Consider the following 223,865-nt stretch of genomic DNA (forward strand, 5'->3'; position numbering starts at 1 on the left):
TGTCTCCCAGAACGATGGAACGATCCGCAAGTACCGGGGGAACACGACCAAAGACGTTGTTGACAAGATACGACACGGGTTTCTTGTACCCGTCCTGATACCGGTACGAGCGAAACCGGTCACCGCTGTATCTATAGAGAAACGGAATATCGTATACCTCAGAGACTATGCCCACCACTAACCCGTGTGTCGGCGGGCGAGTGATCTGCAGTATGAGGTCAGGATCATTGTGTGCGGCGTACTGCCAAGCGAGAGCCGCCTCGGCTCTCCGTCCGGACGAGAAATTCCCTCGATACACGGTATCGTAATACTCGTCTATACGAGTGCGATAGCTCGGTTCCGTAGTCGTAACCAGATCGAGAGAATACCGCTCAAGCATCCACCCGATGTTCGTCACGGTGTTTTTTATGTTGAATTTGTTCGTGAAACAACCCGTGAATATCGCTACTTTTGGTTCCATCTATGCAGTGTACCCGAGATCTCGGAGTCTCTCCTCGACTGAGCCTACGTCTTCGAGCTGATATCTCTCCTTTTTAGAGCCTTTTTCGATGGAACGTCTGTTCTCGAATGGACACTCGAACCATGGGATTTTCACTAACTCATCGACGTAGATCCCCAAGGGATGGCCCCACCCACGTACGGGTATCGGCGACATAGACTCGTTGAACAGGTTCCCGTGATCAGAGGTGACAACCGTTTTCCCGTCTAACTCATCGATGATCTCCTCTACGTGTGGAATACACCTCTTCAGATTCGATTCGTAATGCGCGTAGAGTTCGTTTCTCGGCACACTCAGTTCGTTTTTCATCAATTTGGTCCACAGGTTCACCTCGTCCGTTCGTTTTCCCGATAGGTGCCCTTTATCGAAGTCGGTGTTTGAATCGATGAATGGGTAATGTGGCTGAATGTAATGTATAACGTATCTCTTGTTCGGATACTCGGCCTGTAGTTCATCGACGCGTCCGTTCATGGTTTCCGGGAGAACTGTGCCGGTTTCGGAGTCCCAACCGTCCTCCCTCCACACGTTAACGATATCAAACAGTTCCGGCGACAGGGAGTTGAAATTATGATATAGCTGGGGGTTTGCAGTGATATACACCGTATCGAGGAGTGACCGGCCCGCGAAGTTCCCACGGAGGAATTCGATCGTACTCGATCCACGAGATGTTTTCCGGGATAAATCGCCAGTCAGCGACCAGTTCTCGGAAAACGTATCGTATCTGCAAGCGTCGAGAACGATCAGATTATCCCAGTCCTGTTCAAATACGTCGACACCGTTTTCGTTATACCGTCTCCTGTTCAGCCGCCGATGGTATAAGTTATTTAACTTTTGTACTGCCAGTCGAGGGTGTTGAACTGCAGAGACCAGAGTTGAACCCATCAGAAGGTAGTATTCTCTTAGAGAGTAATTAAACTAATTCTCACTAATAGAAAATATAATATATTTTACTTTAATACAAGTATATTTATAATTGAATGTCTTTTCATTAGTCTTAAGATAAATTGATATAGAGGGGTATAATACCTACCCAGCGGAGAACAACCGTTGATGCCTGGCCCTTATGAGTCTGTTTAGCCACTACGAGAGGTGTCGTGAGTAATGGGGGAGGATTCTTCGTCGAAATTGATCGTCTCGTCCCTCGATTCAGTCGTTAAAGGGTCGTACTGGTATTTCCTCGGGATAGTGGCGAGTAACGTATTACTGGTTGTATTTAACCTACTACTCACGCGATCACTGGGGGCGGACCTGTACGGGATTTTCGCGTTTGCGAACTCACTCGTCATGTCACTGCTGCTCGTCTCCAGTTTCGGTGCGAACAAGTCCGTTTTGAAGTTCATACCGGAGTACGAGGACGACAAGTCCACTCAAAACGACATATTCGGTCTAACAGTTATCAGTTCGCTATTGGGGTGTAGTTTGATCGGTGGGACGCTCTACCTGTTTTCCGGGGTAATAACGTCTCTCACATTAGAAGATCCGCTACTAGTGCCCGCGCTTGAGATATTTTCACTTATTCTGATAGTTCTCACCTTCGTCGAAGTCATTAAAAGTTCCTTCCGCGCCATGGAGATAGCATCGTATCCGATACTGATCGACAAAATCCTACGGCCGACGGTATACACGTTTGCTGCAGCGGCAACATACGTACTGAGTCTGTCGCTGTATGGGTTTCTGTTTTCGTTTCTGTTCTCCGTGGTTCTTTTATTCGCAGTATCACTGTTGTTGTTCATACGGAAGTCCCGAATTCGTCCAACGTTTTCGTACTCACCGAGCAGGATCTATGAGTATTACAATTATTCCCTTCCAGTCAGCCTGAAAGACGCGGCATCGATCCTATATACTAGAGTTGACGTTCTAATGGTCGGGGTCCTGCTCAGTTCCAGTTCAGTCGGAGTATACAACGTCGTCGTACTCGTATCGAGCATTATCGCGTTTCCGTTATCAGCGATAAACCAACTGTTTCCACCGATCGCCTCGAAACTCTACTCGTCAGATCAGAAGCCAACGCTGAACGCCGTATATAAAATAGTGACACGATGGTCGTTCACAGCATCGTTGTTTCTGGCGGCTTACCTGATAACGTTCCGAGATAGTGTGTTACAACTTTTCGGGAGCAACTTCACGACCGGAGCTACTATTCTGATACTGTTAGCGATAGCAAAGCTGATTAGTGGTTTAGTCGGTCCCAGTGGGTACGTTCTCATGATGTCTAACCATCAGTATCTGGTTCTTTGCAATCAGGTTACGGTCGGCGTATTGAACACTATACTCAACTACGTACTGATAGTAAAGTACGGTATCGTCGGCGCTGCGATAGCAACAGCACTCTCGCTCAGCGTGATTAACCTCGTTCGGATCGCCGAGGTGTATCATATGGAGGGGTTGTTCCCGTATTCAAAGGCGATGCTGAAACCCGCTGTGAGCGGGGTCTTCGGATTGGTAGCGATGTACGGTGTGAAGACACTGATGGGGAATACGCTCTCATTGCTTTTCGGGGGTGTGTTTGGGTTCGGTGTCTACTTAGCGGGCCTTGTCGTCTTAGGGTTAGAAGACGCCGAAGTGAGGATATTAGATACCGTTCTCCCGGAGAAAGGAACGAATGCGTTACTCGGGTATCTGGAATAGATCGATCACACCCCACCGACTGAGACGTGGTAATCTAAAGGTATCCCAGTTCCTCCAGTATCTCTTCAGTTTGGCGGTCAACGTCGGCGTTTTGGTCCCGAACCTCCGGTGCCATGGCTCTGGACCGTTTCCACTGATTTAGCTCTCGGTCGAGTTCGATTACGGTTTCCCGGTCTTTCGCGAAACGGTTCTCTGATTCCCGGGGGTCGTTACGGATGTCGTAAAACTCGTCGTTCGAATCAGAGGCTCGAATGAGTTTGTGTGTCTTCGTACGTATCGCCCGTAAACTTCGGTCGAACGTCCGCATACGATCATTTACCCCGGAGAGCCGTTCCGTTAGGGCTTCCATCGAAGGCTGTGGAGCCATGTATTCAGAGACCACGAAGTCGTGTCCGCTCTCTTCAGCATTCGGATGGAAAGAGTTCCCGCGGAGGTTCTCTTTCACGGACGCGTCCTCTTCGCCGATCAGGTCAAGTATCGTGGGAAAGATATCCGTGTGCTGAACCAGTTCGTCCGGGTTCGCCCCGGTCGAAAACCCACCTCCCTCGACTATCAATGGAGTGTGTACCAGCGTATCGTACAAGCAGTACTGATGGTCCATCAGTCCGTGGTCGCCGATATTCTCCCCGTGGTCCGAGGTGATGATGAAGATGGTGTCTCTCTCGGTGAGGGTTTCGTTGATTGTCCTCCGCAACTCGCCGATCCTGTGATCGAGGTATCGTATCTCGCCGGCGTAGAGCGCCTTCAGGCAGTCCAGTTCGTCTTCCGGAAGGGAGAGCGACCCGTTGATGTACTCCCAGGGGTTCTGCGGAACGTTCACCGCTTTATCGTAGCTTACACCGCTTGGGAGAAACTCCGTCACAAATCGTTCGGGCGGGTCGTACTCCAGATGCGGTTCGAGGTAGTTCACGAAGAGAAACACCGGATCGTCCCGGGAATACGACTGTAACTGCTTACGGATCCATTTGTTCGCCCTCGCCGCTCCGTTATCGGATCGAAATCGGGACCGGGTTTGATGGTACAGTCCGTTGAGAAAATTGACAACAGGGTTCCCCGACAGCGTCGTTTTCACCGCTTTCCGTAATCTGTCACGGCCTTCGTTTGTCAGACCGGCTTTTCCGAAATCCTCCCCCCTTTGAATCAGCTTCCACCCTTTGAAGAACTTATCAAACTCCCTGATAATTCCGAACTGATCGTTGATCCAGGCGTTGTTAGAGGCCCCCATCGTCGTATACCCGCACTGATGTAAAATCGCCGGGAAAGTCGGAACTGACGGATCTAAATACTTATTGCCGGCGTGGGCACCGTGTTCGGACGGATGAACACCCGTGAATATCGACGCGTGAGATGGTAAGGTCCACGGTGCTGCTGCAAACGCGTTCTGAAAGGACGTCCCCCGAGAGGCGATATCGGCGAGATTCGGAGTGACATTCCGTTCGGTTTTCCCGACAAAATCGTATCTAGCGGTGTCCATAACGATCAGTACAATATTCGGATCTGGCTCATTTTCACGCATAATTACAGTTGTGTGAATTACTACTCACAAGTTAATCAAACTATTCCCTACGGAGAATATAATTTGGGCTACGGGTCCGCTTTGTGGCCTTCAATATTTCGTCTGTCAGTTCCACGATATCGAATCCGTATTCCGCCAGCAGGGTTCGGACTTCGTCTTCGCTGCTGCCCTTTCGGTTCAGGGCAGCGGGATGAACTTCAATATATGCGAGTCGGCACTCGTCCGAAGACAGAACTTTCGGAGCCCCACGGATCAAGTTGCCCTCTTCACCGAGAATGTCTGATTTAACGATAGTTGGTGGGGTTACGTTTTCGTCTTCCACGACGGCATCAAGTGTCGTAACTAGAACTGTCGGACCGGATCCGGATTGCCGAACGGCACCCATTCCCCCTGCCGCCTCTCGGCGAATATCGAATCGTATCTCCCCCTCATCGTTTGAAACTGCGTAGTTTTTCGCGTTCGCATCTACGTCATTTAACTCTAAATTCCGAACCAAACTGTCGAAGGTTTTCGGATGGGGTTCGAAACAGACGATATCAACCTCCGCCTCCTGGAGACCGACGATGCAACTTATGAGTCCGATATGAGCACCGATATCGTAGAAAACGTCCCCGTCAGTTAACTCGTGAAGTAAATCGTCGAACAGTTGGTTCTCGTAGCTAGATGTAACGTCAGGGAGAAAGTTGTGTTCTCGTGCGGACTGTTTCCGAAAGGTCGCCTCCGTCCCGTCAATGGTTATCGTTTGTGTCGTCTCATCGAGGTTCCGTTCCTCGAACCGGTCCATGTAATTGAACAGTTGATAGTACGTCCTGTCGAGAGCGACATCAAGTCCCGTTCACTGCATGACGTTTCTTACTGGTCCGCGGTATCCGTACTGGAGGAACTTTGACCGGACGGTGTGTAGGAACCGTTGAACGGATCTCATAGTACAACACGATGTTGTTTTCTGTATTAAATACAATGTACTAGCATCATTGTAATTAAGTCAATGAATACGCGATACCGGTGAGGGATGGCGCTAATGTTTCCTAGGTCAGGCCCCCCTGTTTCAGCGATGTCACAGGAACGCCCCATGTGTAGTAGCCGCTGACAGTGATTGTACATCTGATCGCAGGACAGCGATGCGATCAGCGTGTCAACCGCTTCAGTGACTACAGTAGTTCATCACCGGCGTCCGTCAGTATCCACAACAATATTCACCGGAGACGCGGATATCCCTATATGGTGAAGTCAGTGCCGGTGACTCGATGGGGATAGCGAGTCGATTGGAGATCGATCCGCAGGTGTTGACCCTCGCTCTCGCCCGCATGACCGAGTCGGTCGGAAACTCCTTTCTCATCGTGGTGCTCCCGCTTTTCATCGGGAGTGGAGTGATCCAGGGGAACACGTACGGCCTGACGGAAGTCGCAGTAACGGGCATCGTCCTCTCCCTGTTCGGGTTCGTCAACAGTCCGTTGCAACCGGTTACTGGTCGACTGTCCGACCGAACCGGCCGTCGAAAGGTGTTCGTTCTGATAGGCCTGGTACTCATCGGTGTGGCCAGTTTCTCGTACTCGCTTGCGTCGACGTACTGGCATCTCGTCGGGTTGCGCGTACTGCAGGGCATCGCTGGCGCGCTGATCATCCCGACGACCGTGGCCCTGGTAAACGACCTGGCGACGGCGACGAACCGGGGCGGAAACATGGGCACCTACAACACCTTCAGACTCGTCGGCTTCGGGGTCGGTCCCATCGCCGCCGGTGCCGTGGTGTCGGCCGGTCCGTACGCACTGGAGTTGAGTACCGTGCAACTCGAGTTTAGCGGGTTCGACGCCGCGTTCTACTTCGCGACGCTGACGGCTACCCTCAGTTTCGTTCTGGTGGCGTTCCTGATCCGCGATCCCGACATGGAATCGGCCGAAGCGGGCGATTCGATGGCCGGGATCACCATGATCGACCGCACTGGCCAAGGGGTACTCGACCCCGTCTTCACTCTCGGTGTGGTCTCGTTTTTCATGGCCGTCGGGATCGCGATGTTCGCCACGCTCGGGGATATCATCAACGCGCGACTGAACCAGGGACCGACGTTGTTCGGACTCCAGTTCGCGGCGTTCGTCCTGGCGCAGATCCTGCTCCAGATGCCGATCGGACGGGCGACCGACTTCTACGGTCGAAAGGGGTTCATCGTACTCGGCATGGTTCTGCTCGTACCGACGACGTTCGTACAGGGGGTCCTGTACGACCCGTGGCTCATGTTCGCCGCCAGATTCGCTCAGGGCGTCGCCGGGGCGATGGTGTTCGCCCCCGCGCTCGCGCTCGCTGGTGACATCGCCCCGGACGGGCAGTCCGGATCGACGCTGTCCGTGTTGACGATGGCGTTCGGATTCGGCGTCGCTTTCGGGCCGCTAGTGTCGGGGTTTCTCGTCGAGTTCGGGTTCGTGGTCCCCTTCGCGTTCGGCGCGTTCCTCGCCGCTATCGGGGTGGTACTGGTCTGGTCGCAGGTCGAAGAAACGGTGACGTCGAAGAAGTCGGTCTTCCCGACCGACTGACTCGGAACCGGTCTCGGAGTCGGGAACGCGAGAGGCTCGTCCGACGCACTCGGAAAACCTTCGGCCGACGCATCCAGATACGAGCGGCCGACGCGGGACGACGGGGAGAAACGCAGACTACTACAGTCTCAGATAACTGCTGTCGCTCAGCCCGACAGCGTCTCCTTTTCGTCGCGGATCCGCCGCTGCATCTCCTCGTTTCCGTCGACCTGCGCGAGCTGTTCGGCCGCTTCGAGCGTCCGGACGCCGTTGTCGAGAAACGACAGAACGTCGCCCTCGTAGGCGTACAGCATGTAGTCGTCGCCCATCACGTCGACGATAGCCGCAGGACCGAGACCCTGCGCGCGCAGTTCCAGCAGGTAGCGAACGAACTTCTCCTCGGGATGTCCGCAGTACGGGTTGTTGTTACAGCCGCAGTCCAGAAAGTCCTCCGCGAAGTCGAGCACCTTGTCCCGCGTCGCCTCGTTCAGTTTCTCCAGACCGTCGCCCTGAAAGAGCACGTCGAGCGTCGCCCCCTTGAACGCCCCCTTCGGGATGTTCGTCTCCAGCTGGGAGGCGAGCTGGCGGTGATTCTTGACGTATATCTTGTCCGTAATGGCCACTGTTGACCGTTCGTAGGCGCGGCGTGAGCAAAAGCGTCCCGGATTCTATACTGTCGGACGTAACAGGTTCAGATATTTCGCGGGAACGTCCCCGCGAAATTCGTCACTGACTTCCGTCCGTCAGTATACAGTCCGCCGCAGGTCAGGCCGCGCCGAACAGGAACATGAAAACGGCCACCGCGCCGGCCACGATCGATGCCCCAGTACCCGAGAGGTTTCGACCGTCTTCGAGACCGAACCGCCAGATGACCGCGCCCCAGAGCGTCCCCAGCAGTCCGAAGACTGCTCCGACCGTATGGAGTACGCCCAACTCGCCGATCACGTCGTCGCGAAACACCGTCGGGTCAGTTCCGGCAGTGACCGTCACCGGATCGAACGTGAGAGACAGGACGACGAGGACGGCGGCGAAGCTCACGACGCTCGGGACCAGCCCCCAGGCCGCGACGACCCAGGCGTTCGATCTCGGCCCGTCGCCATCGAACAGCCACGACCCGGCGTACAACAGCAGGCCGACGAACAACCAGAGGACCGGGACCCCGACGATCATCTGCCCCGCGACGCTGCCGACGGCCTTCCAGAGGAAGACGTCGATGTCCTTGTCGACCGTCGCCGGTTCATCGCAGTCAGCGTTGCTGTTCGCACTTTCGAACGTGCCGTCGCAGAAGTTCTCCGGCGGGCGGTCGGGGTTGTCGACCGTGACAGTGCCGTCGATGTTTTCGGTCACGATAAACCCGAGAGAGTACACTCCGGCCGTCAGCCCAACGGTAACGAGAAGTACGACTGCGATGCCGCGAGCGAGGCTGATCTGGCGTCCGTCGAAATACCTGTCAGGTCTGAGGAGGGGTGTGCGAGGGGACACAGTTCTGGTATTTAATTTCGAGTGTAAATCTCTTTTGAACCATCGTACCGATAGCCACCCACAGAAGCGACGGACACGCAAGTACTCGGGTATAAAACCGCATCTAAACGCACGATACCGTCGTCAATCCGTCGAAAAACCGTTTCTGCGCTGCCTGTGTGTTGTCTGGTACCATGCCAGATCGCCATCTCTCCCGTCGGTCAGTACTGCGGACCACGTCCGGCGCGTTCGGTGTCGCGCCCGTCGGCGTTCGCCACGCCAGCGGAGAGGCTATCGGTACCGCCGGACGCTGTCCCGAGGCGACGATCCGGCCGGGGATGGAACACTGTACGGACACACACGGAGACGACTGCAGCGACGACCATCCGGAGACGGAGGCGATTCAGGACGCGGTCAGCCGAACGCTCGAAGACCGCTACCCGAACGTCGGAACGCTGATCGACGAAGGGTTCATCCCCTACTTCGACCTCGCGTCGTCCGGCGAGGAAGGCGGGTACTCCCACTGGATCAATCCGGACTATCTCGGCGACGAGACGGTACTTGATCCTGAGCGCCCGGAGTCCGTTCTCGTCGACAACAAGTGGTGGCGACCGATCGGCGTGATGTTCATTGCGACCGAGGACGGCGAAGCCGTCGACGACCCCCCGGCAGTCTACGGCGAGGGCGACGAGGCGTGTGCCCCGTGGCATTACCACACCGGCGTTCCCGGGCGGTTCGCCTGGTGGTACTACCAAAAGGTGTACGGATCGGACGGGAAGACGAGCCTGAAACTCCCCTGCCGAACCCCCTGTATGCTCCACGTCTGGACGTATCCGAACCCGAACGGCGTCTACGCTCACGGACCGCCGCCGCGCGGGAACCGCGGCGGTCCGCCCGCTGAGGATCCGGGGTTCGACACGTGGGCGACTCCCGGCGATGACGAACTGGAGTGGGATACGTTACCCGACGGCTTCGTCAGTCGGTTCAAACCGGACACGTCGCTCCGTGACCTGCTGTTCGGGTAGATGCATCCGTAACGCGTCGAAAGACAGCAGGAGATTTCACGGGCCGTTCGAACAGATCGGTGTATTTCACGGGCCGTTCGAACAGATCGGTGTATTTCACGGGCCGTTCGAACAGATCGGTGTATTTCACGGGCCGTTCGAACAGATCGGTGTATTTCACGGGCCGCTCGAACAGATCGGTGTGAGTCTCGACGACGAATACGAGGCGGGCGGTCGGCACCGCCCGCTAGTGGATATCGCAAGCCGTCGGTCCTCCGCACACCCCGTCGGGAAACGGTCGTTCCCGTAGATGGTATAAATGGCCTCACAAATCCGAGAACGCGCTATCTGCGGCAATCCCCGAGAACAAACCGAGACATGCGGACAGTACCAGCCCCTGACGGCATCGAGATCGCCTACGAACGCAGCGGCGACGGACCGCCGCTGATCCTCCTACACGGCGGGTCGGGGTGCCACCGGCACTGGGACGCGCTCCGACCTCACCTCGACGAGGATTTCACTCTCGTCACTCCTGACCGACGCGGACGGGGTGAGAGTGGCGACGCCGAACAGTACGACCTCGACCGCGAAGTCGAGGACCTGCGGACGCTCGTCGCCGCCGTCGACGGCGACCCCGTCGTGTTCGGCCATTCGTTCGGTGGACTGGTCGCACTCGCGGCCGCCGACGAGGTGGACCTCGACGCACTCGTCCTCTACGAACCGGCGCTTCTGGTCGGTGAACACCGCGGCGACGACCTGGCCGACCGGATGCAGGAACGGCTAGACGCCGGCGAGCGCCGCGCGGCGATGCGGTTGTTCATCGAGGAAGGCGGCGGCGTTCCGGACGTCGAAGCGTTGCCGTGGTGGCCCGACGAGGCGAATCTCGACCGCACCGAGACGGTCATCCGGGAGAACCGCGCCGTCGAGGCGTTTCGACTGCCGGAGGAGCCTGATATCGACGTCCCCACGCTTCTCCTGACCGGCGAACGCGGGCCCGAACACCTTCGAGACGCCGTGTTCGCGCTCCGCGAGCGCCTTCCGGACACTCGTCTCGTAGAACTCGATGGCGTCGGGCACGTCGCGACCGAGTCGGCCCCGGAACGAGTCGCCGACGCGGTGCGCCCGTTTCTTCGTGACAGTCACAGCCCGGAGTCGTAACGTATTTTAATTCCTCACCTGTTACGAATAGGTGTGTCCGGGTTGGGGTAGTGGACTATCCTTCAGCCTTGTGGAGGCTGAGACGCGGGTTCGATTCTCGCACCTGGACCTTCTCGCGACGAACGGACGTGAGGAGCGTGCCGTCCCCCCGAAAGAGAATCGAATCACGCGAGACGAGAGACCGGGTCTCGCACCGGGTTCGATTCTCGCACCTGGACCTCGCTTTTCGAGGCGACGAACCCACTCGTCATGAACTTCGAGATCAATCGTTAGCCCCCTCCTGTACGTCCGGAACGGTAAACGAAACCGTAGTCCCCTCGCCCGGGGTGGACTCGACCCAGATCTCCCCGTCGTGCCGTTCGATGATCCGCTCACAGAGCGCGAGGCCGATCCCCGTGCCGGAGTGTTCGGTGTGGCTGTGTGCCCGCTGGAAGACCTCGAAGATCCGGTCCTGGTCCTCCGGAGCGATACCGACCCCCTCGTCGGAAACTGACACCGTCCACTCCGCGCCGCTCCGTTCGGCGAAGACATGAATTCGGGGCGGTTCGTCGCCGCTGTACGTTATCGCGTTAGAAAGCAGGTTCTGGAGGACTTGACGGAGTTGTTCCGGGTCGCCACGGACTCGCGGGAGCGACTCTGCCGTGACCTCGGCGTCGTAGCCCTCGATTTTTATCCGGAGGTCCTCGCGAACGGCCGCAAGGACGTCCGTCAGATCAACAGGCTGGAACTCGTCGCCTCGGGTTTCGACCCGCGAGTACTGGAGCAACCCGTTGATCATCCCGCGCATACGGTCCGCGCCATCGACCGCGAATTCGAGGAACTCCCGGCCCTCCTCGTCGATGGCGTCGCCGTACCGGGTCTCGATCAGTTGCAGGTAACTCGAAACCATGCGCAGAGGCTCTTGCAGGTCGTGAGAGGCGGCGTACGCGAACTGTTCGAGCCGTTTGTTCGACTCCTCTAACTGCCGCTGATACTCCCTGCGTTTGGTAACGTCCTGTACCACAAGCATCCCCGCGAACACCTCGTCGTCGGCGTTTCTGATCGGCAGCGTGTGGGCGAACAGGTGACGGTCATGATAGTCGGTCTCGAAAGAATGTGACTCTCCGGCGAGCGCCGCGTTGAAGTACGGTTCGACCTCCTCGACTATCTCGTCGGGATAGATGTCGTAGACGCTGTTTCCGATCCGCTCCTCCGAATCGACGCTGGATACGTCCAGAAGCCCTCCGCCGACAGCGGTGTAGCGCAGGTTCTCGTCGAACAGGCCGACCGCGCCGTTCGGGAAGTTCTCGACCAGCGTTCGGTACCGGCGTTCGGACTTCTCGAGTTTCCGCCGCTGTTTCTCGCGCTCGGTCACGTCTCGGACGACGCCGACTCGCTCCTGACCCCCGTCAGTCGGGAGCGACGTGAACGTCACTTCGACTGGAACGCGATTCCCGTCCGCCGTCCGGATCGTCGTGGCAAGCGTCGGGCTTGCCGCGTCGCCGTCCGCCATCTCCGCCCGTAGCTCCGACGCTCGTTCGATGGTCGCCTCGTCGACGATACGAGTAGCGTGCTCACCGAGCAACTCCTCGCGGCTGTAGCCGGTCAACTCGGTGTACGCGTCGTTGACCATCGTGTAATGGCCGTTCTCGTCGACCACGTAGATTCCATCGTCGATCGTTTCGACGATCCGCTCGTACTTGGCCAGTTCCCGGTCGCGTTCTCTCCGGTCCGTTATGTCGCGCCCGATGCCGGCCAGCACGGGGGTTCCGTCAGGGGCTTCGAGCCCGGAGGCGACGAACTCGTACGGGATCCGCTCACCGTCCTTGGTCAGGACGTCCGCTTCGATCCGCGAGCTCCCGGTTTCGAATAGCTCCGCCATCCCGTTCGCGAGCGCGTCCCGGTCCGGTTCGGCGACGAACTCCAGCGGCTGCATCGACTCGATCTCCGCGTCCGAATACCCGGTGACTCTGTTCAGGCTCTCGTTCCACCGCTGGAAGTTGCCCGCACGGTCGACGACGTAAAACAGGTCGTCGACGGCGGCGAAGATATCGTCGGAGTACTCCTTGTATCGCTTGAGCCGTCGTTCGCGTTCGTGCAGGCGACGCTCTTTCTCCGTGCGATCGATCGCAGCGGCCAGAACGTTCGCGACGTTTTTGACGAACGTCGCGTCGTCCTGCGTGAATTCGCGGCAGTCCGTCGTGTGGGTGCCCAGGATCCCCCACGGCTCTTCGAGCGGTCCGATGATGACGCTGATCCCGCTGACGACGTCGTGACTAGTGAGTAGTTCGGGGCCGGAGAACCGGTCCTCGGTGCGCAGGTCGTCGACGATGACTGGTTCCTCGGAGAGCAGCGTAAAGCCCGCCTGCGAGTCAGTGTCCGTCGGGACGGTTTCAGTTCCGACGAGCCCGTCGCGCCAGCCGACGCCCTGGCGGAGCAGGACCTCGTCACCGTCGGGTAACAGTTCCAGAACCTTGCAGTACTCGGTGTCGAGCGTCTCAGCGACGGCGACCGAGGCGTCGTGCATGAGCCGGTCGAGGTCGTCAGTTTCCAGGGCGCGCTCGCCCAGATCGGCGACGACCTCCTGCTGACGGACCCGTTTGCGGAGCGCGGCGTTCGCCTCGGAAGACGGTCCCATTTGGCACTGATAGTCGAGGGACGACTGTAAACCCTTCTTTGGAAACGGCCCGCGGCGTAGTGCGCCTCTGACAGCCGAGCGGGATGCGACGCGGCCGGCGGATCGCGGGCCGACGATTCCCCGCCACCGCACGCCCGTCGACGCGCCCTCAGGGCGTCAGCACTACCTTGATGCAGCCGTCCTCCTTGTCGCGGAACGTCTCGTACATCTCCGGCCCCTTCTTCAGCGGTTCCTGATGAGTAATGACGAACGACGGGTCGATGTCGCCGTCCTCGATCCGTTGCAAAAGCGGGTCGAGATAGCGTTGCACGTGCGTTTGCCCCGTCTTCACCGTCAGGGCTTTGTTCATCAGCGGACCCACTGGGACGTTGTCCGCGTGTCCGAGGTAGACGCCGGGAACCGACAGCGTCCCGCCCTTCCGACAGCATCTGATCGCTTGCCGAAGGACGTGCGGGCGGTCAGCTTCGAGTTTCGCCTGTTGTTTCACCTTGTCGGCGACCCCCATGACGCCCGTTCCGTGGGCCTCCGTCCCGACCGCGTCGATACACCGGTCCGGACCGCGGCCGCCGGTCATCCCCATGAGCCGGTCGTAAACGTCGTCTTCCTCGAAGTGGACGGTCTCCGCTTCCCCGTGTTCTCGCGCCATCTGTAACCGCTCCGGAACGCGGTCGATGGCGATCACCCGACCTGCGCCGAGCATCCAGGCGCTCTGAATGGCGAACTGTCCGACCGGCCCGCACCCCCAGACTGCGACCGTGTCATCCTCCTCGATCTCTGCGTTCTCGGCGGCCATGTAGCCCGTGGGGAAGATGTCCGAGAGGAAAAGCACCTGCTCGTCCGGCAGGTCCGATTCGATCTTGACCGGCCCCACGTCGGCGTACGGCACCCGAAGGTACTCCGCCTGCCCCCCGGCGTATCCCCCAAGCATGTGCGAATACCCGAACAGTCCAGCCGGCGACTGACCCATCATCTCGCGGGCGATTTCCGCGTTCGGATTCGAGTTGTCACAGAGCGAGTAGAGCCCCTCCTCACAGAACCAGCACGAGCCACAGCTGATCGTGAAGGGGACGACCACGCGGTCGCCCTCCTGGAGAGTCTCGACGCCGCTTCCCACGTCGACGACCTCCCCCATCGGTTCGTGGCCCAGCACGTCGCCCTCTCGCATCGTCGGCACGTAGCCGTCGTACAGATGGAGGTCGGATCCGCAGATCGCGGTGGCGGTGACCTCGATGATCGCGTCGTGCGGATTGACGAGTTCGGGCTCCGGCACTTCCTCAACGCGAACGTCTTCCGTCCCGTGCCAGGTGAGCGCTCTCATCGGCCCCTCCCGGTTCGGCCGTGGACGCTAACTCCTCTCCACGGCCGTCGTTCGGTAGGTCGGCACGTCCTGCCGGTTTCATCGTCCGTACCGGTGGCGTTCTCGGTGCCCTCGATAGGACCCGTCGGTCCGTCGAACTCGATACCCCCGTCGCGTCGGCGCGACGAACACTGCACCGTCCGTGATCCGAGTCTGTCTCTCACTGTATCCCCCGATATCTACGACCACGGAACGTTCATTAAAAATTGTGTAGTGTATCCAAATCGAGAGACGCAACGTACTTGCAAGTCGAGTTCTCGACCCCGAGCGAGTTCGGGAGATCGTGCAGCAGGTATATTCCGTCAGCGTGTCAGGTATACGTATGGGCGGCACACCAGCTGAAGGGGGCGTTTCTCCGGAAGAACCGGCAAACCGGGACGGAGAGACGCCGGTCCTCGAACAACCGACCACTACCGACGAAGCGACGGTCACGGAGGAAGGGACCGAACTAGAGCGAACCATCGGCCTGACGGGAGGCATCGCCATCGGCGTCGGCACGATGATCGGAGCGGGCATCTTCGTGTTCCCGGGAATCGCGGCTGGACAGGCCGGTCCCGCGGCTGCGGGGTCGTTCGCAATCGGCGCTGTGGTCGCGCTCCTAGTCGCGTTACCGGCCTCAGAGCTGGCGACGGCCATGCCCCGTAGCGGCGGCGGCTACTACTTCATCTCGCGGGGAATGGGGTCGCTTTTCGGGGCGGTCGTCGGGCTCTCGCTGTGGTTCGGTCTTGTGTTTGCCTCGGCGTTTTACCTCGTCGGGTTCGGCTTCTACGCGGAGGCGGTGCTCGCCAGACTGGGCGTCTCGCTCGGCGGGTTCGACATCGTCGTCCCCCTGGCGCTGCTGTTCGGCGTGTTCCTGACGGTGTTGAACGTGACTGGGACGGAAAACGCCGCGAAGCTTCAGAACGGAGTGGTCGCGGTCCTGTTGGCGATCATCGTCGGGTTTCTCAGCTTCGGTGGCCTCTCCGCGCTCGGACTCATCGGCGATCCCGAACCCGTCAGTGAGCCCTTTCTGTCGAAGGGTGCGTTTCCCGTGCTGACGACCGCCGCACTCGTGTTTACCTCCTATCTCGGCTTCGCGCAAGTCGCCACCGTCGCGGGCGAGATCAAACAGCCCGGACGAAATCTGCCGCTGGCCATGGTGGGGTCGGTTCTCATCGTCGGCGTGCTTTACGTCGCGACCATCTTCGTGGCTGTCAGCGCGTTCGGCAGCGATCGGCTCGCCGCGTTCGGGGAGACGGCGATGGTGTCAGTCGCCGAGAGCTTCCTCGGTCCAGTCGGCGCGTTCGCCATCCTCGTGGGCGGCCTGCTGGCGACGGTATCGAGCGCGAACGCCTCGATCCTGAGTACGTCGCGGGCGATCTACGCGGTGAGCAAAGACGCGTTGCTCCCGCGGGTCGCGAGTCGGATCAACCTGCGATACGGGACTCCACACGTCGCGCTCGGGTTGGCCGGCGGTCCGATCATCGTCCTTATCCTCCTCGGTGAGGTCGAGGTTCTCGCCGAGGTCGCCTCGTTTCTGCATCTCGTCATGTACGGACTGCTGTGTGTTGCGCTGATCGCGCTCAGACGGGACGAACCCGAGTGGTACGACCCTGAGTTCCGGACCCCCGGATATCCGGTCGTACCCGTCCTCGGAGCGCTGGCGAGTTTCGCACTCATCGGATTCATGCAACTGGCGTCCCAACTGATCGGCCTCGTCGTCATGGCGCTGTCCGCAGGGTGGTACCTCTATTACGCTCGCGACGTGAAACTCAAGGGGGTTCTGTAATGTCCGGATCCGACTGGAACGTCCTCGTACCGATAGAAGTCCTCGAAGGGGAGTCGGTCCCCGAGACCGTCATCGAACTCCTGTCGACGCTGCCGGTGGTTTTGCTCGGGTATCACGTCCTCCCGGAGCAGACCCCGCCGGGACAGGCGCGAATGCAGTTCGAGGACCAGGCACAGGCGAAACTCGACGACCTCGTTGCCGCCTTCGATGCGGCCGACGGGACCGCCGAGACTCGCCTGGTGTTCACCCACGACGAAGACCAGACGGTTGAGCGAGTCGCGGACGAAACCGGGTGCGAGGCGATCCTCCACCCGAACCCATCGTCCCGGATCGAACGGCTACTGCTCCCAGTGAGTACCGATGCCGACCTCGATCGAATCGCGGGGTTCGTGGCATCAGTCGTCGGTGACCGAGACATCGAACTCACCCTGTACTACGTCGCGGAGACGGATGCGGACGTTCCGTCGGGAGAAGCGGTAGTCGAGGAGGCGACGGGTCTCCTCCGCGAGCGTGGCGTCGCCGCTAATGCGATCACCGGAGACGTGACTGTTTCCGGAGCGCCGGTCCGGGCCATCGCGACGGCGGCCGCGGATCACGACGCAGTCGTGATGGGGGAGAGCGAACCCTCGCTCGGGAGCGTTCTCTTCGGGGACCCGTCGGAACAGGTCGCCGACCGCTCGCTCGGACCAGTCATCGTCGTCCGCAACGAGCGCGACGCGGACGCGAGCGCCCCCGCCGAGTGACTACCGCGTCGACGCGAGCGAGCCCAATCACTGCATCTCAGCGCACTCATCCGGGGATAGTACCAGTAGTGGCGTCGACGGCGGTACTATGCGGTGACGGTACCTCGTGTCGCTGTGAAGGCGAGTAGTAGCGGGAACGTAGCCGGTGCGAGCAGTTCACAACCTGTGAGAACTCGCTAGTCGGGGGTTGCTGGCCGCCGCCGCGTGAGGTACTGGTCTTCCCACTCCTTGCGCGCCTCTATCTCGCGCTGTCCGCGGTCCGTGAGCCGATACTCGTTCGTTCGGCGGTCCTTCTCTCCCTTCTCGACCAACCCCTTCTCGACGATAGTGTCGAGATTAGGGTAGAGACGGCCGTGATGGATGTCTTTCTCGTAATACTCCTCTAACTCCTCTTTGATCGCGAGACCGTGGAGGTTCTGCTGTCCAGCGATAATGTAGAGCAGGTCACGCTGGAAACCGGTTAGATCGTACATTGTCTCTCTACTCGGCACGTATATTAGTGCGCCTACACTTATAATTAATTATTAGTTTCTGAGGATGAATCGAATCGATCATCCCGGGGTTTGTTGCGTTCGGGAGTCCGACCCCATCGGTTTTGGACGTGGCGACCGACCAGTACGAACGCATGAACGGGAGAGACATCGCTACGGAACCGAGAAACACCGCCGGCAGAGAGCGGGGCGAGGCGAGAACCGGCTACACGAACGGCTCGAAGGCGAAACGGACCGTACGGCGGGCCATCAACTCCGGCGCGGTAGCGGGGTTCAGCGGTGGTATCGGGCTCCTCTGGGGGATAGTGACGCTCGGACGCGGTGACAGCGAACGGGGGATAACGCGGCTTCTCCTCGGCGGATCACTGATCGCGATCGCCAGCGGACAGCGCCAGTCCGCCGGCGATAGCGCGGGCGAACAGCCCGATATCGACCAGACGGACGTCATCGGTTCGACTGACATCGAAGCGGCCGCTTCGGGGGGCAAGACCGGCGACAGTCAGCGGGCGAGCGGCGACGAAGCGCAGGAGGTCGTCGGGAGTTCGGTCGACATCGAGGACGCGGGTCCCGGCACCGAACTCGACAGTGACCCGGCTGAGTCGACAGTCGATCAGACGGACGTAGCCGGGAGTAGCATCGACGATCCCAACCTGAACGATTCAGGCTCGGACGACGCAGACACCGGCGGTTAACCGGACGAGCCGAACGGGTAACTAACTGATCGGGACTGTTGCAAGTCAGTTCGGTAGTTCGCCGACACGGAGTCAGTGAATACCCGGACACAGTTACGACAGTCCCTACGAGTCGTTCGGATGGCCGGGAGGGGCCGGTCCGACCGTTCTCCGCAGGCCGGCGTGCTCCGCCGAGGGTAACTGAACCCTCAAGAGGGTCGCCCGCGTAGTGTCCCGGAGTGACCGAGACACTCGAACTCCCGAACGGCGAGGAGGTCACGCCGGAGGACGTCTTCCTCTACAACAACTACCCGTACCGCTTCGTCCCGGAAACCGACGAAGGAGACGCGTTCAAACTCTCACCGCTGTACTGGGGCGACAGCGAGATGGACGTGCCGTTCCCCGACGAGGACGCCCTCACCGAACAGTGGGGTGACGGTTCCCGCGGAACCCTATCGACCGAGGAGTGGGAGCAGTGGCTCCGAGACGCCCGCCGCGACGAACGGTTCGGAGAGGCGGAACTCGACGCCATCGAGGACGAACTCTCGACGACGGAACGCGGGATCGTCACGTCGCTTCGGGACGCGCTCGGCCTGTAACCGAGGAATGACCCGTCGACGGCACCGAGGCCGACCGGCGATCCCCAACCGGAATTCGCATTGGCCAAATAACATATATGTGAAAAGTTCGAACCGTCGAACGGGTGATATCCCATCGTCACCCACCCCCCACCCCCATTTGCGGTTTTCGTAGATCACCCGGAGACACGCAGCTGATTCGGTACTGACTGCCAGAGTCGCCTTCCGGACCGCTTTTTTGACGCCGCCGCGAACCGTCCCGGTGGCGTGTTCCCTTCGTCCGCGACATCGACGGTCCGTCGGCTTCGACGGTTCGACGCGCTGATCGTGACCGCGCTCATCTGGTTTCTCGCGAAGTTCCTTCGGTACGCGTTCCCGCCGCTGTTCGAGACGTTTCAGGGGTCGTACGACGCATCGTACGCCGTTCTCGGCGCGGCGTACACCGGGCTGATGCTCGTGTACGCCGCGGTGCAGTTCCCCTCGGGACTGCTCGCCGACCGGGTCGGGTCGGTAACAGTGATCACGGCGGGCGCGTTACTGGCGGCGGCGGGCGCACTCGCACTGGTCGTCGACTCGCCGTTTGTCGTGCTCGTCGGGGCGATGCTGCTCGTCGGCGTGGGAACGGGCGTTCACAAGACGGTCGCGGTTCGCCTCCTGTCGCGTACGTACCCCGACCGTACGGGACGGGCGCTCGGCGTAATGGACACCGTCGGCGCGTTCGGGGGCGTCGCCGCACCCGCCGCAGTCGCCGTCTTTCTCGGGTCGGCCGGACTGGTCGGCGCGGGGTGGCGGACGCTGTTTCTCCTGGCCGGGGTCGCGGGCGTCGTGCTGGCGGCGGCGTTCGCCGTTCGCGTTCCCGGTCGGATCGCCGCGAGTACGGTCGAGCGCGCCGGTGCGGGCGACGCCGAGACAGGGGTCCGACAGTACGTCGCGCTGTTTCGGGAGTGGCGCTTCGCGGCGTTCGTCCTCGCGACGGTGCTCTTTTCGTTCACGTACAACGGGTTCGTCGCGTTCCTACCGGTGTATCTCACCAGCGAGGCGGGTCTCGGGACGGCGACGGCGAGCCTGCTGTACAGCGCGCTCTTCGTTGCGAGTCTCGTCCAGATACTCTCCGGCGAGGCGAGCGACCGCGTCGGCGAACTGCCGGTCATCGGAGCCACGCTCGGGCTAGCGACCGTCGCGCTCGTCGCGCTCGTTCTCCTGACGCCGACCGGCGACCCGCTACTGTTGGGGGTCGCCGTCGTCGCGACGGGTCTGGGGAGCCACGGTTACCGACCGGTGCGGGGCGCGTACCTGATGGCGGCCGTGCCGGAATCGATCGCCGGAGGGAGCCTCGGCGTCGTCCGGACGCTTCTGATGGGAGCGGGCGCCGTCTCGCCCGCGGTCGTCGGCGTCCTCTCGGAGACGGTCGGCTTCCGACCGGCGTTCTGGCTGCTCACAGCGTCGATAGCGTGCGCGACGGCGCTCGCCGGGGTGCTGTGGGCCGACGACCGCTGACCGACCGCCGACCCGGAATAGTCCGTTTCCAGTCGTCACCGCCGATTGCAGACGATGCGGACGCGAGGGGAGACAGGGGAAGCCTTTCGGCGCTCGGCGGACGCCATCGCCTGCTGACCGCGGCTACGCGCAGGTCGGTGACAGGGCCGAGCGCGTCTCACCGATCTGACGCCAGCGAGCGCATAACTGTGTGGGTGTCGTACTCATCCCCATGCCGGTACCTGGATACGACCCGGAAGACATTGACGACACTCTCGAATCGCACCTCGGCGAGGATGGGCTCAGAGAGCGACTTTCCGACGAAGAGTGGGAGGCCTACCAACACGAAGACGCGAGCCTGGTCGACATCCTCGACGAAAGCGAGATAGAACGGTTACTCGACGCGGACGGGGACGGAAACGACAGCGGCGGTTCCGCCGCTGGCGACGGGACAGCCGAGGCGAACGATACGAGCCCCGACGGCGAGGACGACTGACGCCGAAGCCACTTTCTATCAGCGCACGAACCACCCCGTATGCGCGCTGTCGTTCTGGAGGAGTACGGCGAACCGCCGGCGGTGCGGGACCGGCCCGAACCGACCGCAGACCCCGACGGCGTCGTCGTAGAGACGGAGGCCTGCGGCGTCTGCCGGAGCGACTGGCACGCCTGGCAGGGCCACGGCGACTGGGCCGACGACCGAGTTCCGATCGGTCAGGTTCTCGGCCACGAACCCGTCGGCGTCGTCCGCGAGGCGGGCGCGGCCGTCGAGACGGTCGATGTCGGCGACCGCGTCGTCGTTCCGTTCAACCTCGCCGACGGGTCCTGTCCCGCGTGTCGCCGCGGCCGGACGAACTACTGCGAGGACGCGACGGCGCTCGGGTTCGGCCCGGACGCGCCGGGGGCGTTCGCGGAGTCGTTCCACGTCCCGCGGGCCGACATCAACGCGGTGGAACTTCCGGACGGCGTCTCCTCGGTCGCCGCGGCGAGCATGGGCTGTCGGTTCGTCACCGCGTTCGAGGCGCTAGACGCCGTCGCCGGCGTGAGCGGCGGCGACAGGGTTGTCGTCGTCGGGTGCGGCGGCGTCGGCCTCTCGGCGGTCCAGGTCGCGGCGGCGCTCGGCGGAACCGTCGTCGCGGTCGACGTCCGCGACGAACCGCTCGACCTCGCCGCGGAGATGGGCGCGTCCGAGACGGTGAACGCCGACGAAGTCGCGGACATGCCGGCGCTGGTCCGCGAATCGCTCGGCGGTGCGGATGTCTCAGTCGACGCCCTCGGAAGCGCGGAGACGTGTCGCACCGCCGTCGACTCGCTGGCGAGCGGCGGCACCCACGTTCAGGTCGGCCTGACCGGCGAGGACGACCGCGGAGAGATACCGCTTCCGATGGACGAGATCGTACAGGGCGGCCTCACGGTCCGGGGCTCTCGCGGGATGCCGCCGGCGCGCTACGGGGACCTGTTCCGCATGGTCGCGACCGACCGGGTCGACCCCGAAGCGCTGGTGACCGACACCGTCTCCCTCGACGAGGTGCCGGACCGCCTCGCCGCGATGAGCGAGTTCGACACTGTCGGCGTGGAAGTCGTGACGGAGTTCTAGCGGCGCGGCTTCACAGCGGGGAACGGCCAAGTCGTCAGGGCGCGCCGGCGAGGACGAACGTGCTCTCCGCGTCGCCGTTCTCTATCTGTCGCTCGGCGTCCGGTGGAAGCCGGACCGCATCGCCCGGAGACATGTCGACGGACTCCCCGTCGACCGACACCGTTGCCTCGCCCTCGACGAGTACGTACACCTCTTCGTGCCCGTCGTCCGCGTGGTCGTGTGGTTTCCCCTCCCACCCGGGGTCGCATTCGAGCACCGATACGCCGAGGTTCTCGCAGTCGAGCGAGTCCCGCAGCATGTGCAGGCCGCCGCCGACCGATTCTACGTCCTCGTAGTTCGCTTTCGTGTACGCCATACTCGGACTATCGACGCGCTGGACCAAAACCGATCCGGCGAACGCGCGCCCGAGTCCAGGCGGTGATGGCCGCGGCTCAGGGTTCCCCGTTTGGATCAGCTGTCCGGAGTGTCGATAGCCGGCAGTTGCCCCTCGATCATCGCGCGGTCCTGCTCGAACCACGACGGCAACTGGAGCGACGACCCGAGGTCGGCGGGAGTCTCGTCGACGGTGAGACCCGGTTCGTCCGTCGCGACCTCGAAGAGAATGCCGCCCGGTTCGCGGACGTACACGGACTCGAAGTACTTTCGGTCAGTGACCCGCGTCGGTTCCAGCCCGGCTTCGTCGAGGCGCTCGCGCCACGCCGAGAGAGGGAACTCGCCTGCGCGAACGGCGACGTGGTGGATCGTCCCGGCCCCCTCGCGGCCGTACTCGGCGTCCCGGTCGAGCAGGTCGACGGTTGCGCCGTCACCGGCGGCATCCGGAACGCGGTACCGGACGCGGTCGCCCTCCTGGTCGAGCAGGTCGAAGCCGAGCACTTCGAGCGTGCTGGCGGTGTGGTAGACGCTCGTCGACAGCAACGTCACGCTGTGGACGCCGCGGATCGCGTACTCGGACGGGACATCTCCGCTCGCTCCGTCCGCCGCGGGCGGCGACGCACTCGCAACGAGTTCCAGCGGTTGCCCGTCCCCGTCGCGGAACGGGACGACCGTCTCCCCGAAGCGCTCGACCGGGTCGTCGACTGCGACGCCGCGCGCCGCGAGGCGGTCCCGCCAGTAGCCGACCGACCCTGTCGGAACGACGAACGCCAGCGCGGACGGCTGAGGCTTCCCGACGCGGCCCACCTGCCCCCGCTGATAGGGAAAGAACGTCGCGAGCGTTCCCGGCGAACCGGTGTCGTCGCCGAAGTAGAGATGATACATGAACTTCTCGTCGAAGTTCACCGTCTTCTTGACGAAGCGGAGGTCGAGCACGTCGGCGTAGAAGTCCACGGTCGCCTGCGGGTCGCCCGAAATAGCGGAGACGTGGTGGATCCCCGGCGTCGGTGGCCGCGCCATCTGACTACTGATCTCCGTCCCCGTCGACGAGGTCGGCTAACATCCCCGAAACGAACCCGATCTCGTCCTCGTTGACCCCGTGGCCCATCCCCTCGTAGATCCGCTCGGTCACGTCTCCGTCGAGGCGCTCGAACGTCTCGGTCGTCTCGTGAACGCGTTCGAGCGGGATGTGGGGGTCCTCGTCGCTACAGCCGAGAAACACGGGGGTCCCCGCTATCGACCCCTGATACGACTCGGGGTCGACCTCCGGCCCGATGAGACCGCCCGAGAGAGCGACGAGGCCACCGTAGCGTCGGGGGTTTCGGGCGACGTACTCGCTGGCGAGACAGCCGCCCTGCGAGAAGCCGAGCAGGAGGACGCGCTCGGTTGGGATGCCGACGTCCTCGGCCGCTTCGACGGCGTCCTCGATCGCCTGCAGGCCCGAGGAACGGCCCGGCTCGTTCGACTCGACGGGCGCGAGAAAGGAGTTCGGATACCAGGCGTTGCGCGCGGCCTGCGGCGCGAAGTAGGCCACGCCGCGCTGTCGGAACTCGTCGGCCATCGCCACGATGCTCTCCGCGGTTGCGCCCCGGCCGTGAACCAGCACGGCGGCGGCCTCCGCTGCCTCCAGTGGCGCGCCGGCGGTGACGAGCGGCTGGTCCTGGTGCGGTCCGTTCACGGCGCTTCACCCGCGGTTGCGACGGCGTCGGTGTCGGCTCGACCGCCGGTCGTGGTCGTCCGGGCCGAGCGGTTTCCCCCCTCGTTCGTTCGCTGTTCGTCGAGGATCATCTTGTCTCCTCGTACGGTTCAGAATCATATACGCATTGGCTAACGGGAACACGACCAGGTAACGGTACCGTCACCGGCGGCCGGGAAACGCTCCGAGGCCGCCGCGGCGTCCGGCTTATTGATCCAGACTCGGCGGCGCGACCGATTCGATCCCTCGCTCCTGCAGGAGTTCCTCCAGAAACGCCGCGCGGTCGCCGATCTCGTCGGGGGCGTGCGAATCGGTTCCGACGGTGACGTCGACACCGTGCTCTCGCAGGACCGCCAGAAACGTCTCAGTGGGGTGGACGACCGCCTCGTCGCGGAGCGCCCGCCCAGCGTTGATCTCCGGCACCGTCCGCGAGTCGGCGAAGGCCGACGCGGCGCGGCGGTAGTGGTCCTCGGTGGCTCGCCCCCGTAGCGGTTCGACGCGCTCGATCAGGTCGGGGTGTGCGGCCACGTCGAACAGTTCCGACTCCGCGAGTGCGACCAGGTTCTCGAAGTACGAGTCGACGACCGCGTCGCGCTCCGCCCCGGTCATCTCCACGAAGTTCGACGGGTTCTGTACGTCCATCCCGTCGACACCGTGGACGCTCCCGATACCGTAATCGAAGTCGGCGTCTCCGAGGAACTCCCGGATCGCGCCCTCGTCGCGAGGGTCGTAGTCCATCTCGACCGCGTCGTACACCTCGATATCGGCCTCGTCGCGCACCTGCTCGATACCGCGGCGGCGACGCTCGTACGTGCGGTCGAGGTTGAATCCCAGCTTGGCCCGCACGTCCCGCATCGACGCCCGCTCGGAGACGTTGCAGTGGTCGGCGACTCCCACGCCGTCGAGACCGGCCTCGCTCGCGGCCCGAACCATCCACGGCAGGAACCGGCCGTCCGAGTAGTTCGAGTGAAGGTGAAAGTCGTGCACTCCTCGGCCAACGGAGGCGGAAGGCTTGTAGGTTGTGCAAGGGAGACAGAGGCGGTCGCCGAGGCCGCGGCGCTCGGTTGCCGGTCGGCGACGGCAGCCGATATCTGTCCGGCGAGCGTTCCGAACGCAGACGACCCAACGCGCAGCGAGACGCCCGACGAGAGACAGTCCCGCTCAGTCGGCCGTCTCCGACCGCCGGGCGGGTTCGAGCGAGCCGGTCTCCTGAATGATGTTGAACGCGGTCATGAGGTCGGTCCGAGAGATGAGGCCGACTAGGTCGCCGAACTGGTCGACCACGAGCAGGCGTCCGATCCCGTTCCCCTGCATCTCGTTGATCGCGGTCATGGCGTCCGTGTCGGGCGTGACGGTCCGGAGGTCCTCGCTCATCACTTCGTCGACAGTGTAGGCGTCGCGCTCGACCTCTCTGACGTCGCGGGCGTCGTCCAGCGTGACGAGTCCGACGAGGTTGCCGTTTTCGACGACGGGATAGCCGGTGTGGCGCTCGGTGAACATCCGCCGCATCAGTTCCGCGACCGAGGTATCGGGGGAGACAGTGTGAAGGTCATTCCGCGGCGTCATCAGGTCGCGGACGCTGACGTCCTGAAAGGCGGCTTTCATCGTCACCTGCTGGGACTCGCTGGAGGCACCGATGTAGATGAAGAAGGCGATGCCGACCAGCAGGATCTGGAGGTTGAACAGGCCCCAGAGGCCGAGCAGGATCGCGAACGCTTTGCCGACCTCCGCGGCGATCTGGGTGGCGCGGGCGTACGGACGAGTCCGGGCGAGCAGTGCGCGAAGCACGCGGCCACCGTCCATCGGGAACCCAGGAAGCATGTTGAACACCGCGAGGACGAAGTTGAGCAGGGCGAGATAGCCGAGGACGAACCGGACCGTATCGAGCGACGACGGCAGGGAGACGAATCCGACATAGCAGACGGCTCCGACCAGAACGCTGACGACGGGACCCGCGATGGCGATCTGTAGCTCCTGCTTCCAGTCTTCCGGCATTTCCGTGAACGAGGCGATGCCGCCGAAGATCCACAGCGTGATAGAGTCGATGGAGAAGCCGTAGTGCATGGCGGTCAGCGAGTGGCCTAACTCGTGGAGCACGACGCCGACGAACAGGCCGAGCGCGGCGGCGACGCCCAGTATCCACGGCGTTAGCCCGCCGGTGAGACCGTCGGTCACAAGGCCCGCGTTCCACACCGTGTTGAGCATTTCCGCCGTTCTCCCGACCTCGTTTCCGATCAGATACGCGAAGATCGGTAAGATGATCAGAAACGTGAGATCAAGCTTGATCGGGATCCCGAACAGGGACCCGATTCGAAAACTACGCATACGGGACTGTTGGTGTGGCTAAAACATAAAACACGTCCCGATAGGATTACGTCGCGGAACGCGTAACGCAGAGTATGACGCGACCGCTTCTCAGGCGGGCGGATGACGTATCGTACGAGTCAGTCGACGCCGCCGACGGGCTTTCGAAGGGCGTCCTCGTCGACGAGGACGACGGCGCGCCGAACTTCGCGCTCCGGCGGTTCACACTGGACCCGGGTGCCGAAGTCCCAGAGCACACGAACGAGGTCGAACACGAGCAGTACGTGCTGTCCGGAGAGTACGTCGTCGGTATCGAGGGCGAGGAACACGTCGTGAGCGAGGGCGACGCGCTCCTGATCCCGGCGGGGGCCGTCCACTGGTATCGCAACGAGGGCGACGAACCCGGCGCGTTCCTCTGTGCTGTGCCGAACGGTGACGACGAGATACGCCTCGCAGAGTGAGGGGAGTCACCGTCGAGCACACCTCCGTCGCGTGACCTGACAGAGTGAGAATGACAGGATCGATCCGACGCAGTCACGGGGTTTTTGCACGCTGAACGCCTAGCAATGAGTAATGAATCGCCCGGAATCATCCACCCCCCGTAGTGGCGCGCAACGGTCCCGGAAGGCGATACTCGTCTGTCCGGAGTGCGGCCACGAGAGTCCCCCTGACGGCGACTGGGACGTCCGCGAAGAGAACCACGAAAACCGAGTTCGAGAAACGTACAGTTGCCCGGTCTGCGGCGCGACGGTGACGACTCGCCCGCGGTTCACCGAGCGACACGTCGTGACCCCGCGGTGAGAACACCCGCACGTCGCGAACTATCACGCAGACGTGTCGATCGAAACAGCGTTTAGGTCGTTCGGCAGTCTCTCCCGTCTCGAACGCGAAAACGGTAGTCGCGCGCTGTAGCCGTTTTCCGAACGCCTGAAATACCCGCATCTCGTACCCGTTCACGTGTCACGGCAGGTCCAGCAGGTGGACACCCTGTTCCTCCACGAGTCCGGCGACGACTACTTCGTCGTCGTCGAACGCGACGGTACCAGGGTGTTCCGCGCGAAGCTCGAACTGAAGGAGACGAGCGCGGGCCCACGTCCCGGGAAGTTCCGTATCAAGCAAGACTCCAGCGAGGAGCCACGGAACCCCGACGAGTTCGTGGAGATCGCCCGCGGAGCGTCGCGTATACGCATCTCACAGCAGACCTCGCCGGAAGCGCGCGAGGAGTTACAGGCGATGCTCGACGGCTATCAGCTAGAGGCGAAAGCCGTCCGGACCTGTCGCTACTGCGCCTCGAACGGGCGATATTCGCCCATCACCGCCGAAACCGCGATCGAAGCCGACGGCGAGCACATCTGTCCGGACTGCGCCAAGCGGGAACTCGAACGCGAACTGTCCTATCAGGGGGAGATGACGGGTGCCGCCCGGGACCGCCTCGAAGAGCTCCTACTGGACGTACAGGACTTAGAGCGGATCACGAGCCTGCTGAAGGGGCATCTCGACCCGGACCTGACGAAGTTCGACGAGATAAGCGCGACGACCGACGAGGTTGACAACGTCCGCGTGGACGAACTGAACCTCCACCCCGGCGTCCAGGGACTGCTAGAGGACCGCTTCGAGGAGCTGCTGCCGGTCCAGAGCCTGGCCGTCGAGAACGGGCTGTTCGACGGCCGCGACCAGGTCGTCGTCAGCGCAACGGCGACCGGGAAGACGCTGGTCGGGGAGATGACCGGACTGAACCGGGCGTTGAACGGGAACGGGAAGATGCTGTTTCTCGTCCCGCTCGTCGCTCTCGCCAACCAGAAACACGAGGATTTCCGCGACGAGTACGGCGACGTGGTCGACGTTTCCATCCGGGTCGGCGCGAGTCGCGTCCGCGACAACGGCAACCAGTTCGACCCGAACGCCGACGTCATCGTCGGCACCTACGAGGGGATAGACCACGCCCTGCGGACGGGCCGCGACCTGGGCGACATCGGGACAGTCGTCATCGACGAGGTCCACACCCTCCAGGAGGAGGACCGCGGCCACCGCCTCGACGGACTCATCTCCCGGCTCAAACACTACTGCGAGACTCGCGCCGAGAACCGGAGCGAGTACGACGGCGGCCAGTGGGTCTACCTCTCCGCGACAGTGGGCAACCCCGGGGAACTCGCCGAGCAGTTGCGCGCCAACCTCGTCGAGTTCGAGGAACGGCCCGTCCCTATCGAGCGCCACGTTACCTTCGCTGACGGCAAGGAAAAGCCCCGCATCGAGAACAAACTCGTCAGGCGGGAGTTCGACTCGGAGTCGTCGAAGGGGTATCGCGGGCAGACGATCATCTTCACGAACTCCCGACGGCGCTGTCACGAGATAAGCCGGAAACTGGAGTACGACTCAGCGCCCTACCACGCCGGCCTCGACTACGGCCGCCGAAAGAAGGTCGAGCGGATGTTCGGCGACCAGGACCTCGCCGCCGTCGTCACGACCGCGGCGCTTGCGGCGGGGGTCGACTTCCCGGCGTCGCAAGTCATTTTCGACACGCTGGCGATGGGAATCGAGTGGCTCACCGTCCAGGAGTTCCACCAGATGCTCGGCCGCGCCGGTCGCCCCGACTACCACGACAAGGGGAAGGTGTACGTCCTCGTCGAACCGGACGGCGGCTATCACGGCAGCATGGAGATGACCGAGGACGAGGTGGCGTTCAAACTCCTCAAAGGCGACATGGAAGACGTCCGGACCCGCTACGACGAGAGCTCCGCCGTCGAGGAGACGCTTGCGAACATCACCGTCGCCGGCAAACAGGCGAAGAAGCTCAACGACCGGATGATCGGCGACGTTCCGACGAAACACGCGCTGGGCAAACTGCTCCAGTACGAGTTCATCGACGGGTTCGAGCCGACCGACCTGGGTCGAGCCGTGACGAGTCACTTCCTCGACCCCGAGGACGCGTTCATCCTGCTTGACGGCGTCCGCAAGGAGAAACACCCCTACAGTATCGTCGCCGACATCGAGTTGAACGAGGACGAACTCTAACGGCCCACGTTCCTCATCGAAGCCGCTCGGGTTCCGCGCCGCTCCGAACGAACTCGACTCCGAGGCTTCCGAGATATCCAACGGCGAACGCGACCGTCCCGATGACGACGCCTTCTACCGCGAGAAACGCCAGTCCGTCGACTCTGATGAAGTAGCCGAGCCGATACTGGACGGTACGGTTGGAGAGGCCCAGGAATGCATGGTCTGCGTGGTAGCCGAGCAACGGCGCGTACGCGACGAGCCAGGCAAACACGAGTCCACCTCGAGAGTAGCCCACCACGGCCGCAGCGATACTGCCGACGACCGCGGCGTCTCCCGGGATGAACACGACGCAGCCGGAGACCGCAAAGACACCGAACGCGTACGCTGCGAACGTTGCGACGAACAGCGTTCCGGCGGCCAGGAGACCGAGATAGCGGCCGAACGAGTTCTCGGCAGGACCGATGAGCAGGCGACGGAGGGCGGGATGCATACACCTCCGTTCTCCGACAGGGTATGTAAAAACTAGGCCCATACCGATAGAACGAACGGCCGAGCGGTGCAACGCGCCGACGAATTCACGTCACAGGCTTTTTTCGGTTCCCCAACGTCTCACCACTGTGGCATCCGTAACGCCGGCTATCGTCGTCGTGTTCGCTATCATCCTCGTCGCCCTCGTCCTGTTCGCCACGGAGGCGATCCCCGTCGACATGACGGCGCTCGGGATCATGGTGGCGCTCCTGCTGGTTGACCCGGTGACCGGCGCGTTCGCGGACCTCGGACTGCTCGCTGACTCCATCACCGTTCTGGACTCTCCCGAACAGGGCGTCTCCGGATTCGCCAGCACGGCGACGATCACCGTCCTGGCGATGTTCATCCTCAGTGACGGCGTCCAGCGGACCGGCATCGTCCAGATCCTCGGTCGCACGATAGCGACCTACACCCGCGACGACGAAGGCAAGCAACTCGGCGCGACGATCGGTATCGTCGGCCCCATCTCCGGCTTTATCAACAACACGGCCGCAGTCGCCATCCTCCTGCCGATGGTCACGAACCTCGCTCACGAGGGGAAGACATCGCCGTCGAAACTCCTCATCCCGCTGTCGTACGCCTCGATGTTCGGCGGGACGCTGACGCTGATCGGTACGTCGACGAACATCCTCGCCAGCGACATCATGTCCCGCCCCGAGTTCCTCGGTCGCGAGTTCGGGATGTTCGAATTCACGGCGCTCGGCCTCCTCGTCAGCGTCGTCGGCACCGTCTACCTGCTCACGGTGGGACGGTGGCTCCTCCCCGAGCGGATCAAACCGGTCGGAGACCTGACCGAGGAGTTCGGGATGGGCGAGTACCTCACCGAGGTGGTCGTCCGCGAGAACTCGCCGCTCGTCGGCCAGACAGTCAAGGAGATACTCGACGAGACCGAGTACGACGTCGACATCGTCCAACTGGTTCGCGGAGACAGGGTGTTCATCGAACCGCTCAACCCCAAAACAGTCCGGAGCGGAGACATCTTCGCGGTGCGTACCGACCGCGACACGCTGCTTTCGCTCTCCGACGAGGAAGGACTCGACCTGCTTCCCGAGGTGACCGTCGACGAGGCGGAACTGGAGGCCGCGAGCGAGGAACAGAACCTCGTCGAGATAGTTATCCCGCCCGGGTCGGCGTTGCTCGGCGAAACGTTCGTCTCCTCGAACTTCCGGCAGCGCTACGACGCGACGGTGCTCGCACTCCGGCGCGGTGGCGACGTGATCCGAAGACGCCTCGACCACGTCCCGCTCCGGATCGGCGACACGCTGCTCGTCCAGGCGACGCCGGACAGCATCGACCGCCTCGACCGCAACCGCGATTTCACCGTCGCTCGCGAGATCGAGCGCAAGTCCTTTCGGGAATCGAAAATACCCGTCGCGCTGGGCATCGTCGCCGGCGTCGTCGCCGTCGCCGCGGTGGATTTCCTCCCGATCATGGTCGCCGCGCTGGCCGGCGCGCTCTTGATGGTGCTGACTGGCTGTCTCAAACCGGGCGAAGTGTACGAGTCCGTTCAGTGGGACGTTATCGTTCTGCTCGCCGGCGTCATCCCGCTCGGTCTCGCAATGGAGAACTCCGGCGCGGCCGAACTGATCGCCGACGTGATCGTCAGGAGCGCATCGGCGCTCCCCCCCGTCGCGGTACTCGGTCTGCTGTACGTCGTCACCGCACTTCTGACGAACGTCATCAGCAACAACGCCAGCGTCGTGCTCATGGTCCCGGTCGCCTTCGAGGCGGCACAGCGTCTCGACGCGAATGCGTTCTCATTCATCCTCGCCGTGACGTTCGCCGCAAGCACCGCGTTCATGACGCCCGTCGGCTACCAGACCAACCTGTTCGTCTACGGTCCCGGCGGCTACCGATTCACGGATTACCTCCGGGTCGGCGGCCCCCTCCAGTTGCTGTTCGCTATCGTCACGACGGCCGGTATCGCGGTGTTGTGGGGGGTGTAGCGAGGGGTGGCGGCGCTGCGTCGTTGAACGAAACCCTTTACACCGCAACGGCCGAAGGAGGTCATGCGGGACCGTGGGTTAGTGGTATACTCCGAGCCTTGGGTGCTCGTGACCGCGGTTCAAATCCGCGCGGTCCCATTTCTGCCGCAAGACTTCAGAGCACCGCCGAGCGACAGCGAGGCGTGTGCGAACCCCCTTGCGGCGAATGGACGACCGGATCTGTAACCCTGGAAGACGAGCGGAGCGAGTCTTCCGCTGGTTCAAATCCGCGCGGTCCCATTTCCTGCAGCTCAGTCGACCACGTTCACCGTCACGTCCCCGGTGTCCGTCTCGACCGAGAACGTGTGTGCGCCCTCGCCGAGCGTCGTCTCGTAGGAGTTCTCAGCCTCTGTCGTCCCCCCGTCACTTCCCCAGAACTTGATGTCGCCGGTGTCGACGGTGACCTCGATCCTGGCGTCGAGCGACGACGGTAACGTGAGGTCGACATCGCCGGTGTCAGTCTTGATGCGTGCGTCGCCGTCAAGCGCCCGAACGTCAGCCGTAACATCACCGGTGTCTACTGTCACCTCGTCTACGGCCGCCTCGCGGACCGTCACGTCACCAGTATCCGCCGACGCGGTCACGACGCCGTCGACGCTGTCGATCCGTTGATCGCCGGTGTCGGTCCGGGCGGTGACGTCGCCAGTGACGTCGGAAACGTCGACATCGGCCGTGTCGCCGGTCACGTTCGTCGGCCCCGAAACGTTCTCCACGTTGATATCGCCGGTGTCCGCTTCGGCGCGGGTAACGCGGAAATCCTCCGGAACGGTCACCGTCAGGTCGATAAGCGGCGGGACAGAGAGCAGGCCGCCACTGTCCTGGTTGCCCTCGACCGATATGTCGATAGTGTCGCCGGAACGGTCGACGGAGATCGACACCTCGTCTATCGCGTCTTCGTCGGTGGCCCGCTTGATGCCCTCGACGCCGATGTCGTCACGGTCTTCGCCCCGAACGACGACGTTGCCCAGGTTACCGACGATGGAGGCCCCGTTCGCGTCGCGAATATCGACAGATCTACTCACGGTTTCTTCGGCGGTCCGTTCGCCGAACAGACAGCCGGCAATTCCTGCGATCATCGCACTCGCGCCGCCAGCGAGAACCTGACGCCGAGTCGTCGTGTGAACCATATCACACCTTGATCAACCGGTTACAAAAGGGCCGACCGACGGTTACACGGGCTGCCACTCTGAGCAAAGCATAAATAGGGGAAGGGGACGGTTCGGGCGACGGCCGACTCTCCGCGCCTACCAGTTCCACGGCCCGTGGTCGGGGTCGACGAGTCGGCGTTCCGTTTCGATCCCGTCGATTCTGGCGATGTCCTCGTCGTCGAGCGCGAGGTCCTGCGCAGCGAGGTTGTCGCGCATGTGGTCTCTGCTGCTGGATTTCGGGATGGTGGCGACGTTGTCCTTCGAGAGGAGCCATGCGAGGCTCACCTGTGCGGGAGAGGCATCGTGTTTGTCCGCTATCTCCCGGATCACAGGAACGTCGAACACGCCGCCCTGCGCGAGCGGTGAGTACGCGACCAGCCAGTGGTCGTGACGCTGAGCGTACTCGACGAGGTCGTCCTGCTGGAGGAGCGGGTGCATCTCGACCTGATGGGCGAAAAGCGGCGCATCGAGCACGTCGCGCGCCTCATCCAGCAGTTCCGGCGTGAAGTTCGAGAGGCCGACGTGGCGGACCTTCCCGGCGTCGCGAGCGGCGTCGAACGCCGGTAGAACGGCTTCGGCGTCGTACATTCCGGAGGGCCAGTGGACGTAGAGCAGGTCGACAGCGTCGACGCCGAGGCGGTCGAGGCAGCCGTCGATGGCTTCCCCGACCTCGTCAGGCGACGGCGGAACGTCGTGGTGGACGGTCTTGGTCGCGAGGAACACGTCCTCGCGGTCCACGTTCGCGGCGGCGAGACCTTCGCCGACGTACTGCTCGTTCTCGTACACCTGCGCGGTGTCGACGTGGCGGTAGCCGACATCGAGCGCGGTTTGGACGTTTTCGGCCCACTGGCTACGGTCGTCTTCGGAGTACGTCCCGAACCCGAGCCGCGGGAGGTCGTCGACGGTCATAGGAACCAGATCCCGCCGGGTCTCCTTGGGAGTACGTGTTCCGGCAGGGCTGACGAAGTGAAAAGCGTCAGTCGGCCGCGGATTCGAACGTCAGTCCCGCCATCTGCGATTCGAGCAGGTGGCGCTGCCAGGCGACGAGACCGCGGGGCGAGTACGGTCACAGCGGCCGCATCGACGCGCTCGACGGCTTCACTTTCACTCTGCGGTTTGCCAACCTTCATAGGGGATCCGGAACTACGGAGTTGTGAATGGCCCAGGCGGAAAACACCGAACTCGTCGATGCGTTCGAGCAGTTCTACAGGAGTTACTACCGCGACGAGATCGGGTCGCTTGCGCAGAACTATCCGAACGAGCAGCGTTCGCTGTACGTCGACTGGCAGGACCTCTACCGCTACGACCCGGACCTGGCCGACGATTACCTCTCGAAGCCCGAGCAGTTACAGGAGTACGCAGAAGAGGCGCTCAGACTGTACGACCTCCCCGTCGACGTGAGCCTGGGACAGGCACACGTCCGAATCCGAAACCTCCCCGAGACGACTGAGATCCGCCAGATCCGCTCCCGGCACGTCAACAAACTGGTCGCCGTCCGCGGTATCGTCCGGAAGGCGACGAACGTCCGCCCGAAGATCGAGGAGGCGGCGTTCGAGTGCCAGCGCTGCGGGACGCTCACGCGTGTCCCCCAGTCCAGCGGCGACTTTCAGGAACCCCACGAGTGCCAGGGCTGTGAGCGACAGGGCCCGTTCCAGATCAACTTCGACCAGTCCGAGTTCGTCGACGCTCAGAAGGTCCGGATCCAGGAGAGCCCCGAAGGCCTGCGCGGCGGCGAGACGCCCCAGGCGATCGACGTCCACATCGAGGACGACATCACCGGCGAGGTGACCCCCGGCGACCACGTCGCCGCGACCGGCGTCCTCCAACTCGAACAGCAGGGCAACCAGCAGGAGAAATCCCCCATCTTCGACGTGTACATGGACGGGGTCTCCGTCGAGATAGAGGAAGAGCAGTTCGAGGACATGGAGATCACCGAGGAGGACAAACAGGCGATCGTCGAACTCTCAAACGACCCGGACATCTACGAGAAGATGGTCGGGTCTATCGCCCCGTCGATATACGGTTACGAGCAGGAGAAACTGGCCATGATCCTCCAGTTGTTCTCCGGCGTTACGAAACACCTCCCCGACGAGTCCCGGATTCGTGGTGACTTGCACATGCTGCTGATAGGGGATCCGGGTACGGGGAAGTCCCAGCTGTTGTCGTATATCCAAAACATCGCCCCGCGCTCGGTGTACACGTCTGGCAAAGGGTCATCGAGTGCGGGACTTACCGCCGCTGCTGTGAGAGACGACTTCGGCGACGGCCAGCAGTGGACGCTTGAAGCGGGCGCGCTCGTCCTCGCCGACCAGGGGATCGCCGCGATCGACGAACTCGACAAGATGGCCGCCGACGACCGGTCTGCGATGCACGAGGCGCTGGAGCAACAGAAGATCTCCGTGTCGAAAGCCGGGATCAACGCGACGCTGAAATCCCGCTGTTCGCTGCTCGGGGCCGCGAACCCCAAATACGGTCGGTTCGACCAGTACGAGTCGATCAGCGAGCAGATCGACCTCGAACCCGCACTGATCTCCCGGTTCGACCTCATCTTCACCGTCACGGACCAACCCGACGAAGAGGAGGACAAGAACCTCGCCGAGCACATACTGACGACGAACTACGCCGGCGAGTTGAACACGCAACGTACTGAGATGGCCTCGCCCGACATCACCAAACAGGAGGTCGACGACGTCACTGAAGAGGTCGACCCCATCATCGAGGCCGACCTCCTCCGGAAGTACGTCGCCTACGCCAAGCAGAACTGCCATCCGCGGATGACCGACGACGCCCGGGAGGCGATCCAGAACTTCTACGTCGACCTTCGTTCGAAGGGTCAGGACGAGGACGCACCTGTCCCCGTCACCGCCCGGAAACTCGAAGCCCTGGTCCGTCTGGCCGAGGCCAGCGCGCGGGTTCGGCTCTCGGACACCGTCAACTCGGACGACGCCGAGCGCGTCATCGAGATCGTCCGGTCGACACTGCAAGACATCGGCGTCGACCCCGAAACGGGGCAGTTCGACGCTGACGTGGTCGAGACGGGGACCTCGAAGTCCCAGCGGGATCGGATCAAGAACCTGAAACAGCTTATCGGCGACATAGAGGACGAGTACGACGACGGCGCGCCGGTCGACGTGGTAATGGAACGCGCCGATGAGATAGGGATGGAGCAGTCGAAGGCCGAACACGAGATAGAGAAGTTGAAGCAGAAAGGCGAAGTGTACGAACCGAAAACCGACCACCTCCGGACGACGTAGATGGACCGGATCGCCGCGCTCAGAAACATCGAGGACGCCCTCGCGGAGTACGAACGCGGGGAGACGGACCTGGAGAGCATGGAACGGGCGGTGACCGGCGTTTTGCGGACGTACGCGACGGATTTCGACGACGAGCTAGCGGCGTACCGGGCGAACGGGGACGGTCGGGCGGACGGTCTGATAGTGGTCGCCACGTCTCAGCGCCAGGCACGCGAGCGAGTACGGGAACTCGTCGACGACGACGTAGCCGTGACGGTCGATCGCGTGGCCGACCGGTGAATGGCCGGAAGCACTTTACGCGATCCGATAATCGTACCCAACAGCACGCACCGGTACATGACGGACCTCAACGAATCCCTCGACGGCGCGTCGTCAGTACTGTTTCTCACTCCGTCGATAGCCGACGGTACTGACGATACCTGCGTCGACCTTCTCGCGCCGTCGAACCCGGGTTCGACGAACGTTCTCTGGGTGTCGTTTACGGAGCTCCCGCAAGATCGGCTCGGTATCTGGATCGACCGGGCCGGCGGTCGACCGTCGACCGCACACGTGATCGCGGCCGGCGAGCCTGCAGGGTCGCCCGACAGCGACGGGCCGCGGCCGGACTCGATGGAACGCGTGGGAACGCCGAGCGACCTCACGGGGATCAGCATCCGAGTCAGCGAGGTGCTGAGCGAGTGGAACGAGGCCGGTTCGCGGAGCGTCGTCTGTTTCGATTCGATCACCGCGTTGCTCCAGTACGTGGACGTCGAGACGGCCTACGAGTTCCTGCACGTGTTGACCGGCCGCTTGCACGCGTTCGGAGCAACGGGCCATTTCCATCTCGACCCAGGCGCTCACTCCGATATGACCGTCGCTCGGATTCAGACGCTGTTCGACGCGATGATCGAGAGCGACGAGGGAGAGATCACGGTCCGCCGGCAGTAGAATTCAGTAGTAAGATACTAAAATTATAGCGACCAACCCCCACTGTGTTGCTGATCGTCACCTACTCCAGGGGGGCCAGACAGACGCTGCGTAACGTCTGTTCTACCCACACGTCCCCCGTGGTTCGGCGGTTCGGCCGCGCCGCGCTGTTCGACGAAACGGAGTTGGCTGCCTTCCTGGCGCTCCGTCTGCGCGAGAAACACGGCGATGACGTCCAGATAGAGCGTACACGCCCGTTCAACGAATTCACCGCCGTCCCCGACGACGTTCGATCCGCCGCGACCGCGTACGAGAACCGTGACTCGCCCAGTACGTCCTACGCGAAGTTCGCGGCCGGAACCGGACACCCCTCCCCGAACGCCCTGCAGGACCGAGAACTGTGAACGTAGACCTCGGCGAGACGGTTCGAACGGGACGGGCCATCGACCTCCGCGACAGAGGTCTGGACGCACCGACCGTCGAACGAGCAGTCAGGGAGAGCGACTGGATCACCTGTCAGACACCGGGAGAAGTTCATGAGCGCGTTTCGCCGATCCGGGATGGACTGTCGCTCGCGGTGCGGTCGGCCGTCGCCGAGGCCGCGCGAACGCGGGGGCTGTCCGCCCCACAGGACGAAACTATCGCGGCCGTTCGGCGAGAACTGCGCACTCTGGATCCTCCGGCCGCCGACTGCGAAGCGGCGCGGCGGCGAGTCGCGGAGACCGGCGAACGGGAGTCCGAACTCTCCGAGCGGGTCAGCGAACTCCGGGGAACTATCGACGCGCTAGAGGGCGACGACGTAGACGAGGCGGTCGAGCAACGAGAAGCCGCGGCTCGACGGCTGTCGGAAGTCCGAACGGAACGTATCGCCGCGGAGCAGGCGCTAGCACACGCTCGCGGTCAGGCGCGGGAAGCGCGCGACGCTCGCGACCGCCGTCTCCGCCTCGAAGACCGGGAGAAGAACCTCCGGCGCGCGGCCCGCGACCGTCTGGCGGCCGAGGTTCGGGACGCGTTCGCCGACGCCGTCGAAACCGTACCCGGCGAGGGAACCGTCGAATCGACGACTGGCGATTTCGACGGCGACACGGTGACGGCCGCGCTCGCGGTGGTCCGGATCGCCGACGTCGACGCCCCCGTCGTCCTCGCGTGCGATCGTTTCGACTCGCCGTCGGACGCCGCAGCGGTTCTCGATGCACCCGTTCTGAGGGTTTAAGTACGAAAGCGGAACCAACATCGCCATGGTCGAGGTCGAATGCCGGACCCGACGGGAAGACGGCGTGACGCTCGTGGCAGCAGTCGTGCGAAACGACACGGGCGTGCGACGGCGAGTACGGATAGAACACACCCTCGACGGTCCGACGTGGCCGCCGCGGCGACACGGCGTTCCGGTCGAGGGATGGGACGGGAACGGGTACGTCACCACTGTCGCGGCCGACGGCCAGACCGCCGTGGGGTTCGCGAGTCCCGCACCCCCGGAGTCACCGTCTGTCAGGGTCGCAAGCGACCGGCGAGCTATCCCGAAAGACGGTGAGAGAAGGCAGACAGCGGACGCGACGGCTGGGGGCGTGATCCGGCGTTTGGGCGACCCATCACCGCCGGTCGATGCCGTTCCGGCGGGGGATCCCGGTCCGTCCGCTGCCGACGACGGATCTGGCTCGGCGGCCGCTTGGCGTGACACGGGCGACGACGCTCTTCCCCCGCCCGTCGCGGAGTGGTTCCAGTCGGTCGCGTCACGCCTCGATACGGCGGAGAACTGCGCCGATGCGACGACGCTCGGCGAGGCGACCGACGCGGTCGACCGCGCGGGAAGTCTCAACGACGTCGAGTCGGCAGTCGACCGTCTAGAGGACGACGCCGCCGCCCTCCGGGCCGTCGAACGCCGGGCGGAAGCCCTCGGTGGCCGGATAGAGCGTGCCGCCGAGTCGGTTCCGGTCACGACCCTTCGGGCGCTTTCGTGATCGTCGCGGTCGCAGGCGGGAAAGGCGGCGTCGGTAAGTCGACGGTGTCACTGAACCTCGCCGCGGACCTGGACGCCGCGGTCATCGACGCCGACTTGGGCATGGCCGACCTGCCCGAGTCGCACGGTCCGGATCTGCACGACGTTCTCGCCGGACGGGCGGATCCGATCGAGGCGGTGTGCGAGGGTGGCGCTGTCGACATAGTGCCGTGTGGCCGGACGCTCGCCGGCGCACGGGCCAGCGACCCGGCAGAACTGGTCGACGCCGTCGAGGCCGTTGCGAGTGCGTACGAAACAGTCGTGATCGACTGCCCGGCGGGGATGGCCGCCGATGCGGGATTGCCGCTGTTCGCCGCGGACCGCTGCGTCCTCGTTGCCCTCCCCGACGCGTTCGCCGTGGCGGACGTGGTCAGGACGCGGGAACTCGCGCGCGAACTCGACGCCGGCGTTGCCCGCGTGGCGCTGAACCGTACTGGACCGTCGCCGCCGACCGACCGGGTCGAGCGCGTACTCGGCGCACCAGTGACGGCCATTCCGGACGCGGCGGTGGTCGAACGGGCGCAGCGTTCGGGGGTCCCGGTGTCGAACGTCGCACCGGACAGCAGTGCCGCAAGGCGGTTCGAGGAATTGGCGGCGACGGTTACAGCGGGGATAGAAGCACCGTGAGCGCCAGCGCGATGAAGACCACTTTCAGCCCCGTGTTTACCGCTATCACCTTCGATCCGAACTCCGACCCCCAGATGCCGTACTGGAACGGGATAGAGCGCTTGAACGTCGAGACGGTAAAGGAGACGATACCGCCGACGAGCATCGTCGCAACCGCCTCCCGCGGCGTGAACGTATTCTCCAGCAGCGGTACGATCGCGACTGCGCCGCTCGTCGTGTCGAACGCGAAGGTGGCGATGACGGGGATGGCGGCACCAGGGAGCCCCAGAACCGTCGTAAGCGGTTCCGCCACGGCTGTCAGTTCCCTCAGGTCGGTGCGTGCGGTCAGAACGCTGACCAGCGCGTACACGACGAGGAGACGTGGGAGAACGTCGACGACCTTCGACCGCGTGCTGTCGGCGGCGCTCCGGAGTTTCTCCGGGAGGGTGCTCTCCTCCGGGTCGGGGGTCTCAACGTCGTCGGGGACGGCAACGGCGTCGACGTTCTCTTCCGAGAGGAGGAACGCGCCGCCGATCACACCGACGACGGTGATCGCGAGTGCGATCGCGGCGCGGGTTCCGACGTACAGCAGACCGACTTCGAGACCGAGAATGGGGATCAGGACCGGAGCGTAGAACGTGAAGATGTGCTGGACGAAACCGAAGAACGTGTTGATGGTGATGGCGACGAGCGTCGCGCGGTCGTCTAGCGTCCCGGACTCGCGGAACTCCGCGAGCATCCCGTACCCCGCTGTGGTCGAGGCGGTGGTCGTGAGGATGGCGGTTCCGACTTCCCGCGGGAGGTTAGCGGGGCCCGTCAGCGGCGCGGCCAGCCCTGCGATGTACCGGACCGCCCCGAACTCGACCGCTAGATTGGCGAGGCCGACCCCTAACGCGATGAACAGGGTGATCTTCGCCACCCTGGGAACGACCGTTCCGAACAGCAGGTCGACGAGCCACTGCACGGGAACTGGTGACGGCGGAGCGGGTAAATCTCCGTCGGTTGCGGGCCGTCGACGGCGTTCCATGCGCCCGCTGCGGCCGCCTGTTCCTCTCGGAGCCTGTCCCGTCCGCGGCGGCCTCCGCGCTCTTCGGAGAGTACTCAGCCGTACGGTGAGTCGCTGCCTAGCACGTCGGTGACGTGGACTACAAAACCAGCCGAACGACGGCGAACAGGACCAACACTCCGAGAACGTCACAGGTGTTCGTCACCACGGGGATCACCACGTCGTCCGGGTCGAGACGGAGTCGATAGGCGGCGTAGGTCGCGACGAACGTGACGACGACGGCGAGAACGGCGAGAACGGCCCCGGAAAGCGTCGCGACGAGGACGACCGTTACGAACCCGAGGTCTGCACTGACGGTGATCGAGGTCACCAGCCACGCGGCCGCGCCGACGACAGGGAAAATGGTGACCGCAAGTCCGAATGTGGCGACGGCGTTGCCGAGCAGTCGGTCGTCGTCGGGCGCGAACGAGAGCGTTCCGAGGTGAAACGCCGTCGAGAGTCGCGCGGCGAGAATACTCCCCAGATTGCCGGCGGTGCCGATGGTGACGGGAACGAGGACCAAAAGCGACGGATAGCGGAGCAGTTGCTCCTCGAACGTGTCCAGAACGAGTCCGCTCCCTACCTCGACGACCGTCAGGACGGCGAGCAAGGGCAACATGGCCCGGGCGATCCCCTGGACGGTCCACGTGCTGCTTCGCGCTCCCGACATTTAGCCCCCACCCAGTGCCAGAACCAGCCGTACGGCGACGAGCAGTGTCGCCATCCCGAACACGTCGCCGGTCGTCGTCACGACAGGGCCGACGAGGGTGTCGGGGTTCAGTCCGCGGCGGTAGCCGACGAACACCGCGAAGACGACGACGACGGTCAGTGCGATACCCGAGAGCAGTCCGGCAATGAAGGCGATGGTCGCGAGGGTGAGCAAGGACGCGGACGGGCGGGAGAGAACGAGGAGGACGGGGTACGCGACCACCGCCGCGAACACGCTAACGAGGACGCCGTTCGCCATCGCGGCGGCGATCGCCGCTCGCAACCGCTCGTCTTCCAGGTCGAATACGGGTGCGACCAACCCCTGGTGGAGCGCGGAGGAGAGCTTTGCGCCGAGAGCGCCGTAGACGTTCCCGCGAGTGGCGAGCAGTGCCGGCACCAGCACGAGTAGTCCGGCGACTGCCTCCAGTTCCGCGCGCATCCCACCGAGGACGACGCCGGCGAAGAGCCCGCCGACCGCACTCGCCGCGAGGACCGGCAACGCCTCCCGATAGGCATCGACCGCCACCTCGCGAACGCTCATGCCAATTCCCACACGCCCGGATCTGATAAAAGCCGGCGGCTCCCCCGGAGCCGGTCGGACCGGCGAACTACCGGAACGCTTACTCGAACGCGGTCTAAGCCACGAACACTGTGGTCGACATCCTCCTCACGAACGACGACGGTATCGACGGCGACGGTCTCCGTGCGCTCCGCGACGAACTACGGGCGCTCGGCGACGTGACCGTCGTCGCCCCCGCCGACAATCAGTCCGGCGTCGGCCGCAAGCGCTCGACGCACGCCACGCTGACCGAACACGAGATGGGAGACGAACTGGCGGGCACGCCCGCCGACTGCGTCGCCTACGGCCTGCGCGGTATGGACCGGGAGTTCGACCTCGTGGTCTCGGGGTGTAACCACGGCCCGAACATGGGTGCGTACGTCATCGGCCGCTCCGGGACCGTCGGCGCGGCGCTGGAGGCGGCGTTTCTCGGTACTCCGGCCGTCGCGGTGTCTGCTTACCACAACGTCGAGTTCTTCCCACATCCGCCCGCCGACTACGACTTCTCCGCCCCGGCGAGGGTCGCTCGCGAACTGGTCGAGCGGTCGCTCGACGCCGGCGTGTTCGACGACGTCGACCTGCTGAACGTGAACGCGCCGATAGACGCTGAGGACCCCCGGATTCGAGTGACCCGTCCGGACGACGACTTCGACGTGTTCGTCGACCACGACGCCGACGTTCCCGACGAACTGACCGTCGGCGACGGCGAGCGCCACGTCGCGCTCCGGGACAAGTTCTGGCCGCACACGGTCGGGTACGAGAACCCGTTCTCGGATATCGGTACCGTCCGCGAGCGCTACGAACGGGGGTCGGACCGCCGCGCCGTCATCGACGGCGAAGTGAGCGTCTCGCCGCTGACGGCCCCGCGGCAGGCGACCCACCACGAGGACCTCGACGTCATCGTGGAGACGCTGAACGCGCGGTAGACGGCCCTACGTAGTGCTGGGCTCGTCCTGCAGGTCGATCGACTTCCCCTCGGCCGCGTTCGACAGGATCGTCCTGGCCTCTTCGTCCCCGATATCGTTGATGAGACACCCGATGAAATCGGAGAGGAGTTCCGGTCTGATCCGGAGGTCGACGTACTCGACATGCCCTCCGACGACGACCGCATCGACGTCCCACTCCCCCTCCTCGGGGTCCTCCATTCGGACGTCGACCCACTCTTCGCGCGTGGTGTCCGGGTCTGTAAACTGGTTTTCAACCATATCTACAGAGTACACGCCCTCAAACAGCATAAGTAGCTAGCGTGAGCTGAGAAGAACTGAGACGATCCGCACTCCACTGTTTGCCGTCAGCACGGAGAGGTTGCGAAGGGAGATCTGACTCGATATCCGAAGTGGCTCTTCGAGACGGCCACGCGAGACTCCGAGCGTCGAAAAGGTCGTTTAGAACGGTCCCATACCGCCCATGCCGCCGCCACCGCCGCCGCCCTGGTTCTCCATCTTCTTCATCATGCGCTGCATATCCATGTCTCCCTGACCCATGCCCTGGAACTGCTTGATGGTGCGTTCCATCATCTTGTGCTGCTGGAGCAGTTCGCGCACCTTCTCTTCAGGCTGGCCGCTCCCGCGGGCGATGCGTTCCGTCCGGCTCTGGCCGATCTTGCGGGGGTTCTCCAGTTCGTCCTCGGACATCGAGTCCATGATGACCTCGAAACTACGCATGCGCTCCTGGGTGACGTCCATCGCGTCGTCCGGTAGCTGGTCTTTGATCCCGCCGCCCATGCCGGGGATCATGTCCATGACCTGATCGAGCGGGCCCATGCGGTTCATCGCGTCCATCTGTTTTTTCATATCGCGGAGGGTGAACTGCCCCTGGAGCATGTCCTCGGGGTCCCACTCCTCGTCTTCCTCCTGGGTCTCCTGCATCGCCCGCTCGACGCGTTCGGTCAGCTGTTTCAGGTCGCCCATCCCCAGCAGGCGGGAGATGAAGCCGCTCGGTTCGAACCGCTCGACGTCTTTGACCTCCTCGCCGGTGCCGAGGAAGGCGATGGAGGAGCCGGTCTCGTTGACCGCAGTCAACGCACCGCCACCTTTCGCCGTCCCGTCGAGTTTGGTGATGACGACGCCGTCGATTCCGATCGATTCCTCGAACTGCTGGGCCTGGTCTTTCGCTCCCTGACCGATGGCGGCGTCTAACACGAGCAGGGAGCGGTCGGGCGCGGCGACGTCTTCGATCTGCTCGATCTCGTCGATGAGGTCGTCTTCGAGCGCGTGGCGACCGGCGGTGTCGACGATACGAACGTCGGCCTCTTCGGTCGCTTCGATACCGTTTCGGGCGATGTCGACCGGGTCGTCGTTGTCGGGGTTGCCGTAGAAGTCGACCTCGGCGCGTTCGGTCATCTGTTTCGCCTGGTCGTACGCTCCGGGCCGGAACGTGTCAGTCTGGATGACGGCGGGTTTCAGCCCCTTCTTCGAGAACCACCACGCCATCTTGGCGGCGGTGGTCGTCTTCCCCGACCCCTGGAGACCGGCGAGCATGATGGTCTGTTCTTCCAGCGGGAGCTCCGTGCTCTCGCCGACGAGATCCACCATCTCCTCGTAGACGATGCTGAGGACGTGCTCTCGGGCAGTCGTGCCTGCTGGCGGTTCCTCGTCCAGCGAGCGCTCCTTGATGCTGTCCGAGAGGTCCATCACGAGGGAAACGTCGACGTCGGCCTGCAGAAGCGAGCGCTGGATCTCCTTGACGACCGCTTCGACGTCTTCCTCGCTGATGCGGGATTTCCCGCGGAGTTTGTCTAACGTACCCCGCAGCGAACTCCCGAGATCGTCGAGTACCATTTGCACGCTGGTAGGCGGCGGCGGGGTTAAAGCCTTGCCCGTCCGGTCCGCGGCTCCGCCGTCGCGACGCGTCGTCTACCGAGAACGGGAAAGCGAACAGCAGGGGGAGAAACGAACGACGGCAAACAGGGGGAGACGCAACTCATACTGTCGGCTGTAACTTCGTAAAGATAATCGGTCCCCGAGGGTCCGATATTCTTCAAGGGATTACAGCTGACAGTATCAGGTCGTGCGACCTATCGCCTGAAACTCCTCGTCGACCTCGTCGAAGTCGGGGACGGAGTCTTCGAGCAATGACTCCAATCGCTGAGCCGTCGACTGAAGCTCCCCGTAGGTGGAACTGTTCGACAGTTCGTGTCTGGATTTCTCGGCTTCTAGCACGGCCAGTTTCGCACGGGCGACGGAATACTTCCGGAGCCTGTCATCGCGCCCCTGGACGGCGATCTGGTAGTCGATTGCGGCCGTCAGGTCGTCGTGCTGGACTGGCTTGCAGAGATAGTCGTCGAACGCCATATCGATGATGTCGAAGTCGGGTTCGACGGCCGTTATCATGATGACGCTAAACGGGGGATCATCCGCGAACTCGTCGAGCAGGCGGTCGCCGGAGATCCCTGGCATCCGTCGGTCGAGCAGGACCACGTCGACCGAATCATCGAGTTCGTCCACCGCCGCTTGCGCGTCGTAGGCGGTCCGAACCTCGTACTCTTGCCGAAGCCACAGCACGTACATATCCGCGAGTTTGTCCTCGTCGTCGACGACGAGGACGGTCGGCTCGTCCGTCATTCGGTCGCGCACCCCATGTAGTTCTCATTGAGATTGAACCGTACTTATCAAAAGTCTAACGGAAACCCGCTGGAACCCGGTCCGAAACGGGATATCAGTGCCTCAGTGGCCGGCCTCGTGGGGGTTCAGCTCTGTCCCGTAGTGCTCGGCGTGGTCGGTATAGTCGATGAACCGCGGTGCGTCGGGATCGAAGGGACGGTCCAGCGATTCGAACGCCTTCTTCTTGTCCCAGGACTGGAGTCCGCCGACGGCGCTGCGATCCTCCAGGTCGTGGTAGTCGAGGTCGGGCTCCGCGAGTTCCCACGCGTCCATCCCCTGTTCCGTCCGAACGATGACGCTGGAGTACTCGTCTCCGGACCCGACGGAGCCGACAGTCAGGTCGGCGGCGTAGCCCGTGAAGTCGGCGCACTCGTCACAGCCTTTCAGCGCGGCGTCGTGGAACCCCTCGATATCCTCGACGAGGAGGGGTGCGCCGTCGTTGCCGTAGACGCGCATCTCGCCGTCGAGGACGTCGAGTTTGCCGATTTCCTTGGGCAAGATGTCGCGTTTCTCCTCTAACTGCTCGCCGATGAGGCGGTGGTAGTTGAAGTTCTTCGTACACATCAGCGCGACGGTGTAGTCGACGGCGCGGACGCCCGCGTCCTGTGACTGATAGTCCCAGTCGAAGTCTTGCAGGGCGCGGATGCCTTCGATCTCGCAGGGGGTGCCGACCATCGCGAGGCTGAGGTCCTCGGGATCTTTGTCCGGAAGCTTGAGCTCCCACTGGTCGAGGCTGAGGTTGCCAAGCGCCAGCGTCTGGTTGTAGAAGCTCCCGGCGTTTTCGACCAGGTCCTCGTGGCTCGTCGCGAGGAACGACTCTGCCTTCCACGGTTCGCCGTCGCTCTCGGTGGCGATCAGCGCGCCGTCTATCTCGCCCGCCTCAAGCAGGTGCGAGAGGACGCTGGTGACGACGCCGCCGTCCTGCGCACCCTCTCGCCAGTCGTCTTCTACCTTCGCGGAGAACTCCGTGATGGGGTCGCCCGCACCCGACACGTTGTCGTCGCCGCCGGTGATCTTCCACTGGCGCTCGTAGCGCAGGCCGCCGCGGGGACAGAAGTCCCAGCAGAGCGAACAGCCGGTACACATCTTCACGAGTTCCGGCAGGTCGTCGTCGCCGATACCGATGGAGTCCGTGGGGCAGGCCGCGACGCACGTGCCGCACTGGATGCAACGGCCGTCGTCGATGACCGCCTCGTCCAGTTCCATGAACCACGTCTTGTCGTCGGGCGTCTCGATGTCGTTCATCTCGTCGCGGATCTCGTAGCCGGGCGTGTCCAGTTCGACGCCCTCGGGGACCTGAACGCGCTCGTCGGGTCGGCCGTTCTCCACGTTCTGGCTTCGGCCTTCTGCGGGCGGGGTGAACTCGATGTCCGTGAGGTTGCCCTCGCTGTCGACGTTTGCCGGGGTTGCGCCGCCGTCGGAGTAAATCTCCGACGAGCCCGTGTTCGCTTCGCTCATACGGACCCCGTCTGCCGCCACCTCGTCGCCGCCGCTTTCGCATCCGCAGGCATCGTCGGAACACTCGCCGCTGTCCGCGCCAGCCTCGCCGACTGGCCCGCTCTCGGCCTCGTCGCCCGGACCGACCTGATCGCCGGGGATCGTGCGGTGCTCGGCGTCGGGCCGGTGGATGCGTACGCCGTCGGCCGGCGGGACCGACTCGCTCTCGTCGTCTCCCGTGTCCGGGACGCCCGGAAGGCGTTCGTCCGGCGGCCGGTTCTCGTCCGAGCCGCCCCGGTCAGTCATCCGCAGCCACCCCCTTCGCAACGGGCGCGTCCGCCCGCTGCATGACCTGTCGCAGGTGGTCGTTGTCGACGCGACGACACCACTGGTAGAAGCGTTCGTCGCCCGTCTGTTCCTCAGCGTACGCATCGAACAGGCTTTCCAGCGCCGGTATCACCGCGTCCGCCGGCACAGCGTTTTCGACCCAGTCGAGGAACTCGTTGTCAGAACCGAGGCTCCCGCCGAGCCCGAAGTCCATCCCTTCGACCATCTCGTCCGCGTCGCCGTCCGTATCCAACTGCACCGTCTCGCCGCGGAAGCCGATGTCCGCGATCTGCGGCTGCGCGCACGACGCCGAGCAGCCGCTCATATGCATCCGGACCACGTCGAGATTGTCCGGCGTGTCGATGCGGTCGTCGAGTTCGCGCGCCCACCGTTTGACGCGGTTTTTCGTCTCGATGATGCCGTAGTTGCAGAACTCGCTGCCCGTACAGCCGACCGCGCCGCGCGCGAACGGGCCGGGGTCGGGCTGGTACGCCTCCGCGAACGGTTCCGCCAGCAGGTCGTCGACGTTCTCCTCGGGGACGTGGGTGATGAGGAAGTTCTGGTCGGTCGCGAGACGGACCGAGGCGTCGTCCGTGCCGTACTCCCTGGCGGCGCGGGCCGCCTCGGCGAACTCGTCGCCGCCCATCCGTCCCGCGACGACGTTAAAGCCGACGTACTTCAGCCCGTCTTGCTTCTGGTCGTGGACGCCGACGTGGTCGCCGAGGTAGCCCTCGGTGAGGTCGACGCCCTGCGACGGAAGTTCGACCGTACAGCGGTCCCGGACCGCTTCCTCGAACGTCTCCGTTCCCATCTGCTCGACGAGGTAGCGCATCCGGCAGACGCCGCGGTTGTTCCGGTCGCCGAGTTCCTTGAACGTCTGGGCCACCGCCCGCGTGAACTCGACGGCGTGTTCCGGCGGGACGAACACGTCCATCGTCGTCGCCATCCGCGGGCCGTCCGAGAGGCCGCCGCCGACCTTGACGTGGAATCCGTACTGGTCCGTGCCGTTGATCACCTTGCGGGCCGGCGTCAGCCCAACGTCGTTGATCTGCGACTGGCTACAGTCTTGCGAACAGCCAGTGATGGTCATCTTGAACTTCCGCGGGAGGTTGGCGTACTCGCGGTTCTCCGTGAAGAAGTCCGAGACGGCGTCGATGACGGGCTGGGCGTCGAAACACTCGTGTCCGTCCAGCCCAGCCGCGGGACAGCCGAGTACGTTCCGCGCGGAGTCGCCGCAGCCCTGGATGGTGGTCAGTCCCACCTCGTCGTACTTCGCCCAGACCTCCGGCACGTCCGCGACCTCTATCCAGTGTTTCTGTATGTCCTGTCGCGTCGTGATGTCGAGGTACGCGTCGCCCCAGAGTTCGTTCTGGGTCTCGCCGCCGTGTTCCTCGGGCGCAGTAGCGTACTCCTCAGCCACCGTGCCGATAACTTCGGCCTGGTCCGGCGTCAGGTAGCCGCCGGGCACCTTCGTCCGCATCATGAAGTAGCCGCGCTGGCGACCGTGGCTGTACATGCCGGCCCACTTCAGGCGTTCCCACTCGCCGTCGCCGGCGCGCTCCTCTATCTCGTCGAACGACAGGCCCTCCTCTGCGTACTCCTTGACATCCTCGATAACGTCCAGCGGATGCTTGTTTTGCTTGTACTGTTCGACGGTGTTCACGGCGACCACCTCGCGTGGGAGCCGTGTGCTCGAAAGAGCTCCGCTCTTTCGGTATTCGTGCGAATCTCCGGGATGAGCAGGAGTTCGTCAGAGCTTGCGCTGACGGCGTTCACGGCGACCACCATCGGTGTTGAACATCTGTGCCGTCTGTGGTCATCTATCATGCCACTAGTACTCACCCGCCACGAAGTGTTCGCGCAAAGTGGTCAATGGTGACGGGTCTGCCCCGTAGCGGAGAGTACTGCCTCTTTCTGGCGGGCATCTCCGGCAAAACTGAGACTGTCAGCTGTCACTTCGGAACGATACTCGGACCCTCAGGGCCCGAGGTTCCGCAAGGGATTACAGCCGACAGGAGGAGGAACGGGCCAGCTGTCCGGAGACAACGACGGTAAGCGGCCGACGCGGTGTCACAAATATTGCCGCTACCTCGTGGCGTTTCTGGCCGTACCTGGTCGGAACAGTCCGCCAGAACCGGGCGTCGAACCGCCGAGTGGGGAGTATCGAGTGTCTCCCCAGGGAAAACGAGTGCGGCTTCCCTACTCCTCGTCGCCGAGCAGACGGTCGACCATCTCCTCGGGGTCGAACCGTTCGAGGTCGTCGTACCCCTGCCCAACGCCGAGAAAGAGGATCGGCTTCCCGGTCACGTGAGAGATGGAGATAGCCGCGCCGCCCTGTGAGTCGGCGTCCGCCTTCGTCAGGATGGAGCCGTCTACCTCGGCGGCGTCGTCGAACTGCTTGGCGCGCTGGACCGCGTCCTGGCCCGCAACGGCCTCGTCGACGAACAGCGTCATGTCGGGACCGACGACGCGACCGATCTTCTCCAGTTGGTCCATCAGACCCTCGTTCGTGTGTAGGCGACCGGCGGTGTCGCCAAGTACCACGTCTACGTCGTTCGCCTCGGCGTACTCCACCGCGTCGTAGATGACCGCGGCGGGGTCGCCGCCCTGCTCGTGGGCGATGATCTTCTTGTTCAGGTTATCCGCGTGTTCCTGGATCTGCTCGTTCGCGCCGGCGCGGTAGGTGTCGCCGTTCGCCAGCACCGAGGAGTACCCCCGCCGTTCGAGATACTGCGAGAGTTTCGCGATGCTGGTCGTCTTCCCGACGCCGTTGACGCCGGTGAAGATGATGACGAGCGGTTTCTCGGCCTCGGCCACGTGCTCGTCGAAGTCGAACTGCCCGACGTTGATGACATCGAGCAGGGCTTCGCCGAGCGCGTCCTCGACGACAGCGCCCGTACTCTCGGTGAACCGACGGGTCTCGCCGACGAGTTCGTCTCTGATATTGTCGAGTATCTCCTCGGCGACGCTCATCTCGACGTCGCTTTCCAGGAGCGCCATCTTCAGCTCCCACAGCGGGTCTTCGAGGTCCTCCTCCTCGATGACGAACTTCCCCGTTGCCAGGGATTTGGCCTTGCGGGCGAACCCGGTTCCGCCGCTATCGTCGGTCTCGTCGGACGCCGCGTCGTCCTCGTCGGACGCATCGGCGTCAGCGGCCGGATCGGCGTCTTCGGAAGCCGGAGCGTCCGGGCTCTCGCGAGGCACGGCCTCTGCGGCCGTCGCCGTCTCGGGGGATTCGGCCTCCGCGGCCGCGGCTTCACCCTCTTCGGCGGCCGCCGCTGATTCGGGGTCGGCGGTTACGTCGTCGGGTTCGGCGGTAGCGGCGTCGTCGGCTGCCGTCTCGGCGTCCGCCGCTTCCGTCTCGTCTCCCGCCCCCTCCTCATCCTCGGCCGCCTCGGCCTTCTCCTCGGCGACTTCCTCTGCGTCCTTGCGGAAGTTGCCGAGCTTGTCTTTCAGGCTATCGAACATCGTCGCCCGTTACTCGTCGGTTTCTTCTTCGCCCTGCATCTGCTGCATCTGCTGTTGCATCTGCTGTTGCTGCATCTGCTGTGCCTTCTGTTCGAGCTCCTCGCTTTCGGTTTCGAGCTCGGCGATTTCGGCGTTGACCTCGTCGATACGGTCGTCGACGTACTCCTTTTTGTTCTCCAGCGTCTCGACGGCGTCGCCCTCGGCCTGCTCCGCGGCGTAGCCGCCGCCGAGGCTGACGACGACCTCGTCGATGTCCTGGACTTCCGCGCGGAGGTAGGCGTCGCCGCCGAGGGGAACCTGCACGGTCGAACCGGTCTCGAGCGTCTGGATGGCCTCGATGGCCTCGTCGATCTCGGTTTTCTCCGTCTGGAGGTCTGCGACCTCCTCTTCGAGCGCTTCGACCTGCTCCTGGATCTCCTGAATCTCCTGCGAGAGCTGTTGAAGCTCCTGCTGGCCACCACCCATCATTATTTGCCGACCTCCTCGATTTCGATCTGCGTGCGCTTCAGACCGTGGTGGCTCCCGAGACGGGAGTAGAGGTATTCGACCGCGACGTCCTCGTTCTCTGCGTCAAGCGTCTTCTCGAACGAAGCCCAGCCGTCCCGGGACTCGAACTCACCGCGTACAGTAAACTCACTCATGTCTCACTGTCCGACCTTGCGCCGGAAGAATCTTCCTACATGAACTTCCACGGTCGCGCTCGTTTCGAGCGAGCGATGCGACCGCCCGAGGGCAGATATCCCTCGCCGGGCGGGACTCAGAGGGACCGTTGTAACTGTGTACCGGTATTCGCCGACAGAGGGTCGACGAAAGGCTGAAACGACTGACAACAGTCCCTATCAGAGAAACGTGAGACGGGTGCCGGAGCGACTGTCCTCGTCCCGTGTGTTCCGGGACGGCGCGAACTCAGTCGATGAACTGGAGTGCGTCCTCGATTCGGCCCAGTTCCGGGCCGGTGGTGTCCTGCCCGGCGACGTATCCGTAGCTGTTTGCGATCAGTCCGGACCCGACCAGCGGCGCACCGTAGTTGATAGTGCCGATGTCAGCTCTGACATCGAGCACCTCTTCGAGGAAGTCCAGTTCCTCGTCGGTCGTTTTGGGATGGCAAAGCACGCCGTCGTTCGTCGCGACGGCGGCGGTGCCGACCGTGCGGACGCCGGCGAGTTCGCCGCGTTCGACCGGAACGTCGAGCGCGTCTGCCACGACTTGCACGGCTTCGCGCGGCAGGTCCGGGTGGACGTACGCGCCGGCGTCGTTCGCGAGAACGACGTTACCGGCGGCGTTGATCCGTCCCGGGAGTTCGTGAAGGGGGACATCGACGGCGTCCGCGATTCGGTCGCGTTCGACATCGCGGAGGCGGCCGCTGACTAGCAATCCGTTCGAGTTACCGGTCGCGAGCGCACCGACCGTGCCTGACCCACCGACCGTCGTCGCCACTGCGGGGATATCGAGTTCGTCCTCGATGTCCGATAGCAGCGACTCCTCGACGTCCGGGCGGGCAAGCAGACAGTGGTCGGTCGCGCGTGCGAATACACCGACGTACGACGACCCGGAGAACGCGGCGCGGAGCAACGTTACTCTGCGTACTCTGCTTCGACGACCCCTCGGCCCTCTTCGTCGAAGCGGGCCGCGCGGACTCGAAGTTTGCTCGGGGGCTTCTTGCGGCCTCGGGACCAGACGGCCTCGTTGATCGAGGGGTCCAGGCGCACGTCCTCCTCCTCGACGGAGAAGTGCTGTGCCAGGTGCTCGCGCACGATAGTCATCGCCTTGTCGGCCCGTTTGTGTTTGGCCTCTGCCTTCGCGTCACGTAGCGGAACGGTGACGACCCGTTCCTCGAAATCGCTCGCGCTCATTATTCGTCAGTGTCGCTACGCCGCCAGTTGCGCCGCTTGGGGTTGCGCTGGACTTCCATGTCCGTTTTCATCATGACCCAGGCGGGCACCCGGCTGTTCTGGTTCTCGAGCTTTGCGAGACGCTTTTTCTTCGCCTTCGATTTCTTACCCATAGTGGCCCCAACTACCTTTCCGTGGCTTAAAATCTTGTTCCTTTGAAGCCGCCGCCCGCTACGACACGATGGGGACGGCGTCGGAGAGGAGTTCCCCGACGACGAACAACGCCGGGAACAGGGCCGCGAGGTGCGCGAGAAACGCGGATCCCGTGCAGAGCGTCAGGCCGCTGTCCCGGCGACGACGAGAAGCAGGGAGCCGAGTATCGCCAGTACGTCCCCGAGCGTGACCTCGCCGAGGCCGCCGACGGAGACCAGTGCAAGCGTCGCTACTCCGTACAGACCGGACACGTGACGCTACAGCGGGAACGACTCCACCGTCGAGTACTCCGGCCCGTCCTGCGTCAGGTCGCTTTCCGTTATGCGGACCTCTTCGACGGCCATCTCGCCCACGGTGGGGTGGCGGTTCTCGACGACCTCCTGAACCCGCTCTTTCCCGCCGGCGTGTTCCATTCGAGCGAGCGTGACGTGGGGCGTGAACTCGTTTTCCTCGGGTTCGAAGCCTATGTCGGTCGTCTCGTCCTCGATGCACTCGTGTAGCGTCGTCATCTCCGCTTTCCCGACCTCGACCCCGAGCCACACCACGCTGATGTAGTCGAGGCTCGGAAACACACCGAGACCGGCGAAACGCGCGGGGAAAGAGTTCTTGATGTCGGCGTGGTCGACGCCGCGCTCGACGGCCGCAGTCACCTCGTCGAGGCGGTCCTCGTCTACGTCCCCGAGGAACTTCACCGTCACGTGGGCCTGCTCGGGGTCTGTGAAGTTCAACCCCGCAGCCTCCTCGAACAACTCCTGGACCTCCCGCACCGAATCCGCCAACTCGTCGGGCAGGTCGATGCTGACGAACAGTCGCATAACGGAACTCCGACGGCTGAATCCTTGAATATACTCCCGAGACGAGCGTCGAAACCACCGGCCGGCCGCGCTCAGATGCGCGAACGAAGTGAGCGCTCCGAGCGGACGGGGAACGGCAGGCGTTCGGAGCGTGTCGCCACTACCGCGGCCTCTTTACGAGCGGAACATGACGACTCGAAGCGGCGACGCCGCTCCGGCGGACAGTGAAAGGGCGAAACAGCAGACGGCAGTCTGCTGTGAGGCATTTCTCGTTCGCAGGCCTTAACCCCCTTCCAGCAGTAGCAGAGAGTATGACTGACGAACACGACGAGCCCAGCGACCACCGCTTCTCGGAGGGCGAAGGGTTCTCCGATACCCACGACGGGTTCGACCTCGACCCGCCGGAACTCGACGTCGACCCGGACAAGGTCGACCCCGTCGACTCGCGGGTCGTGTCCGACCTGCTGGACGACGAGGCCATCCCGGACGACCAGATAAACGCCGACAAACTCGTCGATGTCGGGCTGGAGTACATGCGTATCAACCGCTACGAGCAGGCGACCGACGCCCTCGAACGGGCGGCCCAGTACGCCGACGACGACCTCGTCGAACAGGAAGCCCGGACGAACAAGGGCGCGGCCCACGCCGAACTGGAGGAGTACGACGCGGCGATCGGCGCGTACCGCGAGGCCCTGCGAATCGACGACTCCAGCGAACACGCCGCGACCGCCCAGACCAACCTCGCGTACGCGCTCTGGGAGTCCGGCCAGAGCGAGCAGGCGCTGGAACACGCCGAAAAGGCCGTCGAGATCGACGAGCGCTTTGCGCGAGCCTGGTACAACCGCGGGTTCTTCCTCCTGGAGCGCGGTCTCCCGGAGGACGCGCTGAACAGCATCGACAACGCGATCCGTCTGGGGATGCGCAACTCGTCGATCTTAGAGGAGAAGGCGCGAGCGCTCGAAGAACTCGGCGAGTACGACCGCGCCGAGGAGATAGTCGAGGAGGCCGAAGAGATGCGCAAGGAGGCAGAACAGGAGCTAGTGGAATGATTGTCAACGAGCGCCAGACTGACGAGGGGCTTCTGGTCGCCGTCTGCGACGACGGTGTCCTCGGCGAGACGTTCGAGGAGGGCGATATCTCGATCACCGTCTCCGAGGAGTTCTACGGCGGGGACGAGGTCGACGAGGCGGCCGTCGTCGACAGTCTCGCTCGCGCGACAGTCGCGAACATCGTCGGGCGTGAAGCCGTCGAACTCGCCGTCGACGAGGGGTTCGTCGACGAGGCGAACGTCCTCGAAGTCGAGACGACGCTGCACGCGCAGTTGCTCCAGATGGCCTGACAGGAAGTCTTCGAGTTATGTATCGGTGCTCGCCGACCTCGCGTCGGCGAACCACCGAACTGCCGTACAACAGTCACTATGAGAGGCGGCGGGACGCTTTACAGTAGCAACTGAAAGTCGATGCGCACCTGATCGCACGACTGCTGTGCGATCAGTGTGTAACCCGTTTCAGTTGTCACTGTAGTCGTCCCCGGACTCGTCGTCTCGCGGCGGCCCCGTGACGGAGACGTTTACGAGAACGATACCGAGCAGTGCCGCTGCGGCCACCCCGAGGCCGACGTATCGGAGGCCGCTATCGAACGCGAGCGCGGCGACCGCGTGGAACACGCCGGCGAACGCGACGCCGATCAGGAGCAGGCTCACTCCGAGCGAACGTTTCGTCACCATACCCGTACAAGGGGCTATGGCGGTTTAATGTCGGCGGTGAGAACGGCCGGACGGGCGGACGGGAACTCGCACTATCGGACTGCGGTAGTATCATGTGAGTCGACAGCGGCGAGAAACCGACGCCGTACTCCGTCGGGAGTGACTTGGTTTCTATCGCTACCAGTCCGTCTTTGAATGTTCGAACGTCCGTTGTAACCGATTGAGAGCAGTTTCATCGACTGAAACCGTGGGGGGTTTTATATTATCGTTGCAAAACAAGCGAGCAAATGCAACACGATGAGGAAACCGAGGTGCTCTCGTTGCTCGACGACGAGTGTGCCCGGACTATCCTCATCGCAACGAGCGAGGAACCGATGTCCGCCGACGCGTTGACCGAGGCGTGCAACGCCTCGGCGCCGACGATCTATCGACGGATCGACCGCCTCGACGAGCACGACCTGCTCGAAGAACAACAGGAGATGGACCCGGACGGGCACCACTACAAGACCTACGCCGCACGTCTCGAACGGGTCGCAGTCGACATCGAGGACGGAACGATGGACATCGACGTGCACCGGCGCGGAGAGGACGCCGCCGACCGGTTCACCCGACTGTACGAGCGACTATGACCATGACCGGCCAACCCCTCTCGACGTTCACCGGTGGCACGCCGTCCGTCGTAGCCCTGGTCGTCGTCGGACAGTTGGTGACGGCCGCGTTGGCGACCTGGATCGCCGTCAGGACGTACAGGGGGTATCAGCAGGCGGACGACGCCGCGTTGCTCTGGCTGGCAGTCGGCGTCGCCCTCCTCAGCGTGGGGGCGACGACGGTCGAGTTCCTGCTACCGAGTTTCGGCGGTGCACCGGTCATGACGACGCTTGTCGCCAGATCGAGCGAGCTATCGGGATTACTCGCAATACTGTACGCGATTTACGGAATTCCGCGACGACGGAGACAACCATGAAAACGACAGACACCGACGACGACCGAACCGGCCGACGAACCGAACGGACGCGTTCCGCGAGGTGGTCCCCGTGAGCGTCGTCGCCGCAGTCGCACAGAGCGGCAGCGTCCCGGACGTGGGGGACCTCTCGCTCGGGAGCGCCGAGGTCATCTTCCTCGCCGGGTTCGCGAGCGCCACGGTGGGAGTGTTCGTGGCAGCGCTCGCCTACCGCGGCTACGCCCGGCACGGAAGCCATAGGATGCTGTTTCTGTCGGCCGGCATCCTCTGTCTGACGACGCTCCCGTTCGCGCTGTCGTACGTGGTCGACCTTCTGACGGCGGCGACGGACGCACAGGTTATCCTCTCGATAACGGCGTCGAACGTCGCAGGACTCGCGGCCGTCGCGCTCTCCCTGAGAGGTGGTCCCGGATGAGCGGACACGGACGCACCGTCGACAGCCGTCAGAGCGGCGGTCTGCGGTGGTTCTTCGGCGTCGTCGCCCGCCGACAGACGTACTACAACCTCGCGTACCTGCTGCTGGCGTTCCCGCTTGGGCTGACGTACTTCGTCTTTCTCGTCACCGGCTTCTCGCTCGCACTCGCGCTCACGGTGATTCTGATCGGCATCCCGATAGTGGTGCTCGTCCTCTCGGTCACGACTCATCTCGCCGCGGTGGAACGAACGCTCGCCGACAGCCTGCTCGACGTGGACGTGCCCGCAGCGGAACCGGAAGAGACCGATGGGATCGTCGACTGGCTCAAGACGATGCTCCTCGACATCGGGACCTGGAAGGGACTGGTCTACCTGTTCAGCAAGTTCGTCACGGGCCTCGTCAGCTTCATCGTCAGCGTCGTCTTCGGCGCGGTCGTGTTCGCGTTTGTCAGTGCGCCGTTCCATTACCGCGACCCGACCACTGGAGTCCACCTGTCGGGTACGTCCTCGCTCGGGATCGACTACCAACACGACGTCTGGAACGTCGGGATCGAAGTGCCGCTACAGCTCTCCGGGGAACTGATCTCGACGTACGCCGACACGCTTGTCGGGGCGCTTGCATTTTCCGTCATCGGCCTCCTGCTCGCCGTGGTCCTGCTACACGTACTCAACGGGATCGCGTGGCTGTACGGCAAGTACACCGAACTACTTTTGCGGGATACGCGGGCGCACTCGCCGAACTAACCGAAGGAGTGTTTTGTCTCCAGAACCATTGAGTAACTAATGAAAGCACGAGAGTCCGCGCCGCTCGACGTCGAAACCATTCGAGAGGACTTTCCGATCCTCCAGCGGGAGTTCGACGGGGAACAGGTCGTCTATCTGGACAACGCCGCGACGACGCATACACCCGACCCGGTCGTCGACGCCATCGCTCACTACTATCGCCACACGAACGCAAACGTCCACCGCGGCCTGCATCACCTGAGCCAGGAAGCGTCTATCGCGTACGAGGACGCTCACGACAAACTCGCCGAGTTCGTGGGCGCGAGCGGCGGCCGTGAGGAGATGGTGTTTACGAAAAACACCACCGAATCCGAGAATCTCGTCGCCTACGCCTGGGGTCTGAACGAACTCGGCCCGGGAGACGAGATCGTCCTCACCGAGATGGAACACCACGCGTCGCTCGTCACCTGGCAGCAGATCGGCAAGAAGACCGGTGCCGACGTGAAGTACATCCGGGTCGACGAGGACGGCCGCCTCGACATGGACCACGCGAAGGAGATCATCACCGACGACACCGAGATGGTGAGCGTTCTCCACGTCTCGAACACCCTCGGGACCGTGAACCCGGTCGGTGACCTTGCCGATATCGCTCACGACCACGGCTCGCTCATCTTCGTCGACGGCGCGCAAGCGGTGCCGAACCAGCCGGTCGACGTCGAGGCCATCGACGCCGACTTCTACGCCTTCTCCGGGCACAAGATGCTTGGGCCGACGGGGATCGGCGGTCTGTACGGCAAGAAGCATCTCCTCGAAGAGATGGAGCCGTTCAACTACGGCGGGATGATGATCGAGAAAGTCACCTACGAGGAGTCGTCGTGGCACGACCTCCCGTGGAAGTTCGAGGCGGGCACGCCCGTCATCGCGCAGGGCATCGCCCTCGCGGAGGCAGTGGACTACCTCGAGGACCTCGGGATGGAGAACATCCAGCGCCACGAGGAGCAACTGGCCGCCTACGCCCAGGACCGCCTCACGGAGTTCGACGACATCGAGATCTACGGCCCGCCCGTCGGCGAGGAGCGGGCCGGTCTCGTCGCGTTCAACTTAGATAGCGTCCACGCCCACGACCTGGCGAGCATCCTCAACGACTTCGCCGTGGCGACCCGGGCCGGCGACCACTGCACCCAGCCACTGCACGACAAACTCGGCGTCGCCGCCTCGGCCCGGGCTTCGTTCTACGTCTACAACACCCGAGAGGAGATCGACCGACTCATCGACGGGATCGACGCCGCACGCGAACTGTTCGCCTGATCTGAGCGCTCTCGACTCATTCGTCCGTTCGTCTGACGTGCCGCCACAGACCGAGACCGCCGCCGACCAGCGCCGCGAGCGGACCGAACCCGGGCTGACCCCCGCCGTCGCTTCCATCGTCGCCCTCTCCGTCGCTTCCGTCGGTGCCGTCGTTTCCGCCGCCCTCCGTCGTCGCCGTCGTTTCGTCGGGGGAGGTAGTCGACGGCGTGGTCGTCGCGGAGCCGTCAGGCTGCGTGGTAGTCGTCGTCTCATCCGACGGCGGGTCGGGGAACTCGCGCCGCTCCATCGTCGGGGCGGCCGTCGCGTCCGACCCGTCCGGGTCAGGGAACACGTACAGTTTCGCCCCGTCACCGTTCCTCTCCGCTTCGTCGGCGTTTCGCGGGTCGATATAGCTCCCGGCGACGAACCCGTCGGACAGCGGCTTGGCGCTCCAGAACACCGACCGCTCGGGTGCCCGCCACTCGCCCAGTAGCTCCGGGGCTGCGAGATCGCTCACGTCGTACACGCGGACGCCGCCGCCGTACCACGAGGTGTAGAGGCGGTCGCCCCGAACGCCGAAGTTGTGAGATGTCCACCCGCCCTCCTGTTCGGGACCGGGCTCGGGCGGCGCGAGCACGCTCTGGAGGGCCGGATCCTCGTCTCCGTCCCACAGTTCGATACCGCCGGGACCGCCGTCTATGTCGGTCTCGTCGCGGTTCCACGCCTCCTTACCCACGAACAACGCACTGGCGTCGTCGTTCGGTTGTACGTAGTGGCTGTTACCCGGTAGTTCGAAGAACTCCGCTGACGGGGCCCGGCCCAGCGAGGCCAGATACTCTGAATCGTGGCCGCCGATCTGCGAGCGCGGTTCCGGGTTCGCCGGGTCAGAGACGTCGAGGACCCACGTTCCGGTGTCCCAGTAGGCGACGTACAGCGTATCGCCGTCCCCGTAGAGGTCGTGGCAGTTGGCGTAGTTGCGGGACACGTCCGACCACCCGCCCTCGTCCGCAACGGCCCATCGTCCGAGTTCCTCTGGGTCGTCGTCCGCCACGTCGTAGATCACGACGGGGGAGTCTGGTAGCCCGGAGCCGGTGAGATACAGCCGGTCGCCGTCGAACGAACAGTTGTGGATGCCGTGTTCGGTCGGCTGGAACGTGACGCGTTCCGGGTTTGCCGGGTCCGAGACGTCGTAGAGGAAGAATCCGGAGAACGTGTCGCCGCGCGTGGGGGTGTTCGGCCCGACGACAGCGAGGCGGTCGCCGGCGACTTTCACGTCTCTGATGTGGTCCATCGGGCCGTCGCCGTCGTGTTTGAGGCCGCGTTCCTCGTACAACACCGTCGGATCCGACGGGTCGCTCGCGTCCACGACGCCGAACCCGTCGTTTAGCGAACAGTAGACGGTCGTGCCGTCGTCGTCGACGACAACCTCCGCGAGACCGTTCAGCGGGAGTTCGCCGGCCGGTTCGACCGTCTGAGCGGCGGACTGGGCGGTGGTGGCCGTAGATAGAGACGTCGCGCCGACGACCGATACGGCGGCCATCCCGGACAGGACGGATCGCCGGGCGATTCTATTCGGGGCGGAGGGCTGTTGAACCATGCGTTACTATCATAAGTAGAGAGTATAAAATTCTTTGACCGGTCTCACTTGTACGAAAGTCCCACTGCAGGCGCAACCAGTGTCGCACCGACACCCGTGCTGTCGGCGATGCGCGACAGCGCCGCATCCGAGAGCCGAGTGACGATCCACCGCACACCGGCGAAGAACGCTCTCGACCCCGACACGGCCGAAACCGCTGCGTCCTGCCCGCACACGTGGGAGATAGTCCCGCGGAACCCTTTTGACGCGCTGTCACATAGTCGGGAACAACAATGGGAATGGGCTCGGACATGTACCGACAGCAGATCCTCGATCACTACAAGAACCCCCGTAATTACGGGGAGATCGAGGACGCGACGTACACGCACGTCGGCGAGAACCCGATGTGCGGCGACGAGATCCGCATGGACGTGAAACTCGACGAGGACGACGAGACTATCGAGGCAGTGGCGTTCCAGGGCGACGGCTGCGCCATCAGCCAGGCCTCTGCGAGCATGCTCTCCGGCGAACTCCGCGGCAAGACGCTGTCCGAACTACAGGAGATGGACACGGACACAGTCACCGAAATGCTCGGCGTCGACATCAGTCCCATGCGCGTGAAATGCGCCGTTCTCGCCGAGAAAGTCGCGCAGGACGGCGCGGAGATCTACCTCGGCGAGAAGGACATCGACAAAACGACGACCGAAGACGACGACTGAGTTTCCCCACACCTTTTTATCCCATAGCGCGGCCACACCCGGCCGTGATCCCGTTCAGCGACCTCCGGACGGCGGCCTACTGCCCGCGGAAGCTGTACTACGAGCGCCGTAGCGACCGCAATCCGCCGCCGGCCGTCGCCGAGCGCCGCGACCTGGCGTATCGCTACGAGGAGTTAGTCGACGCACCGGACGCCGCGTTCGCCGGCCTGCCGACCGAGGTGCCGCCGGAGCGGTACCGCCGAAACCTCCGCCGGGCGCGGGACCGATTCGACGACTGGGCCGCCGTCGCGGACCCGCCCCGCCGCGACGTGTTCCTCTCGGGCAAGGACTGCCGCGGGATCGCGCACAAGGTGGTCGAGGACCCGCCGCGGCCGTCGCTCGTCTCGCCGGGCAGTCCACCGGAAAACGGGGTCTGGGAGCCCCACGCCGTCCACGCCGTCGCCGCGGCGAAGGCGCTGGCCTGGGAGCGAGAGCGGCCGGTCGAACGGGCGTACGTGGAGTATCCGACCCACGGCGTGATCCGAGAGGTCGGGCTGACGACCCGCAAGAAGGCGGACTACCGCACCGCGGTCCGGACCGTCGAGACGCTGGACGGACCGCCGCCGCGACTACAGAACCGGGAGAAGTGCGACCCCTGCGAGTACTCCGACGAGTGCGGCGTCAAAACCCGGACGCTGCGTTCGCTGCTCTCGTAGCCGCGCCCGTCGCGCGACTCCGTCCGTTCACGGCGTCCGAAGCCACGCTTCGATCTCGTCGGCCGCCGCCCCGCGGCGGATGACCTCGCCGGCAGCCACATCGACGACGGTGCTTTCGGTTCCGCCCGTCGGTCCGCCGTCGAGGACTGCGTCTGCGGCCTCGCGGATCTCCGGGTCCAGGTCGCCGACGCGCGTGACGCTCTCCCGGCCGCTGACGTTCGCGCTCGTTGCCGTGAGCGGCCCCGCTTCGGCCAGTAGCTCCCGCGCCAGGTCGTGGTCCGGGACGCGCACGCCGACGCGGTCCCGACCGGCAGTGAGAACGTCGGGCACGTCGTCGGTCCGCTCGCAGACGACCGTCACTGGTCCCGGCAGGAACTCGCGCATGAACCGCTCCTCGCGGTCGGTCTGTCGGACGTACGGGAGCGCGGTGTCGACGTCCGGGACGCCAAGCGAGAGGGGTTTCGAGCGGTCGCGCCGCTTGGCCTCGAACGCTCGCTCGACAGCGGCGGGGTCGAGCGCGTCGGCACCGAGACCGTACACCGTCTCGGTCGGGTAGACGACGAGACCGCCGTCCCGTGCGGCGTCCGCGGCGTTCGCTACGTCGTTCATCGTTCGTGATTCGCATCGGTCGCGGGAAAAACGTGTCGCCCGCGGTCCGGCGTGTCCTGTCTCGCGCGGTAACGCGGCGTTACAGGTCGGCGAGCGCAGCCTCGACCTCGTCGTAGTCGGGGAAGTCGGGCCACTCGCTCGCGACCCAGGCGTACTCGACGGTGCGGTCCTCGTCGAGCAGGTAGACGGCGGGCCGGGGTTCGCTGACTCCCGCCATCCCGTCGAGGTCGTTGACGATGCCGTACGCCTCGGCAACGCCGTTCGCGGGGTCGCTGAACAGCCGGTAGTCGAGCCCGCGTTCCTCGATCAGCGTCTTGTGCTCGTACGGCGACGAGATGGAGAGACCGACGACGGTGACGTCGTGGTCGCTGTCCCACGAACGGTCGCGGATCTCGTTCCAGATGTACGTCGCCGGGAACGCGCCGTCCATCGTGTAGAACACGAGCAGGACCGGTCCTTCCTCGGCGAGGTCGGAGAGCGCGGCGTCCTCCCAGTACTCCTCGTTCACAAGCGGGCGGGTGAAGTCGGGCGCGGTGTCGCCCTCGTCGGCGTAGTCGGTCTCCGGAAGGTCGACGACCTCGAAATCGACCATCAGTCGGCCCCTCCGTCAGCCGATTCCGACGCAGTTCGAGACGGGTCACTTCCCTCGGTCCCGTACGTCCGGTCCAGATACTCCACGATGTTCCCGCTCTCGCTCATCGTGACTCCCGTGTTCCGGTCGACGATGGCCGGAACCGTTCGTTTCCCGCTGATCCGCTTGACGACGTTGCGGTCGGAGTGCATCGGTTCGATGAACCGCGACTGGTAGTCGAGGTCGTACTGAGCGAGCTTTCGCATGACCCGCTCGCAGAACGGACACGCCTGTAGTCGATAGAACGTGATGTCTGGATCGCTCATGAGAGACAGTTGGGTCGGTCGAGGTGTAAGCGCTTCGCTCACGGGGGGATCAGCGGCGTACGGCCGCGGGTTCGCAAAAAAACGTGACAAGAGTTAATTCGGAGGGATGGTAACTACGGTGGTGATGGGTATACCTGGGCTCGTGAACTCCCCGAGACCGGCAGCAGTGGTGTACGAGGTGTTCGGTGTCGCCATCGACCAGACGACGACGGCCGTGGCGGGCGCCATCGTCATCGTGTTTCTGATGGGGCTGTCGGCGTTTTTCTCCTCCTCGGAGATCGCCATGTTCTCGCTTGCGAAACACCGCATCGAGGCGCTCGTAGAGGAGGGGCATACGGGCGCGAAGACGCTTCGAAGCCTGAAAGAGGACCCCCATCGGCTGCTGGTGACGATCCTCGTCGGAAACAACATCGTCAACATCGCGATGTCCTCCATCGCGACTGGGCTTTTGGCGCTGTATCTCAGCCAGGGCGAGGCCGTCGCGGTCGCGACATTCGGCATTACGGCGCTAGTCCTCTTGTTCGGCGAGAGCGCGCCGAAGTCCTACGCGGTCGAGAACACGGAGTCGTGGGCGCTTCGGATCGCGAAGCCGCTGAAGGCGTCCGAATACGTCCTCCTGCCGCTGATCGTCACGTTCGACTATCTCACGCGCATCGTGAACAAGGTAACCGGCGGGCGCTCTGCCATCGAGACGTCCTACGTGACCCGGGACGAGATCCAGGACATGATCGAGACGGGCGAGCGCGAGGGCGTCATCGAAGAGGACGAACGCGAGATGCTCCAGCGGATCTTCCGCTTCAACAACACCATCGCGAAGGAGGTGATGACGCCCCGCCTCGACGTGACTGGGATCCCCACGGACGCCAGAATTGAGGAGGCGATCCAGACCTGCGTCCAGTGCGGTCACGCCCGCCTACCGGTGTACGAAGGGAGCCTCGACAACGTCATCGGGATCGTCCACATCCGCGACCTGGTTCGCGACCTGAACTACGGCGAGACGGACGCCGACGACCTCGAACTGGAGGAGTTCATCCAGCCGACCCTCCACGTTCCCGAATCGAAAAACGTCGACGAACTCCTGACGGAGATGCGGGAGAACCGCATGCACATGGTCATCGTCATCGACGAGTTCGGGACCACCGAGGGGCTGGTGACGATGGAGGACATGATAGAGGAGATCGTCGGCGAGATCCTGGAAGGCGGCGAAGAAGAACCGATCGAGTATCTCGACGACGAGTCGGTCATCGTCCGCGGCGAGGTCAACATCGACGAGGTCAATGAGGCCATGGAGATCGACCTCCCGGAAGGTGAGGAGTTCGAAACGATCGCCGGGTTCATCTTCAACCGGGCCGGTCGGCTGGTCGAAGAGGGCGAATCCATCGAGTACGACGGCATCCGTATCACCGTCGAACAGGTCGAGAACACCCGCATCATGAGCGCCCGTCTCACCGAACTGGAGACGGAAGACGGCGTGGAGATGGACACGGAACCGGACGAGCTGTCGCCCGAGGAGTAGCGGCGACCGCCGGCGGCGGTTTCCGCCGGACCAAAGGAAGCTATTTTCGTTTCATACCCCGAACGACAGGTATGTCGAATCGCTACGACGTGATCGTCGTCGGCGTCGGTGGAATGGGGAGCGCCGCGACCGCTCGCCTCGCGGCCCGGGGCCTGAATGTCCTCGGCCTCGAACGGTACGACGTTCCGCACGACATGGGGTCGTCCCACGGCGTCACGCGCATCATCAGGAAGGCGCAGTACGAGGACCCGGCGTACGTTCCGCTCGTCCGGCGAGCGTACGACCGCTGGCGCGACCTGGAGGAGCGGACCGGTCGCGACCTGCTGCACGTCACCGGCGGTATCGACGCGGGGTCGCCCGACAGCCGGGTGTTCGAGGGGTCCCGGCGGTCCTGCGAGGCCCACGGCATCGAACACGAGGTACTCGACGTGAGCGAGGTGAACGAACGGTTCCCGGGCTACGACCTCCCGGAGCACCACCGGGCGGTGTATCAGCCCGACGGCGGCTTCCTCGTCCCCGAGCAGTGCATCATCGCCCACGTCGAGACGGCGCAGGCCGACGGTGCGGAGATCCGCGCCCGCGAACCGGTCGCTGACGTCTCGCCGCTGGGCGAGGACGGGGTGCGCGTGACGACGCGCAAGGGGACGTACGAGGCGGACAGTCTCGTCGTCACTGCGGGTGCGTGGACGCGGAAGATCCTACCCGAACTCGCGGACCTCGCCGTCCCCGAACGGCAGGTGCTCGCGTGGCTCCAGCCCGACCGGCCCGGTGACTTCGACCCCGATAGCTTCCCGGTGTTCGTCCACGCGGACGACGACGGCCACTACTACGGGTTCCCACAGTACGACGTTCCGGGGTTCAAGTTCGGGAAGTTCAACCACTTCGGTGAAACCGTCGACCCGGACGTGATGGACCGGGAGCCCCGTGCCGAGGACGAGGCGATGCTCCGGGCGTACGCGGAGCGGCGGTTCCCCGACGGCGCGGGGCCGACGATGCGACTCGCCACCTGCCTGTTCACGAACACGCCGGACGAACACTTCATCCTCGATACGCATCCCCACCACCCCCAGATCGTCGTCGGTGCCGGGTTCTCGGGACACGGGTTCAAGTTCGCCAGCGCCGTCGGCGAGGTGCTTGCGGACCTGGCCGTCGACGGCAAGACGGACCTCGATATCGACCTGTTCCGCATCGACCGGTTCTGAGATCCGGGGGTCCGGCCGGTCACACCACCGCGTCGACGGCGAGGAAGCCGACGTAGCCGACGACGAGCGCCGTGGCGAGCGACGCGATCCAAGCGAGGACGGTAAAGAGCATCTTCCTGCCGCTGACGCCGCTTCCGCCGGCCGCGTAACCGCTACCGATGATCGCCGAGACGATGATCTCGTTGAACGAGACGGGGATGCCGAAGAAGACGGCGGCCTGCGCGATGGCGAACGAGGGGATGAGCGCCGCGATGGACCGCCGCGGCCCGAGCGACGAGTAGTCCTGCGACAGCGCCTTTATCATCCGGGGAGCGCCGGTCCACGAGCCAAGCAGGAGACCGATCCCGCCGCCGAGCAGCGCCGCGGTCAGCGGCACGGCGAACGGCTCCAGAAGGGGGAGCATCGGCCCGATTGCGAGACCGACCTGGCTGCCGCCCGCGGAGAAGGCAACGAGTCCGCCGAGCACCAACAGGAACCGACGCTGGGCGGCCTCGGGATCCGACCGCATTCCGTAGGCGAGGACGCCGGCGACCGCGAGCGCGATGCCGAGAGTCACGAGCGACTGCCCGACGGCGGGAGCCAGCGGCAGTCGACCGGCGGCCGTCATCGCGATAGACGCGCCCTCACCCGTCGGCCCCAGAACAGCGAACTCGATCTGGGCGACGAGCAGGCCTACGATGCCGGCGAGCGCCGGGATAGTGACGATCTCCGGGAGCCGTTCGTTCCGAAGCAGTTTCGCCGTAGCGAACGCCACGCCGCCGCCGACGAACGGTGTCAGCGTCCACAGCGCAGCGATCTCGCGGTATTTCGCCCACGCGGGGTCGCCGCCCATCGCCAGACCGACGCCGATCACCGCCCCGGTGACGGTGAAGGCGGTGGCGATGGGGTAGCCTTTGAACACGCCCATCGCGACGAGGACGGCGGCGATAGTCAGGCCGACGGTCGCCGCGACCGGCGACAGCGTCACGCCGCCGATCAGTTCGCGTCCGACCGCCTCGGAAACGTTCGCGCCCTGCAACACCGCGCCGGCGAATCCGAGAATGCCGACGAAAAAGCCCGCTCGCATCACGGAGATAGCGTTCGCCCCGACCGCCGGAGCGAACGGTGTCGAACCGCTCGATCCGGCGCCGATAGCCCACGCCATGAACAGACTCGCGAGTCCGGCAACGACAACCGTCGCCAACGTCGCGGCATCCACCATTCGCTCACACGCTACTCGGGGGTCCTACAAGTGACTACCGTCTCGTGGAAACAGCCGGGAAAACAGCGGTCAACTCGGAAATCTCTCTTTCCATGCCGTTCTCACGGACGCGGAGATGAAACGCCGCTCAGTTCGAAGACGGTTTGGACCGCTCTTCCGGCTCCGGTGCCTCCACGCCCTCGATGGCCTCGACGTTCTCCGTCTCTTTCTCGGTGTCGACGTGCCAGCGGTCAACGGTGTCTTCGTACTCGGTCAGGATCTCGGAGACGGCTTCCTTCAGTTCGTCGTCGTTGACGTTGATCTCGAAGGTGAACGTCTCCTCCTCGCCGTTGGTGTTGTGCTGGAGGTTGGCGCTGACGAGTTCGTTGTCGAAGTAGTACGGCGCTATCTGGGTCATCACGCGCTGATAGACAGTGTCCTCGACGGCCCGGAGCGCCTTGCGACCGGCGGAGTCGGCCGCGCGGGCGACGTACTCTATCGACTCCCCCCACTTGTCGACAGCGCCCTCCGCGTCGTCATCTCCGAGTTTCTCGTATGACTCGGTCAGCTTCTCGCCGGCGGTCTGGATGTCCTCGTCGGGATCTTTTCCGGCTTTCTCTCCTTTCCCCTCGTTAACGCTCGCCTTCTCGGCGGTTTTCTCACTGACGTCGGCCTCGATCCGTTCGTGGGCTTTCGGCCGCCACTCGTTCCACTCGTCGAAGGCGTCGATGTAGTCGTCGACGGTGTCGGCCACACCGTCGTTGACGTGTTTGCCGTCGTCGTCATCATCGGCGTCACCGGGTTCGTTGACGTCGAGGTCACGTAACGCACGGGTGATCCGCTCACCGTGCTCAACGATGTCCCCCCACGTCCCTCGGACTTTGAACCCCGAGATGCTCTCTTCCATACGGTAGAGTCGGCTAAGCGCGGCAGGCTTTATACCCTTTGCGGGCGTCAGCGGCCGTACGTCAGACGCGTTGCGAACTCGTCGAGGCGACGCTTGACTCGACTGAGCAGGATAGCCGGGCGGGCAACGGTGCGCATCTCGTCGTCGTCGACCTCGATGCGGTCCCCGTCGAACGGGTCATGTCCGCCCTCGCCATCCGTGGCACCGACAACGGCGGTCATGCTGCAGCGGCCGCAGGCCTCGCTCTTGTCGCTGTCCATGAGTGGTTCGTGCAGAATATTCGTGAGGAATCCGGATAAAGGTTTCTCGCGAGGGCGCGACCGCCGGCCGGTCGTCGACCGGGCCGACAGTGTATTTTACCCGCACCCTGTGACAATCAAACATGGGATATCATCACATCGGCGTAGACGGGATAGAGCCGACGCCGGATCGACCGTGTACGCGACGGTCGATAAGCGAAGCCGCGGGTCTGGAAAACGTCGCCCTGAACGTGTACGAACCATCGCCTGGTGAGTCCATCCCGCTCGCGTACCACTACCACGACAAGCAAGAGGAGGTGTTCTACGTGCTCTCCGGCGAACTGAGCGTCGAGACGCCCGAGGAGACGTACACCGTCGGCGCTGACGAGGCGTTCGTCGTCGAAGCCGAGAGTCCGCAGCGGGCGTACGTCGACGAGAATGTCGAGGAGGGAGCGAGGGTACTCGTCCTCGGTGCCCCCGCGATAGACGACGTGCATCCCTACGAGCCATGAACGGGGACTCGGCCGAGACGAGGGCGGACCCCGATGCGGAAGCGGGTCCGGACCTCGACGTTCCGGAGTGGGACGACGACTACGTCGACCGCCTGAGCGACCGCTTGATGTACAACTACGACCTGGAGAAAGACGTCAGCGAACGCGGCGAACGGTTCTCGCTGTACGGTCGCCTCTCGATGGAGAGCGAGAAACACTTCTTCTCGCCGTTGCTCTCCTACGCCCACCACGAGACCCACGAACACCTCTACCTCCGCCGCCGTGACTCGGTGACGACTGGAGACCTCGACGCGCTCGTCGAACTCGGTCACGACCTCGCCGACGACCGGATCGAGGCCGACGAGGAGCATTACGGGACGGAGTTCACGTTCGTCACCGTCGTCCCCAAGATCGCCGACGAGATTCGCGGGTACGTCGACGGGTTCCGCGACCGTACGCTGCTGAAGTACGGCTACTTCGGGCACTACGAGATCAATCTCGCCGTGGTCGCGCCGACTGAGAACGATGTCGTGACGAGCGAGGTAGCGGACATCGAGGAGGCGCTGACGACGTGGGACCAGATCGAACGGGAGGAACCTGGTCTGCTCGGTCTCATCGCGCGGCGGTTACAGATCTGACTTCCGCCCGCAAGAACTGCGTGCGGCCCTCGTACCGGGCGAGCAGGCACCGCCTCGCGAACCCGTGAAAAACGGCGGCAACGGCGTTGGCGTCAGTCGTCGGACGGTTCAGTCTCGGTGACCGCCGTTCCACCTCTTGCTTTCCTGACGTTCTCGTAGCCCATCTTGACGAGGGCTAACGCCAGGCCGACCAGGACCAGCGCGATGAGGATCTGGATCCCCGAGGAAACCATGTCCAGGGTCGACGCGCCTTCCATCCAGGTGCTGTCGAGGAACTTATCCCGGAAGTTCTGGATGAACGCCAGATACAGCAGGGCGAGCACCGTGATGGTCGTCATGATCGCCATCGGAACGCCGGTACTGATTAGCTGTTTCGTGTCCGACCAGTTGGCGAGCCACACCGTCGCCGTCAGCAGCGCAAGCGCGGCGAGCAACTGGTTCGCGCCGCCGAACAGCGGCCAGAGGTCGGCCCATCGGCCGCTGGCTACGAGCGCGTACGCGAGGACGCCCTGGACGCCGGCGTTCACGTAGCGGTTGGTCGCGGCTTCCTGTACGTTTGACTCCGGCGTCTCGACGATCTCCTCTAACATGTACCGACCGAGTCGCATCGCGGTGTCGGTGCTCGTCAGGAGGAAACTCACCAGCACGAGCGCCATGAACGGAGCACCGATTTCAGTCGGGATGCCGAAGCTAGTAAGGAAGATGCCGCCGCCGGTTGCGAAGTTCGGTAGCGCCTGACCGATACCGCCGCCCTCGACGGTGATGCCGACGAGCGCCACCGTCGAGAGCGCCACCGTCGCCAGTAGCCCTTCGCCGAGCATGCCGCCGTACCCGATCAGGCGGGCGTCAGTCTCCTTATTGAGCTGTTTCGCCGTCGTTCCGGAGGAGACCAGCGAGTGGAACCCGCTGATCGTCCCGCACGCGATGGTGACGAAAAGCAGCGGGAACAGCGGCAGTCCAGTCGTCCCCATGAACCCGTAGTACGCGTCGATGTTGACCACGAGCGGCTCGCTCGCCGACCCTAACACGGTCCCGACGATGATCGCCAGCAGCGTTCCGCCGACCCCGGTGTACAGCAGGAACGACGAAAGGTAGTCGCGCGGTTGGAGTAGCGTCCACACCGGCAGAACGCTGGCGATAAACGCGTAGATGATGACGACTGGTATCCACGCGGCCGTGTTCGCGCCGAACAGTTCCGACCCGGGAACGGCGGACCCGCCCGACAACAACACGATAGTCCCCGCGGGGTAGTCGCCGGGGAACAGCGCGAGCGGGAACTCGATGCCTACGAACACGCCGGCGAACACGCCGGAGACGAAGATGACGGTCCCGGCGATAAAGGGGAGGTCCAACTGGTAGAGCCAGACCCCGAACACCAGTGCCAGCGCGATGTAGATCAGGCTCGCGGTCGCCGCTTGCGGATACGCGTTGAACACGATGGCGACCACCAGCGCGAACACCGCGACGACGAGGATGATCGTCAGGAACGCGAACCACAGCAGCATGTCCTTCCCGCGGTTTCCAACGTACTCGCCGATGATGTACCCGATCGACTTCCCCTCGTGGCGCAAACTGCCGGATAGCGACACGAAGTCGTGGACGCTTCCCATCAGCGGATTACCGATGGCGATCCACAGCAGTGCGGGAACCCATCCCCACACCACGCCGGCGGTGATCGGCCCGACGATGGGCGCACCGCCGGCGATACTCGAATAGTGATGCCCCAGTAGTACCGGTTTCTTCGACGGTACGTACTCCTGTCCGTCTTCGTACTTGTGGGCTGGAGTCTCGTTCGTCTCGTCGAGTTCGACGAAGTTGGCGAGATAGCGGGAGTACCCGAGATACCCCGCGCTGAACATCGCCAGCACCCCAAGCACCAGCCAGATTACCTGGACCATGCTAACTTACCTCACGAATAAACCATGTGGAACAATGATTTAAACTTTTGTTCCTGTTATTTACGGATCAGTACGGGAAGACTGCGGCTACGCGGCCTCTACACTCAATTGAGACTGGAAACCGGCGAGAATCGAGGGACGAACGTCCGATAAGTGTTTTGTGGTCAGGACGGTGACGCAGCGATCTCGATTTCGAGTTCGTCGGCGACATCAGCGAGAAGGTCCCCTTTGACCTCCTCTATCCGGGTCTCTATCTCGGCGACGACGGGTTCGGTGAAGGTTTCTCTGACCGTCGCGATACGCTCGCGGTCCGTCTCGTATCGCCGGCGGAGATATCTGGCACCGCGGCCGCTCTCGTCGTCGTCGGGCGACGGCGTGACCTTGTTGATCACGAGGCCTCTGACCGACAGTCCGTACTCGGTCAGGTCATCGATGGCCCGGTCAGTCTCGCGGATAGAGAGTTCGTCCGGGTTAAGGATAAGAAAGAAGGCGGCCTGGTTGCGCAGGACGTTCCCCGCGAACTCGAACATCTCCTTTCGCTCGCTAAGACGCTTGATGATCGGGTCGTCCTCCGCCTTTCGGCGGGCGTTCCTGTCGCCGATTGCGGCCTTCTCGTAGAGGTCGATGCTTTTCGCTCGCTTGTCGACGAGGCGGTCGATCCACGATTCGAGGAACTCCGGAAGCGCGAGCAGGCGAAGCGTCCCTCCAGTCGGAGAGGTGTCGAAGACGACGCGGTCGTACGACTCCGAGTCGCGCATGACATCGATAAACCGGTCGAAAAGCGCCGCCTCGTACGCGCCGGGCGTCCGGTGAGCGAGTTCGATCTGACGGTCGATCTCGTTGACGATGCTCGGGCTAACCTGGTCGCTCATCGTCCGCTTTATCTCCTGCATGTGCGCCTCGACCTCCTCCTCGGGGTCGAGTTCCATCGCCCACAGGCCGTCGTACCCGTCGACGCGTTGCGGATCGTCGTCGAACGCCTGGTCGAACACGTCGGACGTGCTGTGTGCGGGGTCGGTCGAAACGATCAGCGTCCGCAGGCCGGCGTTGGCACACTGAGTTGCGTAAGCGGACGAGACGGTGGTTTTCCCGACCCCACCCTTGCCGCCGAAGAAGACGAATTTCTCCACGTTAGAAGTGGTACTGCTGACCCTTGCGTTCGACGAGCGATTCGCGGTCCCACATCCGGCGTTCCCACTGCTCGAACTCCTCCCCGAGATACGGGAGGAGTTCGGCGGTGTAGTACGAGATCGGACTCGGGATGCCGAAGGCGTCCGCGAAACAGGCGAAGAGGAACACGTCGTCGGTGTCCTCGGCCTCCTTCTCTATCAGTTCGTAGGCGGGATGCTCTATCATCCCGTGGTAGAGGCCGTGTAACACCTCCATCAGTGACTCCCGGTACGACTCGATCCGTTCCGGTAGCGTCATGGTAGCACGTCACGGGGGTCGAGTTGAAAAGCATGGCGGCGCTGTCGACGCGCGTCGGTCCCGTCTACCTGAAGACGAAGGGGAGCGACAGCAGGAGCGAGAGCGCGACGAGTATCAGGAGACCGTACCACAACCGGCCGAAACGTTGCCCCGCGGTGACTATCCCCCGGCGTTCCGGCCGGTGCGTCCAGACGAACTGGTAGTACGCGGCGACCGCCGTCGGTATGAAGACGGCAGTACAGACAACGAGGCCGTGGTCGACGGACACCCCGAACGCCTGCAGGTAGAGCGGACCGAACGCGTAGATGAGAAGGAACGCGAGCAGGGTGACGACGAGAAACGGGACCGGGTCGACAGGTTGCCCCTCACTGTTCTGGAGGTCCATACTTGACCAAGGCGGTTTTGCACATTATACTTGTAAGGTGATCGCGTTGTCACGAAACGCTATGGCTCCCTCGACAGACGGGAATCCTCTCGTGTTACTGGTCATGAACGCGATACTGTCGGGTACGTTTAGCTACGTGGTTCTCCGCGGATACGCGTTCGTCGGCGGGGCCCCCTTCTCGTGGCGGAACGTCGCGCTGTTGACGCTCGTACTGATGGCGCTTACCTTCGTCGTCGTCCGCTAATGCATGGTTACGCTAGCACGCACAGCCAGTCGATCCGACGGAGCGCTCGAACTCCATCGCCTCGCCACACTCGGGGCAGTCAGGTGTCCCGTCGCCCGCGACATCGACATCGCGGATCCGCTCGTCGCAGTCGTGACACCAGTACGCCCCGTCTGACGAGTCCCCGTCGGCACCGCCGCGATGCGGGGACTCCGACGAGGCTTCGAGAACGTCTGCGATAGTGTCAATCACACCCATGAGAAACTGTTGGGTACTGCTCGGCTTAAACCCCAACGCGGGTGTGCGAGCCGATCGCACGCTCGCGGTCGACGGCACGTGACCCGTCCCGTCAGTCGAGGTCCGCTGCCAGCGCGTCGAGCGCGCGCTCCAGTTCCCCCTTGCGCTTCCAGGCCGCGAGTCGGTCGGTGAGCGGCGACAGCGGCATGCCCGCCTCGACCGTCGAACGGGCGGTAACGCGGGTCCCCTCGTTTTCCGACGCCAGCGACAGCGTCGTCTCCATTCGGTCCAGCGGGCCGGAGTCACCGGCCTGTTCGTAGTACAGGCCGTCCTCGGTTCGCTCGAACCGCAGCGACAACTCGACGCCGGCCCGTCCGACGGTGACGACCCACTCGTCGTCGGTTTCGGTCACGTTGCGCACCCGGAAACTCCCCTCGTATTCGACGACGGAAGTCGGGGTGAGCGCCCGTTCCACCTCGGCCGGGAGCGCCGGGACGAACTGCGAAACCTCGACAGTGCTCATCACGGAGGGGTTCGAACCGGTACCTTATAATCCTCGGCGGACGCTGTTCCGACCAATGACTATCGAAGACCGCGACGACGCGTACGTCGTCGACCACGCACTCGCGAAAGACACGCTCTCGCAGCTTCGAGACGTCGAAACCGAACAGGTCGCGTTCCGCAAGGGGCTAGTGAAACTCGGCCGCCTCTGCGGGTACGAGATCATCGACGGCCGGATGGAGACCGAGTACGTCTCGATCCAGACGCCGCTCGAAGAGACGATGGGCGAGCGCGTGAAAGGACTCGACAACGTAGTTATCATCAACGTCCTCCGCGCCGCGACCCCGTTCGTGGAAGGGTTGCTCAAGGCGTTCCCGCGCGCCCGGCAGGGCGTCATCAGCGCCTCCCGCGACGAGAGCGCCGGCATGGAGGGCGGTGAGTTCCCCATCTCCATCGACTACGTGAAACTGCCCGAGATCCACGAGGAAGACACCGTCATCATCGCCGATCCGATGCTCGCCACCGGGAGCACGATGTGTGCCGTCCTCGACCATGTCATCGAGAACTCGGCCGACCCCGAACACCTCATCGTCCTCTCGGCGGTCAGCGCTCCGGACGGTCTGCTCCGCGTAGGCGATGCGTACCCCGAGGCCGACCTCCTGACGGTCAGCATCGACGACCACCTCGACGACGACGGCTTCATCGTCCCCGGCCTCGGCGACGCCGGCGACCGCGCGTTCCGGACGACGTGACTCACCGGGTTTCGGGCGGGAACGGGCACAAGGATATATTGTCACGGGCCGCCAGAGTCATCGCATGACAGATGGCTGTGACGCCTGCGGGGAGGACGTGACCGACGCGCTCGCACGGACAGTCCGACTGACCGTCGACCGGTCGCAGATCGATTCCCAGCGGCTCTGCCCGGAGTGTTTCGCCGACTGGATCGACCGGTACGAGACGGAGATGCGAACCGGGACGAAGACGATAGACGACGGCGACGACGAGATAATCGTCGACTGAGTTCGACGCCCGTCGAACCCCTGTATTTCGGGTCGAAACCGCAAAAGTGCGGAGCGGTAGCTGGTGCGAACCTCCTGTCGAAACGCACCTCTACAGCCCATCAGGTTGTTCTTTTTACATCTATTACCTTCCTCTCCCTATTGGTTAGATATTATTCACATCATTCACGCATTCGTGTGCAATCATATCATTCTGGGCGAGGAATAGGTGGATATTTAATTGTGTATGGGTACGTACCACTATGAAGTCCGACTTACAACGGCGGCGGTTCCTGAAAGCGACCGGTATCGCGGGTATCACCGGCATCGCAGGCTGTCTTGGCGGCGAGGAAGGCGACGAGGAAACCGACCTCTCGTGGCACGCAGGCGGGACGGGTGGGACGTACTACCCCCTGTCCAACGAGTTTAAGACGATCGTCGATGGCAACACCGACTACTCCCTGACGGTGCAGTCGACGGGGGCGAGCGTGGAAAACGTCGGGAGTCTCGCCAGCGGAGACGCCGACTTCGCGCTGATCCAGAACGACATCGCGTACTTCGCGAAGAACGGTACCGGTCTCGACACGTTCGAGGGCGAGGCCATCGAGAGCCTCATGGGCCTCGCGACGCTGTATCCGGAGACTATCACTATCGTCACGCAGGCCGACAGCGGCATCGAGACGCTCGAAGACCTCGAAGGCGCGCGGATCAACACAGGCGACCTCGGTAGCGGGACGCAGGTCAACGCTCTGCAGATCCTGCAGGCGGTCGGCATCGAGGAGGGGGACTTCGAGGAGGAAAATAGCGACTTCGAGAGCGCGAGCGACCAGATCCGCAACGGCGACATCGACGCGGCGTTCGTCGTCGGCGGCTGGCCGGTCGGCGCTATCGAGGAACTGGCGACGACGACTGACATCAACATCGTCGAAGTCAGCGGTGACACGCGCGAGGCCGTCAAGGAGCAGGCGCAGTGGTTCGCCGACGACACCATCCCGGCCGGGACGTACGAAGGCGTCGGCGACGACGTCGAAACCGTCTCCGTTCAGGCGATGATCGCCACCCACGACGGCGTCGAGGACGACATCGTCGAGAACGTGACCGCCGCCATCTTCGACAACGTCGACGACCTCACCATCAAGACAGACTTCATCAGCGCCGACAGCGCACAGGACGGGATGTCGATCGAGCTTCACCCCGGCGCACAGGCCTACTTCGGATAGCACGACACGATGCGTACGCCCCAGCGACGACAGATATTCGCGATACTCGTCGTCGTAACCCTGGTGACCGGCGGTGCCGTCGCCGTGGCGGTTCCGGTCGACCGAACGCTCGTCGTCAGTGACGCCGGGACCGGCGACAGACTGCTCGTCGTGCCTGTCGAGGACGGGACGACAGTCGACATCGAATACACCCACAGCGTCGAGAAGACCCCGGTGGTCGACGCCTACGAAGTTCGAGAGGAGAAACTCGACAACGTCCGTATGGAGTTCTCCTCATACGGGGCCGGGCTTCCGGCGAACCAGGAGATAGAGCGCGAGAACGGCTCGTTCGTCTTCGATCCTGACCGGGCGTACGAACGACTCGTCGTCAATCCGGGCGCCGTCGCGGGGCACACGCTCACCGTCGGAGACGAACAGTACGACCTCGTCACCCTCGCCGGGGGCGAGGCGGTCGTCTTCACGGTCGAACGCCGGACTACTGCAGAGATAATCGTACAGCGAATCCAGAATGACGCCGAACTCTGACGCATGACCAGTGACACCACAGGCGGCATCGACACGGACGAAGCACCGGTTCCAGAGGAGGAGCAACAGGAACTCATCGAGGAGTTGGAGCGAAAGCGGTCGCTTACAGGCGTAGCGACGCTCGCCGTCTCGGCCGTCGCGATCCTCTTTTCGACCTTTCAGCTGTACCTCGCGGCGCGGAGTTCTCGCATCTCCGTCCCCATCCCGTTCACTGGCGAGGAGATCCACATCATCTCGCTCCAGTCGCTGCAGACCCACTCGATCCACGTCGCGTTCGCGCTCGTTCTCGCGTTCCTTCTGTTTCCGACATCCACGGGCGATGGCTTCCTCTCGCGACGGCTGGGACGGATCCCGCCGTTCGTCCGTTCCCGGTTCGGCGAGGCGAACCCGGCGACGCGGACTGTCGAACGAATCGCGGACGGCGTCCGCTGGCTGGCGCTCGACCCCGACCGGGACCGAATCACGCCGCTCGATATCGGACTGATCGTACTCGCTGTCCTGGGGCCGGTGTACATGCTCAGGCACTTCGAGGAGATACGGGATATGCGGGTGTTCGGCCTCCAGCGCGGCGAGACGATCCCCGAACTGGTCCCGCTTCTGGAAGTGCCCGTAAGCGTGCTCTCGGCGCTCGGCCTCCCGCTCGAATCGCGGTCGTACGCCTTCTTGCTAGGTGCCGTTGGCATCCTGCTCGTGCTGGAAGCGACGCGGCGGGCGCTCGGGTTCTATCTGATGACTATCGTCGGGAGTTTCGTCGTCTACGCGCGCTGGGGGTATCTCATCCCCGGCAACGGCCAGTTCTCGTTCGGGGTCGGACCGATCGTCAGGGTCCCCTTCGTCGGCATCCTCTCGATCAAGGAACTGACGTGGGAGCAGATCGTCCGCAACCTCTGGTACACGACGGAGGGCATCTTCGGCGTCCCCGTCCGGGTGAGCGTCGCGTTCATCTTCGTGTTCATCCTCTTCGGCGCGTTCTTGGAGATGAGCGGCGCGGGCGAGTGGTTCATCGAACTCGCGTACGGGCTGACCGGGCGGCGGAAGGGTGGTCCGGCGAAGGCGAGTATCGTCGCCAGCGGGTTCATGGGGATGATAAGCGGGTCGTCGATCGCCAACACGGTGACGACCGGCGCATTCACCATCCCGCTGATGAAGCGGTCGGGATACGACCCCGAGTTCTCCGGCGCGGTCGAGGCGTCGGCCTCCTCGGGCGGGCAGATCCTCCCGCCGGTGATGGGCGCGGCCGCATTCCTCATCGTCGAATTCACCGGGATAGCGTACGCGGAAGTGATCATCGCCGCCGCCATCCCCGCCATCGTGTTCTTCTTCGGCGTCTGGGTGATGGTCCACCTGAAGGCGTCACAGCAAGGGATCACGGGACTGGGCGACGAAGACATCGTCAACGTCCGCGACCACCTGAAACACGGCTGGTTCTACCTCCTGCCGATCGGCGTCCTGCTGTATTTCATCCTCATCGACCGCCTCACCATCGACCGCGCCGCGTGGTACTCGCTGATCGCGATCACCGCACTCATCGCCTTTGCGGCGGCGTACTCCGAACGCGACCGCGGACCGCTCGTCGGCGGCATCGCCGGCCTCTTCGGCCTGACGGTCGTCTCGTACCTGTTCGCCGGACGGGGTCCGGTCGCCGCACTGGTCGCCTTCGCGACCGGCGGCAGTCCGGGCGGCCTCCCCTTCGACGCGGCCGTCGGCACCGCTCTCTTGCAGTTATCGTGGATAACGCTGTTCATCAGCCTCGCTGTGATTCTCGCGCGGCCGTTCGGCGACTCGCCGCTGCTCGAACTCGACGGTGCGGTCGACACGGCGACGGAGCGCGCCGCGAACGCGCTCTCGCGGGAGCGCCTCGCGGAGAACCGGGCGTTCCGCGTCGGGTCGTTCGTCGTCAAGTCGATGGACAACGGCGCGCGAACGGCCACCGAAGTCGTCATCGCCGTCGCCGCGGCGGGGATCATCCCCGGCGTTATCGGCGTCAGTGGTCTGGGACCGAACCTCACGCAGGTCATCTTGCAGGCGAGCGGCGAATCGACTATCCTCCTGTTGGTGTTGACCGCAGTCTCCTCGATCATCCTGGGGATGGGGATGCCGACGACCGTGACGTACATCATCCTCGTCTCGATGCTTGGCGGGGCGATCGAAGGGGCCGGTCTCCCCCTGCTCGCCGGCCACCTCTTCATCCTCTACTTCGGCGTCATCGCGGACATCACGCCGCCGGTCGCCGTTGCGGCGTATGCGGCCTCCGGCGTGGCGAAGTCCGACCAGTTCGTCACCGGTATCAAGGCGTTTACGCTGTCGCTGAACAAGGCGATGGTCCCCTTCGCCTTCGTGTTCGCACCCGGTATCCTGCTTATGCGTGTCACGAACGGCGGGGAGGGGACGCTCATCGGCTGGGCCGACGTGACTGACATCGGCTACTTCGTTCCCGAAGTGGTGATCCCCGTCATCGGCCTCTTCCTCGGCGTGCTCGCGCTCGGGCCGACGGTTATCGGCTACTACTACACGGACGTGTCGGGTGTCGTCCGAGCGCTGCTCGCCATCGCATCGGTCCTGTTGATGGTGCCGCTCGCACTGTTCGACGTGGCGCAGGGGCTACTGACTCTGGCCGGTACCGGGATCGCGGTCGACCCGCTCGTCGTGGACCTGACGCTCCGCGCGGTCGGCCTCGCACTCTTCCTGGCACTGACTGTGAAAAACAGGCGGGCGATGACGGCGGAACCGGCCGACGACGCCGCGACACCGACGGCGTAATTACTCTATCCGCGCCCGCCCGCTCGTCGCGCTCCGGATCCGGTCGCGCAGGTCCGCCGCCTCGGCGACTGGCACCCGCATTTCGAGCGTCACCTCCTCCTCGTACTCAGCATCGAACTCGACGTCCGCGCTCTCGACGATGCCGCGGACCGTTCCGGAGTCGTCGTAGTCGACGGTGACCGAAACGGACTCGTGCGGCCGTCGCTCGACGATCCCGGCCTCGTCGACCGCGTCTTTCACGGCTTTGCTGTAGGCCCTCGCGAGGCCGCCGACGCCGAGGTTCGTGCCGCCGTAGTATCGCGTCACCACGACGGCGACGTTTTCCACGTCGCGCTGCTGGAGGACGTTCAGCGCGGGTTTGCCGGCTGAACCCGTCGGTTCGCCGTCGTCACTGGAGTACTCCCGAAACGGGTCCGCCCGGACGCGGTAGGCGGGCACGTTGTGGGTGGCGTCTTCGTACTCGTCGCTTACCGCGTCGACGAACGCCTCGGCCTCGGCGACGTCCGGAACCGGGGCCGCGTGGCCGATGAACTCCGAGCCCTGTACCTCGAAGGCCGCAGATGCTCGCTCGGCGACGGTGCTGTAAATGTCGTCGGTCATTGGGTAGTTGTCGTCGGCCGCCGCGTTCAACGGGCCGCGTCGGCGGTGGCGTGAGAGTTCGCGTCGGTCGACGCGACGCGGTTTCCGTCGGCCGGTTCCGCGCGGCCCTCGCCGGCCTCGGTCGGTCTTTCGTCGGTCGGTCGGTCGTCGTCCGCACCGGTGTCGTTCGGTCGGTCGTCGACCGTACCGCCGTTCGTCCTGGCGTCGTAAAGGAGGAGGATCAGGATGCCGAGGAGAGTTAGCTCGATCACTTTCGTCGCGAACAGCGTTATCTCTTCAGTGACGTGCTCGTACAGACCGACGAGAGGGCTGCCGCCGTGGTGGCCGGCCTCCCAGGCGTACTGACCTTCGTGACCGCCGAGGAACAGCCATCCGACGAGGTAGCCGAGCATGAGCAAGATACCGGCGGCGTACACCACGTCGCGGCGAAGGCCGCGATACCAGAGCGTGACCCCGAGAAAGATGGCCGCTCCGGAGAGGACGAACAGGGCCTGTCGCGGGTCGGCCAACGGTCTCGACGCCATCAGGTAGTACGTCAGTCGCTCCACGCCGAGCATCAGGTGGATGCCTGCGGTGGTCGCGGCCAGCAACACCCCCGCAGACTCCAGCGTCTCACGTGTCCGCTGCTCCATACGCTCCCGTTTCGGCGGCGCGTTCAATAGCGCGTCGGTTCGACGGCGCGTTCAATACCGCAACGAGTCGGGGCGTCGGACGGCGAACCGGATGCGGTCACTGCAGTTCGATCTTCCGGACGAACTCCAGGTCTCGGATCTCGTTGATGAGGTCGCCGGGCAGCGCCTCGTCGGTGATTATGTACAGTTTCGGGTCGACGGCGAACTCGGGGTCCTCGCTGACGGTCTGGCGCATGGAGATCCCGCGGTCGGAGATACGACCCGTCACCTCGGCGACGATGCCCGGTTCCTCCGTGTCGTTGACGTCGACCGTGAGGACGGTGAGATCCAGCACCGGTGCGAGGTCCATCAGGCTCGGGATCTGGGAGATGTTCTGGAAGATCCGCCGGAGTTCGGCGTCTTCGAGGATCGCGTCCGTCGTCGAGTCGACGACCCGTCTGTCCACGTCTATCTCGCGGGCGATGCCCGTGTTCGGGATCTCGATCCCGCCGGAGACCACCCGTCCCTCGTCGTTGACGGAGAACCCCCGCTCGAGTAACAGTCTGATGACAGCCTGCTGGCTCGGACTGCCCTCGAATTTCTCCATGATGACGTCGAACATAGGCGAAAGTACTGGTGTCCGGTCCTTAGTCGTGTGGATCGCGGCCGGTGGATTGATGTCATCCCGACCGCGTACGTACGGTCGTCGTGGGTCACGGTACTGACGTATTGTACGTCCGACATCCGGAACGAGCGTCGGCCCCGGAGTTCGGGGGCAGCCTCGCCCCCGTACGCGAGGCCGCGTCGCTAGACGCGGTCTTCGCGACGCTTGACGAGGCGTCGGTCGACTGCATCGTCTGCGAGTCTCGGCTCGACGGTACCGACGGTCTCGACGTTCTCTCGGCAATTCGTGAGCGCTCCCAGTCAGTCCCCTTTCTCCTCGTCGCCGACAAGGCGGACGGCCTGGAGGCCGCCGAAGCCACCCGTCTCAACGTGACTGAGTACGTCCCTCGCGACTCGCTTGGGGACGAAACGCTGGCGGACCGCGTCACGGAAGCGCTCGAAACGGAAGCAACTGACCCCACGCTCGATTCGCTCCACGCCGTCGCTGACAGCATTTCCAACGCCGTGATCGCGATGACTGAAGACAGCGAGGTCGTGTTCGCCAACGAGGCGGTGAGCGACCTGACCGGGTACGACCACGAGGAACTGGTCGGCAAATCGCTGACCACGATCATCCCCGAGCGTTTGGAGGAACCCCACCACACGGGCATCGCGCAGTACCTCGAGACGGGCGAGCGCGGCCTGGACTGGAACTACGTCGAACTACCGATGGAACGCGCCGACGGGATCGAACGAACCGTTGCCGTTTCGTTCGGGGAGTTCACCCGCAACGGAGAGCGGTACTTCACGGGGTCGCTCCGGGACATTACCGACCACAAGGAGCGCGAGGAGATGCTGAGTAGCCTGCTCGAATCCAGCAACGCGCTCATCGATGCGGAGACCCGAGAATCGATCGCCGGCCTCGTCGCGGAGACCACCACGGAGGTGATCGGATACGGCCTCAACGCCGTGTTCCTCCACGACGAAGCGACCGACACCCTCGTCCCGACCGCCACGACCGACGAGACGCGCGAAATGCTCGGCGGCGTGGATAGCTTCGGAACCGAAAACAATCACATCGGCGAGGCGTTCACCACGGGCGAGTCTCTGATCGTAAACGACCTGGACTACGGTTCGCTCAGGTCGCTACTGGTGTTGCCGCTGGGATCGCACGGCGCCCTGGCGGTCGGCGCGGAGTCGGCGGGCGCGTTCGACGACGCCGACCGTCAGCTGGTGGAACTGCTGTCGACCGCCGCTACGTCCGCGCTCAACCGGATGGAACGCGTCGACAGCATCGAGCGACTACACCAGCAGACGCGGTCGATGCTCCGGGCCGACGGGAAAGAAGCAGTCTGCCGCGTGGTTCTGGACGCCGCTCGGGACGTGCTCGGCCATCGTATCACCGGCGTCCACCTGTACGACCCCGACAGAGAAAGCCTCGTTCCGACAGTCTGGACGGACGAAGTGGAAGCACGTATCGGTGAGCCCCCGCCGTTCGACCGCGACGAGGGGGTCGTCTGGGACGCCTATCGAAGCGGCGAACCCAATGTGTACGACGACGTCACCGAGCACGATGCGTACAACCCCGAGAGTCCGTTCACGAGCGAGTTACATCTGCCCCTCGGCGACCACGGCGTCCTCCTCGCCAGCGAACCGGACCCGGCGGCGTTCGACAGCACCGACCTGCAACTGGCCCGCCTCCTCGCGGCGAACGCCGCCGTCGCCCTGGACCGCGTCGACCGGGAAACGGAACTCCAGCGCTTCGAAGCCGTCTTCGAAAACGTGCAAGACATGTTGTTCGTCGTCAACGACGAGGGGCAGTTCACCCACGTCACGCAACCGCTCGCCGAACGATTCGGTCGAGAGCGCGACGACCTCGTTGGCAAACACATCTCTGCGGTGTTAGACGAAGAGAACATCGAGCGGGGACGGGAACTGACCGAGGCGCTGCTGTCGGACGACGGGCGGACGAGCAGGACGTTCCAGACGGCCTTGCAGACGGACACCGGCGGCCGCTTCTCCGTCGAAGTGGAACTCACCCCGCTTCCGACGGCGGACCAGTTCAAGGGTACCGTCGGAACCGTCCGCGACCTCTCCGACCTGGAGCGGGCGCGCACCAAATTGCGCGAGGAGCGCAACCGGTTCGAATACCTCTTCGACAACATCCCCGACGCCGTCGTTGAGGTGGAGTTCATCGACGGCAACCCGATCGTCCAGTCGGTCAATCCCGCCTTCGAGGACGTTTTCGGGTACGATCCGCGAGCCGTCATCGGCGACTCGCTCAACGATTACATCCTCCTCCCGGAACAGCGCAAGAGCGCCGAAGCGCTTGACCGTCGGGCGGGGGACGAAATGATCCGCGAGGAGTTGCGTCGCCTCACCGCGGATGGCCCCCGGCAGTTCCTGTTCCGAGGACTGACTTTCACCGACCAGAACGGGGACGAGTTCGGGTTCGGCATCTACACGGACATCACCGAACAGCAGATGCGGCACCGTCAGTTGGAGGTGCTGAACCGCGTCCTCAGACACAACCTCCGGAACGACGTGAACGTCATCGTCGGATACGCCGACCAGATAGCCGCCGAAACGTCGTCGGAAACGGTCGTCAAGTACGCCGGGGCGCTCGCCACGACCGCAGAGGATCTGGTCGACCTGAGCAACAAGGCGCGGGAGGCGGAACAACTGCTGGACCGGGCGAACGACTCGTCGTGGGTCGATGCCTGCGAGGTGGTCGAAGCCGTCGCCGCGACGGCCCGCGAACAGTACGACGCCGCAACCATCGAGACCGACGCGCCGGGCAAGGTTCGCGTCGCCGGCGACGAACGCCTCCGCGTCGCCGTCGAGAACCTGCTGGAGAACGCGGTCGAACACAACGACGGCGACAGTCCACACGCCAGGATGACCGTCGACACGTCCGTAGACGGGGATCGCGCTGCCATCCGAGTCGCCGACGACGGGGACGGAGTTCCGGACCACGAGCGAGCGGTCGTCGCCGGGGAAGCGGAGATAACCCCGCTCCAGCACGCGAGCGGTCTCGGACTGTGGCTTGTCTCCTGGATAGTCGACGCCTACGGCGGCAGCGTCGTATTCGGTAACAGCGACCTCGGCGGCGCGGAAGTCTCGTTGTCACTTCCGCGGGTGACAGAGAGCGGAGACCGAGATGCGGATCAGGAGTAGTTGGTCGGTTGGGTGTCGCCGACCTGCTTGTCGATCCACCGACGGACGTCCGCGACGAACAGACGGACTCCGTCACGACGGGTCATTGTGACAGCGTCGCTCGGCGACCGCACGACTGCGATGAGAGACCACATCGAACCGGCGGCGAACGCGCCGAGGGCGGAAAACGTCATGCCGAGCGTGGTGAACGTCAGGCCGTACGCCAGTCCGATGATCATCGACGGGAGACTCGTCCCGAGGGGGACGCGCGCCTCGGCGTCGCGAAGCGTGGGCGCGAGAAAGAAAATAGAGAGCGAACTTCCGAGCATAAACACGAAGTCCTGCCACATCATTCTTCGCGCACCGCCGTTGGATCGGTCGTCGGGAAGTCGTATGCGATACCTTCGGGAGTAGGGGTGGAACTCATCTTACCCTTACTAGGCGTGCCGAGTGGATAGTCAGAACGGCTAGACGCGTAGATACGGGGCGAGGGGGGAGGGCTATACTGATACGTGTGAGACGCGCCACCGAACGTTCCGAAGAGGGGGTTGCGGGCCGGTGTTGTCGGAATCCGCGGGACCGGCGACGAACGGAAGCCGGAGTAACGCGCCGGTAACGGTCTCGTACGACCGACAGGTCCGTCGGCGAGGACGGTAACTCGGGCCTACAGTTCGCCTTTCGTGCTCGGCGTCCCGGCGCGTCGGTCGTCGATCCGCGTCGCATCGTCCAGCGCGCGGGCCGTGGCCTTAAACAGCGCCTCTATCTCGTGATGGGCGTTCTCACCCGTCACGTCCGCGTGAAGCGTCAGGCCGGCGTTCGTCGACAGCGTTCGCAGGAAGTGTTTCGCCATGTGACTGGTCATCCCGCCCACGGACGCCTGTGAGAACGCGCCGTCGAACCGGAAGACCGGACGGCCGCTTACGTCGACGACGATGGACGCGACCGCCTCGTCGAGCGGCACTCTCCTGTCGGCGAACCGTTCGATCCGGGCCCGGTCGCCGAGCGCCTCGTCGAACGCGTCGCCGAGGACGATGGCGACATCCTCGACAGTGTGGTGGTCGTCGATCTCCAGGTCGCCGTCACAACGCACCGTCAGGTCGAACAGGCCGTGTTTGGCGAACGATTCGAGCATGTGGTCGAAAAAGCCGATCCCCGTGTCGACGGTGGCGTCGCCGTCGCCGTCGATGTCGACGGTTACCTCGATGTCCGTCTCCGCCGTCTCGCGGGTGGCGGCGGCCGTGCGGTCGGTCATACGGAAATCATGACGCGGACACTACAAGGGAATTCCGCCTCTGCACTATGCGGGAACCGATCTATCGTCGCCTGCGGACCCGGCGGCCGCCGGCCCGAACCGGGCAGGGGACGAAGCGGACGTCCCCGACCCGACGCTCTCCCGGTATCAGCTGATTACCGGCATAAACTGCCGAAAGGTATTCAGTCGTAGACGGCGTAGAGATCGGGATGGGAGTGATAGCCCTCTGTCATTTTCCAGCCGGCGGTTTGCTCACCGGCGGAGGAACGCCGTGACGACACCGCCGGGTGACGACCGATTGCCGGATGCCGAACGAGTGCGAAACGGCACTCGCCTCCGAGCAGAATACGCGGTAAACAGGATAGCGGACGCGCTACGGGTGCCGTCCGAAGTCACTGAGGACGCGACTGACCTCCTACACGGCGCGCTGGAGGCCGATGCGTCCCCCGACTGTTGTCCGGAGACGGTCGGAGCGGCGGCCGCGTACGCCGCCGTTCGCCGCGCCGAATACCCGCGAACGATAGCGGAAGTCGCCGACGCAGTCGACGGCGACCGCTCGGAAGTCTGCGGCGCGTACCACGACATGGTCCGAACCTTTGGGCTCTGTCTCGATCCGCCCGATCCCGCGCTGTTCGTCGCCCGTATCGTCAGCGAGTACGACCTACCGGACGCCGTCGAACGCCGCGCCCGCGAGCGCCTGGAAACGACCGAGTTCCACGACTCGGACTCGGCGCTGGGAGTCGCCGCGGCGGCGGTCGTCCTGGAGAGCGATGCGTCCCCGGCCGACATCGCCGAATCGCTTCCCCTGTCGACGCTGACGGTCCGGTCGCGGTACGTGCCGCGGTTTGGCGAGCGATAGCGAGCCAAACCTCGTCGTGGAGCTCTGCGGAATTCACGATAACAGCCCGCACTCGACCATTTACTCCTCGACTGCGTCCATCGCTTCGCTCAGCGTGAACCGCCCCTCGTACAGCGCGCTCCCGACGACGACAGCGGCAGCGCCCGCTTCGCGGAGCGCGCGCACGTCGTCGATAGTCGCCACGCCACCGCTCGCGACGACCGGGATGTCGACGGCTTCTACGACCCGACGGACGGGATCGGTCTGGACGCCGTCCAGTTGGCCCTCGACGTCGACATCGGTGAACAGGATAGCGCCGGCGCCCAGTTCCTCGTAGCGTTCGGCGGCCTCAGCGGGGTCGAGACCGGTGCCCTCGGTCCAGCCGGAAACCACGACTTCGCCGTCTTTCGCGTCCAGACTGACCATCACCGAGTCGGGATACGTCTCGCTGATCTCCGCGACGATGTCGGGGTTCTCGACGGCCGCGGTGCCGAGGATGACGCGGTCGACGCCCCGCTTTAGCAGGTCAGTCGCGTCGGCGACAGTGCGGATGCCGCCGCCGAGTTGTACGTCCACGCCGACAGCACCGAGGACGCGACCCACGGCGTCCGCGTTCGCGCGTTCGCCCTCGAAGGCACCGTCGAGGTCGACCATGTGGAGCGTCGACGCGCCCTGGTCGACCCAGCGCTTTGCCGACTCGACGGGGTCGCCGTAGCGCTTTTCCGTGCCGCGCTCGCCCTGGACGAGTTGGACAACCTCGCCGTCTTGTACGTCGACGGCGGGGATCACTGAAAAGGTGGGAAACGGATCCATACGGTCGCTCGGAGTGGAGAGAGCGTAAAGCCACCGAGTCGGCCACGTCGCCGATCTCTCCGGAGACCTACAAGAGTTAAACCGTTCAGCGCCGTTTGTTCCTCTGTGTCTCTTGTACTTCTTGCCGTCGGGTTGGCTGTCGCCGCGTTCGTCGGGTTCAATATCGGGGGGTCCTCCACGGGCGTCGCCTTCGGACCGGCGGTCGGTAGCGGTGTCATGTCAAAGCTCGCGGCCGGCATCCTGATGGCCGGGTTCGCGCTTCTGGGCGGGTGGACGGTCGGTCGGAACGTCGTCGAGACGATGGGGGGTCAGATCGTCCCGTCGGGGCTGTTCACGCTGGAGGTGAGCATCACGGTTCTTTTCTTCATCGGCTTCGCTCTCTTCCTCTCGAACGTCGTCGGCGTGCCTGCTTCCACGTCGATGACTGCGGTCGGCGCGATAGCCGGCCTCGGCGTCGCGACGGGAACGCTCAACGCGGCCGTGATGCTGGAGATAGTCTCCTGGTGGATCGTCGCGCCGGTCATCGCGTTCTGGGTCTCGGGCGTCATCGGCCGGTACTTCTACCCCGCGCTGGTCCACCGGTTCGAGGTGACACAGACGGAAGGGAGACTGGTCGCTCTCGACAGGTCGGGGACGTTCCCCCGACCGGAGTTCGGCCCGAACACGACGGTCAGGGAGTTCGTCGGGACGGCGCTCGTGATCGTCATCGGCTGTTACATGGCCTTCGCCGCGGGCGCGTCGAACGTCGCCAACGCCGTCGCGCCGCTGGTCGGCAACGGCTCGCTCTCGATGAACGCCGGCATCCTGCTCGGCGGCGGTGCGATAGGCGTCGGCGCGATCACCATCGCGCGGCGGACGCTCGACACTATCGGCAACGACCTGACCGAACTCCCGCTTCTCGCCGCGCTCGTCGTCGAGGTTGTGAGCGCGTCGCTCATCACCGTGCTGTCGGAACTCGGCATTCCGGCGAGTTTCGTCGTCGTGGCGACGATGAGCATTCTCGGCCTCGGTTGGGGACGGGCGACACGAACGGCGACCATCTCCGATACCGTCCACGGCGAAGCACCGGAGCGTATCTCCGTCGGCGCGCTCGCGGCCGATTCCGCGGACGAAGGGGCCGCGACCGTCGGAAATCCGACGCCGGAGCCCGCACAGAACGGTGGCCAACGCGAGGTGCCGCCTATCGGCGACGAGGACGCCGAGGACATCCCCAGCGCTTCGGACCTGTTCGAACCGGCGACGACGGCACGAGTCATCGCGCTCCAGAACGTCGTCCCGGCCATCGCGACCATCGCCGCCTTTCTCGTCTTTCAGTTCGTCCCCGGACTGGCCGGGTAGACGGGTCCCATCCGACCAGATAAGCGGACTTTTACGCTGACACGTCATCGGAATCGGTATGGTCGAAGTGCTGCTCGTCGTGGGAATAGCGGTGGCCGTGTTCGTCGGCTTCAACATCGGCGGGTCCTCTACTGGCGTCGCGTTCGGTCCGTCCGTCGGCAGCCGCGTCGTCTCAAAGATCGGGGCAGCGGCGTTAATGGCCGGGTTCGCGCTTCTGGGCGGGTGGACGGTCGGTCGGAACGTCATCGAGACGATGGGGGGCCAGATAGTCCCGAGCGACCAGTTCACGCTCGCGGCGAGCGTCGGCGTCCTCTTTTTCGTCGGCCTCGCGCTGCTCGTTTCGAACCTGTTCGGCGTGCCCGCCTCCACGTCGATGACTGCAGTCGGCGCGATAGCCGGCCTCGGCGTCGCGACTGACTCGATCAACTGGGAGGTCATGGGGCAGATCGTCTCCTGGTGGCTCATAGCCCCGATCGCCGCCTTCTGGGTATGTGCGATCATCGGGCGGTACTTCTACCCGTACCTCTCCGTGGCGTTCGCCATCGACCGCTCGGACGGCCCGCTACTGGCGGTCGACAGGAGCGGGGTCGTTCCCCTGCCGACCCCTGCGCCGTCAGTCACCGCGCGGGAACTCGTCGGGAGCGGGCTGGTCGTCGGGATCGGCTGTTACATGGCCTTCGCCGCGGGCGCGTCGAACGTCGCCAACGCCGTCGCGCCGCTGGTCGGCAACGGCTCGCTCTCGATGAACGCCGGCATCCTGCTCGCCGGCGGGGCGATCGGTCTCGGCGCGTTCACCATCGCGCGCCGGACGCTCGACACCGTCGGCAACGACCTGACTGACCTGCCGCTACTGGCGGCGCTCATCGTCGAGGTGGTGAGCGCGTCGCTCATTACCGTGCTGTCGGAACTCGGCATTCCCGCCAGTCTCGCCGTGAGCGCGACGATGAGCATCGTCGGCCTCGGCTGGGGTCGGGCGACCCGGACGACGACGATTTCGAACGCCGCGACGGAGGCGATCCGCAGCAAAGCGGACGCCTCCCCCCGACAGGGAGAGGCCGGAACGCTCGTCGGCGCGCTCGGCGCGGACGAGCGCGGCGACGAGGTAACGCCCATCGGGGAGGAGGAACCGGAGGAGTTGGCTGCGAGCGACCTCTTCGACCCGGCGACGACCGGGCGAGTCATCATGCTGTGGATACTCACCCCCACGATTTCCGGGGTACTGTCGTACCTGCTGTTCGAATTCGTAGCAGTTTGATCCGCGGAAAAACAGCAAGGTCTAACAGTTAGGGGGTCGAACCTTCGGGGTGATGCCCACGGTAGAATACCTCAACTACGAAGTACTGGACGACCACGGTTGGGAGATGGACGACGACGACCTCTTCGATCAGGCTGCCGACGCGGACCTCGGTGACGAGGACTACGGTACGCTCGACGTGAACGAGGGCGAGTACATCCTCGAAGCCGCCGAGGCACAGGGCTACGACTGGCCCTTCTCGTGTCGCGCCGGCGCGTGTGCGAACTGCGCCGCGATCGTCAAAGAGGGCGAGATCGACATGGACATGCAGCAGATCCTCAGCGACGAGGAGGTCGAGGAGAAGAACGTTCGACTGACCTGCATCGGCAGCCCCGCCGCCGACGAGGTGAAGATCGTCTACAACGCGAAGCACCTCGACTACCTGCAGAACCGCGTCATATAAGCAACAGCGCAGAAACTGCGCGGAATAGATGCCCCTCTCACGGGGGCTGATTTTACGCGGTCGAGTCAATCTGTCTACAAGGTGTAGTCCTGTCTCCGGCTTTCGATCCGTCAGGCGGTTAGATCTCTGTGGCACCGAACACCATCTTTTCGACGGGTCTACGCTCAGATCCCGCTCCTTGAGGGTCGAACGCGCAGGGCGGTGATCGTCGCTCGTTCCCCTGATACGTCCGGCAGGACTCATCGCCCGGGGAAAACACCATACGCGCCGCACCCGTTGGAAACGGTATGACAGAGACAGACAGGCCTACGGTCGAAGACGTGATGTCTACACCACTGGAGACGATTTCGAAGGATGCGACCGTGATGGAGGCGGCACAGCGGATGGAGGAAAAAGAGATCAGCGCGCTGGTCGTCCCGACCTCGCCGCGGTCGATCATCAGCAGCACGGACGTGCTCAGTGCCGTCGCCGCGGGACGAGATACCTCAGAACTACAGGTCTCGGACGTAATGACGACAGACGTCGAAACCGCCACGCCGGACCTCTACATGGAGGAGGTCGCCGCGATGATGACTAACTACGGTATCAAACACCTCCCGGTCGTCGACGACGATTACGTCGGGATGGTCTCTTCGACCGACGTCGCGGCCCACCTATCGTAAACTGCCGCCGAACCGGTCACTGATCCCTCTCACCCAGCAGAAGGACAGCATAGCGCTTCTCCGCCGCGGTCCCCGGCCCTCGCCGTTCGCAGCGGAATATATATCACGCAGACGGCATCGATTATCGAACGTGCTCCAAGCCGTCATCACCGTCTTCCTCGACTCGCCGACCGCCGACCTCCTGCGGTTGCTCGCGGTACCCGTATTCGCCTGGGCCGCTTACCGGGACGTGGCGACCCGCCGAGTCCCGAACTGGACGTGGGCACCGCTCGCGCTCCTCGCGCTGGCGTTGCTGGGCTGGGACGCCTGGACAGCCTGGACCGCAAGCGAGTTCGCCTGGCGGCGCTTTCTCGTCCCGGCGGCGGTAAGCGCCGGCCTCGTGATCCCGATAGCCTACCTGTTCTGGCGCACGGGCGGGTTCGGCGGGGCCGACGCCAAGGCGCTGATGGTGATCGCCTTGCTCTTTCCCGTCTATCCGGTCTATCTGCTGCCGAGTGGCACGCTCCCGCTTCAGGCGACGAACATCCGGGTGTTTTCCTTCACGGTGCTTACGAACACGGTGCTTTTCGGCCTCGCCGCACCGCTTTTGCTCGCCGCGCGGAACGCCGCCGCCGGGCGAGTGTCGTCGGTGATGTTCGTCGGCCGTCCCGTCGCTGTCGGGAACATCCCCGAGACTCACGGCCGACTGCTCGACGGCCCGGCGGGCGCGACTCGGCGCGGGCTCGACCTGGACGCTCTCAGGATGTATCTCCGGTGGCGTGGGATCGACTTCGAGACGCTCCGGTCCCGCGCCGACGCGCTACGCGACCCGGCGACGCTCCCGGACGAACCGAACCCGCCGACGGACGGCGCAGTCAGCGCCGTACCGACCGACGACCCGGCGGCTAGTGACAACCCGCTTGACGGTGCCGCCGACGGTGCGACGCGTGACGGCGCGGCTGAAGACTCCGGGGGCGATAGCCCCGAAGACGCCGACGCGTTCGACGACCCGTGGGGCGCAGAGGCGTTCCTGACGGACGTCGACAGCGCGTACGGTGCGACGGCCGAGGACCTGCGCGACGGCCTCGACGTTCTCGCGGCCGAGGACACGGTGTGGGTGTCGCCCGGCATCCCGTTTATCGTCCCAATGTTCGTCGGCCTCGTGGTGGCACTGACCTACGGTGACGTGCTGTTCGGCCTGTTCGCGCTCGTCGGTACCGTGTAGCGAGCGGATCGGCTCGGTACCCACAGTGTCGTCTCTTTCTGATCCTCCAAACAGCGAGAGCGCCGCGGCCGTCCCGGTAACCATCATGGTTTATTGTGATCGAGAGGCTACGTTAGGGAAGTCATGAGCAGTGAACGATCATCCGAAACCGGAACGTTACCTGCCGAAGAGATGGGGGTCGCAGCAGAGATCCCGATCACGCTCCGTCTGATCGGGACGGCCATGCTCAGCGGATTAGTCGGGATGGTTCTGATGATCCCCGTACTGGTCGGACTGCCGGTGGCGCTCGACCTGTTCCAGACCGAGCCGATCGTGCGGTTCGCGTCGTTCGCGTCCTTCCTCGGGTTCGAACCGAGCCTGGCGGTGGGCGTCGCGCTATTCGTCCTCGGTGGGACGCTGTTCCTCCCGGTCCAGTTCCTCGTCGTCGGCGCGTTCCTCCCGCCGGAATCGCCTCGGTACGCCCGCGGCGCTAGCTTCGGACTCATCTACTGGATCGGCTTCCTGATGGCGTTCTGGCCCCCCGGTGGCACGCTCGCGGTCGGACTGTTCGTCGTGGTTTCGTTCCTCTATCACCTGTTCTACGGCCTCGCGCTGGGCTACCTGATCGACAGGTGGGCTGAGATACCGCAACACGGGGTGTGACCGCCACGTTCCCGGCCGCGATAGAATTCGCGCGGGGGCACCGATATTATAACGCGTCGTAGACGGGATAGACGAGGGTCCAGAGCGCCGCGAACGCCGCGCCGACGACCACGACGGCGGCCAGGATGTCCGTCGACGCGCGGGGACCGGAGAGGAGCGCCCAAAACGTCGCGATGGGGAGACAGACCGTGACGGCGAGACTCCCGAGTTCGACCGCCGCGATCGTCGGGTTCGCCCGCAGTTCCGCCAGGATCCCGTCAGTGTCGGCCGCGCCGTCGTCGGCCGTCCCGTCCGCCGCGCTCGCCTCGTCGTCCATATCGTCCCGTGCGCGCCAGACCACTAAAACAGTCCCGGCGTCGGCACGAACAAAAGACCTATTCGCCGCAACGACGTGTTTCCCGGATATGACCGCCGCCACCGCCGTGGAGATGGATTTCGGCGAGAACGGCCGTATCCCGGCCGTTGCCCAGGACGCCGAAACGCGCGAGGTGTTGATGCTCGCGTACGTCACGCCCGAGGCCCTCGAACGCACCCGCGAGACGGGGCGCGCTCACTACTACTCGCGGAGCAGGGACGAACTCTGGGAGAAAGGGGCGACCAGCGGCCACGTGCAACGCGTCGAGGAGGTACGCGTCGACTGCGACGGGGACAGCGTCCTCTATCTCGTCGAACAGGAGGGCGGCGCGTGCCACACCGGCTTCGCCTCGTGTTTCTACCGCACCGCCGACGGCGAGCGCGTCGGCGAGAAGGTGTTCGACCCCGACGATGTCTACGAGTAACACTTGTTCATGAGTGAGAACCCCATCGCCGCGCTCGAATCCGCCGACGAAACGGTTCGATCCGTGGAGCGAGAGATCGAAGCGTTCGGCGAATCGAGCGTGACGACCGTCGCGGACGCGTACGGCGACATGGTCGACCTGTTCGAGCGCTACGAGGACCGCGCGACCGGCACCGGCGACTTCCAGGCGTTCGTGGAGTTTCAGGACGCCGTTGCCCAACTGGTCGAAGGGCTCCCGGACGACATGACCCACCGCGACGCCTTCGAGGAGACGCTCGATGTGCTCGACAAGCGCCGCCTGAGCGAGAGCGATTTCGCCGCCGCGCGCGAGACGCTCGCCGACGTCGCGTCCGTCGCGGAACTGCCGGAAGAGCGCGCGAACGCGCTCGAAACGTACCGCGACGCCCGAAAGGCGGCGGCCCGCAGGAAAGGGACAGTCGAAGACCGGATCGACCACCTCGAACGCCTGCTCGAACTCGGCGACGCCGACCTCGACGCGCCCATCGATACGCTCCGCGACCCGATCGAGGCGTACAACGAGGCCGTCCGCGACGCGTTCCGGACGTTCCGGAGCGAGGAGAGCGCCCGCACGGTACTCGGACTCGCCGTCGACGCCGACAAGTACCCGCTGGTCGACCTCGACCCGCCGCCGTCGGACCTTCTCGACTACGTCCGCGAATCACCGGCCGGCGAGGAGCCGATACCGACGCTGCTCTCGTACGCCGACTACTCGAAGTCGAAACTCGACCACTACGTCGACGACGCCGCGACACTCAAACGGCAGGTCGCAACGCGCCAGACCTACCTCGAACGCTTCGACGCTGACCCGCTCACGGTGGAGTGGCCGCCGACGGACGCCGACCGACTGTGGTGGCGTACCCGGGAACTGATCTCGCTCGTCTCGCGGTTCGCATCCGAAGAGGTCGTGGCGCTGCTCCGCGACGTGCGTACACTGACCCGCGAGGACGACTACGAACGCCTCCGGAACGCCGCCGTCGCACGAGAACGACTCGGCCCCGAGGAACGCGACCGCCTCGCCTCCGGCGACGTCGCCGACGAACTGGATGACCTGTGCGAGGAACGCGACGCCCTCGACGACGCGCTCGGCGAGTATCCGGACCGCTAGTCCTCGCTACGCCGGGGCAGTTCAAACGCGCCGCTCTCCACGCCTCTGGCCTCACTCATGCGTCAGCCTTCGCTGTGTCGAGCGCTCTGGCACGCACTGCGCTCCACTACTCGAACACGACGCTCACGCGTCGGTTCTCGCTGCGTCGAGTGCGGCGCGCATCCCCTCTGCCAACTCCTCCGCTCGCTCCTGCTCGCGGGCTTCAGCGTATATCCGGACCAGCGGTTCGGTGCCGCTCGGGCGGGCGAGCACCCAGGCGTCGCCGTAGTCGAGGCGGTATCCGTCGGTCGCGTCGAGCGTCGCTTCGGACCCCTGAGCGCGGGCCTCGGCGGCCGTTAGCATCGCACGGCACTCGTCGTCGGTGTCGTACTCGATGTTCAGCCGGACGTTGTAGTAGTCGTCGTAGGGTGAAACGAGTTCACTCAACGGGCGCTCCGCGACGAGTTCGAGAAATCGCGCGCCGATGTACGCGCCGTCGCGGGCGAGGCGGTAATCCGGGAAGAAGACACCGCCGTTGCCCTCCCCTGCGATGGGCACCGTTGCACCCTCGGCGCGCAGGTCGCGGATGCGCGAGATGATGTTCGTCGAACCGATGGGCGTGAGTTCGAGGGTCGCGCCGACCGACTGAACCACGTCGACGAGGCGCTGGGAGACGTTGACCGCCGACACCGTCGTGTCGTCTTGAGAGAGTTCCGCGGCGGCCAGCGCGGCGAAGGTCGCGTCGCCCTCGACGTACTCGCCGCGTTCGTCGTAGAAGATGGCGCGGTCCGCGTCGCCGTCGTGAGCGATTCCGATGTCGGCGTCCGTCGACGCGACGAGGCGGCCGAGGTCGTCCAGGTTCTCCGGCACCGGCTCGGGGTCGCGTCCCGGAAAGTGCCCGTCCGGCTGCGAGTTGACCGTGACGACGCGACAGCCCAGTTCGCGGAAGAACTCCGGGCTGGTGAGTGCACCTGCACCGTGGCCCGGGTCGAGGGCGACGGTCAGGTCGGCGTCGGCGATCAGGTCGCCGTCGACGGCGGCGTGGAGCTGGTCGATGTACTCGCGCTGAGCGCCGTCGACGGCGGCGTGGAGCTGGTCGATGTACTCGCGCTGAGCGCCGTCGACGGACCGCGCTCGGCCGGTCCGGTCCCACGACACCGTCTCGAAGCGCTCGGCGAGGAGATGTTCTTCGACGCGTTCGAGGTCGGCGACCGATAGCTCGACGCCGTCGGGACCGATCAGTTTCATGCCGTTGAACTCTGGCGGGTTGTGCGAGGCCGTGATCATCAGTGCCGGAACGCCCTCCCGCTCCGCGTACGCCTGCAGTCCCGGCGTCGGGACGATACCGAGACGGTCGACGTCAGTGCCGACACTCGCCAGGCCGCTGGCGGCGGCGTCTGCGAGCATCCGGCCCGTCTTCCGCGTGTCCCGAGCGATAGCGACCCTGTCAGCGTTCCAAACCGTCCCCGCCGCTTTGGCGACCCGAAGGAGGAACTCGGGCCCCAGCGACTCGTTGACCACGCCCCGCGTTCCGCTCGACCCGAACACTTCCATTACCTGTATCTATCTGTATGCGTTCCCAAAGTGGTTCCGAAGAACGCCGGAACGCTTTCCGTGGTGGCACGCCACGCCACCCACATGGTCAGCATCGACGAGAAGCGGGTGTACGGCGACAAGACCGGGCAGACGACGGCCTACGTCGCCGCCGGCCAGGGGGTCGCCAGCGTGTCCGTCTCCGCCGACCGGGTCGGACAGTACGGCATCGACCACGAGTGTACCGCGCTCGACGTTGCCGCGACGGACGGCCAACTCGCCGTCGCCACCCCCGGAGACGTACTCGTCAAGGACGAGGAGAGCTACGATCCGGTCGGCTTCGGACCCGCCGTCGCGGTGGGGTTCGACGGCGCCGCGCTGGTCGCGGTCGCGCCGGACTGGTCCGTCGCGCGCGCCACCGAAACGGACGAGTGGACGACCGTCGGGACCGTCGGCAGCCCCGTCCGCGCCGTCGACGGCGACCTGATCGCCGCGGAGGACGGCGTCTACCGTCTCGCAGACGGCGAACTCGCACACTCGGGCCTCGACGACGCCCGCGACGTCTCCGCCGCCGGCACGCCGCTGGCCGGGACGGGCGAAGGCCTGTTCGAACTCGGTGCCGGATGGATGAAGCAGATCCGCGGCGAGTGTGCGCTGGTCGGCGCGGCCCGCGACACGCCCCCCGGCGAACTGGACCGCGCCCACGCCGCGACGGCAGAGACGGGGTACGCCCACCACGACGGCGAGTGGACTCCGATATCCGTGCCCACCGACGGCGCGGTAGCCGACGTCGGCTACGGTGACGAGGCGGTGTACTTCGTGACCGCCGACGGGACCTTCCTCGCGGACGCCGGCGACGGCTGGCGGTCACAGCCGCTCGGACTGACGGAGGTCGGCGGCGTCGCGGTCCCGTAGCGGTCGGGGACCTGACGCCACTCGCATAACGAAAACGGGTTTAAGCAGGCTCGCGGATACCCGACCATGATAGTCAGCGGGTCCACGTCGCAGTCGCTCGCGGCCGCACTGGCCGACGAGTTAGACGAACCGCTCGCTCCGGTCGAGTTCGAACGATTTCCGGACGGCGAACAGCTCGCCAGCATCGGCGAGGTCTCACCGGACCGGGCGGTGATCGTCGCGTCGACGCCGACCAGCGACGCCCACGTCGAACTGCTCCAGTTGCAAGACGCCGCGCGCGAGGCCGGGGCACGGGAGGTCGTCACCGTCATCCCGTACATGGGCTACGCACGTCAGGACGACGCGTTCAACCCCGGCGAGCCCGTCTCGGCGCGGGCGATGGCACGGGCCATCAGCGCCGGGACGGACCGAACGCTAGTCGTCAACCCGCACGAGGACGCAGTGTGTGACTTCTTCGACCCGCAGGCGACGGCCGTCGACGCCGCGGCGCGACTCGCGGACCCGCTTCCCGATGCCCTCACGGACCCGCTCTTTCTCTCGCCGGACGAGGGCGCGCTCGCTATCGCGACGACGGTGCGGGACGCATACGGGACGGGCGAGACGGACTTCTTCGAGAAGACGCGCCACTCCGGGTCCGAGGTCGAAGTTTCGCCCAGTGACGCCGCGGTCGACGGGCGAGACGTGGTCGTCACCGACGACATCATCGCCACCGGGTCGACGATGAGCGAGGCCGTCGGAATTCTGGACGAACGCGGTGCGGCGCGGGTGTTCGTCACCTGCGTACACCCGCTCCTTGCTCGAAACGCACCGACGAAACTCGCGCGGGCGGGCGTCGAGGCGGTCTACGGGACGGACACGCTCGAACGCGCGTCCAGCGCGGTCAGCGTCGCGCCGGTTGTCGCGGGCGAGTTATAGCCGGACGAACCTCTCAGCCGGGGGTTTTAAGAACCGGTCCGCATTGGTAAGTGTGTGGACAGTACGCGTGCGTGGGGGGCGAAGTGAGATATGCACGGGATCATTCACAAGTCGCTGAAAGGGTTCGTCGAAGACCGGATGACTGACGGCGCCTGGGAGGTGATCATGGACGAGTCGGGTATCGAACCGAAGCTCTACCTCCCGGTGTCGCACTATCCTGACGAGGAGTTAGACGCCATCTTCGATACCATCGCCGACCGGACGGACCAAACTGAGGCGTCGCTCCAGCGCACCTTCGGCGAGCATCTCGCACCGGCGCTGCTCGACACGTTCAAGGCCCACGTCCGGGACGACTGGACGACGCTCGACCTTCTCAGCAACCTGGAGACGATCTACGAACAGATACGGACCGGCAACGACGAAACGGATCCGCCGGCGGTCGACACCGAACGCGTCGACGAGGAGACGGTGACGGTCACGTACCGATCTGACCGCGAGATGTGTCCGCTTGCGAAAGGGATCGTTCTCGGCATCGCCGGCGAGTACGACGAGACGGTCACCATCGAGGAAGACGCGTGCCTGCTCGACGGCGACGACCGCTGTGACCTGACCGTCGTCCGCGAGTGAGTGCCACTTCGGCGACCGTCGAGTGACGGCGGGCCGCGCCCAGGTATACGGCCGCACGCCGTTCTATCGGACGCTACGGCCGAGTAAGAGCGCAGTCGCGAGTATCGCAAGCGCCGCGAGCATCGCGCCGAATCCGGGTGTGTCGACGGTGCGTTTCCCCGCGACGTCGACCGTTCGCTCCGCGTCGCCGGCGCTCACTCGCACCTCTCCGGACGGGAGAGTGACGTTCGCCGTCACGGTATCTTCCTCGTCGACATCGAGCGCGACCGAACGCAGCGCGACCCGTTGACCGTCGACGCGGAAAGCAACGTCCCCGTCGGCGGGGCGGTCGGCACCGTTCGACACGGTCGCGATCAGTCGGACTGACTCGCCAGCCGTGGGTGACGCAGGGTCGACCCGGATATCGGTGACAGCGGGCGTCGCCGACTCTCGGACCTCGACGGTCCGTTCGGTGCCTTCGACCTCGATACGATACGTTCCAGGTCGGTCGAACACCGTCGCCAGAACGACCGCCGCGCGCTCACCCGGGTCAAGCGTGACGTGTCTGGCGGCGACGCGCTCCCCGTCGACAGTCATCGCGACGGCGAACTCGCCCGTCCGGCCGCCGTCGTTTTCGACGGATACGGTCGCGGTGAGGCGCTCGCCGGGGACGAGCGTCGGGGGCGCGGTCACGGTCCGGTTTCGCGACGGGCCGTCGACCCGGAACGAGTCGATAGACGCCGAGAGGATCGCCGGCGAAGAGTCGAACGTCGCGGCGTGATCCGCTGCGCTCCAGACTGTCGGAACCGCGTCCGTCTCGACGAACTCGCGAGTCCGCTCTCGAACCGCGGGGCCGCCGGAGGCATTCACCGCGTCGTAGAAGTCGCCAGACGTGACCCGCTCGTACTCGTTGAGTCTGCGAAACACCACGCCGAAGTTCCGGCGTCGGTCGCTCGCAACGCGAGCGTGGTAATCGACCGCGCCGACCGCGAGCGCCCCCTTCACGTAGTTCGCGTTGGTTCGCTGCCAGGTCGTCGGGTCCGCAAGCACGGATCCGGCGTACGGGCTCCGTTCGCCGTTACGCAAGTGGTCGCGGAACGTCCGGAAATCGATGCGGCCCTGCTCGAACGCGTAGAGCGCGGCGTAGTACTCTGCGCCGCCCTCGATCAGCCACTGCGTCTCCGCCGTTGTCTGGTACGCCTGCCGGGTGTGGACGTACTCGTGGATCCAGACGTTGTCCGGCGAGGCGAGTCGCGAATCCGCGAGCACCCAGGCGTCGTCCGGGCCGAACTGGAGGCCACGGGCCGCCCAGTTCGTCGTCGTCGGAGCCGCGACGAAAAACGGCACCTCGTCGCGCGCGCCGACGCGGAGGCGGCCGCTGGCGTCGTCGAGCGAGTCGAGAACGGCCCCTGGCGACTCGGCCATCGACGCCGCCTCGGGAACGATCAGCCGGATCCGCTGACCGTCCACCTCGCGGACGTGCTCCTCGGACGGACCGAGAAAGGCGACTTCTCCGCCGGTCGCGCCGTCGCCGTCGACGACAGTTCGCCTGTCGAGCGTCACGTCCTCGCCGCGGTAGTTCCAGCCCGTCCGCAGTTGGGGTACCCGCACCACGGCCCAGTCGCCGGTGTCGACGAACACGTATTCCGCGTCGGCGAGGTCTCCGTCGAGGTGCGTGTGGGTCGCCACGCGCGAGCGGTCGGCGGTGTGTGTCCCTTCGCCTCCCTCGTAGTGACCCGACCCGTCCACGTGGTTGCCCCCGCCGTCACCGCCCTCGCTCCCTGTGACGTTTATCGCGCGCCGCGTCTCGCCCGTCTCGTTCGCCGGGTGGTCGAAGGTGACCGCGGGGCGAGATGTCCTCCCGTCCCACTCGTACTCGTTGCCCTCGGCCCGACTGAATCCGCGGGTCGACGTCACCGTGGCCTCGTCCGGGATCGCGACCGTGACGCCGCTCACCCGGTCGGGCACTTGAAACCGAACCCTCGCTTCGATGCTCCCTGGCTCCGCCGGCGTGAGGGCGAGCGAGAGCGTCCGAACGAGTGGATCGGCGGCCGAGGCGTTCCGCGAATTCGACGCGTTCGACGCGGTACTCGCACTCGCTGGACTCCGAACGTTCCCGGCGGACGACGGGGCAGCGTCCGCCGTCGCGGCGGGCGGCGCGTCCGCGGCCGGCACGTCCGCACGGGCTGACGGCGCACCCCCTGCGGCGACGGTTGCCGGCAGTGAAACGAGCAGCAGGAAGACGACGACGCCTCTCAGATACACGTACGTATACGAAAACGGATAGAACAAGGGCTTTGTGGACGAGCGTTTCCCGCTCGTCCGAGACTCACGGCGAACTACTCGACCGCAGTGAAAGCCCGGCGACACCGCCGTCCGTTTAATCCGACGCTTCCGCGGTCGCCAGCGGCTCGCGGCTCCCGTCAGTCGCCGCTCGCCCGTTCCGAGGCCTCCTGCTGGTCGGCCTCGTGCGGCTCGATCGCTATCTCCATCTCTACGCCTTCCACGTCCCATTCCTTGCGGTGGCCGTCCTCGACGGGACCGAGTTCGTCGGCGCGGACCTCCTCTCGGACGAGGTCCTCGCGGCGTTCGATCAGGTCGGCGACGCGGGCGTCGTCGACGGCGAAGTCGAGGCGGATGCGCTCCTCGATGTCGAGTTCGAGGTCTTTGCGCATCTCCTGAACCCGGCGGATAACCTCGCGCGCGTAGCCCTCGCTCTCGATGTCCTCGGTGAGCGACGTGTCGACGTAGACGACGCCGCGCTCGTCGCCGTCGTCCTCGACCGCAGTTCCGGTGACGCCGTCCGGCGTCTCGGTGACGAACTCGACCATCTCCGCGGTGAGTTCCTCGCCCTCCAGCACGTCGCTGACGGCGGATTGGAGCGCGTCTAACGAGGGGTCGTCGATGCGGGCCTCGTTGAGCGCGTTCATCACCTCGCCGGCGCGGTCGCCGAAGGCGGGGCCGAGTTCGCTCATGTCGGCGCGGGCGCTGTACTCCAGTTCGCCCCACTCCTCGTCGGCACGGACGAGTTCGACCGCACGAGCGTTCAGGCGGTCGGCGAGCAGGTCGCGGTGGCGGGAAACGGCCTCGGCGAGGCGGTCGTCGTCCGCCGCGACGACGATCCGCTGGACGGGCCAGCGGAGTTTTCGCTCGGCCTGCTGACGGGCGTTCGACCCCGCCTCCTCGACGGCGCGCAGGAGACCGACGTCAGTCTCTAACTGTTCGTCGTGCCAGCGCTCGTCGACCTCGGGCCAGTCGGACATGTGAACGGTGTCGTGGCCGTCGTCGCCCGTGAGCGTGCCGTATATCTCCTCGGCGGCAAAGGGCGCGTACGGCGCGAGCAGTTTGACCACCGTCGACAGCACCTCGTAGAAGGTGGCGTACGCCGCCTGCTTCGAGGCGCTGTCCTCTTCTTCCCACATCCGTTCGCGGACGACCTGGATGTAGAACCGGGAGACGTCGTCGACGACGAACTCCAGGAGCGCGTCGAGCGCCTTGTCCTGCTGGTAGTCCTCCCAGTGGTCGCTCATCTCGGCGACGACCGACTGGAGGCGAGCGAGCACCCACTCGTCGACGAGGTGGAGGTCCTCCCCGACCGAGTCGAGCGTGGTCTCCTCGGGGTCGAAGCCGTCGAGGCGCATGTACGGTAGCGGGAACCGGAACACGTTCCAGAGGATGTTGAGGTCCCGCTGCATGTTCTCGGTCTCGTCCCACGAGAAGCGCATGTCGTCGCCCTGCGGGTTTACCGACAGGAGGAACAACCGCATCGGGTCCGCGCCGTACTCCTCGATGACCTCGTTCGGTTCGACGGTGATGCCCTTGGACTTGGACATGCCGCGGCCGTCGGGCATGTTGGCGTACCCGTGCATCAGCACTTCCTTGTACGGGATCTCGTCCATCGCTGCGGTGGCCATCCCGAGTTGCGACCAGAACCAGCCACGGGTCTGGTCGTGGGCCTCCATGATGAGGTCGGCGGGCCACAGTTCCTCGAAATCGTCCTCGTTCGACGGGTAGTCGAGGGTGCCCCACGTCGCCACCGAGGAGTCCAGCCACACGTCGAACACGTCGCCGACGCGGGTGTAGGTGGTGCCGTTCTCCGAGATGGTGAGGTCATCGACGGTACCTTTGTGGAGGTCCACGTCCTCGGGGTCGACGGACTGGTCGACGCGCTCGGCGAGTTCCTCGCGGTCGCCGACGACGACCACGTCGCTCATGCTGCCGTCCCAGTCCTCGGGCGTCCAGATCGGGATCGGGATCCCCCAGTAGCGCTGACGGGAGACGTTCCAGTCGGGAGCGTCCTCGACGAAGTCCCGGAAGCGGTTGTCCCGCGCCCACTGCGGGTGCCACTCGCTGTCCTCGATGTTAGAAAGCAGTTCGTCCTTGATGTCGGTGATCGTGATGAACCACTGGTCGGTGACGATCTGTATGATGCCGGTGTCACAGCGCCAGCAGTGGCCGTAGCTGTGGTGGGTCGTCCCGGCGTCGAGCATCAGCCCCTTCTCCTGCAGGTCGGCGATGATGTCGTCGTCGGCGTCTTTGACGAACTGGCCGGCGTAGTCGCCGCCGCTGCCGTCGTACACGCCGTCGCCGTCGACCGGACAGAAGATGTCGAGGCCGAGTTCGCGGCCGCGCTCGAAGTCCTCCTCACCGTGGCCCGGCGCGGAGTGGACGAGGCCGGTCCGGTCGACCTCGACGTAGTCTGCGGTGTACACCTGTAGCGCGTCCTCGCCCGATGGGTGGTCGGGCACCTCGTCGGCGAGCGGGTGGTCGTACTCCCAGCCGACCATCTCCTCGCCGGTGACCTCCTCGACGACCTCGTAGTCGTCGTAACGGCCCTGACGGAGCACGTCCTCGACGCAGTCCTCGGCCAGATAGAGGACCTCCTCGCTGTCCCCCGCGGCTTCGCCGCTCCGGTTCGCGGACGAGTCCGCGCTCTTTTCGGCGCGGACGCCCTGGTACGTCACGTCGCCGTCGACCGCGACGAACGTGTTCGCCGGGATGGTCCACGGCGTCGTCGTCCAGATGACGAGCGACCCGTCTCGGTCTTTCAGCGGGAACTTCACGTAGACGGAGGGGTCCTCGACGTCGTCGTATTCGACTTCGTTGTTGGCGATAGCGGTTTCACAGCGCGGGCACTGCGAGATGGAGCGCTGGCCCTGCTCGACGAGACCACGCTCGTGGGCCTGCTTGAACCCCCACCACGCGGCCTCCATGTACTCGGGGTTTACCGTCTTGTACGGGTCGTCCCAGTCCATCCAGACGCCGAAGGACTTGAAGTCGTTCTGGAGGCCTTCGAGTTGCTCGTTCGCGTACTCCTTGCACTCCTGGATGAAGTTCTCCTCGCCGAACTCCTCGATGTCTTTCTTGTTCTCGAAGCCGAGTCGCTCCTCGACTTTCGTCTCGATGGGGAGGCCGTGCATGTCGTAGCCCGGCCGGTCCGTCACGTCGTACCCCTGCATCCGCAGGTAGCGGATGTAGGCGTCTTTCAGGGTCTTGTTCCAGGTCGTTCCCATATGCGCCGCCCCGGAGGTGTACGGCGGGCCGTCGACGAAGAAGAACGGCTCCTCGCCCTCTCGGTGCTCAGTTGTTTGCTCGTACGCGTCGACCTCGTCCCAGTAGTCGAAGACGCGGTCCTCGACCACGTCGGGGTCGTACTGGTCGTCTACCGCCGCGAACCTGCTCATGGATCAGACGTGCGCCTCCACTGATAAAGGCAAACCGGTTCCACAGAAAGCCCTTGCTCGACTCTGGCGAGTCTCGCTGCGCCCTTTCAATGACCGCCAGGTCCGCTAGTTTGCGCGGCGCTGACGGTCGTCAGCGCACGCTCCGAGGGCCTGCCCTCCCCCGTTCGCTGGCGATGGCTCACTGTCGCTCGCCACGCCAGCGTGGCCGTTTCAGTAGATGAAATACAGCGAGAAATCAAACGGACATCAGTCGAGTCGTCGTATGCGGTCGGTCTTACGCGCCGACGGCTTCTTTCAGCACCTTCTCGTAGCCCAGCAGGTACGTCCCGCCGTACAGCAGGATGAGGCCGAATCCGGCGAACCAGAGGCCGAGGATAGGTTCGCCGCCGGTGAGATGCTGGAGACCGCTGTACTCGGCCAGAACGCCGAGAACCGTCAGGACGCTCGCGCCGAGAACGTACGCGAGCAGTTCGAGGAGTATTTGCATGTCTCCCAGAAGACTACTGGTCGTTATGGGCTTTTCGCTCTCGCGCGTGACGCAATCCTTTTGTTCGTTTTCGGCGACAACAGAGTCATGGGACGATACGGAACAACTGACTACCCCCGCTACGCCAAACTCGGATTCTTCGCCGGCGTCGCCATGTTTCTCATCGGCGGCATCGGGTCGGCCGCCGGGAACGCCTTCTTCGGACCGCTCCCCTCCTGGGAAACGACGCTGCTTTTCGACCTCGAACTGTTCGGGATCCTGACCGCGCTGTTCAGTCCGCTCGTTTTCGGTATCGTCATGCCGCTCACGGAGTGATGCAGTTCCCCGACTCCCGGAACGTTCTCGAACCGAACTGTGCGCGCTGTCCCGCGCTCGCTGAGAGTCGCGAGCGTATCTCTTGGGGGACGGGACCGCTCGACGCGACGCTGCTGGTCGTCGGCGAAGCCCCGGGTTCGGGCGATCCGGACGCCGACGAGTGGCGCGGCGGCAACTGGACGGGCAAAGCGTACACGACGCACCACTCCGGGCGGCGCGTGCACGAACTGATCGCCGAGATCGGCTACGCGAACGACTGTTACTTCACCAACGCCGTCAAGTGCTTCCCGGCGGGCGAGGACGGAGCCAATCGCGAACCGACGCCCGACGAGCGAGCGAACTGTCGGACCCACCTCGAAGCGGAGATCGAACAGGTAGACCCCGAGGTCGTTCTCGCGACGGGCAAGCATGCGACCCAGACGATGCTCGCGTTCGACGGCGGCGGCCTCGACGGGTTCGTCGACAGCGTGCTCGATCCGATACACTGCGACTCGCTCGGCGTCACTGTCCTCCCGCTTTTGCACCCCTCGTATCAGGACATCTGGATCGCCAGACTCGGCTACGACCCTGACGAGTACGTCGACGCCGCGGCCGACGCGCTGGACGACGCTGTGTGACGCAGTATCAGGTGCTGGCGAGTTCTCCCACCAGCGCACCGGCGTAGACGCCCACGAACGATGGGATTATCAGGTACAACAGCGCCAGAAGCCCCACGGCGATGATGACGACGAACGCGCCGGTCGCGATGGCGACGATGACAGCCGCGATGACGAGGTAGATAGTCGCGGTGATGAGGTCGCCGGCAAGTGCGAAGTGGACTGTCGGCCAGAACACCGCAACGAGAACGAGTAGCGCCATCAGCGCGCCGGTCGGGAGTACGAGTCCGATCGCCATCTCCGATTTGTATCCGTCGTACCGCTCCTTGTTAGACATCGGGTACGCGAGGCCAGTCGCCAGTCCGACGAGCAGCGTGGTCCCCGAGATGTAGGGTATCGGACCGTACCCGCTGTCCTGGAGGGTGTCGAACAACATCTCCCCGCCCAGCGAGAGTTCGAACATCGGCGACGGCCCGACGAACAGCAGTCCGACCGCGACGACCGCCAGCGGCACGCCGAACTTGAGGCCGAACGTCTCCGCTGGACCGCTCTCGTCGTCGTCTTCGACGGAGTCGTCCGCCACAGTACCATCGTCCGCGTCGATGACCTCCTGAAACTCCTCGAGAGTGTCGTCAACCCGATCGTCGGAGGCCCCGTCGCTAGTTCTCATTAGATATCAGTTATAACACATTCTGATAAATTTATGGGATATGTCAGCGAATCCGGCGTACTGTTTGTCCGTCCAACGGGGTTTCGGCGGCCGTTCGACGGTCTCGGGCGGGAAACTTTCATGGCCACTGCGGGTGATCGTTCGCCCATGCCCAACGACTGTATCTTCTGTCAGATCGTCTCCGGGGACATCCCCAGTCGAACCGTCTACGAGGACGACGATATCGTCGCCTTCCTCGACGCGAACCCGCTCGCTCCGGGCCACACGCTCGTCATCCCGAAAAACCACTACGAGACGCTGGGCGACCTGCCCGGCGGCGAGGCCACGGCCGTCTTCGGGGTGCTCCACGCTCTCACGCCCGTCGTCGAGGACGCCGTCGACGCCGACGCCTCGAACGTCGCGTTCAACAACGGCGAGGCGGCCGGTCAGGAAGTTCCGCACGTTCACGGCCACGTCATCCCACGGTTCGAGGACGACGGCGGCAAACCCATCCACGCCGTCGCCGGTCCCAGACCGGACCTCTCCGACGACGAACTCGACGATATCGCCGACGATATCGCGGCCGGCGCGGAGTAAGAGAGACTGCGCCGCCTGCCCGACGCCCGAACTGCACCACGTATTTTTTATACGATACCGGAGGGAATTATTCCCATGCCTACCGAGACGGCCGCACTTGTCGGCGCGACTGGCGGCGCAGGGTCGACCCGACTCTCAGTCGAAGTCGCCGCGACGCTCTCCCGCGACGACCGCGACGTCGCGGTGTTCGACGCGGCGTTCGCTACGCAAGGACTCGCACACTACGTCGACGACCGGGTCGAGCCGGACGTAACGACGCTCGTAACTGACGAAGACACGGCGCTCGACGACGCGCTGGTCGAGATAGACACGCCTCAATCCGGTCGGGTCGCCGTCTGTCCGGCCCGTGCCGCGTTCGCCGCCCTGGCCCGAGCGAAAACCGCCGGCGCGGCCGAGCGGTTCGGCGACGTAATCGACGCCGCCGCCGAGACGTTCGACCACGTGCTGGTCGACGCGTCGCCGGTGTCGACCAACCCGGCGGTCGCCGCAGTTACCGACGTGAACAACGTCGGCGTCGTGATCCCCGCCTCGCACCGCGGCGTCGATTCGCTGCAGCGCCTCCGTGGACGACTGGCCGACGTCGGTACCGACGCTGACCTCGTCGTCTCGAACCACGGACGCGACCCGGTCGGCGAGGCGGACATCGCAGTACCCGAAAGCGAGGTCGTCCGTGCCGAGAACGCCCCGGCGTGTGCGGATCCCGACCACGAGTTCGGCCCCGCAGTCGCCGACATCGCCGAGGAACTGTTCGAGGTGATGCTACATCTCGATTTCCCCGAGGAGTCGATGCTGTCGGACGTACTGTGAGCCCAGTACTGTCGAACGCGCCGTGATCGCTGTGGGGAAAACTGCTGTGAGCAAGCGACGGCGGCCCGGAACGCCTACGAGAACCGTTACAGGAGGTCGTCGACCGAACTCATCGTCTCGTCGAGCGGATCGTCGCCGTACCCGCCGTCCGAGAGAACGCCCTCGACCGCGTCAGCGGCCGCCGGTATCGGGTCGTGGGTTTCGATGTAAGCGGCCAGTGCGAACTCCGTCTCCGACCCTCCAGTGAGCGTCAGCGCGTCCGCGCGGGGTAGCTCTGCGGCGATCCAGTCCCGGACCACGTCGCGCTGGCGCGGCGTGAGCGGCGACACCCCCTGTACCCCGAGGCGGTGGAGCGCCTTCGCCGCCGTCATCGGCGCGATGCCAGCAGATCGTCCCGCCGACCCGACGCTCGCCCCGTCGGCGTACGCTTCGACGACGGCCGCCGCCGCGGCGGGATCACACGGGAGTTCGGCCTCGTAGTCCGACAACTGCGCCGCCAACGTGTCCCCGGTGTCGTCGACAGTGGCCACGCCGCGGTCCCGCTGCTCGGCGGTGACCTCTATCCCGGCGGCGATATCCGACAGCGCCATAGCCGAACTGCTCGCCCCAGCTGTTAAAAATCACCGATCAACCTTCCGGAATCTATCGCCCGGCGCACCAGAACGTACCGGTAACCGGTACGTTCAACTCGCCGATATCCAGGTTCGTTCCTGCGAGAGTCGTTCTTTAAATAAGTCATCCGAACGAAGTTCCGACTGTAATGAGCACCACAGGTTCGACGCGAGGCTGTCCGGAGTGCGACGGGCGGTTGAACGAGAGCGGCGACGAGACGGTGTGTGACGAGTGCGGACTGGTAGTCGCGGCCGACCGGATCGACCGCGGGCCGGAGTGGCGGTCGTTCAGCGACGACGAGACGAACCGCAAGCGGACGGGCGCGCCGCTGACCCGGTCCAGACACGACCGCGGCCTCTCGACCGAGATCGGCTACGGGACGGGGTCGAGCACGCGACTGACCGGTCGGAAGCGCCGGCAGGTCGCCCGGATGCGCCGGGAGCACAATCGGGCGCGGATCCCGTCGAAGTCCGACCGCAACCAGGTGTACGGATTCACCGAGATCCGACATCTGGTCAGCGCGCTCTCGCTTCCCGACAGCGTCCGCGACCGCGCGTGCACGCTGTTCGAATCCGCCCAGTCCGAGGACCTACTTCAGGGGCGTTCTATCGAGGGGTTTGCGGCCGCGGCGGTGTACGCGACCTGCCGTGTCGAGGCGGTCTCGCGTACGCTCGCCGAGGTAGTGGCCGACGCCCGCGCTGACGAGGACGAACTCAAAGCCGCATACGACGCACTGAACCGCGACTTAGGGCTACCGACCGGACCGATCGACCCCCGCGAGTACCTCCCGCGGTTCGCCAGCGAACTCGGCTGCTCGCGCGCTGTCGAGCGCCGCGCACGGGAGTTCGCGGACGATGCTCGCGACCGCGGCGTCGTCGGCGGGCGCAATCCAGGCGGCGTCGCGGCGGCCTGCCTCTACGCCGCCGACCGCGAACGTCACGCTAGTCTAACCCAGGCCGAGGCCGCCGAGGCGGGCGGCGTCTCGCCCGTGACCCTTCGCTCGGCGTACTACGCTGTGACCGGAAAAGAGAACTAACTACTTCTCGAATTCCTCGGTTATCGGCTCGCCTTCCTCCGTCGGCGGGGCGACGTGGTCGACGTACTCCTCGGGAGTTGGCTGGGTGACGGTGACTCGTACCTCGATGTCGCCGAGTTCGTCCGGGCTACCGACGGAGAAGTTGATGACGCCCTGGAACGCCGCCTGTTTCTTCAGCGAGAACGAGAAGCTGTCGCCCTGCAAGGTGTCGAAAAACTCCCGCCGCGCCGTGTCGAGTATCTCCTGCCGGTGAAGCAGTTCGGAGAAGTGCTCCATCGAATGCCCCGTGCCGACGACCTCGCCGGGCCGGGACTCGGTCTCGGCCTCGGGAAAGAGGTTCGTCACCGCGTCCGTGACGCGGTCGGTGACCTCAGTGTCGTTGACGGGCGCGACGATACGGACGTCGACGCTGTACACCGTGCTCATGCTTCCCCCCGCGTCGCTTCGGCACCGTCGGTGAGGAGGGACCGTACCTTCCGGTGGAACGACGCCAGCGAGTCTGTGTTCTCGATGAGCACGTCCGCGCGTTCCATCGCCTCGCCCATGCCGAAGCCGAGTTCGCGCTCGTCGCGCGCTTCGAGGCTCTCGCCGCCCTCGTCCGCGCTCTTGTCGCGGCCGCGCTCCTCGATACGCTCGGCGCGAACGTCGAACGGGGCCTCGATGCTTACAAGCGTGAAGTCGTCCCCGAACGCCTCCTCGAAGCGGTCGACCTCGACGCCCGACCGGATCCCGTCGACGACCACGGTGTCGCTGTCGTTCAGAGCCTCCTCGACGACCGGCAGCGACCGTTCGACGATGGCGTCTGGCCCATTTTCCTCGCGTAACGCTTTCGCGACCGCGCCGTGGTGCGTGGCGGGGTCGAGTCCGCGGTCCCGACACTCCTGACGGATGACATCACCCATCGTGACGACGGGGACGTTTAGCTCTTCGGCGACGGTCGCGGCCTCGTTCTTGCCGCTTCCGGGCAGGCCGACGGTCCCGATAACTCTCATTGTACCGTGATACTCCTGTGGCGCGCTTAAGAGCTTTGAAGCGCGGTATCGACGCGAAACACAACATACTTTGAACGCTGTGCCGGAGACGTATCCGAGGGCACGTAGCTCAGTCTGGATAGAGCGTCGGACTTCTATCCCCGAGACGACAGTGTCGGGGGAAGACATCCGACGGTCGTGGGTTCGAATCCCATCGTGCCCGCTCCTGCGAACGACAGTTAGTTCGAACTCTCATCGTGCCCGTTATCTCCGAGCGTAGCGACTGGGTCCATCTTCGCGTCGGTCGAACTCACCTCGGACCAGCGCACAACAGAAAAGCGCGTTTGCGAAAGCGGCGAAAGGTCGCCGTTACCGGGCGCGTTTGACCAGTCGGCGGAGGTCGAGATGGCCTGCGCCGTGGTACGTTTCGCCTTCCTCCGGCATGCGTGCGGTCTCCTGGATGAGCGACTCGATTTCGTCGACGCTCGCGTCCGGGCGGAGCGACCGTACGAGCGCGACTGCCCCGGTGACCTGCGGTGCGGCCATCGACGTGCCGGCTTTCCACCCGTACGACGGTTCGGTATCGACGATTTCGCTGGGTTTGCTCCCTTCGTCGTCGTCGTCCGGCCCGTCCTCGTAGTGGGTCGTTACGGTCGTCGAGTAGACGAGGTCGTTGTACGCACCGTCGACGCTCCCTATCGCGTCGAGGTCCGCGTTGCCGCCTGCCGCGCTGACGTCCACGGCGTCGCCGTAGTTCGTGTAGAACGCCGGCTGAGTGGTCGGCTCTTCGAGGCGGTCCCCGGTGAGCCACTTCTCCTCGTTGTCGGAGTGTTTGTCCCCCCAACCGCAGCCGATGGGTCCGGTCGCGGAGACGCCGAAGACGCCTTCGGCCTCCGTCGGGAGGCTGAGAACGTCGTCCGGACTCATATCCAGGCTGTCGTTTCCGGCGGAGTTCACGAAGACCATCCCCTTCTCGCGGGCGTACGCGGCGACGCGTTCGTACGACGCCTTGATGTCGAGCAGCCACGGGAACTGTTCCGGGTCGACGTACGGGAGCGGGTAGCCGACGCTGAAGTTCGCGGCGTCACAGCCCTTGTCCGCGGCGGCGGCGAGTGCGGCGAGCGAGTCGCCGGTCGCTCCCTCTACGCCGGAGAACACGCGGTGGGCGACGATTTCGGTCTCGGGTGCGGTACCGAGTACGCCGCCGTCTGGCCCGTCGTTGTCGTTCGTCGCCGCGATAGTGCCGGCCACGTGAGTTCCGTGGTCGCCCGCCCCATTCGGCCGGAAGTCGTAGGGGTCCGTGGTGAAGTTCTCGGATAGCTCCGCGTTGACCACGCCTTCGAGGTCCGGGTGTGCGTCGTAGACGCCGGAGTCGACGACCGCGATGCGCGTCCCCTCGCCTTTCGTCGTGTCGTGGACCGTCTGTCCGTTCTCGGGCTGATCGGTCAGGTTTTCGACGTCCTGAACGCGCTTGTCCCACTGGAGTTCGGCGTTCGACGCTGCACCGTCGTGGTTGTGGCTGTTCGCCCGCGGCCCGGCCTGTTCCACGGCCGGTCCGCTGTCGTCCTGATACACGGCGACATCCGGCGTCGTCGACGATGCTCCCGGCACTGCCTCCGGATCACCCCGCGCCGCGAGGATGTCGATCTGCGAGATGTCATGAATGATCTCTACGTCGCTCGGTACCTCACTGCGTGAGACCTCGCGAAGATCGACGAGGAATCGCTCGTTCGTCTTCCCACCCCCACCGGCAGTAGCCGGTCCGCTTACGAGCGCCGCACCGCCGACCACACTCCCTGTCGCTTTGAGGAACGATCGTCTGTTATGGTTTGACATTGCATCCCATTTGTATACAACTTTACTCATAAATATTTCCCAACTTATTGCCGGGTATAGTTGGATTAACTAGGTATATTAACCAATAGTTTCAAAAAACCAACTTTTGAGTGGTTGCGAAGGCGCTTCCCACGGACTGATTTACGCCGATGACTACGCTCGGATGATGCGGCAGAAAAACCCCACAGCGACCGCTCTACACCATGTTATCGTTGATATCGTCGAAATCAGCACGGCAGAACGGACAGCGGTAGTTCGTGGCGAATCCGGATGTCTGGGTGACGGTCCGGGCTTCGATCTCGTGCATGGCGATGTTTTGACCACAATCCGGACATGCGACCTTCGTCATACTTCATGAACAATCAGCCCATATACTTAAGCTATTCGATGTATGATACCATATATCACAGCAGAAGGAAACGATTATCCTGTACGAATTCGGAAAGAAAATCTGACCGCCTCAGTCGAAACCGAATCAAAAAGCGGCTAACTCAACCGTCGAACCCGTCTTCGAACCGGAACGTTCCGTTTCGCTGAACTACTTCCCCGTCGACTTCGATGTAGGAGTCTTCGCTCATGTCGACGATCATGTCGACGTGAACGGCGCTTTGGTTCTGAACGTTTTCCTCGCCGACGTTGGCCTCGTAGGCGCGGCCGACAGCCATGTGAACGGTGTCGCCCATCTTCTCGTCGAACAGCATGTTGTAGGTGAACTGGTCGATGTCGCGGTTCATTCCGATGCCGAGTTCGCCGAGGCGGCGCGCTCCCTCGTCAGTGTCGAGTACTTCCCTGAGAGTGTCCTCGTTCTTGCTCGCCGAGTGGTCGACGACGTCCCCGCCCTCGAATTTGAGGTAGGCGTCGAGCACTTCGCGGCCCTGATGGTAGAGCGGCTTGTCGAACACCACCTCACCCTCGACGGTGTCGGGGACGGGCGCGGTGAACACTTCGCCGCCGGGGACGTTGTTGGTGCAGGTGTCGTTGATCGTGTGGTTACCGGCGATGCTCATCGAGATATCGGTCGTCTCGCCGCTGACGATGCGGACCTCGTCGGCATCGTCTAGGATCTCGACCATCTGCTCTTGGAACTCGTGCTGTTCGTCCCAGTCCTTGTTGACCGCGTCCCAGACGAAGTTCTGGTAGGCCTCGGTGCTCATCTCGGCGAGCTGGGCGTTGGCTGGCGCGGGGTACTGCGTGAGAGTCCAGTTGTCGGTCAGACGCTCGTTGAGGATGGGCCGCTGGGCCTGCTCGTAGGCGGCGTTCTGTTCGGGATCGACGTCGCTTTTCTCGGTAACGTTCTCGTTGGCGCGGATGTGAATGTGCGCGTCGGCCGCCTCGACCATCGCCTGTTCGTGGTCGGGCGTCTCGAAATCGCCGTCGTGAGAGCGGAGATAGGCGCGGAGGGCCCGGCCGTCACGGTTGGTGTACTGGGCGAGCGGGTTCGCCCCGACATCGCCGATAACCTCGTGGAGCGCGACGACGAGATCTTCGGCGACGGGAGGAGCCTTGATCACCACGTCGTCTCCCTCGTCGAGTTCGAGCGCCTGATGAACGATGAGCGAAGCGTGCTCGCGGATCCGTGGATCCATACCACCGTCTGGTAGCGGTGTGTCCAAAACCGTTTGGTTTCCGAACCGGACGAGCTCCACACGTTCAGTTTCTCGCGGATCGTGGAGACGAACCAGAACATCGGCCATCCTACCGGTTCGGGGACTGCTTCGGCGTAGTATCGGCAACGCTTCGAAGAGCAAAGCGAACTCGTGCGGTCCGTTCGCTGCCGACCACGACGTATTTCCCCACCGGCCTCCAATCTCGCGCCGTGATAGATCTTCGCAGCGATACGGTGACGAAACCCGGCGAATCGATGCGGGAGGCCGCGGCGAACGCGGCGGTCGGCGACGACGTGTACGGCGAGGACCCGACGGTGAACGAACTCGAACGTCGCGCGGCCGAGGCAACGGGAATGGCGGACGCGCTGTACGTCCCGACGGGGACGATGGGGAACCAGATCGCCGCTCGCACGCACACTGACCGCGGCGAAGAGGTCCTCGTCGAGCGCGAGAGCCACGTGTACAAGTGGGAGGTCGGCGGCCTCGCACAGCTATCGTCCCTCCAGGTTCGCACGATAGACGGAGGCGACAGGGGCGTTCCGACGCCCGAGCAGATCCGCGATGGCTTCGTCGAGGAAGACCTTCACCGACCGGGGACGGGACTGCTCACGCTGGAGAACACCCACAACAGCAAGGGCGGCATTGCTATCGATCCCGAGACCATCGACGCCGCGGCCGAGGCCGCCCACGGTTTAGACGTTCCCGTCCATCTCGACGGCGCGCGACTGTTCAACGCGGCCGTCGCGCTCGACGTACCGGCGTCCCGGATCGTCGAGTCCGTCGACTCCGTCATGTTCTGTCTCTCGAAGGGACTCGGCGCGCCGGTCGGGTCGATGCTGGCGGGGAGCGAGGAGTTCATCGAGCGCGCGCGCCGGAACCGCAAGCTGTTCGGCGGGGGAATGCGGCAGGCGGGTATCGTTGCGGCCCCCGGGATCGAAGCTCTGGAAAGCGTCGACCGCCTAGCCGACGACCACGAGAACGCCCGCCGACTCGCGGAAGGACTGGACGCGCTCGACGGGCTCTCAGTCCAGCCGCCCGAGACGAACATCGTTCTGGTCGAGACGTCGGACGCGGAGATGACCGCCGAGGAGTTCTGCGGGGCCTGCGAGACGGAGGACGTGCTGGGTTCCGAGTTCGGCGAGACTGTCGCGCGCTTTTGCACGCACCGGAACGTCGACGGTGAGGACATCGAGGAGACGATAGCGCGGGTCGAGGCGGCGCTCGCGTAGTCGAGCGGAAAGCGACCGGGCCCGCGCCGCGCTTACTGTCGGCCGTCTTCCATCCCCTCCTGAAAGCCGTGGAGGGTTCGACGGACCATCAGATAGAGAAAGAAGATGAGCGTCAGCAACGCGCCGACGATGAGGACGATGAAGGGGTCGACCGAAGCCATGTCGCGGCCTACTCGCGGGGGGCGCAAATACGTTTCGCCACCGATCAACTGAGAGATTCCCGCTGCCGAGGGAGAAAGTTCATGCCGACCGACAGGGATCAGGGGTATATGGCCGACCTCCTGCCCTCCACCTCGGACGCGACGCCGGCCGAGGACTCCGAACCCAGGGTCGTCGGCGTCGACAGCGACGCGGCGGACGACGTCCTCGCCGCGCTCTCCTCGACGACGGCCCGGGAACTGCTCGCCGCCCTCCACGAGGAGCCCGCGACCCCGTCGGAGCTGTCTGACGCTGTCGACACCTCGCTCCAGAACACCCAGTATCACCTCGGCAACCTCGAAGACGCGGAGGTCATCGAGGTCGCGGACACGATCTACTCCGAGAAGGGTCGCGAGATGAAAGTGTACGCTCCGGCGGACCAGCCGCTTGTCCTGTTCGCCGGACAGGAAGAGGAGACATCGACGCTGAAGACGGCTCTGTCCAGACTGCTCGGGGGCGTCGGTATCGTTGGGGCCGCGAGCCTCGCACTCCACAGCATCGTCGGAGAGACGGCCGTGGCACCGCCGACGAGCGGCGGTGGCGAAAGCGACCAGGGCGGTGGGGCTGTCGCCGGCGATGCAGACGACGCTGGTGGCGGTCTAAACGGCAGCGAGGACACCTACACGGTCGAAGGCGGAGACAGCGAGACTTCCGTGGAGTTCACGACCGAAAACGACATCTCGATCAACAGCAACGGGGGGAACGAAACGACGGAAACGGTTCAAACCACGACCGATGCAGAATCCATCCAGGACTCGGCGACCGATGCGGACCTGACCACCACTGTCGCCAACGAGACGGTCGAAGCCGCGAACGACAGCGCGTCCTCCGCGGTCGACCTGGGGACGAACGCTGGTCTGCCGCCTGGACTCTTGCTGTTCGTCGTGGGAACGATCCTCGTGACTGTGTGGGTCTTCTTCCGCTACGTCGACCGATGACGCGGGCCGCCTCGAACTCTTTTATCCGCGGATAGGTAAAACAGGGATTTGAGTTTACGTTGCGTATATTGGGTGTCCATCCGAAGGTGTAGATGCGGTATCCGGGATTGCCTCCCTGGCACCCCTACCCGAAGTCCGAGCCCTCTAGCCCTCCACCAGCCTGCTTCGGCCCTCCAGTCGCCTGCCGTTCACTGTCGTCAGTCGGGTATGACGACACCGCCATTGTCCGAGACCCATTCTAATCGACCTCAGTCGAGAAATCCATCAGTCGCATCGAGCCGCGGACAGCGGTCAGATGTCGCCCGCGTCCCCGCCCCTTCTGACCTCGAAACTGTCGACGACCGTGCCGCCCGGGTCCAGCAGCCGACCGCGGACGACGTTGTCCCCTGGGACGAGTTCCGCGTACCCCGGACGCGCGCCGCGCGGGTCAGCGTGGCTTCCGGGGTTCAACAGCGTCACGTCGTCGGCGTGCGTAACGGACGGACGGTGGGTGTGACCCGAAACGACGAGCGACGCGCCCCGCGAGCGACCGAACATCGCCAGCGCGGTCGCCCCGCCGTGCTGACGATGGGTCAGTGCCGTCGTCACGCCGCCCACGTCGAACGTCCGGGCCGACGGGAGGTGTTCACGGACCTCTGCGTCGTCAGCGTTGCCGTGAACCGCGAACAGTCGGTCGCTCTCGGCCCGGAACGCCGACAGCGCGGCAGTCGTGGTGAAATCGCCGGCGTGGACGACTAGGTCGGCCTCGCGGACGGCTTTTAGCATGTGCTCCGACAGTTCGTGTCCCGTCCGGCTGTGCGTGTCCGAGCAGACGACGATCATGGAATCCCGTTCACACTCCCGGGTCACCACTCTTTCGGCAGGGCAACACCCTTCAGGGACCCCTTCCTACGGGCGAGCATGAGCGAGGAGGCGAGCGACGACGCCGGCGCGTCCGAAGCGGGAGGCGTCGGCGGTGCGTCCGGGGCCGACAGTGCAGAGAGGAGCGACGTCACCCCGGAGTCAGTCCGCGACGCGTTCGTGGACGCCGCCCCACGAACGGCGGCGGACGTGGCCACCGCAGTCGGGGCACCTCGGGACGCCGTCACCGATGCGCTCACTTCACTCGAAGCGGCGGGCGACCTTCGCCGGAAGGAACTCGGAGACGACGATCCGACGACGCTCTGGTATCTGCCGGCGGCGACGCTTCGCGACCGGGAGACGGAGGGGATCGCCGAAGCGGACGACGACATCGACAGAGCGCTCGCCAGAATGACCGTTCCCGGAGCCAGCAGAATGATGCGGGACTGGCGGCGCGACGCCGTCCGCGCCGTCGTCGAACACCTGCGCGAGGGCGGGCCGGCGGTCTCCGACGAGATCACGGAGAACGTCTACCCGTCCCATTCGGCGGGATACGACGACCCCGAATCCTGGTGGGGCTGCGTTCGACCCCGCCTGCTCTCGGTGCCTGGCGTCGTCCACGAGGACGGAGCGTGGCGGTGCGAATCTGACAGTTGATCCCGTACTTCTTTCATAGCCGCGAACGCGGGTGTGTACAATGGCAAGTAGCAAATCGGTCGTCATCGCCGCGCTTATCGCCAATGGCGCTATCGCGGTGCTGAAGTTCGTCGGCTACCTGCTGACGGGAAGCCCGTCGATGCTCTCAGAAACGTACCACTCCATCTCCGACACCGGGAACCAGGTGTTTCTGCTCGTCGGGATCCGCTACGGCGGCCGCGAGGCGACCAGAACTCATCCGTTCGGATACGGGAAGGCGCAGTTCTTCTACAGTTTCCTCGTCAGCGTGTTGCTGTTCGGGATCGCCGGATGGGAGAGCGCCACCCACGGTTACAATGCGCTCCAGCACGGCGTTCACCGCGCCAGCGAACCGACCAGTCTGCTCGGCGTCACGTTCGACCCCATCTTCGTCAACTACGCCGTGTTGGTGGGGGCTATCCTCTTCGAGTCGTACGCGTTCAAGAAGGCGTACGAGGCGATCACGAAGCAAATGGAACAGCACGGCTGGAACAGTTTCCGCGAGGCGTTCCGGAAGACGAGCGACGTGACGACGCTGACGGCGCTGACCGAGGACTTCATCGCCCTCGCCGGGGCCGGTATCGCGCTGTTCGGCATCTACCTGACGCGGGCGACCGGAAACCACATCTACGACGCCGCGAGCGCGCTGATCATCGGGATCATGCTGATGGGCTTCGCCCTCGCGCTGGCCTGGGAGAACAAGCGCCTGCTGCTGGGCGAGAGCGTCCCGAAAGAAGAAGAGCGCGAACTCCGCGAGATCGTCGAAAACGGCCGGGACGTCAAAGATATCGTCGACTTCCGGACGGTGTATTTCGGCACCAATCAGATCCTCGTCACCGCAGACGTCGCCTTCGACGGATCGCTGGACACCGGGGAGATAGACACGCGGATAACCCAACTGGAGGACGAACTCATCGCGCACAATCCGGGTGTGAAGAAGGTGTACATCGAACCGGAGACGACGGCGTCCGCGTAGGGACACGCCTTTTCTGCCCGGGGACGCGTTCGAAGGAACTGACGCGCGAAGCGCCCGTTCGAGCGGGAACAGCGCCGGAAACTATCGAACGAACGTAACCGAACAGAGACACCGACGGATATATTACGTGCGATAGAGCCGCACATATAAGCAAAGTTTTCGCCGGCGCGGTGCGATGAATACACAGACCCAACGGAACCATGACCATTTCAGTGTCCGACATACGGGAAGCGCGCGATAGATTCGACGACGAGGCGGTCGTTCGGGAAACGCCGATCGAGACGAGCCGATCGCTCGAAGCGGAGACCGGAGCGACGGTCCGACTCAAGATGGAACACCTGCAGCGGACGGGGTCGTTCAAGACCCGAGGGGCGTACAACAAGTTACAGCAAGTCAAATCCTCGTCGAACGACGCGACCAGAGCGGTCGCGGCGAGCGCGGGAAACCACGCGCAAGGGGTCGCGCTCGCCGCCTCGAAGACCGGGCTCGAATCGACTATCGTCATGCCGAAGAACGCGCCGCAGACGAAAATCGACGCGACGGCGGGCTACGGCGCGGACGTGGAACTGCACGGGCACAACTTCCGCGAGGCGATGGCACACGCGAAATCGATCGTCGGCGACGACAGCGTTTTCGTCCACGCGTACGACGATCCGGAGATCGCCGCCGGACAGGGAACGCTGGGGCTCGAAGTCGCCTCGCAGGTCCCCGACGCGGACACGGTGATCGTCCCGATCGGCGGCGGCGGACTCATCGGCGGCGTCGCAGCGGCGCTTGCCGAGACCTCGCCCGATACCCGGGTCGTCGGCGTGCAGGCAGAGGACGCCGCAACCGTCCCCCGGAGTCTAGAGAAAGGGGAACCCCACACGATAGATTCGGTGCAGACGATCGCCGACGGGATCGCGACCGGCGGGATCTCGGAACTCACTCACGGGCTGATAGAGGAGTACGTGGACGAGGTCATCACGGTTTCGGACACCGAGATCGCCGAGAGCGTCCTGTTCATGCTGGAACGAACCAAACAGATGGTAGAGGGCGCGGGCGCGACCTCGGTCGCGGCGATGCGAAGCGACCGACTCGACGTCAGCGACGAGGTCGTCGTCCCGGTCCTGTCCGGCGGCAACCTGAGCATGACTGACCTGCGGACGGTGCTTACACACGGACTCACCCACCGCGGGCAGGTCGTTCGACTGCGGGTTCACATCGTCGACCAGCCGGGCGAGATGAACCGCGTTTCGGAGATCATCGCCGACTGCGGCGCGAACATCTACGAGGTGAACCACGAGCGGTCGGTCGAGGAACTCGACGTCGGCAACGCGTACCTGCAGTTCCGTATCGAGACGAGCGGGACGGACCAGACGGACCGCATCGTCGAGGCTATCCGCGACGCCGGCTACTCCGTCACTCGGGTCAGTTGAGGCGGGAGGTTATCCTTCTCTCGGAAGCAGAGCTCCGGCCGACGCCGAAACGAGCGGACGAGCGAGCGGCGCGCCCATGCCGTGCCTCGTCCGGGGGCGTCCCCACGAAACGACTTACAACAGCCCCTATGAAACGGGGACCCCGACAGTCCACTTTCACCGTGGTGGCCGAGACTTTTTGTCGGGCCGAGCGAAAGAACGGATGTGCCAGAGACGAACGGGTACATGCGGTTCTTCCCGTACGACGAGCCGTACGGCGCACAGCAGGAGGCGATGGACCGCATCTACAACGGGCTATCGCGCCAGCAGGACGTCCTCTTCGAGGGGGCCTGTGGCACCGGCAAGACGCTGTCGGCGCTCGTCCCGGCGCTGGAGTACGCCCGCGAGGAGGACAAGACGGTCGTCATCACGACGAACGTCCACCAGCAGATGCGCCAGTTCGTTACCGAGGCGCGCCAGATCACCCGTCAGGAGCCCATTCAGGCCGTCGTGTTCAAGGGGAAATCGTCGATGTGTCACATCGACGTCGGCTTCGAGGAGTGTCAGGTGCTCCGGGACAACACCTACGAACTCGTCGACGCCGAACGCGACATGGAGCAACTGGAGCGCCGCCAGGAGGAACTACTCGAAGAGAGCCAGGAGGGCGACGAACGCGCGACCGAGGCGCGCTCCGCGGTGATGGACGAACTCGAAAGCGTCGAGGCAGAGGTCGAGGACTTAGAGGAGCAAAACACCTGCGAGCACTACTACAACAACCTCACGCGGGACGACGACGAGTTCTACGGGTGGCTGTTCGAGGACGTGCGCACCCCCGAGGAGATCTACGAGTACGCCCACGAGCGGACGCTCTGCGGCTACGAACTCCTCAAGGACGGCATCGAGGGCGTCGATCTGGTCGTCTGTAACTACCACCACCTGCTCGACCCGGCCATCCGCGAGCAGTTCTTCCGGTGGCTGGACCGCGACCCGGAGGACGTGATCACCGTCTTCGACGAGGCGCACAACATCGAAGGGGCCGCGCGCGACCACGCGACGCGCACGCTCACGGAGAACACCCTCGATCAGGCGCTCGACGAACTCGACGACTGCGACGACGCGCGAGCGCCGGGCGCGGAAAACGTCATCCGGGCGTTCCGGGACGCGCTCGTCGAGACGTACGAGGACTCGTTCGGCTTCGGCAGCGAGGGGCGAAGCGCCTCGGGCAACGCGAGCGGGCAGGGCCCGCGAGCGCGGAAGCGCGTCGGTGAGGACTGGGAAGACGTCCCCGTCGCCAACGACGAGGGACGCGACGATCTCACGCGGTCGTTCCTCCAGCAGTACACCGGCCCGGGTATCGACTCGGACCTGGAGGCCGCCGCGAACCTCGGACTCGAACTCGACGAGGAGTACGAGGAGGCGTACAAGCGCGGCGAGACGACCACGCGCACCGAGTGCCAGACGCTACAGGCGGCCTCGTTCGTCTCCTCGTGGATCGACGAGGGGACTGAACTCGGCCAGTTCCCCGTGGTCTCGGTCCGCCGCGACTCGGGGACGGAGGAGGTGTACGGTCGCGCGGAACTGTACACCTGCATCCCGCGGGAGGTGACGGGGCAGTTGTTCGACGAGGTGTACGCGAGCGTCCTGATGAGCGCCACGCTTCGCCCGTTCGACGTGAGCGAGGACGTGCTGGGGCTGGAGAGCCCCGTGAGCCTGGCCTACGGCCTCCAGTTCCCCGAGGAGAACCGCCGGACGTTCGCCGCCGGGACGCCCGCGCTGTTCGCCAGCGAGCGGGACGACCCCGAGACGCAAGCCACCATCGCGAGCACGCTGTCCGACGCGGTCCGCTTTACGCCGGGCAACACGCTCGCCTTCTTTCCGAGTTACGCCGAGGCCGAGCGGTACGAGGAGTTACTCGACGTGGACGCGACGGTGCTCCGGGACCGGCCGGGCGACTCCGTAGAGGACCTCAGGAAGCGGTTCACCGACAGCGACGACGCCGTTTTGCTGACCTCGCTGTGGGGGACGCTCGCCGAGGGCGTGAGCTTCGACGGGGACGACGCACGGACCGTCGCGGTCGTCGGCGTCCCCTACCCGCGCCTCGACGACCGCGCGAAGGCAGTCCAGGACGCCTACGGCGCGGCCTTCGCCGACCGCGGCGAGAACGCGGGCTGGGAGTACGCCGTCGAGATTCCGACCATCCGAAAGACGCGTCAGGCCATCGGCCGAGTCATCCGCTCGCCCGATGACTTCGGCGTCCGCGTGTTGCTCGACAAGCGCTACACCGCCGCTGCGGAGGGGGAGATGGGCAAGTACAGCGTCCATGGAACGTTCCCGAAGGGGGAGCGTGATGAGATGATCGACGTCACCGCCGAGAAACTAAAATTCGCGATGCTGAACTTCTATCAGGGGCAGGACGCGTACGAGGGCGGGCCGCCGTCTCCGTGATCGGTTGGTGGCCAGCGCGAGAGCGCGACGCTCCGACGCGTCGCGTGCGAGCGGCCGGAACGAAAAAAGGTCGCTACGGAAGACTGACCGTACTCACGGACTCACCGTACGTTCCGTCCCAGAACTGTAGTTCGGAGACGGTCCATGTCACGGGCTCTATCTCGCGTTCCGCAAGGCGTCGAGCGTCCGCCTCGCTGCCGTCGCGGGCAAGCGTCACGTGCGGGGTGTAGTCGTCGCCTTCGAGCATGTCGACTGCGCCGAATCGCTCGACGAGACGGTCGTGGATCTGGCGGAGACCGGGGCTCTCGACGGTCAGATACACGACCGGAGCCGATCCCTCCGGCGGATCTGAGAAGTAGTCCACACCGGTCACTGCCACCTCGAACGCGGGGGCGTCGCCCATCGCGCGCCGGGCCTCGTGCTGTAGGGAAGCGACGTGGTCAGGGTCGCCGAAGCGTTTCACCAGCAGTGAGTGGTGTTCCCGGATGCGGTCGAACCCGACGAGGGAGGGATGCAGGTCGGACGCGATCCGGGCAACTCGCCCGGGGACCGGGGCGTTGATGCTGAACACGGCGGTGCTAGGGGGCGGCGTGGCAAGAGGATGGCGGTCGGTCTCGACACCAGTGCCGCGTTAGAGTCGGTCGAGCAACCAGAGCACGATCAGCGCCAGGATGACCAGACTGACCAGCGGGCGGAGGGGACCGAGGAGAGACATGACACCGTCGACGATGAGCCCCAGAATTTCCATAACGAGCAGCAGCGCCACTAGAACGAGCACCACCTTCAGGAGCGTCTCCACCCCGAGGTCACCACGGTTGTCGAACATATTTGATTAAATCAGAGCACGCGCATAAATATCCTGTGGCTTCTGCGGGGACACGACTCGGTGGTAAGACCTTTCACCCCTAGGATCCACCGTTCGGCAGAATGCGAGAGAGGACACGAGGGGCACTCGCGGTCAGTTTCGTTGCCCTGCTGATCACGGTTTCCCTCGCTTCCAGCGCCGGAGCCGCCGGTTCTGCCTCGGGTGCCGTCAGGACTGTCGCGGGCGGCACTGGCTTCGAGCACCAGTCAGCCAACCCGGACCCGGAGGTCGCCGCCGCCCAAGAGGTCGAAACCGATGAGATACGCCTGCTCGTTTCGGTCGACGAGAACGGGACGGCGACGTGGGAGATGCAGTACTGGACGCGCCTCGACGACGACAACACGACGCAGGCGTTCGAGGACCTGCAACGGGACGTGGAGGCGAACCCCGACAACTACACCGCGCGCTTTCGCGACCGGATAACGCGCACCGTCCGGTCGGCCGAAAACGAAACCGGTCGCGAAATGGCGGTACGCGACGTGAGAATCGGCACCGAGACGCGCTCGATCCCGCAGGAGTACGGCGTGATAACGTACACGTTCGACTGGGAGAACTTCGCCGCCGTCGACGGCGACCGGATCCTGATCGGCGACGCGATCCGCGGGTTCTTCCTGAGCAGCGAAACCCGTCTGACTGTCGAGTGGCCCGACGGCTACGAGGTCGAGTCCGTCTCGCCGGATACCGACAACAGCGGCGACACCTCGGTCGGCTGGCGCGGGACCCAGACCGACTTCACTTCCGACGAACCGAGCCTGGTTCTCGCGCCCGCGAACGGCGGCGAAGGCGGCAGTAGCGACGGGGACGGGTCCGCCGGTTCCGGAAACGGGACCGACCCGCTGCTCGCGGCGCTCGTCGTCGTCGGTGTCGCCGCGATAGCGGGTCTGGCGTACTGGGCACGGAGTCGCGGAAGCGGTGCGGCCGGGGCGGCAGAGACGAGCGACAGGTCGACCGAGGAGGCTGGCGCGACGGCCGGTCAGGCCAGCGGCGATGCGGACGACGACGGTCCGCCGCCGGAACTGCTGAGCAACGAAGAGCGCGTCCTGCGGCTGCTCGAACAGCGCGACGGACGGATGAAACAGCAGGAGGTGGTCACGGCGCTCGACTGGACGGAGGCCAAAACCAGCCAGGTGGTCGGCGACCTGCGAGACGAGGGGAAAATAGAGAGCTTCCGCCTCGGCCGGGAGAACGTTCTCTCGCTCCCCGACGAAACCGACGAAATATGACCGGGCAGGGCGGTCACGCGATTCGCATCCGCACCTTCGGCAGAACCGCACGACGTAACCGGGATCGAAACCGCGTGAATTCGAATTAATCGTCGTTGATCGGGATTGAGAGCCTATCGTTTATATGAGAGTAGAGCGGTACAGTAGTGATACGATGCGTCGCAAGACCCTGGTTGCACTCGCCCTCCTCGTCCTCGCTCTGGTGGTAGCTCCGGCCGCCGCCACGGCCGGTGGAAGCGCTGGCACACCGGTTCAGAGCAACGAATCGAACGATTCGGTCGCACCCGGCGAACGACTCGCCGGCGTCGTCGGCGTTCAGGCCGCCGAAATCGACGGCGAGATGGAAGAGCGGACCTTTCAGCTCCGCGTCAGCGGCGCTGGGAGCAATACCGCCCGTGCCGCAGTCGTCACCGGGCGGATAACCGACATCGAGACCCGCCTCGAAGAACTCGAAGAGCGTCGCTCCGAACTCCGGAAAGCACGGGCGAACGGGTCCATAACCGAAGGCGAATACCGCGCACGGACGGCCCAGATCGTCGCGGAGGCCCGGACCGTCGAGCGGATGGCGAACGCGAGCGAGAACGCCCGCACTGACGACACCATCGACGTACTCGATCAGAACGGCGGAGACGCGGTTCAGTCGCTTCGCACCCGAGCCAAGGACCTGAGCGGCGGCGAGGCGGCCGATATGGCGCGCTCTATCGCCGGCGAGAACGCTGGCAAGCCGATAGCCGCCGACCATGGTTTTAGCGCAACGAACGGCTCCGATAGCCGCAGTACCGACGCCGCGAACGGTTCTAACGGACGCGACGCTGACGGGACGAACGACAGTGACCCCGAAGCCGTAAATGTGACCGGGAGCGTTGAAACGGCCGGCGGAGACCACGTGACGGATGCGACGAACAGTTCCGAACAACGAGTCGTTGACGCGAAAAACACCGCTGAGGAACGCGCCGACGGTGCCGCAAACGACAGCGACCGCGGAAGCAGTGTAGACGTAAACGGCGACGCTGAGGCGGCTAGCAGCAATGGTGACGCCGCCGCCACGACTACCGCCGGAGCCATCGAGAACGTGACTCGGAGTGGGTCCACCGACGGCGAACCCTCCGAGGACGACTCGGCCGCCGAATCGTAACTTTTGCCTCGCCGGAAGGGTTTAATAGCCCAGTTCCACTACTGACGGGTACGATGGACTGGACTCGCCGCCGTTCCGCGCTCTCGGACGCCGTGAGCGCCGGGTCCGTCTCCTTCTCTCCGCGACTGCGACCGCGACGACCGGGCCTCTTCTAGGCCCATCATTACTCTCCATTCCGACCGGATTCGAACGAAGCCTTGAGAACTCTTTAGCCCGCCTACGGACGCGTCTGTGCTTTTTATTCACTATCTAAAAGGAAGGATTTAATACCCTCAAGCGGGTCTCTTCGGCTACAGATGGAACGCGTGGCACTCGCCTTCTCAGGCGGATTGGACACGACAGTATGCGTCGGACTACTCGAAGAGGAGTACGGCTACGACGAGGTCGTCGGCGTCACGGTCGACGTCGGCCAGCCCGACGAGGAGTTCGAAGAAGCGGAGGAGACCGCCGACGCGCTCGGCGTCGAACAGTACGTCGTGGACGCGCGAGAGGAGTTCGCCACGCTGTGTCTCGACTCGCTGAAAGCGAACGCGACCTATCAGGGCTACCCGCTCGGCACCGCGCTGGCGCGCCCCGTCATCGCGAACGCGATCCTCGAGACAGCGAAGGAACACGACTGCGATGCCGTTGCCCACGGCTGTACCGGAAAGGGCAACGACCAACTACGGTTCGAGGCCGTCTGGCGCGACTCGGAACTCGACGTCATCGCGCCCGTCCGCGAACTCGAACTCACCCGCGAGTGGGAGATGGAGTACGCCGAGGAGCGCGGCCTCCCCGTCGAGAGCGGTAACGAGGGCGACTGGTCCATCGACACGAACCTCTGGAGCCGCTCGGTCGAGGGCGCGAAACTGGAGGACCCGGGATACGTCCCGCCAGAGGACATCTACGAGTGGACCGACGCGCCCGGCGAGGCCGGCGAGGCCGACCTCGTCGAGATAGAGTTCGAGGACGGCGAACCCGTCGCGGTCGACGGCGAGGAGTACGGTCCCGTCGAACTCATCGAGTACCTCAACGACCTCGCGGGCGCGTACGGCGTCGGCCGCACGGACATGATGGAGGACCGGATGCTCGGCCTGAAGGTGCGCGAGAACTACGAGCACCCCGCCGCGACCGTCCTGCTGAACGCCCACGAGTCGCTCGAAGGCCTCGTGCTCACGCAGGAGGAGCGCGACTTCAAGACGCAGGTCGACCAGCAGTGGTCGAACAAGGCGTACCAGGGCCTGATCGACGCGCCGCTCGTCGGCGCGCTCGAAGGGTTCATCGACGAGACGCAGTCCCGCGTCACCGGCACGGTGACGGTCAAACTGGAAGGCGGGAGCGCCCGTCCGGTCGGTCGCGAGAGCGAGTACGCGGCCTACTCCGAGGACGCCGCCTCGTTCAACACCGAAACCGTCGAGGGCCAGAACATCACCCAGAAGGACGCCACCGGCGTCGCGAAGTACCATGGGTTCCAGGGTCGCCTGGCGAACAAGGTCATCGACGCGCAGGACAAGAAGACGCTCGCCACGGACGGGAGCGGCGACGGGGACGAGTGAGATGACCGAGGGGAACTCAGGCGACGTCGTCCGCCGGGACCGCTTCAGCGGCGGCCCCGCCCGCGAGTTCCTCTCCTCGCTCGACGCCGACCGGCGCATCTTCGACGCCGACCTCGCGGTCGACCGCGCACACGTCGTGATGCTCGCGGAACAGGGGATCGTCGACGACGACACGGCCGGCGAGATCCTCTCCGCGCTGGACGACGTGGAGGACGCCGGCCACGGCGCACTCCCCGAGGGCGAGGACGTCCACGCCGCAATCGAGACGGAGGTCATCGACCGCGTCGGCGAGGAAGGTGGTAAGATGCACACCGCCCGGTCGCGCAACGACGAGGTAGCGGCCTGTATACGCTACCGCCTGCGCGAGGACGTGCTGGACGCCGCGGAGGCGACGCTGGGATTCCGCGAGGCCCTGCTGTCGGCGGCCGAGGCCCACGCGAACGCCGTGATGCCCGGCTTCACGCACCTCCAACCCGCCCAGCCCACGACCGTCGCGCACTGGTTGCTGTCGTACGAATCGGCGGTCGCGCGTGACACCGAGCGCTTACTCGACGCCTACGACCGGGTGAACCGGTCGCCGCTCGGCGCGGCGGCGTTCGCGGGCACGCCGTTCGACATCGACCGCGAACGCACCGCCGAACTGCTCGGGTTCGAGTCGGTCGTCGAGAACTCGATGGACGCGAGTTCCGCCCGCGACTTCCTGCTGGAGACGACGAGCGTGCTCGCGAACCTGGCGACGACGCTGTCGGGCCTCGCCGAGGACCTGATCGTCTTCGCGAACAAGGGCTATGTCGACCTGAGCGACGACTACTCGTCGACCTCGTCGATCATGCCCCAGAAGAAAAACCCTGACACGCTGGAACTCGTCCGCGCGACCGCGGGCGACGCGGCGAGCGGGGTGAACGGCCTGCTGACGACGCTTTCGGGCCTCCCCCGCGCGTACAACCGCGACCTGCAGCGCGCGACGCCGCACGCCTGGGAGACGGTCGACGCCGTCGTCGAGGCGGTGGACGTGGCCGCCGGTGCGGTCGCCACCGCCGACTGGGACGAGACGGCGCTCGCGGACGCCGCGGGCGAGGGCTTCTCGACGGCGACCGGCGTCGCGGACCTGCTGGCGATGCACGGCCTCCCGTTCCGCACCGCACACGAGATGGTGGCCGTCGCAGCAGAGTCGGGTGCTGATTACGACGCGCTCGACGCCGCCGCCCGCGAGGTGCTCGGCGATTCCCTCGACGAGTACGTCGAACGCGCGGCCGTGGAGGCCGCTCTGGACCCCGCCGAGAGCGTGGCGAGTCGGGACTCGACCGGCGGTCCCGCCGCGACCGCGGTGGCCGACGCGCTCGACGCCGCCGAGGCGACGCTTACCGCCGACACCGAGGCCGTCGAGACGGAGCGGTCCGCGCTCGCCGACGCCGACGACGCCCTCCGCACGGAGGTGAGCGAGTATGCGTGATCGACCCGTCGGACCGCGACCACTACCGCCGACCACGGGTGCACCACCGGGAACCCGTGGGCGAACGACGGCGACGCCGTCGCCGCCGTCCCCGCGAGGGGACAGATAACACATTCCGAAACTGATACTCGGAACGCGATTTCGGCTTGAGCGGATTTTTGAAGCGATTAGAGGAGAGTATGTTTATTTAATTTATCTGGTAAGTTCGAAGGTTTTAAGGTGTGCTGGCGTCGAGTAGAGGGTACAATGGCAGAATGCGTTGAGTGTGGGGCGGACGTGGCCCTGCACGACGACCTCGAAGTCGGAGAGATCATCGACTGTACGACCTGCGGTGCGGAGCTCGAAGTGACCGACACCAACCCGCCAGTCCTCCAGAAGGCCCCCGAGCTGGAGGAGGACTGGGGGGAGTAAGGTGACGGACGAGACGACTCTCACCGCAACGCGAACGCGCGGTACGACCCTGACGGCGGCGGATACGAACACGGCAGTTACGGAGGAACCCAAATGAACGTCGGAATGCTGTACTCCCGGATCCGCAAGGACGAGAAGCTCCTGCTGTCGGAGCTGCGTGACCGGGACCACGACATCACCAAGATAGACGTCCGGAAACAGCAGTTCAACATCGAGGACGCCCCGGAGGCGTTCGACGACCTGGACATCGTGCTGGACCGCTGTCTGGCGACCAGCAGGAGCCTCTACGTCACGCGGTTCTGCGAGGCGTACGACGTGCCCGTGGTCAACACGCCGGACACCGCGGAAGTGTGTGCGGACAAGGTGAAAAACAGCCTGGCGCTGACCCGCGAGGGGATCCCCACGCCGAACACCGACGTGGCGTTCACGAAAGACGCCGCGATGCAGACCATCGAGGAGTTCGGCTACCCCTGCGTCCTGAAGCCGGTCATCGGCTCGTGGGGCCGTCTGATGGCGAAGATAGACGGCAAGTCGGCCGCCGAGGCCATCCTCGAACACAAGGCGACGCTCGGCCACTACGAGCACAAGGTGTTCTACGTCCAGGAGTTCGTCGAGAAACCCGGCCGCGACATCCGCGTGCTGGCGACCGACGGCGAGCCCGTCGCCGCGATGGTCCGCTCGTCGGACCACTGGCTCACGAATGCGGCCAAGGGGGCCGAAACCGCCGAGTTCGAACTCGACGACGAGGCGAGAGACCTCGTCGAGCGCGCGAGCGACGCGGTCGGCGGTGGCCTGCTCGGCGTCGACCTCATGGAAACCGGAGACAGCTACACCGTCCACGAGGTCAATCACACTGTCGAGTTCAAGGCGCTGAACGACACGACCGACATCGACGTTCCCGGGGCCGTCGTCGACTGGCTCGAAGCCAAGGTCGAGGCCGAACAGGGCCAAGAGGTGACCGCCTGATGGCGGACGAGTCGCTCTCGGCGTCGGTCGTCGGCGGCAGCGGTTTCACCGGTGGCGAGCTACTGCGGCTGATCGACGCGCACTCCGGCCTCGAAATCCAGCAGGCGACGAGTCGGAGCTACGACGGCAAGAGCGTCGGCTCCGTCCACCCGAACCTCCGCGGCACCGACCTGCGCTTCTCCGATCCGGAGGACCTAGAGAGCGTGGACGTGCTCTTTACGGCGACGCCCCACGGCGTCTCGATGGAACAGGTCGACACGTTCCGCGAGGTCGCTGACACCGTCGTCGACCTCTCGGCGGACTTCCGCCTCGACAGCGAGGCGCAGTACGACGAGTGGTACGACGGCCACAGCAGGCCCGAACTGCTAGACGAGGCTGAGTACGCCCTACCGGAGATAAACCGCGAGAACCTCGTGGGCGCGGACCTGATCGCCTCCGGCGGCTGTAACGCCACGGCGACGATCCTCGGCCTCTACCCGCTGTTCGAACACGGCGTCCTCTCCGGGTCGGAGCAGGTCGTCGTCGACGTGAAAGTCGGCTCCTCGGAGGGCGGCGCTGGCGGCGGCGAGGCGTCCAGCCACCCCGAACGCTCGGGCGTCGTCCGCCCGTACGCGCCGAAGGGCCACCGCCACGAGGCCGAAATCGAGCAGTTCCTCGGCACGTCGGTGTCGTTTACCTGCCACGCCGTGGACATGACCCGCGGCGCGTCGGCGACCTGTCACGTGTTCCCGGACGGCCCCGTCTCGAAGGGAGACCTCTGGGGCGCGTACCGCGAGACATACGAGGACGAGCCGTTCATGCGCATGGCCGCGGGCGGGTCCGGCGTCTACCGCTATCCGGAACCGAAGGCGGTCGCCGGGACGAACTACGGCGAGGTCGGCTTCGAACTGGACCCCTCGAACAAGCGCGTCGTGGTGTTTTCCGCCATCGACAACATGATGAAAGGCTCCGCGGGCCAGGCGGTCCACGCGGCCAACGTCGCGCTCGGCTTCGAGGAGACGGCGGGCCTGGAGTTCCAGGGACTCCATCCCGTCGGCGCACCCTGATTCGTTTTCATGATTTCCACAGATACGACGGAGGTTTCCGTACCAACATGACGGTAGTAGTCAAGATCGGCGGCGCTCGCGCCGTCGAACCGGAAGGCGCACTGGCAGACGTCGCTCACCTCACGGCCAACGGAGAGGACGTCGTCGTCGTCCACGGCGGGTCGACCGCAGTGGACGAGACGTTAGAAGAACTCGGCGAGGAACCCGAGTACGTCGAGACGCCCGGCGGCGTCGTCGGACGCTTCACCGACGAGCGGACGATGGAGGTGTTCGAGATGGTGATGCCCGGGAAGTTGAACACGGACCTCGTCGCCTCGCTCCAGAGCGAAGGGGTCGACGCAGTCGGCCTCTCGGGCGTCGACGGGAAACTGCTCACCGGCCCGCGCAAGTCCGCCGTGCGGGTCGTCGAGGACGGCACGAAGAAGATCAAACGCGGGGACCACTCCGGCACGATCGAAGACGTGAACGCCGACCTGCTGGAGACGCTCCTGGCGAGCGGCTACACGCCGGTCGTCACCGTCCCGATGCTGTCGAAAGAGGGCACGCCAGTCAACGCCGACGCGGACCGCGCCGCCGCGGCCGTCGCCGGCGCGCTTCAGGCGGACCTGGTCGTCCTGACCGACGTCGCGGGCATCTACGAGGACCCCGACGACGAGTCGACGGTCATCGACGAGGCCGCGACGCCCGCGGCGTTCGAGCGCGTCGAGGACGCGGCCGAGGGATTCATGACGAAGAAGGTGATGGCGGCGACCGAGGCGTTAGAGGGCGGCGCGGCCTCGGTCACCGTCGCCGACGCGAACCTCAACGACCCCATCGTCGGCGCGCTCGACGGGCAGGGCACGACGATCACGCCAGGTGCGCTGGCTGACGACGGCGACGCGGACGAGGAGGGGGACGCATGACGGGGTTCGTCTTCTCCGAGAAACCGATCGGGATCGAACGCGGCGACGGCGCGTACGTCTACGGCGACGACGGCACCGAGTATCTCGACATGGGCGCGTCGTACGCCTGCGTCCCCCTCGGTCACGGCCACACGGCGGTCACCGAGGCCGTCACGGAGCAGTTCGAGAAGCTGACGTTCGTGCAGGCGTCGTACCCCAACGCCGCGCGGACGGCGGCGTACGAAACGCTGGCCGAGACCGCGCCGGACCCCATCGACAAGGTGTGGCTCAGTAACTCCGGCACGGAGGCCAACGAGGCGGCGCTGAAGTTCGCGCGGGCGGCGACGGGCGATTCGAAACTCGTCGCCACGATGCAGGGTTTTCACGGCCGCACGATGGGGTCGCTGGCGACCACCTGGAAGAACAAGTACAAGGACCCGTACGAACCCCTGATCGGCGACGTTGAGTTCGTCCCGTACGACGACACGGAGGCGCTCGACGACGCCGTCGACGAGGACACCGCCGGGTTCATCGTCGAACCCGTCCAGGGCGAGGGCGGGATCAACCCCGCCTCGACCGAGTACCTGCGGGCCGCGCGCGACATCACGGAAGACGCTGGCGCGGCGCTCATCTTCGACGAGGTCCAGACTGGGATGGGACGGACCGGCGCGCTGTGGAGCGCCCAGCGCGCGGGCGTCACCCCTGACATGATCACCAGCGCGAAGGGCCTCGCCAACGGCTTCCCGGTCGGTGCGACGCTGTGTCGCGACTGGATCGCCGAGAACTACGGCTCGCACGCCTCGACGTTCTCCGGCGGGCCGGTTATCTCGGCCGCCGCGGGGACCACCGTCTCGACTATCGTCGACGAGGGGATCCCGGAACACGCCGCGGCGATGGGCGAGTACCTCCACACCGAACTCGACGCGGCCGTCGGCGACGAGGTCCGCGAGATCCGCAGCGAGGGCCTGATGGTCGGCGTCGAGGTCGGCCGCGGCGCGAACCGCGCGCTGAAGGAACTCGCGCTGAACCACGACGTGCTTGCGCTGCCGGCGGGTCGGACCGTCGTGCGCCTGCTCCCGCCGCTGACCATCGGCGAAGCAGAGGTCGACCACGTGGTCGACGCGCTGGCGGAGGTCGTGGAATGAGCGCGACCGCGACCGTCTCGGACGACGAGGCCCGCGAACTGCTCGTCGACCTCGTGTCGATCCCCTCACCCACAGGCGAGGAGGCGGCGGCGGCCCAGCGTCTCGCCGACTTCTTCGAGGCCCACGACCGCGAGGTGTGGATCGACGAGGTGGGTAACGTCCGCGCCCCCGCCGACGACGCGGCGTTGCTGACCTCGCACATCGACACCGTTCCCGGAGAGATCCCGGTCGAAGTGGACGACGAGGACCAGTTGTGGGGCCGCGGCTCCGTCGACGCGACCGGCCCGCTCGCGGCGATGGCCGCCGCGGCGGTGCGCACCGGCGTCTCGTTCGTCGGCGTCGTCGGCGAGGAGACCGACTCCCGGGGAGCGCGTCACCTGATCGCCGAGCGCGACGCGCCCGAAGCCGTCGTCAACGGCGAACCCAGCGGCTGGGACGGGATCACGCTTGGCTACCGTGGCTTTCTCGCCGGCACGTATCTCGCGACCAGCGAGTCCGGCCACACCTCCCGACCCGAACCGAACGCCATTCAGGACGCGATCCGCTGGTGGTCCCGCGTCGAAGACGCGTTCGACCCGGACGAAAGTAGCATTGCGCCCGAGGCGCAACGAGATGAAGGCGGTCGCGAATCGAAAGATTCGCGAGCCAATCAGAACTCTTCGAGTTCTGATGACGGTGAAACCGCCGAAATACCCGTCTTCGAGCAGGTGACGACGAAGCCGGTCAGCGTCGAGGGCGGGTTCACCGCGGACGGCCTCTCGGTCGAGGCGACGATGGACGTTCAGTTGCGGATCCCGCCGAACAGGACCGCGGAGGGTATCAGAGAGATCGCGGAGAGCGAGCTATACGGTCGCTCGAACACGTCGAGCGGACAAGGCCCGCGGGACGGCGAGCTAGAGACGGGCACGGTCACGTGGGAGGAGCCCACTCCGCCAGTGATGGAGAACCCCCGGAACGAGGTCGCACGGGCGTTTCGAGCCGCGATCCGAGGCGAGGAGGGCGACCCCCGCCTCCTTCGGAAAACCGGGACGAGCGACATGAACCTCTACGCGCAAGCCTGGGACTGTCCGATGGCGACGTACGGACCCGGCGACTCCGACCTTGACCACGCACCGAACGAACATCTCGACCTCGGCGAGTTCGAGCGCTCGATCGCCGTGCTCGAACGCGTCGCGAACCGCCTGCAAGCATGACCAGACACTACCTCGACGTCGACGATCTGACGCCCGACGAACTGGAGTCCGTCCTCGACAGGGGGGCGGAGTACAAAGAGCTGCTGAACGCCGGTGAATCCCACCGGGACCTGCAAGAGCGGACGCTCGGCATGCTGTTCCAGAAACCCTCGACTCGGACTCGCGTCTCGTTCGAGACGGGGATGACACAGCTGGGCGGCCACGCCGTCTTCCTCGGCGAGAACGACATCCAACTCGGCCGCGGCGAACCGCTCAAGGACACGTCGCGAGCGCTGTCACGGTACGTCGACGTGCTGATGGCCCGCGTGTTCAAACACGCCAACGCCGAGGTGCTCGCCGAGTACTCCGACGTTCCCGTCATCAACGGCCTCACCGACGATGCCCACCCCTGCCAGACGCTCGCCGACCTGCTGACGATCCGGGAGACGAAAGACGGGTTCGACGATGTCTCGGCCACCTGGGTCGGCGACGGGAACAACGTCGCCCAGTCGTTCGCTATCGGGTGTGCGCTGGCAGACGTCGACCTCACCGTCGCCACACCCCCGGGCTACGGCATCGACGACGACGTGGTCGAACGAGCCCGTGAACTCGGCGGCGACCCGACAGTCACGCACGACCCGGTCGCAGCCGTCGAGGACGCCGACATCATCTACACGGACGTGTGGATCAGCATGGGACAGGAGGACGAACGCGACGTCCGAATGAACGATTTCGAGGGGTTCCAGGTCCGTGCAGACCTGCTGGACCACGCTGCTCCCGACGCGTCAGTGATGCACTGTCTGCCCGCTCACCGCGGCGAGGAGATCACCGACGCCGTCATCGAGAGCGACCGTTCGGTCGTGTGGCAACAGGCGGAAAACCGGATGCACGCCCAGAAAGGCCTGCTCGCCTGGTTGCTGGAGAACTGACTGCCGGACGGTCGCAGTCGCGAACGGACTCGCGAGACAGAGTGCGGATACCGCCGCTCACTCTTCAGTTCCGCTGACGCGTGAGATCATGTAGGGGCTCACGAGAGCGATTCCGAGGATAGCGAACAGCACGGGGCTCCCCTGGCCGAACGGAGTCGGCCACGATCCGAGCGTATCTTCGATCACGAACGATAAAACTGCGACGCCGAACGTCAAACATCCGACGACGAGAGACGTCTTTGGAGATGATCCGACCATTACGCTCCCTGATAGGTCACAGCGGTGGTTAACCACTACCCCGAAATAGAGAGGTATGCTCTCTGCGGTCGCCGGTCGTCAGGGTGAACAGTAGCCCCGTCAGACCGCCGTAGATGACGTGACCCAAGAGCGGCATGACGCCCAGAAACGGGAGTTCCGGCGCGTTTGGGACGCCGACGCTGTTCAGCCACAGCGGCCAGAGGAAGACGATGTTTATCCCCCAGAGAAGGACTCCGAAGGCGAGACCCTGCCCGGCGTTCGTCAGCGGATTACGACCCCACGACCGGAGCGGTTCGCGGTCGATGACCAGTCCGAACAGACCGCCGAAGAGCGCACTGTGAAAGACGTGTGCGACCCATCCAGCGGAGAGACTCGGTTCGCCCAGCGTGTACATCGCACCGATCGCGGTCATCCGTTCGAGTCGGAACTGTATCAGCAATCCGAACACGAGACCGGCGATAACGCCGGTAATAGCACCGTATAGTACGTAGGAGTTGTTGCGCTCCGGTTTCGGCATCGTCCGGTCCGTCTTCGACATACGGGAGGATGTGTCGTGTAGTTTAAATTAGTATCTCGCTAATGTGTCGTATCCGCACAGAAGAAAAACGCATCGGGTACGGCACTCCGTCAGCGTAGCAGCGGGTACACAACCCCCAGAACTACGCCGTACGCGACGTGACCGACGAGGCTCATCGGATTGAAGTTGGGAACGGCCGGAGCCATACCGAAGCCGACAGCGTCCAGCCAGATCGGCATCACGATCGCGGCGAGGAGGACCCACAGGACGACGCCATACGCGATTCCGAGGGCGGCACTCGTCCCGGGGCTGTCGGCGTACTCGCGGAAAGCGCCGGCGCTAGCGATAGCGGCGAAGACGACGCCGAGGACCGCTGAGTTCGACATGTGGATCACCCACCCTGCGAGTCCGCCGGAGAGCCCCCACAGTGCGGGAATGGCGTTTTCGATGACCGGCGTCATCTGCATCGTCAGCATGATACCCATCACGAACCCCCCGGCGATACCGCCGAGGACGCCCGCCTGCCACGTTTCGAGCCGTGTTCTGGTGTCAGTTCGCCGGTCGGTGGAAGTCTCCTGCGCCATGGTAATTGTTCGCATTGTCGTCCGTATAGAGCTATCTCGGCGCGGCGTCACGGACGCACAGGTGCATAGCTCTTATCCATGGTAATGTCTAACTCGGTCGGAGCCGAAAACACTCAATAGCGCCGGGTCGAAACTCGACATACCCGAGATGAACGACCCACTGCGTGCCACCGCCGGCGAACTCGACGCCGACGTGATCCTCGATGTGCTGAACGACGGCGGTCGCGTCATCATCGAAACGGAGGTGCTCGGCTCGGAGTACGAGGTGACGTTACGTCACGACGGCACGGTGTACTACTGCGACACGCCCACGACGTTGCACAAACACGAAGCGGAAGCTGAGATGCGCAAGTGCATCAAGAATCAGGGGTACATCAAAACCATAGACTGATACTGTCGGATGGAACTGCGAGACGATAGTCGACACTCCAGTGAGTCGAAAGTCGTCACAGGCCTCCGTCCGGTAGGATGAGTCATCGCTTTTAACCCCTCACCGCTCGAACGTCTGCCCATGGCGGATTCCGAACCGGCCGGGGAGATGGGGGAGCTAATGGAGACGGCGGATCCATCGTTCTCCGAGGTGATGACCTGTGTGTTCGGCATCCAGGCCCACGAGACACGGACGTATCTGACACTGCTCGACCACCCCGGAAGCACCGTCGAGGAACTCGCGACGGAACTGGACCGCGACCGGAGCAACGTCAACCGCTCGCTGACCACGCTAATGGAGAAGGGACTCGTCGACCGGGAGCGTCGCTTGCTCGACCCCGGCGGATACGTCTACCAGTACACCGCGAAACCGCTCCCCGAGGCCAAGTCGATGCTCCATGCCGCGCTCGACGACTGGGCCGAGATCGTCCACGGCGTCATCGACGAGTTCGGGGACGATTGAGGTACATCGCAGTCCAGTTGGATTCTTTTCACCAACCTCGAAGCGTTTTTAACCCCGCCGTGTGAGGATGCCACACGATGGTCGAGATCAGCGAATCGGGGGAGACGGAACCGCCGACAGGGTGGCCGCGCTACGAGGCTGGCCAGGTCCGCGTGATGCTGTTCGGCACGTACCACATGGACAGTCCGGGACTTGACGAGTTGAACGTCGACGCGGACGACGTGCTCGCACCGGAGCGCCAGGAGGGTCTCCGGGACCTGACCGGTCGGCTCGGACGGTGGAACCCGGAACGGGTCGCCGTCGAGCGACCGTACGACCGGACCGAAGACCTGAACGACCTGTTCGACGCCTACCGGTCCAGTGAGTACGCCTACGACCAAGAAGTAGAGATAGATCCGCTACACCCGTCGCGCGACGATCCAAGGGCAGCGTGTCGGAGCGAGATCGTCCAGATCGGGGTCCGGTTGGCGGACCAGTTGGGCCACGAACGGGTGTATCCCGTCGACGCTCCGGCCACGCTCGGGAACGACGACCTGGGGGCGCTCGAAGAACGCGGCTACGATCCGACGGAGAAGGCGTCGTTCTCGCTCCGGGACCCCGAAACCGCCGAGCGCGAACTCGACGAGCGCCTCCGGGAGTTGACGCTCGTCGAGTACCACCGATATCTGAACGGAGAAGAGAATCTGGCGGTCAACCAGCGCGGTATGTTCGGGACCTACCTGCGCTACGGCGAGGGCGAGAACTTCGGCGGGCCGCGGGTGCTCTCGACCTGGTACGACCGGAACATCCGCATCGCACACAACCTGTGGCGGGCGGTAGAGGCGGGCGACGAACGCGTGCTGCTGATCATCGGAAGCGGCCACGTCCGCGTCCTCCGACACCTTCTGGACGAAGCGCCGATGTTCTGCCCGACGAGTCCGCTCCCGTATCTCTGAGTCGCGAGCGGGGCCAGTTTCGCGCAGAGCGGGCAGTTTTTCCCGGCCCGGATCCTTGAAGCCGGTAATGAGCTCCATGACGCTCGCTGCCGAGCAGGACGCCGCCCCCGAAGACGCCGAGGACGGCGTCTGGCTGGCGTGTATCGAATGCGGCGCGACGTTCGCACCGTTCGACGCGGTCCGGTACCGCTGCGACGACTGCGACGGACTGCTGGAGGCGCGCTACGCCGACCCGCCGACGTTCGAGGACTTCGAGGACGAAGGAGTATGGCGCTACAGCGCCGCGCTCCCGTTCGACGAGGGCGTGTCCCTGCCCGAAGGGAACACGCCCCTTCATTACGTCCCGCGGCTGGAGGAATCGGTCGGCGTCAACACCCTCCGTGTCAAGCACGAGGGGATGAACCCGACGGGGAGTTTCAAGGACCGTGGAATGACCGTCGGCGTCCGCGTCGCCGAGGAACTCGGCGTCGACCGCCTCGCCTGCGCCTCGACCGGGAACACCAGCGCCGCGCTGGCCGCCTACGGCGCTCGCGCCGGTCTTGAGACCCTCGTCCTCCTACCCGCGGGCAAGGTCGCCGCGGGCAAGGTCGCCCAGGCGAGTCTCCACGGAGCCCGCATTCTCGAAGTCGACGGCAACTTCGACGCCTGTCTCGACATCGTACAGGACCTCGCCGAGCGCGGCGAGGCGTACCTGCTGAACTCGCTGAACCCGTTCCGCCTGGAGGGTCAGAAGACGATCGGTCTCGAAATCTTAGAGGAGTTCTACGCTGACGAGGGACGCTACCCCGACCGCATCGTGCTACCGGTCGGCAACGCCGGCAACACTGCGGCGCTTTTCAAGTGCTTCCGCGAACTCGTCCGGAGCGGCCAACTCGACGCCGACGAGGTGCCAAAGCTCACCGGCGTCCAAGCCGAGGGCGCGGCCCCGATGGTCGAGGCCGTCGAGAACGGGTGGGACCACACCGAGCGCTGGGACGAGGTCGAAACCCGCGCGACGGCCATCCGCATCGGCAATCCCGTCAACGCGCCCAAGGCACTGCCGGGCATCCGCGAGACGGGCGGCACTGCGGTCGCCGTTTCCGACGAGGAGATCACGGACGCCCAGCGCTCGCTCGCCGCGGAGGGTGTCGGCGTCGAACCCGCCTCCGCCGCCTCCGTCGCCGGGCTACGGAAACTCCGCGACCGGGGCGTCGTCGGCGACGAAGAAGACGTGGTCTGTCTCACGACCGGCCACCTGCTGAAAGACCCCGACGCCGCGGCAGAGGCAGGCGGCGACCCGGAACCCGTTCCGAACGACACGGACGCAGTTCTCGAACACCTCGGCAACTAGATCGTCGTCATACGGGCGACAGACGCCCGTCTGCCGGGTTATTTTGGGAGAGCGTCTCGTAGAGATGTGCGCATGGCGACCAATCAGTCCACCCCTCCCGAACAGTCTCCCCCGCGCTCGAGCGGCGACTGCGCCGCCGTCGACCACGCCGACGGCGAATCCGCCCGCATCGCCGACTTACGGGCCGAGATTAACGACCTCAAAGCGGAACTCGAACGCGAGCGGCGGCGACGACAGTCGGTGATACAGCGGTACGAACGTCTCCTCGACGAGCGAGGGTGCGAGGCGGACGGAGAGCAAGAAGAGACCGGCCGAGCGTTCGGCGAGTTACTCAGCCGCCTGCGCTGAGCCGGCTCCACAGACGCTTTCCATCCGGCCGCGGACCCCACCGCCGCTTCGGTAGGACGTTACTTCGACCAGTAGTAGACGAACGAACATTCGGACGGCACTGCGTTAAGCGACTGTTTGTGTCTCTCACACTGACGACGGACGAACCACTCAACTGTCAGAACGTCAACTGTCCAGAGGTTATCAAGAATGCGACTTTTTCGAACCGACTACGTTGATATTCAGCAGCAATTAGCCACCTATGTTCAGGAATATCTCGCACCCCGTGAGTAGCACTAACTCCGCCCCCTAAGTCAATCAGTATCTCTGGTAATCTGTATTCGAAAGCGAGCTAATCAGAATTACTCAGACGGTTGGGTACGCTAGTGCGCCGTAAGTAAGACGGTACTTCAGCGGACACCGCTGAAAGTTTCGAAACAAGGTTTTCGCTTTAATAACAGCCCTCTTGACCGTGTTTGCGGAGGTTCAGACGATACATGACACACCGTACAATAACTGTAGTGTTCGTCGTCGGTCTCGTCGTATTAGGTATGACAGGGATCGGCGTCGCCAGCGCAACTCCGGCCGAAGACTTTAGTGAGCTGTCTGCCGGAGACGCTGGAGACGGGGTTTTCCTGCAGGAAGATCCTGACAACGAATCCGACAACGAGACCGACGGTTCCCTCGACGACCAAGCGGATAACGAGACTGACGATGCCGATGACGAGGACATCGCCGATAACGACACCGAAGATTCGGTGAACCAGACCACAGCAACGAACGTAATAGTCGCGGATCAGGCCTCGAACGGCTCGTCAATCGTAGTTAGCTCGGTGGACCTGCCGGAGGGTGGCTTCGTCACAGTCTACAATACGACAATGGCGTCGCCACTCGGTAACTCGTCGTTCATCAACGGCAGCCAAGAGATCGTGAACGTGACGTTCGACCAGCCGCTGACCCAGAACCAGACGCTCGCCGTACTCGCGTTCAACGACACGAACGGTAATCAACAGTTCGACCTCGGCACCGACGAGGTCTACGTCTCCGGCGGTCAACTGGCCGCCGCCACAGCGATGGTCAACGTCACCGGACAGAACGCGACCAACGCCACTAACGCAACCAACGCCACCAACGCCACTAACGCAACCAACGCCACCAACGCCACTAACGCAACCAACGCCACCAACGCCACTAACGCAACCAACGCCACCAACGCCACTAACGCAACCAACGCCACCAACGCAACCAACGCCATGCTGGCGAACCAGAGCGCCTCGGCCAACCTGTCAATGGTGAACCAGACCTCGAATGGCACGTCAGTCATGGTCAACTCGGCGAACCTGTCACAGGGCGGCTTCGTCGCGGTATACAACACGACCCTCGCGTCACCGCTCGGTAACTCGTCGTTCGTCAACGGCAGCCAGCAGAACGTCAGCGTTACGCTGGATCAGTCGCTGACGCAGAACCAGACGCTCGCCGCGATCGCGTTCAACGACACGAACGGCAACCAGCAGTTCGACCTCGGCACCGACCGGATCTACGTGTCCGATGAGCAGCCAGTGACCGCCACGGCGACGGTGAACGTCACGAGCCAGAACACCACGAACGCGTCCGTAGTCGGGTAAAAACCGACTCCTTTTTCGTTCCTTCCGGATACTCCCAGAGAGTCCAATCGGACGTTGCCGAACCTGATTGGCGCGGGGAAGAAAGCCAAACAGTAGCCGGCAACGCCGAGACCGTAGACGGGAGCGACCGCTCTACTCTTCGACGCCGTTCAGCGCGATGTAGCGCATTCCGATGATCCGGTCGTCGTCCTCAAGCGTCCGGACCGCCTCGTCGGGAACCGGGCTGTCGACGTTGTACACGGTCAGAGCCTCTCCACCGATGGTTTCGCGGGCGTTGTACATGCCGGCGATGTTGACGTCGTGGTCGCCCATGACGCTCCCGATGAGTCCGATGACGCCGGGTTCGTCCGTGTTTCGCGCGACCATCATATGACCGCCGGGGATAGCGTCGACGCGGTAGCCGTCGATGCGGACGATACGGGCGTCGCCGTCCGCGAACAGCGTCCCGTCGACGCTCACTTCGTCCTCGCCGTCAGTGACCGTGACTGTGACGAGGCTCTGGAAGTCCTCGGCCTGCCGGGTTTTCGACTCGGTGACCTCGATGCCGCGCTCCTCGGCGATCTGGGGGGCGTTGACGGCGTTGACCTGCCACTCCAGGGGTTGGAACACGCCTTTGAGCCCGCTCGCGGTGACGAGTTCGACGTCTTCCTCGGCGATGTCTCCCTCGTAGCTGACCTCAACGGTGGAGATCCGGCCGTCGAACAGTTGAGCGGCGATCTTGCCGGCGGTTTCGGCGAGGTCGATGTACGGTTCGACGCGGGGGAACGCGCTCTCGTCGATAGACGGTGCGTTCAGGGCGTTCACGACGGGTTCCTCGTCGAACGCGGCGGCGACCTGCTCTGCCGTCGAGACGGCGACGTTTTCCTGTGCGGCCTCGGTGGACGCGCCGAGGTGCGGCGTGACGACAACGTTCTCCACGTCGAGCAGGGGGTTGTCCGGAGAGACGGGTTCGTCGGCGAACACGTCGACCGCCGCCCCGGCGAGAACGCCGTCCTCGACGGCCGCGGCGAGCGCGTCCTCGTCGACGACGCCCCCGCGGGCGCAGTTGACGAGATAGCCGCCCTCCAGTTTGGCGAGTTCGTCGTCGCTGATCATGTCTTCCGTCTCGGAGGTCAGCGGCGTGTGGACCGTCAGGAAGTCGGCGCGCGCCAGGCAGTCGTCGAGGTCGACCAGTTCCGCGCCGAGTTGCGAGGCGCGCTCCTCGCTGATGTAGGGGTCGAACGCGACGAGGTCCATGCCAAGCGAGTCGAGTTTCTTCGCGACTTCCTGGCCGACGCGGCCGAGGCCGACGACGCCCAGCGTCTTGCCGTTTACCTCTGTCCCGAGGTAGTCGCCTTTCGCCCACTCGCCGGCCTTGAGGCGGACGTGGGCCTGGGGGATAGAGCGCGCGCTGGCGAACGCCATCGCGACGGTGTGTTCGGCCGCCGCGCGGACGTTGCCCTCCGGCGCGTTCGCGACGATGACGCCGTGTTCGGTCGCCGCGTCGATGTCGATGTTGTCGACGCCGATGCCGGCGCGGCCGACGATGACCAGGTCAGAGGCGGCGTCTAACACCTCTTCGGTCACCTCGGTGCCGGACCGAACGATGAGTCCGTTCGCGTCGGCGACCGCGTCTAACAGTTCGTCGCCCTCCACGTCGTAGGCCGTCTCGACCTCGTGGCCCGACTCCCGCAGGCGGGCGAGGCCCGCGTCCGCGATGGGATCGGTTACGAGTACCTTCATACGAAGGGGGTTTCGCCCGGTCGGGTTAACGCTTCCTGTGTCGGCATGTGTGGCGAAAACTGCCGGATCGGGACCCCCGCCGGGCGGCGACCCGGCGAAAAAACGCGGGATCGCTTTCTTTTCAACACCCCCGGACGAATCCCGCGGCATGACGATCGTCGCCTTTGACTTCGATGGAACGCTCTCGGACTCGGAGATGACCGTCCTGCTCGGGCAGCGCCGCGGCGTGGCCGACGAGATGGCTGCGATCACCGAGCGGGCGATGAACAACGAGATCGACTACGCCACCAGCCTGCGCGAGCGCGCGGCGCTGCTCGATGGGCTCCCGGCGGTCGAGGCCGCCGCGGCGTTCGACGAGGTTCTTTTGCGGCCCGGTGCGGCCGACCTCATCGCGACGCTTCGCGCTGCCGGCGTCCACGTCGCTATCCTCACCGGCGGGTTCGAACGCGGCGTCGAGGCCGCACTCGATCGCGAGGGCGTCGGCGTCGACACCATCGTCGCGAACAGGTTGCCGATGGCCGGCGACGAACTGACCGGCGAGGTCGAAGGACCGCTCATCGAGGGGACGAAAGACGACGCCCTCGAATCGCTGACCAACGACCTCGGTGTCGAGATGGGAGACGCCATCGCTGTCGGCGACGGCGCGAACGACCTGCCGATGCTCCAGGTCGCGGGCCAGGCTATCGGCTTCGAGCCGAAAGACGCCGTTCGCCCCCACTGTGACACGGTCGTCACGACGATGGGCGAGTTGCAGGACCTCCTCGAAAAAGACGACGTGCTGTAACGGGTACCGCTACCGATCAGGCCTCCGGCGGGCTGTAGTTCCGCACTACGTAGACTGTCGCCGCGGCGACCGCCCCGACGGCGATGCCGATGAGGACCGCGTTCGTCAGGAGATCGCCGGTCGAGAGGTCAGTGCCGCCGATGAGGATAGCCGACGGAATACCCTCGACTGCGCCGAGTCCGGCCTCGGCCATTCCCGCACTCTGTGACGCCTCGTCAGTCAACTCGGGGGCCGGGACGGGGCCGATCTGCGTGGAGGCGAGGAACCCGACGAGCGTCACCAGCACGGCGGAGCCGACACCGGCGCTGAGGCCGGCGGTGACGTACGCTTCGCGGTCTGGTGCGCGGAGACGACTTCCGACGTAGCCACCGGTGACGACACCGAGTACGGCCGCGAGCAGCGGCGCGCCGTTGATCGCCGTCGCCGCCAGACGGTTCAGGTGCATCTGGGCGAGCATCTCGTCGACGTTGTCGACGTTGCTGTCCAACTGATTCTGCACCGTCGAGTCGAAGTCGGGCGAGAGCGGCGACCCCCCGAGCGCGCCGACGAGGATAACGCTCAGTCCGACGGCCAGTCCGACGACGGCGAACAGTCCGACGAAGAAGGTGAGATACTCCTTCGTCCGCGGCTTCGTCGCTACGTCGACGATACCCTCCTGCCTGCTCTGTGCGCCGCCGACGGCACCGGGTTGCTGTCCGGCCGCGCCGTCGTTCGGCTGACCCTGAACCTGCCCGCCCCCCTGTTTTCTCCCCTGTTCGCTACGGTTCTGCTGGTTGCCACCTCTGTCTGCCATTATCCGTACGTTACACGACAGCGATTTATAATTATCCACTCGATTTGATGTTCTGCGGACGTGAAAGGGTTCGATCTCGCGCAGCATCGCGGCGGCGTGACACTCGATCGTCGCGGTCTCGTCGTCGCCTACGACGGACGACAGACGCCGACCGCGTCCCTAATTTGGGCGTGATCTGCGTTTAACGGTTGAGTCGCTGGCGGAGAACCAGGCGACTCCGGAAAACATCGATCGCGGAGAGCAGGCTACAGCGAGTCGACGAGGTAGTTGCGGTAGGCGTACGCGGCGGCGACGGCGATGATAGCCGCGACGACACCGGTTCCGACGCTGTTGATCACGAGGTCGACGGCTTCGACCGTATACTCCTCGGTGAACGAAGTTGCCTGTGTCAGCCCTTCAGTGTCTTCCACTTCGGCGAGGGCCTTGTTGGCCGCCTCGGCCTCGTCCTGAACGTTTGACACCTGCGAAGCCGCGAGGTAGCCACCTGCGACGACCATCAGGACCGAACCGACCAGCGAACTCACGCCGGCGGCGATGTACGACGTCTTGTCGTCGACGTTGAGCGAGCGTGCCGCATAGAGGCCGACGGGAAGCGCCGCCGCGACGGCCAGAAGGGGCAGTATCATGAGCACGATCTGACCGGTCTGGTTGACGAATTCGGCGGCCATGTACGTCCCGTACTCCGGGACCTCCGCTACGGTATCAGCCTGCGTCCCACGGATAAGGACGGGCTTGCCGACGAAGCCAAACACCACTACCAGCAGTCCGAGTCCGATACCCGTAATGGCGTACAGCGCGCCGATTCCTTTCGTGAACTCCTGTACGAGCGGGTCTTTGAGTTTGTCAGTGACGGACTCCTGCGTGGCAGGCGGTGCCTGTCCAGCGGCGGGTTGTCCCTGCGGTTGGCCCTTCGGCTGTCCACCGTCCTGAACAGCGTTCTGTGCGTCCTGTTGTCCGGAATCGTCCCTTGACCCTGACATCATCGGAACACAGAGACTTCAGGGGTTTATAGTTATCTATTTAACTAACATTGGTTTCGGGAATAAAATCTGAGCGGAGAGGTCGGACGTGATAGCACGCGATCAGCATTCAGTACGCCAGTTCGCTTTGGTAATCGGGACTCGATGGATACGTCGCTTCGCCGAGGAATCGAATGGGTAGTCTGTCGAGGCGAGTTACGAGAACAGGCTCGTGTGGACCGGCGCGAAGTCGGAGCCCTCGTCCTCGTCTTCGGCGGTGTCGGTGACGGCGCGGCCCTCGACGCCGTCGGAGAGGAAGTCGGCGACCGGCGGGCCGACGTTCTCGGGTTCGACGAGGAACGCGTCGTGGCCGTGGTCGGAGTCGATGACGTGGTGTGCGACCGGTACGCTCGCCTCGCGGAAGGCGTCCGCGAGTGACTCCGACTGTTCGCTCGTGAAGTGCCAATCGCCGGTGAACGAGATAACCAGCGCCTCGCCCTCAAAGGCGGCGAGCGCGGCGGCGTCGGAGTCGTAGCCGCCAGCGAGGTCGTAGTTGTCCATCGCCCGCGTCAGGTAGAGGTAGCTGTTGGCGTCGAACCGGTCGACGAACTTGTCGGCCTGATAGTCGAGATACGACTCCACGTCACGGTACGGGAAAAACCCCGCCGCCGGGTCCGAGGGAAACACGTCCTGGGCGGCGTCGCGGCCGGCCGCGCGGCGGCCGAACTTCTGCTCCATCGACGCCTTCGAGAGGTACATCACGTGACCGAGTTGGCGGGCGAGGGCGAGGCCGTGGTCCGGATGCTCGCCGCCGTCGGAGTCGTCCGACGAGCCTCCGCCTTCGGCGGAGACACCGTAGTAGTCCCCGCCGTTCCAGTTCGGGTCGGTCATGATCGACCGTCGTGCGATGGCGTCGATAGCCAGACACTGGGGGTCGAGGCGGGCGGCGGTGGCCACCGGAACCAGGCGGCGAACGTCGTCCGGGTACAGCTTTCCCCACTCCAGAACGTTCATCCCGCCGACGCTGCCGCCGACGACGGCGTGGAGGCGGCCGACGCCGAGTTCGTTCAGCACTTCCCGCTGGGCGCGCGTCCAGTCGGTGACGGTGACGGGCGGGAAGTCGGTGCCGTACGGTTCGCCCGTTTCGGGGTTCTCGCTCGACGGTCCCGTGGTCCCGTAGCACGACCCGGGAACGTTGGCACAGACGACGTAGTACTCCTTCGTGTCGACGGCCTTTCCCGGGCCGACGATGTCGTCCCACCAGGCGCGTGCCTGTCCGCCTGTCACGGGCGATTCCCCGTCAGTGAGACGGCGGTTGGCGACGTGGGCACTGCCCGTGAGGGCGTGACAGACCAGCACCGCATTGTCACCCTCGAACTCGCCGTACGTCTCGTAGGCGACCTCCAGCGACGGAATCGACTCGCCGTTCTCGAACTCGAACTCGCCGAGGTCGATGGTGCCCGCTGTCGCCTTCATGTCGCTGACTCGATCCCCCGTTCGATGTCCGCGAGGATGTCCGCCGGGTCCTCGATGCCGACTGAGAGGCGGACCAGGTCGGTCGTGACGCCCGCCTGTCGCTGTTCCTCGGGCGATAGCTGTCCGTGCGTGGTGCTCGCGGGGTGGATGACGAGCGTCTTCGCGTCGCCGATGTTCGCGAGGAAGGAGGCCAGTTCGACGTTCTCACAGAACGCCTTGCCGGCCTCGTATCCGCCGCGAGAGTCCGAACCGCGATCCGACGGTTCGGCGTCGCCGCCGTCGAGGCCGAACGCGATCATCCCGCCGTACCCACCGTCTAGATACTCGCTGGCCTCGTCGTGGGTCTCGTGGTCCGCCAGCCCCGGGTACGTGACCCACGCCACGTCGTCGTGGTCGGCGAGATACTCCGCGACGATGGCCGCGTTCTCGCAGTGTCGGTCCATCCGCAGCGGGAACGATTCGAGGCCCTGGAGGGTCTGCCAAGCGTCGAACGGCGACTGCTGGTCGCCGAGGCTTCGCAGCGACCGGTACCGAACTGCGGCGGTGAACGGCGCGTCGGGGAAGTCCCGCGAGAAGTCGGTGTCGTGGTACGCGGGGTTGTCGCCGGCGACTTCCTCGTAGCCGTGTTCGCCCCACGGGAAGTCGCCGTCCTCGACGAGGACGCCGCCGACCGTCGTGCCGGACCCGTGGAGCCACTTGGTCGTCGAGTTCCACACCACGTCCGCACCGCGTTCTAGCGGTCGACAGAGGTACGGCGTCGCGAACGTGTTGTCGACAACCAGCGGGACGCCGCGGTCGTGGGCCACGTCGGCGACGCGCTCGAAGTCCGGCGTCACCAGCGAGGGGTTGCCGATCGTCTCGACGTGGACGTAGGCGGTGTCGTCATCGATGGCTTCGGCGTACGCGTCGGAGTCCAGCGTGTCGACGAACCGGGCCTCGATCCCGCGGCGCGCGGCGGTGTTCGAGAGGTACGCCGTCGTCCCGCCGTAGGTGTCAGTCGAGCAGACGACGTTGTCGCCCGTCTCCGCGAGCACGAGCGTCGCCGCGTCGAGCGCCGCCATACCGCTCGCCGTCGCCACCGCGCCCGTGCCGCCTTCTAGACTGGCGAGACGCTCCTCCAGAGTCTCGACAGTCGGGTTGCTCATGCGGGAGTAGATGTGGTCCTCGGCGTCTAACGCGTAGAGGTCCGCGGCACGGTCCGCGTCTTCGAACACGTACGACGTGGTCTGGTGCAACGGCGGAGCGCGCGCGCCCGTCGACTCGTCGGGCCGTTCCTGCCCCGCGTGGACGCTCCGGGTGGAGATGTCCGTCTCCGTGGACTCGTCCTCGTCAGTCATGTATCTCACTCATATATCTTCAAATTCATATAACCCATAGTTACGGCAAGATTCGCAGTTCTTGCCACTTCTTGCCACGGGAACGGGAGCGACTCGGGGCGTTTTTCATCCGAGAGCGACAATAGCCGCTGTGGAACGGATACGACGAGAACGGACACTGCTCGCGGCAGTCGTCTTCACCGTCCTGCTGGCCCAGACTCTTCTCTATCCGGGGGTCCCGGACCTGGTGTCCGCACTGGGCGCGACGACTGACCTCGACGCGAGCATGTGGTTTCTCGTCGCGGAGTTCGCCGCCTTCGTCGTCTTCGTCGGCGTCTGGGGCGCGGCCAGCGACGCCGCCGGCAAGCGCGTCCCCTTCATCGTCGTCGGTGCGGTCGGCGGCGCAGTCGGATACGCCGTACTGGCCGTTGCACCCGCAGTGACGGACCTCTCCTTCGAAGCGGTCCTCGTCATCCGCGCGCTCCAGGGCGCAGCGACCATCGGTGCCTTCTCGCTCGCGATGACGATGCTGATGGACCTCTCGGGGGGCCACGGGAAAAACATGGGCGCGGCGGGCATCGCCATCGGCCTCGGCACCGCGACCGGCGCGCCCCTCGGCGGCCAGTTGACGGAGATAGACCCGCTCGGGCCCCTGTACCTCGCGAGCGGACTGTTGCTGGTCGCTGGCCTTCTGGTCTCGCGAGTCGCGGACCGTGCACCGTCGCGGAACGAAACCCTGCGCACCGTCGCGTCGAACCTCACCGCTACGCCGACGCTGACAGTTCCCTACGCCTTCGGCTTCATCGACCGCCTGACGGCCGGGTTTTTCGCGCTGGTCGGCACGCTTTACTTCCGAACCGTCTTCGGCCTCGGCCCCGGCGCGACGGGGTTGATGCTCGCGCTCTTTTTCGCTCCCTTCGCCCTGCTCCAGTACCCCTTCGGCGCGCTGTCGGACCGAGTCGGCCGCCGCCTCCCCATCGTCGGCGGGTCCGCACTGTACGGCCTCTGTGTCGTCGCCGTCGGGCGCATGCCGACCGTCGCGCTCGCCGGCGCGGGGATGGTCCTCGTCGGCGTTCTGGGTGCGCTGATGGCACCCGCGACGATGGCACTCGTCACCGACCTCGCACCCGCGAGCGACCGCGGAACCGCAATGGGCGGGTTCAACCTGTTCGGAAGTCTCGGCTTTCTCACGGGGTTTCTCGTCGGCGGCACCGTCGCCGACGCGTACGGGTTCGGCACCGCCTTTCTGGTCGCCGGGAGCGTCGAGATCGCGCTGGCACTGGTAACGCTCCCGCTGCTTCTCCGCATCGACGTGGAACGGACGGAGACGTTCGGCGAAACAGAAGAGACGTAACGGGGTTGGGGGTGCAGACGTAGCGTGGGTTGGGGCGAACACGGGTTCGCAGAGGAAAGGAATCCCGCCGCTCGACGATGTCGAAAGGGGGTGGGGAAACGCCGGCGAGAGCGGTCAGAAAAGGACCGCCCCGTCGCCGGACGGTTGCAGCATTGGGGTGCCGCAATTGGTCGTACGGACTCGCCGGATATAGGCCTCCCCCTGTTGGTCGCGCCGCGCTCACAACCGTTGATTTTTCATCCTGTTCTACCGAACCCGACAAAAATTCTTAACCGTTCGAGTCGCCGCTAGCGACACGGTTTCGCATGAACGAGTCACCGGACGAACCGCTGGGTACGCTGGAACGGGCACTCGAAGCGTACTTCGCCGCCGACACGGCGAAGGAGATAGTCGAGGCGGTCGACCTCCAGGCGCTGCTCTCCGACGCCGAGATAGAAGAGGCTGTAGACGTTCAGGAGGCGACCCGGGTCGTCGGCCGCCTCGTTGGGCGAGCGTTCGTCAGAGACGTGGTCGGGCGGTCGCCCGCCGGTCCGATCGTCGACGACGTAGTCGGGTACGGCGTCGGCGCGACGCTGGGAGAGGCCGTCGCCGAGTGGCTGATAGAGCAGTACGATCCGGCCGCGCTTGTGTCGGCGATCGAAGCCGAACTCGGACGGAGCCTCGGCGTCGTCGACATCGGTGATCCGGGTGGAGTGACGGACGCGGGCGACCTGGAGAACGGCGTCGACATCGACATCGAGCGGAACGAGGAGTAGCAGTGTTTCCGACGAGAGCAGGCGATGGCATTTGAAACAGGAGCGTCCGTCAGTCTCGGCCCCCGTTTCAACGGTAGAGATTGAGACGCTGGAGACCCGAACCGAGCAGAACTGCAACGGGAATGATCTCGAGCCGACCGACCCACATGTTGAGGATCAACATTCCCTTGGCGGTATCGGGCATCTCCGGCCCGGTGATACCGGAACTGAGGCCGACGTTGCTCTGTGCGCTCATCACGTCGAAGATCACGTACTCCAGCGGATGAGCCGGTGACAGTGCGTGAAGGAGGACGGCGACGCCGATCGCGAGGAACGTGATCCAGAGCACGAACACGACTGTCGCTTCAGTGTACTCGCGCTGAGCCTGGTCTTCGCTGAGTCTCCGTTCGCCGATCCGCAGATACCGGATAGCGGTTTGCGGATGGAAGACGTCTCGTATCTGCCAGACCGTCCCCTTGACCAGCGTGATCACGCGAACGAGTTTGAGTCCGCTAACCGTCGATCCGGCCGCTCCGCCAGTGAGCATCCCGACGCAGGCAAGCAGTGTCGCGCCGGCGCTCCAGACCTGTTCTGTTCCGCCACCGACCGCAGCGCTGCCAAAGCCGGTGTTCGAGGTCGCCGAGACGAACTGGAACAGGCTGATCCTGAACGTTTCTTCGAGGGTTTCGTACTGGCCGTTCGTGTACAGGATCCCCGTCAGTGCGAGCGACCCGAGCGTGAACCAAATGAACACCCACCGCGTCTGCAGGTCGGCATAGAGGTTCCGCAGTTCACCCTTGAATATCAGGTAATGGACGGGGAACGCGATACTACCGGCGACCATCACGGGGACCGTGGCGTACTCCACTAACGGGCTGTCGTAGTAGCCGATCGACTCCGCGTGGACGGAGAATCCGCCTGTTGCTATCCCGGTCATTCCGTGGTTGATCGCGTCCCACAGCGGCATGCCAACGAGGAGAAACAGGACTATCGACCCGACGGTGAGGCCAACGAATATCTTCCAGATCTCCCGAACCGTCGTCACGATACTCGGATGGATCTTCTCGGACCGGGCCTCGCTCTCGTAGAGGGTGTACGAGCCGCTGCTACCTCCGCCTCGTCGAAGAATGGCGACGGTCAACACGATCACGCCGACACCGCCGACCCACTCAATGAACGAGCGCCACCAGTGGAGAGACCGCGGAAGCTTCTCTTCGACAGCAGCCACCGTGAGTCCGGTGCCCGTGAAGCCGCTCATACTCTCAAACACCGCGTCAAGCGGGTTGAGAAACACCGCAGTCGTCTCGTCCATCGGCGGTGTGTTCGCCCAGACCGGCAGCGGATCGATCTGGATCGTCCAGGCGATCAGTAGAAACGGCAAGCCGCCGAGGACGCCGATAATAGCCCATGCAGTAGCCGCGGTGACCATCGCTTCGCGTTTTTCCGGTGGGTCCGCTCCCCGGTATCGCCAAACCAGACCAGTACCGATCCCCGCCAGTATGATCGCGGAGACGACAAACGCGGGGACAGCGTAGAACTCTCCGTTCACAGTTGCCACGACGACGGAAGCAACTGCCATCAGTGAGATCGCCTGGACGATTCGACCGACGTCCCGGCCGACGGTTCGCGTATCTACCATCATCGCGGATCGTCGCACCTCATCTCAAGGGAATCGTCCATTATACTGTTCGATCTTCGTAATGACCGAAGATGTCCGTGAGTTCCGGGTCCGCTCCGATCGCAGAGTAGACCGTCAACAGGTCGTTTAGCTCGATCCGGGTGTCCCCTCGGGGCATCAACGGCTTGTCCTCGCCTTCACGTTCGATTGCGACGATCAAGACGTCGTCCGAAAGAATGTTCTCCTTGCCCGCTTCAGTGAGTGTCTTCCCGGCGATCGGTGCGCCCTCCGTCACCGTGATCTCGAACACCTCCGCCTCGTCGCCGATTCGCATGTAATCGACGATAGCCGGCCTGGCCACCGCTCGGTAGAGATAGCCCGCGATGAGCTGCTGGGGGTTTTCGATCGTGTTCACTCCGATCTGACGGAAGAGGTTCATGTGCTCGGCGTTGTGGACCACCGACGTGATTGCCGGAACGTCGAACTCCTTTGCGAGCAGACAGACCATGACGTTCGTCGCGTCCTGTTCTGTCGTCGGGATGATCGCGTCGGCCCGCTCGGCTTCCGCGTCCGCCAGTGTGTCTTTCGTAGTGGCGTCCGCATTGAGCACCAGACAGTCGTACTCTCTGGCGATATCGTCGGCTTTCTGTTCGTTTTGCTCGATGACGACGACCTCGTTTCCGGATCGGGTAGCGATGTCGATGAGCGGAGTACCGATGTCGCCCGCTCCAACGATGATGACGTACATGTGTGATATCGATTACTTATAAAGCTCCTGCTCGTACAGTCGAGGTTCGACCGCAGGCACGCTGTTTTCCCCAGCCGGAACGGTACGGAATCGGGACGACACTGTGTCCGGCCTGGGTGTGGAAGTCACCGCCAGTCAGAGGTTCCTTCCAGCGACTCCCGCCGCGAGACGCGAACGCGGTTGCGTGACGACTGTGGACCGCATCGACGTCCGGCACCCTAGTCACCCCCGGTTGAGCCGTAGACCCGCCCCAGGTAGTGCCACCTGTACTTGCCACCATCGTCGACAGCGGGCTCCCAGTTGACTCTGTAGGCGAAGGGACCGCGTGCCTCGCCCGTCTCTTCCGGGCGTTCCATTACGACGATCGTGTACGCTCCAGAGTCCTCCGTGCGAACAAGGACTTCGCCCTCCCGTGACTCGATTGCGTCCGTGAGCGGCGGGTGTTCGTGGAGGAGCTGTTGGGCGTAATGGATGATCTCCCTGAGTTGGCTGTCACTGCTACCTTCGAGCGCGTTTGTGACCCGCGTCGGTATCTCCTCCGGCGGGTCAATATCGGATTGGGTCATACTTTGGGTTGGATCACTGCCGTTTCTGTTCCGGGGACGCCTACGACGGTACCCGGCGAGAGAGTGCTTCGGACGACGTGTTTGCTGTCACGAAAGCATTCCACCCTCAGCTACATTTCCGGTGAGCCATAAATGTTGGCATCTAATTTCGAATACAAAAAATACACGCCCTATCTATTTCTCCTAGAAGGGCTGTTGTCGCCAGTTGAATGTGTTTGAGTGTTGGATATTTGTGAGTGTGGTATCGACGGTCGACGCGTCCGGATCGGTCGAGTTCGATTCGAGACGGCCAACCGAGACGTACAGATAAGACCTTTGTGAGTTCTAACCGTAGTTCGGGTATGGATCACCGCGTCGATGAAATCGACAAACGCATTCTCTATTATTTGGCGCTGGACGCCCGGAATACGGCGACATCGGAGATCGCCGACGAAATGGAAGTTACTCCGGCGACGATCCGAAATCGGATCCAACAACTCGAAGAGCAGGATATTCTCCGGGGGTATCCCGCCGACATCGACTACAAATCTATCGAAGGGTACGTCACCTACCAGTTCAGCTGTACGGCCCCGATCCCGGACCGCGACCGACTCGCTCACTCGGCTCTCGAAATCTCCGGGGTGGTAACGGTTCGGGAGTTGATGACAGGGACATCGAACCTGACTATCACAGCCGTCGGGTCGGACACGGACGATATCAGTCGGATCGCCGGTGACCTCTCGGACCTCGGGTTAGAGATCGACGATGAGAGCGTTATCGAAGGGGAGTATCACACCCCATACGATCCGTTCGGTCCGGAGAACGTTCCGAAGGGTCCGTCGTTAACGGACTTCATGAATCTCGCCGGGCAAGCGGAAGTCGTCGAATTCACCGTCTCAGAGGGGGCCGAGATCGCAGAGATGACGATCGAACAGGCGGTCGACGAGGGTCTGATGGCCGACGAAATGCTCGTGGTTGGCATTGAACGGGAGGGCGACGTACTCACGCCGAAAGGGGAAACTGTCATTCAGACGGGAGACGTGATTTCCCTGTTTTCGACGGGACCGCTGGAAAAAGACGCTCTAGAGGTGTTTGGGACGCAATGATCGCCCGCTCCGTTTTCCACCCGTAGTTCGGTCCTGAGAGACCGGAACGGTCGCCCCCGTTTCGCGCAGCGACGACCGGGGTCCGACCGTGGCTTCGCTCGCACCTCAGCGCGCGCTTACAACTGCTCTCGCGCTGCGGCGACGCCTTCGTCGACATCCACGTCGACGCCGACCTCCTCCATCGCTTCGCCGACTGTCCTGACCCCGCGGAGGATCTGGTCGGCAGTGAGGTTCCCCATGTTGCTGACGCGGAAGATGTCGCCGCCGAGGTGGGCCTGCCCGCCGCTGATCGAGACGTTGCGCTCCTCGACCGCACCGAAGAACTCCTCGGGAGCCTCCCGCACGGAGTCCGGCAGGGCAATGGCGGTGAGCGTGTTCGAGTACTCGGTCGGGCCGTCGGCGTCGGCGAACAGTTCGAGGCCCATCGCGGTGAAGCCCTCGCGGAACGCGGCGGCCTGACCGCGGTGTCGCTCGATTCGGTCCGGCATCCCCTCTTCCTCTATCTGCTCGACGGCGACCGCGAGCGCGCGAAACAGCGGCACCGCGCTCGTGAAGGGAGTCTGGTGGCTCTCGGCCTTGCGGAGGTGCCAGTCTAAGTCCTCGTAGAACGGCGCGCTCTCGCCGTCGAAATCGTCGACCACGTCGTCGGTGACGTACAGCGCCGAGATCCCCGGCGGGGCCGCGAGCGCCTTCTGGCCGTCCGTGATGGCGATATCGATGTTCCAGTCGTCGACGCGGAGTACGTCGCCGCCGATGCTGGTGACGCCGTCGACGACGAATCGAGCGTCGTACTCGTCGGCGATCTCGCCGACGGCCTCGGTCGGGTTCAGGAGGCCGGTGCTGGTTTCGTTGTTGACGAGCGTGACGACGTCCGTCTCGTCGGTGATGGCCTCGCGGACCGCGTCCATATCGAAGGACTCGCCCCACGTCGCCTCGACGCGGGTGCAGTCACAGTAGCGGTCGGCGATGCGCGCGAAGCGCCGCCCGAACTTGCCGTTGACGAGCGAGACGACCTCGCTGTCTTCATCCACGAGGTTGGCGACGGCGGCCTCCATCCCCATCGTCGCCGTCCCGTTCAGGATCAGGCTTGTTCCGCCGCTGGACGTGGGTTTGCCGTCGAGCGACGAGCGCTCGAACACGTAGTCGAGACCGTTCTGGGCGCGTTCGTAGACCGCCTCGAACTCCGACGACCGGTGCGAAACCATCCCTTCGTCCATCGCCGTCCGGACCTCGTCCGTGATGGGCACGGGGCCGGGATTCAAAAGCAGGAACTCCTCGGTCATACTTCCGGGTTTCGCGTCAGAACGGATAAGCCCCGCGGGACGCGCAAACGTCGCCACATTGCGACGAGTTAGCACGCTTCCCACGGCCGACTGCGGCGCGGACGCCGTCTTTTAGGGGCCGGCAGCGAGAAGGGAGAGCAAATGTCGACTCCCGACCTCGAAGACAACCCGTACGTCCGCGACCCCCCGACGGACTTCGATCCCGTGTCGGTGCTCGCTCCGGACGAGGCGCGCGAGCAGGCCGCGCAACTGCGCGAAGCGATCCGGCACCACGACCGGCGGTACTACGTGGAGAACGATCCGGTCATCGCCGACCGAACCTACGACGCGCTGTTCGCCCGCCTCGAAGCGCTCGAAGACGAGTTCGACCTGCAGACCGAGGACAGCCCCACCCGGCGGGTGGGCGGGGAACCGGTCGACGAGTTCGACGCCGTCACCCACGTCGCGCCGATGCTCTCTATCGACCAGAGCGGCGATGAGGAAGACGTCCGGGAGTTCGACCGACGGGTACGGGAGGAAGTCGACGGCGACGGACCCGCAGACCTGACCTACGTCTGCGAACCGAAGTTCGACGGCGTGTCGATCGAAGTCGTGTACGAGGACGGGGGACTGGTCCGCGCTGCCACCCGCGGCGACGGGCGCGAGGGCGATGACGTGACCCGCAACGTCCGGACTATCGGCGCGATCCCGCAGCGACTGCGCGGTGACCACCCCGACTTCCTCGCCGTCCGCGGCGAGGTGTACATGCCCCGCGACGCGTTCCAGCAGTACAACAGCGAGCGCGTGGAACGGGGGAAAGAGCCGTTCGCAAACCCCCGCAACGCCACGGCCGGGACCATCCGCCAGCAGGACCCCGCTGTCGTCGCCGAGCGGCCCCTCTCCTGTTTTTTCTTCGAAGTGCTCGACAGCAGCGACGAGTGGCCGACCCGGTGGGCGGAACACGGAGCGTTCCCGGAGTTCGGCCTGCCCGTTACCGACCTCGTCGAACGCGTCGACGACATCGACGACGCCATCGACTACCGCGAGCGGATGGTCGACGCCAGAGACGACCTGAACTACGAGATAGACGGCGTCGTCATCAAGGTCGACGACCGCGAGAAGCGCGAGATGTTGGGTGCGACCGCGCGCCACTACCGCTGGGCGTTCGCCTACAAGTTCCCGCCGCGAAACGAGCGAACGACCGTCCGCGATGTCGCGGTCCAGGTCGGACGGACCGGCCGACTCACCCCGGTCGCCCTGCTCGACCCCGTCGACGTCGGCGGCGTCACCGTCTCGCGGGCCAGCCTCCACAACCCCGACGAGATAGCCGAGAAAAACGTCAACGTCGGCGACGAGGTGCGCGTCGAGCGGGCCGGTGACGTCATTCCCTACGTCGAGGAGGTGACGGACAAGCGGACCGAGGGCCACTACGAGTTCCCCGACGCCTGCCCGGTCTGCGATAGCCCGGTCGAACGCGACGGGCCGATGGCGTTCTGTACCGGCGGACTCGCCTGTGCGGCGCAACTGCGCCGCGCGGTCGAGTACTACGCCAGCGACGACGGCCTCGACATCGACGGCCTCGGCGAGCGAAGCGTCCGCCAGTTCGTCGAGGCCGGACTGATCGAGGACAGCATCGCCGACCTCTACGGTATCGAGAAGGCCGACCTGCTCGAACTGGAGCGGTGGGGCGAGCGCAGCGCCGAGAACCTCCTCGCCGAACTGGCGGGTACGAAAGAACCCCCGCTACCGGAGTTCCTCTCGGCGCTCGGCATCCCCGGCGTCGGCCCGGCGACGGCCCGCGAACTCGCTCGGGCGTTCGGGACGCTCGACGACCTGCTCGCCGCCGACGAGAACGAGTTACGGGAGGTGCCCGACGTCGGCCCGACGGTCGCGGCGCAGATGCGCGACTTCTTCGACAGCGAGGCCAACCAGCGGGCGCTCGACGAACTCCGCGAGCACGGCGTCGACCCGCGGCCGTACGAGGCCGAGACCGGCGAGAAACTCGACGGACTCACCTTCGTCTTCACCGGTGCGCTGGAGGGGTACACTCGCAGCGAGGCCGAGGAACTGGTCGAGCGCCACGGCGCGAACGCGACGGGCAGCGTCTCCGGTAACACAGATTATCTGGTCGCCGGCGAGAGCCCCGGAGCGACGAAGGTCAGCGACGCCGAAGCGGTGGACGTGCCGGTACTTGACGAGAACGAGTTCGAGAACCTGCTCGACGAACGGGGCGTGGCAGAGAGGTGAGCGGGCCGGTCAGAGGTCCGCGGCGTCGAACCGCAGATAACCGAGATACAGCGGGACGATCACCCACAGCGCGAGAATAACCAGTGAGAACCAGTCGGCGAGGTAGAACGGAACGTCGCCGGACGGGAAGAACTCACTAAACGAACTATCGCGAGGGAGCGCTGACGTCAGTGCGCCGCCGAACGCGCCGTTCGGTGAGAGCCGCTGGTAGAAGAGGAACCAGGTCGGCGCTTCGTTGGCGAATCCAGGGAAGAACACCCCGTCGCCCTCGGTTATGAGAGTCACGACGTAGTGGATCCCGTATCCGATCACTTCCCACAACATGTTGAACGCGACGAACGCGCTGACGATGCCGACGGCGGCCCGCGACGTTGACTTCGTCATCGCGGAAATGGCGACGGCGATGCTGACGTACGCGAGACCGAACAGTATCGTCACCGCGACGAAGGCGAGGTAGTACTTCGCCGTGAACACGGGATACAGTGCGAGGACGACGACGGCGGCTACCGCGAACCCGACGAGTATCGGTACCGTCAGCACCCCCGTCCGCCCGAACAGTTTCCCGAGAAGCACCGATCCGCGGGAGTGCGGGAGCGACAGGAGGATCTTCACGCTCCCCGTCTCTATCTCGCCGGCGACCGACTTGTACCCCAACAGCAGGCCGGTCAGGGGAATGAGCAGTCCAACCGGCGACTGGAGGAAAAAGATCAGGTCGAGCGCGGCTAGTTCGTTGCCGGACGCGTTCTGAATCTCCGTGTACAGGTACGCCATACCGCCGGCGAACAGGACAAACAGCACGGAGAGCGCCCACAGCAGGCGGGACCGGACGGCGTCCTGAAAGTCCTTCTTGGCGACGGCGCGAACGGAGGCGGCGTCGAGAGTCATGCCGACACCTCGGACGTGGTGTAGGCGGCGAACAGTTCTTCCAGCGACGCCTGCTCGGTCGAGAAGTCTCGAACCTCCGCGCCGGCGAACTCGAGCGCGTCGAGAACCTCGGTTTTGCTATCGCTGTCGCAGGTGACACTCAGCGTGTTTCCGTTGGTGATGACGTTCGAGACGCCGGGGAGGTCGGTCACGCCGTCACGCGCTGCGGGCGTCACCTCGTCCACGGTGACTTTCAACGTCATCTCCTGGTCCGCGGCGTCGCGGAGGCCGTCGATGCTGTCGACGGCGACCAGTTCACCGTCGCGGAGGATGCCGACGCGGTCACAGACCGCCTCGACCTGTTCGAGGATGTGCGACGAGAAGAAGATGGTCGCACCCCGGTCGCGCTCCTCGCGGATTATCTCGCGCATCTCCCGGGCTCCGTTCGGGTCTAACCCGGTCGACGGCTCGTCGAGGATCAGCATGTCGGGTTCGCCTACGAGCGCCATCGCGAGCATCAGCCGCTGCGTCATCCCTTTCGAGTAGCCGCCGGCCTTGCGGTCGGCGGCGTCGAGGATCCCGACGCGGTCGAGCAGCGCCTCGGCGTCGTCGTCCGCGGCCTTGGATTCGATCGCGAACTCCATGTGCTGGCGTCCGGTAAGCCGTTCGTACACGTCGTAGCCGTCCGGAAGCACGCCGAGACGCGAGCGCACCGCCTCGCTCTCGGCCTGCGCGTCGAGTCCGAGAACGCGCACGTCGCCCGACGTCGGCCTGATGAAGTCGAGTAGAATGTCTATCGTCGTCGATTTCCCCGCACCGTTCGGTCCGAGGAAGCCGAATATCTCCCCGTCGCGAACGGTGAGGTCGACGTTACGGAGGGCGACGACGTCACTGAACCGCTTTGTGACCCCGTCCAGTTCTATTGCTGTCATCGTTGCAGTTGTCCGACCGCTGTTACAAATACGTTCGGAATAGTTGCACGCTCTGAAACTATGCTGCAAGCTGTGAGTCGTACTGAGCAGTTAGTTCCCGAGAATGTCCCCTGCGACAGTCTTTCTCGATTGCCCGTCGGGACAACTACCCGGTGTCGCTGGATCGACCCAACGGGTCACGCACAAACAGGGACAGCCGATAGCATCTGCGTTCCGGCCGGCCAGCTTCGAGGAGTCACAGCGTGTCGTCGGCCGAGTGCCGGTCAGCGACGCGGCTCGCTTCCGACTCGTAGCGGTCGCGGGTCGTCTCGTCCTCGACCGCTTCCAGATCGTCCGGGTGGACCGTTTTCGCCGCGGTCACGTCCGTTCCGCGGTCTATCGCCCCCGAAGAGAGCTGACGCAGGTGTCGACGCCGTCCGTCCGGCGTCGCGTACACGAGCGTCACGAGGTTCCGCTGGTCGACGTTGCGCTCGACGAGCCACACTCGGATCTCCTCGTCAGAGTCCTCCATTCATCGGGGTTTCGATAGGGGCGGATTTGAAGCTGACGGGTATCGACGGAAGTGTCGATCCTAACGGACACTTACACTCACACTGCATCTACTGCTGGACGGCAACAGCGTCAAAACCGTCGAAACAGTTCGGAACCAAGCGCAACGGCTACGGCTTTTTAATCGGGTTCCGGTCCGGGCTGGAGACGTAGCGATGAAAGAAAGACTGCCCAGCAGACGTGTCGTACTGGTCGCTATCGTCGCAGTGCTACTCGTTGGATTGGCCGGTTGTGGCGGCCCAGGTGGAGGGGACGACAACGAAACCGAAGGTGTCGGAGAGACTGAAGAGGGTATCGGCGTCGGCGACGAAACAGAAGAAGGCGGCGTCGGTAACGACACCGGCGGCGAGGAGGTCGGCGACGACACCGTCGGCGACGACGCTAACGAGACGAACGTATCAGTAATCTCATAATTCCGGAAAGGGTCGCTTTCCGCCGGCTAGGCTGGGACGGTCCGCGAGAGGCATCACTCTCGTGATGTCTCAGTCTACCTCGACAAACGGTATAGGACAGGGCGGCGAATAGAGAGTATGACGTTGGCGAGAAGGGGGCTCGCCCTGATCGGTGTTCTTCTGGTGCTCGCGGCCCTCGGAACACCAGCGTGGGGACTGGCAGCGAACCAGGAGGGAGTCACCGACGTGGAACTATCGGGGCAGGCCGTAGCGATGAATCAGAACGACTCGACGTTCGTCTGGAAAGAGGAATCGTTCAATCTCTCGGTCTCCTTTGCTGGAGAGGAAACCCAGCAATACGACATCTGCGCGTACAGATACAACGACGGGAATCAGAGCCACACGCTGGGCTGTACCGAGAACGTGACCGCACAGAACGGCACTGTGACGTTCCCTGTCGATGCCTGGCCAGTAAACGAGACGGGTCGCGACACTCTCCAGATAGTGATGAAGACGAGCGACGGGACTCCGACTGACGTCGAGACGGAAAGCATGATGGTGATCGCCAGGGACGGAGACCTCGACGGTGACGGGTTGACGAATCAGGAAGAGTTGAATCGAGAGCTGAATATGACCGACGCCGACATGGACAAAGACGGGTTGAGCGACGGGACGGAGGTGAAAAACTACGGCACCGACCCGACCGACCCAGACACCGATGGCGACGGTCTCCGAGACGGGTTAGAGCTCCAGTTGGGGACAGACCCGGCCGACGGTAGCACCGTCGCCAAACTCAGCGCGGGTGCGCTCGTACTCGGGGTCGGACTTATCGCGGGATGGATGCTCCTGAAACGACGCCGGCAGAGCGAGGACGCTGCGGCGGCAGAACCCGAGGCGGCCGACGAGGAGGCTGCCGACGAACCCCTTCTGACCGACGAACAGCGCGTGATACAGCTACTTGAGGACAATGACGGCCGGATGAAGCAGGCAGCGATCGTCGACGAGACGGAGTGGTCGAAAGCGAAGGTGAGCCGCCTGCTCTCGGACATGGTCGACGAGGGCGAGATAGAGAAACTCTCCATCGGTCGCGAGAACATCATTCACCTCGAAGGCCACGGACCCGAGGCGGCGAAACCACCGTACAGCGAGTGAGTGTGCACAGTCCGGGACGAAGGGTACAAACCGCTGCCTCGGCTAGGGGGCATCGATGAACGCGCCGGCGGTTAGAGAGCGCGCGGACGACCTGCCTCGGGAGCCGGGCATCTACCAGTTCCGCCGGAACGGGACGACGCTGTACGTCGGGAAAGCGGTCGACCTCCGGGACCGCGTGCGCTCCTACGCGGGCCCCCGGAGCCAGCGCATCGCCCGGATGGTCGAGCGCGCCGACGACGTCGAGGTCGCCGTGACGGACACGGAGACGCAGGCGCTGTTACTGGAGGCGAACCTCATCAAGCGCCACCAGCCACGGTACAACGTCCGCCTGAAAGACGACAAGTCCTACCCGCTGGTGCAGTTGACCGACCACGCCGCCCCCCGGATAGAGGTGACGCGCGACCCCGCGGAAGACGCCGTCGCATACGGCCCCTTCACCGACAAAGGTCGCGTCGAAACCGTCGTGAAAGCGCTCCGGGAGACGTACGGCGTCCGGGGGTGTTCGGACCACAAGTACGCGAACCGCGACCGGCCCTGTCTCGACTACGAGGTCGGCCTCTGTACCGCCCCCTGTACCGGCGAGATCAGCGAGGACGCGTACGCCGGAGACGTGGCGTCAGTCCGGCGGTTTTTCGAGGGCGAAACGGGCGTCCTCTCGGATCCGCTCCGGCGCGAGATGGAGCGCGCGGCGGAGAACCGGGAGTTCGAACGCGCCGCGAACCTCCGGGACCGCCTCAACGTCGTGGAGTCGTTCCACGAGGGCGGCGGCGAGGCGGTGAGCAGTCAGGACGGCGCGCGTTCGGTCGACGTAGTGGGCGTTGCCATCGAGGGCGGCGACGCGACGGTCGCGCGCCTCCACAGCGAGGGCGGGCAACTCGTCGACCGGGAGCGCCACCGTCTCGCCGCACCGGCGGATGACGGGAACACGGGCGAGCGGGGAGAGTCCGAAAATCGCCGAGCAGACAGGTCCGGGAGTGCGCGCGTCCTCTCGGCGTTTCTCACCCAGTACTACGCCGAGCGAGACCTACCGGACGCCATCCTGTTGCCTGAACATCATGGCGACCCCGAGATAGACGCCTGGCTTGACGCCGAAGGCGTCGCCGTTCGCGTCCCCGGCGCGGGTCGCGAGGGGAAGCTGGTCGAGTTGGCGCTGAAAAACGCTCGGCGGCGCGGCGGAGACCGCGACGGGACGCGAATCCTGGCCGACGAACTCGGGATCGACAGCGCGGACCGCATCGAGGGGTTCGACGTGAGTCACGCCCACGGGAGCGCGGTCGTCGGCAGCAACGTCGCCTTCGTCGACGGGGACCCCGTGAAAGCCGACTACCGCCGGAAGAAACTGGACGAGCGAAACGACGACTACGCCAACATGCGCGCGCTGTTGCGCTGGCGGGCGGAGCGGTCGGTCGACGGCCGCGACGACCGCCCCGACCCCGACCTCCTACTCATCGACGGCGGCGAGGGGCAACTCGACGCGGCGCGGGACGCCCTCACGGAGACCGGTTGGGACGTGCCCGCCGTTGCGCTCGCCAAAGACCAGGAGCTGGTCGTGACGCCGTCAGGCGTGTACGACTGGCCCGACGACGCGCCGCAACTTCACCTCCTCCAGCGCGTACGCGACGAGGCCCACCGCTTCGCCGTGCAGTACCACCAGACGGTTCGAGACGAGGTTTCGACAGTTCTCGACGACGTTCCCGGCGTCGGCCCGGAGACGCGAAAGAGTCTCCTCCGGCGGTTCGGCAGCGTCGAGAACATCCGGGATGCCTCGCCCGAGGAACTCCGAACCGTCGACGGCATCGGGGCAAAGACGGTCGAGACGCTATCCACTCGCCTGTAACGCCGAATACCGGTCGTCCGGGGCCGTGATCTGGCCGATCCATGAGATCACAAATGATTAATAATAGCATATGGTATCGCTTACCATGGCATCGGACTTCGGAGCGCTGTCGCTCGTACCGCCGCTTCTGGCCATCGCTCTCGCGATCATCACGCGCCGGGCGATGCTGTCGCTGTTTCTCGGCGTGTGGATCGGGGGCGCTATCGTCGCCGGCGCTGCGGCCGACACCGTCCTCGAGTACGCCGCAACGCCGTTTACAGGCGTCATCGAAGCGTTCGGCTGGATAATCAGTTCGATAGGCGAGAGCACGTTCCAGGCGAAGATCATCGTGTTCACGTTCCTGCTCGGTGCCGGGATCGCGTTGCTGTGGCGTCTCGGCGGGTCGCTCGCCGTCGCGCAGTTCGCTAGGTCCCGCGTCGACTCCCACCGTCGGGTGGGGATCGTCACGTGGCTGTTCGGGATGGTGTGGTTCTTCGACGACTACGCCAACACCGCCATCGTCGGGTCGGCGATGAAGGACATGGCCGACAACATGCAGATGTCCCGAGAGAAGTTGGCGTACATCCTCGATTCGACGGCCGCCCCCGTGGCGACGTTCGGCATCTCCTCGTGGGTCGCGTTCCAGATCGGCCTCGTCCAGACAGCCTACGAGAACATGGGCATTCAGGGCGACACGCCGTCGGCCACCGCGACGTTCCTCTGGTCGATCCCGTTCAACGTCTACTGTCTGTTCGCGCTCCTGATGGTCGGCATCGTCGTCGTCACCCAGCGCGACTTCGGCGAGATGCTCGACGCGGAGACCCGCGCCCGCAGGACGGGTAACGTGACGCGAGAGAACGCCAACCCGCTCCAGAGCATGAAAGAAGACCTCGGCAACCCGGTCACGGACAACCCCCGACTGCGGACCTTCGTTTTCCCCGTCACCGTCCTCGTCGTCGTCGTCATCGGCGGCGCGGCCTGGACCGGTTACGCGCCCGGCAGAGACGCGCTCGGCATCGCCGAAAACGCCGACTTCACCGGCGCGCTCGTCTGGGGGTCGTTCGGCATGGTGGCGACCGCGCTCACCCTCGGCCTGATCGACGACCACATCGACCTGGAGGAGGGGATGGAGACGGTGCTCGACGGGTTCGGCATCATGCTCCACGCGGTCAGCATCCTCGTGCTGGCGTGGTCCATCGGGTCGGTCGCCACCGCGCTCGGTACCGGCGACTACGTCACTGGCATCGCCGAAGGGTTCGTCAGCCCGATGATGCTCCCGATCGTCATCCTGTTCACCTCGGCGGTCATCTCCTTCTCGATCGGTACCTCGTGGGGGACGATGTCGCTGGTCACGCCCGTCGCCGTCCCGCTGGCGTGGTCGATCGGTAACCAGAGCCCAGAGATGATCGCTGTCGCGGTCGGAGCGGTGTTCAGCGGGTCGATCTTCGGCGACCACTGCTCGCCCATCTCCGACACGACGATCCTCTCGTCGACGTTCGCCGGGTCCGACCACATCGACCACGTCCGGACGCAGATGTACTACGCCGTCACGGTCATCTCTGTCGCGACGCTCGCGTACCTGATCTACGGCGTGACCGGTCTCGGGCCGGCCGTCTTCCTGCCGGTCGGTGCCGTGGTACTGTTCAGTCTCGTGTACGCCCTTTCCGAGTTCGACGCCAACCGGAAAGACGTCCCCGCGAAGCCGTTCGACGGGACGACTGAATCCGGGACCGTCGGGGACGACTGATACTGTCGGCGGTAACTGTTTGTGCGTGGTTCGCCGGGTCGGTCCAGCGAACCTATTCAATGACTTACAGCCGACAGTATGAGAGGAACTATCAGTTGATCAGCCGGTTACAATCGGCACTTATCGAACGCAGTTCGTCTCCGACGCGTCTCTACGCTCTCCGTCGGACACGTGAGGGCGGGATACCGTCTCAGTTCGAGTAAGCGTCAGCGGTACGTTCCCCACGCTTCGACGGATCCCGGTTTCTCGCCGTACAGGCAGACGGGTCGAAAGGTTGGGTTGGGGTGGGGTGTGGGACCAGTTGCAGGGCGGCGTCGGGAGCTGCTACGGACGGACGTCGCTGGGTCAGACGTTTCGTGGGGACGGTCCCGCGAAACTCTTCAACGACGTCCGTCGGCGCGACTTCAGAGGGACTGCTGTACGTCATTCCGGTACGTCGCCGACACGTGTCAGCGAACACCGGGACACAGTTACAGCAGTCCCTATCAGGCAGTCGGTTGGCGTGGCTGTCAGGGACGGAGGCGTCGGAGCAGATCAGTGTCGATGTCTGGCAACGACCGGACGACACGGGGACTCCAGGCGGCCTCCGCACTCGGATAGAGATAGGGCAGTATATTAACTCCGGGCCCTCGTTTTCAGAGCCAGAAACCGGGAAGAGGTTTTTAAGTCATGTCTGCCATACAACAGCGTTGGGACCCGCTATCACACCGCTCTAAGGCTCGACAGACATCGCTTTTCGAAGAGACGTACTGTCGGCTGTACCTTCGGAACGATACTCGGACACCCGGGGTCCGATATTCTGCAAGGGATTACAGCCGACAGTAGCAGGGCGGGAAACGCTAGTCGTGAGAGCTCTCCGGTGTACTCCTAGAACTCGGGGTCGATCTCGGGCGCGACGCCATCGTCGCCGCCGTCCAGGTCGAATTCCTGACGGAGTTCGCGGATGCGGTCGCGGATGTCCGCCGCGAGTTCGAACTCCAGATTGTCGGCGGCTTCCTGCATGCGCGCCTCTAACTGCTCGATCCGGCGGGCCGCCTCGTCGGCGTCGTCCGGTCCCTCGCCGGTCACGTCGCTGGTGTCGGTCTCGCTGCCGGGCAGGTTCGTCTGGCCGATCTCTTTCTCGATGGTCGTGGCCTCGAAGCCGTGTTCCTCGTTGTACTCCTGTTGGATCCGCCGGCGGCGCTGGGTCTCCTCGATGGCCGCTTCCATCGCCGACGAGCGCTCGTCGGCGTACAGCACCACTTCGCCGTTGACGTTTCTGGCCGCACGACCCATCGTCTGGACGAGCGTGGTCTCCGACCGCAGGAACCCCTCCTGGTCCGCGTCGAGGATGGCGACCAGAGAGACTTCGGGGATGTCCAGTCCCTCGCGGAGCAGGTTGATGCCGACGAGTACGTCTATCTCGCCGAGGCGGAGCGAGCGGATCAGTTCGTGGCGTTCCAGGGTGTCCGTCTCGTCGTGCATGTACGCCACGTCGACGCCCGCTTCCTCGAAGTACTCCGTCAGGTCCTCGGCCATACGCTTCGTGAGCGTCGTGACGAGGACGCGCTCGTCGCGGTCGACGCGGTCGTCGATGCGGTCCATGAGGTCGTCGACCTGTCCCGTCGCATCCGCGACCTCGACCTTCGGGTCGACCAGGTGGGTCGGGCGGACGATCTGCTCGACTATCTGGTCCGAATGCTCGCGCTCGTAGTCGGCGGGCGTCGCCGAGACGTACAGCGTCCTGTCGACGCGGTCGGCGAACTCGTCGAACGTGAGCGGGCGGTTGTCGTACGCGGTTGGCAGGCGAAAGCCGTTCTCGACCAGCGAGTCCTTCCGCGATTTGTCGCCCTCGTACTGGCCCTTGATCTGCGGGAGCGTCTGGTGCGATTCGTCGATGACCGTGAGGAAGTCGTCGGGGAAGTAATCGAGCAGGGTGTACGGCGCGTCGCCCGGTTCGCGGTCGCCGAGGTAGACCGAGTAGTTCTCGATGCCCGAGCAGTAGCCCGTCTCCTGCATCATCTCCAGGTCGAAGGTCGTGCGCTCCTCGATGCGCTGGGCCGCGATCATATCGCCCGCTCGCTCGAAGTAGGAAACCCGGTCGTGCATGTCCTCGCGGATCTCGTCCATGGCGGTCTGCAACTGCGGTTCCGGGATGGAGTAGTGTTCTGCCGGGTGGACGAGCACGGCCGGTTCCTGGCTCTTGACCTCGCCCTCCAGCGGGTCGATCTTCACCATCTGGTCTATCTCGTCGCCCCAGAACTCCACTCGGACGGCGTAACGGCCGTACATCGGGTATATCTCGACGGTGTCACCGCGGACCCGGAACGTCCCCTGCGTGAAGTCGACGTCGTTGCGCTCGTAGTTCAGGTCGACGAGTCGGCCGAGCAACTCGTCGCGGTCGATAGTTTGGCCGACTTCGAGCCGCATCGACATGTCGACGTAGTTCGACGGGTCACCGAGGCCGTAGATCGCGGAGACGCTCGCGACGACGATAACGTCGTCACGCGTCAGCAGTGAACGCGTCGCGGAGTGGCGCAGGCGGTCGATCTCGTCGTTGATGGAGGCGTCCTTGTCGATGAAGGTGTCCGTCTGCTCGACGTAGGCTTCGGGCTGGTAGTAGTCGTAATAGGAAACGAAATACTCGACGGCGTTGTCCGGAAACAGGCTGCGGAACTCCTCGTACAACTGCGCGGCGAGGGTCTTGTTGTGGGCGATGACGAGGGTCGGTTTCTGTATCTCCTCTATCACCCACGAGACGGTGTTGGTCTTGCCCGAGCCAGTCACGCCGAGTAGCGTCTGCTCGTCCATCCCCTGACGGTAGCCCTCGGCCAGTTGCTCGATGGCCTCCGGCTGGTCGCCCGCGGGGTCGAACGGCGCGTCGACGCGAAACGGTCGTTCCTGATCGGGACGGTCCGGGGAGAGCGGACCGGAGTTTGCGTCGCTCACAGTGGACAACGATACGGTCTGAAGTTACTTTACGCGCTCGGTCGGGTGCTTCCTCGATGTTCGAACGACGGGGTTCGACGTATCTGAACCAGAAGCGGAAAAACACGTCACCGATCCCGTACAGTGTGCGCTGCGACTGTTTATTATGATAATTATTATTCAGATACTGACTCGTAGCCATCGACCATCGTGGGGGACTGCAGACATCGTGTGCGGCCCGTTCCCCTGACAAACGTTCCCATATATTTCAGCACAGAAACACTTAATAGCAACCCCGAACACCTATACGATACTGATGAAGTTTGACGTTAGATTTACCCGCTCCGAAAAGCTGGGGATGACGGGAGCAATGACCGTCGTCCTCTCCGCCTTCCTCCCCTGGATTACGCTCGGTCTCGGTCGCGTCTCCGTCTCCGGCCTCGCCGTCGGGTATCCCGGACAGGTCACGCTTGCGCTCGGTCTTATTGCGTTCGCCGGGATCGCCCGCTGGGGGTGGCGAATCAAGACACGCGCGCTCCTCGCCGCCGTCGGCCTAACGACCGTCGCCGTTGTCTGGTTCACTCTGGCGTACGTCACCGGCCGCGCGAACCTCGGTCTCGGTCTCGTCACGACGACGATGGGAGCGACTATCCTCCTCGCCAACGGGGTCTACGGCCTCGCCGGCGATTACGTCGGGCGTCACCGCGTTACGGCCTGAATAGCCACCCCCCGTGACTTCCGTCGCAGAATCAGACGAATTTCTTCACCCGCCAGACCGCTCCGCTTCGACCGATCAGACCTGACCAGACAGAATTCGGATAGGGAGCGAACAAGTGCGAGCGAATGCGTAACCCGAATCAGAGAGCACGAGTCGAGTACTGCTGACCGACCGCCGCGAGCGACTCGACGGCCGCGGGGTTGTGACAACTTCTTTCATCTAGCTGTGCCTACAGCCGAGCATGAGTCGAGACGAACTCGAACGCGTGAGCGAACTGCTCCGCGACGCCAGCGCGGCGGCCGACGACGACGAAGCAAGAGAGCGCCTGTACGACCAGTCAGACCAGTTCGCCGACCTCGCGACAGCCGACCGCGGCCCGGACCACGGCCGACTGGCACGCCACGAGCGGATACTGGACGAGATCGGCGACGACGAGAACGACGAGGTGCGGTCGGCTATCGACGAGGCGCTCGCGGAGATCCGGTCGTACCGCGAAACGCTTGAGGGCGTCTGAACTATAGCGGACCAGTCCGAAGCAGTTCGGATGTCCGCGAGAATTCGGGGACCGGGGTGTGAGGGATAACGTCGATCACCCGGATGGCGCGCTGGCCAGCGAAAGCGAGCGAGTATCGAACGAGATGCGAATTCGCGCCCCGAGGTGAACGGTCTCGTAGACTGCTCACTGACCGAGCGCCTGAGAGCGGAGACGGTCGCGGCTTCGAATGCGAAACCGTCCACTCGTCGATAGCTGGAACTCCGATTTAGCAGACTGGTTTCGGATTGACGCCCATCGCCTCTAACTTCTCGACGTAGTCGTCGTACGCCGCCTGGATCGCTCCACCTGCGGCCTCCGCTGCGCGGCCCCAGTCCTCGTCGCCGTCGCACAGATCGCCGAGGGCGGCGACCGCCTCGTCGCGCAGGTCGTCCAGCGACCCACCGTACCCACGGAACGTGGACGCCGTCTGCGGGTCCGCCTCGCCCGTGAAAAAGCCCGACATCTGGGTGGCGCGCTTAGACTCCGCGAGCGCCGCGCCGACGAGCCCGCCGACGCGGGAGACGTCATCGTCGAGCCCTCGGAGGTACACCTGTATCGCCGGCGTCCCGTGTGGGTCGTGGTCCGCCACGTCGTCGACGACGGTTTCGTACTGGTCGCGCTCGACGACTGCGGCGTCGGCGATGCAGTCGACGCCGGTGTCTTCGGTCCACTCCTCGTACGTCTCGGCGGCGGCGAGGGCGGACGTCGCGGCAGCATCGAGGACCGCGTCGCTCTCCATCTCCCCACCCGTGAGCGCGTAGAGCGCCTTCGAAGAGCCGAGTCGGGAGAGCGCTGTTTCGTTGTCGTCGCGGACCGTATCGAGGAAATCGTCGGCGGTCATGTCGACGCGTACGCAGAGGACGCGTTTGTAAGCATCGTCCTTGGCAGTTGTTGGGCAGGAGACGGGAAATCCGAGAGCGTAGATACGCTAACACGCTCTCGTCACCGCCGGCGCGTCGTCTCGGTCGCATCTCATCACGTACTCCGTCGTGTCGCCGTGGTTTGGGTAGGCAGCAGCAAGCGAGACGCTTCCCGCGATCACCGCCGGGCGGGTTCCGGTAGCGAAAAACGCCGACGGCGGGTACCGGATCGTGCGTAGTTGGATATCGGGGCCGAGAGTTGCCCCCGACCGCGAAAGCCGTTGGTAACGCAGTCCTTATACCGGTGCGGCAGTGTCACATGTACGATGACAACGGGATGGCGCTACCGGACGCTCTCGGTGACGGGCGTCGCCGGGCTGACGGCGCTGGCCGTGCTGGTGGCGAATCACGCCATTCCGCAGTACCTCTTTACGACGTACGTTCCGCTATTCAACCGTCTCGACGTCACCGTGTTAACGGGGATGTCGCTCCGACGGGCGCTCTCGATGAGCGTCTTCTTTACGATCATGGCGCTGATCCCGATGTACAAGCCCCGGCCGCGGCGGATCCTCGATGCGGTGTTTCTGACCCAAAAGCGCGTGCTCGTCTGCGGGTTAGCGCTCGCGACGCTCGGGTACTTCCAGTGGTCCCACCGGTTGCCGCGGGCGACGCTGGTGATGCTGACCGGAATCCTGTTACTTGTGCTTCCCGCCTGGTTCGTGGCTATCAGGCGGCCGATCCCGGGCGAGATAGACCGGACGATAATCGTCGGCGACGACCTGGCGCAGATGAGGACCGTTCGCGAGGCAGTGGACGGTGACTTGCTCGGGTATCTGTGTCCGACGGCCGCGTTGCCGATCGCCGAACCGGAGCAGGCGCTCGCTGACGGCGGCGTTGCCGGACTAGAAAACATCGACCATCTCGGCGGACTGTCCCGGGTCGAGGACGTGCTGGTCGAGTACGACGTCGATACCGTGGTGCTGGCGTTCGGCGAAGCGGACAGAGGGGAGTTCTTCGGGGCTCTGGACGCGTGTTACGAACACGGCGTCGCGGCGAAAGTGCACCGGGACTACACTGATTCAGTGCTGACTCCGGATACGAGCGTGGGGCCGTTAGTGGACGTGGAGGTGGAACCGTGGGACTGGCAGGACTACGCGTTCAAGCGGACGTTCGACATCTGCTTTGCGGCGTTCGGACTGGTCGTCTGGGCCCCCGTGATGCTGGTCATCGCCGTTGCGATCAAACTAGACAGTTCCGGTCCCGTTCTGTACAAGCAAGACCGGACCGCGGTTCTCGGGGAGACCTTTCCCGTGTACAAGTTCCGAAGTATGGTTCCGGACGCCGAGGCGAAGACGGGCGCGACGATTAGCGAAGAGGACGCGGGCGATGTCGACCCCCGAGTCACTCGGGTTGGCCGCGTGTTACGGAAGACGCACGTCGACGAGGTGCCGCAGCTGTGGTCGGTGCTGAAAGGTGACATGAGCGCCGTGGGACCGCGGCCGGAGCGACCGGAGTTGGACTCCGACATTCAGACCGGCGTCGTGGATTGGCAGAAGCGGTGGTTCGTGAAGCCTGGGTTGACAGGGCTAGCGCAAGTGAACGACGTTACTGGTGCTGAGCCGGCAGAAAAGATCCGGTATGACTTGCAGTACGTGAAACAGCAGTCGTTCTGGTTCGACCTGAAGATCGTGATACGGCAGGTGTGGATCGTATGTATGGATCTGCTTCCGTGAATATTGAGCGCGGTAGTGCTCTGGGATTGATCTATTCGGGAATTAAACGGTATTTCACCGAAACGGCTCCACTCTCACCACGATGCGGATTCTCCGTATTGCTCAGAGAATGTGTCCCAGGGTGAAAAGGGTAAGGCATTATCTTCGAGTTCGTCGTGGAAAGCTTCAGGTTTATTTGAACAGCTTTCGATTTCTTTAACGATCACATCTATCCGCTGGTGATCTAGCCGATGTGGAATCATCGCATCACCTGGCAGGCTATTGGTACTTAAAATCGGCGGGCATTTTTCCAGCCAAACTCGCGTTTCCGGTATCGGAGATAATAAGGAGTAATCCGAATTGTCATGAGAGCCATTACAGCATCTCTCAATAGATCACTTCAGGCAAAGAGGGGATTCTGGCTCTGCACCAAGGAGTAGCAAAGTGAAAAGCAGCCAACTATGGATCTGAATTCATAACTGATGGCCTACAAGATGAGGATCTGGCACATACTTATGATACGGAGACGGACGAGTCTTGCCGCGGCCGGTCCCGAACAATACGAACTTCGGACATCGCGACATCTTCGCTCAACACGACGCCGTCCACGCTCCGGCAATCTCCGATCCGGTGCTCAAATCGGGTGATATTGCGCAGGAGGTCAATCTCGCAACGCGGACAGTCCGGGACCGATCAATCATGTTAGAAAAGAAATCTTTCTCTCAAAAAGAATGTCGGTAGTTGAACGGCTGGTGGGCCATGTCCGAGAACTTGGCTGTTGAATCTTCCCCCGACAGGGTAGTGCGATTATCGATACGTTTGCGAAGGCTGGTGCAGTCTATGGTCCTAACACTCCGACCCCGTCTTAACCACTGCGGAGGTTTCTGACTATACCGGTTTGAGTTCTCGGCAGGTTCGGGAACATCTCTTCGAAAGGGTGGGAAACCTAGAACTAATACACAAACAGTCGGTAGTGAGTCAGTCTGGTAGCTAGTGATATCTACAGTCCCACTCGACCGTCACTTGGTGACTTCGACTGGACCGTGCAGTAATATAGCGTATCGACGTGGGCTGTCCCGAGGACCGAGAACGTACCAAAGAAGTTCTAACAGGGAAAGGTTGGTAGCGGTGAGACGACCGAAGAATCGATGGTTGAGTCCGATGCTTCCACCGAGTGACGCGAATACAGTAGACCTTTTACTGTAGCCCGGTTCGGAGCCAATAATGCGGATACTCGTTATGGGCGGTGCCGGGTTCATCGGCGGCCACCTCACACAGCGGTTTGCCGCTGACGGCCACGATGCCGAACACACCCACGCCAACAGCTCGAAGACTTCGGAGTTGCTCGGCTACGATCCGAGACGGACAATTCAGGAAGGTGTCGCGGAATTCGTCAAGTGGTACCATTCCAATCGGAAATGGTACGAGCCGTTAGTTCTGGAGAGTTAATCATGCGTATTCTTCGTGTTGCACAGAATCTTTATCCCGAGGTTCCCGGCGGCGGCACCTACCACGTCCACGCGATGAGCCGAGATCAGGCTGCGGTGGGCCACGACGTGACAGTGCTGGCTGTCTCCGATGACGAGAGTTTGCCGCGGCGAGAAGAGCGGGACGGGTATACAGTGGTGCGCCGGTCGTCAACGGTCGAATTGCTGAGCAACGATATCTCACTAGGTGTCGCGCGCTTTCTGCGCGCAGCTGATGACTTCGATGTGATACACGCCCACTCTCACTTGTACTTCTCGACGAATTTAGCCGCAATAAAGCGGCGTCTGGATAATATCCCACTGGCGATCACGAACCACGGCCTGTACAGTCAGAATGCTCCCAAGTGGCTATTCAATCTCTACCTGTGTACTGTGGGCCGATGGACGTTCAATCAGGCTGACGTCGTGTTCTGCTACACCGACGAGGACAGGAAACGCGTGCGGGAATTCGGTGTTAATTCCCAAATAAAAGTCATTCCGAACGGTGTGGATACTGAACGGTTCATACCGGACGGAGAGGCAAGCGAGATGATCGACCACAATGGGCCCGTGGTTTTGTTCGTCGGTCGATTGGTTAGGGGCAAACGACCGGAAGACGCAATCGATGCCGTGTCGCGTCTTCCAAAAAGACTGGAAACGAAGCTATATATGGTAGGTGACGGGCCGTTGCGGTCGGAGTTGAAAACGAATGGAGATCAGGACGATGTGGAATTTCTCGGTCAAGTGGCTTATGAGAAGATGCCAGCAGTGTACCGATCCGGAGACATGTTGCTATTGTCCAGTCAAGCAGAGGGGTTGCCACGGACAATATTAGAGGCGATGGCGACGGGTACGCCAGTCGTCGTCACTGACCTGGAACAGGTTGCTCCTATCGTGAGTGGCGCCGGAGAGACGGTTCCTGTTGGTGACATCGATGGCTTTGCCGAGGGCATACGCCGGGTACTGACGTCCCCTGAACAGTACGAGCCGCGCTCAAACGTTTCGGAATTTTCGTGGTCCGATACAGTCCAACGGACGACTGATTCACTCCTGAGTCTCGTAAACGAAGCAGCTAATGGGACCGCGGAGTGAATTCGATTATGGACGCTCTTGAGCTGATTCGTCAATCGAGGTTCTACCAAGCCATCACGACAGTTCGCCGGTGGACTGCCGAAAGAACGGCTGTCTTAATTCTGATCGACGAACGAGTCCAGAAGTCGGTCCTCACGGCTATTCTTCTCCTCAGTTTAGTCAATGTCTTTGCCACGAACGCGAACGCCGCTGTGAAGTTCCTGAGTTTCGCGCTGTTATTCGTGTTGACTGCTGTCGTGACGTGGTCGATCACCGACCCACGACCGGAGTGACTGTTCCCATCGTTCGACGACAGGGGCAGCAGCAACAACGAGCAAGAAGGTAAAGGGAATACGGTGGCGAACCGTCGTTCCGAAGTTTGCATCAATTATCCCGTATCCGAGGATTCCGACGATGTAGACCGTGGCAAGCCCGAATAAGATGATTCGGTCGGTCTTGCAGTTGGAGACTGAACGATAGGCTGCGAGGGCGAAGAGGGCGAGAACGGGCGTCATCACGGCTGCCAAGAAGTCAAACGTGCTCGTGACGTGTAGTGGGAACGGAGCGAACTGGAAGTAAATGGCACGGGTAGGGGCGGCAAGGAGCATGTCAAACCACCTATCGTATTGCATAAATTCCAGATACGCAGCTCCACCACGCGTCCGATACTCCATCCTCCTAGCAATAGAGACGACGGGCAATCGCGGACCAACAATTGGAAGAGAAACAAGCCCGCCGAAACCGGCGAGTGCAACCAGTGATTCCGTAGACGGCGGTGAATCCTCCACAAACTCGATCGTATAAATGATCGCAGCGACGCCAACGCCACAGAGTATCGCAAACACGAGTTCCCTACGGAGTAAAGAGAGCATGCCGAACAAGGGAATCGTCGGAAGCCAGAGACTCGGGGTGTTCGTCCGATACCCTCGAGCAGCTAACGCAAGAATGGTGAACAACACCAGCACATTGAGTGCGTCCCGGATCGGAATCGTGAGAAAGAGGAAGGGGAGCGGGAAGTAGAGAATCAGGGCAACGATTCCATCAGTCGAATTGAGGTTTGGATAGAGCTGTTTCGCCAGGTCGGCAGCTGGAACGGCAATCAACACGCCGATGAGTCCGTTGATTATCGAGACCGTAGTGGGGTCCGTCCCGAAGACGGTGTAGACAAGTGACTGAAAGGCAGCGAATGAGTTGACGGTGGAGCTACCTTCGGGAGGAACGCCAGATAAGAGGTGAATCGCGTGTTCGTGAAACTTCCTGATATCCCACCGAAACGGGAGCGACGGAAGGACAAAAACGGAGGTGGCGACGTGCCCCAGGAGTGCAAGTCCACCGAACCAGCGATAGAATGTGCCACCGACCCTGTTGGAGACGAGGATGAAGACGCTAATCACGACGGCTACCGCCGCGGTGACATTTAGTGAGAGAGCAGCCACTGGACTCATATCTGCGTATATGAAGTTCCGTTTTTATACATTGCGGTCACAGATTCAACGTCTTCTGTAAACCATATGTTTCTCCCAGCGAGTGTAGACATTCCCGATATACTTAGCGTGGTCACAACACCCTCTGCAGTGCTCTTCATGTACCGACAGCACGCCACTTGTATCGAGTAATTCTGTCGAGTCCACGTGAATCATCTCTTGAAACTCCGACACCATCGGTTCCTGAAACCACTCACCGACCGATATGTCAAACCGCTACTTGCGTCAGTACGCTATTATCTCGGATAACACGTCCGAGAACACACGCCGAAGGACATATTGCATTTGTAGGATGTGGTATTATACGAACAATAGAGAGACAAGGCATACAGGACGATATCCAGGAATGATACCTGAATATTGAGCGAGTTGAACATCGCCACGCGGCCTATCCTCCGTAGCATATGGTTCGGCAGCGTGAATGTGGTGTCGACGGCCAGCATTCGTTGGAACTCGACCGCGTCACACTACTCATAGATGTCATGGTGGGCGTTGACGGGTCATATCTGTCTAGTCTGGGTAACGTCGTCTCCGACAAGTCTAATAGGGGCCATCCAGCTGGCGGAGCTAGTTGAGGTATTTGGTAACAAGGACAGGGTCGCCGCCGCACTCCACAGCGCGGCGGCCGACTTGGGGTAGTGCTAGTTCAGCCAACCACCCGGCAGTGGCTGGCGAGGTACGGCGGGGAGGGGTAGAAGGTGAAGGTCCCACTGACGAAACTGTAAAGCAAACCACGTCGAATCCGCTAGCGAGCGCATGGACAACCGATAAAGTTCTGTATCAGAGAGCGCATGGTCAACCGATGAAGTTCTGTATCAGAGATGACGACACATGCTACTACACGAACCCGGCCGTCTTGGAGTCTGTATTCGGAGATATATGGGATGATGTGCCAGTTACGCTCGCCTGTGTCCCGATGGTGTCGCCCGACACCGACGCCCTGGTCGACGCGACAGAGCCCGTCCCGATGCCGATAGAGGCGAACACGGCCTTGCAGTCGTACCTCGCCGAGCGTCTAGACGCGGGAGACATAGAGATTGCGCTCCACGGCTACCACCACGACACGCCCGAGGGGCGTCCGGAATTCGTCGCGGGGGGAGAATTGACCGAGAAGGTCCGGGCAGGCCGCCAGCAGCTAGAGCGCGCATTCGACACGGAGGTTCGGCTGTTCGTCCCCCCACATGTCCGCCTCTCGAACTGCGGGGTTCGCGCGGTCGGCACTAACGGGCTCGACATCGTCCGCGGCTACGGCCCCCGGCCTCGGGAGGTTCAGCCCACACCAAAGTGGTGGGCCGGGTACACTAGACTTCTTTCGTTCTACGCCCAACATCGCAAGGAGTTTCGCTACCCCGATCCCATCAACTACGGAACCCATCGGGAGCTGTACTCCCACCGACTTAATCACCGGACCGATATGGACTGGTGCAAAGGGGCGTTCGACTACATCGCGGCCAGAGACGGCGTCTTCTGTCTCTCTGTCCACGCGAACGGGCTGACAGACGCCGGTAAACGAAAGCTTCACGAGATAGTCGCCTACGCGAAACGTCGTGACCCCAAATTTGTCACCGCGAGCGAGGCCCTGTAAACGGGCCGAAGTAGCGGTTTGACCCAGCGTAGCTGATGTCACGCCGATGCTGATCTCGGTCAAACGCCGCGTCCGTCTCGGGTCTGACAACTGATTCGTGACCCTCGTCGCCGTCACGGTGGTCTCGGCCTAAAGACACGGCGCATCTTGGGATGTAGACAGCCGAAGGTATGCCATAATACCACCTTCGCCGAACACCTCCCGTTGTCGGCTGTGATGAGGACCCATTCAGCGTCGACGTGAGGAATACCACGTCGTTGAGGACTTACCGCAATTTCGCCAGATTTTTTAGAGGCCAGAAGTGAACGCGTTACCGATTTGCTCCCGTCTCTAGGGGGGCCTACGGCGATAAATTACCGGGCCTACGCTGACTATGGAGAAGCGAGGACAAATTTTCCCACGCTGACAAAATCAACGGGGCGACCGCTAGCTACTGCCGTAGATGAGGCTGCTTACGTCCGACTTGACGCCGGGGCTGACTAGCACGAACACAGTCGCGAACAGTGCGCCGCCGAGAGCCACCGACGCTAAGAGAGAGGGGAGAGTCGCGGGGAGGCGGTCGGCGACTAATCGAACGGCGACGAGCATCACTCCGGCCGCGAAGACGCTGGGGGCGAATTCCGTGACAGACGGGTAGCGAACACGGTCAGCCACCTGCCGGAACAGGAGGAGCGCCAGTACGGTGAACGATAGGAGACATCCAACAGCAGCCCCGACGATGCCGACAATCGGAATCAGCAGGGCGTTCACCACGGCGTTGAGTAACCCCGCCGCGACGCTGGCGCTAGTTACGCCGCGATCGCGGTCGTAGCTGTAGCTCACCACGGTGGTGATGCGAGCGAAACTGTATGGGAGGCGCCCAGCGAGCAGCACCAGCAGCGGCACATAGGCGTCGGCATAGGCGGCCCCGTAGAGCACGGTAACGAGTTCAGGACCGAGCGCAACGGCGCCGACAAACAGAGCGATCATCGGCGCTGAGAGATAAAAGAGGGCCTTCTGGACGTATGCTCGAATTCCGTCGTGGTTCTCCGCCTGGACTGCCTCGGCGAATCGGGGGTAGAGTACCGATACGATAGGGTTCGTCACGAGTAAGCCGACCGCGGAGAGGCGCCAGGCGACTTCATATAGGGCCACCGCGTCCGGCGTCAGGAACGCCCCGATCAGCAGCGTGTCTATCCACTCTTGGCCGAGGTTACCTAGGCTCGCCGCCGTGAGGTTCGCCGCCCTACCCGCAAGTCGTCGGAGGTCTCCCGCCGTTGGGCGCCCCGCCGGCGATACGTCCATCATAGCGATCCCACCGCCGATGACCAGAAGGTGCGCGATAAGCAGGCCACCGACGAGGGCGACCACCGGTTCCAGCCCAGCCAAGACCGCTCCGCTTCCGACCGTGTACGTCCCAACTCGTTTTATAGCGACGAGGGCGGCTGCACGCGTGTTCTTTTGTTCACCCTGGAGTACCGACCGGGCAAGCTGCGCGAAGATAGTGACCGGTAATAGTAGGGCTAGCCAGCGGCCGAACCCGTTCCCGATATACGTCGATAGAACTGATTCGGTCAGGACCGCGAGAACGACAATAAAACTGGTGACGCTAAGTGTGAACACCACTGCCGTGGTCAGTTCCTCTGCCGGGATCTCCGATTTGCTTATACGGCGGGTGAGGTCAGTCGAGACTCCGTTACTACCCACGGAGGTCGTTATTTGGAGCACCGCGATGAGGAGGAAGTACGAGCCAAGGACCGATTGCGCGACCAGTTGCGTGTAAGCGATGACACCAAGGAAACTCGCGGCCTGCCCGACCACCCCGAATCCACCGTTTCCGAGGATTTGCTTTGTGATAGTACGATCGGAGAAGACGGACATTAGTGTTACAGACGCCAGAGTTTGTGGTTGGAGTCAAAGCTCTTTTGTTTCGGCTATGCGAAAAATTATCGATGAAGCCGGTTTCGTTCGTCGCCTACGGTGATATCGGCCTCCACACGGGTCGTCCTATCACCGAACTGTCTCGCGGGCTCCACCGCCGAGGGCTCTTAAACCAGGTGTACTGCCGAGGAGTCGAGACGTACGACCTGCCCGAACCCCTCGTGACGACGCCGATTCCATTCGGGCGCAAGATACCCCGGGCGATGACGGGTATCAACCGCTACGTCACCGAGCGGTTCGATAAGCGATACTACTCCGAACAGCTGTTCGACCGTTTTGCCGCCCGAGCCATCACTGACACCGGCGTCCACCTACACCACACCCCAGGCTATCTCAGGACGCTTAGAGCGGGGAATCAGTCGGGGAACCGGACCATCGTGAAGGCGACAACAGAGTATGCAGCATCCTGTTACCGCCGAATCGCGACAGAGTACGAGCGGCTCGAGATGACGCCGCCCCAACCAGCGACACAAGAGCGCCGCGTCGAGTTGCAGGAACAGACATTCAAGGAGTGTGATCAGATACTGGCCATCTCATCATTCGTCGAAGAATCTCTGGTCGATGCAGGGTTCCCCGCGGAGAAGATATCGGTGACACCGCTTGGCGTCGATGTCGAGGCGTATCCGACCGTCTCGGACGAACCCGACGACGAGCCGTTCACGGCGCTGTATATCGGCTCAGTGACCCTCGCGAAGGGCGTACCACATTTACTCGAGGCCTGGCAACAGAATGGATGGGGAACTGACGACACTGCCCAGTTGCTGCTCTGTGGCCACGTCTCGTCGGCCATGCGGGAGGTGCTGTCGAACTACGAGTTCGACAACGTTCGGACTCCCGGGTTCGTCGACCCGCAGGAGTACCACCATCGGGCGTCGGTTTTCGTCTTTCCCTCGATATCCGATGGCTATGGGAAAGCGTCACTCGAGGCGATGGCGGCAGGCCTTCCGGTGATCACGACCGATCAGACAGGGGTCAGGGACACTGTGACTGACGGGCGCGAAGGGTTCCTCGTCCCAGCCGGTGACGCCGCAGCGCTGGCAGACCGACTCCGGACATTGCGTGAAGATGTGTCGCTCCAAAGACTGATGGGGGATCGGGCGCTCGAAACCGCGAGAGAACAGACTTGGGACAGGCACGCCGAAACTGTCGTCGCTGCCCTCGGACTCACACCTCCGGAGTGAAGTGGCGACGTATGTACCAGTGACCGACAGGTATATATTTGGAAATGAAGAGAGATGGTATACTGATGGCCGACATTTTCAACACGGTCAAGAGTCGGCTACCGACCGGCGTGAAAGACACGCTGAAAGGGACCGTCGTCGAAGACATCTATCGTCACGAGACGGTCGCGTCGTTACGGGGCCGAAGCGCCGCCCTCCAGCGCATCACGGTCGATTCATCCGTCGGCCGGCTAGAGTTGTCGGTCCCGGAGTCGGCCGGGCCATACCGAATGCGAAACACGCTGGGTGGGTATGAACCGGCGTTTGTGGCGGCTCTTGCCGACGATCTTACCCACCAGTCGGTGTACTACGATGTCGGTGCTGGGTACGGCTACAACTGTGTGGTGGCCGAGACTGTCGGGGTAAACTCCGCAAACATCCACGGATTCGAGGCAGATCACTTCCGATATCCCATCCTCTCGCGGAACCTGGACGACACGTCCAACACTGTGAAGGCGTTCGTTGACAGGGTAAGCGACGACAAGCAATTGGCACTGGACGACTACCGCCCGCGGTCCGAGCCACCGGACGTGATAACTATCGATGTCGAGGGTGGGGAGTACGACGTGCTCCTCGGGGCCCAGCAGCTACTGGCGTCCTACAGACCAGTGTTGTACGTTGAACTCCACCCTGAGCTGCTGCCGTCGGATATCACCGTCGCCGACCTCTTCGAGTACCTCCAGTCGTTCGGCTACGAACTCACCGCCACCGATCACCGGAAGCGAGGGCAGGAGTGGGTGGCTGCTATGGCAACGGAGCTACCACTGAACCGTTCGACGTCATCGCCGACGTGTATGCTGCGTGCGGACTGACTAGCAAGTCGTGACCGACACGAACAACCCTCCAACCAATAGATCGTCGGGATCAGCTAGATAGCACAGATCGATACGTAGCGACCAGCTGGTCGGAGTGATTCGTCCACCGGAAGCTCTCGGCGTGGCGTTTCCCTGCACTACTGAGCCGCCGCCGGAGGGCCGCATCGTCCAGAACAGCCCGAATCGCGGTCGCCAACTCGGCCGCGTCGCTTGGGTCCTCGATTGTCACTGCCCCATCGGCGACTATCTCGGGAATCGCGTACGCCGACGTCGTGACGACTGGCGTCCCGCGCGCCATCGCCTCCACATTCGGGAGGCCGAACGTCTCGTGATAGGACGGGTAGACGAAACACCGCGCCTCGTCGTACAGGTGGACGAGACGCTCCTGCGTGACGTACCCCAGAAAGTGGGCGTGGTCCGCAACTCCGTGTGTGGCGGCAAGTGAGGGGCCGGTAGACTGCCACCGGTCACCAGCGACGACGAGGTCGATATCCGCGCCCGCGCGTCGGAGGGCCGACAACGCTGCGAGGAGCGTGTCCATGTTCTTTTTCGGGGCCGCGTTCGATACATGCAGGAGGAATGGGTCGGGCATCGAATCAAGTCCGTCCGACGGTGCGACCGAGAAGAAACTGTCGTCGATTGCCTCGTACGTCGTCGTCACCTGCTCCGGGCGGTAGCCGGCATCCTCGATCATGGTATCACTGACGTACTCACTCACCGTCAGCAGTCTGTCCAGCGTGTATCGTCCCAGACGGTCGAACCAGCGACGGCGGACGCGATACCACCGGTCTTCGAGCGGAATTGGAGGCGTCTCCCAGTGGAGTGTGCCGTGGACCGTTGAGACCACGGGCGTGTCTGCTTCGAAGGCGAAGCAGTGACCGATGTCGGGAATTGAGTTAAGGTGGAATATGTCGAACTTGCGAAGCGGCTCCACCACGGCCAGTCGGGCGGGAAGTGGCCGGTCCGGGAGCCACGGTGTCGGGTACGAGCGGTCGGGTAGCGTGACCGTGTCTACGGCAGCCCCGAAACGACTGGGGTCCCCCCGCCGATAGACGACGACCGGCGTCACCGACTCCTGCTCGGCTAGTGCCCCCGGGACGGCCTTGATGTAGTTCCAAGGCGCTCCACCCGCTTCGAGGTCCTCGATGACGATACCGACGGTCAACTCGCCCGACACTGACTTACTCCTCATCGGTACCCCAGGTCTTCCAGCCGTCGTGCGACCACGTCGTCGTCGGTCTCCGTGCCCATCTCGACCGGCGGCGCCGCTTCGATACGCCGCCGGTCGCCGTCAACCACAAGCCACGGGACCTCCACGAGTTCGTCGGTGTAAATGCCGTGTGGATGGCCCCACTCACGGATAGGGATGGGACTGGCGCGTTCGCCGATCATGTTGCCATGGTCGGCAGTGACTACGCTCTTACCGTCGAGACAGTCGAGCAGTCGAGCGACGTGCGGGAGCGTCCGATCGAGGTTCGCTCGGTAGGCTCGCCATATTTCCTCGGGCGCGGCATCGAGGTCACCGGTCATCAGCTGGGCCCAGCTACCAGGCGTGTCGGGTTTGAGAAACGCCTGATCGTCGTCGAAGGGTTGGTTGCCCTCAACGATGAATGGGTAGTGGGGCTGGATGTAGTGGACGAACAAACGTTTATTTGGGTACCGCTCGGCGGCCGAACGGGCGTGTTCCGTCATCGTTTCTGGGAGCACGGTACGGTGGTCCTCGTCCCAGCCGTCCGTCTTCCAGACATGGTCGACAGCGTGGAACGACGTCTCCAGCCAGTCGCTGTGCCGGTAGAACTGCGGGTTCGCGGTCACGTAGACGGTGTCGTGGAGTTCCTTGCCGGCGAAGTTCGCCTTCAGGAACTCCCAGGTACTTGACCCGCGCGACCGCCGTGACTCCAGCTGCCCCGGAAGCGACGACTGCACCGGGAACATATCGTAGCGGCAGGCGTCAAGTATCAACAGATTGTCCCAGTCCGCCCCGAAGAGGTCCACGCCATTAGTGTTGTATGGGCGGGAGTACAACCGGCGGTGATACATACGGTTCGCTTCCCGTAAAAAGAGGTTCGGACTTGCTAGTCCGCGTCGAATACGATCTGATGTAAAGACGCCCATAGTTTCCCATCTGACAACGAGGAAGTTTAGAGATTTGGATATTCCCCTAACCTAAGTACTGTGCGCCGAGTTTGTTACCCAATGTCGGACCGACTCAAGGTATTACAGCTCATCACCGCTCTCCAGTACGGTGGCGCAGAGAACATGGTCGCGGACCTTGTAGAGACTATTGACGACGCGGCCTTTACTGTCGGCTATATGGAGGCGAAAGACGACCTCGTCCCGCGGCTCGTTGACGCTGGAGTGACTGTCGAGTCGTTCGACGAAGATTTCAGGTTCGACCCGCGTGCGTTCGCCCGCCTCCGGCAGTTCCTCCGGGCGGGATCGTTTGATATCGTCCACGCACACCTCCCGTATGCCCAGACCCTCGGCCGGCTGGCGGCCGCCAGCTCGGACATCGGTGGCGTGATCAGCACGCAACATAACGTCGCCGACACCTGGCATCCAGTCACCCGTGCCACGGAACGGGCGACCCGGCCGCTAGACACCGTCACTGTAGCCGTCTCGAAAGGCGTCGAACGGTCCTTTACCGGAAACGCCCATCCCCCGAATCAGCTCGACGACGACTGGTGTACTGTCTACAACGGTATTGATGTTGACGGGTTCAGACAGCAGGTCAATACGGCTGACACGGCGGCCGTACGTGACGAGTTCGACCTCGACCCAGAGACGCTGACACTGCTGAACGTTGGGCGATACGTCCCGGTTAAGCGTCAGCATGAGGCGATCCGCGCAGTGGCTCGGACACCGTTCGACACACAGCTTCTTGTCGTCGGCGACGGTCCGCTGAAGGCGGAGCTGCGAGCGCTGGTGTCCGAACTCGGGTTGAGCGACCGTGTCTACGTGACCGGCCGTGTCACGGATATCGAACCGTTCTACGCGGTCGGCGATGTCTTCGTCGCACCCTCTCGTGGCGAGGGGCTTCCGATAACGCTTCTTGAGGCGATGGCAGCGAGTCTCCCGGTAGTGGCGACGGGTATCCCCGGTATCCGCGAAGTCGTGGATGACGACATCACTGGCCGGCTGTACGAACCAGGGGACTTCGAGACGCTCCGCGTCGCGTTGGCCGAGCTGCGCGACTCGTCGCTGCGTCGGGACTACGGGACAGCCGGCTACGAGCGAGCCAAGGCGACGTTTAGCGTCGAACAGATGGCTACCTCGTACGCTGAGCTGTACCGGCAGGTGGCAAGGCGTTGAGAGCGTCTCCGCCGATATCTGTTCTCGATCTACACGTTTATTCGGTTTAACAGAGTTTCCGACAACTATAGTTCGTAATAGGGATAACACACAAGACGATGAACTGGCGCATCGAGCGATCTACTGTACTAAATTTAACATCATTAAAAGACAGGGTAACAGGAACGCCGACTACTCCCCGCTACCGGTCTCGATCGGCGCGTCCACCAGATTACCCCACTCGGTCCACGATCCGTCGTAGTTCACCGTATCCTCGTAGCCGAGCAGTTCGTGCAGCGCGAACCACGCCACAGAAGACCGCTCGCCGATACGGCAGTACGCGACCGTCGTCCCTTCGCCATCGATACCTTCATCGCCGTAGATCTCCGCCAGTTCGTCGCGCGTCTTGAACGTCCCGTCGTCGTTCGTTACGGCAGCCCACGAGATGTTCTTCGCGCCGGGGATGTGGCCGCCGCGCTGGGCGGTCTCCTGAAGCCCCGGCGGGGCGAGCACTTCACCGCTGTACTCCTCGGGCGAGCGAACGTCGACGAGCGGAACGCCGCGGTCGATGGCCTTCTCGACGTCGTCGCGGTAGGCGCGAATGGACTCGCGCGGACCGGAGGCGTCGTACTCCACGGCGGAGAAGTCCGGCTCCTCGTCGGAGAGCGGGTAGTCGTTGTCCACCCAGTACTCTCGGCCGCCGTCGAGCAGGCGGACGTCGTCGTGGCCGTAGTACTGGAACTGCCAGTAGGCGTAGGCGGCGAACCAGTTAGAGTTGTCGCCGTACAGGACGACAGTCGAGTCCTCGCTGATGCCGTGACCGCCCAGCAGGTCCTCGAAGTCCTCCTTCTCGAGGATGTCGCGTTGGGTCTGGTCCTGGAGTTGCGTCTCCCAGTTGAAGCCGATAGCGCCGGGGGCGTGGCCCTCTTCGTACGCCTCCGTGTCGACATCGACCTCTACGAGTCGGTACTCCGGATCGTCGCTCTGGAACTCGTCCAGGTGCTCTTCGACCCAGTCGGCCGAGACGAGCACGTCGTTTGCGTAGTCGCTTTCGCTCATACAGAACATTGTACTCGCGCCACTCTTATAGAAACTACACATACGGCAGGTACCGCCTCGCCGCCGCCGTCGAGGTAGGTGTTGCCGGTACTCTCAGCGACGGCAGGGAACGGTCGCGGGACTGTCGAAGCGAGTCTCCGCTGAATGGAACCTTACGTCCGGAGACACGAAAACGCGGTGCGGGTATCCCGGCTAATCTTGCAGGTAACTCCGAGGTGGCAGAGGAACAACAGTTCTCGACGGACGTTACGAATGACGACTGCAAAGCGTCGAACAGCGAAACCAGATATCGACTGGCGAATATCTGTTATCGATGGAAACTGCGGAAGATGTTGAGTTCACTCTGTCTGGGAGTTCCACATCACCCCAATTTTGATCGGTCAAATTCAAACGACTTAGAAAGATAGCGTCGAATAGGGCTCGTAGTTCTTTGTATCGTGCTACTCATACCATTTGTATCGGTTGCTCTAACGTATGAGGAGCTAAGTTCTTTCCACGGCGAACGCGAACTGTCGGTTTTGACCCTTCCGGTCTATATAAAACTGTAGCGCCCTCACCTCGACGCATGACCGACGACATCGTCGTTTCGCGCGAGTGGCTCGCGGACCACCGCGACGAGGTGGCCATCGTGGACGTGCGCGACGCCTGGGAGTACGACGGGATCGGACACGTCCCCGGGGCCGTGAGCATCCCGTTCGACACGTTCCGCAGCCAGACGGACGGGGACGAGGGCATGCTCCCCGGCGAGGCGACGTTCGCCGACCTCATGAGCGAAGCCGGTATCGAGTCCGGTGACACTATCGTCGCCTACGACGACACACACGGCGTGTTCGCGGCGCGCTTTCTCGTCACAGCGGAGATATACGGTCACGACGACGTCCGCCTGCTCGACGGCGATTACAGCGCCTGGAACCTGGAGTACGAGACGACATCGGACGTGCCGGACGTGGAGCCGACCGACTACGAGGTGACCCGCCCCGAGGAGACCATCCTGATCGACCAGGCCGCCGTGGAGGCCGCCATCGACACCGACGCCGTCCTCGTCGACACGCGCGACGACTGGGAGTACGAAGAGGGGCATATCCCCGGAGCCGTCAACCTCGACTGGAAGGACCTCGTCGACGAAGAGACGCGGGGGCTCAAGCCGCGAGAGGAACTGGAGGAGACACTGGCGTCGCACGGCATCACGCCCGACCGTCGAGTTATCCTCTACTGCAACACCGCGCGGCGGATCAGTCACACGTACGTCGTCCTCCGATATCTCGGCTACGAAACCGTCGCGTTCTACGAGGGGAGCCTCACCGAGTGGAACGAAGCGGACGGGCCGCTAGAGACTGGGACGTGACGGACAGAACAGTCCAAATCCCCCAGCCTGTTAGACTGGACTAGTCAAAACAGTGCGGTCAGGTTCAGTACAGTCAGGCTCAGTGCGGTCAGAGACAGTCCGGTCAGAACGGCGCGGAACAGACAGCGAAGTCGCAGTGATCAGTAGACCGCGTCTCTGATCGCTTCGTCCAGGTCCTCGAACTCAGACAGGTATTCGCGCCGCTCGGACCGGAGGTCACGGACCTTCCGTTCGTACTCGTCGACGTGGTCGGGCACGGCGAACGCTCCGATATCCATGTCCGGCACCGAGCGGGGTATCGTCAGTCCCGTCGCTTCGTCGTCCGTCCACTCGACGGTGCCGCGGGCTATCTCGCGCAGGATCGTCACCGAGTCGTCGACGCCGATGTCTTTCGCCCCCGCGCCGACATGGCCGGTGTTCAGCACGAAACAGTCCACGTCGAGGTCGTCGATGAGGGCGCGGAACCGGTTCCCCTCTGCGCCCTTCGAGCCGATGATGAAGGGGTTCGTGCCGACGACGCGGATCGACTCGCCGGCGCTCGACGGGTCGCCGGCGCTGGTCTGGATGGATTCGCCGAGCATGAACGCCGCGGCGGACTCCGCGGGCGAGAGCTTCGCGACCGGCGGCATGAGCGGATTGCGCGTGATGAAAAACACCTGGTCGACGGTTTCGAGGTCGATGTCGTCGGCCGCCGAGGAGAGGTGGTCGCGGAGTATGCTCGCCCGCCCGTTAGACGTGTGAACGTCGCTCTCGAAGTCGACGGTCCCATCGTCCGCCACCGCGACGTTTTCGAGCACCGCGGAGTCGTGGGTCACGGCGTCGTGCAGCGCGGGCTGTTCGTCGGGGTCAAGTCCGATAGTTTTCACGTACAGGCCCTCACCCTCGCTGCCGGTGACGCTGCCGTTCGGAAGCAGCGCGCAGACGTCGTCCTGGAGCATCGTCGCCGACTCGGGTTCGTCGAGCCAGAGCCCGTGAGCGGTGAGCGTCGATTTCCCGGTCGCCGAGAGGCCGAGAAACAGCTGACCGACGGTTTCGAGGTCGTCGGTCTCGGTGCGGAGCTCGACCCGCTTGCTGCCGGCGTGAAGGCCGAGGCCGCCGTTTTGCTTGGCATAGAACATGAACAGTCGGAGGAACGACTTCTTGGCCTCGCCGGTGTAGTCGCTGCCGAGTACGGCGGTGACGCCGGCGTCTGGAAGGACACGGATCGCGGTCTCGTCCCACTCGGGAACCTGCACCGTGAGGAAGTCCGGGTCGGTGACGGTGTCGCCCGCCGCGGGTTCGAGCAGCTTTGCGAGCGAAAGCGCGATGCGGCCGTACTCCTTCGGCACGTAGTACCGGCAGACGTAGCTGTGGTCGGGATGGCGGCCCACCTGTCGGTCGAGACAGATCATCTCGTGCTCGCGAGCGTACTCCAGCGCGTCATCGACGTGCCCGTAGTCACGCGCGGTGAACTCGTCGTCGACGGCAGTTCTGGTTCTGTCCGCGCAGCGCGAGCGGTGTTCGCTGACGTACGACGGAGACCCGAAGGTGGTCGTGGTTTCCAGTTCCCGTGAGAACTCTCGGAGTCGTTCGAGCGATGGGTTATAGACGACGTTTGCGGCCTCGGCCGGATCGGGAAGTGCCGTCTCCGGCGGGGAAGCTGTTGTCATGATGGCTGGCGTATAGGTGATTTACGATGACCACGGCTATAATAATACGCTTCCGAATCGCCCGCGGTAGCGGCCGCCCCGTCTGCAGAATTCGGTGAACTCCGTGCAGTCCTGAGTGCCGGCCTGTACGATGATAAGTACGTGAAGCAGAGTCAGGTCACGGCAATGGCGGACCGCCCGCCACTCCCGCCGCAGTCACTCGTGAACGCCCATGGCCTCGATCTGTTCCTGATACCGGTTCCGGATGGTCACTTCGGTCACCTGCGCGACGTCGGCGACCTCCCGCTGGGTCTGTTTGTCGTTGCAAAGCAGCGACCCCGCGTAGATCGCAGCGGCGGCGAAACCTGTCGGCGACTTCCCCGACAACAGCCCCATCTCGGTCGTTTTGTCGATGATCTCGTTGGCTTTCGACTGGACTTCCTCGGAGAGTTCGAGGTCGGAACAGAAGCGCGGTACGTACTGTTTCGGGTCGACCGGTTCCATTTCGAGTCCGAGTTCCTGCGAGACGTACCGATACGTACGGCCGATCTCCTTGCGTTCGACGCGCGAGACCGCCGCGACCTCTTCTAGCGACCGCGGGATCCCCTCCATGCGGCAGGCCGCGTACAGCGTCGCGGTGGCGACGCCCTCGATGGAGCGGCCGCGGATGAGGTCCTCGTCCAGCGCCCGTCGGTAGATGACCGACGCGACTTCGCGGACCGAGCGCGGAACGCCGAGCGCGGAGGCCATCCGGTCGGTCTCCGAGAGCGCGAACTGGAGGTTACGTTCACCCGCGTCTTTGGTCCGGATGCGGTTTTGCCACTTGCGCAGGCGGTTCATCTGACTGCGTTTCTTCGAGGAGAGTGAGCGTCCGTAGGCGTCCTTGTCCTTCCAGTCGATAGTCGTCGTCAGTCCCTTGTCGTGCATCGTCTGCGTCGTCGGCGCGCCGACGCGGGACTTGCTCTGTCGCTCCTGGTGGTTGAACGCCCGCCATTCCGGGCCGCGGTCGATAGTCTGCTCCTCGACGATGAGTCCGCACTCCTCGCAGCTACGTTCGTTCCCGTCCCCGCTCGTGACGAGCGTCTCCGACTCGCATTCGGGGCAGTGTTTGACGCCCTCAGTGGCTTCTGTGGCCTCCGTTTCGTCTTCCGACTGTTCATCCCGTTCTCGCTGCCGAGTGGGGCGTACCATTGGACGAATACATAAACTTCCCCGAGACGCTTAAACGCTGGGAGCGGATCGGTGAATACGACAGGGACGAGCGGGCCGTCGTGACCGTCGCTGACAGTTTTCACACTGTTACCGTCGGGTGTCGCCAACCAGTGTCCCGACATGCTGAACTACGGGTCGGAGACCGGTTGCCGGCAGGAGAAGTTCGCGAACGTCCGACCGGGAGACACCTGATTCACCGTCACCGACTGCACCCGAAACCCTGCCGCTTCGAGCAGTTCCCGCGCTTCGTCCTCGGAGACGTGGTACTCCACGGTGGTTTCCCCCCATTTCTCCACCTCGACCGGTCCGTCGCCGATTTTGAACCCGATGCGCGCAACCCCTTCGGGGCGAAGTACGCGCGAAAACTCGTTCAGAGCGACTGCCATCTCTTCGTCGGGCACGAAAAAGACCGAGGCCGGACACCAGACGCCGTCGAACCGGTCGGCGTCGAACGCGAGATCGCGGATGTCCATTCGAAGGTACTCCCCCGATCGGTGCGTGCGAGCGTAGTCGATCATCCCGTCCGCGATATCGACGCCGATCGGATCGAGGCCACGGGTGTGGAAGTACTCGCAGTCGCGGCCGGGGCCGCATCCGGCATCGAGGACGGCCGGTCCGGGGAGAGCGTCGACGAACGATTCGAGGAGGGCGTGAAACTCCTCGGGGAGAGCGTCGAGTTTCGTGCGGGAATCGAACTCGTCCGCGTGTCGGCCGTAGAGTTCCGCTGGCGGTTCCGGCATTTAAACGACCGTTAGGCAAACAGCGAAATGAGCGTTCGGGTCCGGCCGGGTCGCACGGGCAGGCCAGTGTCGTTTCCCGCCGGGTCTACCGTCCCCTTCGTCGCGGACGACTCTGTCTGCGCTCCCTGGTGGTCAGCGGTGAGACGGAACGACCCCGCACTCGCGTCCAACTGGGCCTACCGACCGAGATCTCATACTGTCGGCTGTACCTTCGTAACGATACTCGGGCCTCCGGAGGGTCAGACATTCTCTAAGGGAGTACAGCCGACGGTATCAGCAACTGCGTGGACGCTGGGCTATCGGCGTTCGAGACACTCCTGCGCCATTATTTCCACCACATTTGTTGGAAACAATATGTGAATGATCTATAAACCAGCCCTACTAGCAAGTAGCATCTCTATTACAACAACGGAAGGAGTTGGGAACCTAATTACTGTACATTTACATGAATTCGCCAACAGATCAGTTCGGGGAGCGGCTTACGGAGACGACGCTTTTCGTGCTCACCGTTTTAGCGTTCGGACTCCTCCTCCATCTGCTCCCCCCGCCAGTCGTAGACATCTGCTTGCTGATCGGCGTTCTTGGCTTCCTTTACCACGTGTTTCTAACGTATTACGAGGACCGTGCTACGGGGCTCCCGTGGCCGGTTTCGGAGGTTCCGGTTTGGTGCGTTTTCGCTCTCCCCCTTGGCGGGACCATCTCCGCGTACGTGTTCGCTATGAACAGAAGTATCATCCAGACGGTGGTGTTCAGCGCTTTGCTCGTCGTCTTCTTCTACTTCTGGTTTATCCTTCCGGCGGCGTGGTTTCAGAAAACGCACGGTGGTCCGGCGAACGAGGACCGAGAGCCTCCTGACTCGACTCTCTCGGTACTCGTGCCGGCGTACAACGAAGAGGGATACGTCGGTCGGTGCGTGGAATCGCTACTGGATTCTCGCTATCCCGGGCCCACGGAGATCATCGTGATCGACGACGGGAGTACGGACGGCACCTACGACGAGGCCATCGCACACGCAACCGGTGACGTTACCGTCATCCAACAACCGAACGAAGGGAAATACTCGGCACTGAACACGGGACTCGAACGATCGACCGGCGACGTGATCGTTACCGTCGATGCCGATTCGGTCGTCGACGAGGACGCGCTCGTCCAGATCGTAAGAGACCTAGAGGCGGACCCAAACATCGGGGCCGTCGCGGGGGCAGTGAAACTGCTCCGCGTCCAGTCGCGTATCGAGAAACTGCAGGCGCTCGAATACGCACTCGGGATCAACACCTTTCGACGAGCGTTCGCGGCGTTAGGGTTCGTAAACGTCGTTCCGGGCTGTCTCGGCTGTTTCCGGCGGGCCGCCCTCGAAGAAGTCGGCGGATACGACGGGGACACGATGACGGAGGATTTCGACGTCACGATCAAACTCCTCAAAGCGGGATGGAACGTCGAGGCCAGCGACTCGCTCGCCTTCACCGAAGCGCCCAGAACGTGGACCGGCCTCTACAGTCAACGGCTCCGGTGGAGCCGGGGAAATATCGAGACGCTGGTTAAGCACAACGATCTGCTTCGCAGTAGGGAGGTGAACAATTTCACCGGCCTGCTGTTTCCCTATCAGATCGTTTCGCTCGTCGCGATGCCGTTTGCGACGGTCGTCATCCTCTGGACCATCGGCAGCCGACTCGCGGCGGGGAACATAGCGTACGTCGTCGCGATACTGGTGACGTTTACGCTCCTCCAGTTGATCGCGAGCCTCTTCGCGCTCGCGTTAGACGAAAACGATCTCTGGTTGAGCCTGTACGCGCCGGTCGTCGTAGTCGTGTACAAACACTTCATCGACGCTGTAACGCTCAAGTCGCTGTTCGATATCGTGAGACGGTCAGACAGAGCGTGGTCGCAAACCCGCCATCGCGAAACGGGGGTCAGCGGAGACCCCAGCGCCGTACAGAAAACCGAATCGCCGACGGTAGAGACCGATAATGACTGAACGCTCTCGGCGAGCGTTTCTCGGGACGCTCGGGACGACAGTGTGCGGGACGTTGCTCGCGCGTGAGGGGTTCAAACGGCTTCGCTCCGCGGGCGAGTCCGGTCCGCAGGACGCTGACCCGCCAGCGGTTCCTCCCGACTCGCTCCGCGTGCGCTCCTCTAGCCGTTCTATCGCTGCTCGACGCGGTACGTTACACGCTGGACTGAATTCGGCGGAGTCGTGGGAGCCAGTCGCGGGGAGCCTGTCACCCGAACGGGACTCTCCGAGGGAGGGGTCCGAGCCGATGCGTCTCGCTTCGAACTCGGCCGGGAAACGTCTCGGTTCGGACTCGGCCAGGGCGATCGAATACACGTTCGACACTCCGTTCGATTTTACCGAGTCTGGCCTCTCCTTCTGGGCGAAGTTCCTCGGTCGGCCGACAGCACCGCTCCGGATACGGTTGTTCGCCCCGGACGAACGGAACCAGTTGCTCGCAACCCGATATACGGCTAACTCGATGTCGAACGCCTGGTTCGGTATCGATGTCGGTCCGACTACCGAGGTCGGGTCGCCGGACCCGACGAACGTCTCTCGGATACAGATCGAAGTTGACGCCCGGGACCGGCCCCTTCTCCTCGACAGGTTCGAGACCAAGCCCGCGGCGAGGACCGGACGCGTGATGCTGATCTTCGACGATAACCGGGCAAGCGTCGCGAGCGCGTACGAGGAGATGCACCGGCGAGGACTCACCGGCGCGATCGCCGTGATCCCCGATCTAGTGGGCGACGGCGGCCATCTATCCGCCGATCAGCTTGCAACGTACCACGCTGACGGCTGGGACCTCGTTTCCCACCCGCAACTGGACAAACCGTTGCCTGCGTATTCGGAGGCGACTCAGAGACGGGAGATCATCCGCACGAAACGGTGGCTCGTTAGCCACGGGTACGAGGCGGGCGCGGATCATTTCGTCGCCCCGTTCGGAAAGATCGGCCCGAAGACGCTCGAACTGCTCGAGGAGTTCCATCACACGAACTATCTGACGACTAACGGATTGAACGACACGCCGCCGACGGATCCCCTCGCGATCGACCGGGTCGCCATCGACGACGTACAGAACGCGAAACGGCAGATCGAATTGGCGGCCACGTACGATAGGCTCGCCGTCCTCTCGGCGCACACGGTCGGGAACGCGGACGATCGCTGGGTCTCCCAAGACGGGTTTATCGACGTCCTCGACCACATCGAACGGTCAGCTGTCGAGGTCGTCACTCCCACGAGTTACTGGGAGACTGCCGCCGCAGTTGTCGGGTCCGACTGATACACTGACAGTCACTTCCCGCCGCGCTCGGCCGAGAGTTGAAGCTCCCCGTCCGCCGACGCGAGCGTGTAGGCCTGATCGGTCGCCTCGACCGCGTCTATGAGCAGATCGCCTAGCTCCGGGTCGTCCTCGAGGTCGATCGATTCGAGGATCGTTTCGAGCTGATCGTACACGTCGGCGATCTGTACCGCTTCGTTCTCCCGCAGGGCCGTCCGTGTCCGGCTGAGCGATCCGTTGACCATAGCTGACGATCAGTCCAGATAGTGTTAGTTATGGACTCTTTACTCCCGACAAAGGGAGGCGGTCGCTTGGCCGCTATCGCTCTGCAACGGGGTGTTAGCGCCGCTCGGTCACGAACTCCCGGGTCAACGCGGCGACGCCCGACCTGAACGCCCGGAGTTCGTCGTCGGAGGTCCCGGAGGAGAGTTCTCGGTGTTTTTCGCGGACGATATCCTCCAGCACCCGGTCGTAGAGCGAGTCGACGGTGACTGGCTTCCCATCGGCTTCGAGACCGTTCGCGATCCGCTGGAAGCGACGGTCGGTCGCCCACTCGCCGGCCAGTTCCTCGGCAGTGAAATCGACCGATGGCGACCCGTCCGCCGGTTCAAGGTTCGGAGCGGGTTTGTGGGCACGCAAACCGGTCTTGTTACGCAGTACGACGCCGGCCGCAGTCCCGTCGTACCAACGCGAATCGGGGATCGCGTATGTCTCAGGATCGAAATCGACCGCTCGAACCTCCTTCCAGAACGCGTTCACCGGCGTGAGCCCGAGTCGATCGAACACCTTCTCGGTCGTGTCGGGCGGGAGAAACGCTTTCTCGGTCCCCGACCAGATATCGTGACCCACGAACGAGGGGAGCCGATTCCAGTCGTAGTCGACGGCGCGCTTGTACGTCGACACGCCGAAAAACACCACGTCCTCGACGGAGTCGACGGCGGTCCGGAGAGCCGCTCGGTCGAGGCGCTCGCGAACGTGTCGGACCGTGTGCTCGTCGGGTGCAGGGATCGTGTCCCGGTCGAAAACATCGGTACGGTCGCCAAACTCGACGGTGCCGGATTCGGAGAGCCGGAACCGGAACTGGCCCCCGTCGATCCGTTCCTGTATCCAGAGATGTCCGCCGTCGAACAGTTCGGTCGGAGCGTCGTCGACGCGGGGGACGGGAGGACACGCTTTCATCGCGTACTGGGTACCACTTGACCCGAGTACTTGCTTGCTTCGGCGGGCGAAACGACGAGCGAAGCGAGTTGCCGTGGTTCCAGTCCAGTTACGCCATCGCGGCCGACGTTCCGGCGGCCTCTAACAGTTCCTTGTAGCGGTTCCGGATGGTGACTTCGCTGACGTTTGCGACCTCGCCGACCGCCGACTGAGTGACCTTCTCGTTGACCAGCAGTGACGCGGCGTAGACGGCGGCGGCTGCGAGACCGACGGGCGACTTCCCGCTGTGGATGCCGCTGTTGCGGGCGTCGTCGAGCAGGCGTCGCGCCTGTCGCTCGACTTCCTCCGAGAGGTCGAGGTCGCTGGCGAACCGCGGGACGTACTTCTCGGGGTCCGCCGGCTGGACTTCGAGGCCGAGTTCGCGCACCACGTAGCGGTACGTCCGGGTGAGTTCCATCTTCTCCACGCGAGAGACGGTGGCGATCTCGTCGAGGCTCCGGGGCGTTCCGGCTTGGCGAGCGGCAGTGTACAGCGACGCAGTCGCCACGCCTTCGATGGAGCGACCCGGTAGGAGATTCTCTTCGAGCGCGCGTCGGTAGATGACGCTCGCGGTCTCACGGACGCTCTTCGGGAGGCCGAGCGCCGACGCCATCCGATCTATCTCCCCGAGCGCCTGCTTCAGATTCCGGTCCTGGGAGTCACGGGTTCGGAACCGCTCGTTCCAGGTGCGCAGACGCTGCATCTTCTTGCGCTGGCGCGAACTGAGCGAGTTGCCGTAGGCGTCCTTGTTCTGCCAGCCGATGTTGGTCGAGAGCCCCTCGTCGTGCATCATCTTCGTCGTCGGCGCGCCGACACGGGACTTCTCGTCGCGGTCGCTGGAGTTGAACGCACGCCACTCCGGACCGTGGTCTATCTCATCTTCCTCGACCACGAGGCCGCAGTCTTCGCAGACGGACTCGCCCTGCGCGGAGTCCTGTCTGACCGACCCAGAACACTCCGGGCATACGTCTGCGTTCTCGTTTTCGTCCGCTTGTTCGATCTCTGTCTCGCCAGTGGTCGTACGGATGTTAGAGTCACTCATGATTGTGGGGGTGGAAACGACAACACGGGGGTAGGAACCAAGAAACCCGGATCGTTCTTCCTATCGGGAAAGACGAACGGCAGATATATAAGCCTTCCCCCTACCTTTATAAGTAAGCTTCTCCCTGCTTATGTATATGACGGTCTTTGATCGAGCATCAGTCATGACCGTTTCAGGGAGTGTCGGGAGAAAACAGCTACGTGGGGCGGAGCCGAAATCGGCTGCGAGTAACTCCCCGGGAAAAGTCACGAACAGGGAAAATCGGGGCGAGAAGCCGAACTGACAGTCAGATCCGACGGCGAAGGAGAAGAACGGAACCCAGCACGGCGAGAACGGCGAGCCCAACGCCGAATCCGGGTTGTCCGTCGCTCTCAGCGTCGTCCGTCCCGTCTTCGCCGGCGTTCATCTCGTCGTTGCCGCCGTCACTCATCGTCTCTTCCGTCGTCTGTGCGTCGCTTCCGTTTTCGTCATCCATGCTATCGCCGCCGTCGACCGTCAGAGCGGCGGCGTGAACCACTGGGCCGCTCGCGGCGACGTAGGGGCCGTCGTCCGCACCGTCCGTTTCGACGAAGTCGTAGGCCTCGTTGCTGTTCGAGTCAGTGTGTGGCATGGCGATGACCGTGCCGTCGTCCATGTAGTCGGTGTCGAGGGTTATCTCGACATCCGTGTGCGTGCCAGGTTCCAGGTAATCCGAGGACCCGCGGACGCTGTCGAAGACCGCTCCGTCGAGCAGCGACCCATCGTGAATCGTCACGAACCCGCCGTCGCGGAGCGTCACTTCCTCGACGACGACGGTTTCACCCTCGCTCGACTGGTCGGCGATACTCACGCTCGCTGGCACGGAAACCTGCGCGCTCTCCATGACGATGTCGCCGTTCGCGGTGACCGGACCGTCCGCGTCACCTTCCGAGTCGACGAAGTCGTAGGTCTCGTTGTCGTTCGTATCCTCATGCGCCATCCCGAACAGCGTCTGCGTCTCGCTGACCGGCGAATCGAGCGTCACCTCGACGTCGTGGTGGTGACCCGCTTCGAGGTACTCGGACGTGCCGAGAACGCTGTCGAAGACGGCACCATCCAGTAGCGTGCTGTCGTGGACGGTGACGAATCCGCCCTCGGAGAGTTCAACGGAGTCGATTACCACGGTTCGACCGTCGCTTGACTGCGCGTTGATGTCGACCGCGCCGGAGACGGTGACCTCGCCGTCGTCCATCGCGATGTCGCCGTCAACCGTGTACGGGCCGTCCTCCGCTCCCTCGGAGCCGGGGAAGTCGTACGCCTCGTTACCGTTCGTGTCCTGATGGGCCATCCCGAACAGCGAGTCGTCTGCGGTCAGTTCGTCGTCCAGGTGGACGACGACGTTCCGGTGGTAGCCCGGTTCGAGGTAGTCCGAGGTCCCGCGGATGCTCTCGAACACCGCGCCGTCCGCGAGCGTACTGTCGTGCATCGTCACGAAGCCACCCTCGGGGAGGTAGGTTTCCTCGACGACCACCGAGTAGCCGCCGGAGTTCTGATCTGCGACGGTCGTCGACGCGCCGGTGCCGACGGTGACGGCGGCCGTATCTATCACTGCGCCGCCCTCGTCCGTGCGGAAGGGACCGTCAGCGGCCCCGTCCTCCTCCACGAAGTCGTACACCTCGTTGTCGTTCGTGTCGCGGTGCGGCATCGGGATCAGCGTGTCGTTCTCGGTCACGCTGTCGTCCAGTTCGACGCGGACGTTCTCGTGAACGCCCGCTTCGAGGTACTCCGACGAACCGACGACGCTGCCGGTTACCTCGCCGTCGAGCAGCGTGCTGTCGTGCATTGTCACGAACCCGCCTTCGGAGAGTTCGACGCGGTCGACAAGGACCGAGTCGCCGTCGGTCGGCTGGTCGCTCATCGAGACGGACGCCGAGACAGTCACCTCGGCGGAATCCATCACGATGTCGCCGTCACTCGTGTACGGGCCGTCCGTCTCGCCGTTGCTGGAGACGAACGAGTAGGCGCGGTCGGCGTCCGTATCGCGGTGCGCCATGGCGAACAGCGTGTCGTCCTCACTGAGTGGTTCGTCCAGGTGAACAGTCACGTTCGTATACGTCCCGGCTTCGAGATACGCTGAACTCCCGCGAACGCTGCCGAGTACTGCACCGTCGCCGAGGCTACTGTCGTGGATGGTAACGAACCCACCCTCTTCGAGCGTTACCTCGTCGACGACGACCGTCTGTCCGCCGCTGGTCGTTCCGGAGAAGTTCACCGCCGTCTCGTCCGCCTGCTGAGACGCCGCGTTCGTACTACCTGTCTGGGTCGCGCCGGCCACACCGACCAGTCCGCCGCTGGTCACCATGAACGCCGCGAGCAACACTGCGAGTATGCGTTGTCGCATGAAACAGAGGAATTCGACCACTTAAAAGAGGATTTCCCGAACTCGGACCCAATTTCGTTCCTGTTCTGTTCGGTATCGGGCCCGAAGTCCGTGCTATTCGGTGATTTCGGCCACGGGCGCGGAGCGGATCGACCTACCGTTTCGGCGATGTGAAAATAGAGACGCTGAACGGTTCGGGAACGGTTCGAGACTGGTTCGGAAGCGGTGGGGACGAACTCGTCGGTCGTTTATACTGTCGGCTGTACCTTCGGAACGATACTCGGGCCTCCGGGGGGTCCGATATTCTGCAAGGGAGTACAGCCGACAGTATTAGTCCCAGGTCACCCAGAAGAGGAACGCGAGGGCCGCCACCTCGAAGACGCGGAGCAGGGTCATCGCTCGCTGGGCGATGTCGGGTATCCCCGAAACCCAGACGCTCAACACCGGATCGAGCATGTAGAGGTAGAGAGCGACGCCGTTCTCGACGAACAGCATAGCGCTAAACAGCAACAGACCGAGCGTGTGCTTCGACCGGAAGCGCCAGTAATTCCGGCCCCAGACGTAGCCCAACCCCAGCAAGAGACCGAGGTTAATCACGATCGAGATGCGAGCTACGTCGTACCAGAATGTCATCTATCCCCACCTTTCAGTCGATGTCGGTTATACTCTTTCCCAAATTCGCCCATAGTCACTCTACCTTCTCCAGTATCGTTTCGACAGTGTCCCAGTGATGCCGTACCTGGTCGGTCGGCAGGTATATCGCACCGTAGTCGTCCCCGCTGTTCTCGACGATGTCGTTGTCGCCCAGAACGTCAAGGTGGTGTCGAATCGTCTTGTAGTCGAGACCCAGATCGTCCGCCAGTTGGTTTGCGTTCCGTGGTCGCTCGTCCACGGCACGCAGGATGCGGGCGCGGTTCTCGCCCCCGCGGGTGCCGGTGAACACGTACCACAGAACGGCCTCCATTGGAGAGATAGAGTGTTCCCGCCCTTGTAAATCCCGCCGACAGGATCGATCAGCGGCTAAATATATACGGAACCCGGCCGAATCCGCTACAGACCAGAATTCAGAGGGGCTTGGTTCCGCCAGTGTCAGCTGTTTTATCTGTATCTACCGTAACCGCTGCCATCGCCGCCGTTATCAGTACCGCCGCGTCCGTTCCCGCCGTCGGCCATCCCCATCCCGTCGGGACACTCGACGATGAACCCGCCCGCCGCATCGAGTATCTCCTGCATCGGCTTCGCGTCGTCGAACGCCTCGGGGAACGGTATTGCCTCGTTCAGGAGGTTCAGATATGATGCGTGACGCGCTTCGACCGTCGCGATGGTCGCTCCGGTAGTCACCAGATCCGGGTCGTCTATCAACGCGATCGCACCGTTGTACGCCGCGACTCCCGTGTTCTCCAGCGTCCGAGCGATCGCTATGAACTCGTTGAAGGTACTGTATCCGAACTCGTACGTACATTCCGGCACCGGTTCGCCGCCGAGGTCTTCGATGGTGGCGGTCAGCGCTTCCGTGTGCGTTGCCTCGTGCCTCCCGATGCGGGCGATGTTGTCGTAGATGCCGTTACTGACGAAATCGCCGAACCGCTGTGCGGCGTCGGACTGTATCACGGTCTCTTCATCGAACGATGAGACCCCTTCGTCGTAGAACACGTCCTCCAGATGCTCCAGCGTGAGCGCGTAATTGAGGACGTCGACATCAGTAACTTCGTCCATTCCGCCGTCGCCGTTTCCGTTGCCGTGTTCACCGACGTCGTCGCATCCGGCGAGCGCAGTTCCGGAGAACGCACTCGCACCGAGCAGCGCGCCGGTCCCGGCCAGAAAACTCCGGCGACTACTGCCGAGGTCGTCGAGCGAGCCTTTGACGTTTGCGACGATTTCGTTCGAGGCGTATGGTCCTCGTCAGTTCTCTGTCACATTGTGATCTGCGTCGGAATCCCCTCCGATGCGTTACTACCAACCAGTGGCAGCCGTATACCGGTATTTTCCAGATGATGTTGCCGACGGCCAGTTCCCATCCAACTTCGACCCGCGCCCCGTCGGAACGCGAACAGAGACGTTCAGACGGTGAACAGGTGGCCCTCCGTCGGCACGTCGAAGAGGCCGATACGCGCACCGGCATCGAGCCAGGCGTGCCCGTACGAGAACGCGGCAAGCGCGTTGACCCGGTCGCCGTCGTCGCGGAAGTGTCTGCCGTCGTCGAGATACGACTCGGCCATCTCCAGGCACTCGGCGGCCGCCTCGCTCATCGCCGTGCCGTCCGGCGGAGCGATCTCTGCCTCCCCGAGAGCTTCCGCCAGCAGGTCGTGATACCGGTTCGTCTTCTCCGCTAAGTCCGCCGCCATAGTAGGTGCGAGAGGTTCGGGGAGCGTAAGCGCTTCGACCCTCCGTTCAGCGTCCCTGTGAGGCGTCTCGCGCCGCCGAGGTGGCGGAAACGCGTGATGACAACACAAGCTAAATACGCCACGGAGGCCAAGTATTTCGCATGAGTGACCGGCCCCACGTGGAGATATACACCAAGGAGAACTGCTCTTACTGCGAGAAAGCGAAAGACCTCTTCGACGAGAAAGGAGTCGAGTACGAGGAGTACAACGTGACGGGCGACGAAGAGATGTTCGACGAGATGGTCGAACGCGCTGACGGACGCCAAACCGCACCCGAGGTGTTCATCGACGACGAACTGATCGGCGGGTGGGACGACACCAGCGCCCTCGACGAGACGGGCGAACTAGACGAGAAGCTCGGGATCGCATCGGACGGTGACGACACGGACGGACCGGAGGAACACCGGAAACTGGTCATCGCCGGGACCGGCATCGCGGGACTGACGGCGGCCATCTACGCGGCGCGCTCGAACAACGACCCGCTCGTCATCGAGGGCGACGAACCGGGCGGACAGCTAACGCTGACGACCGACGTCGAGAACTACCCCGGCTTCCCGGAGGGGATCAGCGGCCCGGACCTCATCAACAACATGAAAGAGCAGGCCGAGAAGTTCGGGGCCGACACGATAAACGGCGTCATCGCCGAGGTCGACGACTCCTCTCGACCGTACCGCGTCGAGATGACGAACGGCGACGTGTACACGGCGGACGCGTTCATCGCCGCAAGCGGCGCGAGCGCCCGCACGCTCGGCGTTCCCGGCGAGGACGAACTGATGGGCTACGGCGTTTCGACCTGCGCCACGTGTGACGGCGCGTTCTTCCGCGACGAGGAGATGCTAGTCATCGGCGGCGGCGACGCCGCGATGGAGGAGGCCGACTTCCTCACGAAGTTCGCCTCGAAAGTGTACATCGCACACCGCCGCGAGGAGTTCCGCGCGGAGGACTACTGGGTCGACCGCGTACAGGAGAAAGTCGACGAGGGCGAGATAGAGATCCTGAAAAACACCGAACTGACGGAGATCCACGGCTCGGCTGAGGAGGGCGTCGACCACGCGAGCCTTGTCAAACACCCCGAGGGTCACCCCACGGAGAAACTCGACGATCCCGACGCCGAGGAGTTCGAGATGGATGTCGGGGCGGTGTTTCTCGCCATCGGCCACACGCCCAACACGGCCTATCTGGAGGACACGGCCGTCGAGATGGACGACGCCGGCTACCTCCAGACCGAGGGCGGCAAGGGCGGCGGCCAGACGAAGACGGGCGTCCCCGGTATCTTCGGCGCGGGCGACGTGGTCGACTATCACTACCAGCAGGCCGTCACCGCCGCCGGAATGGGCTGTAAGGCGGCGCTCGACGCCGACGACTACCTGGAAACGCTCACCCAGGCCGAAACGGGCGCGAGCGCGGACGGAGCGGTCGAAGCGGACGACTGAACGGTTGAGGCTCCGTGCCGAGGCCGCAGTCTCGGCTTCATCTTGAGGCGGACGACTGATCCAAAGACGGATTAGTCGGTCACCCGAACGTCAGGCCATGACGGACACTATTACGATCACGGTAGAGTCTTCGGACGACGGCACCGACGAGATCACGCTCCCCGAGAACCTCATCGAGATGCTCTCGGAGGGCGAGGAAGACGCCGCGACAGTCGTCAGCGATATCGCCATGTTCGGGTGCGCACAGCGGATCCACGGGGCTATCCACCACAGTCAGGGCGAACCGAGCCAGGAGATCCAGGACGTCGAATCGGAGACGATGGAACTGTTCGAGGAGCGCTTCGGCGCGACGTTCGAAGAACTGACCGGTCACGACCACTAAACGGGTTCTGACGACCGCTTTCGACTGCATCAAGTGGACGGCTGCTCCGCCGGCACCCACCGTAGGAGGACGCCGCCGTCCAACCGTTCGACATCCGCTAGCGACAGCGCCGGAAAGTCGTCGACGAACCCGTCGCCGTCCGCGAGCGTCGGTGCGTCGCGGCCGCCGATGATCTTCGGCCCGACGAACACCGTCAGTTCGTCGACGAGACCGGCGTCGAACAGCGAGAAGATGACCTCACCGCCCCCCTCGACCATGATCCGGTCGACGCCGCGGTCCGCGAGCGCCTCGAACGCGGCCGCGAGGTCGACTCGCTCGTCGCCCGCCGCGAGTATCTCGGCGCCGGCGTCGCGGAGGGCGTCGACCCGGTTCTCGGGGGCCGCGTCGCTCACGAGGACGTAGGTCGTCGCCGCGTCGTCGAGGATTCGGGCGTCGGTCGGCGTCCGCGCCCGCGAGTCGGCGACCACGCGCGAAGGATGCTCGGAGTTTCCCCGAGCGACGCGCTCGTCGACCCGGTCCGCGTCGTCGAGCGCCAGGTGCGGATCGTCCGCGAGAACGGTGCCGACGCCGACGAGAACGGCGTCGCTCTCGGCGCGGAGGCGGTCGACGCGGTCGAAGTCGTCCGGTCCGCTGATGGCGACCTGCTCGCGTCCGCGGTGAGAGAGTTTCCCATCGGCGCTCATCGCGGCGTTGACGACGACGTGCATGAGCGGTAGTTCATCCGCGTACAGAAAGCCGCTTTCGGTCCCTGTCCCCGTTCCCACAGTGCTTCGCCGCCGTTTCGCGCGAACCATTTTTACCCCGTCCGGTCGAATAGCCGGTGATGAGCTTAGACGATCATGCCGAGGAACTCGCCTCCAACCTCGGTGTCGACAAAGAGGAGGTCAAAGCGGACCTGGAGAACCTGGTGTCGTACAGCGTTCCGATGGACGAGGCGAAACAGAGCCTCCGCCGGAAGTACGGCGACGGTGGCGGCGGCAGCGACGGCCCGAGCGAGGTCAGCGTCGCCGACATCGAAACCGACGACGGCAACGTCACGGTGACGGGCACCGTCCTCACCCGGGGCAAGCGCTCGATCCGGTACCAGGGCGAGGAGAACGTCATCTACGAGGGCCGCATCGCGGACCAGACGGGCGTCATCGACTACACCGCCTGGGCCGAGGTCGACTTCTCGCCCGGCGACACCGTCACGCTCGGCAACGCCGGCGTCCGCGAGTGGGAGGGCGAACCGGAACTGAACATCAACGAAAGCACCACCGTCGCGCACGCCGACGAGACCCTCGACGTGGCCTACGAGGTCGGTGGCGACGCCGACCTGATCGACGTGCTGGTCGGCGACCGCGGCGTCAACGTCGAGGCCAGAGTGGTCGAGGTCGAGTCCCGGACTATCGACGGCCGCGACGGCGAGACGGATATCCTGTCGGGCGTGCTCGGCGACGAGACAGCGCGTCTTCCTTTCACTGACTGGGACCCCCATCCCGAGGTCGAGGAGGGCGCGGATCTCCGGGTCGAGAACGCGTACGTCCGGGAGTACCGCGGCGTGCCCTCGGTCAACGTCTCGGAGTTCTCGACGGTCGAAGCACTCGCCCGGGACGTGGACGTCAGCGCCGCTGCGCCGCGGATGGACGTCGGCGACGCGATAGAGAGCGGCGGCGTGTACGACGTCGAACTCGTCGGGAACGTCATCGCCGTTCGCGACGGGTCGGGCCTTATCCAGCGCTGTCCGGAGTGCGGCCGCGTCATCCAGAAGGGCCAGTGTCGCACCCACGGCGACGTCGACGGCGAGGACGACCTGCGAGTGAAGGCCATCCTCGACGACGGGACGGGGTCCGTCACAGCCGTACTCGACGAGGAACTCACTGAGACGGTGTACGGCGGGGACATCGAGGACGCCCGCGAGCAGGCCCGCGAGGCGATGGACCAGGAGGTCGTCGCGGACACCATCCGCGAGAACGTCGTGGGCCGTGAGTACCGCGTCCGCGGACACCTCTCGGTCGACGAGTACGGCGCGAACCTCGACGCCTCCGAGTTCGAGCAGAGCGCGGACGAGCCAGCGGACCGCGCCGCTGAACTGATCAGGGAGGTGGTCGCATGAGCGAACGTCGTGAGCGAATGCGATTACGCGGGAGTGTCACTCCGGAGGTGGTCGCATGAGCGAATCCGACGACGGCGGGCCGGGCACGCGCGAGGTCGCGTACCGCCTGTTCGCCGCGGAGTACGACGACGCCGACCTGGAGTTCTCCGAGAGCGACGAGGAGCGAGCCCCGAACTACGTGGTGACCCCGACGGGCGCTCGCGTCAACCGCCTGTTCGCGGTGGGCGTCCTGACTGAGATAGAGCAGGTCAACGAGGACGTGCTCCGCGCCCGAGTCGTCGACCCGACGGGCGCGTTCGTCGTGTACGCCGGGCAGTACCAGCCCGACGAGATGGCCGCGTTAGAGCGGATGGACCCCCCTGCCTTTGTCGCGGTGACAGGTAAGGCGAACGCGTTCCAGCCGGACGATTCGGACAGAGTGTTCACCTCGATCCGGCCGGAGAGCATCAACCGCGTCGACGACGAGACGCGGGACCGCTGGGCGGTCGCCACCGCCGAGCGGACGCTCGAACGCCTGGGGACGTTCGCGGACGCGCTGGACCTCGACGAGACGGGCGACGACCTGGAGGACGCCCTGCTTGCCCGCGGCGTCGACCCCGCGCTGGCCCAGGGCATCCCCATCGCGCTCGACCACTACGGAACCACCCGCGAGTACCTCGGCGAGCTATGGGACGTCGCCGTCGACGCGACGCGCGTCGTTGCGGGCGAGATAGACGCCGACGAGGTCGGACCGCTCTCGCTCGCGCCGGGCGAGGGCGGCGACGAGGCTACGGTCGAGTTCACCGTCTCGCAGGTCGATGACGAAGCGGTTGAGCCGGCCGAAACGGCTGCCGAGAGCGGAGAGCCGACAGACGAAGCGCCCGCCGAACCGGCTAGTGAGGGAGAGTCAGCGGAATCCGCCGGTGAGGAAGAACTGGCGGAGCCGACTGACGAGGAGGAACCGGCGGGGTCGACTGATGAGGAGGAACCGGCCGCCGCGGAATCCGGCGTCGACGGCGGGACGGTCGCCGACGCGGAGACCGCCCGCGACGCCGAGACGACGGTCGAGGACTCCGAGGACGCCAGCGAGGCGCTGGGAGACTGGGACGACACCGATGACGTCGAACCCGGACAGGAGACCGTCACCGACGAGGAGTTCGAACCCGAAGCCGACGAGGTCGAAGAGCGCGGAACCGGCGGTGCCGGCGACGAGATGTACGAGTTCGACGAGGAGGAACGCGAACAGATCGAGGAGGAGTACGGGACCGACTTCTCGACTGGAACCGAAGTAGGGGAACCGGGCGAGGCCGACATCGACGTGGGAAGCGAGGCACAACCCGCCGCGGACGAGACGAACGGAGACGCCGAGGAGCCACGAGATAGTGAGCCAGGCGAGCAGGCCGACGCGCTGGAGGGGACCAGCGACGAACTCCCTGACGACGATCTCGCGGAGGCCGCGGCTGAGGCCGGTGGCGGCGAAGCGGCCGAAGTCGATGACGAAGCGACCGAAGGCGAAGATGAAGCGGCCGACTCCGGCGGCGAAGTCGACGTTGACGAAGACGCTGAACTCGGCGAGACCGTCATGGACGTGATGGAGCAACTCGACGAGGGCGACGGCGCGCCGCGGGAAGAGATCGTCGCGGGCGTCGTCGACGGGACGGGGGCCGACCCTGCCGACGTGGAGGACGCCATCGAGGACGCGCTCATGGGCGGGCAGTGTTACGAGTCCGGCGACGACACGCTCAAGCCCATCTGATGGCGCTGGTCGAACCGGTTCCGGACGCGCCCGCCGCCGTCGCGGACCTCGGCGACGAGCGCGCGCTGGTGGTCGCCGACTACCACGCCGGTATCGAGGACGGTCTCCGGTACGAGAAAGGCGTCGACGTGGATAGCCGCGCCGAGGAGCGCCGGGACCGACTGCGGTCGCTGGTAGTCGAGACGGATCCCGACAGGATCGTCTTTCTCGGCGACCTGATGCACTCCATCGGAGACCCGGGCGGGGCCGAGCGCGGCGAAGTGGAGGTGTTGATCGAGTCGCTCCCCGGTGACCTGCCCGTGACGCTCGTCAAGGGGAACCACGACGGCGACGTGGAGTCGTGGGTCCGCGACGTGTCCGTGACGCCCGGTCACGGCGTTCGCCTCGGACGCGTGGGGTTCGCCCACGGACACACCTGGCCGTCGGCGGACGTGCTCTCGGCGGACGTCGTCTGCGTCGGGCACGAACACCTGTGCGTTCGCCTCGAAGACGAGGTCGGCGGGACCCGGGTCGAGCAGGTCTGGCTCCGCGGGCCGCTAAAGCGGGAGGCGTTCGCCGACAGTCGCTCGAACCTCGACTGGAACGACCCCGAACTGGTCGTTTTTCCCGCGTTTAACGGGCTCTCTGGAGGGACTTGGGTGAACGTGTCCGGCCAGCAGTTCCTCTCCCCGTTTCTGCCGGCCGGCCTCGCAGACGGGCAGGCGTATCTCCTCGACGGGACGCGCCTCGGAGCGTACCGAACCGTGTGAGCGGTGGGCTGTCGTCTTACTACTGCCGTCTCTCACGCGTCTGACCTTCTGAAAGGACGCCGAACCCCGCTACATACTGCGAATACCAGACCTCAGATCAATGTCTGACGCTCCACCAAATCATTTTGGTGAAGCCTTTACCCCCATTACCATTGTAGAGACATATGCCTTCGTAGGGGGGGCAGAAGGGGAATACAATGTACGATCTTACCGGATTCCAGCGAGATCTGCTGTACGTGATCGCTGGGGAAGACGACCCACACGGATTGGCAATCAAAGACGAATTAGAAGCCTATTACGAGACCGAAATTCATCACGGGCGACTGTACCCGAATCTGGACACGCTGGTGGATAAGGGCCTCGTTGACAAGGGCGAACTCGACCGGCGAACGAACTACTACGCGCTGACGCAGCGAGGCGAACGGGAGATAGAGGCCCGCCGCGAGTGGGAAGAGCAGTATCTGGACGAGCAGGAGGAACTGGAAGTCGGCAGAATGGCCGAAGCGGAGTGACCGCGGGAAACGCGACGGGCACACTACCTTTCTTATTCGCGTCAGAAAGTGAGAAGCGGCGGCTGTCTCCAGCGGACGATGCCCTTAATCCGGTCGAACCGCTAGCTCGGATAGATGAGCGATAGTCGGGCCGCGCCCGATTCTGCGGCTTTCACCCGCCTTAGCGACGAGGTTCGGGCCGCCCTTTCAGAACGAGGATTTCACACGCCGACGGAACCCCAGAAGCGTGCGATCCCGCCGCTGGCAGCGGGCAACGACACGCTGGTCGTCGCGCCCACCGGCACTGGCAAGACCGAGACGGCCATGCTTCCGGTGTTCGACGCGATCTCGCGGGCTGACCCGCGGTTCGGCATCTCCGCGCTGTACGTGACGCCACTGCGGGCGCTGAACCGGGACATGCGCGAACGCCTGGACTGGTGGGGCGAGGAGTTAGGCATCGAGATCGACGTCAGGCACGGCGACACGTCGGACTACCAGCGGGGAAAGCAAGCGGACGACCCGCCGGACGTACTCGTGACGACGCCGGAGACGCTGCAGGCGATGTTCACCGGGTCGAAGCTACGGAAAGCGCTAGCTGACGTCGAACACGTCGTGATCGACGAGGTCCACGAACTCGCCGCGTCGAAACGGGGAGCGCAGTTGACCATCGGGATGGAACGCCTCCGCAATCTGGCCGGTCCGTTCCAGCGGATCGGCCTCTCCGCGACGGTCGGCGACCCGGCCGAAGTAGGCCGCTTTCTCACCGGCGGTCGCGGCTGTGCGATCCGGACGGTCGACGTCGGCAGCAAGGTCAGCGTCACGGTCCGAGAACCGACAGTCACGGAGGAAGACGAGGCCCTCGCCGGGGAGCTACTGACCGACGAGGAGATAGCGAGTCACGTCCGGGCGATCCGCGACATCGTCGCGGAGAAGGAGTCGACGCTTATCTTCGTCAACACGCGCCAGACGGCGGAGGCGCTCGGATCGCGGTTCAAGGAACTCGATCTGCCTATCGGCGTCCATCACGGGTCGCTGTCGAAAGACGCCCGCATCGACGTGGAAGACCGGTTCAAGGACGGTCGGCTCGACGCCCTCCTCTGTACCTCGTCGATGGAGCTAGGCATCGACGTGGGTCACATCGACCACGTGGTACAGTACGGCAGCCCCCGACAGGTCACGCGCCTGCTACAGCGCGTCGGCCGGGCCGGCCACCGGATGGACCAGCTATCCGAGGGCACCATCGTCACGACGCATCCGGACGACACCGTCGAGGCGATGGCCATCGCCCGTCGAGCGAAAGCGGGAGAGGTCGAGGCGACGGCCATCCACGACGGCAGTTTAGACACCGTCGCGAACCAGATACCGGGAATGGTGATGGCCAGCGAGGACGGCGTGAGCGCGATGGAGGCTTACGAGACGGTGACGAGCGCCTACCCGTTCCGCGACCTCACGGAGTCGGAGTTCAAGGCGGTGCTTCGCGAGTTGAAGGGCAACCGCATCGTCTGGGTCGACGAGGAGTCGGACCGGGTCGAGTCCTCAGGAAGCACCTGGCAGTACGTGTACGCCAACCTCTCGATGATCCCGGACGAGGAAACCTACACCGTCGAAGACGTGGCCAGCGGCCGCCAGATCGGCACGCTCGACGAGCGGTTCGTCGTCAACTTCGCCGAACCGGGCGAGGTGTTCATCCAGCGCGGCGAGATGTGGCGGATCACCGAGATAGACGACGAGGAGAGCGAGGTGACCGTCAGCCCCATCGAGGACCCCGCCGGCGAGGTGCCGTCGTGGGTCGGCCAGGAGATACCCGTTCCGCGCGGCGTGGCGAGCGAAGTCGGCGAGATGCGCGCCGTGGCGGAACCACAGTTCCGGGCGGGAGCTGACGCCGACGGCGTGGCTCGCGAGTTCGCGAGCCGGTATCCGACGGACGAGCGAACCGCGGCGAGCGCGCTCGAACGGATCGAAACGCACGTCGAGGCGGACGCGCCGATGCCGACCGACGACCGCATCGTCGTCGAACACCAGGGCCGAACCGTCGTCGTCAACGCCGCGTTCGGACACAAGGTCAACGAGACGCTCGGTCGCGTACTCTCGTCGCTCGTCGGCCAGCGGACGGGGTCGTCTGTCGGCCTCGAAGTCGACCCGTATCGCATCGAACTCGACGTTCCGGGCGGCGTGACGGGACCGGACATCGTCGAGGTGATAGAGGAGACGGAGCCGGACCACGTGGCCACGATCATCGAGTTGAGCCTCAAACGCTCGGACGCGCTGAAGTTCAAGCTGTCGCAGGTGGCCGCGAAGTTCGGTACGCTGAAGCGCTGGCAGGGCTCGGGCGGGATCTCCGGCAACCGCCTGATCGCCGCACTCGAAGACACGCCCGTCTACGACGAGGCGGTCCGCGAGGTGTTCCACGAGGAACTAGATGTCGACGGTGCCGGCGAGGTGCTCGAATCGGTCCGGACCGGCGACGTGGATGTCGTCTCGGTCGGCGGCCGAACCGCCGTCGGAACCGGCGGCCGATCCAGCGGCCGAGAGCTTCTCTCTCCGGAAAACGCGGACGCGAGCGTCATCGACACCGTCCGTGAGCGCATTCAGGACGACCGCGTAATCCTGTTTTGCCTGCACTGTCAGGACTGGGAGCGACGGAAGCCGGTTCGCCGGGTCCGCGACCAGCCGAAGTGTCCCGAGTGCGGGTCGACCCGCATCGCCGCGCTGAACCCCTGGGCGGACGAGGTTGTGAAAGCGATTCGCACCCCGGAGAAAGACGAGGAACAGGAGAAACAGACCGAGCGCGCCTACCGCGCCGGGAGTCTCGTCCAGGCCCACGGGAAGCGAGCCGTGGTCGCGCTTGCGGCGCGGGGAGTCGGCCCCCACAACGCCGCCCGGATCATCAACAAACTCCGCGACGACGAGGACGCGTTCTACCGAGACATCCTCTCTCAAGAGCGACAGTACGCCCGGACGCAGTCGTTCTGGGACTGAGCGAGAGCCGACACGGATCGCCCCTAGCGGTGCGAGGTCTCGGGGAAACGGGCGATCCCAACGCTTATTTACAGGTTATTCGACACGTGTATCATATGTCACGAGCGGGTTCGGAAGACAGCGGCGTTCTGGGGGCGCTGCCGATACAGCGAGGCGCGTTGGCAGGCGTCGGTGCGTTTCTCGTCGGATACGCACTGACGTATCTGATCAAGTCCGGTGATATCGAGGGCAAGACGCCGGACGACGGCGTCATGACGTACGATTTCAACGGCGAGAAGGCCGATGTGGTGTTCTCGGAAGGGGAGGTCGACCCGCCCGAAGTCGCCGACGCAGTTAGCTGGCTGTACTACGAGATGCACAACGTCGAGCACGACGGGACGTTAGCGTACACGATTTCACAGGACGGCGATAGCAACACGATGGAGTTCGACCTGCTGCTCGGCGTCGACGTCGAGACGTACATGATGGTTCTCCCGCCGGTGCTGCTCGCGGCGGCCGGCTACTGGGTGGCGTCGTCGGTAGCCGTACGCGACGAGACCGAGGCGGCGAAAGCCGGCGCGACCGTCACGGCCGGCTACCTCGTTACGGCGACCCTCGGAACACTCGTCTTCGCCTACAACGACCTGAACACCCAGACCAAAGAGGAGTACGGCGGCGAGGTGGAACAGACCCTCGAAGTGGCGTACAGTGTGGACCTCCAGTCCGCGGTGATATTCGCCGGACTCGTCTATCCGCTCGCCTTCGGCGCGCTCGGCGGCTACATCGCGTACAGGCGAGCGGAGACGCCCGGACCGGCAGCGGGGCGGCAGACGCCCCCGCACAACCCGCAGCAACCCCAACAGGGTCCGGCCGCCGGAAACCACAACAAGGACGCCGACGGCGGAAACCGAGCGGCGGGCCGTCAGGCCAACCAGCGGAGTACCCGACAGAGACCCGCCCACCGACAGCAGTCGAACCAGACGCGGGGCGGACAGTCGGGGCGGTCCGGCGACGACTCGGGCCGTCCGTAACGCACATACTCTTTCGCACCGCCTCTTTTCGTATGAACCTCGCTCCGGGCGGGTGGCGCTACGCGATACCCCCGGCGCTCGCCGCTTTACCGGCACTCATCTTTAGTTTTGGCCTGAGCGCCGCCCTGGTCGCTCTGGCCGTCGGCGTCGTCGCCTTCTTCCGCGACCCGGAGCGGACGCCGCCGCCGGCCGGCGTCGTCTCGCCGGCAGACGGGAAAGTCTCGGTGATCCGCGAGGAGGGCGAGCGCATCAGAGTCGGCGTGTTCATGAACGTCTGGGACGTCCACGTCAACCGCTCGCCGGTCAGGGGGACGGTCACCGGCGTCGAACACAGTCCCGGCGCGCACCGCCCCGCGTTCTCCAAGGAGTCGGACCGGAACGAGAAGGTCCACATCCGCTTCGAGGACGCGGAGGTGACGCTCATCGCGGGGGCGTTCGCCCGCCGTATCCACCCCTACGTGGAGGCCGGCGACGAACTGACCCGCGGCGACCGAATCGGACACATCGCCTTCGGCAGTCGCGCTGACGTACTGTTGCCGCCCGACATCGATCGCGCCGACCTCACCGTGGAGAGCGGCAAGAAGGTGACCGCCGGCGAGAGCGTCATCGCCTACACGGACGACGAGACGCCCCTCGCCGGTAGCATCGAAGAGTTCGGCGAGGAGAGCGGATCGGCGTGACGGGGGAGGAGACGCCGCCGCCGAGAGAGAACGGGGCGGCTGACCCGGCGACTGAGAACGGGGCGGCTGACGCGGTGACAGACCCGGTAGAGGATGTGGCGACAGACCCGGCGGCGGACGACGACGGGTCGGTCCGCGCCAGCGCCGGGGACGTCGAAGTCACCCGAAGGCGAGCCCTCGGACTCGCCGGCGGCGCGGCGGCCCTCGGCGCGGGCAAAGCCGTAGACAACGTGCTGATCGGGTACGGCGTGGTCGTCGGCGAAAACCTCACGACCCAGAACCTGTCCGCCGTCGCCGACGAGCGACTCGACCCCTCGCTGGCCGAATCCCCGCTTCCGGACGGCCAACGGGCCGCGGTTAGAGGGGACGCGCTCGCCGTCGTCGACGCCGACGACAAGGCAGTCGCGACGGTGTCGCTTCCGGGCGACCCCGACGAGGGGGCCGCAGTGGACGAGCGACTGGGCTTTGGGGGCGGACCCGTCGAGGAACTGGTTCGGGACCTCTCCGCTCTCCGACGTGGGGAGTACGAGTACGTGTTCTCGACGCGTGAGCCCTTTTTCGAGCGGGTCGACGACGCCGAGTCCCGCGCGGTCACGACGGGCGCACTTCGCGGCCCGTACTACGCGGGCGCCGACCCCGAAACGGTCGAATCGTTCGCGGACGCCGACCCGTCTCGCCCGCGAGCCGTTCTCGACGGTCTCGTCGACGGGTTCCGCGAGTACTCCTCGTACGACGTTCCGAGATATCTCGCCGGGTCGGTCGAAGACAACGTCCTCTTCGGGACCGTAGACCTCAGGCAACATTTCCGGACCGAGGCCGATTTCGATGCGATCCGGGCGGACGACGGCACGGGGATGTTCTGCTGGGAGTTCGTCAACCGGTCGCTCGAAGCGCTCCACGCCGTCCCCGCACGGCGTCAGCGCCGCCCCGTCGTCGGCCTGAAAGTCGTCGACGACCGCCACAAGCACGTCTACACCGGCGTCGCGAGCGTCGTCAGGGAGTCGGGGGACCTGGTGATCCCAGCGACGTTCGTCGACTATACGCACTCGACGCTGTACGACGATTTCTCGCTGACCGGCCTCCTCGGAGAGGGCGTGGAGGCGTACAACGAGCGACACCGCGCGACGGACATCTACTGGCCGTGACCGCGTCGCCGCGGTCCCGTAGTCTGAACCCATCCGAGACCGGCCCCGGAACGTGCTACTGTACGCCTGTACTCGGTTCGACCGTCTCGCGCGCCTCGTCGAAGTGCTCGGCCGTGATGACGACCTCCTCGGCGCGCTCGTTTGCCGCTTCGGGGCCGAGATCGTCCGCGAGTTCGCGGATGGCCCGCATCGAGGCGTCACGCGCGACGGCTTCGATGTCCGCACCGGTGTAGCCCGCCAGTTCGTCCGCCAGCGCGTCTAAGTCCACGTCGTCGCCCAGGGGTTTGCCGCGCGTGTGAACCGCCAGGATCTTCCGGCGGGCCTCGGTGTCCGGTTCCGGTATCTCGACGTGCGTGTCGATCCGACCGGGGCGAAGGATCGCGGGGTCGATAGCTTCCATGCGGTTCGTCGCCGCGAGGACGACGACGTTCGGGTTCTCCGCGAGGCCGTCGAGTTCCGTCAAGAGTTGCGAGACGACGCGTTCGGTCACCTCGTGGCCCTCGCCCCGTCGCGCGGTCACGGCGTCTATCTCGTCGAAGAAGACGATGCTCGGCGCGGACTGGCGCGCGCGGTCGAACACCTCGCGGACGGCCTTCTCGCTCTCGCCGACGTACTTGTCGATTATCTCCGGGCCGTTTACGTGCACGAAGTTCACGTCGGTCTCTCCCGCCAGCGCCCGAGCGAGCAACGTCTTGCCGGTGCCGGGCGGGCCGTACAGCAGGACGCCGGAGGGCGGATCCGTGTTTGTCACGTCGAACAGTCGGTCGTAGGAGAGCGGCCACTCGACGGCCTCGGTGAGGGTGTCTTTCGCGTTCTGGAGGCCACCGACGTCGTCGAAGGAGGTCTCCGGCGTCTCCGCGACGTACTCCCGCATTGCGGACGGTTCGACCGCCGCGAGCGCGGCGTCGAAGTCGCGTTTCGTCACTTTCGGGTCCTCGTCGTCCGCCGCCTCGCGGAACCGCGGCAGGGCGTGCATCGCCGCCTCCGTCGTCAGCGCGTGCAGGTCAGCGCCGACGAACCCGTGCGTGCGGGCGGCGATCCGGTCGACGGACACGTCGTCGGCGAGGGGCATCCCGCGGGTCTGGACTTCGAGGATCTCGCGACGACCGGCCTCGTCCGGCACGCCGATCTCGATCTCGCGGTCGAAGCGCCCGCCGCGACGGAGCGCCGGGTCGATAGCGTCGACGCGGTTCGTCGCGCCGATCACCACCACGTCTTCGTGCGTATCCAGACCGTCCATCAGGGAAAGCAGTTGCGCGACGACGCGGTTCTCGGCACCGTCGCTTTCCCCCCGCGTCCCGGCGATGGAGTCTATCTCGTCGAAGAAGACGACGGCGGGCGCGTTCTCGGCCGCTTCGTCGAAGGCGTCGCGCAGTCGCTCCTCGCTCTCTCCCTTGTACTTCGACATGATCTCCGGGCCGTGGACGGTGACGAACTCCGCGTCAACCTCGTTGGAGACGGCCTCGGCGATGAGCGTCTTGCCGGTCCCCGGCGGACCGTACAACAGAACGCCCTTGGGCGGGTCCACGCCGAGTTGGTGGAACAGGCCGGGCTCCGACAGCGGGATCTCGATCATCTCTCGAACCTGTTCGAGTTCCTCGTCCAGCCCGCCGATGTCCTCGTACGAGACGACGGCGTCGTCGACGCTCCCCTGGTCGGAGGCGTCGGTCCGGTCCGGTTCGTACGGGTCCGGTGCGACGAGCACCATCGTGTTCGACGAGATGCGAACGGGGCCGTCCGGGTCCGTCGCGACGACCCGGAACGGCGGGTCGGCGACGCGTTCGAGGCGAATCTGTTCGCCCTCGCTGACGGGGCGGTCGTGGAGGTCGCGGGTTACCGCTCGCTCGACGACGGTCGCGTCGACGTTCGCGAGCGACGGCGGCGGTGCGACCGTCACCGACTGCGCGTCCTCGACGTCTTGCTTGGCGACGGTGACGGTGTCGCCTATCTGGACCCCCGCGTTCGTCCGCGTGTCCGCGTCGACGAGAATAGCGTCCGGCGGGACATCGCCGTCCGCGGGCCACACCTTGGTGACGGTCGTTCGGTCGCCGCTGACGACGACGGTGTCGCCGGACAGGACGCCGAGGTTTCGACGCGCGGCTTCCGGAATGCGCGCGACGCCGCGGCCCGCGTCGCGCTTCTCGGCACCGCGTACCGTGAGTTCGACGGCAGCGGGTCCCTTCGAGCTCATGCGACTCGATAGCGGACCGACAGCCTTCATTGTAGCGTTTGCCGCTGTGTGCAGGCCGGCCGCGGGCGTGGCTCGCTCTCGACCGGAGAAACGCATATGTCGCCGGCCGTTCCACGGTAACACATGGTCGTACAAACGGAACGGGACGACGTGACCTGGTTCGAGTGTGAGGGGTGCGGCTTGCTGTTCGATGACCAGAACGACGCTCGCCAGCACGAGGAGAACTGCGACGCCGAGGAACCGTCGTACATCCAGTGAGCGGAGGTTCAGACAGACTCGTCGGATGCGTAGCGAACGACAGGCAGTCGCACGCGCCCGGACCGGCTCATAGCCGCTCGCGGTGGTCGGCGGCGAGTTCCTCGGCGCGCTCGTTCGTGTTCGTTTCTGTCCATCTGACGTTCGTTCCCGACCCGTAGGAAAGCGCCGTCTTCAGTTCGTCCCGCAGGACGCCCGCGCCGACTTCGACCACGTTGCCGTCGTCGTCGCCCAGTTCGTACACGCCGTAGCGCTCCGGCGCGTTCCCGACCGTCCGGCGGTTCAGCGTCCGCCACTGCTTTGCGAGAGGCATCTACTCCGTCTCTGACGGCCGTACCGCGGGAAAAGATTTCGGCGCTCGGCGACGAACGCCGTTCGTCGGCTCCGACCGTCAGGCGATCTCGTACGAGTGCTCGCTCAGTTCGTCCTCGGCGAAGACGAACACCCGTCCGCGGGCGACCTCCGGGTCGGCCTCGATGATGATAGAGTGGCCGTCCATTCTGGCGACGACGCCGGGGAACAGTTCCTCCTCGTCCTCGACGAAGATCCGGCCGACGCCGGTCGTTTCGAGGATGTCGTCGTGGGTGTTCCGGTCGTTGACGTACATCATGACCCCCTCCGTTTCGCTCGGGTCCGTCACGAGCACCTGCACCTGTTTGCCGGGCGGCGTTCGAACCGACTCCTCGACTTTCTCCGGGACGCCGTGGTAGAGAACCTCCCTGCCGTCGATATATTCGACGTAGACGCCTTCCTCCGCGAGTTCGACGCCGAGCGTCGACGGCGAGACGTTGTTGCGGGCGCTCATACACGTCCCTTCCCGCGGCACGCTCAAAAGCGACCCGTTCTCACGCAGGCGGTCGCGGTGGCAGAGACGACCCGGCTATATCCGCGGGGACCGCCAGCGGTAAGTGCGTGATCTGATTTCCTTGGGTATGGACGGGCGGGCACGCGCTCCGGCGGCCGGGACGGTGTTGAACGCGCTAGCCTGCGGTACTGGGTCGGCGTTCGCCATCGACGAGTACACCGCCGCCGAAGTCACCCTCGACGGACGCCGCGGCGTCGACGGCGAGATAGCCGGCGCGCCCGACGCCGACACCAGCCTGATCGAACGCTGCGTCGAACTCGTCGCCGCGGAGTTCGGCGACGGACAGGGCGGGACGGTCCGGACTGAGAGCGAGGTGCCGATGGCGTCCGGTCTGAAGAGCTCCAGCGCGGCCGCGAACGCGACGGTGCTCGCGACGCTCGACGCGCTCGGCGTCGACACCGTCGACCGGAAGTCGGCCTGCCTGCTCGGCGTAGAGGCTGCCCGCGACGTCGGCGTCACGGTCACCGGCGCGTTCGACGACGCCAGCGCCAGCATGCTCGGCGGCGTCACTGTCACCGACAACGAGCGCGACGAACTACTCGCCCGCGACGAGGTGACGTGGGACGTGCTCGTGTGGACTCCGCCGGAGCAGTCGTTTTCGGCGGACGCGGACGTAGAGCGGTGCCGGCGGATCGCGCCGGTCGCGGAACTCGTCGCCGATCTCGCACTCGACGGCGAGTACGGCCGGGCAATGACGGTCAACGGCTTCGCCTTCGCCGCGGCGCTCGGCGCTCCCACTGACCCGTTACTGGAGGCGCTACCCGACGTCACCGGCGTTTCGATATCCGGAACCGGCCCCAGTTTCACTGCGGTCGGCGACCGCGAAACCTTAGAGGAACTACGAAAAACATGGGAGACACGACCAGGAACCACATGGCTAACGACGACACAGACAGACGGCGCACGGACGAGATAAGCCTCGACGAACTCCGCGAGGAGATAGAGAGCATCGACCGAGAGTTGGTCGAACTCATCGCGCGACGGACCTACGTCGCAGACACTATCGCGGAGGTCAAAGAGCAGGGGGACCTGCCGACCACGGACGAGGCCCAGGAAGAGGCGGTGATAAAACGAGCCGTGGAGAACGCGGAACAGTTCGAGGTGGACTCGAATATAGTGCGCGCCATCTACCGCCTGCTCATCGAACTGAACAAAGTAGAGCAGCGAGAGAGTCGGTAGCCGAAAATAGCGTTTCCAAGGCCTCTATTGCCGTTCTGTCTACTGGTTCTTTCGGTAATTGGTCTTTTCGTCTGTCGATCAATAACATAGAAATCTTTCAGCGGAGAGGCGTCGCGTACAGCATATGGGAACTGTATCCCTCACTCATTTCTACTCGTTCACAGCCCGGAGAAGTCGAAATAGGTGAGATATCAGGTTGGACTTGGTGCCGATATCGTTACCTCGAGCTCGATACCCAAGTCGTGCGCAGAGATTGGCCCGTTGTCGATGATGTTCTGCGGCTCCATGCCTGGATGACCGATGTCCCCGTCTAGTCCTGTCCCGAGGAGTGCACTGGTCATCGGAAGCGGTGGACGGCCAGGAGCTCGCACGACATCGCCAGGATCGTCCCCGACGACGATTCGCATGCCCATCCCACCCCATTCATGCGGGGCACAGAACAGGTCATACACGCCTTCTTCCTCGAAGCGATAGAGCCAGAATCCATGATGCTCGTTGACCGTCGATGAGAACGCCGGAACGCCGTCGGGGACGCGTTACTGACGTTCTTGACCCGGATGGTACGCCGTCGCCGTGTGTTCCGGCGTACAGAAGTCGAATTCGACGATCGCCCCTGGCTCCAGATGAAGTCCCACGGGGGCGAAGTGGAACGCACCGAACTCGGCCGTTAGGGCCGGAAGATTCGTATCGTCGATTTTGTCCTCGTCGACGTGGAGTTCGACGGTCTCGTCCGGCTCTAATCGGTTCGGAATTTCGTCGTCACTCGTTCCTGAATAGCCGAAGTGAGAGTGGATACTCGGTGGATCGGCATTATCGGACTCGCCCTGTGATTCAGAGGGGTTCCCGCTTGCTGTGGCAACCCCTCCGAATACTGGAAGCGCCGCGCCGAGTCCAGTCGCTTTGAGGACGCTCCTGCGTTTGCAGTTCGATCGGCTGTTCGACGCGTCTGGTTTCTCCATTCGATGATCTGATGACCGTGTCATTGTCGGTTCGAATCGTGTTACTGGAAGTCACTGGGTTCATCGCCGATGTCGGGGTAGTCTGGCAGTTGGTATCCCAACACACCTCCGAGGACAGCCAGGATTTTGAAGGCCCAATGCGGCGGGCTCACCGCGGAGATGTCCTCCTCGTGCTCCGTCGTCAGCATCGCTATCAGCAGGATGTCGTTGACCCCCTCCGGAGGTAACGAGACTCCTCGCTCCGTGACGAGCCGATGAAACCGCCGGAAGAACGCCTCGTGCTGTAGCGCGGGCTCGTGTACGTTTATGAGTTCGACGGGGGTCGCGTTCCTGAACGTATGCGGCGTCCCTGGAGGGACGGTGTGTTCCTCACCAGCCGTTACCTCCATCCATTCCCCGTCTACGTACACTTCCAGCACACCAGAAACCACTTCGTAGCGCTCCTCTGCGTGTGGATGCGTGTGGACGAATGGGCCTTCATCGGGGACATCTTCGATCTCGAATCGCATTTCCAACAGTTCGCCGTCCGTGTCTGCCGTCGAACGTGTGATCTCCCAGCGGCCAGGGAACTCACCCCAATCGAGGACGCGATCCTGTTTGCGGCGGTCTACTGCTTTCATGGAGTTTCCCTCATGGTACACCCTCGCTGTTCGGCGTCGGTTTGCTTGTCATGGTGTTCGTCACCCTGTATCGTCCGTTCCGCCGCTTATGCCGGCTTGCGGCACCTCCACGTAGTGGACGGCACGGTGCCGGATCGTGCTCCGAGACCAGCAGGTAGTGCTAGCGCCGACATCGACATATGTGTTAGGAGAAAAACATTTCTCTAATGGAGTCAGACTGTCCGGATTACACGAGATCGAGGAGAAAGCCCGCGACTTTAGTCGTGGGAGAAGTCACGAAACGACGGTGTCTGTCCGTGGCTCCCGATCGAACTCGACGATGTTCATCTCGTCGTCCAACGTGAGTGCGAACATCGTCGTCTCCACCACGATAGAAAGCGATACGCGGAGGGGTTTAGTCGAGACTGATGTCTCGACGCTGTTCTGAAGCAGTTCGATGGCCTCGTTAATCGTCGGGGAGTGGATATCCAACTCGGGGTTGCCGGTCAGTTCGGTCGCCAAGACGAGACCAGTCGCGAACATCTCGACAGGCAACCGCTTGGCGAACCCACAGGTATCACACTTCATATCTGCCCAAATCGGGAATGCCGTTCCACAGGCGTCGCAGGGCTGGCCGTTCTCTACTTCGTGCACGTCACAGGTCGTCACCGACGACGAGATCCGTCCTGCACACTCACGACAGATGCCATACATCAGATAGGTTATGTCGAGCGCACACCGATAGAGTCCCGCTGCGAGCGCTTGCTCAGAGTCGCGATTCGTTAGTCCTGCTGCCGGGTAATTCGTGAGAAAAAGCGTCCCGACTGGCGCCTGATCGCCGAACAAACCGTAGCATTCGGTACAGCGAACTCGAAGCCATTGATCCTCGTAGGTGACCACAACGGCTGCCCCGCATAACGGGCAACTCTCGTCGAGTTCTCGGGAGAAGTCGAGGCTCTCTGCTCCGGAAACGGCGATCACCGTTCTGGCGATCTGTTTGCCCGCACTGCTCAGTCGGTATCCGTCGTCAGTTCGTCGGACGAAATGCGGAGCGAGTTTCGAGAGATGGTAGTTGAACTTCCCGTTGTCGTCGATATCAATCTCGGACTGTAACTCAGAATACGACACCGTCTCGACGGCGTCAGAGCCGTCGTCGTATTCGTAGGCGGCACCCGCCCGCCAGAGTACGCGAATGATGTCTAACCGTATTTCGTTCCCTAGAATGCCGAAAGCCTCGTCCGGGGGGAGCCCGTCCAGTTCGAGATCGGGAGTGAATCGGGTGTGTTCCATGGTAACGATAAACTTGGTACGTCAATAAACGTATCCCAAGCGTCCGGAGGTGTTGAGAACGTCGCATCGGGGGCACCGTATGTTCGTCAGTACCACAGCAATGTCTTCTCGACCCCAGGCTTCGACAGTCTTCACCACCAGCGGCGCGGTCTCATTTATATGTGGAGACGTGAAAGCGCCTATATCGACTGTTTTCGATAGTCTGAACTCACCGACGTGGGGTTTGTTCCACAGGTCACGTTATGGATTTCAGATACCTGAACAAGGTCGAGCAGCGCGAGCAGCGGTAACGCGGGTCGTAGTAGAAAGAGCGCGAGGGCGGTTGGCAACCTCTCCGGTGGAGATAGAAATGCTACAGAAAGCGTTTATCCAGGTCACGGACGTCTGAGAGCCTGAATTCTGTGGCTGCACTAATCGAGGTCCGGTTCGAATAGATCTTCTATCGAGCAGTCGAAATATGTAGCGAGCTTAAATGCCAGTTCGAGCGACGGGTCGTATTTTGATTTCTCTATCGCATAGATCGTCTGGCGGCTCACGCCGACTGCGTCTGCGAGTTCCTGTTGCGTGATCTCCGCTTTTGCACGCTCGACCCGAAGGTTGTTATCCATATACTCTACAGGCGTTGATACGCTTCCGTCCCCCCTAATACGAGAAATATCGTTACGACGCCCGCCGTTGCAAGGTAATCCATTTCCGTCGGAACGATATCGCTTGTCGCTGCGTATCCAATGTAGATAACAGTTATGGAGACGAGAAGAACCATCCCTGTAACGGTTAGTGCAAGGTCAATATTCCGCGTGTCACGTTCGTCAACGACTCCCGACTTCTCGCATTGTGACTTGAACGCATACCCGATGTTACTGGTGAGTACCATCACAGCGGGTAATAGGACCAAATCCGCGGCCGTTGGGTCCGTAAACGGCTCACCGACGAGTAAACCAGCGATCGGATAAACGAGCGCTGGCACGATAAACAGAAGGAGGTTGTACTTCGCCGGCAGCCACATCAGTGGTCGCCTCCGTTCGTCCCAAACTCCCGAGAGAGGATTCTCGGCAAGTTAGTGGCCCAACTGATAATCGCACAGACGATCATCATTACTACAGCACCGAGATAGACCCAGAAGGTGTTTCCTCGGATCATAAACTCAGGAGCGATGAATCCTGAGAAGATAATTATGGCACTGATCGCTGCTGTTATCGTTACGAGGAGGGCACCGTACGCTTGTCGCGGGTTCTCTACTATACAGTATCAGCTTGATCCGCCGCGGATATGAATGTTAAGTGAGGTTTACAAAATGTGTAGTTTGCTTAACGTTCGAACCGAGACGTGACCCCGGACGCTATGCTCTGCGGGGACATAGAATAATGCTACTGAACGCCAGTTCAAGGAGGCCACTCAACAGTCAGACCACGACTCGACTGTCTGCTCCGGAGTCAATGTGAGACCGATATCCGTGCGCTCACAGTTCAGGCTGTTCTCCGGCGAATACTCCCACGTTGCAGACGTTCCGTTCGGCGTGAAGACAGACACCGTCGCCGGGCGAGCGTCAACTGCTCCAGACTGGTCGATGGAGTGTGGCTCGAGTTCGTACACTCGGCTGAAGAGGGAATCACCGTCCCTGTCTGTGACGTAAACAGCTATCCGTGCGAGGTCGTCGGTATCGTTTTCGACGAGTACCTCTATCGAGTCTCCGTCGCCATCGGATCCGCCAAACGGGTCGATCCCGTTACATCCCGCTATCGAAAC

230 protein-coding genes and 3 tRNA genes (2 of these 233 cut by a window edge) are annotated in these 223,865 nt (G+C 63.9%); 120 read left to right on the plus strand and 113 right to left on the minus strand.

What is annotated here, in order from left to right:
- A protein-coding gene (locus EYW42_RS08965; protein WP_135534929.1) for a glycosyltransferase family 4 protein crosses the window boundary here: on the minus strand, window positions 1-460 show its 5' end (the start). The gene continues 605 nt to the left of window position 1, outside the view; the window shows 460 of its 1,065 coding nt (coding positions 1-460); the start codon lies at window positions 458-460; its stop codon lies beyond the left edge, outside the window.
- Complete coding sequence (locus EYW42_RS08970) at window positions 461-1,381, minus strand: hypothetical protein (RefSeq protein ID WP_135534930.1); 921 nt, start codon at window positions 1,379-1,381, stop codon at window positions 461-463.
- A 219-nt stretch (window positions 1,382-1,600) separates the two neighbouring features.
- On the opposite strand from EYW42_RS08970, the gene EYW42_RS08975 reads away from it, so the two are divergent.
- Window positions 1,601-3,127, plus strand: coding sequence for a flippase (locus EYW42_RS08975; RefSeq protein ID WP_135534931.1), 1,527 nt, complete (start codon window positions 1,601-1,603; stop codon window positions 3,125-3,127).
- A gap of 34 nt (window positions 3,128-3,161) precedes the next feature.
- Here EYW42_RS08975 and EYW42_RS08980 read toward each other — a convergent pair whose 3' ends face one another.
- Window positions 3,162-4,643, minus strand: coding sequence for a sulfatase (locus EYW42_RS08980; RefSeq protein ID WP_135534932.1), 1,482 nt, complete (start codon window positions 4,641-4,643; stop codon window positions 3,162-3,164).
- A gap of 40 nt (window positions 4,644-4,683) precedes the next feature.
- Complete coding sequence (locus tag EYW42_RS08985; RefSeq protein WP_135534933.1) at window positions 4,684-5,427, minus strand: FkbM family methyltransferase; 744 nt, start codon at window positions 5,425-5,427, stop codon at window positions 4,684-4,686.
- A gap of 463 nt (window positions 5,428-5,890) precedes the next feature.
- Between EYW42_RS08985 and EYW42_RS08990 the strand changes: the two genes are divergently transcribed.
- The gene (locus EYW42_RS08990) at window positions 5,891-7,171 is read left to right on the plus strand and encodes an MFS transporter (protein WP_135534934.1); all 1,281 of its coding nucleotides are present in this window, start codon (window positions 5,891-5,893) and stop codon (window positions 7,169-7,171) included.
- A 146-nt stretch (window positions 7,172-7,317) separates the two neighbouring features.
- Here the strand turns inward: EYW42_RS08990 and EYW42_RS08995 are convergent, their stop codons facing one another.
- The gene (locus tag EYW42_RS08995; RefSeq protein ID WP_135534935.1) at window positions 7,318-7,773 is read right to left on the minus strand and encodes a DUF5814 domain-containing protein; all 456 of its coding nucleotides are present in this window, start codon (window positions 7,771-7,773) and stop codon (window positions 7,318-7,320) included.
- 142 nt (window positions 7,774-7,915) lie between these two features.
- Complete coding sequence (locus tag EYW42_RS09000; RefSeq protein ID WP_161972929.1) at window positions 7,916-8,632, minus strand: Yip1 family protein; 717 nt, start codon at window positions 8,630-8,632, stop codon at window positions 7,916-7,918.
- A 173-nt stretch (window positions 8,633-8,805) separates the two neighbouring features.
- Between EYW42_RS09000 and EYW42_RS09005 the strand changes: the two genes are divergently transcribed.
- The 3 genes from EYW42_RS09005 (at window position 8,806) to EYW42_RS09015 (ending at window position 10,882) form a co-directional block, all read left to right on the plus strand.
- A complete protein-coding gene (locus EYW42_RS09005; protein ID WP_135534937.1) occupies window positions 8,806-9,636 on the plus strand; it encodes a hypothetical protein in 831 nt (276 codons plus the stop codon).
- Between the two features lie 357 nt (window positions 9,637-9,993).
- Window positions 9,994-10,773, plus strand: a complete 780-nt coding sequence (locus EYW42_RS09010; protein WP_135534938.1) for an alpha/beta fold hydrolase — start codon at window positions 9,994-9,996, stop codon at window positions 10,771-10,773.
- A 36-nt stretch (window positions 10,774-10,809) separates the two neighbouring features.
- Window positions 10,810-10,882, plus strand: a tRNA-His gene (locus EYW42_RS09015).
- A 153-nt stretch (window positions 10,883-11,035) separates the two neighbouring features.
- Here the strand turns inward: EYW42_RS09015 and EYW42_RS09020 are convergent.
- Together EYW42_RS09020 and EYW42_RS09025 are read right to left on the minus strand one after the other, a co-directional pair.
- A complete protein-coding gene (locus tag EYW42_RS09020; RefSeq protein ID WP_135534939.1) occupies window positions 11,036-13,390 on the minus strand; it encodes a PAS domain S-box protein in 2,355 nt (784 codons plus the stop codon).
- 148 nt (window positions 13,391-13,538) lie between these two features.
- On the minus strand, window positions 13,539-14,708 hold the full coding sequence (locus EYW42_RS09025; protein WP_135534940.1) for a zinc-dependent alcohol dehydrogenase: 1,170 nt from the start codon (window positions 14,706-14,708) through the stop codon (window positions 13,539-13,541).
- A 361-nt stretch (window positions 14,709-15,069) separates the two neighbouring features.
- On the opposite strand from EYW42_RS09025, the gene EYW42_RS09030 reads away from it, so the two are divergent.
- Complete coding sequence (locus tag EYW42_RS09030; RefSeq protein WP_135534941.1) at window positions 15,070-16,515, plus strand: APC family permease; 1,446 nt, start codon at window positions 15,070-15,072, stop codon at window positions 16,513-16,515.
- On the plus strand, window positions 16,515-17,258 hold the full coding sequence (locus tag EYW42_RS09035; RefSeq protein WP_135534942.1) for a universal stress protein: 744 nt from the start codon (window positions 16,515-16,517) through the stop codon (window positions 17,256-17,258). The genes EYW42_RS09030 and EYW42_RS09035 overlap by 1 nt, the downstream gene beginning before the upstream one ends.
- 176 nt (window positions 17,259-17,434) lie before the next feature.
- On the opposite strand, the gene EYW42_RS09040 is transcribed toward EYW42_RS09035, so the two are convergent.
- Window positions 17,435-17,731, minus strand: a complete 297-nt coding sequence (locus EYW42_RS09040; protein WP_135534943.1) for a helix-turn-helix transcriptional regulator — start codon at window positions 17,729-17,731, stop codon at window positions 17,435-17,437.
- A 152-nt stretch (window positions 17,732-17,883) separates the two neighbouring features.
- On the opposite strand from EYW42_RS09040, the gene EYW42_RS09045 reads away from it, so the two are divergent.
- From EYW42_RS09045 to EYW42_RS09065, 5 genes are all read left to right on the plus strand, one after another.
- Entirely contained in the window at window positions 17,884-18,441 is a 558-nt protein-coding gene (locus tag EYW42_RS09045; RefSeq protein ID WP_135534944.1) for a hypothetical protein, read from the plus strand.
- 218 nt (window positions 18,442-18,659) lie between these two features.
- Window positions 18,660-19,019, plus strand: a complete 360-nt coding sequence (locus tag EYW42_RS09050; RefSeq protein WP_135534945.1) for a hypothetical protein — start codon at window positions 18,660-18,662, stop codon at window positions 19,017-19,019.
- Between the two features lie 246 nt (window positions 19,020-19,265).
- A complete protein-coding gene (locus EYW42_RS09055; RefSeq protein ID WP_135534946.1) occupies window positions 19,266-20,495 on the plus strand; it encodes an MFS transporter in 1,230 nt (409 codons plus the stop codon).
- A 211-nt stretch (window positions 20,496-20,706) separates the two neighbouring features.
- Window positions 20,707-20,970 carry a hypothetical protein gene (locus EYW42_RS19785; RefSeq protein WP_135534947.1) on the plus strand — a complete coding sequence of 88 codons (264 nt, stop codon included), beginning with the start codon at window positions 20,707-20,709 and terminating at the stop codon, window positions 20,968-20,970.
- Between the two features lie 39 nt (window positions 20,971-21,009).
- Window positions 21,010-22,068 carry a zinc-binding dehydrogenase gene (locus tag EYW42_RS09065; RefSeq protein ID WP_135534948.1) on the plus strand — a complete coding sequence of 353 codons (1,059 nt, stop codon included), beginning with the start codon at window positions 21,010-21,012 and terminating at the stop codon, window positions 22,066-22,068.
- 34 nt (window positions 22,069-22,102) lie between these two features.
- Here EYW42_RS09065 and EYW42_RS09070 read toward each other — a convergent pair whose 3' ends face one another.
- From EYW42_RS09070 to EYW42_RS09090, 5 genes are all read right to left on the minus strand, one after another.
- A complete protein-coding gene (locus EYW42_RS09070; protein ID WP_135534949.1) occupies window positions 22,103-22,423 on the minus strand; it encodes a cupin domain-containing protein in 321 nt (106 codons plus the stop codon).
- Between the two features lie 95 nt (window positions 22,424-22,518).
- Window positions 22,519-23,460: a VOC family protein gene (locus tag EYW42_RS09075; protein ID WP_135534950.1), complete on the minus strand. Its 942-nt coding sequence runs from the start codon at window positions 23,458-23,460 to the stop codon at window positions 22,519-22,521.
- Between the two features lie 4 nt (window positions 23,461-23,464).
- On the minus strand, window positions 23,465-24,118 hold the full coding sequence (locus tag EYW42_RS09080) for an alpha/beta hydrolase (RefSeq protein ID WP_135534951.1): 654 nt from the start codon (window positions 24,116-24,118) through the stop codon (window positions 23,465-23,467).
- Window positions 24,119-24,343: 225 nt separating this feature from the next.
- Window positions 24,344-25,123, minus strand: coding sequence for a PHP domain-containing protein (locus EYW42_RS09085; RefSeq protein WP_135534952.1), 780 nt, complete (start codon window positions 25,121-25,123; stop codon window positions 24,344-24,346).
- 174 nt (window positions 25,124-25,297) lie between these two features.
- Entirely contained in the window at window positions 25,298-26,461 is a 1,164-nt protein-coding gene (locus tag EYW42_RS09090; protein ID WP_135534953.1) for a CBS domain-containing protein, read from the minus strand.
- Window positions 26,462-26,535: 74 nt separating this feature from the next.
- Here EYW42_RS09090 and EYW42_RS09095 point away from each other — a divergent pair, with 74 nt between their 5' ends.
- The 3 genes from EYW42_RS09095 to EYW42_RS09105 all read left to right on the plus strand — a co-directional run bounded on the left by EYW42_RS09095 (window position 26,536) and on the right by EYW42_RS09105 (window position 29,452).
- A complete protein-coding gene (locus tag EYW42_RS09095; RefSeq protein ID WP_135534954.1) occupies window positions 26,536-26,901 on the plus strand; it encodes a cupin domain-containing protein in 366 nt (121 codons plus the stop codon).
- 112 nt (window positions 26,902-27,013) lie between these two features.
- On the plus strand, window positions 27,014-27,241 hold the full coding sequence (locus EYW42_RS09100; protein WP_135534955.1) for a hypothetical protein: 228 nt from the start codon (window positions 27,014-27,016) through the stop codon (window positions 27,239-27,241).
- 156 nt (window positions 27,242-27,397) lie between these two features.
- Window positions 27,398-29,452, plus strand: coding sequence for a DEAD/DEAH box helicase (locus tag EYW42_RS09105; RefSeq protein WP_135534956.1), 2,055 nt, complete (start codon window positions 27,398-27,400; stop codon window positions 29,450-29,452).
- A 13-nt stretch (window positions 29,453-29,465) separates the two neighbouring features.
- Here EYW42_RS09105 and EYW42_RS09110 read toward each other — a convergent pair whose 3' ends face one another.
- Window positions 29,466-29,924 (minus strand): hypothetical protein, encoded by a 459-nt coding sequence (locus EYW42_RS09110; RefSeq protein ID WP_135534957.1) that lies wholly within the window; start codon window positions 29,922-29,924, stop codon window positions 29,466-29,468.
- A 127-nt stretch (window positions 29,925-30,051) separates the two neighbouring features.
- On the opposite strand from EYW42_RS09110, the gene EYW42_RS09115 reads away from it, so the two are divergent.
- Both EYW42_RS09115 and EYW42_RS09120 read left to right on the plus strand, forming a co-directional pair.
- The gene (locus EYW42_RS09115) at window positions 30,052-31,908 is read left to right on the plus strand and encodes an SLC13 family permease (protein ID WP_375137129.1); all 1,857 of its coding nucleotides are present in this window, start codon (window positions 30,052-30,054) and stop codon (window positions 31,906-31,908) included.
- A 67-nt stretch (window positions 31,909-31,975) separates the two neighbouring features.
- A tRNA-Pro gene (locus EYW42_RS09120) sits at window positions 31,976-32,046 on the plus strand.
- 152 nt (window positions 32,047-32,198) lie between these two features.
- Here the strand turns inward: EYW42_RS09120 and EYW42_RS09125 are convergent.
- Together EYW42_RS09125 and EYW42_RS09130 are read right to left on the minus strand one after the other, a co-directional pair.
- The gene (locus EYW42_RS09125) at window positions 32,199-33,074 is read right to left on the minus strand and encodes a DUF4097 family beta strand repeat-containing protein (protein WP_135534958.1); all 876 of its coding nucleotides are present in this window, start codon (window positions 33,072-33,074) and stop codon (window positions 32,199-32,201) included.
- A 117-nt stretch (window positions 33,075-33,191) separates the two neighbouring features.
- Window positions 33,192-34,004 (minus strand): aldo/keto reductase, encoded by an 813-nt coding sequence (locus EYW42_RS09130; RefSeq protein ID WP_135534959.1) that lies wholly within the window; start codon window positions 34,002-34,004, stop codon window positions 33,192-33,194.
- A gap of 248 nt (window positions 34,005-34,252) precedes the next feature.
- Between EYW42_RS09130 and EYW42_RS09135 the strand changes: the two genes are divergently transcribed.
- The 7 genes from EYW42_RS09135 to EYW42_RS09165 are packed head-to-tail and all read left to right on the plus strand — an operon-like array spanning window position 34,253 to window position 39,878.
- Window positions 34,253-36,349 (plus strand): minichromosome maintenance protein MCM, encoded by a 2,097-nt coding sequence (locus tag EYW42_RS09135; RefSeq protein WP_135534960.1) that lies wholly within the window; start codon window positions 34,253-34,255, stop codon window positions 36,347-36,349.
- Window positions 36,350-36,628, plus strand: a complete 279-nt coding sequence (locus tag EYW42_RS09140) for a DUF7854 family protein (RefSeq protein ID WP_135534961.1) — start codon at window positions 36,350-36,352, stop codon at window positions 36,626-36,628.
- Window positions 36,629-36,685: 57 nt separating this feature from the next.
- The gene (locus tag EYW42_RS09145; RefSeq protein ID WP_135534962.1) at window positions 36,686-37,276 is read left to right on the plus strand and encodes a DUF7504 family protein; all 591 of its coding nucleotides are present in this window, start codon (window positions 36,686-36,688) and stop codon (window positions 37,274-37,276) included.
- A gap of 44 nt (window positions 37,277-37,320) precedes the next feature.
- Window positions 37,321-37,659, plus strand: coding sequence for a DUF7855 family protein (locus EYW42_RS09150; RefSeq protein WP_135534963.1), 339 nt, complete (start codon window positions 37,321-37,323; stop codon window positions 37,657-37,659).
- Window positions 37,656-38,468 carry a DUF7856 family protein gene (locus EYW42_RS09155; RefSeq protein WP_135534964.1) on the plus strand — a complete coding sequence of 271 codons (813 nt, stop codon included), beginning with the start codon at window positions 37,656-37,658 and terminating at the stop codon, window positions 38,466-38,468. The genes EYW42_RS09150 and EYW42_RS09155 overlap by 4 nt, the downstream gene beginning before the upstream one ends.
- Before the next feature lie 25 nt (window positions 38,469-38,493).
- Complete coding sequence (locus EYW42_RS09160; RefSeq protein WP_135534965.1) at window positions 38,494-39,213, plus strand: DUF7857 domain-containing protein; 720 nt, start codon at window positions 38,494-38,496, stop codon at window positions 39,211-39,213.
- A complete protein-coding gene (locus tag EYW42_RS09165) occupies window positions 39,210-39,878 on the plus strand; it encodes a MinD/ParA family ATP-binding protein (protein WP_135534966.1) in 669 nt (222 codons plus the stop codon). The genes EYW42_RS09160 and EYW42_RS09165 overlap by 4 nt, the downstream gene beginning before the upstream one ends.
- Here EYW42_RS09165 and EYW42_RS09170 read toward each other — a convergent pair.
- The 3 genes from EYW42_RS09170 to EYW42_RS09180 all read right to left on the minus strand — a co-directional run bounded on the left by EYW42_RS09170 (window position 39,853) and on the right by EYW42_RS09180 (window position 42,151).
- Window positions 39,853-40,821 (minus strand): nucleoside recognition protein, encoded by a 969-nt coding sequence (locus tag EYW42_RS09170; RefSeq protein WP_135534967.1) that lies wholly within the window; start codon window positions 40,819-40,821, stop codon window positions 39,853-39,855. The genes EYW42_RS09165 and EYW42_RS09170 overlap by 26 nt on opposite strands.
- Window positions 40,822-41,002: 181 nt before the next feature.
- A complete protein-coding gene (locus EYW42_RS09175) occupies window positions 41,003-41,572 on the minus strand; it encodes a magnesium transporter (protein ID WP_135534968.1) in 570 nt (189 codons plus the stop codon).
- Entirely contained in the window at window positions 41,573-42,151 is a 579-nt protein-coding gene (locus tag EYW42_RS09180) for a magnesium transporter (protein ID WP_135534969.1), read from the minus strand.
- Window positions 42,152-42,261: 110 nt separating this feature from the next.
- On the opposite strand from EYW42_RS09180, the gene surE reads away from it, so the two are divergent.
- Window positions 42,262-43,095, plus strand: coding sequence for a 5'/3'-nucleotidase SurE (gene surE, locus EYW42_RS09185; RefSeq protein WP_135534970.1), 834 nt, complete (start codon window positions 42,262-42,264; stop codon window positions 43,093-43,095).
- A gap of 6 nt (window positions 43,096-43,101) precedes the next feature.
- Here the strand turns inward: surE and EYW42_RS09190 are convergent, their stop codons facing one another.
- From EYW42_RS09190 to thpR, 13 genes are all read right to left on the minus strand, one after another.
- On the minus strand, window positions 43,102-43,374 hold the full coding sequence (locus EYW42_RS09190) for a hypothetical protein (protein ID WP_135534971.1): 273 nt from the start codon (window positions 43,372-43,374) through the stop codon (window positions 43,102-43,104).
- A 180-nt stretch (window positions 43,375-43,554) separates the two neighbouring features.
- Window positions 43,555-44,949, minus strand: coding sequence for a signal recognition particle protein Srp54 (locus EYW42_RS09195; RefSeq protein ID WP_135534972.1), 1,395 nt, complete (start codon window positions 44,947-44,949; stop codon window positions 43,555-43,557).
- A 222-nt stretch (window positions 44,950-45,171) separates the two neighbouring features.
- On the minus strand, window positions 45,172-45,732 hold the full coding sequence (locus tag EYW42_RS09200) for a response regulator (protein WP_135534973.1): 561 nt from the start codon (window positions 45,730-45,732) through the stop codon (window positions 45,172-45,174).
- Window positions 45,733-45,834: 102 nt separating this feature from the next.
- Window positions 45,835-47,514: a Coenzyme F420 hydrogenase/dehydrogenase, beta subunit C-terminal domain gene (locus EYW42_RS09205; RefSeq protein ID WP_237561299.1), complete on the minus strand. Its 1,680-nt coding sequence runs from the start codon at window positions 47,512-47,514 to the stop codon at window positions 45,835-45,837.
- Entirely contained in the window at window positions 47,507-49,198 is a 1,692-nt protein-coding gene (locus EYW42_RS09210; protein WP_135534974.1) for a nitrite/sulfite reductase, read from the minus strand. Before EYW42_RS09210 ends, EYW42_RS09205 begins: the two co-directional genes overlap by 8 nt.
- A 536-nt stretch (window positions 49,199-49,734) precedes the next feature.
- Window positions 49,735-51,003 (minus strand): signal recognition particle-docking protein FtsY, encoded by a 1,269-nt coding sequence (ftsY, locus tag EYW42_RS09215; RefSeq protein WP_135534975.1) that lies wholly within the window; start codon window positions 51,001-51,003, stop codon window positions 49,735-49,737.
- A 9-nt stretch (window positions 51,004-51,012) separates the two neighbouring features.
- Window positions 51,013-51,468 carry a prefoldin subunit alpha gene (gene pfdA, locus EYW42_RS09220; RefSeq protein ID WP_135535256.1) on the minus strand — a complete coding sequence of 152 codons (456 nt, stop codon included), beginning with the start codon at window positions 51,466-51,468 and terminating at the stop codon, window positions 51,013-51,015.
- Between the two features lie 2 nt (window positions 51,469-51,470).
- Window positions 51,471-51,644, minus strand: coding sequence for a 50S ribosomal protein L18Ae (gene rpl18a, locus EYW42_RS09225; protein WP_135534976.1), 174 nt, complete (start codon window positions 51,642-51,644; stop codon window positions 51,471-51,473).
- A 265-nt stretch (window positions 51,645-51,909) separates the two neighbouring features.
- On the minus strand, window positions 51,910-52,575 hold the full coding sequence (locus EYW42_RS09230) for a translation initiation factor IF-6 (protein ID WP_135534977.1): 666 nt from the start codon (window positions 52,573-52,575) through the stop codon (window positions 51,910-51,912).
- Between the two features lie 2 nt (window positions 52,576-52,577).
- Window positions 52,578-52,856 (minus strand): 50S ribosomal protein L31e, encoded by a 279-nt coding sequence (locus EYW42_RS09235; RefSeq protein WP_135534978.1) that lies wholly within the window; start codon window positions 52,854-52,856, stop codon window positions 52,578-52,580.
- On the minus strand, window positions 52,856-53,008 hold the full coding sequence (locus tag EYW42_RS09240) for a 50S ribosomal protein L39e (protein WP_135534979.1): 153 nt from the start codon (window positions 53,006-53,008) through the stop codon (window positions 52,856-52,858). Before EYW42_RS09240 ends, EYW42_RS09235 begins: the two co-directional genes overlap by 1 nt.
- 162 nt (window positions 53,009-53,170) lie before the next feature.
- The gene (locus tag EYW42_RS20325) at window positions 53,171-53,299 is read right to left on the minus strand and encodes a hypothetical protein (RefSeq protein WP_259371286.1); all 129 of its coding nucleotides are present in this window, start codon (window positions 53,297-53,299) and stop codon (window positions 53,171-53,173) included.
- A gap of 6 nt (window positions 53,300-53,305) precedes the next feature.
- A complete protein-coding gene (gene thpR / locus EYW42_RS09245) occupies window positions 53,306-53,863 on the minus strand; it encodes an RNA 2',3'-cyclic phosphodiesterase (RefSeq protein WP_135534980.1) in 558 nt (185 codons plus the stop codon).
- A 290-nt stretch (window positions 53,864-54,153) separates the two neighbouring features.
- Here thpR and EYW42_RS09250 point away from each other — a divergent pair, with 290 nt between their 5' ends.
- A complete protein-coding gene (locus tag EYW42_RS09250) occupies window positions 54,154-54,891 on the plus strand; it encodes a tetratricopeptide repeat protein (protein ID WP_135534981.1) in 738 nt (245 codons plus the stop codon).
- A complete protein-coding gene (locus EYW42_RS09255) occupies window positions 54,888-55,181 on the plus strand; it encodes a DUF424 domain-containing protein (RefSeq protein WP_135534982.1) in 294 nt (97 codons plus the stop codon). Before EYW42_RS09250 ends, EYW42_RS09255 begins: the two co-directional genes overlap by 4 nt.
- Window positions 55,182-55,349: 168 nt before the next feature.
- On the opposite strand, the gene EYW42_RS09260 is transcribed toward EYW42_RS09255, so the two are convergent.
- Window positions 55,350-55,568 (minus strand): hypothetical protein, encoded by a 219-nt coding sequence (locus tag EYW42_RS09260; RefSeq protein WP_135534983.1) that lies wholly within the window; start codon window positions 55,566-55,568, stop codon window positions 55,350-55,352.
- A gap of 266 nt (window positions 55,569-55,834) precedes the next feature.
- Here EYW42_RS09260 and EYW42_RS09265 point away from each other — a divergent pair, with 266 nt between their 5' ends.
- The 5 genes from EYW42_RS09265 to EYW42_RS09285 all read left to right on the plus strand — a co-directional run bounded on the left by EYW42_RS09265 (window position 55,835) and on the right by EYW42_RS09285 (window position 58,953).
- Window positions 55,835-56,176 (plus strand): helix-turn-helix domain-containing protein, encoded by a 342-nt coding sequence (locus EYW42_RS09265; protein ID WP_135534984.1) that lies wholly within the window; start codon window positions 55,835-55,837, stop codon window positions 56,174-56,176.
- 2 nt (window positions 56,177-56,178) lie between these two features.
- Window positions 56,179-56,511: a DUF7521 family protein gene (locus EYW42_RS09270; protein ID WP_135534985.1), complete on the plus strand. Its 333-nt coding sequence runs from the start codon at window positions 56,179-56,181 to the stop codon at window positions 56,509-56,511.
- A gap of 70 nt (window positions 56,512-56,581) precedes the next feature.
- On the plus strand, window positions 56,582-56,923 hold the full coding sequence (locus EYW42_RS09275) for a DUF7521 family protein (RefSeq protein ID WP_135534986.1): 342 nt from the start codon (window positions 56,582-56,584) through the stop codon (window positions 56,921-56,923).
- A complete protein-coding gene (locus tag EYW42_RS09280) occupies window positions 56,920-57,666 on the plus strand; it encodes a sensor domain-containing protein (protein ID WP_135534987.1) in 747 nt (248 codons plus the stop codon). Before EYW42_RS09275 ends, EYW42_RS09280 begins: the two co-directional genes overlap by 4 nt.
- A 39-nt stretch (window positions 57,667-57,705) precedes the next feature.
- Window positions 57,706-58,953, plus strand: a complete 1,248-nt coding sequence (locus EYW42_RS09285) for an aminotransferase class V-fold PLP-dependent enzyme (RefSeq protein ID WP_135534988.1) — start codon at window positions 57,706-57,708, stop codon at window positions 58,951-58,953.
- Window positions 58,954-58,969: 16 nt separating this feature from the next.
- On the opposite strand, the gene EYW42_RS09290 is transcribed toward EYW42_RS09285, so the two are convergent.
- Window positions 58,970-60,529: an LVIVD repeat-containing protein gene (locus tag EYW42_RS09290; RefSeq protein ID WP_135534989.1), complete on the minus strand. Its 1,560-nt coding sequence runs from the start codon at window positions 60,527-60,529 to the stop codon at window positions 58,970-58,972.
- A gap of 272 nt (window positions 60,530-60,801) precedes the next feature.
- Between EYW42_RS09290 and sufU the strand changes: the two genes are divergently transcribed.
- Window positions 60,802-61,227, plus strand: a complete 426-nt coding sequence (gene sufU / locus EYW42_RS09295; RefSeq protein ID WP_135534990.1) for a Fe-S cluster assembly sulfur transfer protein SufU — start codon at window positions 60,802-60,804, stop codon at window positions 61,225-61,227.
- 44 nt (window positions 61,228-61,271) lie between these two features.
- Window positions 61,272-61,922, plus strand: a complete 651-nt coding sequence (locus EYW42_RS09300; RefSeq protein WP_202613856.1) for a CRISPR-associated protein Cas4 — start codon at window positions 61,272-61,274, stop codon at window positions 61,920-61,922.
- A 27-nt stretch (window positions 61,923-61,949) separates the two neighbouring features.
- Here the strand turns inward: EYW42_RS09300 and EYW42_RS09305 are convergent, their stop codons facing one another.
- From EYW42_RS09305 to EYW42_RS09315, 3 genes are all read right to left on the minus strand, one after another.
- Window positions 61,950-62,531 (minus strand): L-threonylcarbamoyladenylate synthase, encoded by a 582-nt coding sequence (locus tag EYW42_RS09305; protein ID WP_135534991.1) that lies wholly within the window; start codon window positions 62,529-62,531, stop codon window positions 61,950-61,952.
- 79 nt (window positions 62,532-62,610) lie between these two features.
- Window positions 62,611-63,123: a redoxin domain-containing protein gene (locus tag EYW42_RS09310; RefSeq protein WP_135534992.1), complete on the minus strand. Its 513-nt coding sequence runs from the start codon at window positions 63,121-63,123 to the stop codon at window positions 62,611-62,613.
- Window positions 63,123-63,428 carry a glutathione S-transferase N-terminal domain-containing protein gene (locus EYW42_RS09315; RefSeq protein ID WP_135534993.1) on the minus strand — a complete coding sequence of 102 codons (306 nt, stop codon included), beginning with the start codon at window positions 63,426-63,428 and terminating at the stop codon, window positions 63,123-63,125. Before EYW42_RS09315 ends, EYW42_RS09310 begins: the two co-directional genes overlap by 1 nt.
- A 124-nt stretch (window positions 63,429-63,552) precedes the next feature.
- Between EYW42_RS09315 and EYW42_RS09320 the strand changes: the two genes are divergently transcribed.
- Together EYW42_RS09320 and solA are read left to right on the plus strand one after the other, a co-directional pair.
- Window positions 63,553-64,944: a hemolysin family protein gene (locus EYW42_RS09320; protein WP_135534994.1), complete on the plus strand. Its 1,392-nt coding sequence runs from the start codon at window positions 63,553-63,555 to the stop codon at window positions 64,942-64,944.
- A 71-nt stretch (window positions 64,945-65,015) separates the two neighbouring features.
- On the plus strand, window positions 65,016-66,146 hold the full coding sequence (gene solA, locus EYW42_RS09325; RefSeq protein ID WP_135534995.1) for an N-methyl-L-tryptophan oxidase: 1,131 nt from the start codon (window positions 65,016-65,018) through the stop codon (window positions 66,144-66,146).
- Between the two features lie 19 nt (window positions 66,147-66,165).
- Here solA and EYW42_RS09330 read toward each other — a convergent pair whose 3' ends face one another.
- The 3 genes from EYW42_RS09330 to EYW42_RS09340 form a co-directional block, all read right to left on the minus strand.
- Window positions 66,166-67,347, minus strand: coding sequence for an inorganic phosphate transporter (locus EYW42_RS09330; RefSeq protein WP_135534996.1), 1,182 nt, complete (start codon window positions 67,345-67,347; stop codon window positions 66,166-66,168).
- A 127-nt stretch (window positions 67,348-67,474) separates the two neighbouring features.
- The gene (locus EYW42_RS09335; RefSeq protein ID WP_135534997.1) at window positions 67,475-68,233 is read right to left on the minus strand and encodes a DUF5828 family protein; all 759 of its coding nucleotides are present in this window, start codon (window positions 68,231-68,233) and stop codon (window positions 67,475-67,477) included.
- Between the two features lie 47 nt (window positions 68,234-68,280).
- Window positions 68,281-68,493 carry a hypothetical protein gene (locus tag EYW42_RS09340; RefSeq protein ID WP_135534998.1) on the minus strand — a complete coding sequence of 71 codons (213 nt, stop codon included), beginning with the start codon at window positions 68,491-68,493 and terminating at the stop codon, window positions 68,281-68,283.
- Between the two features lie 122 nt (window positions 68,494-68,615).
- Here EYW42_RS09340 and EYW42_RS09345 point away from each other — a divergent pair, with 122 nt between their 5' ends.
- Both EYW42_RS09345 and EYW42_RS09350 read left to right on the plus strand, forming a co-directional pair.
- On the plus strand, window positions 68,616-68,984 hold the full coding sequence (locus EYW42_RS09345; RefSeq protein ID WP_135534999.1) for a cupin domain-containing protein: 369 nt from the start codon (window positions 68,616-68,618) through the stop codon (window positions 68,982-68,984).
- The gene (locus EYW42_RS09350; protein ID WP_135535000.1) at window positions 68,981-69,601 is read left to right on the plus strand and encodes a hypothetical protein; all 621 of its coding nucleotides are present in this window, start codon (window positions 68,981-68,983) and stop codon (window positions 69,599-69,601) included. Before EYW42_RS09345 ends, EYW42_RS09350 begins: the two co-directional genes overlap by 4 nt.
- A gap of 92 nt (window positions 69,602-69,693) precedes the next feature.
- On the opposite strand, the gene EYW42_RS09355 is transcribed toward EYW42_RS09350, so the two are convergent.
- From EYW42_RS09355 to EYW42_RS09370, 4 genes are all read right to left on the minus strand, one after another.
- Window positions 69,694-71,499: a carbon starvation CstA family protein gene (locus EYW42_RS09355; protein ID WP_135535001.1), complete on the minus strand. Its 1,806-nt coding sequence runs from the start codon at window positions 71,497-71,499 to the stop codon at window positions 69,694-69,696.
- Between the two features lie 164 nt (window positions 71,500-71,663).
- Window positions 71,664-72,629: an ArsA family ATPase gene (locus EYW42_RS09360; RefSeq protein ID WP_135535002.1), complete on the minus strand. Its 966-nt coding sequence runs from the start codon at window positions 72,627-72,629 to the stop codon at window positions 71,664-71,666.
- A 1-nt stretch (window position 72,630) separates the two neighbouring features.
- Window positions 72,631-72,927: a hypothetical protein gene (locus tag EYW42_RS09365; RefSeq protein ID WP_135535003.1), complete on the minus strand. Its 297-nt coding sequence runs from the start codon at window positions 72,925-72,927 to the stop codon at window positions 72,631-72,633.
- A 64-nt stretch (window positions 72,928-72,991) separates the two neighbouring features.
- Window positions 72,992-73,312 (minus strand): hypothetical protein, encoded by a 321-nt coding sequence (locus tag EYW42_RS09370; RefSeq protein WP_135535004.1) that lies wholly within the window; start codon window positions 73,310-73,312, stop codon window positions 72,992-72,994.
- A 61-nt stretch (window positions 73,313-73,373) separates the two neighbouring features.
- Here EYW42_RS09370 and EYW42_RS09375 point away from each other — a divergent pair, with 61 nt between their 5' ends.
- Window positions 73,374-73,556 carry a hypothetical protein gene (locus EYW42_RS09375; RefSeq protein ID WP_135535005.1) on the plus strand — a complete coding sequence of 61 codons (183 nt, stop codon included), beginning with the start codon at window positions 73,374-73,376 and terminating at the stop codon, window positions 73,554-73,556.
- A 12-nt stretch (window positions 73,557-73,568) separates the two neighbouring features.
- On the opposite strand, the gene EYW42_RS09380 is transcribed toward EYW42_RS09375, so the two are convergent.
- Window positions 73,569-73,793: a hypothetical protein gene (locus tag EYW42_RS09380; protein WP_135535006.1), complete on the minus strand. Its 225-nt coding sequence runs from the start codon at window positions 73,791-73,793 to the stop codon at window positions 73,569-73,571.
- A gap of 91 nt (window positions 73,794-73,884) precedes the next feature.
- Window positions 73,885-74,295: an SRPBCC family protein gene (locus EYW42_RS09385; protein ID WP_135535007.1), complete on the minus strand. Its 411-nt coding sequence runs from the start codon at window positions 74,293-74,295 to the stop codon at window positions 73,885-73,887.
- Between the two features lie 55 nt (window positions 74,296-74,350).
- On the opposite strand from EYW42_RS09385, the gene upp reads away from it, so the two are divergent.
- The 5 genes from upp to EYW42_RS09410 all read left to right on the plus strand — a co-directional run bounded on the left by upp (window position 74,351) and on the right by EYW42_RS09410 (window position 79,776).
- Window positions 74,351-75,025 carry a uracil phosphoribosyltransferase gene (gene upp / locus EYW42_RS09390; protein WP_135535008.1) on the plus strand — a complete coding sequence of 225 codons (675 nt, stop codon included), beginning with the start codon at window positions 74,351-74,353 and terminating at the stop codon, window positions 75,023-75,025.
- A 64-nt stretch (window positions 75,026-75,089) separates the two neighbouring features.
- Entirely contained in the window at window positions 75,090-75,293 is a 204-nt protein-coding gene (locus tag EYW42_RS09395; RefSeq protein ID WP_135535009.1) for a DUF7569 family protein, read from the plus strand.
- A gap of 241 nt (window positions 75,294-75,534) precedes the next feature.
- Window positions 75,535-76,491 carry a TAXI family TRAP transporter solute-binding subunit gene (locus EYW42_RS09400; protein WP_135535010.1) on the plus strand — a complete coding sequence of 319 codons (957 nt, stop codon included), beginning with the start codon at window positions 75,535-75,537 and terminating at the stop codon, window positions 76,489-76,491.
- Between the two features lie 9 nt (window positions 76,492-76,500).
- A complete protein-coding gene (locus EYW42_RS09405; RefSeq protein ID WP_135535011.1) occupies window positions 76,501-77,016 on the plus strand; it encodes a DUF1850 domain-containing protein in 516 nt (171 codons plus the stop codon).
- 3 nt (window positions 77,017-77,019) lie between these two features.
- Entirely contained in the window at window positions 77,020-79,776 is a 2,757-nt protein-coding gene (locus tag EYW42_RS09410) for a TRAP transporter permease (RefSeq protein WP_135535012.1), read from the plus strand.
- Here the strand turns inward: EYW42_RS09410 and EYW42_RS09415 are convergent, their stop codons facing one another.
- The 3 genes from EYW42_RS09415 to EYW42_RS09425 form a co-directional block, all read right to left on the minus strand.
- Complete coding sequence (locus tag EYW42_RS09415) at window positions 79,777-80,376, minus strand: IMPACT family protein (protein WP_135535013.1); 600 nt, start codon at window positions 80,374-80,376, stop codon at window positions 79,777-79,779.
- Window positions 80,377-80,402: 26 nt separating this feature from the next.
- Window positions 80,403-81,008: a hypothetical protein gene (locus EYW42_RS09420; RefSeq protein ID WP_135535014.1), complete on the minus strand. Its 606-nt coding sequence runs from the start codon at window positions 81,006-81,008 to the stop codon at window positions 80,403-80,405.
- A gap of 97 nt (window positions 81,009-81,105) precedes the next feature.
- Window positions 81,106-81,609, minus strand: coding sequence for an amino acid-binding protein (locus EYW42_RS09425; protein WP_135535015.1), 504 nt, complete (start codon window positions 81,607-81,609; stop codon window positions 81,106-81,108).
- Between the two features lie 86 nt (window positions 81,610-81,695).
- On the opposite strand from EYW42_RS09425, the gene EYW42_RS09430 reads away from it, so the two are divergent.
- Window positions 81,696-84,767, plus strand: a complete 3,072-nt coding sequence (locus EYW42_RS09430; RefSeq protein WP_135535016.1) for a PAS domain S-box protein — start codon at window positions 81,696-81,698, stop codon at window positions 84,765-84,767.
- Here the strand turns inward: EYW42_RS09430 and EYW42_RS09435 are convergent.
- Window positions 84,758-85,099 (minus strand): hypothetical protein, encoded by a 342-nt coding sequence (locus EYW42_RS09435; RefSeq protein ID WP_135535017.1) that lies wholly within the window; start codon window positions 85,097-85,099, stop codon window positions 84,758-84,760. The genes EYW42_RS09430 and EYW42_RS09435 overlap by 10 nt on opposite strands.
- Before the next feature lie 311 nt (window positions 85,100-85,410).
- Entirely contained in the window at window positions 85,411-85,998 is a 588-nt protein-coding gene (gene hisB / locus EYW42_RS09440; protein WP_135535018.1) for an imidazoleglycerol-phosphate dehydratase HisB, read from the minus strand.
- 271 nt (window positions 85,999-86,269) lie between these two features.
- Here hisB and EYW42_RS09445 point away from each other — a divergent pair, with 271 nt between their 5' ends.
- A complete protein-coding gene (locus EYW42_RS09445; protein WP_161972930.1) occupies window positions 86,270-86,857 on the plus strand; it encodes a hypothetical protein in 588 nt (195 codons plus the stop codon).
- Between the two features lie 60 nt (window positions 86,858-86,917).
- On the opposite strand, the gene hisA is transcribed toward EYW42_RS09445, so the two are convergent.
- On the minus strand, window positions 86,918-87,649 hold the full coding sequence (gene hisA, locus EYW42_RS09450; RefSeq protein WP_135535020.1) for a 1-(5-phosphoribosyl)-5-[(5-phosphoribosylamino)methylideneamino]imidazole-4-carboxamide isomerase: 732 nt from the start codon (window positions 87,647-87,649) through the stop codon (window positions 86,918-86,920).
- Window positions 87,650-87,754: 105 nt separating this feature from the next.
- Here hisA and EYW42_RS09455 point away from each other — a divergent pair, with 105 nt between their 5' ends.
- From EYW42_RS09455 to EYW42_RS09480, 6 genes are all read left to right on the plus strand, one after another.
- Window positions 87,755-88,987 (plus strand): inorganic phosphate transporter, encoded by a 1,233-nt coding sequence (locus EYW42_RS09455; protein WP_135535021.1) that lies wholly within the window; start codon window positions 87,755-87,757, stop codon window positions 88,985-88,987.
- A 58-nt stretch (window positions 88,988-89,045) separates the two neighbouring features.
- A complete protein-coding gene (locus tag EYW42_RS09460) occupies window positions 89,046-90,242 on the plus strand; it encodes an inorganic phosphate transporter (protein ID WP_135535022.1) in 1,197 nt (398 codons plus the stop codon).
- A gap of 52 nt (window positions 90,243-90,294) precedes the next feature.
- Window positions 90,295-90,684 (plus strand): ferredoxin Fer, encoded by a 390-nt coding sequence (fer, locus tag EYW42_RS09465; protein WP_135535023.1) that lies wholly within the window; start codon window positions 90,295-90,297, stop codon window positions 90,682-90,684.
- Window positions 90,685-90,971: 287 nt separating this feature from the next.
- Window positions 90,972-91,346: a CBS domain-containing protein gene (locus EYW42_RS09470; RefSeq protein ID WP_202613857.1), complete on the plus strand. Its 375-nt coding sequence runs from the start codon at window positions 90,972-90,974 to the stop codon at window positions 91,344-91,346.
- 130 nt (window positions 91,347-91,476) lie between these two features.
- Entirely contained in the window at window positions 91,477-92,550 is a 1,074-nt protein-coding gene (locus EYW42_RS09475; protein ID WP_237561300.1) for a prepilin peptidase, read from the plus strand.
- A 123-nt stretch (window positions 92,551-92,673) separates the two neighbouring features.
- On the plus strand, window positions 92,674-93,192 hold the full coding sequence (locus EYW42_RS09480) for a DUF6789 family protein (protein ID WP_202613858.1): 519 nt from the start codon (window positions 92,674-92,676) through the stop codon (window positions 93,190-93,192).
- Between the two features lie 46 nt (window positions 93,193-93,238).
- Here the strand turns inward: EYW42_RS09480 and EYW42_RS09485 are convergent, their stop codons facing one another.
- Window positions 93,239-93,508, minus strand: a complete 270-nt coding sequence (locus tag EYW42_RS09485; protein ID WP_202613859.1) for a hypothetical protein — start codon at window positions 93,506-93,508, stop codon at window positions 93,239-93,241.
- Window positions 93,509-93,596: 88 nt separating this feature from the next.
- On the opposite strand from EYW42_RS09485, the gene hisI reads away from it, so the two are divergent.
- Complete coding sequence (hisI, locus tag EYW42_RS09490) at window positions 93,597-93,971, plus strand: phosphoribosyl-AMP cyclohydrolase (protein WP_135535024.1); 375 nt, start codon at window positions 93,597-93,599, stop codon at window positions 93,969-93,971.
- 9 nt (window positions 93,972-93,980) lie between these two features.
- Window positions 93,981-95,096, plus strand: coding sequence for a DUF7118 family protein (locus tag EYW42_RS09495; RefSeq protein WP_135535025.1), 1,116 nt, complete (start codon window positions 93,981-93,983; stop codon window positions 95,094-95,096).
- Between the two features lie 123 nt (window positions 95,097-95,219).
- On the opposite strand, the gene glmM is transcribed toward EYW42_RS09495, so the two are convergent.
- On the minus strand, window positions 95,220-96,629 hold the full coding sequence (gene glmM, locus EYW42_RS09500) for a phosphoglucosamine mutase (protein ID WP_135535026.1): 1,410 nt from the start codon (window positions 96,627-96,629) through the stop codon (window positions 95,220-95,222).
- Between the two features lie 84 nt (window positions 96,630-96,713).
- Here glmM and EYW42_RS09505 point away from each other — a divergent pair, with 84 nt between their 5' ends.
- The 3 genes from EYW42_RS09505 to EYW42_RS09515 all read left to right on the plus strand — a co-directional run bounded on the left by EYW42_RS09505 (window position 96,714) and on the right by EYW42_RS09515 (window position 99,065).
- Window positions 96,714-97,523: an HVO_0234 family beta-propeller protein gene (locus EYW42_RS09505; protein ID WP_135535027.1), complete on the plus strand. Its 810-nt coding sequence runs from the start codon at window positions 96,714-96,716 to the stop codon at window positions 97,521-97,523.
- Window positions 97,524-97,589: 66 nt separating this feature from the next.
- Window positions 97,590-98,438 carry a ribose-phosphate diphosphokinase gene (locus EYW42_RS09510; RefSeq protein ID WP_135535028.1) on the plus strand — a complete coding sequence of 283 codons (849 nt, stop codon included), beginning with the start codon at window positions 97,590-97,592 and terminating at the stop codon, window positions 98,436-98,438.
- 90 nt (window positions 98,439-98,528) lie between these two features.
- Window positions 98,529-99,065: a heme NO-binding domain-containing protein gene (locus EYW42_RS09515; protein WP_135535029.1), complete on the plus strand. Its 537-nt coding sequence runs from the start codon at window positions 98,529-98,531 to the stop codon at window positions 99,063-99,065.
- A gap of 63 nt (window positions 99,066-99,128) precedes the next feature.
- Here the strand turns inward: EYW42_RS09515 and EYW42_RS09520 are convergent, their stop codons facing one another.
- The 3 genes from EYW42_RS09520 to EYW42_RS09530 form a co-directional block, all read right to left on the minus strand.
- On the minus strand, window positions 99,129-101,309 hold the full coding sequence (locus tag EYW42_RS09520) for a PGF-CTERM sorting domain-containing protein (protein ID WP_135535030.1): 2,181 nt from the start codon (window positions 101,307-101,309) through the stop codon (window positions 99,129-99,131).
- Window positions 101,310-101,467: 158 nt separating this feature from the next.
- Window positions 101,468-104,728 (minus strand): isoleucine--tRNA ligase, encoded by a 3,261-nt coding sequence (ileS, locus tag EYW42_RS09525; protein ID WP_135535031.1) that lies wholly within the window; start codon window positions 104,726-104,728, stop codon window positions 101,468-101,470.
- Window positions 104,729-105,002: 274 nt separating this feature from the next.
- Complete coding sequence (locus tag EYW42_RS09530) at window positions 105,003-105,215, minus strand: hypothetical protein (RefSeq protein ID WP_135535032.1); 213 nt, start codon at window positions 105,213-105,215, stop codon at window positions 105,003-105,005.
- Window positions 105,216-105,302: 87 nt separating this feature from the next.
- Here EYW42_RS09530 and EYW42_RS09535 point away from each other — a divergent pair, with 87 nt between their 5' ends.
- Complete coding sequence (locus tag EYW42_RS09535) at window positions 105,303-105,530, plus strand: DUF7860 family protein (protein WP_135535033.1); 228 nt, start codon at window positions 105,303-105,305, stop codon at window positions 105,528-105,530.
- Window positions 105,530-106,147 carry a uracil-DNA glycosylase gene (locus EYW42_RS09540; protein WP_135535034.1) on the plus strand — a complete coding sequence of 206 codons (618 nt, stop codon included), beginning with the start codon at window positions 105,530-105,532 and terminating at the stop codon, window positions 106,145-106,147. The genes EYW42_RS09535 and EYW42_RS09540 overlap by 1 nt, the downstream gene beginning before the upstream one ends.
- Window positions 106,148-106,154: 7 nt before the next feature.
- Here the strand turns inward: EYW42_RS09540 and EYW42_RS09545 are convergent, their stop codons facing one another.
- A complete protein-coding gene (locus EYW42_RS09545; RefSeq protein ID WP_135535035.1) occupies window positions 106,155-106,796 on the minus strand; it encodes a hypothetical protein in 642 nt (213 codons plus the stop codon).
- 147 nt (window positions 106,797-106,943) lie between these two features.
- Here EYW42_RS09545 and EYW42_RS09550 point away from each other — a divergent pair, with 147 nt between their 5' ends.
- Window positions 106,944-107,372: an HIT family protein gene (locus tag EYW42_RS09550; protein ID WP_135535036.1), complete on the plus strand. Its 429-nt coding sequence runs from the start codon at window positions 106,944-106,946 to the stop codon at window positions 107,370-107,372.
- Window positions 107,373-107,447: 75 nt separating this feature from the next.
- On the plus strand, window positions 107,448-108,179 hold the full coding sequence (locus EYW42_RS09555; protein WP_135535037.1) for an AAA family ATPase: 732 nt from the start codon (window positions 107,448-107,450) through the stop codon (window positions 108,177-108,179).
- An 86-nt stretch (window positions 108,180-108,265) separates the two neighbouring features.
- Here the strand turns inward: EYW42_RS09555 and EYW42_RS09560 are convergent, their stop codons facing one another.
- On the minus strand, window positions 108,266-108,769 hold the full coding sequence (locus EYW42_RS09560; RefSeq protein WP_135535038.1) for a DUF7858 family protein: 504 nt from the start codon (window positions 108,767-108,769) through the stop codon (window positions 108,266-108,268).
- 170 nt (window positions 108,770-108,939) lie between these two features.
- Here EYW42_RS09560 and EYW42_RS09565 point away from each other — a divergent pair, with 170 nt between their 5' ends.
- The gene (locus EYW42_RS09565) at window positions 108,940-109,827 is read left to right on the plus strand and encodes a transcription initiation factor IIB (RefSeq protein ID WP_135535039.1); all 888 of its coding nucleotides are present in this window, start codon (window positions 108,940-108,942) and stop codon (window positions 109,825-109,827) included.
- On the opposite strand, the gene EYW42_RS09570 is transcribed toward EYW42_RS09565, so the two are convergent.
- Window positions 109,828-110,253 (minus strand): RNA-binding domain-containing protein, encoded by a 426-nt coding sequence (locus EYW42_RS09570; protein WP_135535040.1) that lies wholly within the window; start codon window positions 110,251-110,253, stop codon window positions 109,828-109,830.
- Window positions 110,250-110,819 (minus strand): AAA family ATPase, encoded by a 570-nt coding sequence (locus EYW42_RS09575; RefSeq protein WP_135535041.1) that lies wholly within the window; start codon window positions 110,817-110,819, stop codon window positions 110,250-110,252. The genes EYW42_RS09570 and EYW42_RS09575 overlap by 4 nt, the downstream gene beginning before the upstream one ends.
- 98 nt (window positions 110,820-110,917) lie before the next feature.
- Here EYW42_RS09575 and EYW42_RS09580 point away from each other — a divergent pair.
- Window positions 110,918-111,021, plus strand: a tRNA-Arg gene (locus EYW42_RS09580).
- A 146-nt stretch (window positions 111,022-111,167) separates the two neighbouring features.
- Here EYW42_RS09580 and EYW42_RS09585 read toward each other — a convergent pair.
- From EYW42_RS09585 to EYW42_RS09590, 3 genes are all read right to left on the minus strand, one after another.
- A complete protein-coding gene (locus EYW42_RS09585) occupies window positions 111,168-112,634 on the minus strand; it encodes a S8 family serine peptidase (RefSeq protein ID WP_135535042.1) in 1,467 nt (488 codons plus the stop codon).
- Window positions 112,635-112,830: 196 nt separating this feature from the next.
- Window positions 112,831-112,983 carry a hypothetical protein gene (locus EYW42_RS19790; RefSeq protein ID WP_202613861.1) on the minus strand — a complete coding sequence of 51 codons (153 nt, stop codon included), beginning with the start codon at window positions 112,981-112,983 and terminating at the stop codon, window positions 112,831-112,833.
- 142 nt (window positions 112,984-113,125) lie between these two features.
- The gene (locus EYW42_RS09590; RefSeq protein WP_135535043.1) at window positions 113,126-114,220 is read right to left on the minus strand and encodes an aminopeptidase; all 1,095 of its coding nucleotides are present in this window, start codon (window positions 114,218-114,220) and stop codon (window positions 113,126-113,128) included.
- 230 nt (window positions 114,221-114,450) lie between these two features.
- Here EYW42_RS09590 and EYW42_RS09595 point away from each other — a divergent pair, with 230 nt between their 5' ends.
- On the plus strand, window positions 114,451-115,470 hold the full coding sequence (locus EYW42_RS09595; protein WP_135535044.1) for a threonine aldolase family protein: 1,020 nt from the start codon (window positions 114,451-114,453) through the stop codon (window positions 115,468-115,470).
- A 32-nt stretch (window positions 115,471-115,502) separates the two neighbouring features.
- On the opposite strand, the gene EYW42_RS20330 is transcribed toward EYW42_RS09595, so the two are convergent.
- Entirely contained in the window at window positions 115,503-115,631 is a 129-nt protein-coding gene (locus tag EYW42_RS20330) for a DUF7859 family protein (protein ID WP_259371287.1), read from the minus strand.
- An 81-nt stretch (window positions 115,632-115,712) separates the two neighbouring features.
- Between EYW42_RS20330 and EYW42_RS20530 the strand changes: the two genes are divergently transcribed.
- Window positions 115,713-116,606 (plus strand): ArsR/SmtB family transcription factor, encoded by an 894-nt coding sequence (locus EYW42_RS20530; protein ID WP_237561301.1) that lies wholly within the window; start codon window positions 115,713-115,715, stop codon window positions 116,604-116,606.
- Between the two features lie 291 nt (window positions 116,607-116,897).
- On the opposite strand, the gene EYW42_RS09605 is transcribed toward EYW42_RS20530, so the two are convergent.
- Window positions 116,898-117,428 carry a metallophosphoesterase gene (locus EYW42_RS09605; RefSeq protein ID WP_135535045.1) on the minus strand — a complete coding sequence of 177 codons (531 nt, stop codon included), beginning with the start codon at window positions 117,426-117,428 and terminating at the stop codon, window positions 116,898-116,900.
- Window positions 117,429-117,506: 78 nt separating this feature from the next.
- Between EYW42_RS09605 and EYW42_RS09610 the strand changes: the two genes are divergently transcribed.
- The 4 genes from EYW42_RS09610 (at window position 117,507) to EYW42_RS09625 (ending at window position 122,939) form a co-directional block, all read left to right on the plus strand.
- A complete protein-coding gene (locus tag EYW42_RS09610; RefSeq protein ID WP_135535046.1) occupies window positions 117,507-118,103 on the plus strand; it encodes a hypothetical protein in 597 nt (198 codons plus the stop codon).
- Between the two features lie 40 nt (window positions 118,104-118,143).
- Complete coding sequence (locus tag EYW42_RS09615) at window positions 118,144-119,097, plus strand: cation diffusion facilitator family transporter (RefSeq protein ID WP_135535047.1); 954 nt, start codon at window positions 118,144-118,146, stop codon at window positions 119,095-119,097.
- 200 nt (window positions 119,098-119,297) lie between these two features.
- A complete protein-coding gene (gene ilvA / locus EYW42_RS09620; protein WP_135535048.1) occupies window positions 119,298-120,515 on the plus strand; it encodes a threonine ammonia-lyase in 1,218 nt (405 codons plus the stop codon).
- Window positions 120,516-120,719: 204 nt separating this feature from the next.
- Window positions 120,720-122,939 (plus strand): ATP-dependent DNA helicase, encoded by a 2,220-nt coding sequence (locus EYW42_RS09625; protein WP_135535049.1) that lies wholly within the window; start codon window positions 120,720-120,722, stop codon window positions 122,937-122,939.
- 73 nt (window positions 122,940-123,012) lie between these two features.
- Here EYW42_RS09625 and EYW42_RS09630 read toward each other — a convergent pair whose 3' ends face one another.
- Window positions 123,013-123,510, minus strand: coding sequence for a 2'-5' RNA ligase family protein (locus EYW42_RS09630; protein ID WP_135535050.1), 498 nt, complete (start codon window positions 123,508-123,510; stop codon window positions 123,013-123,015).
- Window positions 123,511-123,570: 60 nt separating this feature from the next.
- Window positions 123,571-123,765 carry a DUF7554 family protein gene (locus EYW42_RS09635; protein WP_135535051.1) on the minus strand — a complete coding sequence of 65 codons (195 nt, stop codon included), beginning with the start codon at window positions 123,763-123,765 and terminating at the stop codon, window positions 123,571-123,573.
- A 101-nt stretch (window positions 123,766-123,866) separates the two neighbouring features.
- Here EYW42_RS09635 and EYW42_RS09640 point away from each other — a divergent pair, with 101 nt between their 5' ends.
- The 11 genes from EYW42_RS09640 (at window position 123,867) to argF (ending at window position 135,700) form a co-directional block, all read left to right on the plus strand.
- Window positions 123,867-125,027: a helix-turn-helix transcriptional regulator gene (locus EYW42_RS09640; RefSeq protein ID WP_135535052.1), complete on the plus strand. Its 1,161-nt coding sequence runs from the start codon at window positions 123,867-123,869 to the stop codon at window positions 125,025-125,027.
- 154 nt (window positions 125,028-125,181) lie between these two features.
- Entirely contained in the window at window positions 125,182-126,162 is a 981-nt protein-coding gene (locus EYW42_RS09645; protein WP_135535053.1) for a hypothetical protein, read from the plus strand.
- A gap of 296 nt (window positions 126,163-126,458) precedes the next feature.
- Window positions 126,459-127,697, plus strand: a complete 1,239-nt coding sequence (locus EYW42_RS09650; protein WP_135535054.1) for an argininosuccinate synthase — start codon at window positions 126,459-126,461, stop codon at window positions 127,695-127,697.
- A 1-nt stretch (window position 127,698) separates the two neighbouring features.
- Entirely contained in the window at window positions 127,699-129,150 is a 1,452-nt protein-coding gene (gene argH / locus EYW42_RS09655) for an argininosuccinate lyase (RefSeq protein ID WP_135535055.1), read from the plus strand.
- A gap of 246 nt (window positions 129,151-129,396) precedes the next feature.
- Window positions 129,397-129,561 (plus strand): lysine biosynthesis protein LysW, encoded by a 165-nt coding sequence (gene lysW, locus EYW42_RS09660; protein ID WP_135535056.1) that lies wholly within the window; start codon window positions 129,397-129,399, stop codon window positions 129,559-129,561.
- A gap of 93 nt (window positions 129,562-129,654) precedes the next feature.
- The gene (gene lysX, locus EYW42_RS09665; protein WP_135535057.1) at window positions 129,655-130,527 is read left to right on the plus strand and encodes a lysine biosynthesis protein LysX; all 873 of its coding nucleotides are present in this window, start codon (window positions 129,655-129,657) and stop codon (window positions 130,525-130,527) included.
- Window positions 130,527-131,573 carry an N-acetyl-gamma-glutamyl-phosphate reductase gene (gene argC / locus EYW42_RS09670; protein ID WP_135535058.1) on the plus strand — a complete coding sequence of 349 codons (1,047 nt, stop codon included), beginning with the start codon at window positions 130,527-130,529 and terminating at the stop codon, window positions 131,571-131,573. Before lysX ends, argC begins: the two co-directional genes overlap by 1 nt.
- A gap of 47 nt (window positions 131,574-131,620) precedes the next feature.
- Entirely contained in the window at window positions 131,621-132,475 is an 855-nt protein-coding gene (locus tag EYW42_RS09675; protein WP_135535059.1) for an acetylglutamate/acetylaminoadipate kinase, read from the plus strand.
- Window positions 132,472-133,599, plus strand: coding sequence for an aspartate aminotransferase family protein (locus tag EYW42_RS09680; protein ID WP_135535060.1), 1,128 nt, complete (start codon window positions 132,472-132,474; stop codon window positions 133,597-133,599). Before EYW42_RS09675 ends, EYW42_RS09680 begins: the two co-directional genes overlap by 4 nt.
- On the plus strand, window positions 133,596-134,792 hold the full coding sequence (locus tag EYW42_RS09685; protein WP_135535061.1) for a M20/M25/M40 family metallo-hydrolase: 1,197 nt from the start codon (window positions 133,596-133,598) through the stop codon (window positions 134,790-134,792). Before EYW42_RS09680 ends, EYW42_RS09685 begins: the two co-directional genes overlap by 4 nt.
- On the plus strand, window positions 134,789-135,700 hold the full coding sequence (argF, locus tag EYW42_RS09690) for an ornithine carbamoyltransferase (protein WP_135535062.1): 912 nt from the start codon (window positions 134,789-134,791) through the stop codon (window positions 135,698-135,700). The genes EYW42_RS09685 and argF overlap by 4 nt, the downstream gene beginning before the upstream one ends.
- Window positions 135,701-135,757: 57 nt before the next feature.
- Here the strand turns inward: argF and EYW42_RS19480 are convergent, their stop codons facing one another.
- The 3 genes from EYW42_RS19480 to EYW42_RS09700 form a co-directional block, all read right to left on the minus strand.
- Window positions 135,758-135,958: a hypothetical protein gene (locus tag EYW42_RS19480; RefSeq protein WP_138798427.1), complete on the minus strand. Its 201-nt coding sequence runs from the start codon at window positions 135,956-135,958 to the stop codon at window positions 135,758-135,760.
- A 28-nt stretch (window positions 135,959-135,986) separates the two neighbouring features.
- Window positions 135,987-136,496: a hypothetical protein gene (locus tag EYW42_RS09695; protein ID WP_135535063.1), complete on the minus strand. Its 510-nt coding sequence runs from the start codon at window positions 136,494-136,496 to the stop codon at window positions 135,987-135,989.
- Window positions 136,497-136,585: 89 nt separating this feature from the next.
- Window positions 136,586-137,059, minus strand: coding sequence for a histidine kinase (locus tag EYW42_RS09700; RefSeq protein ID WP_135535064.1), 474 nt, complete (start codon window positions 137,057-137,059; stop codon window positions 136,586-136,588).
- Window positions 137,060-137,207: 148 nt separating this feature from the next.
- Here EYW42_RS09700 and EYW42_RS09705 point away from each other — a divergent pair, with 148 nt between their 5' ends.
- The 6 genes from EYW42_RS09705 (at window position 137,208) to EYW42_RS19795 (ending at window position 142,168) form a co-directional block, all read left to right on the plus strand.
- Window positions 137,208-137,450: a hypothetical protein gene (locus EYW42_RS09705; protein ID WP_135535065.1), complete on the plus strand. Its 243-nt coding sequence runs from the start codon at window positions 137,208-137,210 to the stop codon at window positions 137,448-137,450.
- A 120-nt stretch (window positions 137,451-137,570) separates the two neighbouring features.
- On the plus strand, window positions 137,571-137,951 hold the full coding sequence (locus EYW42_RS09710; protein ID WP_135535066.1) for a helix-turn-helix domain-containing protein: 381 nt from the start codon (window positions 137,571-137,573) through the stop codon (window positions 137,949-137,951).
- A gap of 77 nt (window positions 137,952-138,028) precedes the next feature.
- Window positions 138,029-138,886 carry a DUF5694 domain-containing protein gene (locus EYW42_RS09715; RefSeq protein ID WP_237561302.1) on the plus strand — a complete coding sequence of 286 codons (858 nt, stop codon included), beginning with the start codon at window positions 138,029-138,031 and terminating at the stop codon, window positions 138,884-138,886.
- 76 nt (window positions 138,887-138,962) lie between these two features.
- Entirely contained in the window at window positions 138,963-140,216 is a 1,254-nt protein-coding gene (gene thrC / locus EYW42_RS09720; RefSeq protein WP_135535264.1) for a threonine synthase, read from the plus strand.
- 72 nt (window positions 140,217-140,288) lie between these two features.
- Window positions 140,289-140,564 (plus strand): hypothetical protein, encoded by a 276-nt coding sequence (locus tag EYW42_RS09725; RefSeq protein ID WP_135535067.1) that lies wholly within the window; start codon window positions 140,289-140,291, stop codon window positions 140,562-140,564.
- 530 nt (window positions 140,565-141,094) lie between these two features.
- Entirely contained in the window at window positions 141,095-142,168 is a 1,074-nt protein-coding gene (locus EYW42_RS19795) for a DUF7282 domain-containing protein (RefSeq protein ID WP_135535068.1), read from the plus strand.
- Window positions 142,169-142,300: 132 nt separating this feature from the next.
- Here EYW42_RS19795 and serA read toward each other — a convergent pair whose 3' ends face one another.
- Complete coding sequence (gene serA, locus EYW42_RS09735) at window positions 142,301-143,890, minus strand: phosphoglycerate dehydrogenase (protein WP_135535069.1); 1,590 nt, start codon at window positions 143,888-143,890, stop codon at window positions 142,301-142,303.
- Between the two features lie 148 nt (window positions 143,891-144,038).
- Here serA and serB point away from each other — a divergent pair, with 148 nt between their 5' ends.
- Window positions 144,039-144,674 (plus strand): phosphoserine phosphatase SerB, encoded by a 636-nt coding sequence (gene serB, locus EYW42_RS09740; RefSeq protein ID WP_135535070.1) that lies wholly within the window; start codon window positions 144,039-144,041, stop codon window positions 144,672-144,674.
- Window positions 144,675-144,690: 16 nt separating this feature from the next.
- Here the strand turns inward: serB and EYW42_RS09745 are convergent, their stop codons facing one another.
- From EYW42_RS09745 to EYW42_RS09760, 4 genes are all read right to left on the minus strand, one after another.
- Window positions 144,691-145,467, minus strand: coding sequence for a hypothetical protein (locus EYW42_RS09745; RefSeq protein WP_135535071.1), 777 nt, complete (start codon window positions 145,465-145,467; stop codon window positions 144,691-144,693).
- A 245-nt stretch (window positions 145,468-145,712) separates the two neighbouring features.
- Window positions 145,713-146,447 carry a hypothetical protein gene (locus EYW42_RS09750; protein ID WP_135535072.1) on the minus strand — a complete coding sequence of 245 codons (735 nt, stop codon included), beginning with the start codon at window positions 146,445-146,447 and terminating at the stop codon, window positions 145,713-145,715.
- A gap of 195 nt (window positions 146,448-146,642) precedes the next feature.
- Window positions 146,643-147,902 (minus strand): homoserine O-acetyltransferase MetX, encoded by a 1,260-nt coding sequence (metX, locus tag EYW42_RS09755; RefSeq protein ID WP_135535073.1) that lies wholly within the window; start codon window positions 147,900-147,902, stop codon window positions 146,643-146,645.
- The gene (locus EYW42_RS09760) at window positions 147,899-149,239 is read right to left on the minus strand and encodes an O-acetylhomoserine aminocarboxypropyltransferase/cysteine synthase family protein (RefSeq protein WP_135535074.1); all 1,341 of its coding nucleotides are present in this window, start codon (window positions 149,237-149,239) and stop codon (window positions 147,899-147,901) included. Before EYW42_RS09760 ends, metX begins: the two co-directional genes overlap by 4 nt.
- Before the next feature lie 130 nt (window positions 149,240-149,369).
- On the opposite strand from EYW42_RS09760, the gene EYW42_RS09765 reads away from it, so the two are divergent.
- Both EYW42_RS09765 and EYW42_RS09770 read left to right on the plus strand, forming a co-directional pair.
- On the plus strand, window positions 149,370-150,572 hold the full coding sequence (locus EYW42_RS09765) for an MFS transporter (RefSeq protein ID WP_369335335.1): 1,203 nt from the start codon (window positions 149,370-149,372) through the stop codon (window positions 150,570-150,572).
- A gap of 305 nt (window positions 150,573-150,877) precedes the next feature.
- On the plus strand, window positions 150,878-151,327 hold the full coding sequence (locus EYW42_RS09770) for a hypothetical protein (RefSeq protein ID WP_135535075.1): 450 nt from the start codon (window positions 150,878-150,880) through the stop codon (window positions 151,325-151,327).
- Between the two features lie 67 nt (window positions 151,328-151,394).
- On the opposite strand, the gene EYW42_RS09775 is transcribed toward EYW42_RS09770, so the two are convergent.
- The 3 genes from EYW42_RS09775 to EYW42_RS09785 form a co-directional block, all read right to left on the minus strand.
- Window positions 151,395-152,948: a TrkH family potassium uptake protein gene (locus EYW42_RS09775; RefSeq protein ID WP_135535076.1), complete on the minus strand. Its 1,554-nt coding sequence runs from the start codon at window positions 152,946-152,948 to the stop codon at window positions 151,395-151,397.
- A gap of 37 nt (window positions 152,949-152,985) precedes the next feature.
- The gene (locus tag EYW42_RS09780; RefSeq protein ID WP_135535077.1) at window positions 152,986-153,672 is read right to left on the minus strand and encodes a potassium channel family protein; all 687 of its coding nucleotides are present in this window, start codon (window positions 153,670-153,672) and stop codon (window positions 152,986-152,988) included.
- Window positions 153,673-153,890: 218 nt separating this feature from the next.
- A complete protein-coding gene (locus EYW42_RS09785; protein WP_135535078.1) occupies window positions 153,891-154,238 on the minus strand; it encodes a hypothetical protein in 348 nt (115 codons plus the stop codon).
- A 341-nt stretch (window positions 154,239-154,579) separates the two neighbouring features.
- Here EYW42_RS09785 and EYW42_RS09790 point away from each other — a divergent pair, with 341 nt between their 5' ends.
- A complete protein-coding gene (locus EYW42_RS09790) occupies window positions 154,580-155,323 on the plus strand; it encodes an Lrp/AsnC family transcriptional regulator (protein ID WP_135535079.1) in 744 nt (247 codons plus the stop codon).
- Between the two features lie 116 nt (window positions 155,324-155,439).
- Here the strand turns inward: EYW42_RS09790 and EYW42_RS09795 are convergent, their stop codons facing one another.
- Window positions 155,440-156,606, minus strand: coding sequence for a pyridoxal-phosphate-dependent aminotransferase family protein (locus tag EYW42_RS09795; protein WP_135535080.1), 1,167 nt, complete (start codon window positions 156,604-156,606; stop codon window positions 155,440-155,442).
- A 141-nt stretch (window positions 156,607-156,747) separates the two neighbouring features.
- On the opposite strand from EYW42_RS09795, the gene ligA reads away from it, so the two are divergent.
- Complete coding sequence (ligA, locus tag EYW42_RS09800; protein ID WP_135535081.1) at window positions 156,748-158,832, plus strand: NAD-dependent DNA ligase LigA; 2,085 nt, start codon at window positions 156,748-156,750, stop codon at window positions 158,830-158,832.
- 9 nt (window positions 158,833-158,841) lie between these two features.
- Here the strand turns inward: ligA and EYW42_RS09805 are convergent, their stop codons facing one another.
- From EYW42_RS09805 to EYW42_RS09815, 3 genes are all read right to left on the minus strand, one after another.
- Window positions 158,842-159,717 (minus strand): ABC transporter permease subunit, encoded by an 876-nt coding sequence (locus EYW42_RS09805; protein WP_135535082.1) that lies wholly within the window; start codon window positions 159,715-159,717, stop codon window positions 158,842-158,844.
- Window positions 159,714-160,628: an ABC transporter ATP-binding protein gene (locus EYW42_RS09810; RefSeq protein WP_135535083.1), complete on the minus strand. Its 915-nt coding sequence runs from the start codon at window positions 160,626-160,628 to the stop codon at window positions 159,714-159,716. Before EYW42_RS09810 ends, EYW42_RS09805 begins: the two co-directional genes overlap by 4 nt.
- Window positions 160,629-160,863: 235 nt before the next feature.
- A complete protein-coding gene (locus EYW42_RS09815) occupies window positions 160,864-161,139 on the minus strand; it encodes a hypothetical protein (RefSeq protein WP_135535084.1) in 276 nt (91 codons plus the stop codon).
- Window positions 161,140-161,332: 193 nt separating this feature from the next.
- Between EYW42_RS09815 and EYW42_RS09820 the strand changes: the two genes are divergently transcribed.
- The 4 genes from EYW42_RS09820 to EYW42_RS09835 all read left to right on the plus strand — a co-directional run bounded on the left by EYW42_RS09820 (window position 161,333) and on the right by EYW42_RS09835 (window position 166,284).
- Window positions 161,333-161,590: a hypothetical protein gene (locus EYW42_RS09820; protein WP_135535085.1), complete on the plus strand. Its 258-nt coding sequence runs from the start codon at window positions 161,333-161,335 to the stop codon at window positions 161,588-161,590.
- A 117-nt stretch (window positions 161,591-161,707) separates the two neighbouring features.
- On the plus strand, window positions 161,708-162,721 hold the full coding sequence (locus EYW42_RS09825) for a helix-turn-helix transcriptional regulator (RefSeq protein WP_135535086.1): 1,014 nt from the start codon (window positions 161,708-161,710) through the stop codon (window positions 162,719-162,721).
- Window positions 162,722-162,776: 55 nt separating this feature from the next.
- Window positions 162,777-164,558: an excinuclease ABC subunit C gene (locus EYW42_RS09830; protein WP_135535087.1), complete on the plus strand. Its 1,782-nt coding sequence runs from the start codon at window positions 162,777-162,779 to the stop codon at window positions 164,556-164,558.
- An 85-nt stretch (window positions 164,559-164,643) separates the two neighbouring features.
- On the plus strand, window positions 164,644-166,284 hold the full coding sequence (locus EYW42_RS09835) for a Na+/H+ antiporter NhaC family protein (RefSeq protein ID WP_135535088.1): 1,641 nt from the start codon (window positions 164,644-164,646) through the stop codon (window positions 166,282-166,284).
- Window positions 166,285-167,151: 867 nt separating this feature from the next.
- Here the strand turns inward: EYW42_RS09835 and uvrB are convergent.
- Window positions 167,152-169,212, minus strand: a complete 2,061-nt coding sequence (gene uvrB / locus EYW42_RS09840) for an excinuclease ABC subunit UvrB (RefSeq protein ID WP_135535089.1) — start codon at window positions 169,210-169,212, stop codon at window positions 167,152-167,154.
- 295 nt (window positions 169,213-169,507) lie between these two features.
- On the opposite strand from uvrB, the gene EYW42_RS09845 reads away from it, so the two are divergent.
- On the plus strand, window positions 169,508-169,909 hold the full coding sequence (locus EYW42_RS09845; RefSeq protein WP_135535090.1) for a hypothetical protein: 402 nt from the start codon (window positions 169,508-169,510) through the stop codon (window positions 169,907-169,909).
- Between the two features lie 241 nt (window positions 169,910-170,150).
- Entirely contained in the window at window positions 170,151-170,423 is a 273-nt protein-coding gene (locus EYW42_RS09850; protein ID WP_135535091.1) for a DUF7553 family protein, read from the plus strand.
- Between the two features lie 247 nt (window positions 170,424-170,670).
- On the opposite strand, the gene EYW42_RS09855 is transcribed toward EYW42_RS09850, so the two are convergent.
- Entirely contained in the window at window positions 170,671-171,285 is a 615-nt protein-coding gene (locus tag EYW42_RS09855) for a rubrerythrin family protein (protein WP_135535092.1), read from the minus strand.
- Between the two features lie 345 nt (window positions 171,286-171,630).
- Here EYW42_RS09855 and EYW42_RS09860 point away from each other — a divergent pair, with 345 nt between their 5' ends.
- The 3 genes from EYW42_RS09860 (at window position 171,631) to EYW42_RS09870 (ending at window position 175,574) form a co-directional block, all read left to right on the plus strand.
- Window positions 171,631-173,037: a sugar transferase gene (locus tag EYW42_RS09860; RefSeq protein WP_135535093.1), complete on the plus strand. Its 1,407-nt coding sequence runs from the start codon at window positions 171,631-171,633 to the stop codon at window positions 173,035-173,037.
- Window positions 173,038-174,240: 1,203 nt separating this feature from the next.
- Complete coding sequence (locus EYW42_RS09865; RefSeq protein ID WP_135535094.1) at window positions 174,241-174,465, plus strand: NAD-dependent epimerase/dehydratase family protein; 225 nt, start codon at window positions 174,241-174,243, stop codon at window positions 174,463-174,465.
- A 2-nt stretch (window positions 174,466-174,467) separates the two neighbouring features.
- Window positions 174,468-175,574, plus strand: coding sequence for a glycosyltransferase family 4 protein (locus tag EYW42_RS09870; RefSeq protein WP_135535095.1), 1,107 nt, complete (start codon window positions 174,468-174,470; stop codon window positions 175,572-175,574).
- 215 nt (window positions 175,575-175,789) lie between these two features.
- Here EYW42_RS09870 and EYW42_RS09875 read toward each other — a convergent pair whose 3' ends face one another.
- Window positions 175,790-176,998, minus strand: coding sequence for a hypothetical protein (locus EYW42_RS09875; protein ID WP_135535096.1), 1,209 nt, complete (start codon window positions 176,996-176,998; stop codon window positions 175,790-175,792).
- Between the two features lie 928 nt (window positions 176,999-177,926).
- On the opposite strand from EYW42_RS09875, the gene EYW42_RS09885 reads away from it, so the two are divergent.
- Window positions 177,927-178,622, plus strand: a complete 696-nt coding sequence (locus EYW42_RS09885; protein WP_161972931.1) for a DUF2334 domain-containing protein — start codon at window positions 177,927-177,929, stop codon at window positions 178,620-178,622.
- Window positions 178,623-179,048: 426 nt separating this feature from the next.
- Here the strand turns inward: EYW42_RS09885 and EYW42_RS09890 are convergent, their stop codons facing one another.
- Complete coding sequence (locus tag EYW42_RS09890; protein ID WP_161972932.1) at window positions 179,049-180,422, minus strand: oligosaccharide flippase family protein; 1,374 nt, start codon at window positions 180,420-180,422, stop codon at window positions 179,049-179,051.
- Window positions 180,423-180,553: 131 nt separating this feature from the next.
- Here EYW42_RS09890 and EYW42_RS09895 point away from each other — a divergent pair, with 131 nt between their 5' ends.
- Both EYW42_RS09895 and EYW42_RS09900 read left to right on the plus strand, forming a co-directional pair.
- Complete coding sequence (locus tag EYW42_RS09895) at window positions 180,554-181,723, plus strand: glycosyltransferase family 4 protein (RefSeq protein WP_135535100.1); 1,170 nt, start codon at window positions 180,554-180,556, stop codon at window positions 181,721-181,723.
- 65 nt (window positions 181,724-181,788) lie between these two features.
- The gene (locus EYW42_RS09900) at window positions 181,789-182,574 is read left to right on the plus strand and encodes an FkbM family methyltransferase (RefSeq protein ID WP_237561304.1); all 786 of its coding nucleotides are present in this window, start codon (window positions 181,789-181,791) and stop codon (window positions 182,572-182,574) included.
- Between the two features lie 52 nt (window positions 182,575-182,626).
- Here the strand turns inward: EYW42_RS09900 and EYW42_RS09905 are convergent, their stop codons facing one another.
- Both EYW42_RS09905 and EYW42_RS09910 read right to left on the minus strand, forming a co-directional pair.
- Complete coding sequence (locus tag EYW42_RS09905; protein WP_161972933.1) at window positions 182,627-183,754, minus strand: glycosyltransferase family 4 protein; 1,128 nt, start codon at window positions 183,752-183,754, stop codon at window positions 182,627-182,629.
- Between the two features lie 11 nt (window positions 183,755-183,765).
- Window positions 183,766-184,692 (minus strand): hypothetical protein, encoded by a 927-nt coding sequence (locus tag EYW42_RS09910; protein WP_135535102.1) that lies wholly within the window; start codon window positions 184,690-184,692, stop codon window positions 183,766-183,768.
- Between the two features lie 81 nt (window positions 184,693-184,773).
- On the opposite strand from EYW42_RS09910, the gene EYW42_RS09915 reads away from it, so the two are divergent.
- Entirely contained in the window at window positions 184,774-185,889 is a 1,116-nt protein-coding gene (locus EYW42_RS09915) for a glycosyltransferase (RefSeq protein WP_135535103.1), read from the plus strand.
- A gap of 171 nt (window positions 185,890-186,060) precedes the next feature.
- On the opposite strand, the gene EYW42_RS09920 is transcribed toward EYW42_RS09915, so the two are convergent.
- Window positions 186,061-186,927 carry a sulfurtransferase gene (locus EYW42_RS09920; RefSeq protein WP_135535104.1) on the minus strand — a complete coding sequence of 289 codons (867 nt, stop codon included), beginning with the start codon at window positions 186,925-186,927 and terminating at the stop codon, window positions 186,061-186,063.
- Window positions 186,928-187,492: 565 nt separating this feature from the next.
- On the opposite strand from EYW42_RS09920, the gene EYW42_RS09925 reads away from it, so the two are divergent.
- Complete coding sequence (locus EYW42_RS09925) at window positions 187,493-188,272, plus strand: sulfurtransferase (RefSeq protein ID WP_135535105.1); 780 nt, start codon at window positions 187,493-187,495, stop codon at window positions 188,270-188,272.
- Window positions 188,273-188,412: 140 nt separating this feature from the next.
- Here EYW42_RS09925 and EYW42_RS09930 read toward each other — a convergent pair whose 3' ends face one another.
- The 3 genes from EYW42_RS09930 to EYW42_RS09940 all read right to left on the minus strand — a co-directional run bounded on the left by EYW42_RS09930 (window position 188,413) and on the right by EYW42_RS09940 (window position 191,852).
- Window positions 188,413-189,921, minus strand: coding sequence for a phosphoenolpyruvate carboxykinase (ATP) (locus EYW42_RS09930; RefSeq protein WP_135535106.1), 1,509 nt, complete (start codon window positions 189,919-189,921; stop codon window positions 188,413-188,415).
- Window positions 189,922-190,116: 195 nt separating this feature from the next.
- Entirely contained in the window at window positions 190,117-191,091 is a 975-nt protein-coding gene (locus tag EYW42_RS09935) for a transcription initiation factor IIB (protein WP_135535107.1), read from the minus strand.
- Between the two features lie 149 nt (window positions 191,092-191,240).
- Complete coding sequence (locus tag EYW42_RS09940) at window positions 191,241-191,852, minus strand: class I SAM-dependent DNA methyltransferase (RefSeq protein WP_135535108.1); 612 nt, start codon at window positions 191,850-191,852, stop codon at window positions 191,241-191,243.
- A 445-nt stretch (window positions 191,853-192,297) separates the two neighbouring features.
- Here EYW42_RS09940 and EYW42_RS09945 point away from each other — a divergent pair, with 445 nt between their 5' ends.
- A complete protein-coding gene (locus EYW42_RS09945) occupies window positions 192,298-193,827 on the plus strand; it encodes a glycosyltransferase (protein ID WP_135535109.1) in 1,530 nt (509 codons plus the stop codon).
- Window positions 193,820-195,124: a polysaccharide deacetylase family protein gene (locus EYW42_RS09950; protein ID WP_135535110.1), complete on the plus strand. Its 1,305-nt coding sequence runs from the start codon at window positions 193,820-193,822 to the stop codon at window positions 195,122-195,124. The genes EYW42_RS09945 and EYW42_RS09950 overlap by 8 nt, the downstream gene beginning before the upstream one ends.
- Before the next feature lie 11 nt (window positions 195,125-195,135).
- On the opposite strand, the gene EYW42_RS09955 is transcribed toward EYW42_RS09950, so the two are convergent.
- From EYW42_RS09955 to EYW42_RS09990, 8 genes are all read right to left on the minus strand, one after another.
- A complete protein-coding gene (locus tag EYW42_RS09955; RefSeq protein WP_135535111.1) occupies window positions 195,136-195,366 on the minus strand; it encodes a hypothetical protein in 231 nt (76 codons plus the stop codon).
- A gap of 94 nt (window positions 195,367-195,460) precedes the next feature.
- On the minus strand, window positions 195,461-196,300 hold the full coding sequence (locus EYW42_RS09960; RefSeq protein ID WP_135535112.1) for an RNA ligase family protein: 840 nt from the start codon (window positions 196,298-196,300) through the stop codon (window positions 195,461-195,463).
- A gap of 88 nt (window positions 196,301-196,388) precedes the next feature.
- Complete coding sequence (locus EYW42_RS09965) at window positions 196,389-197,360, minus strand: transcription initiation factor IIB (RefSeq protein ID WP_135535113.1); 972 nt, start codon at window positions 197,358-197,360, stop codon at window positions 196,389-196,391.
- A gap of 286 nt (window positions 197,361-197,646) precedes the next feature.
- Complete coding sequence (locus EYW42_RS09970) at window positions 197,647-199,680, minus strand: DUF7282 domain-containing protein (RefSeq protein ID WP_135535267.1); 2,034 nt, start codon at window positions 199,678-199,680, stop codon at window positions 197,647-197,649.
- A gap of 348 nt (window positions 199,681-200,028) precedes the next feature.
- Window positions 200,029-200,331 (minus strand): hypothetical protein, encoded by a 303-nt coding sequence (locus EYW42_RS09975; protein ID WP_135535114.1) that lies wholly within the window; start codon window positions 200,329-200,331, stop codon window positions 200,029-200,031.
- A 55-nt stretch (window positions 200,332-200,386) separates the two neighbouring features.
- Window positions 200,387-200,662, minus strand: coding sequence for an ArsR/SmtB family transcription factor (locus EYW42_RS09980; protein WP_135535115.1), 276 nt, complete (start codon window positions 200,660-200,662; stop codon window positions 200,387-200,389).
- A 134-nt stretch (window positions 200,663-200,796) separates the two neighbouring features.
- Window positions 200,797-201,414, minus strand: a complete 618-nt coding sequence (locus tag EYW42_RS09985) for a ferritin-like domain-containing protein (RefSeq protein ID WP_237561305.1) — start codon at window positions 201,412-201,414, stop codon at window positions 200,797-200,799.
- Window positions 201,415-201,758: 344 nt separating this feature from the next.
- A complete protein-coding gene (locus EYW42_RS09990) occupies window positions 201,759-202,043 on the minus strand; it encodes a DUF357 domain-containing protein (RefSeq protein ID WP_135535117.1) in 285 nt (94 codons plus the stop codon).
- A gap of 140 nt (window positions 202,044-202,183) precedes the next feature.
- Between EYW42_RS09990 and EYW42_RS09995 the strand changes: the two genes are divergently transcribed.
- Window positions 202,184-203,515, plus strand: a complete 1,332-nt coding sequence (locus EYW42_RS09995) for an FAD-dependent oxidoreductase (protein ID WP_135535118.1) — start codon at window positions 202,184-202,186, stop codon at window positions 203,513-203,515.
- Between the two features lie 97 nt (window positions 203,516-203,612).
- Window positions 203,613-203,897 carry a DUF7545 family protein gene (locus tag EYW42_RS10000; protein ID WP_135535119.1) on the plus strand — a complete coding sequence of 95 codons (285 nt, stop codon included), beginning with the start codon at window positions 203,613-203,615 and terminating at the stop codon, window positions 203,895-203,897.
- Window positions 203,898-203,926: 29 nt separating this feature from the next.
- On the opposite strand, the gene EYW42_RS10005 is transcribed toward EYW42_RS10000, so the two are convergent.
- Window positions 203,927-204,604: a 2,5-diamino-6-(ribosylamino)-4(3H)-pyrimidinone 5'-phosphate reductase gene (locus EYW42_RS10005; RefSeq protein ID WP_135535268.1), complete on the minus strand. Its 678-nt coding sequence runs from the start codon at window positions 204,602-204,604 to the stop codon at window positions 203,927-203,929.
- A 116-nt stretch (window positions 204,605-204,720) separates the two neighbouring features.
- Between EYW42_RS10005 and EYW42_RS10010 the strand changes: the two genes are divergently transcribed.
- The 8 genes from EYW42_RS10010 (at window position 204,721) to EYW42_RS10045 (ending at window position 214,781) form a co-directional block, all read left to right on the plus strand.
- Entirely contained in the window at window positions 204,721-205,992 is a 1,272-nt protein-coding gene (locus tag EYW42_RS10010) for a Single-stranded DNA binding protein (RefSeq protein ID WP_135535120.1), read from the plus strand.
- A gap of 55 nt (window positions 205,993-206,047) precedes the next feature.
- A complete protein-coding gene (locus EYW42_RS10015) occupies window positions 206,048-207,727 on the plus strand; it encodes a hypothetical protein (RefSeq protein WP_135535121.1) in 1,680 nt (559 codons plus the stop codon).
- A complete protein-coding gene (locus EYW42_RS10020; protein WP_135535122.1) occupies window positions 207,727-208,476 on the plus strand; it encodes a metallophosphoesterase in 750 nt (249 codons plus the stop codon). Before EYW42_RS10015 ends, EYW42_RS10020 begins: the two co-directional genes overlap by 1 nt.
- A 197-nt stretch (window positions 208,477-208,673) precedes the next feature.
- Window positions 208,674-208,988 (plus strand): PadR family transcriptional regulator, encoded by a 315-nt coding sequence (locus EYW42_RS10025; RefSeq protein ID WP_135535123.1) that lies wholly within the window; start codon window positions 208,674-208,676, stop codon window positions 208,986-208,988.
- 114 nt (window positions 208,989-209,102) lie between these two features.
- Entirely contained in the window at window positions 209,103-211,946 is a 2,844-nt protein-coding gene (locus tag EYW42_RS10030) for a DEAD/DEAH box helicase (protein WP_135535124.1), read from the plus strand.
- A gap of 95 nt (window positions 211,947-212,041) precedes the next feature.
- Window positions 212,042-212,956: a hypothetical protein gene (locus EYW42_RS10035; RefSeq protein ID WP_135535125.1), complete on the plus strand. Its 915-nt coding sequence runs from the start codon at window positions 212,042-212,044 to the stop codon at window positions 212,954-212,956.
- Between the two features lie 32 nt (window positions 212,957-212,988).
- Window positions 212,989-213,636 (plus strand): protein sorting system archaetidylserine decarboxylase, encoded by a 648-nt coding sequence (locus EYW42_RS10040; RefSeq protein WP_135535126.1) that lies wholly within the window; start codon window positions 212,989-212,991, stop codon window positions 213,634-213,636.
- The gene (locus EYW42_RS10045; protein WP_135535127.1) at window positions 213,633-214,781 is read left to right on the plus strand and encodes a hypothetical protein; all 1,149 of its coding nucleotides are present in this window, start codon (window positions 213,633-213,635) and stop codon (window positions 214,779-214,781) included. The genes EYW42_RS10040 and EYW42_RS10045 overlap by 4 nt, the downstream gene beginning before the upstream one ends.
- Before the next feature lie 55 nt (window positions 214,782-214,836).
- Here the strand turns inward: EYW42_RS10045 and EYW42_RS10050 are convergent, their stop codons facing one another.
- Entirely contained in the window at window positions 214,837-216,972 is a 2,136-nt protein-coding gene (locus EYW42_RS10050; RefSeq protein ID WP_135535128.1) for a CDC48 family AAA ATPase, read from the minus strand.
- Between the two features lie 123 nt (window positions 216,973-217,095).
- Here EYW42_RS10050 and EYW42_RS20335 point away from each other — a divergent pair, with 123 nt between their 5' ends.
- On the plus strand, window positions 217,096-217,230 hold the full coding sequence (locus EYW42_RS20335; RefSeq protein ID WP_259371288.1) for a DUF7128 family protein: 135 nt from the start codon (window positions 217,096-217,098) through the stop codon (window positions 217,228-217,230).
- Between the two features lie 67 nt (window positions 217,231-217,297).
- Here EYW42_RS20335 and EYW42_RS10055 read toward each other — a convergent pair whose 3' ends face one another.
- A complete protein-coding gene (locus EYW42_RS10055; RefSeq protein WP_135535129.1) occupies window positions 217,298-217,540 on the minus strand; it encodes a DUF7508 domain-containing protein in 243 nt (80 codons plus the stop codon).
- Window positions 217,541-217,618: 78 nt separating this feature from the next.
- A complete protein-coding gene (locus EYW42_RS10060; protein ID WP_135535130.1) occupies window positions 217,619-218,032 on the minus strand; it encodes a DUF5796 family protein in 414 nt (137 codons plus the stop codon).
- A 127-nt stretch (window positions 218,033-218,159) separates the two neighbouring features.
- Between EYW42_RS10060 and EYW42_RS10065 the strand changes: the two genes are divergently transcribed.
- Together EYW42_RS10065 and EYW42_RS10070 are read left to right on the plus strand one after the other, a co-directional pair.
- On the plus strand, window positions 218,160-219,008 hold the full coding sequence (locus EYW42_RS10065) for a shikimate kinase (RefSeq protein WP_135535131.1): 849 nt from the start codon (window positions 218,160-218,162) through the stop codon (window positions 219,006-219,008).
- Window positions 218,966-219,271 (plus strand): chorismate mutase, encoded by a 306-nt coding sequence (locus EYW42_RS10070; RefSeq protein ID WP_135535132.1) that lies wholly within the window; start codon window positions 218,966-218,968, stop codon window positions 219,269-219,271. The genes EYW42_RS10065 and EYW42_RS10070 overlap by 43 nt, the downstream gene beginning before the upstream one ends.
- Before the next feature lie 536 nt (window positions 219,272-219,807).
- Here EYW42_RS10070 and EYW42_RS10075 read toward each other — a convergent pair.
- The 7 genes from EYW42_RS10075 to EYW42_RS10105 form a co-directional block, all read right to left on the minus strand.
- Window positions 219,808-220,230, minus strand: a complete 423-nt coding sequence (locus EYW42_RS10075; protein ID WP_135535133.1) for a hypothetical protein — start codon at window positions 220,228-220,230, stop codon at window positions 219,808-219,810.
- Between the two features lie 41 nt (window positions 220,231-220,271).
- Window positions 220,272-220,850 carry a cupin domain-containing protein gene (locus EYW42_RS10080; protein WP_202613865.1) on the minus strand — a complete coding sequence of 193 codons (579 nt, stop codon included), beginning with the start codon at window positions 220,848-220,850 and terminating at the stop codon, window positions 220,272-220,274.
- A gap of 273 nt (window positions 220,851-221,123) precedes the next feature.
- Window positions 221,124-222,119, minus strand: a complete 996-nt coding sequence (locus EYW42_RS10085; RefSeq protein ID WP_135535134.1) for a DUF7351 domain-containing protein — start codon at window positions 222,117-222,119, stop codon at window positions 221,124-221,126.
- A 410-nt stretch (window positions 222,120-222,529) separates the two neighbouring features.
- A complete protein-coding gene (locus tag EYW42_RS10090; protein ID WP_135535135.1) occupies window positions 222,530-222,727 on the minus strand; it encodes a helix-turn-helix transcriptional regulator in 198 nt (65 codons plus the stop codon).
- Between the two features lie 5 nt (window positions 222,728-222,732).
- Window positions 222,733-223,125, minus strand: a complete 393-nt coding sequence (locus tag EYW42_RS10095) for a hypothetical protein (RefSeq protein WP_135535136.1) — start codon at window positions 223,123-223,125, stop codon at window positions 222,733-222,735.
- Window positions 223,125-223,361: a hypothetical protein gene (locus EYW42_RS20535; RefSeq protein WP_135535269.1), complete on the minus strand. Its 237-nt coding sequence runs from the start codon at window positions 223,359-223,361 to the stop codon at window positions 223,125-223,127. The genes EYW42_RS10095 and EYW42_RS20535 overlap by 1 nt, the downstream gene beginning before the upstream one ends.
- 153 nt (window positions 223,362-223,514) lie before the next feature.
- Window positions 223,515-223,865, minus strand: the 3' portion of a protein-coding gene (locus EYW42_RS10105) for a hypothetical protein (RefSeq protein ID WP_161972934.1). It continues 84 nt past the right edge of the window; only the last 351 of its 435 coding nucleotides appear in the window; the start codon falls outside the window, past its right edge; the stop codon is at window positions 223,515-223,517.

The organism is Halostella pelagica, assembly GCF_004762015.1.
Taxonomy (GTDB): domain Archaea; phylum Halobacteriota; class Halobacteria; order Halobacteriales; family Natronoarchaeaceae; genus Halostella; species Halostella pelagica.

Bases quoted from the DNA above. Each gene is read 5' to 3' on its own strand.
- EYW42_RS09030 (WP_135534941.1), top strand. From the start codon at position 15,070: ATGGGCGGCACACCAGCTGAAGGGGGCGTTTCTCCGGAAGAACCGGCA.
- lysX (WP_135535057.1), top strand. From the start codon at position 129,655: ATGAACGTCGGAATGCTGTACTCCCGGATCCGCAAGGACGAGAAGCTC.
- EYW42_RS19480 (WP_138798427.1), bottom strand. From the start codon at position 135,958: ATGGTCGGATCATCTCCAAAGACGTCTCTCGTCGTCGGATGTTTGACG.
- EYW42_RS09270 (WP_135534985.1), top strand. From the start codon at position 56,179: ATGACCGGCCAACCCCTCTCGACGTTCACCGGTGGCACGCCGTCCGTC.
- EYW42_RS19795 (WP_135535068.1), top strand. From the start codon at position 141,095: ATGACAGGGATCGGCGTCGCCAGCGCAACTCCGGCCGAAGACTTTAGT.
- EYW42_RS09815 (WP_135535084.1), bottom strand. From the start codon at position 161,139: ATGGAGGACTCTGACGAGGAGATCCGAGTGTGGCTCGTCGAGCGCAAC.
- EYW42_RS09125 (WP_135534958.1), bottom strand. From the start codon at position 33,074: ATGGTTCACACGACGACTCGGCGTCAGGTTCTCGCTGGCGGCGCGAGT.
- serA (WP_135535069.1), bottom strand. From the start codon at position 143,890: ATGAAGGTACTCGTAACCGATCCCATCGCGGACGCGGGCCTCGCCCGC.
- EYW42_RS09745 (WP_135535071.1), bottom strand. From the start codon at position 145,467: ATGGCAGACAGAGGTGGCAACCAGCAGAACCGTAGCGAACAGGGGAGA.
- EYW42_RS09235 (WP_135534978.1), bottom strand. From the start codon at position 52,856: ATGAGCGCGAGCGATTTCGAGGAACGGGTCGTCACCGTTCCGCTACGT.
- EYW42_RS09650 (WP_135535054.1), top strand. From the start codon at position 126,459: ATGGAACGCGTGGCACTCGCCTTCTCAGGCGGATTGGACACGACAGTA.
- EYW42_RS09195 (WP_135534972.1), bottom strand. From the start codon at position 44,949: ATGGTACTCGACGATCTCGGGAGTTCGCTGCGGGGTACGTTAGACAAA.
- EYW42_RS09265 (WP_135534984.1), top strand. From the start codon at position 55,835: ATGCAACACGATGAGGAAACCGAGGTGCTCTCGTTGCTCGACGACGAG.
- EYW42_RS09425 (WP_135535015.1), bottom strand. From the start codon at position 81,609: ATGTTCGACGTCATCATGGAGAAATTCGAGGGCAGTCCGAGCCAGCAG.
- EYW42_RS09380 (WP_135535006.1), bottom strand. From the start codon at position 73,793: ATGGGTGTGATTGACACTATCGCAGACGTTCTCGAAGCCTCGTCGGAG.
- EYW42_RS09935 (WP_135535107.1), bottom strand. From the start codon at position 191,091: ATGGTACGCCCCACTCGGCAGCGAGAACGGGATGAACAGTCGGAAGAC.
- EYW42_RS09240 (WP_135534979.1), bottom strand. From the start codon at position 53,008: ATGGGTAAGAAATCGAAGGCGAAGAAAAAGCGTCTCGCAAAGCTCGAG.
- EYW42_RS09795 (WP_135535080.1), bottom strand. From the start codon at position 156,606: ATGACCGAGGAGTTCCTGCTTTTGAATCCCGGCCCCGTGCCCATCACG.
- hisB (WP_135535018.1), bottom strand. From the start codon at position 85,998: ATGACCGACCGCACGGCCGCCGCCACCCGCGAGACGGCGGAGACGGAC.
- EYW42_RS09725 (WP_135535067.1), top strand. From the start codon at position 140,289: ATGGCGACCAATCAGTCCACCCCTCCCGAACAGTCTCCCCCGCGCTCG.
- EYW42_RS09410 (WP_135535012.1), top strand. From the start codon at position 77,020: ATGACCAGTGACACCACAGGCGGCATCGACACGGACGAAGCACCGGTT.
- EYW42_RS20530 (WP_237561301.1), top strand. From the start codon at position 115,713: ATGCCGACCGACAGGGATCAGGGGTATATGGCCGACCTCCTGCCCTCC.
- solA (WP_135534995.1), top strand. From the start codon at position 65,016: ATGTCGAATCGCTACGACGTGATCGTCGTCGGCGTCGGTGGAATGGGG.
- EYW42_RS09250 (WP_135534981.1), top strand. From the start codon at position 54,154: ATGACTGACGAACACGACGAGCCCAGCGACCACCGCTTCTCGGAGGGC.
- EYW42_RS09835 (WP_135535088.1), top strand. From the start codon at position 164,644: ATGGCATCGGACTTCGGAGCGCTGTCGCTCGTACCGCCGCTTCTGGCC.
- EYW42_RS09005 (WP_135534937.1), top strand. From the start codon at position 8,806: ATGCCAGATCGCCATCTCTCCCGTCGGTCAGTACTGCGGACCACGTCC.
- EYW42_RS09555 (WP_135535037.1), top strand. From the start codon at position 107,448: ATGCCTACCGAGACGGCCGCACTTGTCGGCGCGACTGGCGGCGCAGGG.
- EYW42_RS09610 (WP_135535046.1), top strand. From the start codon at position 117,507: ATGAGCGAGGAGGCGAGCGACGACGCCGGCGCGTCCGAAGCGGGAGGC.
- EYW42_RS09845 (WP_135535090.1), top strand. From the start codon at position 169,508: ATGAAGTTTGACGTTAGATTTACCCGCTCCGAAAAGCTGGGGATGACG.
- EYW42_RS09565 (WP_135535039.1), top strand. From the start codon at position 108,940: ATGAGCACCACAGGTTCGACGCGAGGCTGTCCGGAGTGCGACGGGCGG.
- EYW42_RS09485 (WP_202613859.1), bottom strand. From the start codon at position 93,508: ATGGACGACGAGGCGAGCGCGGCGGACGGGACGGCCGACGACGGCGCG.
- fer (WP_135535023.1), top strand. From the start codon at position 90,295: ATGCCCACGGTAGAATACCTCAACTACGAAGTACTGGACGACCACGGT.
- EYW42_RS10025 (WP_135535123.1), top strand. From the start codon at position 208,674: ATGTACGATCTTACCGGATTCCAGCGAGATCTGCTGTACGTGATCGCT.
- EYW42_RS08980 (WP_135534932.1), bottom strand. From the start codon at position 4,643: ATGCGTGAAAATGAGCCAGATCCGAATATTGTACTGATCGTTATGGAC.
- EYW42_RS09615 (WP_135535047.1), top strand. From the start codon at position 118,144: ATGGCAAGTAGCAAATCGGTCGTCATCGCCGCGCTTATCGCCAATGGC.
- EYW42_RS09190 (WP_135534971.1), bottom strand. From the start codon at position 43,374: ATGGTTGAAAACCAGTTTACAGACCCGGACACCACGCGCGAAGAGTGG.
- EYW42_RS09200 (WP_135534973.1), bottom strand. From the start codon at position 45,732: ATGACGGACGAGCCGACCGTCCTCGTCGTCGACGACGAGGACAAACTC.
- EYW42_RS09535 (WP_135535033.1), top strand. From the start codon at position 105,303: ATGGGACGATACGGAACAACTGACTACCCCCGCTACGCCAAACTCGGA.
- EYW42_RS09990 (WP_135535117.1), bottom strand. From the start codon at position 202,043: ATGGCGGCGGACTTAGCGGAGAAGACGAACCGGTATCACGACCTGCTG.
- EYW42_RS09750 (WP_135535072.1), bottom strand. From the start codon at position 146,447: ATGTCAGGGTCAAGGGACGATTCCGGACAACAGGACGCACAGAACGCT.
- EYW42_RS09305 (WP_135534991.1), bottom strand. From the start codon at position 62,531: ATGAACGACGTAGCGAACGCCGCGGACGCCGCACGGGACGGCGGTCTC.
- EYW42_RS10005 (WP_135535268.1), bottom strand. From the start codon at position 204,604: ATGCACGTCGTCGTCAACGCCGCGATGAGCGCCGATGGGAAACTCTCT.
- serB (WP_135535070.1), top strand. From the start codon at position 144,039: ATGACGATCGTCGCCTTTGACTTCGATGGAACGCTCTCGGACTCGGAG.
- EYW42_RS09375 (WP_135535005.1), top strand. From the start codon at position 73,374: ATGGCTCCCTCGACAGACGGGAATCCTCTCGTGTTACTGGTCATGAAC.
- EYW42_RS09435 (WP_135535017.1), bottom strand. From the start codon at position 85,099: ATGATGTGGCAGGACTTCGTGTTTATGCTCGGAAGTTCGCTCTCTATT.
- EYW42_RS09075 (WP_135534950.1), bottom strand. From the start codon at position 23,460: ATGGCGCGGCCACCGACGCCGGGGATCCACCACGTCTCCGCTATTTCG.
- EYW42_RS09680 (WP_135535060.1), top strand. From the start codon at position 132,472: ATGACGGGGTTCGTCTTCTCCGAGAAACCGATCGGGATCGAACGCGGC.
- EYW42_RS10065 (WP_135535131.1), top strand. From the start codon at position 218,160: ATGGACGGGCGGGCACGCGCTCCGGCGGCCGGGACGGTGTTGAACGCG.
- EYW42_RS09695 (WP_135535063.1), bottom strand. From the start codon at position 136,496: ATGTCGAAGACGGACCGGACGATGCCGAAACCGGAGCGCAACAACTCC.
- EYW42_RS10070 (WP_135535132.1), top strand. From the start codon at position 218,966: ATGGCTAACGACGACACAGACAGACGGCGCACGGACGAGATAAGCCTC.
- EYW42_RS09875 (WP_135535096.1), bottom strand. From the start codon at position 176,998: ATGAGTCCAGTGGCTGCTCTCTCACTAAATGTCACCGCGGCGGTAGCC.
- EYW42_RS09035 (WP_135534942.1), top strand. From the start codon at position 16,515: ATGTCCGGATCCGACTGGAACGTCCTCGTACCGATAGAAGTCCTCGAA.
- EYW42_RS09285 (WP_135534988.1), top strand. From the start codon at position 57,706: ATGAAAGCACGAGAGTCCGCGCCGCTCGACGTCGAAACCATTCGAGAG.
- EYW42_RS08975 (WP_135534931.1), top strand. From the start codon at position 1,601: ATGGGGGAGGATTCTTCGTCGAAATTGATCGTCTCGTCCCTCGATTCA.
- EYW42_RS09405 (WP_135535011.1), top strand. From the start codon at position 76,501: ATGCGTACGCCCCAGCGACGACAGATATTCGCGATACTCGTCGTCGTA.
- EYW42_RS09530 (WP_135535032.1), bottom strand. From the start codon at position 105,215: ATGCAAATACTCCTCGAACTGCTCGCGTACGTTCTCGGCGCGAGCGTC.
- EYW42_RS08990 (WP_135534934.1), top strand. From the start codon at position 5,891: ATGGGGATAGCGAGTCGATTGGAGATCGATCCGCAGGTGTTGACCCTC.
- EYW42_RS09310 (WP_135534992.1), bottom strand. From the start codon at position 63,123: ATGGTCGATTTCGAGGTCGTCGACCTTCCGGAGACCGACTACGCCGAC.
- EYW42_RS09395 (WP_135535009.1), top strand. From the start codon at position 75,090: ATGACAGATGGCTGTGACGCCTGCGGGGAGGACGTGACCGACGCGCTC.
- EYW42_RS10010 (WP_135535120.1), top strand. From the start codon at position 204,721: ATGAGCTTAGACGATCATGCCGAGGAACTCGCCTCCAACCTCGGTGTC.
- EYW42_RS09260 (WP_135534983.1), bottom strand. From the start codon at position 55,568: ATGGTGACGAAACGTTCGCTCGGAGTGAGCCTGCTCCTGATCGGCGTC.
- EYW42_RS09025 (WP_135534940.1), bottom strand. From the start codon at position 14,708: ATGAGAGCGCTCACCTGGCACGGGACGGAAGACGTTCGCGTTGAGGAA.
- thrC (WP_135535264.1), top strand. From the start codon at position 138,963: ATGACGCTCGCTGCCGAGCAGGACGCCGCCCCCGAAGACGCCGAGGAC.
- EYW42_RS09585 (WP_135535042.1), bottom strand. From the start codon at position 112,634: ATGTCAAACCATAACAGACGATCGTTCCTCAAAGCGACAGGGAGTGTG.
- EYW42_RS09980 (WP_135535115.1), bottom strand. From the start codon at position 200,662: ATGGAGGCCGTTCTGTGGTACGTGTTCACCGGCACCCGCGGGGGCGAG.
- EYW42_RS09515 (WP_135535029.1), top strand. From the start codon at position 98,529: ATGCACGGGATCATTCACAAGTCGCTGAAAGGGTTCGTCGAAGACCGG.
- EYW42_RS09805 (WP_135535082.1), bottom strand. From the start codon at position 159,717: ATGACTCTCGACGCCGCCTCCGTTCGCGCCGTCGCCAAGAAGGACTTT.
- EYW42_RS09870 (WP_135535095.1), top strand. From the start codon at position 174,468: ATGCGTATTCTTCGTGTTGCACAGAATCTTTATCCCGAGGTTCCCGGC.
- lysW (WP_135535056.1), top strand. From the start codon at position 129,397: ATGGCAGAATGCGTTGAGTGTGGGGCGGACGTGGCCCTGCACGACGAC.
- EYW42_RS09790 (WP_135535079.1), top strand. From the start codon at position 154,580: ATGGATCACCGCGTCGATGAAATCGACAAACGCATTCTCTATTATTTG.
- EYW42_RS09590 (WP_135535043.1), bottom strand. From the start codon at position 114,220: ATGGATCCACGGATCCGCGAGCACGCTTCGCTCATCGTTCATCAGGCG.
- EYW42_RS09365 (WP_135535003.1), bottom strand. From the start codon at position 72,927: ATGACGCTACCGGAACGGATCGAGTCGTACCGGGAGTCACTGATGGAG.
- EYW42_RS09950 (WP_135535110.1), top strand. From the start codon at position 193,820: ATGACTGAACGCTCTCGGCGAGCGTTTCTCGGGACGCTCGGGACGACA.
- EYW42_RS09865 (WP_135535094.1), top strand. From the start codon at position 174,241: ATGCGGATACTCGTTATGGGCGGTGCCGGGTTCATCGGCGGCCACCTC.
- EYW42_RS09280 (WP_135534987.1), top strand. From the start codon at position 56,920: ATGAGCGGACACGGACGCACCGTCGACAGCCGTCAGAGCGGCGGTCTG.
- sufU (WP_135534990.1), top strand. From the start codon at position 60,802: ATGGGAATGGGCTCGGACATGTACCGACAGCAGATCCTCGATCACTAC.
- EYW42_RS09780 (WP_135535077.1), bottom strand. From the start codon at position 153,672: ATGTACGTCATCATCGTTGGAGCGGGCGACATCGGTACTCCGCTCATC.
- EYW42_RS08985 (WP_135534933.1), bottom strand. From the start codon at position 5,427: ATGGACCGGTTCGAGGAACGGAACCTCGATGAGACGACACAAACGATA.
- EYW42_RS09820 (WP_135535085.1), top strand. From the start codon at position 161,333: ATGAAAGAAAGACTGCCCAGCAGACGTGTCGTACTGGTCGCTATCGTC.
- EYW42_RS09090 (WP_135534953.1), bottom strand. From the start codon at position 26,461: ATGCGTAGTTTTCGAATCGGGTCCCTGTTCGGGATCCCGATCAAGCTT.
- EYW42_RS09045 (WP_135534944.1), top strand. From the start codon at position 17,884: ATGAACGGGAGAGACATCGCTACGGAACCGAGAAACACCGCCGGCAGA.
- EYW42_RS09130 (WP_135534959.1), bottom strand. From the start codon at position 34,004: ATGACCGTCGACGACCTCCCGCGGCTCGGGTTCGGGACGTACTCCGAA.
- EYW42_RS09850 (WP_135535091.1), top strand. From the start codon at position 170,151: ATGAGTCGAGACGAACTCGAACGCGTGAGCGAACTGCTCCGCGACGCC.
- EYW42_RS09860 (WP_135535093.1), top strand. From the start codon at position 171,631: ATGACAACGGGATGGCGCTACCGGACGCTCTCGGTGACGGGCGTCGCC.
- hisA (WP_135535020.1), bottom strand. From the start codon at position 87,649: ATGGATCCGTTTCCCACCTTTTCAGTGATCCCCGCCGTCGACGTACAA.
- EYW42_RS09955 (WP_135535111.1), bottom strand. From the start codon at position 195,366: ATGGTCAACGGATCGCTCAGCCGGACACGGACGGCCCTGCGGGAGAAC.
- EYW42_RS10090 (WP_135535135.1), bottom strand. From the start codon at position 222,727: ATGGATAACAACCTTCGGGTCGAGCGTGCAAAAGCGGAGATCACGCAA.
- EYW42_RS09895 (WP_135535100.1), top strand. From the start codon at position 180,554: ATGAAGCCGGTTTCGTTCGTCGCCTACGGTGATATCGGCCTCCACACG.
- EYW42_RS09330 (WP_135534996.1), bottom strand. From the start codon at position 67,347: ATGGTGGATGCCGCGACGTTGGCGACGGTTGTCGTTGCCGGACTCGCG.
- EYW42_RS09180 (WP_135534969.1), bottom strand. From the start codon at position 42,151: ATGAGCGTTCGCGAGGTGGCGGTCGATGCCTATCGGGAGGCGTTGCCG.
- EYW42_RS09830 (WP_135535087.1), top strand. From the start codon at position 162,777: ATGAACGCGCCGGCGGTTAGAGAGCGCGCGGACGACCTGCCTCGGGAG.
- EYW42_RS09505 (WP_135535027.1), top strand. From the start codon at position 96,714: ATGGTCAGCATCGACGAGAAGCGGGTGTACGGCGACAAGACCGGGCAG.
- EYW42_RS09925 (WP_135535105.1), top strand. From the start codon at position 187,493: ATGACCGACGACATCGTCGTTTCGCGCGAGTGGCTCGCGGACCACCGC.
- EYW42_RS10080 (WP_202613865.1), bottom strand. From the start codon at position 220,850: ATGAAAGCAGTAGACCGCCGCAAACAGGATCGCGTCCTCGATTGGGGT.
- EYW42_RS10050 (WP_135535128.1), bottom strand. From the start codon at position 216,972: ATGAGCTCGAAGGGACCCGCTGCCGTCGAACTCACGGTACGCGGTGCC.
- EYW42_RS09915 (WP_135535103.1), top strand. From the start codon at position 184,774: ATGTCGGACCGACTCAAGGTATTACAGCTCATCACCGCTCTCCAGTAC.
- EYW42_RS09770 (WP_135535075.1), top strand. From the start codon at position 150,878: ATGAACGAGTCACCGGACGAACCGCTGGGTACGCTGGAACGGGCACTC.
- EYW42_RS09825 (WP_135535086.1), top strand. From the start codon at position 161,708: ATGACGTTGGCGAGAAGGGGGCTCGCCCTGATCGGTGTTCTTCTGGTG.
- EYW42_RS09985 (WP_237561305.1), bottom strand. From the start codon at position 201,414: ATGGACGAAGTTACTGATGTCGACGTCCTCAATTACGCGCTCACGCTG.
- EYW42_RS09320 (WP_135534994.1), top strand. From the start codon at position 63,553: ATGGGTATACCTGGGCTCGTGAACTCCCCGAGACCGGCAGCAGTGGTG.
- EYW42_RS09160 (WP_135534965.1), top strand. From the start codon at position 38,494: ATGGTCGAGGTCGAATGCCGGACCCGACGGGAAGACGGCGTGACGCTC.
- EYW42_RS09960 (WP_135535112.1), bottom strand. From the start codon at position 196,300: ATGAAAGCGTGTCCTCCCGTCCCCCGCGTCGACGACGCTCCGACCGAA.
- EYW42_RS09070 (WP_135534949.1), bottom strand. From the start codon at position 22,423: ATGGCGTACACGAAAGCGAACTACGAGGACGTAGAATCGGTCGGCGGC.
- EYW42_RS09415 (WP_135535013.1), bottom strand. From the start codon at position 80,376: ATGACCGACGACATTTACAGCACCGTCGCCGAGCGAGCATCTGCGGCC.
- EYW42_RS10020 (WP_135535122.1), top strand. From the start codon at position 207,727: ATGGCGCTGGTCGAACCGGTTCCGGACGCGCCCGCCGCCGTCGCGGAC.
- EYW42_RS09970 (WP_135535267.1), bottom strand. From the start codon at position 199,680: ATGGTGACCAGCGGCGGACTGGTCGGTGTGGCCGGCGCGACCCAGACA.
- thpR (WP_135534980.1), bottom strand. From the start codon at position 53,863: ATGCGACTGTTCGTCAGCATCGACCTGCCCGACGAGTTGGCGGATTCG.
- EYW42_RS09315 (WP_135534993.1), bottom strand. From the start codon at position 63,428: ATGAGCGATCCAGACATCACGTTCTATCGACTACAGGCGTGTCCGTTC.
- EYW42_RS09570 (WP_135535040.1), bottom strand. From the start codon at position 110,253: ATGAGCACGGTGTACAGCGTCGACGTCCGTATCGTCGCGCCCGTCAAC.
- EYW42_RS09040 (WP_135534943.1), bottom strand. From the start codon at position 17,731: ATGTACGATCTAACCGGTTTCCAGCGTGACCTGCTCTACATTATCGCT.
- EYW42_RS19785 (WP_135534947.1), top strand. From the start codon at position 20,707: ATGCCGGTACCTGGATACGACCCGGAAGACATTGACGACACTCTCGAA.
- EYW42_RS09470 (WP_202613857.1), top strand. From the start codon at position 90,972: ATGACAGAGACAGACAGGCCTACGGTCGAAGACGTGATGTCTACACCA.
- EYW42_RS09065 (WP_135534948.1), top strand. From the start codon at position 21,010: ATGCGCGCTGTCGTTCTGGAGGAGTACGGCGAACCGCCGGCGGTGCGG.
- EYW42_RS09635 (WP_135535051.1), bottom strand. From the start codon at position 123,765: ATGTTCGACAACCGTGGTGACCTCGGGGTGGAGACGCTCCTGAAGGTG.
- EYW42_RS10075 (WP_135535133.1), bottom strand. From the start codon at position 220,230: ATGGAGAAACCAGACGCGTCGAACAGCCGATCGAACTGCAAACGCAGG.
- EYW42_RS09480 (WP_202613858.1), top strand. From the start codon at position 92,674: ATGAGCAGTGAACGATCATCCGAAACCGGAACGTTACCTGCCGAAGAG.
- EYW42_RS09400 (WP_135535010.1), top strand. From the start codon at position 75,535: ATGAAGTCCGACTTACAACGGCGGCGGTTCCTGAAAGCGACCGGTATC.
- pfdA (WP_135535256.1), bottom strand. From the start codon at position 51,468: ATGGGTGGTGGCCAGCAGGAGCTTCAACAGCTCTCGCAGGAGATTCAG.
- EYW42_RS09930 (WP_135535106.1), bottom strand. From the start codon at position 189,921: ATGACAACAGCTTCCCCGCCGGAGACGGCACTTCCCGATCCGGCCGAG.
- argH (WP_135535055.1), top strand. From the start codon at position 127,699: ATGACCGAGGGGAACTCAGGCGACGTCGTCCGCCGGGACCGCTTCAGC.
- EYW42_RS09965 (WP_135535113.1), bottom strand. From the start codon at position 197,360: ATGAGTGACTCTAACATCCGTACGACCACTGGCGAGACAGAGATCGAA.
- EYW42_RS09920 (WP_135535104.1), bottom strand. From the start codon at position 186,927: ATGAGCGAAAGCGACTACGCAAACGACGTGCTCGTCTCGGCCGACTGG.
- EYW42_RS10000 (WP_135535119.1), top strand. From the start codon at position 203,613: ATGACGGACACTATTACGATCACGGTAGAGTCTTCGGACGACGGCACC.
- EYW42_RS20330 (WP_259371287.1), bottom strand. From the start codon at position 115,631: ATGGCTTCGGTCGACCCCTTCATCGTCCTCATCGTCGGCGCGTTGCTG.
- EYW42_RS10095 (WP_135535136.1), bottom strand. From the start codon at position 223,125: ATGTGGCTGCCGGCGAAGTACAACCTCCTTCTGTTTATCGTGCCAGCG.
- EYW42_RS09575 (WP_135535041.1), bottom strand. From the start codon at position 110,819: ATGAGAGTTATCGGGACCGTCGGCCTGCCCGGAAGCGGCAAGAACGAG.
- hisI (WP_135535024.1), top strand. From the start codon at position 93,597: ATGACCGCCGCCACCGCCGTGGAGATGGATTTCGGCGAGAACGGCCGT.
- EYW42_RS09785 (WP_135535078.1), bottom strand. From the start codon at position 154,238: ATGACCCAATCCGATATTGACCCGCCGGAGGAGATACCGACGCGGGTC.
- EYW42_RS09760 (WP_135535074.1), bottom strand. From the start codon at position 149,239: ATGACTGACGAGGACGAGTCCACGGAGACGGACATCTCCACCCGGAGC.
- EYW42_RS09340 (WP_135534998.1), bottom strand. From the start codon at position 68,493: ATGGACAGCGACAAGAGCGAGGCCTGCGGCCGCTGCAGCATGACCGCC.
- EYW42_RS09705 (WP_135535065.1), top strand. From the start codon at position 137,208: ATGAACGACCCACTGCGTGCCACCGCCGGCGAACTCGACGCCGACGTG.
- EYW42_RS09370 (WP_135535004.1), bottom strand. From the start codon at position 73,312: ATGGACCTCCAGAACAGTGAGGGGCAACCTGTCGACCCGGTCCCGTTT.
- metX (WP_135535073.1), bottom strand. From the start codon at position 147,902: ATGAAGGCGACAGCGGGCACCATCGACCTCGGCGAGTTCGAGTTCGAG.
- EYW42_RS09550 (WP_135535036.1), top strand. From the start codon at position 106,944: ATGCCCAACGACTGTATCTTCTGTCAGATCGTCTCCGGGGACATCCCC.
- EYW42_RS09355 (WP_135535001.1), bottom strand. From the start codon at position 71,499: ATGGTCCAGGTAATCTGGCTGGTGCTTGGGGTGCTGGCGATGTTCAGC.
- EYW42_RS09350 (WP_135535000.1), top strand. From the start codon at position 68,981: ATGAACGGGGACTCGGCCGAGACGAGGGCGGACCCCGATGCGGAAGCG.
- ilvA (WP_135535048.1), top strand. From the start codon at position 119,298: ATGACCATTTCAGTGTCCGACATACGGGAAGCGCGCGATAGATTCGAC.
- EYW42_RS09605 (WP_135535045.1), bottom strand. From the start codon at position 117,428: ATGATCGTCGTCTGCTCGGACACGCACAGCCGGACGGGACACGAACTG.
- EYW42_RS09145 (WP_135534962.1), top strand. From the start codon at position 36,686: ATGACGGACCTCAACGAATCCCTCGACGGCGCGTCGTCAGTACTGTTT.
- ligA (WP_135535081.1), top strand. From the start codon at position 156,748: ATGTCGACTCCCGACCTCGAAGACAACCCGTACGTCCGCGACCCCCCG.
- EYW42_RS09775 (WP_135535076.1), bottom strand. From the start codon at position 152,948: ATGATGGTAGATACGCGAACCGTCGGCCGGGACGTCGGTCGAATCGTC.
- EYW42_RS09710 (WP_135535066.1), top strand. From the start codon at position 137,571: ATGGCGGATTCCGAACCGGCCGGGGAGATGGGGGAGCTAATGGAGACG.
- EYW42_RS09205 (WP_237561299.1), bottom strand. From the start codon at position 47,514: ATGACTGACCGGGGCGGCTCGGACGAGAACCGGCCGCCGGACGAACGC.
- argC (WP_135535058.1), top strand. From the start codon at position 130,527: ATGGCGGACGAGTCGCTCTCGGCGTCGGTCGTCGGCGGCAGCGGTTTC.
- EYW42_RS09910 (WP_135535102.1), bottom strand. From the start codon at position 184,692: ATGGGCGTCTTTACATCAGATCGTATTCGACGCGGACTAGCAAGTCCG.
- EYW42_RS09810 (WP_135535083.1), bottom strand. From the start codon at position 160,628: ATGACAGCAATAGAACTGGACGGGGTCACAAAGCGGTTCAGTGACGTC.
- EYW42_RS09675 (WP_135535059.1), top strand. From the start codon at position 131,621: ATGACGGTAGTAGTCAAGATCGGCGGCGCTCGCGCCGTCGAACCGGAA.
- EYW42_RS09940 (WP_135535108.1), bottom strand. From the start codon at position 191,852: ATGCCGGAACCGCCAGCGGAACTCTACGGCCGACACGCGGACGAGTTC.
- rpl18a (WP_135534976.1), bottom strand. From the start codon at position 51,644: ATGAGTGAGTTTACTGTACGCGGTGAGTTCGAGTCCCGGGACGGCTGG.
- EYW42_RS09290 (WP_135534989.1), bottom strand. From the start codon at position 60,529: ATGGTTCAACAGCCCTCCGCCCCGAATAGAATCGCCCGGCGATCCGTC.
- EYW42_RS09385 (WP_135535007.1), bottom strand. From the start codon at position 74,295: ATGAGCACTGTCGAGGTTTCGCAGTTCGTCCCGGCGCTCCCGGCCGAG.
- EYW42_RS19790 (WP_202613861.1), bottom strand. From the start codon at position 112,983: ATGACGAAGGTCGCATGTCCGGATTGTGGTCAAAACATCGCCATGCAC.
- EYW42_RS09945 (WP_135535109.1), top strand. From the start codon at position 192,298: ATGAATTCGCCAACAGATCAGTTCGGGGAGCGGCTTACGGAGACGACG.
- EYW42_RS09095 (WP_135534954.1), top strand. From the start codon at position 26,536: ATGACGCGACCGCTTCTCAGGCGGGCGGATGACGTATCGTACGAGTCA.
- EYW42_RS09420 (WP_135535014.1), bottom strand. From the start codon at position 81,008: ATGGAGCAGCGGACACGTGAGACGCTGGAGTCTGCGGGGGTGTTGCTG.
- EYW42_RS09495 (WP_135535025.1), top strand. From the start codon at position 93,981: ATGAGTGAGAACCCCATCGCCGCGCTCGAATCCGCCGACGAAACGGTT.
- EYW42_RS09700 (WP_135535064.1), bottom strand. From the start codon at position 137,059: ATGGCGCAGGAGACTTCCACCGACCGGCGAACTGACACCAGAACACGG.
- EYW42_RS09640 (WP_135535052.1), top strand. From the start codon at position 123,867: ATGCGAGAGAGGACACGAGGGGCACTCGCGGTCAGTTTCGTTGCCCTG.
- EYW42_RS10040 (WP_135535126.1), top strand. From the start codon at position 212,989: ATGAACCTCGCTCCGGGCGGGTGGCGCTACGCGATACCCCCGGCGCTC.
- EYW42_RS09020 (WP_135534939.1), bottom strand. From the start codon at position 13,390: ATGGGACCGTCTTCCGAGGCGAACGCCGCGCTCCGCAAACGGGTCCGT.
- EYW42_RS09010 (WP_135534938.1), top strand. From the start codon at position 9,994: ATGCGGACAGTACCAGCCCCTGACGGCATCGAGATCGCCTACGAACGC.
- EYW42_RS10035 (WP_135535125.1), top strand. From the start codon at position 212,042: ATGTCACGAGCGGGTTCGGAAGACAGCGGCGTTCTGGGGGCGCTGCCG.
- ftsY (WP_135534975.1), bottom strand. From the start codon at position 51,003: ATGTTCGATAGCCTGAAAGACAAGCTCGGCAACTTCCGCAAGGACGCA.
- EYW42_RS20335 (WP_259371288.1), top strand. From the start codon at position 217,096: ATGGTCGTACAAACGGAACGGGACGACGTGACCTGGTTCGAGTGTGAG.
- EYW42_RS09175 (WP_135534968.1), bottom strand. From the start codon at position 41,572: ATGTCGGGAGCGCGAAGCAGCACGTGGACCGTCCAGGGGATCGCCCGG.
- EYW42_RS09135 (WP_135534960.1), top strand. From the start codon at position 34,253: ATGGCCCAGGCGGAAAACACCGAACTCGTCGATGCGTTCGAGCAGTTC.
- EYW42_RS09100 (WP_135534955.1), top strand. From the start codon at position 27,014: ATGAATCGCCCGGAATCATCCACCCCCCGTAGTGGCGCGCAACGGTCC.
- EYW42_RS09110 (WP_135534957.1), bottom strand. From the start codon at position 29,924: ATGCATCCCGCCCTCCGTCGCCTGCTCATCGGTCCTGCCGAGAACTCG.
- EYW42_RS09345 (WP_135534999.1), top strand. From the start codon at position 68,616: ATGGGATATCATCACATCGGCGTAGACGGGATAGAGCCGACGCCGGAT.
- EYW42_RS09335 (WP_135534997.1), bottom strand. From the start codon at position 68,233: ATGGAAGAGAGCATCTCGGGGTTCAAAGTCCGAGGGACGTGGGGGGAC.
- EYW42_RS10085 (WP_135535134.1), bottom strand. From the start codon at position 222,119: ATGGAACACACCCGATTCACTCCCGATCTCGAACTGGACGGGCTCCCC.
- EYW42_RS10055 (WP_135535129.1), bottom strand. From the start codon at position 217,540: ATGCCTCTCGCAAAGCAGTGGCGGACGCTGAACCGCCGGACGGTCGGG.
- upp (WP_135535008.1), top strand. From the start codon at position 74,351: ATGACTATCGAAGACCGCGACGACGCGTACGTCGTCGACCACGCACTC.
- EYW42_RS09685 (WP_135535061.1), top strand. From the start codon at position 133,596: ATGAGCGCGACCGCGACCGTCTCGGACGACGAGGCCCGCGAACTGCTC.
- EYW42_RS09995 (WP_135535118.1), top strand. From the start codon at position 202,184: ATGAGTGACCGGCCCCACGTGGAGATATACACCAAGGAGAACTGCTCT.
- EYW42_RS09540 (WP_135535034.1), top strand. From the start codon at position 105,530: ATGCAGTTCCCCGACTCCCGGAACGTTCTCGAACCGAACTGTGCGCGC.
- EYW42_RS09460 (WP_135535022.1), top strand. From the start codon at position 89,046: ATGGTCGAAGTGCTGCTCGTCGTGGGAATAGCGGTGGCCGTGTTCGTC.
- EYW42_RS09510 (WP_135535028.1), top strand. From the start codon at position 97,590: ATGATAGTCAGCGGGTCCACGTCGCAGTCGCTCGCGGCCGCACTGGCC.
- EYW42_RS10030 (WP_135535124.1), top strand. From the start codon at position 209,103: ATGAGCGATAGTCGGGCCGCGCCCGATTCTGCGGCTTTCACCCGCCTT.
- EYW42_RS09645 (WP_135535053.1), top strand. From the start codon at position 125,182: ATGCGTCGCAAGACCCTGGTTGCACTCGCCCTCCTCGTCCTCGCTCTG.
- EYW42_RS09560 (WP_135535038.1), bottom strand. From the start codon at position 108,769: ATGGCGCTGTCGGATATCGCCGCCGGGATAGAGGTCACCGCCGAGCAG.
- EYW42_RS08970 (WP_135534930.1), bottom strand. From the start codon at position 1,381: ATGGGTTCAACTCTGGTCTCTGCAGTTCAACACCCTCGACTGGCAGTA.
- EYW42_RS09140 (WP_135534961.1), top strand. From the start codon at position 36,350: ATGGACCGGATCGCCGCGCTCAGAAACATCGAGGACGCCCTCGCGGAG.
- EYW42_RS10060 (WP_135535130.1), bottom strand. From the start codon at position 218,032: ATGAGCGCCCGCAACAACGTCTCGCCGTCGACGCTCGGCGTCGAACTC.
- EYW42_RS09855 (WP_135535092.1), bottom strand. From the start codon at position 171,285: ATGACCGCCGACGATTTCCTCGATACGGTCCGCGACGACAACGAAACA.
- EYW42_RS09715 (WP_237561302.1), top strand. From the start codon at position 138,029: ATGGTCGAGATCAGCGAATCGGGGGAGACGGAACCGCCGACAGGGTGG.
- EYW42_RS09900 (WP_237561304.1), top strand. From the start codon at position 181,789: ATGGCCGACATTTTCAACACGGTCAAGAGTCGGCTACCGACCGGCGTG.
- ileS (WP_135535031.1), bottom strand. From the start codon at position 104,728: ATGAGCAGGTTCGCGGCGGTAGACGACCAGTACGACCCCGACGTGGTC.
- EYW42_RS09975 (WP_135535114.1), bottom strand. From the start codon at position 200,331: ATGACATTCTGGTACGACGTAGCTCGCATCTCGATCGTGATTAACCTC.
- EYW42_RS09255 (WP_135534982.1), top strand. From the start codon at position 54,888: ATGATTGTCAACGAGCGCCAGACTGACGAGGGGCTTCTGGTCGCCGTC.
- argF (WP_135535062.1), top strand. From the start codon at position 134,789: ATGACCAGACACTACCTCGACGTCGACGATCTGACGCCCGACGAACTG.
- glmM (WP_135535026.1), bottom strand. From the start codon at position 96,629: ATGGAAGTGTTCGGGTCGAGCGGAACGCGGGGCGTGGTCAACGAGTCG.
- EYW42_RS10015 (WP_135535121.1), top strand. From the start codon at position 206,048: ATGAGCGAATCCGACGACGGCGGGCCGGGCACGCGCGAGGTCGCGTAC.
- EYW42_RS09545 (WP_135535035.1), bottom strand. From the start codon at position 106,796: ATGAGAACTAGCGACGGGGCCTCCGACGATCGGGTTGACGACACTCTC.